The organism is Rhizobium sp. TRM96647 (assembly GCF_025780115.1).
In the GTDB taxonomy this organism is placed as follows: domain Bacteria; phylum Pseudomonadota; class Alphaproteobacteria; order Rhizobiales; family Rhizobiaceae; genus Mycoplana.
The window spans coordinates 54,255-283,175 of record NZ_JAOXHF010000003.1 but is presented as its reverse complement, the minus strand read 5'-3'; the positions used below and the strand labels follow the sequence as shown (position 1 = coordinate 283,175).

The 228,921-nt window shown below is 65.6% G+C and carries 196 protein-coding genes, 2 tRNA genes, 1 other RNA gene and 1 pseudogene (2 of these 200 running past the window's edge); 100 read left to right on the top strand and 100 right to left on the bottom strand.

Annotated features, from left to right (window positions below; all coding sequences use genetic code 11):
* The 9 genes from glgB to OCK02_RS07090 all read right to left on the bottom strand — a co-directional run.
* Positions 1-1,974: the 5' portion of a 1,4-alpha-glucan branching protein GlgB gene (gene glgB / locus OCK02_RS07130; protein WP_263812417.1), read on the bottom strand. The gene continues 231 nt to the left of window position 1, outside the view; only the first 1,974 of its 2,205 coding nucleotides appear in the window; it begins with the start codon at positions 1,972-1,974; its stop codon lies beyond the left edge, outside the window.
* On the bottom strand, positions 1,974-4,433 hold the full coding sequence (locus OCK02_RS07125; protein ID WP_263812675.1) for a glycogen/starch/alpha-glucan phosphorylase: 2,460 nt from the start codon (positions 4,431-4,433) through the stop codon (positions 1,974-1,976). The genes glgB and OCK02_RS07125 overlap by 1 nt, the downstream gene beginning before the upstream one ends.
* A 210-nt stretch (positions 4,434-4,643) precedes the next feature.
* Positions 4,644-5,849, bottom strand: coding sequence for a vWA domain-containing protein (locus tag OCK02_RS07120; protein WP_263812416.1), 1,206 nt, complete (start codon positions 5,847-5,849; stop codon positions 4,644-4,646).
* Positions 5,850-6,378: 529 nt separating this feature from the next.
* Positions 6,379-7,266, bottom strand: a complete 888-nt coding sequence (locus OCK02_RS07115; RefSeq protein WP_263812415.1) for a transglutaminase family protein — start codon at positions 7,264-7,266, stop codon at positions 6,379-6,381.
* 11 nt (positions 7,267-7,277) lie between these two features.
* On the bottom strand, positions 7,278-9,659 hold the full coding sequence (locus OCK02_RS07110) for a circularly permuted type 2 ATP-grasp protein (RefSeq protein WP_412178781.1): 2,382 nt from the start codon (positions 9,657-9,659) through the stop codon (positions 7,278-7,280).
* A gap of 33 nt (positions 9,660-9,692) precedes the next feature.
* Positions 9,693-13,007, bottom strand: coding sequence for a DUF2126 domain-containing protein (locus OCK02_RS07105; protein ID WP_263812414.1), 3,315 nt, complete (start codon positions 13,005-13,007; stop codon positions 9,693-9,695).
* Positions 13,008-13,128: 121 nt separating this feature from the next.
* Complete coding sequence (locus tag OCK02_RS07100) at positions 13,129-14,163, bottom strand: aldo/keto reductase (protein WP_263812413.1); 1,035 nt, start codon at positions 14,161-14,163, stop codon at positions 13,129-13,131.
* 206 nt (positions 14,164-14,369) lie between these two features.
* Positions 14,370-15,134 carry a VOC family protein gene (locus tag OCK02_RS07095; RefSeq protein WP_263812412.1) on the bottom strand — a complete coding sequence of 255 codons (765 nt, stop codon included), beginning with the start codon at positions 15,132-15,134 and terminating at the stop codon, positions 14,370-14,372.
* Between the two features lie 104 nt (positions 15,135-15,238).
* Positions 15,239-15,973 carry a DUF899 domain-containing protein gene (locus OCK02_RS07090; protein ID WP_230806877.1) on the bottom strand — a complete coding sequence of 245 codons (735 nt, stop codon included), beginning with the start codon at positions 15,971-15,973 and terminating at the stop codon, positions 15,239-15,241.
* Positions 15,974-16,229: 256 nt separating this feature from the next.
* On the opposite strand from OCK02_RS07090, the gene OCK02_RS07085 reads away from it, so the two are divergent.
* Entirely contained in the window at positions 16,230-16,538 is a 309-nt protein-coding gene (locus OCK02_RS07085; protein WP_263812673.1) for a lysozyme inhibitor LprI family protein, read from the top strand.
* Positions 16,539-16,629: 91 nt separating this feature from the next.
* On the opposite strand, the gene ilvD is transcribed toward OCK02_RS07085, so the two are convergent.
* The gene (gene ilvD / locus OCK02_RS07080) at positions 16,630-18,465 is read right to left on the bottom strand and encodes a dihydroxy-acid dehydratase (protein WP_263812411.1); all 1,836 of its coding nucleotides are present in this window, start codon (positions 18,463-18,465) and stop codon (positions 16,630-16,632) included.
* Between the two features lie 239 nt (positions 18,466-18,704).
* On the opposite strand from ilvD, the gene OCK02_RS07075 reads away from it, so the two are divergent.
* Positions 18,705-19,733, top strand: a complete 1,029-nt coding sequence (locus OCK02_RS07075; protein WP_263812409.1) for a GntR family transcriptional regulator — start codon at positions 18,705-18,707, stop codon at positions 19,731-19,733.
* A gap of 27 nt (positions 19,734-19,760) precedes the next feature.
* Here OCK02_RS07075 and OCK02_RS07070 read toward each other — a convergent pair whose 3' ends face one another.
* Both OCK02_RS07070 and OCK02_RS07065 read right to left on the bottom strand, forming a co-directional pair.
* On the bottom strand, positions 19,761-20,204 hold the full coding sequence (locus OCK02_RS07070) for an SRPBCC family protein (RefSeq protein ID WP_230806880.1): 444 nt from the start codon (positions 20,202-20,204) through the stop codon (positions 19,761-19,763).
* Positions 20,205-20,329: 125 nt separating this feature from the next.
* On the bottom strand, positions 20,330-21,859 hold the full coding sequence (locus tag OCK02_RS07065; protein ID WP_263812408.1) for a UxaA family hydrolase: 1,530 nt from the start codon (positions 21,857-21,859) through the stop codon (positions 20,330-20,332).
* A gap of 311 nt (positions 21,860-22,170) precedes the next feature.
* Here OCK02_RS07065 and OCK02_RS07060 point away from each other — a divergent pair, with 311 nt between their 5' ends.
* The 3 genes from OCK02_RS07060 (at position 22,171) to OCK02_RS07050 (ending at position 25,060) form a co-directional block, all read left to right on the top strand.
* Positions 22,171-22,923, top strand: coding sequence for a FadR/GntR family transcriptional regulator (locus tag OCK02_RS07060; protein ID WP_263812672.1), 753 nt, complete (start codon positions 22,171-22,173; stop codon positions 22,921-22,923).
* Positions 22,924-23,153: 230 nt separating this feature from the next.
* Positions 23,154-24,431 carry an alpha/beta hydrolase gene (locus OCK02_RS07055; protein ID WP_263812407.1) on the top strand — a complete coding sequence of 426 codons (1,278 nt, stop codon included), beginning with the start codon at positions 23,154-23,156 and terminating at the stop codon, positions 24,429-24,431.
* 404 nt (positions 24,432-24,835) lie between these two features.
* Positions 24,836-25,060 carry a hypothetical protein gene (locus OCK02_RS07050; RefSeq protein ID WP_263812406.1) on the top strand — a complete coding sequence of 75 codons (225 nt, stop codon included), beginning with the start codon at positions 24,836-24,838 and terminating at the stop codon, positions 25,058-25,060.
* Between the two features lie 223 nt (positions 25,061-25,283).
* On the opposite strand, the gene OCK02_RS07045 is transcribed toward OCK02_RS07050, so the two are convergent.
* Complete coding sequence (locus OCK02_RS07045) at positions 25,284-25,643, bottom strand: hypothetical protein (protein ID WP_263812405.1); 360 nt, start codon at positions 25,641-25,643, stop codon at positions 25,284-25,286.
* A 190-nt stretch (positions 25,644-25,833) separates the two neighbouring features.
* A tRNA-Val gene (locus tag OCK02_RS07040) sits at positions 25,834-25,908 on the bottom strand.
* A 352-nt stretch (positions 25,909-26,260) separates the two neighbouring features.
* Here OCK02_RS07040 and OCK02_RS07035 point away from each other — a divergent pair.
* The 4 genes from OCK02_RS07035 to OCK02_RS07020 all read left to right on the top strand — a co-directional run bounded on the left by OCK02_RS07035 (position 26,261) and on the right by OCK02_RS07020 (position 31,500).
* The gene (locus OCK02_RS07035) at positions 26,261-27,409 is read left to right on the top strand and encodes an isovaleryl-CoA dehydrogenase (protein WP_263812671.1); all 1,149 of its coding nucleotides are present in this window, start codon (positions 26,261-26,263) and stop codon (positions 27,407-27,409) included.
* Positions 27,409-29,016 (top strand): carboxyl transferase domain-containing protein, encoded by a 1,608-nt coding sequence (locus OCK02_RS07030; protein ID WP_263812404.1) that lies wholly within the window; start codon positions 27,409-27,411, stop codon positions 29,014-29,016. The genes OCK02_RS07035 and OCK02_RS07030 overlap by 1 nt, the downstream gene beginning before the upstream one ends.
* A gap of 19 nt (positions 29,017-29,035) precedes the next feature.
* On the top strand, positions 29,036-29,419 hold the full coding sequence (locus tag OCK02_RS07025; RefSeq protein WP_263812403.1) for a RidA family protein: 384 nt from the start codon (positions 29,036-29,038) through the stop codon (positions 29,417-29,419).
* Between the two features lie 95 nt (positions 29,420-29,514).
* Entirely contained in the window at positions 29,515-31,500 is a 1,986-nt protein-coding gene (locus OCK02_RS07020; protein WP_263812402.1) for an acetyl/propionyl/methylcrotonyl-CoA carboxylase subunit alpha, read from the top strand.
* 349 nt (positions 31,501-31,849) lie between these two features.
* On the opposite strand, the gene pbpC is transcribed toward OCK02_RS07020, so the two are convergent.
* The 4 genes from pbpC to OCK02_RS07000 all read right to left on the bottom strand — a co-directional run bounded on the left by pbpC (position 31,850) and on the right by OCK02_RS07000 (position 45,365).
* Complete coding sequence (pbpC, locus tag OCK02_RS07015; RefSeq protein WP_263812670.1) at positions 31,850-33,913, bottom strand: penicillin-binding protein 1C; 2,064 nt, start codon at positions 33,911-33,913, stop codon at positions 31,850-31,852.
* 31 nt (positions 33,914-33,944) lie between these two features.
* Positions 33,945-39,392, bottom strand: a complete 5,448-nt coding sequence (locus tag OCK02_RS07010) for an alpha-2-macroglobulin family protein (protein WP_263812401.1) — start codon at positions 39,390-39,392, stop codon at positions 33,945-33,947.
* A gap of 262 nt (positions 39,393-39,654) precedes the next feature.
* On the bottom strand, positions 39,655-41,634 hold the full coding sequence (locus OCK02_RS07005) for a CHASE2 domain-containing protein (protein WP_263812400.1): 1,980 nt from the start codon (positions 41,632-41,634) through the stop codon (positions 39,655-39,657).
* The gene (locus OCK02_RS07000; protein ID WP_263812399.1) at positions 41,634-45,365 is read right to left on the bottom strand and encodes a FecR domain-containing protein; all 3,732 of its coding nucleotides are present in this window, start codon (positions 45,363-45,365) and stop codon (positions 41,634-41,636) included. Before OCK02_RS07000 ends, OCK02_RS07005 begins: the two co-directional genes overlap by 1 nt.
* 84 nt (positions 45,366-45,449) lie before the next feature.
* On the opposite strand from OCK02_RS07000, the gene OCK02_RS06995 reads away from it, so the two are divergent.
* Positions 45,450-45,998 (top strand): Pycsar system effector family protein, encoded by a 549-nt coding sequence (locus OCK02_RS06995; RefSeq protein ID WP_412178774.1) that lies wholly within the window; start codon positions 45,450-45,452, stop codon positions 45,996-45,998.
* 67 nt (positions 45,999-46,065) lie between these two features.
* On the opposite strand, the gene cpdR1 is transcribed toward OCK02_RS06995, so the two are convergent.
* Positions 46,066-46,428 (bottom strand): response regulator CpdR1, encoded by a 363-nt coding sequence (gene cpdR1, locus OCK02_RS06990; protein ID WP_112593707.1) that lies wholly within the window; start codon positions 46,426-46,428, stop codon positions 46,066-46,068.
* A 188-nt stretch (positions 46,429-46,616) separates the two neighbouring features.
* Between cpdR1 and OCK02_RS06985 the strand changes: the two genes are divergently transcribed.
* On the top strand, positions 46,617-47,498 hold the full coding sequence (locus OCK02_RS06985; protein WP_263812398.1) for an N-formylglutamate amidohydrolase: 882 nt from the start codon (positions 46,617-46,619) through the stop codon (positions 47,496-47,498).
* Positions 47,499-47,816: 318 nt separating this feature from the next.
* A complete protein-coding gene (gene hisN, locus OCK02_RS06980) occupies positions 47,817-48,590 on the top strand; it encodes a histidinol-phosphatase (protein ID WP_263812397.1) in 774 nt (257 codons plus the stop codon).
* A 24-nt stretch (positions 48,591-48,614) separates the two neighbouring features.
* Here the strand turns inward: hisN and OCK02_RS06975 are convergent, their stop codons facing one another.
* Entirely contained in the window at positions 48,615-49,577 is a 963-nt protein-coding gene (locus OCK02_RS06975) for an alpha/beta fold hydrolase (RefSeq protein ID WP_263812396.1), read from the bottom strand.
* A gap of 445 nt (positions 49,578-50,022) precedes the next feature.
* Between OCK02_RS06975 and OCK02_RS06970 the strand changes: the two genes are divergently transcribed.
* Positions 50,023-50,484 carry an Hsp20 family protein gene (locus OCK02_RS06970; RefSeq protein ID WP_263812395.1) on the top strand — a complete coding sequence of 154 codons (462 nt, stop codon included), beginning with the start codon at positions 50,023-50,025 and terminating at the stop codon, positions 50,482-50,484.
* Between the two features lie 73 nt (positions 50,485-50,557).
* Here OCK02_RS06970 and OCK02_RS06965 read toward each other — a convergent pair whose 3' ends face one another.
* Positions 50,558-51,556 (bottom strand): bile acid:sodium symporter family protein, encoded by a 999-nt coding sequence (locus tag OCK02_RS06965; protein WP_263812394.1) that lies wholly within the window; start codon positions 51,554-51,556, stop codon positions 50,558-50,560.
* 107 nt (positions 51,557-51,663) lie between these two features.
* On the opposite strand from OCK02_RS06965, the gene OCK02_RS06960 reads away from it, so the two are divergent.
* Positions 51,664-52,521: a LysR family transcriptional regulator gene (locus OCK02_RS06960; RefSeq protein WP_263812393.1), complete on the top strand. Its 858-nt coding sequence runs from the start codon at positions 51,664-51,666 to the stop codon at positions 52,519-52,521.
* Positions 52,522-52,528: 7 nt separating this feature from the next.
* Here the strand turns inward: OCK02_RS06960 and OCK02_RS06955 are convergent, their stop codons facing one another.
* Positions 52,529-53,581: a threonine aldolase family protein gene (locus tag OCK02_RS06955; RefSeq protein WP_263812392.1), complete on the bottom strand. Its 1,053-nt coding sequence runs from the start codon at positions 53,579-53,581 to the stop codon at positions 52,529-52,531.
* A gap of 557 nt (positions 53,582-54,138) precedes the next feature.
* On the opposite strand from OCK02_RS06955, the gene gltB reads away from it, so the two are divergent.
* Complete coding sequence (gene gltB, locus OCK02_RS06950; RefSeq protein ID WP_263812391.1) at positions 54,139-58,860, top strand: glutamate synthase large subunit; 4,722 nt, start codon at positions 54,139-54,141, stop codon at positions 58,858-58,860.
* Between the two features lie 99 nt (positions 58,861-58,959).
* A complete protein-coding gene (locus tag OCK02_RS06945; protein WP_263812390.1) occupies positions 58,960-60,417 on the top strand; it encodes a glutamate synthase subunit beta in 1,458 nt (485 codons plus the stop codon).
* Between the two features lie 119 nt (positions 60,418-60,536).
* Here the strand turns inward: OCK02_RS06945 and OCK02_RS06940 are convergent, their stop codons facing one another.
* From OCK02_RS06940 to OCK02_RS06925, 4 genes are all read right to left on the bottom strand, one after another.
* A complete protein-coding gene (locus OCK02_RS06940; protein WP_230806903.1) occupies positions 60,537-60,953 on the bottom strand; it encodes a VOC family protein in 417 nt (138 codons plus the stop codon).
* Positions 60,954-61,000: 47 nt separating this feature from the next.
* The gene (locus OCK02_RS06935) at positions 61,001-61,465 is read right to left on the bottom strand and encodes a DUF1851 domain-containing protein (protein WP_263812389.1); all 465 of its coding nucleotides are present in this window, start codon (positions 61,463-61,465) and stop codon (positions 61,001-61,003) included.
* Between the two features lie 54 nt (positions 61,466-61,519).
* Positions 61,520-62,722, bottom strand: coding sequence for a DUF459 domain-containing protein (locus tag OCK02_RS06930; protein WP_263812388.1), 1,203 nt, complete (start codon positions 62,720-62,722; stop codon positions 61,520-61,522).
* A 178-nt stretch (positions 62,723-62,900) separates the two neighbouring features.
* Positions 62,901-64,124 carry a lytic murein transglycosylase gene (locus OCK02_RS06925; protein ID WP_230806906.1) on the bottom strand — a complete coding sequence of 408 codons (1,224 nt, stop codon included), beginning with the start codon at positions 64,122-64,124 and terminating at the stop codon, positions 62,901-62,903.
* A 203-nt stretch (positions 64,125-64,327) separates the two neighbouring features.
* Here OCK02_RS06925 and galU point away from each other — a divergent pair, with 203 nt between their 5' ends.
* On the top strand, positions 64,328-65,215 hold the full coding sequence (gene galU / locus OCK02_RS06920) for a UTP--glucose-1-phosphate uridylyltransferase GalU (protein WP_230806907.1): 888 nt from the start codon (positions 64,328-64,330) through the stop codon (positions 65,213-65,215).
* A 92-nt stretch (positions 65,216-65,307) separates the two neighbouring features.
* Here galU and OCK02_RS06915 read toward each other — a convergent pair whose 3' ends face one another.
* Entirely contained in the window at positions 65,308-66,783 is a 1,476-nt protein-coding gene (locus OCK02_RS06915) for an outer membrane beta-barrel protein (protein WP_263812387.1), read from the bottom strand.
* Between the two features lie 141 nt (positions 66,784-66,924).
* Here OCK02_RS06915 and OCK02_RS06910 point away from each other — a divergent pair, with 141 nt between their 5' ends.
* A complete protein-coding gene (locus tag OCK02_RS06910; RefSeq protein WP_263812386.1) occupies positions 66,925-67,920 on the top strand; it encodes a KpsF/GutQ family sugar-phosphate isomerase in 996 nt (331 codons plus the stop codon).
* Positions 67,921-67,986: 66 nt separating this feature from the next.
* Here the strand turns inward: OCK02_RS06910 and OCK02_RS06905 are convergent, their stop codons facing one another.
* The 11 genes from OCK02_RS06905 to OCK02_RS06855 all read right to left on the bottom strand — a co-directional run bounded on the left by OCK02_RS06905 (position 67,987) and on the right by OCK02_RS06855 (position 80,499).
* Positions 67,987-68,445, bottom strand: coding sequence for an NfeD family protein (locus tag OCK02_RS06905; RefSeq protein WP_263812385.1), 459 nt, complete (start codon positions 68,443-68,445; stop codon positions 67,987-67,989).
* Positions 68,446-68,448: 3 nt separating this feature from the next.
* A complete protein-coding gene (locus tag OCK02_RS06900; RefSeq protein ID WP_230807138.1) occupies positions 68,449-69,456 on the bottom strand; it encodes an SPFH domain-containing protein in 1,008 nt (335 codons plus the stop codon).
* A gap of 183 nt (positions 69,457-69,639) precedes the next feature.
* Positions 69,640-70,671 (bottom strand): ferrochelatase, encoded by a 1,032-nt coding sequence (gene hemH / locus OCK02_RS06895; RefSeq protein ID WP_263812384.1) that lies wholly within the window; start codon positions 70,669-70,671, stop codon positions 69,640-69,642.
* Between the two features lie 126 nt (positions 70,672-70,797).
* Complete coding sequence (locus OCK02_RS06890; RefSeq protein ID WP_263812383.1) at positions 70,798-72,651, bottom strand: 5'-nucleotidase C-terminal domain-containing protein; 1,854 nt, start codon at positions 72,649-72,651, stop codon at positions 70,798-70,800.
* 171 nt (positions 72,652-72,822) lie between these two features.
* The gene (locus OCK02_RS06885; RefSeq protein ID WP_263812382.1) at positions 72,823-73,656 is read right to left on the bottom strand and encodes a PhzF family phenazine biosynthesis protein; all 834 of its coding nucleotides are present in this window, start codon (positions 73,654-73,656) and stop codon (positions 72,823-72,825) included.
* 43 nt (positions 73,657-73,699) lie between these two features.
* Positions 73,700-74,068 carry a hypothetical protein gene (locus OCK02_RS06880; RefSeq protein WP_263812381.1) on the bottom strand — a complete coding sequence of 123 codons (369 nt, stop codon included), beginning with the start codon at positions 74,066-74,068 and terminating at the stop codon, positions 73,700-73,702.
* Between the two features lie 178 nt (positions 74,069-74,246).
* Positions 74,247-75,698 (bottom strand): homospermidine synthase, encoded by a 1,452-nt coding sequence (locus tag OCK02_RS06875; RefSeq protein WP_263812380.1) that lies wholly within the window; start codon positions 75,696-75,698, stop codon positions 74,247-74,249.
* Positions 75,699-75,832: 134 nt separating this feature from the next.
* Complete coding sequence (locus OCK02_RS06870) at positions 75,833-76,741, bottom strand: heme-dependent oxidative N-demethylase family protein (RefSeq protein ID WP_263812379.1); 909 nt, start codon at positions 76,739-76,741, stop codon at positions 75,833-75,835.
* Positions 76,738-77,418, bottom strand: coding sequence for an aminotransferase class IV family protein (locus OCK02_RS06865; RefSeq protein WP_263812378.1), 681 nt, complete (start codon positions 77,416-77,418; stop codon positions 76,738-76,740). The genes OCK02_RS06870 and OCK02_RS06865 overlap by 4 nt, the downstream gene beginning before the upstream one ends.
* Complete coding sequence (locus OCK02_RS06860) at positions 77,403-78,560, bottom strand: aminodeoxychorismate synthase component I (protein WP_263812377.1); 1,158 nt, start codon at positions 78,558-78,560, stop codon at positions 77,403-77,405. Before OCK02_RS06860 ends, OCK02_RS06865 begins: the two co-directional genes overlap by 16 nt.
* Positions 78,561-78,645: 85 nt before the next feature.
* Positions 78,646-80,499: a M3 family oligoendopeptidase gene (locus OCK02_RS06855; protein WP_263812376.1), complete on the bottom strand. Its 1,854-nt coding sequence runs from the start codon at positions 80,497-80,499 to the stop codon at positions 78,646-78,648.
* A gap of 160 nt (positions 80,500-80,659) precedes the next feature.
* Here OCK02_RS06855 and OCK02_RS06850 point away from each other — a divergent pair, with 160 nt between their 5' ends.
* Both OCK02_RS06850 and OCK02_RS06845 read left to right on the top strand, forming a co-directional pair.
* Positions 80,660-82,198, top strand: coding sequence for a sigma-54-dependent transcriptional regulator (locus OCK02_RS06850; protein ID WP_263812375.1), 1,539 nt, complete (start codon positions 80,660-80,662; stop codon positions 82,196-82,198).
* 178 nt (positions 82,199-82,376) lie between these two features.
* Positions 82,377-84,242 (top strand): DUF882 domain-containing protein, encoded by a 1,866-nt coding sequence (locus OCK02_RS06845; RefSeq protein ID WP_412178773.1) that lies wholly within the window; start codon positions 82,377-82,379, stop codon positions 84,240-84,242.
* A gap of 82 nt (positions 84,243-84,324) precedes the next feature.
* Here OCK02_RS06845 and OCK02_RS06840 read toward each other — a convergent pair whose 3' ends face one another.
* From OCK02_RS06840 to OCK02_RS06830, 3 genes are all read right to left on the bottom strand, one after another.
* Positions 84,325-84,588: a DUF2312 domain-containing protein gene (locus OCK02_RS06840; protein ID WP_183804609.1), complete on the bottom strand. Its 264-nt coding sequence runs from the start codon at positions 84,586-84,588 to the stop codon at positions 84,325-84,327.
* Between the two features lie 159 nt (positions 84,589-84,747).
* The gene (locus OCK02_RS06835; protein WP_263812374.1) at positions 84,748-85,053 is read right to left on the bottom strand and encodes a DUF1244 domain-containing protein; all 306 of its coding nucleotides are present in this window, start codon (positions 85,051-85,053) and stop codon (positions 84,748-84,750) included.
* Between the two features lie 62 nt (positions 85,054-85,115).
* Positions 85,116-85,916 (bottom strand): N-formylglutamate amidohydrolase, encoded by an 801-nt coding sequence (locus OCK02_RS06830; RefSeq protein WP_263812373.1) that lies wholly within the window; start codon positions 85,914-85,916, stop codon positions 85,116-85,118.
* 265 nt (positions 85,917-86,181) lie between these two features.
* Between OCK02_RS06830 and OCK02_RS06825 the strand changes: the two genes are divergently transcribed.
* Both OCK02_RS06825 and pyk read left to right on the top strand, forming a co-directional pair.
* On the top strand, positions 86,182-86,598 hold the full coding sequence (locus tag OCK02_RS06825) for a DUF1036 domain-containing protein (protein WP_230807140.1): 417 nt from the start codon (positions 86,182-86,184) through the stop codon (positions 86,596-86,598).
* Entirely contained in the window at positions 86,598-88,037 is a 1,440-nt protein-coding gene (pyk, locus tag OCK02_RS06820; RefSeq protein ID WP_263812372.1) for a pyruvate kinase, read from the top strand. Before OCK02_RS06825 ends, pyk begins: the two co-directional genes overlap by 1 nt.
* A gap of 127 nt (positions 88,038-88,164) precedes the next feature.
* On the opposite strand, the gene OCK02_RS06815 is transcribed toward pyk, so the two are convergent.
* The 5 genes from OCK02_RS06815 to OCK02_RS06795 all read right to left on the bottom strand — a co-directional run bounded on the left by OCK02_RS06815 (position 88,165) and on the right by OCK02_RS06795 (position 90,958).
* A complete protein-coding gene (locus OCK02_RS06815; RefSeq protein ID WP_263812371.1) occupies positions 88,165-88,764 on the bottom strand; it encodes a hypothetical protein in 600 nt (199 codons plus the stop codon).
* Between the two features lie 78 nt (positions 88,765-88,842).
* Complete coding sequence (ykgO, locus tag OCK02_RS06810; protein ID WP_012709334.1) at positions 88,843-88,968, bottom strand: type B 50S ribosomal protein L36; 126 nt, start codon at positions 88,966-88,968, stop codon at positions 88,843-88,845.
* Between the two features lie 217 nt (positions 88,969-89,185).
* Positions 89,186-90,241 (bottom strand): 5-(carboxyamino)imidazole ribonucleotide synthase, encoded by a 1,056-nt coding sequence (locus OCK02_RS06805; protein ID WP_263812370.1) that lies wholly within the window; start codon positions 90,239-90,241, stop codon positions 89,186-89,188.
* Positions 90,238-90,705: a 5-(carboxyamino)imidazole ribonucleotide mutase gene (gene purE / locus OCK02_RS06800; protein ID WP_263812668.1), complete on the bottom strand. Its 468-nt coding sequence runs from the start codon at positions 90,703-90,705 to the stop codon at positions 90,238-90,240. Before purE ends, OCK02_RS06805 begins: the two co-directional genes overlap by 4 nt.
* A 49-nt stretch (positions 90,706-90,754) precedes the next feature.
* Complete coding sequence (locus tag OCK02_RS06795) at positions 90,755-90,958, bottom strand: YdcH family protein (RefSeq protein WP_112593742.1); 204 nt, start codon at positions 90,956-90,958, stop codon at positions 90,755-90,757.
* A gap of 217 nt (positions 90,959-91,175) precedes the next feature.
* On the opposite strand from OCK02_RS06795, the gene OCK02_RS06790 reads away from it, so the two are divergent.
* The gene (locus tag OCK02_RS06790; RefSeq protein ID WP_230806929.1) at positions 91,176-91,349 is read left to right on the top strand and encodes a YdcH family protein; all 174 of its coding nucleotides are present in this window, start codon (positions 91,176-91,178) and stop codon (positions 91,347-91,349) included.
* Between the two features lie 146 nt (positions 91,350-91,495).
* Here OCK02_RS06790 and OCK02_RS06785 read toward each other — a convergent pair whose 3' ends face one another.
* Together OCK02_RS06785 and OCK02_RS06780 are read right to left on the bottom strand one after the other, a co-directional pair.
* Positions 91,496-91,756 (bottom strand): ArsR/SmtB family transcription factor, encoded by a 261-nt coding sequence (locus tag OCK02_RS06785; RefSeq protein ID WP_263812369.1) that lies wholly within the window; start codon positions 91,754-91,756, stop codon positions 91,496-91,498.
* Positions 91,757-91,855: 99 nt separating this feature from the next.
* Positions 91,856-92,626 carry a sulfite exporter TauE/SafE family protein gene (locus tag OCK02_RS06780; protein ID WP_230806931.1) on the bottom strand — a complete coding sequence of 257 codons (771 nt, stop codon included), beginning with the start codon at positions 92,624-92,626 and terminating at the stop codon, positions 91,856-91,858.
* A 102-nt stretch (positions 92,627-92,728) separates the two neighbouring features.
* On the opposite strand from OCK02_RS06780, the gene OCK02_RS06775 reads away from it, so the two are divergent.
* The 7 genes from OCK02_RS06775 (at position 92,729) to OCK02_RS06745 (ending at position 100,606) form a co-directional block, all read left to right on the top strand.
* Entirely contained in the window at positions 92,729-93,382 is a 654-nt protein-coding gene (locus OCK02_RS06775) for a thiamine phosphate synthase (RefSeq protein WP_263812368.1), read from the top strand.
* Between the two features lie 10 nt (positions 93,383-93,392).
* A complete protein-coding gene (locus OCK02_RS06770) occupies positions 93,393-94,700 on the top strand; it encodes a tetratricopeptide repeat protein (RefSeq protein ID WP_412178780.1) in 1,308 nt (435 codons plus the stop codon).
* Between the two features lie 151 nt (positions 94,701-94,851).
* On the top strand, positions 94,852-95,415 hold the full coding sequence (efp, locus tag OCK02_RS06765; RefSeq protein WP_263812366.1) for an elongation factor P: 564 nt from the start codon (positions 94,852-94,854) through the stop codon (positions 95,413-95,415).
* Between the two features lie 71 nt (positions 95,416-95,486).
* Entirely contained in the window at positions 95,487-96,287 is an 801-nt protein-coding gene (locus OCK02_RS06760; RefSeq protein WP_263812365.1) for an inositol monophosphatase family protein, read from the top strand.
* Positions 96,288-96,454: 167 nt separating this feature from the next.
* Positions 96,455-97,534, top strand: coding sequence for a MotA/TolQ/ExbB proton channel family protein (locus tag OCK02_RS06755; protein WP_263812364.1), 1,080 nt, complete (start codon positions 96,455-96,457; stop codon positions 97,532-97,534).
* Positions 97,535-97,537: 3 nt separating this feature from the next.
* Positions 97,538-98,569, top strand: a complete 1,032-nt coding sequence (locus OCK02_RS06750) for a peptidoglycan -binding protein (protein WP_263812363.1) — start codon at positions 97,538-97,540, stop codon at positions 98,567-98,569.
* 393 nt (positions 98,570-98,962) lie between these two features.
* Positions 98,963-100,606, top strand: coding sequence for an FAD-binding dehydrogenase (locus tag OCK02_RS06745; protein ID WP_263812362.1), 1,644 nt, complete (start codon positions 98,963-98,965; stop codon positions 100,604-100,606).
* A 42-nt stretch (positions 100,607-100,648) separates the two neighbouring features.
* Here the strand turns inward: OCK02_RS06745 and OCK02_RS06740 are convergent, their stop codons facing one another.
* A complete protein-coding gene (locus OCK02_RS06740; RefSeq protein WP_412178779.1) occupies positions 100,649-102,409 on the bottom strand; it encodes an ABC transporter transmembrane domain-containing protein in 1,761 nt (586 codons plus the stop codon).
* A 271-nt stretch (positions 102,410-102,680) separates the two neighbouring features.
* Here OCK02_RS06740 and rpmE point away from each other — a divergent pair, with 271 nt between their 5' ends.
* Positions 102,681-102,902 (top strand): 50S ribosomal protein L31, encoded by a 222-nt coding sequence (gene rpmE / locus OCK02_RS06735; protein ID WP_230806940.1) that lies wholly within the window; start codon positions 102,681-102,683, stop codon positions 102,900-102,902.
* Positions 102,903-102,980: 78 nt separating this feature from the next.
* On the opposite strand, the gene OCK02_RS06730 is transcribed toward rpmE, so the two are convergent.
* Positions 102,981-103,907, bottom strand: coding sequence for an AraC family transcriptional regulator (locus OCK02_RS06730; protein ID WP_263812360.1), 927 nt, complete (start codon positions 103,905-103,907; stop codon positions 102,981-102,983).
* Positions 103,908-104,097: 190 nt separating this feature from the next.
* On the opposite strand from OCK02_RS06730, the gene OCK02_RS06725 reads away from it, so the two are divergent.
* Both OCK02_RS06725 and OCK02_RS06720 read left to right on the top strand, forming a co-directional pair.
* Positions 104,098-104,865 (top strand): SDR family oxidoreductase, encoded by a 768-nt coding sequence (locus OCK02_RS06725; RefSeq protein ID WP_263812359.1) that lies wholly within the window; start codon positions 104,098-104,100, stop codon positions 104,863-104,865.
* Between the two features lie 30 nt (positions 104,866-104,895).
* Entirely contained in the window at positions 104,896-105,312 is a 417-nt protein-coding gene (locus OCK02_RS06720; RefSeq protein ID WP_263812358.1) for a cupin domain-containing protein, read from the top strand.
* 111 nt (positions 105,313-105,423) lie between these two features.
* Here OCK02_RS06720 and OCK02_RS06715 read toward each other — a convergent pair whose 3' ends face one another.
* From OCK02_RS06715 to OCK02_RS06705, 3 genes are all read right to left on the bottom strand, one after another.
* On the bottom strand, positions 105,424-105,942 hold the full coding sequence (locus OCK02_RS06715) for a DUF1465 family protein (RefSeq protein WP_230806941.1): 519 nt from the start codon (positions 105,940-105,942) through the stop codon (positions 105,424-105,426).
* A 378-nt stretch (positions 105,943-106,320) separates the two neighbouring features.
* Positions 106,321-106,509, bottom strand: a complete 189-nt coding sequence (locus OCK02_RS06710) for a DUF1192 domain-containing protein (RefSeq protein WP_263812357.1) — start codon at positions 106,507-106,509, stop codon at positions 106,321-106,323.
* Positions 106,506-107,840, bottom strand: coding sequence for an MFS transporter (locus OCK02_RS06705; RefSeq protein ID WP_263812356.1), 1,335 nt, complete (start codon positions 107,838-107,840; stop codon positions 106,506-106,508). Before OCK02_RS06705 ends, OCK02_RS06710 begins: the two co-directional genes overlap by 4 nt.
* Before the next feature lie 158 nt (positions 107,841-107,998).
* Between OCK02_RS06705 and OCK02_RS06700 the strand changes: the two genes are divergently transcribed.
* On the top strand, positions 107,999-108,154 hold the full coding sequence (locus tag OCK02_RS06700) for a hypothetical protein (RefSeq protein ID WP_263812355.1): 156 nt from the start codon (positions 107,999-108,001) through the stop codon (positions 108,152-108,154).
* Positions 108,155-108,172: 18 nt separating this feature from the next.
* Here OCK02_RS06700 and OCK02_RS06695 read toward each other — a convergent pair whose 3' ends face one another.
* From OCK02_RS06695 to tkt, 5 genes are all read right to left on the bottom strand, one after another.
* Complete coding sequence (locus tag OCK02_RS06695) at positions 108,173-109,165, bottom strand: endonuclease/exonuclease/phosphatase family protein (RefSeq protein ID WP_263812354.1); 993 nt, start codon at positions 109,163-109,165, stop codon at positions 108,173-108,175.
* Positions 109,166-109,625: 460 nt separating this feature from the next.
* Positions 109,626-110,651: a class I fructose-bisphosphate aldolase gene (locus OCK02_RS06690; protein ID WP_263812353.1), complete on the bottom strand. Its 1,026-nt coding sequence runs from the start codon at positions 110,649-110,651 to the stop codon at positions 109,626-109,628.
* A 169-nt stretch (positions 110,652-110,820) separates the two neighbouring features.
* Complete coding sequence (locus tag OCK02_RS06685; RefSeq protein WP_263812352.1) at positions 110,821-112,017, bottom strand: phosphoglycerate kinase; 1,197 nt, start codon at positions 112,015-112,017, stop codon at positions 110,821-110,823.
* A gap of 237 nt (positions 112,018-112,254) precedes the next feature.
* A complete protein-coding gene (gene gap, locus OCK02_RS06680; protein WP_263812351.1) occupies positions 112,255-113,265 on the bottom strand; it encodes a type I glyceraldehyde-3-phosphate dehydrogenase in 1,011 nt (336 codons plus the stop codon).
* A gap of 66 nt (positions 113,266-113,331) precedes the next feature.
* Positions 113,332-115,314, bottom strand: coding sequence for a transketolase (gene tkt / locus OCK02_RS06675; protein WP_263812350.1), 1,983 nt, complete (start codon positions 115,312-115,314; stop codon positions 113,332-113,334).
* 327 nt (positions 115,315-115,641) lie between these two features.
* Between tkt and OCK02_RS06670 the strand changes: the two genes are divergently transcribed.
* From OCK02_RS06670 to ssrS, 3 genes are all read left to right on the top strand, one after another.
* Complete coding sequence (locus OCK02_RS06670) at positions 115,642-115,914, top strand: DUF4164 domain-containing protein (RefSeq protein WP_183804532.1); 273 nt, start codon at positions 115,642-115,644, stop codon at positions 115,912-115,914.
* 42 nt (positions 115,915-115,956) lie between these two features.
* Positions 115,957-116,328: a cell division protein ZapA gene (locus OCK02_RS06665; protein WP_263812349.1), complete on the top strand. Its 372-nt coding sequence runs from the start codon at positions 115,957-115,959 to the stop codon at positions 116,326-116,328.
* A gap of 48 nt (positions 116,329-116,376) precedes the next feature.
* Positions 116,377-116,535: non-coding RNA, 6S RNA (gene ssrS / locus OCK02_RS06660), on the top strand.
* Between the two features lie 111 nt (positions 116,536-116,646).
* On the opposite strand, the gene OCK02_RS06655 is transcribed toward ssrS, so the two are convergent.
* Positions 116,647-118,128, bottom strand: a complete 1,482-nt coding sequence (locus OCK02_RS06655; RefSeq protein ID WP_263812348.1) for a lipopolysaccharide biosynthesis protein — start codon at positions 118,126-118,128, stop codon at positions 116,647-116,649.
* Positions 118,129-118,329: 201 nt separating this feature from the next.
* Between OCK02_RS06655 and OCK02_RS06650 the strand changes: the two genes are divergently transcribed.
* Both OCK02_RS06650 and OCK02_RS06645 read left to right on the top strand, forming a co-directional pair.
* Complete coding sequence (locus tag OCK02_RS06650; protein ID WP_263812347.1) at positions 118,330-119,244, top strand: ATP-grasp fold amidoligase family protein; 915 nt, start codon at positions 118,330-118,332, stop codon at positions 119,242-119,244.
* A 53-nt stretch (positions 119,245-119,297) separates the two neighbouring features.
* Positions 119,298-120,443, top strand: coding sequence for a polysaccharide biosynthesis protein GumK (locus OCK02_RS06645; RefSeq protein WP_263812346.1), 1,146 nt, complete (start codon positions 119,298-119,300; stop codon positions 120,441-120,443).
* A 281-nt stretch (positions 120,444-120,724) separates the two neighbouring features.
* On the opposite strand, the gene tal is transcribed toward OCK02_RS06645, so the two are convergent.
* Positions 120,725-121,687 (bottom strand): transaldolase, encoded by a 963-nt coding sequence (tal, locus tag OCK02_RS06640; RefSeq protein WP_263812345.1) that lies wholly within the window; start codon positions 121,685-121,687, stop codon positions 120,725-120,727.
* 306 nt (positions 121,688-121,993) lie between these two features.
* On the opposite strand from tal, the gene OCK02_RS06635 reads away from it, so the two are divergent.
* On the top strand, positions 121,994-122,977 hold the full coding sequence (locus OCK02_RS06635; protein ID WP_263812344.1) for a sugar-binding transcriptional regulator: 984 nt from the start codon (positions 121,994-121,996) through the stop codon (positions 122,975-122,977).
* Between the two features lie 16 nt (positions 122,978-122,993).
* Here OCK02_RS06635 and OCK02_RS06630 read toward each other — a convergent pair whose 3' ends face one another.
* On the bottom strand, positions 122,994-123,233 hold the full coding sequence (locus OCK02_RS06630) for a transcriptional regulator (RefSeq protein ID WP_230806958.1): 240 nt from the start codon (positions 123,231-123,233) through the stop codon (positions 122,994-122,996).
* Positions 123,234-123,538: 305 nt separating this feature from the next.
* On the opposite strand from OCK02_RS06630, the gene OCK02_RS06625 reads away from it, so the two are divergent.
* The 4 genes from OCK02_RS06625 (at position 123,539) to OCK02_RS06610 (ending at position 125,590) form a co-directional block, all read left to right on the top strand.
* Positions 123,539-124,132, top strand: a complete 594-nt coding sequence (locus OCK02_RS06625) for a 5-formyltetrahydrofolate cyclo-ligase (RefSeq protein WP_263812343.1) — start codon at positions 123,539-123,541, stop codon at positions 124,130-124,132.
* Entirely contained in the window at positions 124,132-124,956 is an 825-nt protein-coding gene (locus OCK02_RS06620) for a YmdB family metallophosphoesterase (RefSeq protein WP_263812342.1), read from the top strand. The genes OCK02_RS06625 and OCK02_RS06620 overlap by 1 nt, the downstream gene beginning before the upstream one ends.
* A gap of 84 nt (positions 124,957-125,040) precedes the next feature.
* Positions 125,041-125,295, top strand: a complete 255-nt coding sequence (locus tag OCK02_RS06615; protein WP_263812341.1) for a BrnT family toxin — start codon at positions 125,041-125,043, stop codon at positions 125,293-125,295.
* Complete coding sequence (locus OCK02_RS06610; RefSeq protein ID WP_263812340.1) at positions 125,282-125,590, top strand: BrnA antitoxin family protein; 309 nt, start codon at positions 125,282-125,284, stop codon at positions 125,588-125,590. The genes OCK02_RS06615 and OCK02_RS06610 overlap by 14 nt, the downstream gene beginning before the upstream one ends.
* Positions 125,591-125,610: 20 nt before the next feature.
* On the opposite strand, the gene OCK02_RS06605 is transcribed toward OCK02_RS06610, so the two are convergent.
* Entirely contained in the window at positions 125,611-126,150 is a 540-nt protein-coding gene (locus OCK02_RS06605) for a pyridoxamine 5'-phosphate oxidase family protein (protein ID WP_263812339.1), read from the bottom strand.
* Between the two features lie 166 nt (positions 126,151-126,316).
* Between OCK02_RS06605 and OCK02_RS06600 the strand changes: the two genes are divergently transcribed.
* Positions 126,317-127,153, top strand: a complete 837-nt coding sequence (locus OCK02_RS06600) for an MBL fold metallo-hydrolase (RefSeq protein ID WP_263812338.1) — start codon at positions 126,317-126,319, stop codon at positions 127,151-127,153.
* Between the two features lie 227 nt (positions 127,154-127,380).
* Positions 127,381-128,127 (top strand): YebC/PmpR family DNA-binding transcriptional regulator, encoded by a 747-nt coding sequence (locus tag OCK02_RS06595; protein ID WP_230806964.1) that lies wholly within the window; start codon positions 127,381-127,383, stop codon positions 128,125-128,127.
* Positions 128,128-128,231: 104 nt separating this feature from the next.
* On the opposite strand, the gene OCK02_RS06590 is transcribed toward OCK02_RS06595, so the two are convergent.
* Positions 128,232-129,227: an LLM class flavin-dependent oxidoreductase gene (locus tag OCK02_RS06590; protein ID WP_263812667.1), complete on the bottom strand. Its 996-nt coding sequence runs from the start codon at positions 129,225-129,227 to the stop codon at positions 128,232-128,234.
* Positions 129,228-129,386: 159 nt separating this feature from the next.
* Here OCK02_RS06590 and ruvC point away from each other — a divergent pair, with 159 nt between their 5' ends.
* Genes ruvC through ruvB form a run of 7 tightly spaced genes read left to right on the top strand, consistent with a single transcriptional unit; the run spans position 129,387 to position 132,993 of the window.
* Positions 129,387-129,899, top strand: a complete 513-nt coding sequence (gene ruvC, locus OCK02_RS06585) for a crossover junction endodeoxyribonuclease RuvC (protein WP_263812337.1) — start codon at positions 129,387-129,389, stop codon at positions 129,897-129,899.
* A 55-nt stretch (positions 129,900-129,954) separates the two neighbouring features.
* Positions 129,955-130,218, top strand: coding sequence for an AbrB/MazE/SpoVT family DNA-binding domain-containing protein (locus OCK02_RS06580; protein WP_263812336.1), 264 nt, complete (start codon positions 129,955-129,957; stop codon positions 130,216-130,218).
* A complete protein-coding gene (locus OCK02_RS06575) occupies positions 130,199-130,615 on the top strand; it encodes a type II toxin-antitoxin system VapC family toxin (protein ID WP_263812335.1) in 417 nt (138 codons plus the stop codon). Before OCK02_RS06580 ends, OCK02_RS06575 begins: the two co-directional genes overlap by 20 nt.
* Before the next feature lie 11 nt (positions 130,616-130,626).
* Positions 130,627-131,244: a Holliday junction branch migration protein RuvA gene (ruvA, locus tag OCK02_RS06570; RefSeq protein WP_263812334.1), complete on the top strand. Its 618-nt coding sequence runs from the start codon at positions 130,627-130,629 to the stop codon at positions 131,242-131,244.
* Between the two features lie 56 nt (positions 131,245-131,300).
* On the top strand, positions 131,301-131,561 hold the full coding sequence (locus OCK02_RS06565) for an AbrB/MazE/SpoVT family DNA-binding domain-containing protein (RefSeq protein WP_263812333.1): 261 nt from the start codon (positions 131,301-131,303) through the stop codon (positions 131,559-131,561).
* Entirely contained in the window at positions 131,558-131,956 is a 399-nt protein-coding gene (locus OCK02_RS06560) for a PIN domain-containing protein (protein ID WP_263812332.1), read from the top strand. Before OCK02_RS06565 ends, OCK02_RS06560 begins: the two co-directional genes overlap by 4 nt.
* Entirely contained in the window at positions 131,953-132,993 is a 1,041-nt protein-coding gene (gene ruvB, locus OCK02_RS06555) for a Holliday junction branch migration DNA helicase RuvB (protein ID WP_263812331.1), read from the top strand. The genes OCK02_RS06560 and ruvB overlap by 4 nt, the downstream gene beginning before the upstream one ends.
* 52 nt (positions 132,994-133,045) lie before the next feature.
* Here ruvB and OCK02_RS06550 read toward each other — a convergent pair whose 3' ends face one another.
* Genes OCK02_RS06550 through OCK02_RS06540 form a run of 3 tightly spaced genes read right to left on the bottom strand, consistent with a single transcriptional unit; the run spans position 133,046 to position 136,055 of the window.
* On the bottom strand, positions 133,046-133,942 hold the full coding sequence (locus tag OCK02_RS06550; RefSeq protein WP_263812330.1) for an NAD-dependent epimerase/dehydratase family protein: 897 nt from the start codon (positions 133,940-133,942) through the stop codon (positions 133,046-133,048).
* A complete protein-coding gene (locus tag OCK02_RS06545; protein WP_263812329.1) occupies positions 133,939-134,838 on the bottom strand; it encodes a glycosyltransferase in 900 nt (299 codons plus the stop codon). The genes OCK02_RS06550 and OCK02_RS06545 overlap by 4 nt, the downstream gene beginning before the upstream one ends.
* On the bottom strand, positions 134,835-136,055 hold the full coding sequence (locus OCK02_RS06540; RefSeq protein WP_263812328.1) for an NAD-dependent epimerase/dehydratase family protein: 1,221 nt from the start codon (positions 136,053-136,055) through the stop codon (positions 134,835-134,837). The genes OCK02_RS06545 and OCK02_RS06540 overlap by 4 nt, the downstream gene beginning before the upstream one ends.
* Positions 136,056-136,189: 134 nt before the next feature.
* Here OCK02_RS06540 and ybgC point away from each other — a divergent pair, with 134 nt between their 5' ends.
* The 14 genes from ybgC to serA all read left to right on the top strand — a co-directional run bounded on the left by ybgC (position 136,190) and on the right by serA (position 153,087).
* The gene (gene ybgC, locus OCK02_RS06535) at positions 136,190-136,645 is read left to right on the top strand and encodes a tol-pal system-associated acyl-CoA thioesterase (RefSeq protein WP_230806974.1); all 456 of its coding nucleotides are present in this window, start codon (positions 136,190-136,192) and stop codon (positions 136,643-136,645) included.
* A 402-nt stretch (positions 136,646-137,047) separates the two neighbouring features.
* Positions 137,048-137,764 carry a protein TolQ gene (tolQ, locus tag OCK02_RS06530; RefSeq protein ID WP_230806975.1) on the top strand — a complete coding sequence of 239 codons (717 nt, stop codon included), beginning with the start codon at positions 137,048-137,050 and terminating at the stop codon, positions 137,762-137,764.
* A gap of 30 nt (positions 137,765-137,794) precedes the next feature.
* Positions 137,795-138,244 carry a protein TolR gene (tolR, locus tag OCK02_RS06525; RefSeq protein ID WP_263812327.1) on the top strand — a complete coding sequence of 150 codons (450 nt, stop codon included), beginning with the start codon at positions 137,795-137,797 and terminating at the stop codon, positions 138,242-138,244.
* Between the two features lie 8 nt (positions 138,245-138,252).
* On the top strand, positions 138,253-139,320 hold the full coding sequence (locus OCK02_RS06520; RefSeq protein WP_263812326.1) for a hypothetical protein: 1,068 nt from the start codon (positions 138,253-138,255) through the stop codon (positions 139,318-139,320).
* Between the two features lie 49 nt (positions 139,321-139,369).
* Positions 139,370-140,674: a Tol-Pal system beta propeller repeat protein TolB gene (gene tolB / locus OCK02_RS06515; protein ID WP_263812325.1), complete on the top strand. Its 1,305-nt coding sequence runs from the start codon at positions 139,370-139,372 to the stop codon at positions 140,672-140,674.
* Positions 140,675-140,931: 257 nt separating this feature from the next.
* Complete coding sequence (gene pal, locus OCK02_RS06510; RefSeq protein WP_230806979.1) at positions 140,932-141,456, top strand: peptidoglycan-associated lipoprotein Pal; 525 nt, start codon at positions 140,932-140,934, stop codon at positions 141,454-141,456.
* Between the two features lie 216 nt (positions 141,457-141,672).
* On the top strand, positions 141,673-142,659 hold the full coding sequence (ybgF, locus tag OCK02_RS06505; RefSeq protein WP_263812324.1) for a tol-pal system protein YbgF: 987 nt from the start codon (positions 141,673-141,675) through the stop codon (positions 142,657-142,659).
* A gap of 23 nt (positions 142,660-142,682) precedes the next feature.
* Positions 142,683-144,041, top strand: a complete 1,359-nt coding sequence (gene tilS, locus OCK02_RS06500) for a tRNA lysidine(34) synthetase TilS (RefSeq protein ID WP_263812323.1) — start codon at positions 142,683-142,685, stop codon at positions 144,039-144,041.
* A 191-nt stretch (positions 144,042-144,232) separates the two neighbouring features.
* Positions 144,233-146,155 carry an ATP-dependent zinc metalloprotease FtsH gene (ftsH, locus tag OCK02_RS06495; protein WP_230806982.1) on the top strand — a complete coding sequence of 641 codons (1,923 nt, stop codon included), beginning with the start codon at positions 144,233-144,235 and terminating at the stop codon, positions 146,153-146,155.
* A 217-nt stretch (positions 146,156-146,372) separates the two neighbouring features.
* Positions 146,373-147,725 (top strand): phosphoglucosamine mutase, encoded by a 1,353-nt coding sequence (gene glmM / locus OCK02_RS06490; protein WP_230806983.1) that lies wholly within the window; start codon positions 146,373-146,375, stop codon positions 147,723-147,725.
* 254 nt (positions 147,726-147,979) lie between these two features.
* Complete coding sequence (locus OCK02_RS06485; RefSeq protein WP_230806984.1) at positions 147,980-148,804, top strand: outer membrane protein; 825 nt, start codon at positions 147,980-147,982, stop codon at positions 148,802-148,804.
* Positions 148,805-148,997: 193 nt separating this feature from the next.
* On the top strand, positions 148,998-149,843 hold the full coding sequence (locus tag OCK02_RS06480; RefSeq protein WP_263812322.1) for an outer membrane protein: 846 nt from the start codon (positions 148,998-149,000) through the stop codon (positions 149,841-149,843).
* A 379-nt stretch (positions 149,844-150,222) separates the two neighbouring features.
* Positions 150,223-151,404, top strand: a complete 1,182-nt coding sequence (locus tag OCK02_RS06475) for a phosphoserine transaminase (protein WP_263812321.1) — start codon at positions 150,223-150,225, stop codon at positions 151,402-151,404.
* Positions 151,405-151,491: 87 nt separating this feature from the next.
* A complete protein-coding gene (gene serA, locus OCK02_RS06470) occupies positions 151,492-153,087 on the top strand; it encodes a phosphoglycerate dehydrogenase (protein WP_263812320.1) in 1,596 nt (531 codons plus the stop codon).
* Positions 153,088-153,480: 393 nt separating this feature from the next.
* On the opposite strand, the gene OCK02_RS06465 is transcribed toward serA, so the two are convergent.
* Positions 153,481-153,900: a GlcG/HbpS family heme-binding protein gene (locus tag OCK02_RS06465; protein WP_263812319.1), complete on the bottom strand. Its 420-nt coding sequence runs from the start codon at positions 153,898-153,900 to the stop codon at positions 153,481-153,483.
* 196 nt (positions 153,901-154,096) lie between these two features.
* Complete coding sequence (locus tag OCK02_RS06460; protein ID WP_263812318.1) at positions 154,097-155,431, bottom strand: MFS transporter; 1,335 nt, start codon at positions 155,429-155,431, stop codon at positions 154,097-154,099.
* Between the two features lie 307 nt (positions 155,432-155,738).
* Between OCK02_RS06460 and OCK02_RS06455 the strand changes: the two genes are divergently transcribed.
* On the top strand, positions 155,739-156,641 hold the full coding sequence (locus OCK02_RS06455) for a LysR substrate-binding domain-containing protein (RefSeq protein WP_263812317.1): 903 nt from the start codon (positions 155,739-155,741) through the stop codon (positions 156,639-156,641).
* Between the two features lie 31 nt (positions 156,642-156,672).
* Here the strand turns inward: OCK02_RS06455 and OCK02_RS06450 are convergent, their stop codons facing one another.
* On the bottom strand, positions 156,673-157,560 hold the full coding sequence (locus tag OCK02_RS06450) for a DMT family transporter (protein WP_263812666.1): 888 nt from the start codon (positions 157,558-157,560) through the stop codon (positions 156,673-156,675).
* 196 nt (positions 157,561-157,756) lie between these two features.
* Between OCK02_RS06450 and OCK02_RS06445 the strand changes: the two genes are divergently transcribed.
* Together OCK02_RS06445 and OCK02_RS06440 are read left to right on the top strand one after the other, a co-directional pair.
* The gene (locus OCK02_RS06445) at positions 157,757-159,061 is read left to right on the top strand and encodes an adenylosuccinate synthase (protein ID WP_263812316.1); all 1,305 of its coding nucleotides are present in this window, start codon (positions 157,757-157,759) and stop codon (positions 159,059-159,061) included.
* 132 nt (positions 159,062-159,193) lie between these two features.
* Positions 159,194-161,401 carry a hypothetical protein gene (locus OCK02_RS06440; protein WP_318530121.1) on the top strand — a complete coding sequence of 736 codons (2,208 nt, stop codon included), beginning with the start codon at positions 159,194-159,196 and terminating at the stop codon, positions 161,399-161,401.
* A gap of 235 nt (positions 161,402-161,636) precedes the next feature.
* Here the strand turns inward: OCK02_RS06440 and rpoH are convergent, their stop codons facing one another.
* The 3 genes from rpoH to OCK02_RS06425 form a co-directional block, all read right to left on the bottom strand.
* A complete protein-coding gene (gene rpoH / locus OCK02_RS06435; protein ID WP_263812314.1) occupies positions 161,637-162,542 on the bottom strand; it encodes an RNA polymerase sigma factor RpoH in 906 nt (301 codons plus the stop codon).
* A 194-nt stretch (positions 162,543-162,736) separates the two neighbouring features.
* A complete protein-coding gene (locus OCK02_RS06430; protein WP_263812313.1) occupies positions 162,737-163,522 on the bottom strand; it encodes a class I SAM-dependent methyltransferase in 786 nt (261 codons plus the stop codon).
* Between the two features lie 410 nt (positions 163,523-163,932).
* Positions 163,933-164,955, bottom strand: coding sequence for an RluA family pseudouridine synthase (locus OCK02_RS06425; RefSeq protein ID WP_263812312.1), 1,023 nt, complete (start codon positions 164,953-164,955; stop codon positions 163,933-163,935).
* Between the two features lie 37 nt (positions 164,956-164,992).
* Here OCK02_RS06425 and OCK02_RS06420 point away from each other — a divergent pair, with 37 nt between their 5' ends.
* Both OCK02_RS06420 and OCK02_RS06415 read left to right on the top strand, forming a co-directional pair.
* Positions 164,993-165,379: a hypothetical protein gene (locus OCK02_RS06420; protein WP_263812311.1), complete on the top strand. Its 387-nt coding sequence runs from the start codon at positions 164,993-164,995 to the stop codon at positions 165,377-165,379.
* A 7-nt stretch (positions 165,380-165,386) separates the two neighbouring features.
* Positions 165,387-166,217, top strand: a complete 831-nt coding sequence (locus tag OCK02_RS06415) for a TrmH family RNA methyltransferase (protein WP_263812310.1) — start codon at positions 165,387-165,389, stop codon at positions 166,215-166,217.
* A gap of 37 nt (positions 166,218-166,254) precedes the next feature.
* On the opposite strand, the gene OCK02_RS06410 is transcribed toward OCK02_RS06415, so the two are convergent.
* Both OCK02_RS06410 and OCK02_RS06405 read right to left on the bottom strand, forming a co-directional pair.
* Positions 166,255-167,418, bottom strand: coding sequence for a hypothetical protein (locus tag OCK02_RS06410; RefSeq protein ID WP_263812309.1), 1,164 nt, complete (start codon positions 167,416-167,418; stop codon positions 166,255-166,257).
* A 134-nt stretch (positions 167,419-167,552) separates the two neighbouring features.
* Entirely contained in the window at positions 167,553-168,140 is a 588-nt protein-coding gene (locus tag OCK02_RS06405; RefSeq protein WP_263812308.1) for a DUF1134 domain-containing protein, read from the bottom strand.
* Between the two features lie 212 nt (positions 168,141-168,352).
* On the opposite strand from OCK02_RS06405, the gene chpT reads away from it, so the two are divergent.
* Together chpT and OCK02_RS06395 are read left to right on the top strand one after the other, a co-directional pair.
* Complete coding sequence (chpT, locus tag OCK02_RS06400; protein ID WP_230807000.1) at positions 168,353-169,000, top strand: histidine phosphotransferase ChpT; 648 nt, start codon at positions 168,353-168,355, stop codon at positions 168,998-169,000.
* Positions 169,001-169,106: 106 nt separating this feature from the next.
* Complete coding sequence (locus OCK02_RS06395) at positions 169,107-169,469, top strand: response regulator (protein WP_230807001.1); 363 nt, start codon at positions 169,107-169,109, stop codon at positions 169,467-169,469.
* A gap of 164 nt (positions 169,470-169,633) precedes the next feature.
* Here the strand turns inward: OCK02_RS06395 and ctrA are convergent, their stop codons facing one another.
* A complete protein-coding gene (gene ctrA / locus OCK02_RS06390) occupies positions 169,634-170,335 on the bottom strand; it encodes a response regulator transcription factor CtrA (RefSeq protein WP_230807002.1) in 702 nt (233 codons plus the stop codon).
* Between the two features lie 526 nt (positions 170,336-170,861).
* Between ctrA and OCK02_RS06385 the strand changes: the two genes are divergently transcribed.
* The gene (locus tag OCK02_RS06385) at positions 170,862-171,212 is read left to right on the top strand and encodes a flagellar export protein FliJ (RefSeq protein WP_230807003.1); all 351 of its coding nucleotides are present in this window, start codon (positions 170,862-170,864) and stop codon (positions 171,210-171,212) included.
* 153 nt (positions 171,213-171,365) lie between these two features.
* Here the strand turns inward: OCK02_RS06385 and OCK02_RS06380 are convergent, their stop codons facing one another.
* The gene (locus OCK02_RS06380) at positions 171,366-171,647 is read right to left on the bottom strand and encodes a GNAT family N-acetyltransferase (protein WP_263812307.1); all 282 of its coding nucleotides are present in this window, start codon (positions 171,645-171,647) and stop codon (positions 171,366-171,368) included.
* 202 nt (positions 171,648-171,849) lie between these two features.
* On the opposite strand from OCK02_RS06380, the gene OCK02_RS06375 reads away from it, so the two are divergent.
* Positions 171,850-172,302, top strand: coding sequence for a paraquat-inducible protein A (locus OCK02_RS06375; protein ID WP_263812306.1), 453 nt, complete (start codon positions 171,850-171,852; stop codon positions 172,300-172,302).
* A gap of 39 nt (positions 172,303-172,341) precedes the next feature.
* Here OCK02_RS06375 and OCK02_RS06370 read toward each other — a convergent pair whose 3' ends face one another.
* Entirely contained in the window at positions 172,342-172,617 is a 276-nt protein-coding gene (locus tag OCK02_RS06370) for a DUF1153 domain-containing protein (RefSeq protein WP_007769470.1), read from the bottom strand.
* A 419-nt stretch (positions 172,618-173,036) separates the two neighbouring features.
* Between OCK02_RS06370 and OCK02_RS06365 the strand changes: the two genes are divergently transcribed.
* From OCK02_RS06365 to OCK02_RS06350, 4 genes are all read left to right on the top strand, one after another.
* Positions 173,037-173,783 carry a helix-turn-helix transcriptional regulator gene (locus tag OCK02_RS06365; protein WP_263812305.1) on the top strand — a complete coding sequence of 249 codons (747 nt, stop codon included), beginning with the start codon at positions 173,037-173,039 and terminating at the stop codon, positions 173,781-173,783.
* A gap of 230 nt (positions 173,784-174,013) precedes the next feature.
* Positions 174,014-175,210: a tRNA 2-thiouridine(34) synthase MnmA gene (gene mnmA, locus OCK02_RS06360; protein ID WP_263812304.1), complete on the top strand. Its 1,197-nt coding sequence runs from the start codon at positions 174,014-174,016 to the stop codon at positions 175,208-175,210.
* A 134-nt stretch (positions 175,211-175,344) separates the two neighbouring features.
* A tRNA-Met gene (locus OCK02_RS06355) sits at positions 175,345-175,421 on the top strand.
* Positions 175,422-176,092: 671 nt separating this feature from the next.
* Entirely contained in the window at positions 176,093-176,281 is a 189-nt protein-coding gene (locus tag OCK02_RS06350; protein WP_230807009.1) for a hypothetical protein, read from the top strand.
* A gap of 184 nt (positions 176,282-176,465) precedes the next feature.
* Here OCK02_RS06350 and OCK02_RS06345 read toward each other — a convergent pair whose 3' ends face one another.
* Positions 176,466-178,532, bottom strand: coding sequence for a pre-peptidase C-terminal domain-containing protein (locus OCK02_RS06345; protein ID WP_263812303.1), 2,067 nt, complete (start codon positions 178,530-178,532; stop codon positions 176,466-176,468).
* 322 nt (positions 178,533-178,854) lie between these two features.
* Positions 178,855-179,694, bottom strand: coding sequence for a fumarylacetoacetate hydrolase family protein (locus tag OCK02_RS06340; protein ID WP_263812302.1), 840 nt, complete (start codon positions 179,692-179,694; stop codon positions 178,855-178,857).
* A gap of 144 nt (positions 179,695-179,838) precedes the next feature.
* Between OCK02_RS06340 and OCK02_RS06335 the strand changes: the two genes are divergently transcribed.
* Positions 179,839-180,534: a GntR family transcriptional regulator gene (locus tag OCK02_RS06335; protein WP_263812301.1), complete on the top strand. Its 696-nt coding sequence runs from the start codon at positions 179,839-179,841 to the stop codon at positions 180,532-180,534.
* Positions 180,535-180,666: 132 nt separating this feature from the next.
* Here OCK02_RS06335 and OCK02_RS06330 read toward each other — a convergent pair whose 3' ends face one another.
* Positions 180,667-182,115 carry an efflux transporter outer membrane subunit gene (locus tag OCK02_RS06330; protein WP_230807013.1) on the bottom strand — a complete coding sequence of 483 codons (1,449 nt, stop codon included), beginning with the start codon at positions 182,113-182,115 and terminating at the stop codon, positions 180,667-180,669.
* A gap of 748 nt (positions 182,116-182,863) precedes the next feature.
* On the opposite strand from OCK02_RS06330, the gene OCK02_RS06325 reads away from it, so the two are divergent.
* The 3 genes from OCK02_RS06325 to OCK02_RS06315 all read left to right on the top strand — a co-directional run bounded on the left by OCK02_RS06325 (position 182,864) and on the right by OCK02_RS06315 (position 185,722).
* Positions 182,864-183,079, top strand: a complete 216-nt coding sequence (locus OCK02_RS06325; protein WP_230807014.1) for a hypothetical protein — start codon at positions 182,864-182,866, stop codon at positions 183,077-183,079.
* 129 nt (positions 183,080-183,208) lie between these two features.
* Positions 183,209-184,060: an SDR family NAD(P)-dependent oxidoreductase gene (locus tag OCK02_RS06320; RefSeq protein WP_263812300.1), complete on the top strand. Its 852-nt coding sequence runs from the start codon at positions 183,209-183,211 to the stop codon at positions 184,058-184,060.
* 105 nt (positions 184,061-184,165) lie between these two features.
* Positions 184,166-185,722 (top strand): VOC family protein, encoded by a 1,557-nt coding sequence (locus tag OCK02_RS06315; RefSeq protein ID WP_263812299.1) that lies wholly within the window; start codon positions 184,166-184,168, stop codon positions 185,720-185,722.
* A gap of 108 nt (positions 185,723-185,830) precedes the next feature.
* Here the strand turns inward: OCK02_RS06315 and OCK02_RS06310 are convergent, their stop codons facing one another.
* From OCK02_RS06310 to OCK02_RS06300, 3 genes are all read right to left on the bottom strand, one after another.
* Positions 185,831-186,391 (bottom strand): NADPH-dependent FMN reductase, encoded by a 561-nt coding sequence (locus OCK02_RS06310; protein ID WP_263812665.1) that lies wholly within the window; start codon positions 186,389-186,391, stop codon positions 185,831-185,833.
* A 139-nt stretch (positions 186,392-186,530) separates the two neighbouring features.
* Positions 186,531-187,490, bottom strand: coding sequence for a ring-cleaving dioxygenase (locus OCK02_RS06305; RefSeq protein WP_263812298.1), 960 nt, complete (start codon positions 187,488-187,490; stop codon positions 186,531-186,533).
* Positions 187,491-187,985: 495 nt separating this feature from the next.
* Positions 187,986-188,786, bottom strand: coding sequence for a DeoR/GlpR family DNA-binding transcription regulator (locus tag OCK02_RS06300; RefSeq protein ID WP_263812297.1), 801 nt, complete (start codon positions 188,784-188,786; stop codon positions 187,986-187,988).
* Positions 188,787-189,051: 265 nt separating this feature from the next.
* On the opposite strand from OCK02_RS06300, the gene OCK02_RS06295 reads away from it, so the two are divergent.
* From OCK02_RS06295 to OCK02_RS06275, 5 genes and pseudogenes are all read left to right on the top strand, one after another.
* Positions 189,052-189,936 (top strand): phosphotransferase family protein, encoded by an 885-nt coding sequence (locus OCK02_RS06295; RefSeq protein WP_263812296.1) that lies wholly within the window; start codon positions 189,052-189,054, stop codon positions 189,934-189,936.
* Between the two features lie 11 nt (positions 189,937-189,947).
* Positions 189,948-192,398 (top strand): annotated as a pseudogene (locus tag OCK02_RS06290) (GcvT family protein); the annotation flags it as partial.
* A 344-nt stretch (positions 192,399-192,742) separates the two neighbouring features.
* Positions 192,743-193,957 (top strand): polysaccharide biosynthesis/export family protein, encoded by a 1,215-nt coding sequence (locus OCK02_RS06285; RefSeq protein WP_263812294.1) that lies wholly within the window; start codon positions 192,743-192,745, stop codon positions 193,955-193,957.
* A gap of 98 nt (positions 193,958-194,055) precedes the next feature.
* Positions 194,056-196,083 (top strand): capsular polysaccharide biosynthesis protein, encoded by a 2,028-nt coding sequence (locus OCK02_RS06280; protein WP_263812293.1) that lies wholly within the window; start codon positions 194,056-194,058, stop codon positions 196,081-196,083.
* 214 nt (positions 196,084-196,297) lie between these two features.
* Complete coding sequence (locus tag OCK02_RS06275) at positions 196,298-197,695, top strand: hypothetical protein (protein ID WP_263812292.1); 1,398 nt, start codon at positions 196,298-196,300, stop codon at positions 197,693-197,695.
* Positions 197,696-197,725: 30 nt separating this feature from the next.
* Here the strand turns inward: OCK02_RS06275 and OCK02_RS06270 are convergent, their stop codons facing one another.
* The 7 genes from OCK02_RS06270 to cysD all read right to left on the bottom strand — a co-directional run bounded on the left by OCK02_RS06270 (position 197,726) and on the right by cysD (position 205,861).
* The gene (locus OCK02_RS06270; RefSeq protein WP_263812291.1) at positions 197,726-198,763 is read right to left on the bottom strand and encodes a DUF2793 domain-containing protein; all 1,038 of its coding nucleotides are present in this window, start codon (positions 198,761-198,763) and stop codon (positions 197,726-197,728) included.
* 301 nt (positions 198,764-199,064) lie between these two features.
* On the bottom strand, positions 199,065-199,733 hold the full coding sequence (locus tag OCK02_RS06265) for an ABC transporter ATP-binding protein (protein ID WP_263812290.1): 669 nt from the start codon (positions 199,731-199,733) through the stop codon (positions 199,065-199,067).
* A complete protein-coding gene (locus OCK02_RS06260) occupies positions 199,730-200,524 on the bottom strand; it encodes an ABC transporter permease (protein ID WP_263812289.1) in 795 nt (264 codons plus the stop codon). The genes OCK02_RS06265 and OCK02_RS06260 overlap by 4 nt, the downstream gene beginning before the upstream one ends.
* Positions 200,525-200,558: 34 nt before the next feature.
* Positions 200,559-201,965 carry a hypothetical protein gene (locus OCK02_RS06255; RefSeq protein ID WP_263812288.1) on the bottom strand — a complete coding sequence of 469 codons (1,407 nt, stop codon included), beginning with the start codon at positions 201,963-201,965 and terminating at the stop codon, positions 200,559-200,561.
* Positions 201,966-202,195: 230 nt separating this feature from the next.
* The gene (cysQ, locus tag OCK02_RS06250; RefSeq protein WP_230807029.1) at positions 202,196-202,993 is read right to left on the bottom strand and encodes a 3'(2'),5'-bisphosphate nucleotidase CysQ; all 798 of its coding nucleotides are present in this window, start codon (positions 202,991-202,993) and stop codon (positions 202,196-202,198) included.
* Between the two features lie 76 nt (positions 202,994-203,069).
* A complete protein-coding gene (gene cysN, locus OCK02_RS06245) occupies positions 203,070-204,962 on the bottom strand; it encodes a sulfate adenylyltransferase subunit CysN (protein ID WP_263812287.1) in 1,893 nt (630 codons plus the stop codon).
* The gene (cysD, locus tag OCK02_RS06240) at positions 204,962-205,861 is read right to left on the bottom strand and encodes a sulfate adenylyltransferase subunit CysD (RefSeq protein ID WP_230807031.1); all 900 of its coding nucleotides are present in this window, start codon (positions 205,859-205,861) and stop codon (positions 204,962-204,964) included. Before cysD ends, cysN begins: the two co-directional genes overlap by 1 nt.
* 410 nt (positions 205,862-206,271) lie before the next feature.
* On the opposite strand from cysD, the gene OCK02_RS06235 reads away from it, so the two are divergent.
* The 10 genes from OCK02_RS06235 to OCK02_RS06190 all read left to right on the top strand — a co-directional run bounded on the left by OCK02_RS06235 (position 206,272) and on the right by OCK02_RS06190 (position 217,367).
* Entirely contained in the window at positions 206,272-208,698 is a 2,427-nt protein-coding gene (locus OCK02_RS06235) for a GcvT family protein (protein ID WP_263812285.1), read from the top strand.
* A gap of 305 nt (positions 208,699-209,003) precedes the next feature.
* Positions 209,004-209,906, top strand: a complete 903-nt coding sequence (locus tag OCK02_RS06230; RefSeq protein ID WP_263812284.1) for a branched-chain amino acid ABC transporter permease — start codon at positions 209,004-209,006, stop codon at positions 209,904-209,906.
* A 4-nt stretch (positions 209,907-209,910) separates the two neighbouring features.
* Complete coding sequence (livM, locus tag OCK02_RS06225; protein ID WP_263812283.1) at positions 209,911-211,302, top strand: high-affinity branched-chain amino acid ABC transporter permease LivM; 1,392 nt, start codon at positions 209,911-209,913, stop codon at positions 211,300-211,302.
* The gene (locus OCK02_RS06220; protein ID WP_318530123.1) at positions 211,302-212,198 is read left to right on the top strand and encodes an ABC transporter ATP-binding protein; all 897 of its coding nucleotides are present in this window, start codon (positions 211,302-211,304) and stop codon (positions 212,196-212,198) included. The genes livM and OCK02_RS06220 overlap by 1 nt, the downstream gene beginning before the upstream one ends.
* The gene (locus OCK02_RS06215; RefSeq protein ID WP_230807035.1) at positions 212,198-212,923 is read left to right on the top strand and encodes an ABC transporter ATP-binding protein; all 726 of its coding nucleotides are present in this window, start codon (positions 212,198-212,200) and stop codon (positions 212,921-212,923) included. Before OCK02_RS06220 ends, OCK02_RS06215 begins: the two co-directional genes overlap by 1 nt.
* A 105-nt stretch (positions 212,924-213,028) precedes the next feature.
* On the top strand, positions 213,029-213,373 hold the full coding sequence (locus OCK02_RS06210; protein WP_263812282.1) for a DUF6867 family protein: 345 nt from the start codon (positions 213,029-213,031) through the stop codon (positions 213,371-213,373).
* A gap of 117 nt (positions 213,374-213,490) precedes the next feature.
* Positions 213,491-214,609, top strand: coding sequence for a branched-chain amino acid ABC transporter substrate-binding protein (locus OCK02_RS06205; protein ID WP_230807037.1), 1,119 nt, complete (start codon positions 213,491-213,493; stop codon positions 214,607-214,609).
* Positions 214,610-214,726: 117 nt separating this feature from the next.
* Positions 214,727-215,698 carry a 2-hydroxyacid dehydrogenase gene (locus OCK02_RS06200; RefSeq protein WP_263812281.1) on the top strand — a complete coding sequence of 324 codons (972 nt, stop codon included), beginning with the start codon at positions 214,727-214,729 and terminating at the stop codon, positions 215,696-215,698.
* Positions 215,699-216,042: 344 nt separating this feature from the next.
* Entirely contained in the window at positions 216,043-216,429 is a 387-nt protein-coding gene (locus OCK02_RS06195; RefSeq protein WP_263812280.1) for a hypothetical protein, read from the top strand.
* Positions 216,430-216,599: 170 nt separating this feature from the next.
* A complete protein-coding gene (locus OCK02_RS06190) occupies positions 216,600-217,367 on the top strand; it encodes a GGDEF domain-containing protein (RefSeq protein ID WP_263812279.1) in 768 nt (255 codons plus the stop codon).
* Between the two features lie 48 nt (positions 217,368-217,415).
* On the opposite strand, the gene OCK02_RS06185 is transcribed toward OCK02_RS06190, so the two are convergent.
* The 9 genes from OCK02_RS06185 to OCK02_RS06145 form a co-directional block, all read right to left on the bottom strand.
* A complete protein-coding gene (locus OCK02_RS06185; protein ID WP_263812278.1) occupies positions 217,416-218,054 on the bottom strand; it encodes a Crp/Fnr family transcriptional regulator in 639 nt (212 codons plus the stop codon).
* A 259-nt stretch (positions 218,055-218,313) separates the two neighbouring features.
* Positions 218,314-221,625, bottom strand: a complete 3,312-nt coding sequence (locus OCK02_RS06180; RefSeq protein ID WP_263812277.1) for an efflux RND transporter permease subunit — start codon at positions 221,623-221,625, stop codon at positions 218,314-218,316.
* Positions 221,626-221,836: 211 nt separating this feature from the next.
* Positions 221,837-223,009 (bottom strand): efflux RND transporter periplasmic adaptor subunit, encoded by a 1,173-nt coding sequence (locus OCK02_RS06175; protein ID WP_318530125.1) that lies wholly within the window; start codon positions 223,007-223,009, stop codon positions 221,837-221,839.
* A 381-nt stretch (positions 223,010-223,390) separates the two neighbouring features.
* Positions 223,391-224,383 (bottom strand): ABC transporter substrate-binding protein, encoded by a 993-nt coding sequence (locus tag OCK02_RS06170; protein ID WP_263812275.1) that lies wholly within the window; start codon positions 224,381-224,383, stop codon positions 223,391-223,393.
* Between the two features lie 25 nt (positions 224,384-224,408).
* Positions 224,409-225,278 (bottom strand): ABC transporter permease, encoded by an 870-nt coding sequence (locus OCK02_RS06165; protein WP_263812274.1) that lies wholly within the window; start codon positions 225,276-225,278, stop codon positions 224,409-224,411.
* Positions 225,275-226,159, bottom strand: coding sequence for an ABC transporter permease (locus OCK02_RS06160; RefSeq protein WP_263812273.1), 885 nt, complete (start codon positions 226,157-226,159; stop codon positions 225,275-225,277). Before OCK02_RS06160 ends, OCK02_RS06165 begins: the two co-directional genes overlap by 4 nt.
* 2 nt (positions 226,160-226,161) lie before the next feature.
* Positions 226,162-226,497, bottom strand: a complete 336-nt coding sequence (locus OCK02_RS06155) for a hypothetical protein (protein ID WP_263812272.1) — start codon at positions 226,495-226,497, stop codon at positions 226,162-226,164.
* Positions 226,494-226,877, bottom strand: coding sequence for an endonuclease domain-containing protein (locus tag OCK02_RS06150; protein ID WP_263812271.1), 384 nt, complete (start codon positions 226,875-226,877; stop codon positions 226,494-226,496). The genes OCK02_RS06155 and OCK02_RS06150 overlap by 4 nt, the downstream gene beginning before the upstream one ends.
* A gap of 259 nt (positions 226,878-227,136) precedes the next feature.
* Entirely contained in the window at positions 227,137-227,928 is a 792-nt protein-coding gene (locus OCK02_RS06145; RefSeq protein WP_230807147.1) for an ABC transporter ATP-binding protein, read from the bottom strand.
* Positions 227,929-228,047: 119 nt separating this feature from the next.
* On the opposite strand from OCK02_RS06145, the gene OCK02_RS06140 reads away from it, so the two are divergent.
* The gene (locus tag OCK02_RS06140) at positions 228,048-228,458 is read left to right on the top strand and encodes a cupin domain-containing protein (RefSeq protein WP_263812270.1); all 411 of its coding nucleotides are present in this window, start codon (positions 228,048-228,050) and stop codon (positions 228,456-228,458) included.
* A 314-nt stretch (positions 228,459-228,772) separates the two neighbouring features.
* Here the strand turns inward: OCK02_RS06140 and hydA are convergent, their stop codons facing one another.
* Positions 228,773-228,921 carry the end of a dihydropyrimidinase gene (gene hydA / locus OCK02_RS06135; protein WP_263812269.1) on the bottom strand. It continues 1,306 nt past the right edge of the window, so the window shows 149 of its 1,455 coding nt (coding positions 1,307-1,455); the start codon falls outside the window, past its right edge; the stop codon is at positions 228,773-228,775.

The following is a 228,921-nucleotide window of genomic DNA, read 5'->3' as shown; positions in this document are numbered from 1 at the left end:
CTTTTCGCCCGGGGCCTTGCGCAGCCAGGCGAAGACGGAATTGTCGCGGTCGTCGGCGAGCAGCCATTCGAAGCCCTCGCCCTCGCAGTCGCGCCCGTGCAGGGCGACCTTGCGCCTGTAGGTGCCGTTCAGGTCGCGTACCAGCCGGCGCATGCCCTCGTGCATGGGATATTCGAGCAGGTTCCAGTCGAGCGCGCGGTCCTCGCTCCATTCGCGCCACTGGGCGAATTCCTGGCCCATGAACAGGAGCTTCTTGCCGGGATAGCCCCACATGAAACCGTAATAGGCGCGCAGGTTGGCGAATTTCTGCCAGTCGTCGCCGGCCATCTTGGCGATCAGCGAGCCCTTGCCGTGCACCACCTCGTCGTGGGACAGCGGCAGGACGAAATTCTCGGTGAAGGCGTAGAGCAGGCCGAAGGTCATGTCGTTGTGGTGGAACTTCCGGTGCACGGCCTCGCGCGACATGTATTGCAGCGTGTCGTGCATGAAGCCCATGTTCCACTTGAAGCCGAAGCCGAGCCCGCCCTCGTGAACGGGGTGGGAGACCTTCGGCCAGGAGGTCGATTCCTCGGCAATGGTGATCACGCCCGGCCGGGTGCCGTAGAAGCGCGCGTTCATCGTCTGCAGGAAGCGGACGGCCTCGAGGTTTTCGTTGCCGCCATATTCGTTCGGCACCCATTCGCCGTGCTTGCGCGAATAGTCGAGGTAGAGCATCGAGGCGACCGCGTCGACGCGCAGGCCGTCGACATGGAACTTCTCGGCCCAGTAGAGGGCGTTGTTGATCAGGAAGGCGAGCACTTCCTGGCGGCCGAAATTGTAGATCGCCGTGTTCCAGTCGGGATGGAAGCCCTGGCGCGGATCCTCGTGCTCGTAGAGGGCGGTGCCGTCGAACCAGCGCAGGCCGTGCTCGTCGGTCGGGAAGTGGGCGGGCACCCAGTCGAGGATGACGCCGATGCCGACCTTGTGGGCGCCGTTGACGAAACGGGCAAAGCCTTCCGGTTCGCCGAAGCGCGCCGTCGGCGCGTAGAGCCCGGTCGTCTGGTAGCCCCAGGAGGGGTCGAAGGGGTATTCGGAGATCGGCAGGAACTCGATGTGGGTGAAGCCCATCTCGACGCAGTAGGGGATCAGCCGGTCGGCGAGTTCGTCCCAGGAGAGCATCTCGCCGTTGTCGCGCCGCTGCCAGGAGGCGGCGTGCACCTCGTAGATGGAGATCGGCTGACGGCGCGGGTCGATCTTCGACCAGTGGTCACGGTGGGCCTCGTCCTCCCAGACCTGGTCGATCTCGCCCGTGGTCATCGAGGCGGTGCGCGGGCGCAGTTCCGAGCGGCGGGCGAAGGGGTCGGCCTTCAAGGGCAGCACTTCGCCGTTCTTGCCGACGATCTCGTACTTGTAGGCGTGGCCGGCGACGACGCCGGGCAGGAAGATCTCCCAGAGGCCGGTGTCGGCGCGCCGCCGCATCACATGGCGGCGGCCGTCCCATTCGTTGAAGTCGCCGACGACGGAGACACGCTGCGCGTTCGGTGCCCAGACGGCGAAATGAAAGCCGTCGACGCCCTCGAGCGTCAGCGGATGTGCGCCCATGCGCTCGAACAGCCTGAGATGCGAGCCCTCGCGGATATAGTAGTCGTCCATCGGGCCGAGGACCGGACCGAAGGAATAGGGATCGACCACGATCCACTCGCCGCCCTCGTTGCGGGCGCGGTAGCGGACCGGCTGGAGCTTGCGGACGGAGACGGCGCCGGCGAAGATGCCGGCGGGATCGAGGCAATCGAGTTCGCCGATCGCCTTTCCGGCGATGGTTTCCGCGGTGACGGCCGTCGCGTGCGGGATGAAGCAGCGCGCCACGAACCCGTCGCCGGCCTGATGGACGCCGAGGACGGCGAAGGGATCCGGATGGCGGCTTCCCAGGATGGCCCCGATGTCGGCATCCGCCAGACCCGTCGATGGTTTCTCCAGCGGGTCCTTCTTCGCCATCAGACGCCCCAGATCTCGGTTGCGTACTGGCGGATGGTGCGGTCGGACGAGAACCAGCCCATGCGGGCGGTGTTGTGGATCGCCTTGGTGTTCCACCGGGTCTTGTCGTTCCAGAGCGCATCGACGTCACGCTGGGCCCTGGCATAGGAATCGAAATCGGCCGCGACCATGAACCAGTCGTGGTTGTAGAGGCCGTCGATCAGGCCGGCGAAGCGGCTGCGGTCGTCGGGAGAGAAGACGCCGGAGGAGATGGCGGAGAGCGCCTGGGAAAGCTCGGGCGAACCCTCGATGATGGCGCGGGGATCGTGGCCCTCGGCGCGCACGCGCGCCACTTCGTCGGCCGTCATGCCGAAGATGATGATGTTGTCCTCGCCGACATGGTCGCGCATCTCGACATTGGCGCCGTCCAGCGTGCCGATGGTGAGCGCCCCGTTCAGGGCGAATTTCATGTTGCCGGTGCCCGACGCTTCCATGCCGGCCGTCGAGATCTGCTCCGAGAGGTCGGCGGCGGGAACCATGATCTCGGCGAGCGAGACGTTGTAGTTCGGCACGAAGACCACCTTCAGCAGGCCGCGCACCGCCGGGTCGTTGTTGATGACGCGGGCGACGTCGTTTGCGAGCTTTATGATCAGTTTGGCATTGTGGTAGCTCGGCGCCGCCTTGCCGGCGAACAGCTTGACGCGCGGCACCCAGTCGAGTTCCGGCCGCGAGCGGATCTGGTCGTAGAGCGCCACCGCCTCGACGATGTTGAGAAGCTGGCGCTTGTATTCGTGGATGCGCTTGATCTGGATGTCGAACATCGCGTCGGGGTCGATGCGCACGCCGATGCGGGCCTGCACCAGGTTTGCGAGCCTGAGCTTGTTTTCGCGCTTGATCGCGGCAAAGCGCGTCTGGAAGGCGCTGTCGCCGGCAAAGGCGTCGAGCGCCTTCAGCTTCTCGGCATCGTCCTCGAATTCCGGTCCGATCGCCTCGCGGATCAGGTTGAACAGGCCGGGATTGCATTGCATCAGCCAGCGGCGTGGGGTGATGCCGTTGGTCTTGTTGTTGATGCGGGCGGGATAGAGGCGATGGAGATCGGCAAAGACCGTCTCCTTCATCAGCTCGGTGTGGAGTGCGGAGACGCCGTTGACCGAGTGCGAGCCGACAAAGGCGAGGTTGCCCATGCGGACGCGCCGCTCGCCGCCTTCCTCGATCAGCGAGATGTTGCGGATCTGCTGGTCGTCGTAGCCGTGCTCCTTGCGTGCCTCCAGGAGGATCTTGGCGTTGATCGCATAGACGATCTGCATGTGCCGCGGCAGCAGGCGCTCGAACAGCGGCACCGGCCAGGTCTCCAGAGCCTCGGGCAGGAGCGTGTGGTTCGTATAGGCGAACGTGTCGCGGGCGATGTTCCAGGCGGCATCGAAATCCAGCCCGTGGACGTCGGTCAAAAGGCGCACCAGTTCGGCGACGGAAACGGCAGGATGCGTGTCGTTCAGATGAATCGCGACGGCATCGGGCAGGGAGGTGAAATCCGGATACTGCTGCAGATGGCGGCGGAGGATGTCCTGCAGCGAGGCGGAGGAGAAGAAGAACTCCTGGCGCAGCCGCAGTTCCTGGCCGGCCGGGGTGGCGTCGGCCGGATAGAGGACGCGGGTGAGGCTTTCGGCCTTGTTGCTCTCCCGCAGTGCGCCGATATGGTCGCCGGCGTTGAAGGCGTCCAGCAGGAGCGGGTCGATCGGATAGGCGGACCACAGGCGCAGCGTATTGACCCGCTTCGCCCGCCAGCCGACCGCCGGCGTGTCGTAGGCGGTGGCAATCACCCGCTCCGCCGGCTTCCAGACGATGCGCTGCCGGCCTTCGCCGAGATCGAGCGTCTCCACGCCGCCGCCGAAGCCGATTTCGTAGGAGCTTTCCCGGCGCTCGAATTCCCAGGGGTTTCCGTGCGCCAGCCAGGTCTCCGGCAGTTCGACCTGCCAGCCGTCGGCGATCTCCTGGCGGAACAGGCCGTGCACGTAGCGGATGCCGTAGCCATAGGCCGGAACGTCGGTCGTCGCCATGGATTCGATGAAACAGGCCGCAAGCCGGCCGAGGCCGCCATTGCCGAGCGCAGCGTCGGGCTCGAGTTCCGCGATGATGTCGGTGTCGACGCCGAGCGACGTCAGCGCCTCGCGCATCTCGTCCATGATGCCGATATTGGTCATGGCGTCGCGCATCATGCGGCCGATCAGGAATTCCAGCGACAGATAGTAGACGCGCTTGGAGCCGGTGGCGTAGGTGCGCCGGGTCGAATCCATCCACTTGTCAGTGATGCGGTCGCGCGCCACCAGGATCGCGGCGGTCAGCCAGTCATGTGGCTTTGCGACCTTGGGATCCTTGCCGATACGGTATTTGAGGCGTTCGAGCAGCTCGGTCGCCAGTTGCGACGGCTCGGTCGAACGGAGTGCGGGAGCTGGAATTTCGCTGGAGGAGACCCTGTTCATCATGAGCGATCACGAACCCCTTCGCTGTATTCCGATGCTATCGAGGCACGGCCTCTCGGGGCAATTTTGCATCTATCCGAAGCGCTTGCAATACGGCCCGGCAAGAAAGGAGCCATGCAGCTGACGCAGGGCGGATGCCTGCAGAATGGACAAAGCCCGCCAACGCGCAGGGCGGCAGCGGGCTTGCGGTTTTGTCGGATTTTCCGCGGTTCAGTGGGTCAGGCGGGCAACGACCGCGGTGGCCTTCTCGCCGATCGCCTTGAACGCGGCCACCAGCTGGGTCATGTCGTCCGCCTCGAAATAGTTGGCCTGCGTGGTGGCGCAATACTTCAGAAGCGTCTGGCCGCGGGTCGGCGCCATGAAGGCCACGGTGAAGACCTCGACCTTGGCGGTGCGAGCCTTGTCGCAGGAGGCCTTCGTCTCGGTATCGGACTTCCTGCCGTTCGCATCGGTCGACGTGCCGTCATAGGCCGTGTTCTCGCCGTCCGTCATGAAGATGATGTACTTGGTCGGAACCTGGCCATTCTTGTCCTTGTGCGCCGGGATCTCGGTCTCATCAGAGGCGTCCGCCGGAACCAGCTTGTCCAGCGCCTTGGCGAATGCGGCGTGCGAATCCGTGCCGCCGGTGGGCTCGGTCGGGAGCGCGTTGACGTAGGCCGAGGCGCCTGCCGTTCCCCACGCCAGCTGGGTCTCCGTCTGCATCCGGTCGTTGTAGGACACCGCAGCTGTGCGGACGAGTTCCGTCTCGGGATCGGCCGTATTCAGCTGCGTCGTCAGGTTGGCGACGGCCGACTTGAGCGCGGCGATCTTGCGGACGTAGCAAGGTGTCGTTTCCTTGACCTTGTCGCTCCCCCAGTTGCTCTCCGTCCAGTTCTTGCACGGCACTTTCCTGCTGGCGATATCGTCTGTCTTGAACGACATCGAGCCGGACCGGTCGAGCACGAGGAACATGGAGAGCGCGCTCTTCGATTCCGTGGCGCTTTCCGCCGTCGTGCTGGCGCTGATGGTCGTCTTGTCCTTGACGAGAAGGCGGGTCAGCGGGTTCAGCGGCATCTCGTAATTGGCGGAGACGTTGATGACCCAGGACTTCCCGGTTCCGACCGTGGACGTCTCGTCGATCTGGACCAGGCTGGAGGCATAGGCGTTGGTCTCCTCCTCCTGCTGGCCGCCGGTGTCGGCGCTGTCGGGGTCGCCGGGCGAGGCGCCGCCGCTCTGCATCTGGGTCTTGATGAACTCCAGTGCGAGGAGCTTCGCATCCTCGATGCTCATGTTGTCGTTTGCGAGTGCGGATGCGGCTGCGAGCGCCGCCGAATCGGAGGCGTCCTGCAGCCGGTTCTTGGTCATCATCATCTTGGTCAGGTCGATGGAAATACCGCCGGCGCCCAGCAGCACCGGCAGCAGCAATGCGGTCATCATGCCGAAATTTCCAAGACGGTCCTTTAGAAGGCGGGAAAGGACACCCTGTTTTTCCGTTGCCGATTTCATTTTGCGCCACCCCATCGTCATAATGTTGGGCGGACATTAGCGATGATAAATGAGCAGCCGGTTTCCGCGATCGCTAAAATACGATCGAACCCGCAGAAAGCCCCTGAAAGCAGGTGTTTAAGGCCGGGACGGGCTGTCTCCAATCGGGACTCGCTGCCCCGGCCTGCGACACCGGCAGCCGTCTCGCCTCCCATACCAACCTGCACTGATATTGACCGATTGCGTGGGACCGCCTGCGGTCATCCGGCAAGGAGCATACCGCAGAGCGATGCCTTAGCATCGGTCGAGGATTGCGACGCTGCCGGTGGCCGACAGGCGGCCCACCCGGAGGGCCGGGCGCTTTTGGTCTGCGGACGGCGTCGAAAATCCTCGCCGGACCGACAGGTCCGACTGCGGTTTTCTCCTTGCCGCAGACCAAAATCGCTCCGGCGCAATCGGTCAATATCAGTGCAGGTTGGTATTACGCGGTCTGGCGCACCGGCACGACGTCCACGGCCTGTTTCGTCTGCTGCTGGCCGTAGCTCTTGACGATGCCGATCACCGGCGCCACGTCGGCGTAGTCGCGTCCGTAGCCGACGACGATGTGGTCGGTTCCGGCCTGCATGTTGTTGGTCGGATCCAGTTCGACCCAGCCGTTGGTCGGGCCACACCAGAGCCTGACCCAGGCGTGCATGGCGTCCGCCCCTTCCAGCCGCTCCTTGCCAGGTGGAGGAATGGTGCGCAGGAAGCCGCTGACATAGCCGGCCGGAATGCCGAGGCTGCGGAGCGCCACGATCATGACGTGGACGAAGTCCTGGCAGACCCCCCGCTTCAGCCGGAAGGCCTCCAGCGGGGTGGTGTCCACGGTCGTGGCTTCGACGTCGTAGGTGAAATCCTTGTGGATGCGCGCGCACAGGGCGGAGGCGACCTCGCGCACGGTCATGCCCGCCGCTGCGACCGACCGGGCGTAGTCGGAGATTTCCGGACAATCGGGCAGGCGCGGGCTGTGGCCGGTGAAATGGTGCGGCGAGGCGGGGGCGAGCGACCAGCAGGCGGCGATCGCGCGGGAAAGCTCGCCGATCGGCGGGGAGAAATCGGGCTGGTCGTTGGCCGCGTCGACCTGCACCCGCGCCTGCATGTCGATCTCGAGCCGGTCGTGGGCGTTGCGGAAGAGGATCAGTGTCGCCTGGTTCTCGAAGAAATCGATCACGCCGGTGCGTTCGGCCGGCTGGGGCCTGATGCCGACCGATCCGGCGATCAGGCGTTGCCGGCCGGCAATCGAGCGCGGCAGGACGCGCACCATGTGGCGGCCGCCCGAGACGGGGAAGTCGTAGTCGTACTCGATGCGCAGGTTGATGTCATAGAGCATGGGGACCCGTCTCAGCTCAGATAGGTCTCGCCGAGAATGTCGGAGAGCTTTTCCAGTTCGGTCTCGAAGTGCCGGTAGGCCTCCGGCGTCATCCCCTCCGGGGTCATCACCGCAAGGCCGGCATGCAGCCGCATCGCTTCGCGGTAGAAAGGCGACATCTGGCCGTTCGAATAGGCGTTCGGCAGTTGCTCGATCTCGGTCTTGATCTCGTTCAGCTGGTAGAGCACCGAGCGCGGATTGAGCGGGTCGAGCGCCAGGAGGTCGGTGACGGTCAGCCTGGCGGTCGCGACGTTGTAGCGGCGGCGATGGGTCATCACGCTGTCGCCGATCTCCAGCAGCATGTCGAGCGCGCCGTCGGGCGCGTCCTCGCCGGAGAGATGGCGCAAAAGCCGCGTCATGTGCAGGCCGCGCTCCAGGTAGCGGCCGACCGACAGGAAGCGCCAGCCTGTGAAGCGGTACATGTTCTCGTGGACGAGGCCGGCGAAACCCGCGAGCTTGCGCAGGAGCACGGTCATGGCGCGGGTGGCGTCGTCTCCGGGCTGGATTGAATCGTGGAAGCGGCGCGCGGTCTTGGCGAGGTCCGCCAGCGCCAGCCAGCCGTCCGGGGAGAAACGGTCGCGGATGTTGCTGGCGGAGAAGACGGCGCTGTCGATGCTGGCGAGCAGGCTGGTGGGCACCGGCTCGGCCGTGTCGATGTCGAGCTGCTTCAGGTAGTCGGAGACGTCCTTCAGGAGCGGCTGGTCCGGGTCGGCATATTCGGCGAAGCGGCCGTGCCAGGCGCGCAGGATGCGCAGCGCCCCTTCGGCCCGCTCGATATAGCGGCCGAGCCAGAAGAGGTTGTCGGCGGCCCGGCTCGGCAGGCTGCCGGGCAGGTTGCGGGCGAAGCTCTCGTCGGCGGGCAGAAGCGAGGTGCGGTCGACCGGCCGGTCGCTGACGATCCAGACGTCGGCGGCGGAACCGCCCTCCTGCATGGTGATCGCCGAGACGTCGCTGCCGGAAGAGATGCGGGCGAAGCCGCCGGGCATGATCTGCCAGCCATCGCGGGTGCGGGCGGCGAAGACGCGCAGGCTCATCGGCCGCGGCACGAGCCTGCCGTCGACATAGGCCGGCGTCGTCGACAGGGTCACTGCCTCCTGGCCGACGAGGCGGGCGCCGTCCCCCGCGAGCCATTCGGCGACCGGCAGGGTCGCGTTCCTGCACAGGGTCGAGCCGAGCACGGAGCGGCCGTTGTCGTCGAAGAAGGGCCGCGTCGAATAGGCGGGGCCGATCACCATGTTCTCGATGTTGGCGGCGACATGGTCGCGCTCGGCCTGCTGGCCGCACCACCAGGTGGCGATGCTCGGCAGTTGCAGGTCCTCGCCGGTCAGGTGCCGGCTGATCGTCGGCATGAAGGCGAGCAGCGCGCGGGTCTCGAGAATGCCGGTGCCGAGCGCGTTGACGATCCGCACGGACCCCGCCCGCAGCGCCTCGACGATGCCGGGCGTGCCGAGCTGCGACTGGTGGTTCAGTTCCAGCGGATCGGCGAAGCTGGCGTCGAGCCGCCGCCAGAGCACGCTGACATGCTTCAGGCCGGCGACGGTGCGCACCATGACGCGCCCGTTGACGACGGTCAGGTCCTCGCCCTCCAGCAGCATGAAGCCGAGATAGCGGGCGATGTAGGCGTGCTCGAAATAGGTCTCGTTGGCGGGACCGGGCGAGAGGACGGCAATGCGGTCGTCCTCGAACTGGCGGCCGGCCAGCAGCGCGTCGCGGAAGGCGCCGAAGAAGCCGGCGAGCCGGTGCACATGGGTTTCGGCGTAGACGTCGGAGAAGGCGCGGGCGGTGGCGACGCGGTTTTCCAGCGCGAAGCCCGCGCCGGAGGGGGCCTCGGTGCGATCGGAGAGCACCCACCAGTTTCCGTCCGGCCCGCGGCCGACCTCGAACGAACAGAAATGCAGGAAATGCCCGCCGGCCGGGGGCACGCCCACGACGGGACGAAGGTATTCCGGATTGGTGCCGATCAGTTGCGCCGGCAGGAGGCCTTCCGATACCAGCCGGGCGGGGCCGTAGATGTCGGCCGCGATCATCTCCAGAAGCTCGACACGCTGGATCAGCCCGCGCGACAGGTTCTCCCACTCGGCCTGGTCGATCACGACGGGAATATGGGACAGCGGCCAGGCGCGCTCGCCGCCGGCGTCCTTGCCGTAGGCGCGGTAGAACACGCCTGCATCGCGGAGATAGCGGTCGGCGCGGGCGAAGCGGTTGGCAAGCTCCGTCTCGTCCATCCGGCCAAGCGCGGATAGAAGCTTCTGCCACGCCGGACGGATCGAGCCGTCGGGCGAGACCATCTCGTCGGCGATGCCCGGCAAGGGCGCATAGGTCATGAGCCCCTCCAGCAGCGGGTTCCCCGCGATACGCTCCGCCTCGGCCGCCTTCGATGTCAAGTCCTACACTCCTGGCGGGCGCCGAAGATCGAGCGTCAGCGGGAATTCCCGCGCGATCGTCTCCTCGTGCACCCCGTAGCTGCCCGGGTTGTGTCCCCAGGGCTCGAAGCGGGCCAGCCGTCTGGCTTCCGCCTCGTTTCCGTTCACAGGGAAGGTGTCATAGTTTCGTCCGCCGGGATGGGCAACGTGGTAAATGCAACCGCCCACCGCTCGGCGCGACCATGTATCATAAATGTCGAAGGTCAGCGGCGTGTTGACGGGCAGGGCCGGGTGCAGGCCGGAGGAGGGCTGCCACGCCTTGTAGCGGACGCCCGCGACGGTGACGCCGCTTTCCCCGGTCGCTGCCAGCGGCAGGCGCCTGCGGTTGCAGGTGATGACATAGCGCTCCGGGTTCGCGGTCTGCAGCTTCACCTGCAGCCGCTCCACCGAGCTGTCGACGTAGCGAACGGTGCCGCCGATCGCGCCCTGCTCGCCCATCACGTGCCAGGGCTCGAGCGCCTGGCGCAGTTCCAGTCTCGCGCCCTCGTATTCGACCTCGCCGCAGAAGGGGAAGCGGAATTCCAGCTGCGCCTCGAACCACTCCGGGCGCATGTCGAAGCCGTTCTCGCGCAGGTCCGCCAGCACTTCGAGGAAATCCTGCCAGACATGGGTTGGCAGCATGAAGCGGTCGTGCAGCGTCGTGCCCCAGCGCACGAAGGTGCCTGTGGCGGGCTTCAGCCAGAAGCGCGCGATCAGGGCGCGGATCAGAAGCTGCTGGGCGAGGCTCATGCGCGCATTCGGCGGCATTTCGAAGCCGCGGAACTCGACGAGGCCGAGCCGGCCGGTCGGACCGTCGGGCGAGAACAGCTTGTCGATGCAGATCTCGGAGCGGTGGGTGTTGCCGGTGACGTCGACGAGCAGGTTGCGGAACAGCCGGTCGACCAGCCAGGGCAGCGGCGGTGTGCCCTCGCCGGGAGCCGGCACCTGCGACAGCGCGATCTCGAGCTCGTAGAGGCCGTCGTGGCGGGCCTCGTCGATGCGCGGCGCTTGGCTCGTCGGGCCGATGAAGAGGCCGGAGAAGAGGTAGGAGAGCGAGGGGTGGCGCTGCCAGTGCAGCACCAGGCTCTTCAAGAGGTCCGGCCGGCGCAGGAAGGGGCTGTCGTTCGGGTTCTTGCCGCCGACGACCACGTGGTTGCCGCCGCCGGTGCCGGTGTGGCGACCGTCGATCATGAACTTGTCGGCGCCGAGCCGGCTCTCGCGCGCCTCCTCGTAGACGGCGGTGGTGATGTCGACGCAATCCCCCCAGCTATAGGCGGGATGGATGTTGACCTCGATGACGCCCGGATCGGGGGCGACCCGGATCACGTTCAGCCGCTCGTCGTGCGATGGCGCGTAGCCCTCGATATGCACGGGAAGGCCGAGGGCGCTCGCTGCGCGCTCGGCGGTGGCGATCAGTTCGAGATATTCCTCGACGCCTTCGGTCGGCGGCATGAAGACGCACAGGCGGCCGTCGCGCGCTTCGACGCTGATCGCCGTCCGCACCTTGCCGACGATGTCGGAGACGACCTGTTCGACCTGCTCCTGCTGGCCCTCCGCGGCGTGGAAGTCCATCGCGATCTGGCGGTGCGGCGCGGCAAATTCCGGCAGTTCGCCGCGCTCGACCGTGGGGTCGACCGGATTGATGTAGGGATAGGACGACGGGGACAGCCACGGCAGCGAGCCGAGCGGCAGGCGGTAGCCGACCGGGCTATCGCCGGGGACGAGGAACAAGCGGCCGCGGCGTGTCTGCCACTTCTCGCTGATCCATCGCTGGCCGGCGACGCGCGCGTTCCAGGCCTGCACCGGCAGCACGTAGCCGCTCGGCTTCGTCAGGCCGCGCTCGAAGACGCGGGCGATGCGGCTGCGCGCTTCCGGATCCTCCAGCCTGGAGTTCGACGGATCGACGTTGTCGGGAAGGTTCGCCTCCTTCAGGAGCCATTCTCCCGGGTCCTCGAAGGCCGGCAGGACCATGTCCGTCTCGATGCCGAGCTCTGCCGCAATCGTCGTCAGCAGGCGTTCGGCGTCGTCGCCGGAGACGGGGTGGTCGGCGCCTTCCTCGGCGATCAGGCCGGGATCGGACCAGATCGGCCTGCCGTCGCGGCGCCAGTAGAGCGAGAAGGTCCAGCGCGGCAGGCTTTCGCCGGGGTACCATTTGCCCTGGCCATAATGCAGGAAACCGCCGGGGGCAAAGCGCTCACGCAGGCGGCGGATCAGGGTGTCGGCCTTCTCGCGCTTCGTCGGGCCGACGGCGCCGGTGTTCCATTCCTCCGATTCGAAATCGTCGATCGAGACGAAGGTCGGCTCGCCGCCCATCGTCAGCCGCACGTCGTTCTGCGTCAGCACCCGATCGACGTCCTGTCCGAGCGCGTTCAGCGCCTCCCAGGATTCGTCGGAGAAGGGCTTGGTGATTCGCGGGTGCTCGGCGACGCGGGTGACCTTCATGTCGAAGTCGAAGCTGGTGTTCGCCTCGCCGAAATAGCCGCCGGTAATCGGCGCGGCATTGCGGAAGTGCGGCGTCGCGGCCAGCGGGATATGGCTCTCGCCGGTCAGGAGGCCGGAGGTCGGATCGAGACCGATCCAGCCGGCGCCGGGCAGGTAGACCTCGCACCAGGCGTGCAGGTCGGTGAAGTCGTGGTCAGTGCCGGAGGGGCCGTCCAGCGCCTTCAGGTCGGGCGTCAGCTGGATCAGGTAGCCGGAGACGAAGCGCGCGGCGAAACCGAGGTTGCGCAGGATCTGCACCAGCAGCCAGCTGGAATCGCGGCACGAGCCGCGTGCGGTCAAAAGCGTCTCCTCCGGCGTCTGCACGCCGGGTTCCATGCGGATGACGTAGCCTATCTGCTGCTGCAGCCGCGCATTGAGGCCGACGACCATGTCGACGGTGCGCTGGCGGGTGCGGTCGACATGGTCGAGAAAGGCCGAAAGCGCGGGCGTCAACGGCTCCGGATCGCGGTAGATGCGCAGGTCCTCGCGCAGGTCTTCCGGGTAGTCGAAAGGCCAGTGCTCCGCCTGTTCCTCGACGAAGAAGTCGAACGGATTGTAGACCGTCATGTCGGCGACGAGGTCGACCTCGATCTTGAATTCGCTCACCGGGTCGGGGAAGACGTAGCGGGCGAGATAGTTGCCGTACGGGTCCTGCTGCAGGTTGACGAAGTGGGCCGACGGCGAGACCCGCAACGCGTGGCTGATGACCTTGGTCTTGGAATGCGCGGCGGGTTTCAGGCGGATGATCTGCGGCCCGAGGCGGACCGGATTGTCGTACCTGTAGTGGGTCAGGTGGTAGATACTGGCCTTGATCGACATAGGCTCGCTTTTCCCCTCGTGACGGTCTTTGCCGTCATCGAGGGGAAGTTTGTGCAATGCGAAGGCGGATTGCAAGCGGCAATGGCCGCAGCGCCTACGTCATTCTGCGCATGGCCCAGGCTTAGTGGATCGGCGGGTTGAGCCGGGCAAACCCGTCCTGGCGATAGTAGGGGAAGTAAGGGTAGGGGGCGGACGCGCTGCTCGCCGCGGAAAGCCGCCCGATCTGGTCGTCCGAAAGCGACCAGCCGACGGCGCCGAGGTTCTGGCGAAGCTGCTCCTCGTTGCGCGCGCCGATGATGACGCTGGAGACGGTCGGCCGCGCCAGCAGCCAGGCGATCGCAACCTGCGGCACGGTCTTTCCGGTTTCCTCGGCTATGGCATCCAGCACGTCGACGATGTCGTAGAGACGGGCCTCGTCGACCGGCGGGCCGAAATCCGCTGTCGCATGCAGCCGGCTTTCAGCCGGCAGCGGGGCGCCGCGCCGGATCTTGCCGGTCAGCCGCCCCCATCCGAGCGGACTCCAGACGAGCGCGCCGACGCCCTGGTCGCGGGCAAGCGGCATCAGTTCCCACTCGTAGTCGCGGCCGACCAACGAGTAGTAGACCTGGTGGGCGACGTAGCGCGGATAGCCGTGCCTGTCGGCTGCCGCCAGCGCCTTCATCAGTTGCCAGCCGGCAAAATTGGAGACGCCGACATAGCGCAGCTTGCCGGCATCGACGAGGCTGGAAAGGGTCGCCAGAACCTCTTCGACGGGCGTGCCGGCATCGAAGGCATGCAACTGCAGGAGGTCGATGTAGTCGGTGCCGAGCCGTCTCAGTGCCGCATCGACGGCCCGGATGATCCGCGAACGCGATGTTCCGGCATCGTTCGGCCCGTCACCCGTTGGCAGGCCCATCTTGGTGGAGATCAGGGCCTCGTGCCGGCGCCCATTCAGTGCGGCTCCCAGCACGGTTTCGGAAGCACCGTTCGAATAGACGTCGGCGGTGTCGAACAGATTGACGCCTGCCTCCAGGCAGATGTCCACCAGTCGACGCGCCTCCGCTTCGTTCGTGTTGCCCCAGGCGCCGAACAGCGGCCCTTCGCCGCCGAAGGTGCCGGTACCGAAGCTCAAGGCCGGCACCATCAGGCCGGATGTCCCCAATCGTCTGTATTCCATCGTCCATCTCCTGTCGTTACGGCGCAGGACGCCGTTGGCCAGCAAGATGGACGCGAATATTTCCTGCCACTAGCCGACAGGCGGGAACAGTATCTGTGATTTGAATTCACGGATCGGCCGCGGGCGACAATCGCATCGACATTTCCGCTGTGGCCCCGGCGCGGGGATGCGCCGGGAAGCCGTCCGGTCGGGCCGGGATCGGCCTGTCACCGCGAGCCGACGAGGGCGAAATGGGCGCCGGTCGGGTCGATGCCCTGGATGATCCAGGCGCCGCCGGGCACTTCCATCGGCCCCATCACCACCTTGCCGCCGGCCGCATCGACGCGCCCGATGGCTTCGTCGATGTTGCCGACGACGAAGTAGAAACCCCAATGCGGCGGGGCGGGCAGGTCGGCCGGCTTCGTCATCATGCCGCCCGCCGTCTGGCCGCGGATCTTGAAGAGCTGGTAGGTTCCCATCTCGCCCATGTCGAGGGCCTCGTCCTTCTCCCAGCCGAACATGGACGCATAGAACTTCCAGGCGCCGTCGAGATCGCCGGCCATCAGTTCGTGCCAGCCGATATTGCCGGGCGCCATCTGGTCGGCGGCCGGCGGGCCTTCGTCATTGGCGCTGAACAGGCAGAAGGCGGCGCCGTGCGGGTCGCCGACGACCGCGAAGCGGCCGATGCCGGGAATGTCGTCCGGCTCGCGATAGACCTTTCCGCCCTTCGCCGTGATTTCCCTGGCGGTCGCATCGACGTCGTCGGCGCAGATGTAACCTATCCAGGCCGGCGGCATGCCCTCGGCCTCTTCCGGCGTCTGCATCAGGCCGGCGATCATGCGATCCCCGGCCGAAAAGGTCGTGTATTTCATGCCCGGAATGCTGGTGTCCTTGGTCGCCCAGCCGACGACGGAATTGTAGAAGGCCTCGGCCGCGTCGGTATCGCCTGTCATCAGTTCGTACCAGACGAACTTTCCTTGGTTGCTGGACATGGGTTCCTCCAGAGTGGTGCAATCGTTGCGAAGTGGATGAGGTCGGGTGCCGTCGACCGCATCCTGCCACCGGCAGTCTGCAGTCGACATGTGCACTTTTTACGTCAGCTGCAGCAGGACTGCGCCTTGGGGGTATCCTCGTATTCGTCCTTGCGCTTGACGAAGCTCAGCGTGCCCGTCTCGTTACGGCCCTTCGGTGCGCGGTCGAGCGTCATCAGCGTGCCGAGCAGTTCCTCGCCGCCGCGGGAATATTCCGAATAGGTGTGATAGACGGCGCCGTCGTCGTCGCGGAAGAAGGCGCTCATGCCGGGCAGTTCGTCATGGGCATCCTCGGAGGGCGTGTCGCGGTAGTTGTAGAAGACCTTGCCGCGGGCCAGTTCCTCCTTGGTGAAGGAGACGTGGTAGTCGAAATTGAAGTCGCTGCCGAAGGACGAAAACCACGGGAATTTCCAGCCCATCCGCTTCTTGTAGGCCTCGATCTTCTCCAGCGGGGCGCGGGAGACACAGACGAAGGTGACGTCGTGGTGGTTCAGATGCGGCAGCATGCCGTCGACATGGTCGGCGACGAACGAGCAGCCGGGGCAGCCTGCCTCCCAGTCCGGGCCGAACATGAAGTGATAGACCATCAACTGGCTGCGCCCGTCGAAGAGATCGGCCAACGTCTTCCGTCCGGCCGGCGTGTCGAAGGTGTAGGTCTTGTCCACCCTGACCCACGGCAGCGCCAGCCGCTCCGCGCGCACCTTGTCGCGCAGGCGCGTCTCTTCCTTCTCCATGGTGAGAAGGGCCTGGCGCGCCTTCAGCCATTCCTCGCGGGACACGATTTCATGATGCTGTCTCATGCTCGTAGCTCCTCTTTCACGGAACATTTCGACTGGTTGCGTTGATATCAACGTTTACCCTGCCTGTCAAAGTTGCCGGCGTCCGAGCGCCGGTTACCTCAAGGACGGAGCATGAGCGCGCAATCCGACATTCCCTTGTCAAAAAAGACACAGGCCATATCTAACGCCGCTCACGAGGAGTTCGACCATGGAAATACTGTCTGCCTATCGCCCCGCCCGCGGCATTCTCGCCCCCGCTTTCGCGGCTGCCTGCTCCATGCTGGCGCTGGCCCAGCCGGCCATTGCGGCCAGCTTCGACTGCGAAAGGAGCGACCTCGCCCCCGACGAGAAGGCGATCTGCGACAACCGGGCGCTGAACGATGCGGACGTGCGGATGGTCACGACCTTCGATATCCTGTCGGGCCTCATCGCCATGGGCGCGCGCGGCGAGATGCAAGACCAGCAGACGGCGTGGCTGAAGGAGCGGCAGGCCTGCGGCGCCGACGTCGCCTGTATCCAGTCCGCCTATGACCGGCGCATGCAGCAACTGGACGAGGCCTACAAGAACATTAGCAGGCCGCTCTGACCGCCATCCTCCCGCGCTGTCAGCCGCCGCGGAGACAAAAAAGGCTGGCGCAACGGCCAGCCTCTCGTCGTCCCGGATACCGTATGAAGGCCTATTCCGGCAGGATGCGCACCGCGCCGAGATCGGCGGAGCTTGCAAAGGCGGCATAGGCCTTGAGTGCGGTGGTGACGTTGCGCTTGCGCGGCTGGGCCGGCTTCCAGCCGAGCTTGTCCTGCTCGGCACGGCGGCTTTCCAGTTCGGCCTCGGTGACCACCAGATTGATCGTGCGGTTGGGGATGTCGATCTCGATCGTGTCGCCCTGGCGGACAAGGCCGATCGCGCCGCCGTTGGCCGCTTCCGGCGAGGCGTGGCCGATCGAGAGCCCCGAGGTGCCGCCGGAGAAGCGGCCGTCGGTGATCAGCGCGCAGGCCTTTCCGAGGCCTTTCGATTTCAGGTAGCTCGTCGGATAGAGCATTTCCTGCATGCCGGGGCCGCCCTTCGGGCCCTCGTAGCGGATGACGACGACGTCGCCGCCCTTGACCTCGCCGCCGAGGATGCCCTTTACCGCTGCGTCCTGGCTTTCGAAGACGACGGCCGGGCCGGTGAACTTCAGGATCGATTCATCGACGCCGGCGGTCTTCACGATGCAGCCGTCGAGCGCGATGTTGCCCTTCAGGACCGCAAGGCCGCCGTCTTTCGAGAACGGATGCTCGACGGAACGGATGACGCCCTTTTCGCCGTCGGTGTCGAGATCGTCCCAGCGCGCTTCCTGGGAGAAGGCGACCTGGGTCGGGATGCCGCCGGGTGCGGCACGGAAGAAGGTGCGGACCGTTTCCGAGGTGGTGCGGGTGATGTCCCAGCGGTCGATGGCGTCGCCCAGCGTCGCGGCGTGCACGGTCGGGCTGTCGCGGTGGATCAGGCCGCCGCGGTCGAGTTCGCCGAGGATGCGCATGATGCCGCCGGCGCGGTGGACGTCTTCCATGTGCACGTCGTTCTTCGCCGGGGCGACCTTCGACAGGCACGGGACTTTCCTGGAAAGCTTGTCGATGTCATCGAGATTGAAGTCGATCCCGCCTTCGTAGGCCGCGGCCAGGATGTGCAGCACCGTATTGGTCGAGCCGCCCATGGCGATATCGAGTGACATGGCGTTCTCAAACGCCCTCTTATTGGCGACGTTGCGCGGCAGCACGCTCTCGTCTTCCTGCTCGTAGTAGCGGCGGGCGAGATCGACGATCAGGTGGCCGGCCTCGACGAACAGGCGCTTGCGGTCGCCGTGAGTGGCGAGCGTCGAGCCGTTGCCGGGCAGCGACAGGCCGAGCGCTTCCGTCAGACAGTTCATCGAATTGGCGGTGAACATGCCCGAGCAGGAGCCGCAGGTCGGGCAGGCGGAGCGCTCGATGGTCTTGACGTCCTCGTCGGAAATGCTGTCGTCGGCGGCGGCGACCATGGCGTCGACCAGATCCAGCGCGTGCTTTTTGCCGTGCATGACGACCTTGCCGGCCTCCATCGGTCCGCCGGAGACGAAGACTGCGGGGATGTTCAGGCGCATCGCGGCGTTCAGCATGCCAGGCGTGATCTTGTCGCAGTTGGAGATGCAGACCATGGCGTCGGCGCAGTGGGCGTTGACCATGTATTCGACACTGTCGGCGATGATCTCGCGGCTCGGCAGCGAATAGAGCATGCCGTCATGGCCCATGGCGATGCCGTCGTCGACGGCGATCGTGTTGAATTCCTTGGCGACGCCGCCGGCGGCCTCGATCTCGCGGGCGACGAGCTGGCCAAGGTCCTTCAGGTGCACGTGGCCGGGCACGAACTGGGTAAACGAGTTGACCACGGCGATGATCGGCTTGCCGAAGTCAGCATCCTTCATGCCGGTCGCGCGCCAGAGGCCGCGGGCACCGGCCATGTTGCGGCCGTGGGTGGTGGTTCGGGAGCGATAGGCTGGCATCGACGTATTCCTCAAGGTCCGGTCAGGCATGGCATAGCGGGAAAAAAGTGGGTCGAAAGGCCCCTCCCGCAAGCCGTTGTCCCCGGTTCCCTAGCGCAAATCCCCCGCCGCGTCACGAAATGAATGTCATTTTTCGTGCCGAAACTTGGAATTTCCTGTCGCGCGGCCCCGCAGTAATGACCGTTGTCGGCAGGAGGCATTTGTGAGACTGTCCGCCTTCGGAAGGCATGGGAAGGGCGATGGCGAAGCAACAGGCCGACAGCATAGGGGCCGACAGGACGGAGGCGGCGGAGACGGGGCCGCTCTACCTGCGCATCCGCGATGCACTCGCCGGGGCCATTGCCGCCGGACGGCTGCCGAAGGGCGCGCTCCTGCTCGAGGGGCATGTGGCCGGCATCTTTTCCTCGACCCGGACGCCGGTGCGTCAGGCGTTTGCGCTGCTGGAAGCCGCCGGCGCGATCCGCCGCTTCGAGGGGCGCGGCTTCATCGTCGGCCCGGGCCGGGAAGCGCCGCGCCGGATCGCCCTGACCGCAGAGATGTTCGGCGACGGCTGCGAGGCGCAGGCGCTGCGCAAGGTGCCGGCCTGGGAGGCGATCTACGAGGCGCTGGAGCGCGAGATGGTGCACCTCTCCGTCTTCGGTCGCCACCGCATCAACGAGGTGGAATTGGCGCGCGCCAAGGGCGTCGGCCGGCAGGTGGCGCGCGATGCGCTGACCCGGCTGGAGAGCCTCGGCATCGTCGAGAAGGACGATCGCATGCGCTGGACCGTCGTGCCGCTCGACGAAACGCGGATGCGCGACCTGCACGACATCCGCGTGGCGCTGGAGCCGGTGGCGTTGAGGCAGGCGTTTCCGCTCATGCCGGAGGACGAGCGCGCGGCGATGACGGCGCGGCTGAAACGCGCGCTCGCCGGCTATCCCGACCTCTCGCTTGCGGAGATGGACGGCATGGAGACCGACCTGCACATCACCCTCCTTGGTCACTGCCCCAATCGCGAGATCCTGATCGCGCTGCGCCGGGCAAGGTTCATGCTCAACGTCTCAAAGCACATCATGGGCGTCTCGCATGTGATGCCGCAGGACGAGCCGTTCATCTCGGAGCATCTGGTGGTGTTTGCCACGCTGGAAGCGGGGGATGTGGAGGCGGCGGCCGAGGCGCTCCGCCACCACATCGCGATCTCGCTGCCCAAGGTGATCGGTCGCGTCACCGAGTTTCGCGCGGCGCACCGGCCGGAGGTTCCGGCCTATGTCGGCGACATCGGTCATTGAGGCGCCGACACCGTCGATTGCCATGCGCTATTCGTCGATCTCGGGCTCCACGAGCCTCGCCAGGTTTCGCAGCGAGTCCTGCCAGCCGAGATAGCAGGCTTCGGGCGGGATCACGTCCGGCACGCCGGCCTGCGTAATCGCCAGCTCGGTTCCGACCGATACTTTCTTCAGCGTCACCGTGACTTCGATTTCGCCGGGCAGGTTGGGATCGTCGAACCTGTCCGTGTAGCGCAGGCGCTCGCCGGGAACGAGTTCGAGAAATTCGCCGCCGAAGGCATGGCTCTTGCCGGTCGTGAAGTTCCGGAACGACATCCTGAATGTACCGCCGGTCTTGGGTTCCAGGTGGTGCACGGTGCACATGAAGCCGTTCGGCGGAAGCCACTTGGCAAGCGCGTCCGCTTCGATGAACGCGCGATAGACCTTTTCCGGGGTGGTGGCGAGGACGCGGTGCAGATTTATCGTGTTCGGCATGGTCGTGATCCTTTTGAAACGTCGGAATAGACGGCCTGAGGACGAACGGGATCATGCCGATCCGACACGGGATCCGATTTTCACCGACGAAAAATTGCGCGAAGCCCGTTCCGCCGGGACCTCGCTTACGTAATCGCCCCCACCTGCCACGGCACGAATTCGTTGTCGCCGTAGTCGAACGCCTCGCTCGCGGTCTTCTTCCCCGAGGCCGTCTCGATGACGAAGTCGAAGATGCGGCGGCCGGCCTGTTCGATGGTTTCGGTGCCGTCGACGATGGTGCCGCAGTTGATGTCCATGTCGTCCTTGATGTGCTCGTACATCGGCGTGTTGGTGGCGATCTTGATGCAGGGCGCGGGCTTGTAGCCGGAGACGGAGCCGCGGCCGGTGGTGAAGGCTACGAGGTTGCAGCCGCCGGCGATCTGGCCGGTGACGGCGGCGGGGTCGTAGCCGGGCGTGTCCATGAAGACGAAGCCGCTTTCCTTGACCTCCTCGGCATATTCGTAGACGGCGTTCAGCGGCATCGAGCCGCCCTTGGCGACGGCGCCGAGCGACTTTTCCAGGATCGTCGTCAGCCCGCCGGCCTTGTTGCCGTGCGAGGGGTTGTTGTTCAGTTCGGCATCGTTCTTCGCCGTGTAGTCGCGCCACCAGTCGATGCGCGACAGAAGTTTCTCGGCCACGTCCGGGCGAGCGGCGCGGCGGGTGAGCAGGTGCTCGGCGCCGTAGATCTCGGGCGTCTCGGAGAGAACGGTGGTGGCCCCCTCCTTGACCAGAAGGTCCGAGGCGACGCCGAGGGCGGGGTTGGCGGAAATGCCGGAATAGCCGTCCGAACCGCCGCATTCGAGCGCCAGCCTGATGCCGGAGAGCGGCTGCGGCGTGCGGCGGATCGCGCCCACGTCTGGCAGCATGTCGTCGATCATCTCGCAGGCGGCCTCGATCGTCTTGCGGGTGCCGCCCTGGTTCTGGATCATCATGGTGCGGAAGGTCTTGCCCTCCTCCAGCCCTGCCTCCTCGACGAGGGGACCGTACTGGAAGGTCTCGCAGCCGAGCCCGATCATCAGGATGCCGCCGAAATTGGGGTTCCGCGCATAGCCCTTGAAGGTGCGGGTAAGGATGCGGCCGCCCTCGGATTTGAGGTTCAGCGCACAGCCGCCGCCATAGGTGAGCGCCACGACGCCGTCGATGTTGTCGTGGCCGGTCTCGCGGAACCGCCTGGCGTAGTGCTCGGCGACGTAGCGCGAGACCGTGGCGGAACAGTTCACGGTGGAGAGGATGCCGATATAGTTGCGGGTGCCGATGCGGCCGTTGCCGCGGTCATAGCCGTCGAAGGTGCGCCTTTCGGCCTCCGGCACCATCACCGGCGGCGCGTTGTCGACGCAGAACTCGTGCTTCAGGGCGACGTCGAGGATCGCAAGATTCTGCAGGTGGACATGTTCGCCCGGCCGGATCGCCCGGGTCGCATAGCCGATGATCTGGCCGTATTTCAGCACCGGCGTGCCCTCGGCGATCGGGGCGATCGCCACCTTGTGGCCGCGCGGGATGCGCTCGGCGGTGACGACGCCGTTCGGCAGCGCACGCCCGGCATCGAGGTTGGCCGGAACGACGCCGACATTGTCCCTGGGGTTGAGGACGAGGACTGCGGGGATCTCGGCAAGCATGGCAGGCTCCTGCGGCAATGGGTCCGTGCAGTTATGCACAATGTCTGCAAAAGTCAATTGATGCGAGGCGGCCGTGTGATACGGTTGGCTCTTTGATCGGCGAATGGTTGTTCCGAAGCACCCCTTCTATATTCGTCGTACTATTTTCGAATTAAGTCTGACAAACGCCTATTGACACCGGAGCCATGCGGGATCGATGGTGAGGCGGGGCGCGAAGCTGCGTCGGGGGAATTGATTTGGACGTGGATACTGGGTTGGAGGCGGGGCCTGTGACAGGGCCTGCGACTGGACATGAGGCCGATCGCACGGGCTTGCCCGATGGCGGCGGCAAGGATGCGCCACAGTCCCGCAGGCCGCGGGTGCAGAAGAACGTGACGACCGCTCTCGGTCTCGACATCTGCTCCGAGCGTTACCCTGTCGGCAGCGTGCTTCCCCGGGAAAGCGATCTTTGCGAAATGTACGGCGTGAGCCGGACCGTGGTGCGGGAATCGCTGAAGATCCTCGCCACCAAGGGGCTGCTGCACAGCCGTCCGCGCGTCGGCACCGTGGTTTGCGACAAGGCGGAATGGAACCTGCTCGATGCGCAGATCCTCGAATGGATGGGGCCGCGCATCCAGGATCTCGACCTGCTCGGCTGCATTCTCGAGACGCGCCGCACCGTCGAGCCCGTCGCGGCCGAATTCGCCGCAGAAAGGGCGAGCGTGCAGGAGATCGCCGATCTCGAAGCGGCGTGGACGAAGATGCGCGACGCCGGCACCGATACCGAAGCCTTCACCCGCGCCGACGTGCAGTTCCATGAGATCCTGCTGAAGGCGAGCCACAACCAGGTCTTCCGCCAGCTCTCTTCCATCATCCATGCCGGGCTGATGTATTCGCTGCACCGCTCCAACGAGGTGATCGACCATCGCGACGAGGCGCTCGCAATCCACAGGGATCTCGTCGAGGCCCTGCGGCTGCGCGACAAGGCGGCGGCGCGCGCCGCCTCGCACCGGATGCTGGATATGGCCGTGCGCGACCTCGCGCCCGCCCTGCGCGGCCGCCGGCAGGATGCCGACGGGGCCTGAGCGGGCCGGCTCACCTCAAGGTCTTCCCGCCGGGCGTGGCGTGTGCCTGCGGTTCTCCGGTGGTTCCCTGCCGGCATTGTGGCCGATGCGCCGCAGGCCCGCAGCCTTTCCTTCTCCGGTCCACGCTCGCGAGCGATAACCGATTGCCTGCCTTCGCATTGCTCATTAAACAATGCTTAAGATATGGGGAGCGCGCGTCGCGCGGCATGGTCAATATAGGGTGTGACGGGATGCGAAGTGTGTGGCGTATCGCGATTGTCCTGTCGCTTTCGGTGGCACTTGCGGCATGCGGCGGCAAGAAGGGCTACATGGCTCCGATCACCGAAACGGCGGCGGTCCCGGGTGCCTCGACCGTCGACATGCTGGTGGCCACGACGCGCACGCCGTCCGGCGATCCGAACACGCTCTTCTCCGGCGAACGCAGCGCGCATCCCTACCTGACCGACATCGCCGTTTCGATTCCGCCTGACCAGAACCGCAAGCCCGGCAGCGTGCAGTGGCCGAAGAAGCTGCCGCCCAATCCGGAGATGGATTTCGCGGTCCTGCGCGTCGAGCAACTGGCCTCGATCGAGGGCGGCCAGGATTGGTTCCAGGTGCACAACAGGAACGGCCACGTGATGGTCTTCGTGCACGGCTTCAACAACCGCTATGAAGACGCGGTGTTCCGCTTTGCCCAGATCATTCACGATTCGGACGCGCAGGTGACGCCGGTGCTGTTCACCTGGCCGTCGCGCGCCAAGGTCTTCGACTACAACTACGACAAGGAAAGCACCAACTATTCCCGCAGCGGCCTGGAGCGGCTGCTGAAGGCGCTGCAGAATGAAAAGGGCGTCACCGACATTACCATCCTCGCCCATTCGATGGGGACCTGGCTGGCGATGGAGGCGTTGCGCCAAATGGCGATCCGCGACGGCCGGGTCGCGTCGAAGATCGAAAACGTCGTCCTCGCCTCGCCGGACCTCGACATCGATGTGTTCGCCCGCCAGTGGTCGGAACTCGGCGCCGACAGGCCGACCTTCACCATCTTCGTCTCGCAGGACGACAAGGCGCTGGCGCTTTCCCGTTTCATCTCCGGCGACGTGCAGCGCCTCGGACAGATCAATCCCGCCGACGAACCCTATCGCAGCCAGTTCGAGAAGGCGGGGATCACGGTGGTCGACCTGACCGATGTGAAGACGGGCGACCGGCTGGCCCACGGCAAGTTCGCCGAAAGCCCGCAGATCGTGCAACTGATCGGCGAACGGCTCGTCAACGGCCAGACGCTGACGGATTCGGACGTCTCGCTCGGCGAAGGCATCACTGCCATCGTCGCTGGCACGGCGGGGGGCATCGGCCGCGTGGCGGCCACCACGGTCGCGACGCCGATCGATCTTCTGACCATGTCGCCGTCGGAGGAAAGGCTCGCCGGCAAGGTGGATCCGGCGCTGGTGTTCGAGGATCAGGCGCAGGAATCTCCGCGTCTGGCGACTCAACCGGCCCCACGGCCGGCTCCACAACCGGCACAATAGCGGGCGCGCCACAAAACCACACGACTTCCCTCGCGTGGAATGAGAAATCCACCTAAACCCTCGTTTATGTGAGATAGCTTGCCTTCCTCGTCACGGAGGAGCGTAAAGTGTTGGTACGCCTGCGGCAGGCCCGTAGGTGAGCTGACAATTCATTGTTTTTATACAATAATTTAAAAGTTACGGTGCGCGCGGAGGGCAACTCGGTCGTCTGCAATCGAGGCGCGTGAAATCGCGGCGGCGCAGGGGCACTGCCGTCCAGATCGACTTGCAGGGGGAAACGTCCGACGTCCGTGATTTATTCTCGGTAAGTTCCCACATTTTTGTGGAAATATGTGTATGGTTGTGTTTATATACTCACAAATTAAAAGACCAGCCAAAATCATCACGCTTCAAAGGGGAATTCCATGGCTCGAACGCCGGAGGAATGGGGGGCGCTGCTTGGCAGTACCCTAGCGAAGATGCAGGCCAGTGATGCCCGGTTCATGCTTCCGGCGATGTCTCCGGATTGCTCGCGCATCATTACTGAAACCATTGCCGTCATCGTTGCCGAAGCTCGCCTTCAGGGGCGCGACGACGCCCTGCTCGATCTACAGGCCCCGACCATCGCGCGACGCCGCCTGCACGCCTGAGGCCAGGTGCCGTCTGCCCGCCCTGTGACCGGTCACCGGGCCAAGCAGGATCGGGGATCCCGCAGGGGCATTTTCGGACACCCGCATGAAGTCTGTTCATCGTCTCCTATAAGTCTCATGGCGTGACGTGATCGAAGGGTATTGCGTCTCATGTGTCGACGCCATGCAACCGAACCTGCCGCATGTCGTCGCAAGGCCGCTACGCGCTTTTGCGCGACATTCGTCAGCTGCGGCGCTCCGTCGGTTGCGCCGTCAGGCGCCCGCGCGAACGGGTGCGGTTCGCGCTTGCCAGCCGCTCGCGCGCTTCCTTCAGTTCGCCGGCCGTGAACAGCGGCTGGAATTCGCTCTGCAGCATCGTGGCTTCCATGGAGACCTCGCTCCTGCCGAGATCGTTCAGACGCTCGAGGCCGGTGGTGCCGGGCTTGAAGACGAGTTCCTTCGCCGCCGCCACGCCGCCGTTGAGGATGACGTAGCGCCGGAACAGCACGGGGCGGAAGCCGAGACCGGCGCAGGTGTCGTAGAGCGCCAGCATGGCGAGGTGAAACTGTTCCTGCGGGTGGTTGCTTCGCGCGCCAGGCTTCAAGGTGTCGTCTCCCGTAGTGCACAGCCGTCTTGTTCGAAAGGCCTGCGGAGGGGATCTGCCCCTCGTGTTCGCCCGTCTGGATAGTCGACTTCGGTGCCCGCCGCAATCGCCGGCAGGGGCAGGCGTTCTCGCATACGGGGAGGAATGCAAAAGGCCTTCCGGTTTCCCGAAAGGCCTTTCCGAATTCGAATGGTGGGCGTGACAGGGATTGAACCTGTGACCCCTACGATGTCAACGTAGTGCTCTCCCGCTGAGCTACACGCCCATCCGATGTGGGCGCATAGACCACAAAAGCCCGAGCGGCGTCAATAGGTCCCGTGAAGCTTTTTTCACCGTTTTTCGATGCCGCTTTCGGGGGCGCGATTTCACCGGGATCGGGGCCGCCGAATTGGGCTGGGGATAAAATGGGGATCGCTCTCCCCGCGAGAAAATGGCACCCTATGTCAGGAGTTGGCGTTCGGGAGGAACGCCGGCGGTTCTGCGGGAGGCGGGCCGGCGACGGGGCGCGACGCTGTGTCGGGCGCTGTCGCCGGGCATAGCCTTCCGGCAGTCCGGCAAGGCCCGGCAGCCGTGCCGGGCGATCGCTGCGGGAGGATGTGAGGATGTATACGGCCGGAATGAATTTCGGGCTCGGCGAGGACGTCGAGGCGCTGCGCGACACCGTCCGCCGGCTCGCCGCGGAGAAGATCGCGCCGATCGCCGCGGAGGTCGACCGCAGCAACGCCTTTCCCATGCCGCTGTGGCGGGAACTTGGCGACATCGGCCTGCTCGGCATCACCGCCTCGGAGGACTATGGCGGGGCCGGCATGGGCTATCTGGCCCATTGCGTGGCGATGGAGGAGATCAGCCGGGCCTCGGCGTCCATCGGCCTGTCCTACGGCGCGCACTCCAACCTCTGCGTCAACCAGATCATGCGCAACGGCTCGGACGCGCAGCGGGCGGCCTATCTGCCGAAGCTCGTTTCCGGCGAGCATGTCGGGGCGCTCGCCATGTCCGAGCCGGGCGCCGGCTCGGACGTGGTGTCGATGAAGCTCAGGGCGGAGAAGCGCGGCGACCGCTTCGTGCTGAACGGCAGCAAGATGTGGATCACCAACGGACCCGATGCGGATGTGCTCGTGGTCTATGCCAAGACCGATCCCGATGCCGGGCCGCGGGGCATTACCGCGTTCCTGGTCGAGAAGGGGTTCAAGGGATTTTCGACCGCGCAGAAGCTCGACAAGCTCGGCATGCGCGGCTCCAACACCTGCGAACTGGTGTTTTCCGACTGCGAGGTGCCGGCGGAAAACGTGATGGGCGGGGAGGGGCGCGGCGTCAACGTCCTGATGTCGGGCCTCGACTACGAACGCGTGGTCCTCTCCGGCGGCCCGCTCGGCATCATGGCCGCCTGCCTCGACGTCGTCGTGCCCTATGTGCACGAGCGCAAGCAGTTCGAGCGGCCGGTCGGCGAATTCCAGCTGATGCAGGGCAAGGTCGCCGACATGTATGTCGCGCTCAATTCCGCCCGCGCCTATGTCTATGCGGTGGCCGCCGCCTGCGACCGGGGGGAGACCGCGCGCAAGGACGCCGCCGGCTGCATCCTCTATGCGGCCGAACAGGCGACGCAGGCTGCGCTGCAGGCGATCCAGGCGCTCGGCGGCAACGGCTACATCAACGACTACCCGACCGGGCGCCTCCTGCGCGATGCCAAGCTCTACGAGATCGGCGCCGGCACCTCCGAGATCCGCCGGATGCTGATGGGACGAGAGATCTTCCAGGAGACTGCGTGATGGCGGTGCTGCGGTCCGGCATTTCTCCGCGCAGCGAAGCGTTTGCCGCCAACCGGGCGGCGATGCTGGAGGCGATCGCGACGGCGGAGGCAGCGGCCGCGCAGTCGTTCGAGGGCGGCGGGGCGAAGGCGCGCGAACGCCATCTCGGGCGCGGCAAGCTCCTGCCGCGTGACCGCGTGGCGCAATTGCTCGATCCGGGCTCGCCCTTCCTGGAGATCGGGATCGTGGCCGGGCACGGCCTCTACGGCGGTGCCTCGCCTGGCGGCGGCATGATCGCCGGCATCGGCCGCGTCTCGGGGCTCGAATGTATGATCGTGTGCAACGATGCGACGGTGAAGGGCGGCACCTACTATCCGATCACGGTGAAGAAGCATCTGCGCGCCCAGGAGATCGCCGAGCAGAACCGGCTGCCCTGCATCTACCTCGTCGATTCCGGCGGCGCCAACCTGCCGAACCAGGACGAGGTGTTTCCGGACCGGGACCATTTCGGCCGCATCTTCTACAACCAGGCGCAGATGTCTTCGAAGGGCATCGCCCAGATCGCCGTCGTCATGGGCAGTTGTACTGCGGGCGGCGCCTATGTGCCGGCGATGAGCGACGAGACGGTGATCGTGCAGAACCAGGGCACGATCTTCCTCGCCGGGCCGCCGCTGGTGAAGGCTGCCACCGGCGAAGTGGTCAGCGCCGAAGACCTCGGCGGCGGCGACGTGCATACGCGGCTCTCCGGCGTCGCCGACCATCTGGCGCGCGACGACCGGCATGCGCTGGCACTGGCGCGGCGGATCGCCGTCAATCTCAACGGCTGCAAGCAGCCCTTGCCGAGGAAGGGCGAGGGCGAGGCGCCGCTCTACGATCCGGACGAGATCCTCGGCATCGTGCCCTCCGACACCAAGGTGCCCTACGACGTGCGCGAGGTGATCGCGCGCATGGTCGACGGCTCGCGCTTCGACGAGTTCAAGGCGCGCTTCGGCACCACGCTCGTCTGCGGCTTCGCGGCGATCTGCGGCATGCCGGTCGGGATTGTCGCCAACAACGGCGTGCTGTTCTCCGAGGCCGCGCTGAAGGGCGCGCATTTCATCGAGCTCTGCGGCCAGCGCTCCGTGCCGCTCGTCTTCCTGCAGAACATCACCGGCTTCATGGTCGGGCGGAAATACGAGGCGGACGGGATCGCCAAGCACGGCGCCAAGCTGGTCACGGCGGTTGCCACCGTCGGCGTGCCGAAGATCACCATGCTGATCGGCGGCTCCTACGGCGCGGGCAACTACGGCATGTGCGGGCGGGCCTATTCGCCGCGCTTTCTCTGGACCTGGCCGAACAGCCGCATCGCCGTGATGGGCGGCGAGCAGGCGGCCGGCGTGCTCGCCACCGTGCGCCGGGAGGGGATCGAGCGTTCGGGGGCCGCATGGTCGGCCGAGGAGGAGGCGGAGTTCAAGCGGCCGACGATCGAGATGTTCGAACGCCAGAGCCATCCGCTCTATGCCTCGGCGCGGCTCTGGGACGACGGCATCGTCGATCCGCGCAAGGCGCGCGATGTCCTTGGCCTGTCCCTGTCCGCCGCGCTCAATGCCTCAATCGAGCCCACGCGCTTCGGCCTGTTCCGCATGTAGATCCAACTGGAGGACGACCATGAAACGGGAGAACATCAACGCGAAGAATGCACCGGACCCGCACGGGGGGTATTCGCAAGCGGTGAAGCTCGAGGCGTATGACCGGCTGCTCCTCGTCAGCGGCCAGATTCCGGCGGACTCCGACGACAAGGTGCCCGACGGCTTCGAGGCGCAGGCGCGCCAGGTCTGGCGCAACGTCGACGCGCAGCTCAAGGCTGCGGGCATGGACAAGTCCAATCTCGTCAAGCTGACGACCTATCTCGCCGACCGGCAGCACGCCACCGCCAACCGGGAACTGCGCAGCGAATATCTCGGCGCCGTCGCGCCGGCGATGACGGTGGTGATCTGCGGCATCTTCGACGAGCGGTGGATGCTGGAGGTCGAGGCGGTCGCAGCCCAGTGAGTGCGGCGTGACGGCAAGGCAATGGTCCGGTCCCGGGTCCGCCGGGGGCCGGGTGACATGACGGCACCTGCAACCGGGCCTGTCCGGGAGAGACGATGTTCAAGACGATCCTCATTGCCAATCGCGGCGAGATTGCCTGCCGGATCATCCGGACGGCCCGCAAGCTCGGCATCGCCACCGTTGCGGTCTATTCGGACGCCGACCGCGCGGCGTTGCACGTGCAGATGGCCGACGAGGCCTTCCGCATCGGGCCTGCGGAGGCGGCGCGGAGCTATCTCGACAGCGGCGCGATCATCGATGTCTGCCGGCAAAGCGGCGCCGAGGCGGTGCACCCGGGTTACGGGTTCCTCTCCGAGAACCCCGACTTTGTCGAGGCGGTGGCGGCGGCAGGGCAGGTCTTCATCGGCCCGTCGGCTGAGGCGATCCGGGCGATGGGGCTGAAGGATGCGGCCAAGGCGCTGATGGAGCAGGCGGGCGTGCCCGTCGTGCCCGGCTATCACGGGGAAAACCAGGAGGTCGGGTTCCTTTCCGCGCAGGCCGAGGCCATCGGTTATCCGGTGCTGATCAAGGCGCGGGCCGGCGGCGGCGGCAAGGGCATGCGGCGGGTGGATGGGCCGGCCGCCTTCGCGGCAGCACTCGCCAGCGCCCGACGCGAGGCCGAAGCCTCGTTCGGCGACGGCCGCGTGCTGGTGGAGAAGTACATGGCCAAGCCGCGGCACATCGAGGTGCAGGTGTTCGGCGACAGCCACGGCAACGTCGTCCATCTGTTCGAGCGCGACTGCTCGGCGCAGCGGCGGCACCAGAAGGTGATCGAGGAGGCGCCGGCGCCGGGGATGACGGCGGAGATGCGCGAGGCGATGGGGACGGCGGCGGTGCGCGCTGCACAGGCGATCTCCTACAGCGGCGCGGGCACGGTGGAGTTCATCGCCGACGTCTCCGACGGTCTGCGGGCCGACCGCTTCTTCTTCATGGAGATGAACACGCGGCTGCAGGTCGAGCATCCGGTGACGGAGGCGATCACCGGCCTCGATCTGGTCGAGTGGCAATTGCGCGTGGCCGCGGGTGAGCCGCTGCCGAAGACGCAGGCGGAGCTTGCGATCGACGGCTGGGCTTTCGAGGCGCGCCTCTATGCCGAAAATGCGGCGCGCGACTTCCTGCCCTCCACCGGCCGGCTGGTACGGTTCGACGTTCCGGGCGGCGTCCGCGTCGATTCCGGCGTGCGCGCCGGCGACGAGATTACCGCGTTCTACGATCCGATGATCGCCAAGGTGATCGCGCATGGCACGGACCGCGCCGAGGCGCTCGGCCGGCTCTCGGGGGCGCTTTCGCAGTGCCGGATCGCGGGCGTCACGACCAATGCCGGCTTTCTCGGCCGGCTCTGCCGGGAGGCGCATTTTGTAGCCGGCGATGTCGATACGGGGCTGATCGAGCGGGAGGCGGCGACGCTGCTGCCGAACCCCTTCCCCAGTGCGCGCGTGCAGGCGCTGGCCGCGATCGCGGCACTCGGCCTGCTGGACCCTCCGGGCGAGGACGATCCCTGGCAGCGCCTGCGCGGCTTCCGGCTGTGGGGCGCTTCGTGGCAATCGGTCTTCATCGAGCAGGAGGGCCAGGCGCTGGAGGTCCGTGTCGCGGCCGCAGGCGGCCACCGCTTCGATATTGCCGTGGGCGATCTCCAGCTTTCGCTTGTGATCCGGAACGGTGCCGGGGGGAGCGTATTGGCCGATTTCGGCGATCGCAGCGTCGAGGCGACCGTCGTGCGCGACGGGCTGCAGATCACGCTTTTTGCCGAGGGCGAAAGCCATGTCTTCCATGCCGAGGAAGCGGCCGGCCTGCATGGCGAGGATGAAGCCGGCGGCGACGTGCTCGTCGCGCCGATGCCGGGGCTCGTGCGTCTCGTCCAGGTGACTGCGGGGGCAGCCGTCGAACGGGGCGACCCGCTGGTGACCATGGAGGCGATGAAGATGGAACTGGTGCTGGCCGCCCCGCGCGACGGCACGGTCGAGACGGTGGCGGTGGCGGCCGGCGACCAGGTCGGCGAGGGAGCCGTGCTCCTGCGGCTGGTGGAGGAGGAGCCGGAGTAGCGATCTGCGGTTTCCCTTTCTTCCCGCAGGCGGGAAGAAAGGGATGTCGCGACCTCTCGATCTCCCTCTCCCCGCTTGCGGGGAGAGGGTTGGGGTGAGGGGCTCATGCTGGTCGCCTTTGCGAGACGGACGTTCGGCCGGCAGGCGCGGGGGCGACAAGAGAAACGTCCTGGGGCTCGGCCGCCCCTCATCCGCCTGCCGGCACCTTCTCCCCGCAGGCGGGGAGAAGGTGGGATGCCGCGACGTCTCGGTCCCCTCTTCCCGCTTGCGGGGAGAGGGTCAGGGTGAGGGGCTTTGCAGCGGTTCTGGAAGCCGGCGTGCCTTCGGGCTGAAGCCGGATCCCGTGGCGCTATTCGACGAACACCCGCACGCTCGCGGCCCGGCCGACCGCGTCGATCACCGTCAGCGTCGAATAGCCGGCGCCGTCGGGGGTCCATTGGGTGGTGCGGCGGCGGGAGCTTTCGGGGAGAATGCGGCCGTTGGCGAGCCAGCGGAAGGGGGCGCGGCCGCCCTGCAGCTTGAGTGCCAGCGGCGTGATGTCGCCGCCGGTGCGGGCGCCGAGTTCGACGTGGGCGCCCTCGGGCGGGTAGACGATCTGGGGCGCGGGCTCCCGGGCCGTGGCGGCGACGAGGCCGGATGCGGTGCGGGCGAAGCGGCGCAGGCCGATCGGCAGTTCCGACTGGGCGATGCGCAGGGTTCCCGCCGGCGCCCCCGGCATCGGGGTGATGGCAATGCCGGATTTCGAGAAGGCCTCGAACAGGATCGGGGCGGCGGCTTCGTAGCCGGTCAGGCCGGGGACGGCGGCGTTGTCGGCGCGGCCGACCCAGACGCCGAGCACATGCCGGCCGTCATAGCCGACCGACCAGGCGTCGCGGTAGCCGTAGCTCGTTCCGGTTTTGTAGGCGATGCCGAGCCTGCGGCTGCCGCGCGGCGGCAGAACGGCGGAAAGCGTGTCGCTGACGTTCCAGGCGGCGGCCGGTTCGACCAGCGGATCGCCGACGACGACTTCGGGCGCGCGCTCGACGCCGTTGCCGAGGCGAACCACCTTGCCCTGATTGGCAAGCGCCGCATAGAGCTGGACCAGATCGCGCAAGGTGATGCCGGCGCCGCCGAGCGCGATGGCAAGCCCCGGCGCTTCGGCTGCGGGAAGCGCCAGGCGGACGTCGGCCCGGCGCAGCCGCACCATGAGCCGTGTCGGCCCGACGGCGTCGAGCAGCCGCACCGCCGGCACATTGAGGGACAGTTGCAGCGCCTGGCGTACGCTCACGTCGCCCTGGTAGCTCATGTCGAAATTGCGCGGCCGGTAGCCGAAGAAGTCGGCCGGGCGATCCTCGACGATCGTCTCCTGCGCCACCAGCCCCTCCTCGAAGGCGAGGCCGTAGATGAAGGGTTTCAGCGCCGAGCCGGGCGAACGGATCTGGCGCGTCATGTCGATCCAGCCGGAGCGGGAGGCGTCGAAATAGCCGGCCGAGCCGACCTCGCCTATGATCTCGCCGGTGCGGGCGTCGGCCATGACCATGGCGACGGAGAGCTTCGGCCCGAGCCGTTCGGCGGCGCTGCGGGCAACCGCTTCCAGCGCCTGTTGCACGCCGCGGCGGATCGTCGTCTCGTGGCGCTGGCGGGCCGGGTCCTTGCGCAGCGCAAGTTCGGAAAGATGCGGCGCAAGGGCGGGCAGTTGCAGACGGCGGATCGGGACGCCTTCGCTGCCCGCCCGCTCGGCCTCGCCCTCACCGATCACGGTCGAGACGGCCATGCGGGTGAGCACGCGTTCGCGCGCCGCTTCGGCCATCTTCGGGAAGCGGTCCGGCCGGCGCCGTTCGGGCAATTGCGGCAGGGCGACGAGCAGGGCGGCCTCGGCGACCGAGAGCCGCTTCGGCTCCTTGCCGAAATAGGATAGGCTTGCCGCACGCACGCCCTCCAGATTGCCGCCATAGGGCGCGTGGGTCAGGTAGAGCTCGAGGATCTCCGTCTTGGTCAGCCGCCGTTCGAGCTGGATCGCGCGTGCCATCTGCCGGGCCTTGGCCAGGAGCGAGCGGCCGTCGCGCGGCTCGATGAGGCGGGCGACCTGCATCGACAGCGTCGAGGCGCCGGAGACGATGCGGCCGTTGCCGACGAACTGGCCGGCGGCACGCAGGAGCGCCAGCGGATCGATGCCCCTGTGCGCGTGGAAGCGCTGGTCCTCATAGGCGAGCAGCATCCGGACGAACTGCGGATCGACGTCATCAGACGTCGTCCGCAGCCGCCAGAGGCCTTCGGAGGTCGCGAAGGCCCTGAGCAGTCGCCCGTCGGCATCCACCACTTCGCGGGAGGTTTCCATCGCCCGTTCGATCGGCGGCGGAAAGGCCTCGTCGGCGCGGTTCAGCCCTTGCAGCAATGCCGTGCCGAGCACCGCATTGCCGAGAAGAGCCAGCATCCCGAAGCGGAAGGGGGACACGGGCCGTCTCCTATTCCGCCAGCACCTGCATGCGGCCGGTCGCGGTCCGGGCCGAGAACTGCGGGCGGTACATGTCCTCGACGCTCGCCGCCGGGTGGTCGTAGGTGCCCGGCGTCACTGCGCGGACGACATAGGCGAGCGTGATGTCGTCATTGCTCGAGCCCGAGCGGTCGAAGGCGGCGACGAAGCGGTCGCTGCGAAACTCGGTATGGGCGGCCTCGACCTCGCCGATCCAGTCGAAATTGGCGAGGCTGGCGCTGTTGACCAGGCTCGGATTGTCGATTTCGAGCCCTGCCGGGAGCAGGTCGGTGATCAGCACGCGCGACGGCCAGGTATTGTCCTCGTGCACCTTCAGCACGACGACGTAGCGCTCGTTCTGGCGGGCCTCGGAGATGATGGCCGGTTCGCCGTCGAGCGTGTAGTAGTTGCGCTCGATGGCAAAGCCGTCGCCGCCGGCCGGCAGCGGCTGGACGGGGGCCGCAATCGTGGTCAGCACGGCCGAAACGGGCTCGCCGCCGCGGTTGACCACCGTCACCGGCTTCTTCAGCAAGTCCTCGCCGCTCATGCGGGCGGCATAGCGGCCGTCATGACCGGCGCCGTTCACCTCGAGCTTGAGAGAAACGTCCTGCCCCCGGATGGCGCGGGCGGCGAGCAGCATCCAGCTCTGCTCCTGGGTGCTGGTATAGGCCCTGCGTTCCCATTCGTGCTCGACGATCCGGGCCAGTTCGGGGACGATCGCCGGCGCCGGGCGCGCCTCGGCGGCGAGTGCGAGGACGGCCGCACCGTCGCGGAGCGCCGAGCCGTAGTCGGACCGGACCAGGCTGACATTGGTCACGTCGCCCGCCATGCGCAGCGATTGCCCGAAGATCTGGCCGGAGCGCTGCGCATCGCCATAGAGGCCGAGGGCGGCTGCGATGTGCGCCTTGGCGAGCGGGGTCGGGAATTCCGACAGCCGCGTATCCGCATAGTAGCGCAGGTCGCTGATCGCGGCCTTGCGGTTGCGGGCCAGCACGTAGAGCGCATAGGCGATCTCGTTGCCGCGCTCCTTGACATTGCTGTCGTAGGACAGCGCGTTCTGGAGATTGTCGAGCGCCTGCACCATCGCCTGCTCCGGCACGTCGAACTTCTGCTCGCGGGCGCGGGTCAGGAAGTCGGTGACGTAGGCATCGAGCCAGAGGTCGCCGTAGCCCGGACCCCAGAGGCCGAAGCTGCCGGAGGAGGACTGGTAGGAGAGCACGCGATAGATCGCGTCCTGCACCCGCTTGCCCGTCTTCACGTCGTCGGGCAGGCCGCTCTCCTTCGACAGCTCGCTGAGATAGAGCAGCGGCAAGGCGCGGCTGGTGGTCTGCTCGGCGCAGCCATAGGGGTAGCGGTCGAGCGCCATCAGCAGGGCAGGGACGTCGAAGGCGGAGGCGCGCGAGACGTTGAGCGCTGCGGAGGCGCTGCCGAGCAGGCTGTCGGCCAGCAACTGGTCGTCGATCGTGAGGCTGCCGCCGGCGGCAAGCTCCAGCACCCGCCGGGTGGTGACCGGCAGGGTGGCGGGGCGGACGGGGATGTCGAGCGACTGTTCCCAATTTTGACCGGCGCCATCGGAAAGCGCGACGGTGACGGCTCCTGCGCCCACCTCGCCGCCGATCAGCGGCAGGGTCAGGTCGGCCTTGCCGCCCGCCTCCAGCCGCACGGTCTGTTCTGCACCGGTCTGTTCGACCATCACGGCGGCGTTGTGGGTGACGGTCAGTCGGTAGTCGCCGGCCGGCGCGTCGGTGTTGGCGATGTCGAGCCGGAGGCTGGCGCGGTCTCCCGGCGCCAGGAATTTCGGCAGGCTCGCCGTGACGACGACCGGGTCGCGGACGATGACGTCGCGCTCGGCATGACCGATCCCCTCCTTCGACCAGGCGACGGCCATGACGCGGGCGGTGCCGTTGAACTGGGGGATGTCGAAGGAGATCCTGGCCTTGCCTTCGCCGTCGAGCTTTACCGGCCCGGAGAAGAAGGCGACCAGTTTCTGCGTCGGTGGGTTGCCCTCCACCGCCGTCTGCCCGCCGTCGCCGCCGGTGCGCAGCCTGCCCGTGGCGCCGAGCGAGCCGTCGATCAGGCGGCCGTAGAGGTCGCGGATCTCCAGCCCGAGGCGGCGCTGGCCGAAATACCAGCCGTCCGGATCGGGCGCCTCGTAGCGGGTGAGGTTGAGAATGCCGACATCGACGGCTGCAACCGTGACATAGGCGTCCTCGTTCGCGCCGGCTCCGGCAACGGAGACGGAAATGTCGAGCGGCTGGCGCGGCAGGGTCTTTTCCGGCGCATCGAGGGTGACAGCGAGCTTGCGCCCGGCCGGATCGACCTTCAGCCATTTGACGCCGATGGCCCGCATCGGCATGCGGCTCTCCCGGGCGTCGCCGGGGCGATAGAGCGTGGCGGTGACATAGGCGCCGGCGCCCCAGTCGGCGGTGATGGGGATCTCGACCTCGCCGCCGCCGTCGCCGATTTCGGCGGTGCTGACGGAGATCAGGGTCTCGGTGCCGCTGGTCACCAGAAGTTCGCCGGCATAGCGCGAGGACACCTTGAGCTTCGCCGTCTCGCCGACCGCATAGCTCTCCTTGTCGAGGGCGATCTCGAGCGCGTCGGGCGTCTCCGTCGAGGTCGCCTCGACATACCAGCCGGCATCGAACTCGATGCTGGTCGTCGGGCCATCCGCCGCCGCGGTCTCGACCTCCAGCCGATAGCGGCCCCAGCCGACGGGGACTGCGATGTCGGCGCCGTCCGGGCCGACGTCGATCACGCCGGCCTCGACCTGTTTGGTCGAAAGGATCGGCTCGTAGCGCCAGGACGAGCCTTCGCGATACCACTGATAGTTCCGCTCGACGCTGAGAAGCTTCCAGGGCAGGCCCGACACCTCCTGCCTGCGGCCGTCGGGGCTCGCCACGATGACGTGGAAGCGGGCGGTCGAATTCTCGGCAACGCCACCGTCCGAAGCCGGCCGGATGCCGATCATCGGTCCCTCGGGGCGCACGGGCAGGGTCAGCGCGCGCTCGACGGCGCGGCCACCGGCCTCGCTCATGCGCAAGGTGATGTCGGCGTTAAGAAGCTGCGTCGTCGCCGGGCGCTCGGCGATATCGACCTCGAAGCGCGCCTTGCCGTCCTCGTCGAGCGGCTCCAGCCCTTCGATCGGCATGCGGTTCTCCTCCATCGCCTCCTCGTCGGCGAGGCCGAAGACATAGCCCTTGAAGGCCTCGCTCGTCCGTGTCGGCTTCAGCGCCACGTCGCCCTCGATCTCGAGGCCGGCGGCGGGGGCGCCGTAGAGATAGCGCCCGTCGACGTCGATCGCCACCGGCGTGCCGCCGATGATCTCGGTTGCCTCGCTGGTCAGGTCGAACTCGGTACGGTCGGGCACGAAGTCGTCGACGAGAAAGGTCTTCTCGCCGATCGACGGCGCCTTGGGATCGGCGAAGATCTGCATCGTCCAGGTGCCGCGCATGGCGTTCGGCTGGACGGGAAAGTCGATCGCGTGGCCGCCGATCCGGCTGTCGTTGCTGACGACACGGCGGTCCTCCACGCCGTCCGGGCGGGTGAAGACGAAGGTGAGCGGCAGGCCCTCCACGGCGTTCGCCTCGACGTCGCGGGCAAGGGCCGCGGCGTGGACCGTCTCGCCGGTGCGGTAGATGCCGCGTTCGGTCCAGGCGAAGATGTCAATCGCGCCGGGTGCCGCGCGGCCGGTGACGCCGCGGTCCGAAAGGTCGAAGCCGGCGCGGGTCATGTCGAGGAAGACGTAGTCCGCGCTGGCGTTGCGGGCGGTGAGCACGGCCGGCATCGTCGCCGCCGTGCCGCGGATCAGGCCGGCGGTGAAGGTGGCGCGGCCGTCCGCGTCGGTGGTCGCCGTGCCGAGGATCTCGTTGTTCCTGGCGAGCAGTTGCAGCTCCACGCCGGCCATCGGCGCAGCACTGCCGAGCGCGCGGGCGAAGACATGCAGCCCGTCGGTGCCGGCGAAGGTGGAAAGCCCGATGTCGGAGACGAGGAACCACTGCGTCGCCTTCGCATCCCAGTCGCGCTTCGGCCCGTTCGAGGCCGCGGCCGTCAGCACATAGATGCCAGGCTTGCGTTCCGGCAGCGCTTCGTCGACGGGGAAGGAGGTGACGACGTCCTTGTTCAGGTCCCGCTGCATCTCGATCTGGCCCTGCCAGACGAGCTCGCCGAGTTCGCTTTCGATGCGGCTGGCGCCGTAGCCGTCGAGCTGGGTCAGGAATTGCGAGCCGGTGAGAAGGGCGGCGATGCTGCGGTCGCCGACGCGGTAGAGCTTCAGGTCGGCGCTGTCGGTGTTGACGGAGACGATCGGGATGCCGCGCCGGGCCGTGCTCGGCAGGACGAAGCTGTCGCCGGTGAAGCGCACGCTGGCGCTGCGGTCCTGGACGTAGATGTCGAGCTCGACGGGAGCCTCCAGGCTCTCGTCGACCGAAGACGGCAGGCCCGGGCGGAAGGCGAGACGATAGCGCTGGCCATGGTTCAGGCCCTCGATGCAGATCTGGTTGTCCTTGGCCTCGACGCCCTTGGGCGCAGCCCCGTCGAGGGTGACGAAGCCCGCATAGTCGGTGCCGACCTTCATCAGCGGCTCGGAGAACTGCACGCAGGCGCGCGGGCTGACGCTGTCGTTGTCGATCGTGTGCTGGACGACGCGGAAGCCCTGGCGCGCCTTGAGATCGAGATAGGCGGCGCGCACGGTCGCATCGTCCGCGAGCGCGAGGCTCGCCTTGTAGGCATCGATGCCGGCGCGGTAGTTGCCGGACTTGTCCAGGGCGAGCGCAAGGACGGCGAGCGCTTCCGCCCGCGCAGAGGTGGTCCGCGTCAACCAGTAGGCGTTGAGCGCGGCCAGCGGGCCCTGGGCCGTGAGGTAGCTGTTTTCGGTCGTCTGCGACGCCGTCTGCGCCATCTCGGTCCAGAGGAAACGGTCGTCGGGAGAAAGCGACAGGGCGCCCTTGTAGGCGTCGAGCGCTTCGGAATAACGGCTGGACGAGGCTTCGATCCGGCCGAGTGCGGCCAGGCTCTCGACGCCCTGCCCGTCCTGCGCGCTCAGCAGCGACAGGCTGGACCGCAGCGCGCGCGCTTCCTGCTGCAGATTGTCGGAGATGAAGGCGAGCGACGGTGCCGCACCGATGTCGGCCTCACCGTCGGTGAGCGCGATCTTGCCGGCGACCGTGCCGGCAAAGCCGTTCAACTGGCTGAAATCGGACTTGAGGAAGCACCACTTGACCTTGGGATTGTAGGTGAAGGCGCGGCAGGAGAGGTCGTCGATGCACTGGGCCTTGCACTGGTCGAGCGTGACGTTCTGGACGGTGCGCAAGTCGAAGCCGAAATAGTCGGCATTGTCGGTCGTGACGACGGTACGTCTCGTTTCGGCTGCATGTCCGGGGTGCAGGCCTGGCGCGAGGGTGAACAGGAGGGCGCAGAGGAAACCGATGAACGCACGCATAAACCCTTGTCCTCCAAGAAAATTCAGCCCACGGCACTCTCGAAGCTTAGCAAAGCGATGTCAACCGAAGGGGCGTGGCGGGGTGAGGTGGCACTCCAACGACGAGTGTCTTTCAGCTTCATGCTGAAGCAGTCAGACTCTCGCCTTCCTTGTTGTCGTTTGTCTTATCGGGAAAACCGGATTCCACTTTTCCCTGACAAACTCTAGGACGGCTCAGGCTGCGGGTTTCATCGCCGCGCGAGGCCGATCAGGCGGCCGGCGCTCAGCCGGTGCCGGCCGCCTGATCGGCCCGCACGATCGCATAGTAAGGCGAGAGGGCCGGCAGCGCGGTAGACAACCGGTCGAAGAGCGGGTCGGCCGCCGAGAGCATCTTCGCCTCGCGGGCGGCCACGAGGCGTCGGTGCTGCATAAGCGCGTCCTCAGGCACGCCGGCAAGGGCGGTGAAGACGGGCGAGGCGGTCGTGCGCCCCTTGACGGTGATGCGGTCGAGTTCGAACACGCCGAACCGGTCGGCCAGCATGGCGGTGGCCTCGCCGATCAGCAGCGGCACGCCGTAGTTCTTCGACGCGCCTTCCAGGCGAGAGGCAAGGTTGACCGCGTCGCCCAGCACCGAATAGTCGAAGCGCTGCGAGGACCCCATGTTGCCGACGACGCATTCGCCGGTGTTGATGCCGATGCCGATCTTCAGCGGGTGGTGGACGCGGCCTAGCTCGGCGGCCTCGCGCCTCAGCTCGTCGTTCAGTGTCTCCATGCGGGCCAGCATGTCGATCGCGGCGGCCACGGCATGGTTGGCATGGTCCTCGTCGTCCAGCGGCGCGTTCCAGAAGGCCATCAGGCAGTCGCCGATGTATTTGTCGATCGTGCCGCCGTGGCCGAGCACGATGTCGGAGAGCGGTGTCAGCAGGCGGTTGATCAGCGTCGTCAGTTGCTCGGGATCGTCCTTCATCGTCTCGGCGATGGTGGTGAAGCCGCGCACGTCGCAAAAGAGGATGGAAAGCGTGCGCCGCTCGCCGCCGAGGCGCAGTTGCGACGGATCGCGGACGAGCCGCTCGACCAGCGCCGGCGAGAGATATTGCGAGAAGGCGCGGGTGATCTGCTTGCGGTTGCGACGCTCGTCGGCATAGTCGAAGGCCGCCTGTCCGACGGCGACGGAGGCAAAGGCGAGCGCCGGGCCGAGCGGCGAGACGAACAGCCCCGCATGGCGGATCAGCAGGAAGCTGACGGCCGCAAAGCCGAAGGCCGCTCCCAGCGCGATCACAGCCGTCTGCCAGCGCGTCGAACGCCACACGGTGCCGGCGGCCAGGATCGCGGCGAGCGCGATGCCGGCGAGGACGACGGGCGCCCCGGCCCGGCGGATGGCGCTGGCGTTGACGATGTTGTCGAAGATGGTCGCCTGGATCTCCACGCCCGCCACCAGCCGCCCGGTGTGGACCGTGTAGGGCGTGGCGAAGGCGTCGGCGCCGCCGTGGTTGATCTCCGGCGCGTTCTGCAGGCTCAGGCCGACGATGACGACGCGGTCGCGGAAGAAGCCCTCCGGCAGGAAGGCCTGCGGGTCGAGCGCCTGGTAGTAGGAGACGGTCGGATAGCTGCGGGCGGGGCCGTAGGACTGGATCATCCATTCGCCCGCCGGCAACGCTGACGGCCGGCCGGCGATGCGGGCGATCTGGCGGGCGAAGCCGTCCTCGTAGCGGGGCAGGTCGCGGAAGATGCCGTCGCCGCTGAGTGATATGGAGGCGAGCCCGGTGACCGCGCCCGCCTCGGAAAAGGCCGGCAGCGGCGTGGTGCGCACCAGCTGTTCGGCCTGCGGGGTGACGATCACGCTCTCGTCGCCGGCGAGCACGACGTCCGGGCCGAGGCTCGCTGCGAGTGCTGCATCCGCCTCCGGCGCAGAGGGCTCGGCAAAGATGATGTCGAGCCCGATGGCCTTCGCGCCGGCCGCCCGCAGCGCCTCGATCAGCCGCGCATGGATATCGCGCGGCCAGGGCCATTGCACGTTGATCTCGGCCAGCGACGGCTCGTCGATCGCCACCACGATCGGACTGTCGTCCGGAGGGGCGGGGTCGTGGAGCGTCGAGAGATAGTCGAAGCTGCGCAGCTCCTGCAACGTCCAGAAGGGGAAGCGGGTGAGCGTGGAGACGACGAGGATGGCGGCCAGCGTCAGGAGCACGAGCCGCAGCCTGCGGCTCGGTCGGGGGCCGGCGTTCAGGACGGCACCGGAGCGGAACGGCCAGGCCCGGGGCATCAGAACCGCACTTTGAGGGTGCCCTTGAAGCTCCGTCCCCAGCCCGGAATGCCGGTCGCGACCTCGAAGTCCTCGTCCAGCAGGTTGAAGGCGGCGAGGCTCATCTCGACGCGCTTGTCGAACGGCTCCCAGGTGACGCTGGCGTCGAGGGTCCAGAAGGCGGCGAGGTCCTGGGGGAAGAGATAGCGGTCGTCCGCAGGATCAGCCGTGCCTTCGTTGGAAACGAGGAAGGTCTCGTTGCCGAGGCGGGTGCCGATGTAGTTGGCCGCGAGCGTTGCCTTGACGTTGGCCTCGTTCACCCAGGTGAGCGCGACCTGTCCTGCCCATTCGGGTACAAAGGGCAAGGAACTGCCTTTGTCCAAACTGCTCGGATCCTGGTTCTCGGAATCGATGTAGGCCAGCGTACCGGACAGCCCGAAGCCGTTGCCGAGATGGATGTTCGCGGTGGCGCTGACGCGGTCGAGGCGGCCGTCCGACAGGGCAAGTGGCCCTGGGGCGAGCAGGTACTGCCAAATGTTCGGGTAGGCAATCCCGAAACCATCCAGGTTCTGATGCTGGAAATCGACGGCCGTAAACAGCCGGTCGTTCCATTCCGCATCCCAGCGCGCGGCGATCGTGTCGATGTCGCCGTCGATGTTCAAGCCGATCTGGTTCGGTTGCAGGCCGACTGTGCTGACTGGAGCCAGCGTATTGACGTCGAAATCGTAGCTCTGCGCGATATAGGCTGCCCGCAACCAATGGCCGTCTGCCGGTGCGTAGGCTACGCCTAAACGCGGATCCAGCCGTCGTGTATCGACACCATCGCCGTCGGCATAAGTGCCAAACAGGCCATATTCGGCCTGTAGCGATGCATCGATATCGTGCAGCACATCCACATAGAGTCTGCCATAGTCGATGCGGGACTTGGCCGAACCCACGCCGGCTTGATGTGCCTGCGCATCGATGATGCCTCCCTCAAGGCCATATCGCCATGTCAGGTTGCCGGTTGCGATCGTGTGGTTTACGGCGCCGATATAGCTTGTCTGGCGCGCGTCCATTCTCCCGTAGCCCGGTTCTCCTCCATCGAGTGTGAGTGTCTGGAGATCTCGCCCCTGCACGTCCCCGTAGAAGAACGCCGCGTTGACCACGTTTTCGAAACTGATGGTGTGGCTCCAGCCTGCGCCTGCCGCAGTCGACTTGATCCGTTCGTCGCGATCGTATGTGAACGGATAATTGTTCAGCAGTGGCAGTCCGGCGGGATAACGCGACGTGAGGTCGAACTCGCTCTGTGTATGTTGGCCATACAGGACGATACGATTGTCAGGAGTGGGCGTTGCCGTGAAATAGCCAATGCCATTTACGAGTTCGGTGTCGCCATCGTAGGTGGACGGCAAGATAGGGCTGGCACCGGAAATCGGGGTCTTGGTCCATTCGAGATTGACGTAGCTGCTGACCGGGAAGGGCCAGTTGGCGAAGCTGCTCCAGCTACCCTGATAGATTGGCCGCGAGTCTCCGTCGTATGTGGAGATGCCGTAGCCGAGTTCGACCTCAGCGAAGGGGTACCGGATATAGTAGGGGCGCGCCGACGGCCCCGCCAACATGTGCGGGTCATAAAGCAGCCCCTGCATGAACGACGAGAAAGTCGATTTGTTCTGGCTCGGTTCGATGCCGTCGCCACCATAGAGGTAGTTGTTCAGGAACGGATTGACGCTGCCGCGCAGCGTCTGGTCGACATAGGAGGAGCCGGTGAACGGATCGAAGGTGATGTCGCCGTAGTACTGGCCCCAGGCGTTGAGGCCCTGCAGGCGGAAGGCGTTGTTGAGGGTTGAGCCGGCGTCGTGGTTGAAGCTGATGGCGGCATGATCCGCACCGATGGCGCGCAGCCGGCGCATGTATTCCTGCGCCGCCGCAATGGCACCGTCGGAATCGTATTCGTCCATCGCGATGCTGGCCCTGAGCGACGGGACGACGGGATCGTTCGGATCGAGCCTGTCGGCGTTGTCCAGCGCCTGCTGGGCAGCGATACGATTGCCCTGCTCCTGCTGCGCAATGGCCAGTGCAAGCTGTCCTTGTGCATAGGCCGGATTGGCGACGGTGCCGGCCAGCAGATCCTCTGTCGCCTTCTCCAGTTCGCCGGTCGATAGATGGTAACGGCCGCGCGCGACCAGCGCGAGATCGAAGCCGGGGTCGCTGGCCATGGCCCGATCGATCTCCCGCTTGGCCTCCCGTACCCGGTCCTGCTGCAGATAGACGATAGCCAGGTTCGATCGGGCCAGCGCATCCTCGGGGTCGAGTTCGATCGCGCGTTTCAGTGCTTTTTCGGCCGATTGCCAGTCGCCGCGCGCGTCCTGGGCGTTGCCCAGATCGTTCCACAGCGTGCTCCAGCCGGGGGCGACCTTCACCGCCTTTTCGAGCGTGGCGATCGCGGCGTCGATATCGCCTTCGATGCCGCCCTGATAGCGCGCGAGCGACCATAGCCCGTAGGGTTGGTTCGGATCCAGCGCCAGCGCGCGGCCCATCGCTTCCTTCACCTGTTCGCGGTCATTAATGATGAAGGCGAAGGCGGAGCGGTAGCCCGGCAGCCGCGGGTCGTCGGGATACTTCCTCTCGGCCTCCTTCAGCACCTCCAGGCTTGCCCGGATGCTGTCGAGGAAACCTGCGGCATAGGCCTGCCCGAAGGCGCCGTTCGGGCCGGTGACATGACGCGGCTGCTTTTCGAGACGATCGGGGTAGGCCAGCGCGCGGGCGAAGTAGCCGCCGAAGTCGGCCACGCTGGCGCGCTTCGGGTCGAGGCCCGGCACGGCACGGGCGAAGAGCCGGGCGGCATCGGAGAAGCGGCGTTCGGCGCCGGCGACCATGGCGTCCATCAGGTCGAGGCGGGCGCGCCCCGCGGTGGAGAGCGACATGGCGCGCGCCCTGTCCAGCGAGGCGGCCGACTTCTGCCGGCCATCCAGCGTGAACTGCGCCTCGGCAAGCGTCAGCCAGTCTTCGGCGCTGCGGGCCTGTTCCGAGATTTGCTCTATGCGGTCGATCGTCTCGCGCATCTCCTGCGCCGTCAGCGGCGAGGCCTGCATGTAGACGAAGGCGTCGCGCAGCGGCAGGTAGAACAGCATCTGCTCGCGGTCGTCGGAGTTGACGATGATGACCTTCTGCGGCGCCTGGCCGATGCGGGCGACGGCGGCCTCGCCCTGGCGGACCTGAACGCTGCCCTGGGCGTTGGTGAGCTCGACCGTGCCCTCGAGCACGGCCAGCGAGGTCTTGTCGCCGTCGACCGTCAGCGACCAGTCGGTACCGCGGATGGCGGCGGCGGCGGCGGGGGTCTCCACCTTCAGGCCGCGTCCGCCACGCTGGGCGCGCGCCCAGATGCTGCCGCTGTTGAGATCCAGCACGGTGTCGCCGGTCGCCCCCATCTGGCGGACGAGCAGCGAGGAGTTGCGGCCGAGGCGGATCTGGGTGTCGTCGGAAAACAGGATCGCCAGCTGGCCGACCGCGTTGGTGCGCAGTTCGTCGCCGATCAGCAGGTCCTGGTTGAGGTCGACATGGTTCCAGGCGGAAACGTCGAAGAAGCGGACCTCCTCGCCCGTCTTGCGGGCGATGACGGAACCGGCTGCCGGGGCGGCGCGCGGAACCGGCTCGCCGAGGGCAGCCGAATGCCCGCATGCGAATAGAAGCGGCAGCGCCGCTATCGCCTTCCAGCCCGTCCTCAGTCCCATGGGCGAAGAACGGCCGGTGCCGGCGCAAATGTCAAGCATGCTGGGGTCTTCCACTTGCTTTTATTCATTGCTGTATTAACAGGGAAACACTTGAAAACGGGCTGAAAACGGGGCGACAAGTTCATGACGGGCATCGGAAATAGCTTGAAGGACGGCAGTATCCCTGTAGAGACGGATGAGGGTTCGATTTCCATCGAACATTTCAACCACATCAAGAAGGTAAACGACGTCTTCTACGACCAGCTCAGGTCGGCGGACCAGAAGGCGGCCTATATCTTTACCTTCATGCTGGCGTTCCTGATGTGGTCTGCCGAAGGTCAGGGCGTCTTCCAGTTGTCGCGATACACCGGCAGTGCGCATCTGTGGGCGGTGGCGTCCGCCATCCTTGCCGCATCCGTCGTCCTTACCATCGTCTGCGCCATCCTCGTCGTGCTGCCGCGCCGGGCCGAGCACTGCACCTCGCTGTTCTGGGGCGCATGGAAGGAGCAGCGCGGCCGCCTGCTCGCCGCCAGTGCGGCGGGCGACATGGGCTATCTCTTCGGGCAGTACGTGGAGAACGCCGATGCGATGGCGAAACTTGCGCTGGACAAGTACCGCATGGTGCGCTTCGCCTTCCGCGGTCTGCTTCTGACCGTGATCGCCTATGTGGCGCTGTTGCTGCTGCGGCAATAGCAATGCCGCGCACCCGTCCGGGCCGCGGCACTCAAAGAGACGGATTTTCCTGCAACAGGAGCGGCGCTCAGGCGGCCAGCATCTTGTTGACCTCGTCGACGAGGTCACGCAGGTGGAACGGCTTGGAGAGGACCTTGGCGTCCTTCGGGGCCTTGGAGTCCGGGTTCAGCGCAACGGCTGCGAAGCCGGTGATGAACATGACCTTGAGATCCGGATCCAGTTCGGTGGCGCGGCGGGCAAGCTCGATGCCGTCCATCTCCGGCATGACGATGTCGGTCAGAAGCAGCGAGAACGGCTCCTCGCGAAGCCGGTCATAGGCGCTCGCTCCGTTGTCGTAGGAGGTGACCTTGTAGCCGGCGCGCTCGAGAGCCTTCACGAGAAAGCGGCGCATGTCGTTGTCGTCTTCGGCGAGGAGGATCTTGAAACTCATGTACGTGGGGGCCGTTACTGCTGGTTGTTCTGCCGGTGCGGCGGTTCAGGTACGAAATAACGATTCCGGTAAAAATCCGATGAACGGACGAATCGCGGCCTCGTTGCGTCGTGGCGACTATGGACACGGGTGGCTGCGGCTGGCAACATACAGGACATCGCGATCTTGTCATATGGTAAAGGACCGAAATGGCTCCGGAATTCAGCGAGAAAGGCCTCTTCGAGGTCCTGGAGCCGGCCTCGCAGACCCTTCCACTGGTGTTCAATTCCCCCCATAGCGGGCGCGCCTATCCACAGGGATTTATCCGTGATTCGCGGCTGGATGCGCATTCGATCCGCCGGTCGGAGGATCACTATGTGGACGAGCTTTTCGGCGCAGCGACCGAACTCGGCGCGCCGATGCTCCTGGCCCACTTCCCGCGCGCCTTCCTCGACGTCAACCGCGAGCCGTATGAACTCGACCCGCGCATGTTCGAAGGCTCGCTTCCGCCCTATGCCAATGTCTCTTCGATGCGGGTCGCCGGCGGGCTCGGCACGGTGCCGCGGGTGGTGGCAGAGAACATGGAGATCTACCAGCGCCGCATGCCGGTCAGCGAGGCGCTGGAGCGGATCGAGACGATCTACAAGCCCTATCATGCCTGCCTTCGCAGCCTGATCGTGCGCACGCACCTGAAATTCGGATTTGCCGTCCTGGTGGACTGCCATTCCATGCCCGGCAACATCCGCATCGCCGGCGGCGAGAAGCCGGATTTCATCATCGGCGACCGCTACGGCACCAGCGCTGCCGGCGACCTGTCCCGCGCCGTCGTCCGCCTGTTCGAGGACATGGGCTTCGTCGTCGCCCGCAACAAGCCCTATGCCGGCGGCTTCATCACCGAGCACTACGGGCGGCCCGCCAAGGGGTTGCATGCCATCCAGATCGAGGTCAACCGGGCGCTCTACGTGGACGAGACGACGCTGCGGAAGAAGCCGGAATTCGAGGCGGTCCGGGCGGGGATCGCCTGGGCGCTTGCCGAACTGTCCGGTTATGTCGAGAAATATGCCTCCGACAGCGCCCTTGCCGCAGAGTGAGGGCCGGGGCACGCCCGAGCGTGCTGAACGCCCCTTGCCTTGACGTTCCCCTCAAAAAAAACCGCGCTGTGGGCGCGGTTAAGTCTAGGGAGGAAACACCCAAGGAGGGTATTACAGTCACGAGTGACTGTAGCCGAACCATAATATTGCGCTGCACAATTGTCAAGCATTTCCGGACAGGGACCAATTTTTCGGCAATGGGCCCGCAGCGCACGGTCCCGCCGGCAGGCCTCGTCCGGGCGATGCACCTCCGGAACGGTTCCGTTTTGCCGCGTCTTGCTCTAAGGACGATCGACCTTCGCCAAATGTGAGATTGCCATGCTTCCCGATCGCGCCTTCTTCGACCTCCTCGCCGATGCCGCCAAGGCCGAGACGCTGCCGCGCTTCCGCGTCGGCGCCCATGTGGTGAACAAGGAGGAGGGGGGCTTCGATCCGGTGACGGAGGGCGACCGCGCCGCGGAGGCTGCGATCCGTGCCGTGATCACCGAGCGTTTTCCGGAGCACGGCATTCTCGGCGAGGAGCACGGTTCGGTGGGGCTCGACCGGGAGTATGTCTGGGTCATCGATCCGATCGACGGCACGCGCGCGTTCATTTCAGGGGTGCCCGTCTGGGGAACGCTGATCGGCCTCTACAGGAACGGCCGGGCGGTGATGGGGCTCGTCGACCAGCCGTTCACCGGGGAGCGTTATTTCTCCGACGGCAGCCAGTCGTTCTACAGGGGCCCGGAAGGCGAACGCGTCCTGAAAACCCGCGCCTGCGCGGGCCTGTCGGACGCCGTCATGTTCACGACGTCGCCGCACATCTTCGTCGACGGCGACCGCCAGCGCTACGAGGCGGTGCAGGACAAGGTGCGCCTGTTCCGCTACGGCGTCGATTGCTACGCCTATGCGCTGCTGGCCGCCGGCCATGTCGATCTCGTCATCGAGACGTCGCTGAAGGCCTATGACGTCGGCGGTCTCATCCCGGTCATCGAGCAGGCGGGCGGGATCATCACCGACTGGGACGGCGGGCGCGCGGAGATGGGCGGCCGGGTGATTGCGGCCGGCAGCCGGGCCGTCTACGACGAGGCGATGGCGATCCTTCGCAGCTGACCGGAGCCCGGTCGAAATCCCGGTTCACGCGCCGAGTGCCGTCTGCTCCGCCTGGCTTCCAGGGATGAAGGCCTCGATCGCCGCCATCGCCTGGGCGCGGTAGCGGTCTGCCTCGCTGAAGAGTTCGTGGCGGGCGCCGTCGATCTCGATCAGGCGGCCGGCGCGAAACTTCCTGGCGAAGGCGTTCAACGTCGAGCGCGGCACGATCGGGTCCAGCGTCGGGCAGAGCACGAGCGTGGGGATGCGGATGCGGGTCAGGTGTTCCTGGCGCGAGACGCGGGCGATGGCGGACAGCGATTCCTTGAGCCAGCGGGCGGTCGGCTGGCCGAGGGTCAGGTCCGGAAAAGCGTTGCAGATCGCCATGTTGCGCTCGAAGCGGCGGCGATCGCCGGTCAAGGCATTGCCCTCAAACGGCGGCGCCGGCGGATGCTTGCGGAAGGTGCGTCCGCCGAGCTGGAAGAGACTCGCCGTATTGGCGATCATGGTGATCGAGCGCTGGCTCATCACCTGTCCGGCCAGCGCCAGGAAGGGCGCGGCCAGCACCATGCGGTCGACCCGGCTCTCCAGTTCGGGCGCCCGCGACAGGGCGACGAGCGCGCCCATGGAATGGGCGACGATGAAGAACGGCAGGCGCGTGTCGGGAAGGACGACCTGTTCGAGGAAATGGTTCAGGTCGGCCTCGTAGTCGGAAAAGCGGACGACATGGCCGCGCAGCGGATCGCCCAGCATGCGGCCCGATCCGCCCTGTCCACGCCAGTCGAAGGTCGCGACCCAGAGCCCGCGCGCCGTCAGCTCGTTGATGGTCTCGAAGTATTTCTCGATCTGTTCGCTGCGCCCCTGGAGCAGCACGACCGTTCCCTTCGCCTCACGTGCGGCCGAGCGGAAGACGGCATAGCGGATCTTCACGCCGCCCCTGCCTTCGAAGAAGCCGGTGAAGTGATTGTCGGGAACGGGATTGTCGGGTGTTGCGAAAAGGAGTTCGTCCATGTCCGGGCCGGGCTCGGGAAGCGATTGCGCACGAGGGTAGGGGCTCGCCCGGTTCGCGTCAAAGAAAAAAGCCGGCCATGCGGGACGCGGGGGGCGTCTGCGCAAGCCGGCTAGAGTGACCGGGGTGGAAGGGACGTTTCACCCCGGCGGCGGAAGATCGCGCTTCCGATGGTGACGGTGTATCCGGCGGCAGGTGAACGGAGCCGGAAGGCCGCGTTCATCGGCCGTTCAGACGGCATGGAGGGGATCTGAGGCCGCATCCGAGGGGCTAGGGCAGGGGGCTTGAACTGCCCGGCCGGTATCACCATCTCAACCGTGCGGGCGCCGGAAAGGGCCTGCTGACGGGCAATCACCGCCAATCGGGGTGAGCCCTTGGAACCGACCGGCACCCTTGAAATCAGGTGTCGGTTTCGATCGCAAACACGTTGCTCAAATGGAGGACACCATGCGTCACTTCGATTTCTCCCCCCTCTACCGCTCCACCGTCGGCTTCGACCGCCTGTTCACGATGCTCGACAGCCTCGGCCAGCCGGACCAGGGCCAGAGCTACCCGCCCTACAATATCGAGCGCACCGGCGAAAACGCCTACCGCATCACCATGGCGGTTGCCGGTTTCGATGAAAGCGAGCTTTCCATCGAGGCTCGCGAGCATGTGCTCACCGTCAAGGGCGAGAAGGCCGAGGAAAACGGCGATCCGTCGCAGTTCCTCTATCGTGGCATCGCCAAGCGCGCCTTCGAGCGCCGCTTCCAGCTTGCCGACCATGTCGAGATCCGCGGCGCGCAGCTGAAGAACGGCCTGCTCCACGTCGATCTCGTCCGCGAGATCCCGGAAGCCGCCAAGCCGCGCAAGATCGAGATCACCGCGGCCAGCCGCGAGCCCAAGCAGATCGAGGCCCAGACCGCCTGACGAACTTTCCTGATCCGGACACGCGAACGGCGCCCGAAAGGGCGCCGTTTTTCGTTGGGGAGGCGGTCGTTCCTCAGGCCGCGGCTGCGGCGGCCAGCGCCTCCTGCTCCTTTGCCCGCTGGCGCTCCGCATATTTCTGCGCGATCACCGCGCAGGCCATCAGCTGGATCTGGTGGAACAGCATGATCGGCAGCAGGATCGCGCCGACCGGCTGGCCGGCGAAGATCGCATTGGCCATCGGAACGCCGCTCGCAAGCGACTTCTTCGATCCGCAGAAGACGATGGTGATCTCGTCCTGCCGGGAGAAACCGAGCAGGCGGCTGCCGTAGAAGGTGGTCAGCAGCACGGCGGCAAGCAGGACGATGTCGATGACGACAAGCGTGGCGATGTCGCCGGCCGAAAAGGTGTGCCAGATGCCCTGGATCACGGCTTCCGAGAAGGCGAGATAGACGACCATCAGGATCGAGCCGCGGTCGACGGGGCTCAGGATCTTCTTCTTGCTGCGGATCCAGTTGCCGATCCAGGGCTCGAGCAACTGGCCGAGCACGAAGGGCGCCAGCAATTGCAGCAGGATCTTCTGCAGCGCATCCCAGGAAAAGCCGCCATGGCCGCCGATCGAAAACAGCAGGCCGACGAGGAGCGGCGTCAGGAACATGCCGAGGATGTTGGAGGCCGATGCCGAGCAGATCGCCGCCGGTACGTTTCCGCCGGCCATGGAGGTAAATGCGATCGAGGATTGGACGGTCGAGGGCAGGACGCAGAGGAAGAGGATGCCGAGATAGAGCGGCCTGGGCAGGATCGATTCGGGCAGAAAGCCGATCGCAAGGCCGAGCAGCGGGAAGACCGCAAAGGTCGTCAGCATGATGACCAGGTGGAGGCGCCAGTGGAGCATGCCGGCGACCACGACGTCGCGGGACAGGCGGGCACCATGCAGGAAGAACAGAAGCGCGATGGCGAGATTGGTGGCGATCGAGAAATAGTCGGTCGCAACGCCGCTCACCGGCAGGAGAGAGGCGAGGATGACGGTGCAGACCAGCATGATCGTGAAGCGGTCGGGCAGGAAGCGGCTCATGCTCTGGTATTCCCTTTGGCTGTCGGAGTCCCTTGGTTTCGGCTTTACCCCTCGCTCATCATGAAGCAGGATGCAAACACTAACAGTTATCGCAATACGGGATAACCATGCTGAACCTGACCCATCTCAACAGCTTCGTCATGCTGGAGCAGACCGGCAGCTTCACTGCGGCTGCCGAGCGGCTCGGCATCGGCCAGTCGACCATGACGCAGCATATCCAGCGGCTGGAGAAGGCGCTCGGCCGCCAGCTCGTCTTCCGCGATACCCATCATGTCAGGCTGACCGGCGAGGGGGAGGCGCTGCTCGGCCACGCCCGCAGCATGCTGGACCTCAACGGCAAGGTGACGTCGCTCTTTTCCGAGAGCCGCCTGCGCGGGCGATTGCGGCTCGGCGTCTCGGAGGACGTGGTGGCGAACCGGCTGACGGCGATCCTGGAGGATTTCATCCGGTTGCATCCATTCGTCGATCTCGAGCTGACCGTGGCGCTGAGCGCGGTGCTCTACCAGATGCAGGAGGCCGGCGACCTCGACCTGGTGCTCGCCAAGCGGCACGCCGGCGAGATGCAGGGGCGGCTTCTCTATCGCGAGCCGCTGGTCTGGCTGGCGCGCGATCCGGACCTGGTGCTGTCGCGCGGCGGCGCCCTGCCGCTGATCGCCTTTCCGGCGCCGAGCATTACCCGCAGGGCGGCGCAGGAGGCGCTCGACCGGGCGAGGATCGCCTGGCGGATCGTCTGCACCTGCGGCAGCCTCAGCGGGCTGACGGCGGCGGCGCGCGCCGGCATGGGGGTGCTGGTACAGCCGCGAAGCATGGTGCCTTCGGGGCTGAAGGAGATTCCCGCCGACCGCCTGCCGCAGCTCGAGGACGTCGAGTTCATGCTGATCCCGCGCCGCGGGGCCGATGCGGCGCTGACGGAGGCGCTGTCCAGCCTCATCGTCGCCCGCATCCTGCCGCACGGGGCGGACTGATGCGCGCTCAGCGCGTGCAGACGGACAGGAAGCGGTCGACCTCGTCTTCGGTCGTGGCGAAGCTGGTGACGAGGCGGACCATCGTCTCGTCGCCGGCCATGGTCTCGCGGATGCCGGCCGGCGCCGGCCAGTCGTAGAAGACGGCGCCCTCGTCCCGCAGCGCCTGCAGGGTCGCGTTCTTCAGGATGGTGAAGACCTCGTTGGAGCCGGTCGGCCAGGCGAGGCGGGCGGAATTCGCCGCGGCGAAGCCGTCTGCCAGTCGCGACGCCATGGCGTTGGAATGGCGGGCGAGCGCGAGCCACAGCCCATCTCTGAAATAGGCGTCGAACTGGGCGGCGATGAAGCGGGACTTGGAGAAGAGCTGGGCGGAGCGCTTGCGCAGGTAGTGCATCTGGCGGGCGTGGGCGGGATCGAAAAGCACCAGCGCCTCGGCGCACCAGCAGCCGTTCTTGGTTCCGCCGAAGGAAAGGATGTCGACGCCGCGCTTCCAGGTCATGTCCGCCGGCGTGGTGTCGAGCGTCACCAGCGCATTGGCAAAGCGGGCGCCGTCCATGTGCAGGGGCAGCTTCGCGTCGTGGGCGATCCTGCCGATCGCGGCGATCTCGTCCAGCGCATAGACCGTGCCGGCCTCGGTCGCCTGCGTCATGGTGACGGCCATCGGCTGGCCGCCATGGACGAAGTCGGGCGGGAAGCGGGCAATCGCGGCCGCCAGCGCGTCGGGCGCCATCCGCCCCTCTTTCCCTGCGACGGAGACGAGCTTGGAGCCGGTCGCGAAGAACTCCGGCGCGTTGCACTCGTCGACGTTCACATGGGCCTCGGCGTGGCAGAACACCTGGCCGCCCGGACGGTTGCAGCTTGCGAGTGCCAGCGAATTGGCGGCCGTTCCGGTGCCGACGAAGAAGACGGCGACGTCGTGCTCGAAGATCTCGCTGAAGGTGTGCTCCACCTTCCTGTCGAGGTCGCTTGCGCCATAGGCCTTGGCGAAACCGTCGGCGGCCTTGCTGAGGCTGCTGGCAATCTCGGGATGGGCGCCGGCCCAGTTGTCGGAGGCGAAATACATGCGGTTCTTCCGGCTCGGCCGGCTCCAGTGTCATCGATCGGTGCGACCATAGACGAGCACGGGCACCGATCAACGGGATCCGGCGGCGAAACGGTGGCAAAACGGTGACGGGACGCGATTTTGGAATTAACTGAAACCTTCGGTCGCGCACTCGTAATTAAGTTTCAAAAGAGGTGTGTAAGTCGCAATTTTTCGTCATTTGATGTTAAAATTTTGGCCGGATGCCCTTGCGGCGCCGGGTCGTTTCTGGCATAGAGCCTACGAAATAGGACAGTCTTGCTGTCCTATTTCGGTCAGGGGGACCGAAACGATGTCCGATCTCTCGCTTCTTGCGGGCGTTCGGCCGTGATGCAAGTGCCGCGGATCGCAAGTCGATCGCGAATGCCATGCAGATTGCGACGGTTTCTGACGTTTATGCCTCGCCGGGCCGACTTCAGTTTGCCGCCCGGTACGGTTCATGCAACGATGATGCCCGTGGGGCCGGACTGCAAGGATGCAGACGGTCGGCACGCGGGCAAAAGCCTGCCCGCATTGCCCGGGCCACAGGAGGAAAGACGATGGCGGAATTCGCGTCGAAGAGTTTTGGTTTGAACCGCGCGCAGACGGCTGCGACGGACGCCAAAACGACGGCGCGTCGCGTCGGGCTTCCTAAAAAACAAGGGCTGTACGACCCGCGCAACGAGCATGACGCGTGCGGCGTCGGTTTCGTCGCGCACCTGAAGGGCCAGAAGTCGCACCAGATCGTCAAGGACGGGCTGTTCATGCTCGAGAACCTGACGCATCGCGGCGCCGTCGGCGCCGACCCGCTGATGGGCGACGGTGCCGGCATCCTCGTCCAGATTCCGGATCGCTTCTTCCGCGAGGAGATGGCCAAGCAGGGCGTCACCCTGCCGAAGGCCGGCGAATATGCCGTCGGCCACATCTTCATGCCGCAGGACGAGACGCTCGTCGCGCATTTCATGAAGGTGATCGAGGACGTCGTCGCCGAAGAGGGGCAGGTGCTGCTCGGCTTCCGCGACGTGCCGGTCGATAATTCCTCACTATCCAAGGCGCCCGAGATCGCCGCCACCGAACCGAAGCATGTGCAGATCTTCGTCGGTGCCGGGCGCGACGCCGCCTCGACGGCCGAGTTCGAGCGCCGCCTGTTCACGCTGCGCAAGGTGATCTCCAACCGTATCTATGACGAGTACCAGGGCGAGGAGAGCGGCTTCTACCCGGTGTCGCTGTCGTCCTCGACCATCGTCTACAAGGGCATGTTCCTGGCCTACCAGGTCGGCGCCTACTACAAGGACCTGGCAGATCCGCGCTTCGAGAGTGCCGTCGCACTCGTCCACCAGCGCTTTTCGACCAACACCTTCCCGTCGTGGAAGCTGGCGCATCCCTACCGCATGGTCGCCCACAACGGCGAGATCAACACGCTGCGCGGCAACGTCAACTGGATGGCTGCCCGGCAGGCGTCGGTGTCCTCGCCGCTGTTCGGCGAGGACATCACCAAGCTCTGGCCGATCTCCTATGAGGGCCAGTCCGATACCGCCTGTTTCGACAACGCGCTCGAATTTTTGATCCGCGGCGGCTATTCGATGGCACATGCTGTCATGATGCTGATCCCGGAAGCCTGGGCCGGCAACCAGCTGATGTCGCCCGAGCGGAAGGCCTTCTACGAATATCACGCCGCCCTGATGGAGCCGTGGGACGGCCCGGCCGCGGTCGCCTTCACCGACGGCAAGCAGATCGGCGCGACGCTCGACCGTAACGGCCTGCGTCCGGCCCGCTACATCGTCACCGACGACGACCGCGTGATCCTCGCCTCCGAGGCCGGCACGCTGCCGGTCAAGGACGAGAACATCGTCAGGAAGTGGCGCCTGCAGCCGGGCAAGATGCTGCTGATCGACATGGAGAAGGGCCGCATCGTCTCCGACGAGGAGGTGAAGTCCGACCTCGCCAGCAAGCACCCCTACCGCACCTGGCTGGACAACACCCAGCTGATCCTGGAGGACCTGCGGCCGGTCGAGCCGCGGGCGCTGCGCCGCGACGTGTCGCTGCTCGATCGCCAGCAGGCGTTCGGCTACACGCTGGAGGACACCAAGCTCCTGATGTCGCCGATGGCGACGACGGGGCAGGAGGCGATCGGCTCAATGGGCACCGACACGCCGATCTCGGCGATGTCGGACAAGACCAAGCTGCTCTATACCTATTTCAAGCAGAACTTCGCGCAGGTCACCAACCCGCCGATCGATCCGATCCGCGAGGAACTGGTGATGAGCCTCGTCTCCTTCATCGGGCCGCGGCCGAACATCCTTGACCACGAAGGGGCCGCGCATGCCAAGCGCATGGAAGTGCGCCAGCCGATCCTGACAAACGGCGATCTGGAGAAGATCCGCTCGATCGGGCACACGGAAGACCGCTTCGACACCAAGACGCTCGACTTTACCTACGACATCTCGCGCGGCGCCGATGCCATGCCGGAGATGCTCGACCGCCTGTGCGAACGCGCGGAAGCGGCGGTGAAGGGCGGCTACAACATCATCGTGCTCTCCGACCGCCAGATCGGACCGGATCGCGTGGCGATCCCGGCGCTCCTGGCGACGGCCGCCGTGCACCATCACCTGATCCGCAAGGGGCTTCGCACCTCCGTTGGCCTCGTGGTGGAGACGGGCGAGCCCCGCGAGGTGCACCATTTCTGCCTGCTTGCCGGCTACGGCGCGGAGGCGATCAACCCCTACCTCGCCTTCGATACGCTCACCGACATGCACAAGCGCGGCGAGTTCCCGAAGGAAGTGGACGAGAGCGAAGTCGTCTACCGCTACATCAAGGCAGTGGGCAAGGGCATCCTGAAGGTCATGTCCAAGATGGGCATCTCGACCTACCAGTCCTATTGCGGCGCGCAGATCTTCGATGCGATCGGCCTGTCGTCGGCGCTGGTCGACAAGTACTTCTTCGGCACCGCGACGACCATCGAGGGCGTCGGGCTGGAGGAGATCGCCCGCGAGACGGTCGCCCGCCACAAGGCCGCCTTCGGCCGCGACCCGATCCTGGCCAACACGCTCGACATCGGCGGCGAATATGCCTTCCGCATGCGCGGCGAGGAGCATGCCTGGACGCCGGACGCGGTCGCCTCACTGCAGCATGCCGTGCGCGGCAATGCGCAGGATCGCTACAAGGAGTTCGCCGAGATGGTGAACGCCTCGTCGCTGCGCATGAACACGATCCGCGGCCTATTCTCCATTAAGGGCGCGAGCGCCTGGGGCCGCGAGCCCGTATCGATCGACGAGGTTGAGCCGGCGTCCGAGATCGTCAAGCGCTTCTCGACCGGTGCAATGTCCTTCGGCTCGATTAGCCGCGAGGCGCACACGACGCTGGCGATCGCCATGAACCGGATCGGCGGCAAGTCGAACACCGGCGAGGGCGGCGAGGAAGCCGACCGCTACCTGCCGCTGCCTGACGGCTCCACGAACCCGGAACGCTCGGCGATCAAACAGATCGCGTCCGGCCGCTTCGGCGTCACCACCGAGTACCTGGTCAATGCCGACATGCTGCAGATCAAGGTGGCGCAGGGGGCAAAGCCCGGCGAGGGCGGCCAGTTGCCCGGCCACAAGGTCGATGCGACGATCGCCAAGACCCGCCACTCGACGCCGGGCGTCGGCCTGATCTCGCCGCCGCCGCACCATGACATCTACTCGATCGAGGATCTGGCGCAGCTGATCTACGACCTGAAGAACGTCAATCCTGCGGCGGACGTCTCGGTCAAGCTCGTCTCCGAAGTCGGCGTCGGCACGGTTGCCGCCGGCGTCGCCAAGGCCCGTGCCGACCACATCACCGTTGCCGGCTTCGACGGCGGCACCGGCGCCTCGCCGCTGACCTCGCTCAAGCATGCGGGCTCGCCCTGGGAGATCGGCCTTGCCGAAACCCACCAGACGCTGGTGCTGAACGGCCTGCGCTCGCGCATCGCGCTTCAGGTCGACGGGGGCTTGAAGACCGGTCGCGACGTCGTCGTCGGCGCGCTTCTCGGCGCCGACGAGTTCGGCTTTGCCACCGCGCCTCTGATCGCGGCAGGCTGCATCATGATGCGCAAGTGCCATCTCAACACCTGTCCGGTCGGCGTCGCCACGCAGGATCCGGTGCTGCGCAAGCGCTTCAAGGGTGCGCCGGAGCATGTGGTCAACTACTTCTTCTTCGTCGCCGAAGAGGTCCGCGAGATCCTGGCCTCGCTCGGCGTGCGCAGGCTCGACGAGATCATCGGCGCCTCCGAGCTGCTGGAGAAGGAAGCGCTGATCTCGCACTGGAAGGCGCAGGGCCTCGATTTCAGCCGCATCTTCCACAAGGTCGATGCGCCGAAGGAGGCGACCTACTGGACCGAGCGGCAGAACCACCCGATCCAGGACATCCTCGACCGCACGCTGATCGAGAAGGCCAGGCCCGCGCTCGAAAGCAAGACACCGACCGCCTTCGAGGTCGACATCAAGAACGTCGACCGCTCGGCCGGCGCGATGCTGTCAGGCGAAGTCGCCAAGCGCTACGGCCACAAGGGGCTGAAGGACGACACGATCACCGTGCGCCTGAACGGCACGGCCGGTCAGTCGTTTGCCGCCTTCCTGGCGCGCGGCGTCACCTTCGACCTCGTCGGCGCCGGCAACGACTACGTCGCCAAGGGCTTGTCGGGCGGCAAGATCATCGTCCGTCCGCCGGAGACCTCGAAGACGGTCGCGGAAGACTCCATCATCGTCGGCAACACCGTGCTCTACGGTGCGATCGACGGCGAGTGCTACTTCAACGGGGTCGCGGGCGAGCGCTTCGCCGTGCGCAATTCGGGTGCCGTGGCGGTCGTCGAGGGCGTGGGCGACCACGGCTGCGAATACATGACCGGCGGCGTCGTCGTCGTCATCGGCCAGACCGGCCGCAACTTCGCGGCCGGCATGTCGGGCGGCGTCGCCTATGTGCTGGACGAGGAGGGCGATTTCGCCCGTCGCTGTAACATGGCGATGGTCGAGCTGCAGCCGGTGCCGGAAGAGGACGACATGCTGGAGAAGCTGCATCACCACGGCGGCGACCTGATGCACAAGGGCAGGGTCGACGTGTCCGGCGACATGACCCGCCACGACGAGGAGCGGCTGTACCAGCTCATTTCCAACCACCTGCACTACACGGGCTCGAAACGCGCCAAGGACATCCTGGACAACTGGGCGGACTACCGTCCGAAGTTCCGCAAGGTCATGCCGGTTGAGTACCGGCGCGCGCTCGAGGAGATGGAGCGCATGAACATGGCGGAAGCGGCCGAGTAACCCGGCCCACGCATGCGTGCCCCTGACCGAGGACGGCCGGGGGCCATTCCACGCGCCGCGACGGCGCCTGTTGAGACACGCTTAGAGCAGGATTTGAAAATGGGTAAGGTTACAGGTTTCTTGGAGATCGATCGTCAGGTTGCGAAGTATCAGCCGGCGTCGGATCGCATCCGCCACTTCCGCGAATTCACCATCCCCATGTCGGACCAGGAGGTCCAAAAGCAGGCCGCGCGCTGCATGGATTGCGGCATTCCATATTGCCACGGCCCGACGGGTTGTCCTGTTCACAACCAGATCCCGGACTGGAACGACCTCGTCTATAGCGGCAATTGGGAACTGGCGATCCGCAACCTGCATTCGACCAACAATTTCCCGGAGTTCACCGGCCGCGTCTGCCCCGCCCCTTGCGAGGAAGCCTGCACGCTGAACCTCGAGGACATGCCGGTCGCGATCAAGACCGTCGAGCAGGCGATCGCAGACAAGGCCTACGAGATGGGCTACATCGTGCCGCAGCCGGCGACGGTAAAGACGGGCAAGAAGGTCGCCGTGATCGGTTCCGGTCCCGCCGGCATGGCGGCGGCGCAGCAGCTCGCCCGCGCCGGCCATGAGGTGCATGTGTTCGAGCGCGAGACCAAGGCCGGCGGCCTGCTGCGCTACGGCATTCCCGACTTCAAGATGGAGAAGAACTTCATCGATCGCCGCGTCGACCAGATGCGCGGCGAGGGCGTCACCTTCCATTGCGGCGTCAATGTCGGCGTCGACAAGAAGATGGACGAACTGCTCGCCGAGTTCGACGCCGTGCTCTACTGCGGCGGCTCGGAGACGCCGCGCGACGCCGGCATCCCGGGCGTCGACTTCGCCGGTGTCCACGACGCGATGCCCTACCTCGTCCAGCAGAACCGCCGCGTCGGTCGCGAGAACATCGACAGCGTCGGCTGGCCTTCCGATCCGATCCTTGCCGGCGGCAAGCACGTCGTCGTCGTCGGCGGCGGCGACACGGCGTCCGACTGCGTCGGCACCGCCTTCCGCCAGGGCGCCGTCAAGGTGACCCAGCTCGACATCCGCCCGCAGCCGCCGGAAAAGGAAGACAAGCTGGCCATCTGGCCGTTCTGGGCCACGAAGATGCGGACCTCGTCCTCGCAGGCCGAGGGTGCCGTGCGCGAATTCCAGGTCGGCACGCTCGAATTCGTCGGCGACGAGGACGGTGTGCTCACCGGCGTGAAGTGCTGCCAGGTGGACGATCGCCGCAAGCCGATCGCCGGCACGGAGTTCATCATCAAGGCCGACCTTGCCTTCATCGCCATCGGCTTCCGCGGCCCCTTCACCGACAGCGTTCTGGGTGACCTCGGCGAGCGGCTGACGATCCACACCGACAAGCGCGGCTCCTCCAACGTCGTCGCCAACGACCGCGACTACAAGACCTCGGTCGACAAGCTCTGGACCGCCGGCGACGTCCGCCGCGGCCAGTCGCTGGTCGTCTGGGCGATCCGCGAAGGCCGCCAGGCGGCACGCGCGATCGACGAGGCGCTGATGGGAACGACGACGCTGCCGCGCTGAGCGGGCAGGCATAGCCCAGCCTGAGCAATCGAAACCCCGCAAGCCAGAACGGCCTGCGGGGTTTTCCGTTTTCGAATGCGTGTCCCGGAGGGGCCTCAAGTGGCCGGCCGGCGGGCGCGTCAGGCGGAACTGGCAAATGCGATCAGGTTGCCGTCGGGGTCGGCGACGATGATCGTCTTCGTTCCCCATTCCTCGGTGCGCAGGGCCTGATGGAAGGTCGCGCCTGCGGCCTCGAACTCGGCCGCGAGTGCTGCCGCGTCCTCGACGATGATGGTTGCGCTCAGCGCATCGTCTTCACGGGCGCGGAAATCGGCGGCGAACGGTAGCTGGTGCACCTGGCGTAGGTTCAACTGCACGCCGTCACGGTAGACCTGCGCATAGTAGGGCGGATCGCCGTAGACGAAGGCGACGGTGAAGCCGAGCCGTTCGCCGTAGTAGTCGCAGGCGGCTTCGATGGCGGTGACGTAGAGCTGCGGTTCGACGGCGAGGAAGGTCGAGCGGTTGGTGGAAATGCCGTCTGGAGTTGGAAGTGCCATACACGTCTCCTGGGCGTTTGATCGATGTTGACCGTCGCGCGCTTGTCTCAGCCCACGAAATCTAGCTTGATAGTCGTTCCGTCTGGCAAATGCTTGGTCTGATTGTAGATATCACCGCAGAAAGATATCCATTCCAGCCAAGAGCAAAGCCACATATTGCTGACCGAGTACTCACCTCCGAATAGCGGAAGGGTCGTGAACGCGTAGCATTGCGAAGGGTTAGGTCTCATTCCAGCTTCCCAGCATGCTTCGACAAGCGGGCGTAACAGCCAGCCTTCATCGTCGAGAATACAGCTCTTCCGGAATTCGTCTTCAGACGATGCTATCTGAGAAATCGACCCTGCCGAAATCTCCAACATGTATACCGCACCGGATTCATCAGCCAAAAACAGATCGAAGCAGAGACTTGCGCCTAAGATCGTATAGTTCTTGGGTAAAATGTCCGTCCACGGAGTGAGATCTACACCGCGCACTTCATCGATCAAGAAATTTGGCGGCTTGGTGGTGCTCATGCTTGGTCCGTCAATAAACCCAACGAGTAAAAGGCTGTGGACCGTGGGGCTGCATCAATTTCCCGCCGCGGCATTGATCGCCGGGCGGAGCTTGTCCATGCGGAAGTCGTCCACCCGGCCGGCGGGGGCTTCGGCGAAATCGCCCTTTTCGATCATCCGGTCCCGCGGGCTGCGTCCGCTCGCCTTGTCGGGCGCGTTGCCGCCCAGGAGGACAAGGCCGCCGTCGAGCGTGGGATCGGTCAGGCTGATCGGCTGGGTCCTGAGGATATCGGCCGGATCGGCGGGGGCGGTGACCAGCATGTCGGACACCGCCTCGCCGCCCGGTGTCTGCCCATCCGTCGTCATCGCGTCGCCCAGCAGCCGGCGGATGTCCTTCTCGACATAGAAGGCCAGCTTGCGCTTGCCCGCCTTGGTCATCGAGATGCCGTCGGAGCCGCGCAGGCGCACCTGCTGGCCGTTAATGTCTGAGCCGGTGACGACGAACTTGCCGTCCTCGTCGACGAAGCCGTCCCAGATGTCGATGAAGGTGCCGCCGGCCTTTTCCACCGCGCTGCGATAGACCGTGTTGAACGCGGACATATCGGCGGTCATCGACGCCGTCGGGAAGGCCGGCATGCCGACCCAGAGAAGCGGTACATCCTTGGCGCGGATGTCGGTTGCGAGCTTCGCCACGCGGCGTGCATATTCCGCCGTCCAGGCCTCGCTGCGGAACTTTTCCTTGACGCTGCCGATCGTCATCATCTGGCGGTCGTTGGCGCCGATACTCAGGACGACGACCGCCGGTTTGGTCTCGTCGATCAGCCTCGGCAGCTCCTGATCCCAGTTGTAGTAGTCCTGGCGCACGAGGCCGGACGAACCGTTGGTGCGCGCCTCGATCGCCACCCCTGGCATCTGCAGGAAGGCCTCGGTCAGGCCGTCGGCGATGCCGCTTGCGACGAAATCGCCGACGATGAGGACCCGGCGGGCGTCGGCCAGTTTCTCGACCACGACGGGTGCTGCCGGTGCGGCCACCTGCGGTGCCTTCGTGCGGGACTTCGGCTTCTGGGTCCGTGCCTGATTGCGGCGAGGCTGCACCCGCTGTTGCGTGCGCGGCTGCGCCTCCGCGCGGGGCCGGCGGCGGAACCCGCCGAAGAGGAAATCGAGCACGGTGCGGCGCTGCACCCGTTCCTGCGCAACGGCGTCCGAATAGATCGCGGCCGGCGGCACGGCGATCGCAAGGCAGGCCAGAAGCACCAGCAGGCGGTGGATGCGTCCCATGCGCGGCGGGGTCCTCGTTGCTGTCGGAGCCGGGCATCCGGCATCCGTTTCGGGCGATCATCGCAAATTGCGCGGGATCGGGAAAGCGCCAATGCCCATGACGGGTGCTCCATGCCTGCGGCGCCGACGAATACGGGCGCCAATGGCGCCCGTCATGCAGCCTGCGACGAGGCCGGCGCTATTTCCGCAGGGCCTGCAGGAGGCGCGTGCTCGGCTGGCCGTCGGCCGTCAGGCCGAGCCGGCTCTGGACGGCCTCGATGGCGGCCTTGGAGCCGGAGCCGAGATTGCCGTCGACTTCCCCGTCATAGTAGCCGAGTTCCTTCAGCCGCGTCTGCAGCTCGAACTTCTCGGAAATGTCGAGGGCGCCGTCCGGGCGCGGCCAGCGCTGCTTCACGCCGCCGTAGCCGGCGAGCTGGTCGGCCAGCATGCCGACGCCCATGGCATAGGAGTTGGAGGCGTTGTAGCGCTTGATGACGAAGAAGTTGCGGGTCATCAGGAAGGCCGGGCCGTCCGCGCCGGCGGGCATCAGCAGTTCGGCACGATCGCCGCCGTTCCTGAAGCCGCTGCCGCTCGGGCGCTTGAAGCCGAGTTTCTGCCACTGCGCCAGCGTCTTCGTCTGGCCTTCGTAAGCACCGCCGCCGCGGGGCGTCACCACCTCGTAGCCCCAGGTCTTGCCTGGTTGCCAGCCGTTCTTGTGCAGCAGGTTTGCCGCCGTCGCCAGAGCGTCCGGCACCGAATTCCAGATGTCGCGATGGCCGTTGCCGTCCGCGTCGACAGCGTAGAGCAGGTAGCTCGACGGGATGAACTGGGTATGGCCCATCGCGCCGGCCCAGGAACCGGTCATCTCGGAAGCGCGGATGTCGCCGTTCTGGATGATCTTGAGGGCGGAGATCAGCTGGGTGCGGGCGAACTTGGCCCGTTTCGGGTCGGCATAGGCCAGCGTCGCGAGCGCGCGCGGCACGTAGTGGAGGCGGTCCTCCTTCGACAGCACCGCGCCGTAGTTCGATTCCATCGACCAGATGGCGAGCAGGATGTTGCGATCGACGCCATAGCGCTTTTCGACAGCGGCGAGCGTGCGGCCATACTTGGCGGCCATCTCCTGCCCGATCTTGACGGTGTAGGGGTTCACGCGCGAATCGAGGTAGTCCCAGATCTTGTGCTTGAACTCCGGCTGGTAGGCCGCCTTCTCGAGCACATCCGGATCCGGCGTCTTGACGCCCTTGAAGGCCTGCTGGTAGGTCGATTTCGAGATGCCGCTCTTGGCTGCTGTCGTGTAGAAGTTGGCGATCCATTTCTGGAAGCCGGCGTCGGCGTGTGCGGCCGTGGCGGGAACCAGGAGAGCTGCGGAGACGACAAGGGCGCGTGCGGAGCGAAGGAGCCTGGAGTTGCTAAGCTGATGCATCGGTCGTTGGTTTCCGTCTTTCGAAATTTCGACAGGGCGGAGCGGTAAGCTTCCGGTGGAAAGCTCAGCCTACAGACATGAAGTCAACAAATTCTTTACCATGGATTCCCCAGCACGTCTCTCTTTGCAAAATGATAGCAAATTGAAGCTAATGCAGCACACAGCATCCCACCGATGAGTGGTGGTACAAAACGAGGTTGATGATGGCCGAAAAGCGCAAGGTACGAAAAGCAGTGTTCCCGGTTGCGGGACTGGGAACGCGGTTCCTCCCCGCCACCAAGGCGGTTCCGAAGGAGATGCTGACCGTCGTCGACAAGCCGGTGATCCAGTATGTCGTCGACGAGGCGCTGGAGGCGGGCATCGAGCACCTGATCTTCGTCACCGGTCGCTCGAAGGCGGTCATCGAGGACTATTTCGACATCCAGGTCGAGCTGGAGCAGACGCTGCGCCAGCGCAACAAGACGGCAGAGCTGACGCTTCTGGACAGCATCCTGCCGGTTGCGGGTTCGACCAGCTTCACCCGCCAGCAGGAGCCGCTGGGTCTCGGCCATGCCGTCTGGTGCGCGCGCGATCTCGTCGGCAACGAGCCCTTCGCGCTGCTCCTGCCGGACATGATCATGAAGGCGCCGAAGGGCTGCCTGTCGGGCATGGTCGAGCTCTATGACCACGACGGCGGCAACGTCATCGCCGTGGAAGAATGCGCGCCGGACCAGGCGCACAAATACGGCATCGTCGGCGTCGGCGAGACGGTCGGCGAAGGCCGCCGGATCACCGCGATGGTGGAAAAGCCGGCACCGGGCACGGCACCTTCGAACTTCTTCATCAACGGTCGCTATATCCTGCAGCCGGAGATCTTCTCGATCCTTGCCACCCAGGAACGCGGCGCGGGCAACGAGATCCAGCTGACCGACGCCATGCTGAAGCTCCTGAAGGACCAGCCGTTCGCTGCCTATCACTTCAAGGGCGAGACCTATGACTGCGGCGCCAAGGACGGTTTCATCCTCGCCAACGTCGCCTTCGCGCTGGCGCGCGCCGACATCCGCCCCGCGGTGGAAGGCCCGCTGGCGTCGCTGCTCAAGGGCTTGAACTAAGCCGCCTGCCGTTCCGCGCCGGTTTCCGGCGCGGAACCTTCGTCCGGACCCTTGCGAGCCGGCTCGGCCTCTCTCTTCCGCAAAATCAGAGCTCAACGGCGCAGGACAAGCCCCAGCCCGGCGCGGGTGACGCCGGTGTCCTCGGTGTTCTTCTGCGTCGTCAGTTCGTAGGAGACGTCGCCGCTCAGCGCCAGGTAACGGTTGAAATTCCAGGCAAGCCCGGTGCCGACGATATAGACGTTCTGGTCGGATGCCGAGGCGGTCTGGAAATCGCGCCACTCGTAGGATCCGGTCAGCCGGGCGACAAGATTGCTGCGCACGTCCTGGGTGATCTCGCTGCTTGCGAGGTAGGAGACGTAGCCGCTCTCGCCGGGCGCGGTGGAGGGTTCGATCGAGGTCCTGAGACCCAGGTTGACGTTCGTGCCGCGCTGGGGCGACCAGTCGACCGCGCCGTCGGCGGCGAAGGCGTTGATGGCCTTCAGGCGGTCGTCGTCGTAGGTCTGGCGGTCGAAGCCGATGCCCAGTTCACCCCGCAGCTTTTCGCCGAGATCGAACTCCAGGCCGGCGCGGCCGGCATAGAGGTCGCCGGAGCGGGCGTAGCCCGACGAATCGCGCTCCTCGTCATAGCGGACGCGTCCGCCCGAGGCCTCGATGAAGGGGATCAGCGCCGGCGAGATCTCGTAGCCGATCCTGGCGGTAAGGATGCCGGTGACGGTGTTGCGATCCTTCTGCGACAGTTCGGAGCCGTCCGACAGTTCCACGTCGCCATAGGTTTCGCGGTCGACCGTTCCGCCCAGCGTGCCGCGAATCAGGCCGAAGTCGCGCTGGATCCGCGCGCCGCCGCTGAACGTCTGCACCGCCGACTGCACCGCAGCGCCCGAGATGGCGTTTGGATCGGCCATGTCCTCCCGCTCCAGGCTGTAGCCGGCGGTGAGGTTGGCCGTCGTCTCGCCGGAGAGGTCGAGCCGCAGGTCGGCGCCGATATCGACTTCGGGTTCGGTGTTGTCGCTGCTGGTGAAGTTGCGTTCGTAGGTGCCCGCGCCGTCGATCGTGAGCTGGTGGCGGGACCAGTCGGAGACGAGCGAGCCCCGCAGCGTGGTCGTGGAGAAGCTGCGGGTATCGGTCTGGTCGCCGGTCTTGGTGCGCTCGTAGCCGATGCCCTGCTCGAGCGTGGGCCGCAGCGTGAAGGTGCCGATGGCGATGCCCGGCGGATCCTCGGAATAGGGAATGGCGCCGTTGCGGAAGCCTTCGACGGAACCGGTCGGCAGGTTCTGGCGGCCGGCATCCGGCGCCGTCTCGACGGCTCCGGTCTCGATCGCATCCGGGGCGGCCGGCGCGGGCGTCTGGAAGGAGGCGCCCTGGGGGGCGGCCGTAGCTACGGCGCCCAATGCCTGCAGCGAAGCGTCCGAGCCGATGGGCTCGACGGTGCCGAGTGCGGACGGAGCTGCTTCCTGCGCCTGCACCGGGGAAACGCCGAGCAGCGCGGCGACGACGAGCGCGCCGGCAGCCGTGCGGTGCGGCGGCGCGGTCGGTCGCACCCTGTCTGGTCTGTCGTGCCGGTATGCCATGATGTTCGCAATGATTTCTGAAATTCCTAACCACAGGTAAAGCAACACGGTTAACGTTCGGTTTCCGTAGCTTACGCTGTGTGACCGTGCCGAAGGCGGCGCCAGATGGACATCGCCGGGCAAAAGCGCTAACAGGCAGCGATGATCAAAAGACAAGCTCTCGTCGAAAGCAGCGGCGCGATCGCCTCCGCGATCCGTACCGTCGAAACCGAGCGTGCCGGCCTCGAAGCCCTGGCCGACGCGCTGAACGGCTCCCTCTACGACGCCTTCTGCGAGGCGGTGCGCACGATCGGCGACATCCGGGGACGGGTCATCGTCACCGGCGTCGGCAAGTCCGGCCATATCGGCACCAAGATCGCCGCTTCGCTTGCCTCCACCGGCACGCCGGCCTTCTTCGTCCATCCCGTTGAAGCCAACCATGGCGATCTCGGCATGATCGGGCCGGACGACGTCATCCTCGCCATGTCCTGGAGCGGCGAGACCTCGGAGTTGCAGGGGATCGTCTCCTATTCCCGGCGCTTTTCGATCCCGCTGATCGCGATCACCTCCGGCGAGCGCTCGGCGCTGGCGCGCGAGTCCGATATCGTGCTGCTCCTGCCGAAGGCGCAGGAAGCCTGCCCGCACGGGCTGGCGCCGACCACCTCCACGCTGATGCAGCTTTCGCTCGGTGACGCGCTGGTCGTGGCCCTGCTCGAGGCGCGCGGCTTCACCGCCACCGATTTCAAGACCTTCCATCCCGGCGGCAAGCTGGGCGCGAGCCTGACCCATGTCGGCGACATCATGCACAGCGGCGAGAACATGCCGCTCGTGCCGCTCGGCACGTCGATGCCGGCCGCCGTGCTGCTCCTGTCGCAGAAGCACTATGGCTGCGTCGGTGTCATCGACGACGAAGGCAGGCTGGCCGGCATCGTCACCGACGGCGACATCGCCCGCAACCTGTCGCGCAACCTTGCGGAACTGAACGTCGACGACATCATGACCCGCGCGCCGAAGACGGTGAAGCCGACCACGCTCGCGACGGCGGCACTCGGGCTCCTGAACCAGCACAACATCTCGGCGCTGATCGTCACCGACGAGACCGTGCGGCCGGTCGGCATCGTGCACTTCCACGACCTCTTGCGCATCGGCGTTGCGTGAGGGCTACGGCCGAAAATTGCTGACGATCACGATCCCGCCGCGGCGGGATTTTTCGTTGCCCGATCGCTAGACCGGCTCCACCGTCAAATCCCGACCCGAGCTTGCCACGACGCGCACGCGCGTGCCGACCGGCAGGTCCGGGCCCTGCACGTTCCACATGGTGTCGTCCAGCCGGATGCGGCCGCGGCCTTCGGTGATTGGCTGGTCGAGCGTGGCGGTGCGGCCGACGAGGCTCTGGCCGCGCTGGTTCAGGAAGGGTTCGTCGGTACGCTTCTCGTTGCGGGCGACAAGCCGGCGCCCCACGAGGACGGCGGCGATGGAGAGGGCGGCGAACACGAGCCATTGCACCTGCCAGACCCACCAGCCGGTTTCCCACAGGAGCAGCGACAGGGCGCCGGTGAGAATAGCCGCGATGCCGATCCAGACGAGGAAGACGCCGGGCATCAGCACTTCCAGCGTCAAGAGCACGACGCCCAGCACCCACCAGGCCCAGGGGCCGAGCTCGGCTGCGATCTTGGCGACCATGGCTCAGCTTTCCCTCTGGGTGGTGTCGAAGGGGTTGCGCACCGCCGTGCCGGTCGCAGGCGTCGCGCCACGCGGGCGCGGCGAAGCCGGCTGCGGACCGTCGCCGAAGACCTCGCGGGCGATCGCACCGATGCCGCCGAGCGAGCCGATCAGCGCCGAGGCTTCCATCGGCATCAGCACGATCTTGGAATTCGGCGCCGCGCCAACGGTGGCCAGTGCTTCCGTGTATTTCTGCGCCACGAAGTAGTTGATCGCCTGCACGTCGCCGGCGGCGATCGCTTCCGACACCATCTTCGTCGCCTTGGCTTCGGCCTCGGCCAGCCGCTCGCGCGCCTCGGCGTCGCGGAAGGCTGCCTCGCGCTGGCCCTCGGCCTGGAGGATGGCCGACTGTTTGGCGCCCTCGGCCCGCAGAATCTGGGCGTTGCGTGCGCCTTCGGCTTCCAGCACCTGCGCGCGCTTCTCGCGCTCGGCCTTCATCTGCCGGGCCATGGCGTCGACAAGGTCCTTCGGCGGCGCGATGTCCTTGATCTCGACGCGGGTGATCTTCAGGCCCCACGGCGTGGCCGCGTCGTCGACGACGTGCAGGAGCCGTTCGTTGATCGCGTCGCGGTTGGAGAGCAGTTCGTCGAGATCCATCGAGCCCATGACCGAGCGGATGTTGGTCATGGTCAGGTTCATGACCGCATGCTCGAGATTGGAGACCTGATAGGCGGCCTGCGCGGCGTTCAGGACCTGGAAGAAGGCGACGGCGTCGGCGGCGACGCTGGCGTTGTCACGGGTGATGACCTCCTGGGTCGGCACCTCCAGCACCTGCTCCATGACGTTCATCCGCGCGCCGATCTTGTCAAAGAAGGGGATGATGAGGTTGAGGCCCGGCTGCAGGGTGCGGGTGTAGCGGCCGAATCGCTCGACGGTGTACTGGTAGCCCTGCGGCACGGTCTTGATCCCGGCAAACAGCAGCCACAGGACCAGAACGACCAGTGCCACGACAAAAATATCCAAACCGTCCAAAGACATGCCCCGACCCCTCGGCTTTACACACGGCATTCCTCCGCAGGCGGGTCCCGCGGGCAGGATTGTGCGCAGATTCAACGCGTTATCTGCGACACTCTACGCAATCCTCGCCCCAAGGCCAGCGCAAATTCGCGCCAGCCGCCGCCGTTGTCGATGAGGGATCGGGACGGCTTCGGGCGGTCAGATCCAGCCGCCGAGTTCGCGGCGGACGACCTTTTCCAGCACCGCCATGCCGTCGGGGCTGTCGTTCAGGCAGGGGATATGGGCGAACTTCTCGCCGCCGTTGTGGTGGAAGCTCTCGGCCGCCTGGCCGGCGATCTCCTCCAGCGTCTCGAGGCAGTCGGAGACGAAGCCGGGATTGAACACGGCGATGCGCCTGACGCCTTCCTGCGCCAGCCTTTCCACCGTCTTGTCGGTATAGGGCTGCAGCCATTCCTCCGGGCCGAAGCGCGACTGGAAGGTGACCTGCAGCTTCTCGCTCGACCAGCTGAGCCTGTCGCGCAGCAGGCGGGCCGTCTTCTGGCACTGACAGTAATAGGGATCGCCCTTGTCGAAATAGGACTTGGGAATGCCGTGGAACGAGGCGAGCACCACTTCCGGTTCCCAGTCCAGCGTCGAAAGATGACCGGTGATGGAGTTGGCGAGCGCCTCGATATAGGCCGGGTCGTCGTGATAGGGCGGAACCGTCCGCAGTGCCGGCTGCCAGCGCATCTTCAGGAGCGCCTCGAAGGCCTTGTCGTTGACCGTTGCCGTGGTCGCTGCCGCATATTGCGGGTAGAGCGGAAAGAGCAGGATCCGCTCGCAACCCTGCTGCTGCAGGTGCTCCAGCCGCGAGGCGATCGAGGGCTGGCCGTAGCGCATCGCCCAGTCGACGACGACCTCCGGATGGCCGGCAAGCGCCACGGACATGAGTTCCGCCTGGTTGCGGGTATAGGTGCGCAGGAAGCTCTCGTTCTTCTCCTTGTTCCAGATCAGTTCATAGGCCTTGCCCACCTTGCCCGGCCGGGTGTTGAGCACGATGCCGAACAGGATCGGATACCAGGCGATCCTCGGCCATTCGATCACCCGCTTGTCGGTGAGGAATTCCTTCAGGTAACGCCGCATCGAGGCATAGTCGGTGCCATCAGGGGTGCCGAGATTGACGAGCAGGACGCCGACCCGGCCGTGCTTGACGGAAGGATGGTCTGCGGGCTTCGGGGCGGCATTGCTCATTTTGGGTCCTGTGTACTCAGTCTGGCAGCGGCGGTGACCGCCGGAAATTCTCTGTAATCGTTCTAAAAAGAAAAGCCGGTCCGGGAAAGCCCGGGCCGGCGCAAAATGTGGAGACAAATTGTCCTTTTATTTGGCCGGGACCTCGAGCTCCGAGCCGATCGCGAGCGCGCGCGGCTTAGGATTGCCGTTCGCCTCGGAAATCCTTCGCCACTGGAACCCGTCGCCATAGGCGTCCTCGGCGAGTTCCCACAGCGTGTCGCCGCGCACCACGATGTGCTTCGAGGCGGCGGTGGACGGGGCGGGGGCTGCCGCCGGTGCGGCGGTCGCAGTGCCCGATGGCGCGGGCGTGGTCGAAGGTGCGGCGGCCGTGCCGGTGGCGGTGGCGATACGGCCATCGAGGTAGGGCTTGTAGGGCTGGTGGGCGGCGAGGTAGTCGGCGAGCACCTCGTCGAGCGTCGGGCCATAGTCGTAGGCGTTCGTCGCCGCGGTGGCGAAGATTTCATAGCCGTCGCCGCCGGCGCGCATGTAGTTGTTCGAGGCGAGCGTATAGACCTTGTCGGGATCGAGCGGGACGAAGGCGCCGCCCTCCTGCATCTCGACGGAGACGACGCGGTGACCTGCGGGCTTCGACGTGTCGAAGGTGAACTTCATGCCGGCGACCTGCGGGAACCGGCCCGCGCCGCCCTCGATCTCGCTCAGGCCGTTCTCGAGCGCTACGACAATGTCGGAGCCCTTCAGCCCGAAGGTCGACACGGTGTTCTGGAAGGGCAGCACGGTGATGACCTCGCCCATGGAGACGGGACCGGCGTCGATCGAGGCGCGCAGTCCGCCGCCATTGGTGATCACGGCGGTGACACCCTGTCCCCTGGTCCGGTCGAGCAGGGCATCGGCCAGGAGATTGCCCATCTCGCACTCGCCGGCCCGGCAGCTTTCACCCCTTCCGTCGATCGGGGCGGCGGTCTCGGCGACGATCTTCGACTTCATCTCCTCGAGCGGCCCGGCAAGCTCCTTGACCTTTGCCGTGAAGCCGGCATCCGGCGTGAAGGCAGAATCGAGCAGGATCGGCGCGCCGCTTGTCGACTTGACGTTGCCGGCATCGTCGAAGACGACCTTCAGATCGCCGAGGTATTTCGAATAGGCATAGGCCTGCACGATCGGAACGTCGACGCCGGCGGGGTTCCTGACGAAGGTCGGATAGGGGCCGATGGCCTTCTCGTCGGTGTTGGACAGAAGCGTGTGGCTGTGGCCGCCGACGATGACGTCGATGCCGTCCACGGCGCGGGCGATCTCCTGGTCGCGCCAGTAGCCGACGTGGGAAAGAAGCACGATCTTGTTGACGCCCTCGGCCTGGATCGTCGGAATGACGCTCTTGAGATAGGCGATCTCGTCTTCGAAGAAGACGCTCTTGCCGGGAGAGGACGTCTCGCCGGTGTCGGTCGCGAGCACGGAGACGATCGCCACCTTCTGGCCGCCGATATCCTTGACCACATAGCCCGGAATGCGGTTGGCGATCGGTGTGTCGGCGCCGGCGACGGTGTTGCCGGAGATGATCGGGAACGTCGCCTTGTCGAGGAACTTCGCCAGTTCCTCCGGGCCGTTGTCGAACTCGTGGTTACCGACGGCCATGGCGTCGAAGCCGATGCCGTTCATGAAATCGGCGACCGCCGCGCTCTTGTAGGCGGTGTAGAACAGCGAGCCCTGGAACTGGTCGCCGGCATCGAGCACCAGCACATTCGCGCCGGCATCGGTCAGCGCCTTGCGGCGGGCATCGATCGCAGCCTTGACGCGGGCGATGCCGCCGAAGCACGCGTTCTTGCCTTCGTCTTCAGCCGAGCAGGTGGAATCGTACTTGTTGATCGGCTCGATGCGTGAGTGCAGGTCGTTGATGTGGAGGATGTTCAGTTCGTAGTCGGCGAAAGCGGTGCCGCCGGACAGGGCCAGCAGGGACGTGGCCAAGAGGCCGATGCGAAGGCGATTCATGGGCAGGTTCTCCTGTTTCCCGCGGGAAGGCCGCTTCTCAGGCAGGGGCCGGTCGGCCCTGGTCCCCGAATGGGGCCGATGGTTTCACCGCGCAGGCGCAACTTCAAGAGGAAAACGGAAAGGGGCGGTCCCCCTGTGGAAGAGGGGTGAGCGCGGTGTCGGCGCGCGGCCTCAGTCCTGCATGATCCGCGCGGTGCCGCTGACGCGGATCGCGCTGCCCGGTTGCGGCGGAATGTCGGCATGGAGGCGCGAGCGCATGCCCATGTCCTCGCCCTGGACGATCTCGATCGATCCTTCGTGCGGCCAGCCGAGATCGCGCAGGTATCCGGCAAGGGCTGCAGTCGCCGCCCCGGTCGCCGGATCCTCGTAGACGCCGCCGGAGGCGAAGGGGTTGCGGGTGTGGAACAATTGCGGCGTTTCGGCAAAGGCAAGCAGGATCGTCGCCCAGCCCTCGCGCAGCATCACGGCCCGGGTCGCTTCGAAATCGTAGGCCATCGCGGCAAGGTGCCGGCGGGACTTCAGCGCCAGCACGAAATGGTCGGCGCCGCCATGGATCAGGGCGGGCGGGATCGCCGGGTCGAGGTCATCCCTGCCGTAGCCGAAAAGCGCCAGGATCTCCGCCGTCAGTTCGGGCGGAGCCGGCCGGCTGCGTGTCGGCGGCGATTGCAGGGCAGCGGAAACGGTACCGCCTGTCTTCTCGGCCTGGACGGAGATCCCGGCGTCGTTCAGCGTCAGCGGAAAGGTGCCGTCGCCGAATTTCAGGGCAAGGGCCGCGCCCAGGGCGATCGTCGCATGCCCGCAGAACGGAACCTCGATCCGCGGCGAAAAATAGCGCACGCGCCAGCCGTCGCCCAGTGGTGCGGCAAAGGCCGTCTCAGAAAAACCGACCTCCGCGGCGATCCGCTGCATTTCCGCAGGCGAGGGCAGGGCGTCGGCGATCAGGACGCCCGCCGGGTTCCCACCGGTCTCGCCTTCGGAAAAGGCCGCGATGCGCTGGATGTCCAAAATGGCCTCCCCGGCGCCGCCGCCGGCTCTATGAGCGTTCGCCTCAGCCCTGGCGGTTCAGCGTGAACTGGGCGCCGGAGCTCGAGGTGCAGTTCAGCTGGCGCTGGCCGACGAGCGAGCAGTTGGCCTTGGATGCCGACTTGGAAATGTTGGAGAAGAGGCTGATCTCGATCAGGCCGCCCGGCTGCTGGATATAGGTGCCGGTCGCCATGGTCGTGTTGGTGTCGGTCGTCCGGGTGGCGAACTGGCCGCCATTGAAGGTCGAGACCAGGCCGTTCGCATCCACCCATGATCCGTCCACGCCCTGCGGCGCCTGGGCGACCGGGGCATAGGTGTTCGCACGCTCCGAACTCTGGCAGGAAGCGAGCGCCGCAGCGGCGGTCAGCAGGGAAACGGCGATCAAGGGTTTCATCAGGGACTCCGTGGACTTACCCGGAAACGGGTTTCAAAAAGTCGGTCCGACCATGCCGCGATCGGACGGTGAAAGCAAGAGACGCCCCCGAAAGGGAGGTGTTATCCGCCGCGAAGGCAAACGCCCGCACGGTGGCGGGCGTTCCCTGGTCTGCGGTGCGAATCTGCTCAAACCGCGCTTATCGGAAGAGGATGTTGCGAAACTGCCACGGATCCTTGGTGTCGAGGTCTTCCGGGAACAGGCCCGGACGGCCTTCGAGCGGGGTCCAGTCGGTGTAGTGGCCCTCGACCGGGCCGAGATAGGGGCGCTGGACCTCGAGGCAGCGGCGGTAGTCCATCTCGTCGGCCTCGACGATGCCGGCCTTCGGGTTTTCCAGCGCCCAGACCATGCCGGCGAGGACGGCGGAGGTCACCTGTAGGCCGGTGGCGTTCTGATAGGGGGCAAGCTTGCGGGTCTGTTCCAGCGACAGGCGCGAGCCGTACCAGTAGGCGTTTTTGTCGTGGCCGTAGAGCAGCACGCCGAGCTCGTCGACGCCGTCGACCAGCTCGTTCTCGTCGAGGACGTGGTGGATCGGCTGGGCGTTGCCGCCATTGCCGAACATTTCATGCAGCGACAGCACCGCGTCATTGGCCGGATGGTAGGCGTAGTGGCAGGTCGGGCGGTAGGTCACCTCGCCGTCCTTGTCGCGGACGGTGAAGAAGTCGGCGATCGAGATCGACTCGTTGTGGGTGACGAGGAAGCCGTATTGCGGGCCGGGCGTCGGGCACCAGGTGCGCACGCGGGTGTTGGCGCCGGGCTGTTCCAGGTAGATCGCCGCCTTGCAGCCCTTCTTGTGCTTCTTGGCGTTCTTCGGGATCCAGTTCTCGTGGGTGCCCCAGCCGAGCTCGGCCGGCTGCAGACCCTCGGAGATGAAGCCCTCGACGGACCAGGTGTTCCAGAAGGTGTCGAGCGGCTTCGGCTTCTTGGTGCGCTGGGTGTCGCGCTCGGCGATGTGGATGCCCTTCACGCCGACCTTCTTCATCAGCTTGGCCCAGCCCTCGCGGTCGTCCTGCGCGGGAATGTCGTGCTTGACGCCGAGGTCGTTTGCCAGGTTGACGAGCGCTTCCTTGACGAACCAGGAGACCATGCCCGGATTGGCGCCGCAGGTGGAGACGGCAGTCGTCCCGCCGGGGCGCTTCGCCTTCTCCTTGCGCAGGGTTTCGCGCAGGGCGTAGTTCGTGCGGTCGGCATTCTTCATGTTCTTGTCGAAATAGAAGCCGAGCCAGGGCTCGACGACCGTGTCGATATAGAGCGCGTCGTGCTTGCGGCAGAGCTTCATCAGGTCAACGGAGCCGGTGTCCACGGAGAGGTTGACGACGAAGGCCTGTCCGCCGCCTTCGGTGATAAGCGGCTTCAGCAGTTCCTTGTAGTTTTCCTTCGTCACGAATTCGGTGACGTGGCGCGCGCCATGGCGGGCGAAGATCTCGTCGTCGGCAGCATCCTTGCGCGGCTCGATGACGATCAGGCGGTTCTTGTCGTACTTGAAGTGACGCTCGATCAGCGGCAGCGCGCCGCGACCGATGGAACCAAAGCCGATCATGATGATCGGGCCCGTGATCTCGCCGTAAACCGGATAGCTCTTCTCTGCCATTCTCTCGTTCTCCTGACGGGGCGCCGCCCGATCTCGCAAAAAGAGGGCCGCTGGCCCCTTTTTCAATCCGGAAACAGCCTAGAGCATAGAATTCCGTCACAATAAAGTGGGCAAAACGGCTCGCGCCGGCATTGTTAGCCGGATATCTGCGAGCGGAGCAGCCGTGCCAGCGTGGCGCGCCTGTCGACGAGGCCCTTGTAGGCGGCCTGCGGGTCGGTCAGCTCCTCGAGCTGGGCGGCAAAGGTCGAGGCGACCGCGGCGGCGTTCGGCAGGCTGCGGATGGCGGACAGCGGGTCGTTGTAGATGCGGATCGTGAAGAGGATGTCGCCCGAAAGCGGCAGGCGGCGCAGCGTCTGGCGCTCGACCCGCGCGAAGGTGCGCTCCAGCGCCAGGTCGTGGCCGGAGGGCAGCGCCCCATGCGCCTTCGAGGCCGGATAGTAGAGGTCGGCGTCGGGATTGATCGACCAGTTGAAGCGGAAGACCGGCCTTTCCACCTGCAGGTTGTCGAACATGCGGTTGATGAGACCGGCGTTGCGCGTACCGTCGCCGAAATCCGGAACCGGCGCATGGATATCCTCCATCCGCCGGCCGAACTTTTCGGGCAGCGACCAGGAGGAGGGGAAGGAGACGTAGCCCGCGACGAGGTGCCAGCCGGTCTCGCGCCTGCGCATGATCACGAGGTCGTCCTGGACCAGGGCGCCCGCGGTCAGGAGCGGCGGCGTCTGCGGATCGGCGAGCCGGACACGGCGTGCGGCGGTCCCGTGCGCAATGTCGATCGCATCGCCGTCGCGCCGGTAGCGGCCGGGATGGCGCTGCGTGACGAAATCGGCGACCAGGGCAAGGACCTCGGCCTGGGCATCGCGCGTGCCGTCCTCCTCGACGAAGACCTGGTCGCGGTGCTGTGCCAGCACGCGTTCCTTCTCTGCCAGATAGCGTTCGAGCTCGTCGTCCGGCTCGATCCAGCGATCCGGGTCGAGCTGGCCGAGGCCGATCGTGAACAGGCGGGCGGAGCCGTCATAGGGCGTATAGGCGGGGAGGGTCATGCAAGCCTTGCTTCAATGAGGCCGCGAAGCGAATTGCCGACGAGCAGACGATGGCGCTTCACCTCGTCGACTTCGAGCACCGTCTCCCGCGCCTGGCCGCTGTCGATCATCTCCTCGCGCAGCACGCCGGCCAAGAGGCCGCAGGCGAGCGGCGGCGTCTTGAGGATGCCGGTGCCGTCGTCGAGGAAGACCGTGGTGATGGTGCCTTCGCAAACCTCGCCGCGCTCATTGAGGAGGATGACCTCGTCGGCTGTGCCTGCGGGAAACTCGGCGCGGGCGGCTTCATAGGCCGCGCGGCGGGACGTCTTGTGGCGGAGCAGCGGATCGTCCGACCGGAGCCTCGTCGCGGCGATCGCGACGGTCCAGACGGTGCCGGCGGGCAACGGTGTGAAGGCAGCGGACTTCACCTCGATCCGGCCGTCGCCGAAGAGTTCGAGGCGGATGCGGAGGGGGATCGGCGGTGCAGGGGAGGGCAGGATCGCAGCCGGCCCGCGGGGTGCACTCGCCGTATTTCCGAACGCCGCCTCGACCGCTTCCGTCAGCGCCGCTTGCGCGCCTTCCGGACGGGGCAGCCCGAGGGCCGCGGCCGAGCGCGCCAGCCGTGCCAGATGCCGTTCCAGCCGGACGAAGCCGGTCTCCGGGTTCCAGCGCAGGGTCTCGATCAGCGAGAGATCCATTGGTCCCCCACGGCGAAGCGCGCCTTCAGCAGGCATTCCTCGTACTCGGCCTCGGCGGTCGAATCGAAGACGATGCCGCCGCCGACGTTGAAGACGGCGTCGCCGCCGGGAAAGAGCGAGATCGTGCGGATCGCGACGTTGAACTGCATGGTGCCGTCGGGGGCGATCACGCCGATCGCGCCGCAATAGGCGTCGCGCGGGCCGGTCTCGAGGTCGTGCAGGATCTCCATCGCGCGCATCTTCGGTGCGCCGGTGATGGAGCCGCAGGGGAAGAGGGCGGCGAAGATGTCGCGGATCGACGTCTCGGGTACGAGTCGCGCACGGACTTGGCTGACCATCTGGTGCACGGTCGGATAGGTCTCGATCGCAAAGAGCTTCGGCACTTCCAGTGTGCCGACCTCGGAGATCCGCGAGATGTCGTTGCGGAGCAGGTCGACGATCATCCGGTTCTCAGCCTGCGACTTCGGATCGGCGAGCATGGCGGCAACGATCGCGTCGTCCTCGGAAGCGTTCGCCCCGCGAGGGGCGGTTCCCTTCATCGGATGCGTCTCGATCCAGCCGTCTTCGTCGACGCGGAAAAAGAGTTCCGGCGAGCGCGAGAGCAGGATCGGTCCGTCGAGCGAGACGAGTGCGCCGTACCTGACCGGCTGGCGCTCGATCAGCGACCAGAAGGCGGCGACGGGATCGCCGTTCCAGCGGGCGCGGATCGGCATGGTCAGGTTGGCCTGGTAGCAGTCGCCCTCGCGCAGGTGCCGGTGCAGCCGGTCGAAACGCTGGCGGTAGGCCGGAAGATCCCATCCGGCTTTCGGCTCGGTGATGAAGGGCTCGTTCTCGGTCCGCTGCCTCGGCACTGCGAGCGGATGGTCCGTGGCCGGCGCGTCGAAGATGCCGAAGCTCAGGAGCGGCGTCTCGCGCCCCTCGACTGCAAAGGGCGCGAGCTTGTCCTCGAACAGGTGCCCGGCCTCGTAGCTCATGAAGCCGGCGATCCACCGGCCCTCGTCATGGGCCGCCTGCAGCGCGCGGAAGGCGGGTTCGAAATCGGCGCGCCGGCGCACCGTCACCATGCGCAGGGGATCGGCAAAGACTGTCGTCCTGTCCGCGCTGTCGTCGCGCAGGAGCACAAAGCGTTGGCGATCGGTCATCTCATGCAATTCCGGCAATCCATCCCTTTTGTCGCGCGCCTCCTGTCGCGCCGGCCCCGCTTGGGGGCGGCGCGGCCGATCCGTATCAGGCGGCCTTATCAAGCGCCTCCAACTCGTCGATGAGCCCTTCGATCATCGACAGGCCCTTGCTCCAGAACGACGGGTCGGCGGCATTGAGGCCGAAGGGGCGCAGCAGGTCGGAGTGATGGCGGGTGCCGCCGGCCTTGAGCATCTCGAAATACTTCTCCTGGAAGCCGCTCTCGGCCTGCTGGTAGACGGCATAGAGCGAGTTCACCAGGCAATCCCCGAAGGCATAGGCGTAGACGTAGAAGGGCGAATGGATGAAGTGGGGGATATAGGCCCAGTAGGTCTCGTAGCCCTCGGAGATCCGGATCGCCGGGCCGAGGCTGTCGGCCTGGACGGAGAGCCACAATTCGCCGATCTGCTCGGCGGTCAGTTCGCCCTCCTTGCGGGCCGCGTGGACCTTGCGCTCGAATTCGTAGAAGGCGATCTGGCGCACGACCGTGTTGATCATGTCTTCGACCTTCTGGGCGAGCATCGCCTTGCGCTCGCGCCTGTCCTTCGTCCGGTCGAGCAGCGAGCGGAAGGTCAGCATCTCGCCGAACACCGAGGCGGTTTCGGCGAGCGTCAGCGGGGTCGAGGCCATCAGCGCCCCCTGGCCGGCGGCAAGCACCTGGTGGACGCCGTGGCCGAGTTCGTGCGCCAGCGTCATCACGTCGCGCGGCTTGCCCATGTAGTTGACGAGCACGTAGGGGTGCGCCGAAGGCACGGTCGGATGGGCGAAGGCGCCGGGCGCCTTACCGGGGCGCACCGGCGCGTCGATCCAGTTCTCGTCGAAGAAGCGGCCGGCGATCGCGGCCATCTCGGGCGCGAAGGCGCCATAGGCCGAAAGCACGGTTTCCTTCGCGTCGTTCCAGGGGATCAGCGTGTCGGGCGTCTCCGGCAACGGCGCATTGCGGTCCCAGAATTCCAGCTGTTCCATTCCGAGCCACTTCGCCTTCATCGCGTAGTAGCGGTGCGACAGCCGCGGATAGGCGTCGCGCACGGCGGCGGCCAGCGCGTCGACCACCTCGCGCTCGACGCGGTTGGCCAGATGCCGGCTGTCGGCGATGTCGTCGAAGCCGCGCCAGCGGTCGGAGATTTCCTTGTCCTTGGCGAGCGTGTTGGTGATGAGGGTGAAGGTGCGGATGTTGTCCCGGAAGGTCTTCGCCAGCGCCATCGCGGCCTTGCGGCGCGTCTCGCCGCTCACATCCTGCAGCAGGTTCAGGGCGATCTCCAGCGGTACCTCCTCGCCGTCGATCTCATAGCGCAGCGAGGCCATGGTTTCGTCGAACAGGCGGTTCCAGGCGGCCGCGCCGGTCATGGATTTCTCCAGGAACAGTTGCTCAGTCCGGTCGTCGAGCTGGTGCGGCTTTTCCTTGCGCAGGTCCTCGATCCACGGGCGGTAGTGGCCGGCGACCTCGTCCTTCTCCAGGCAGGCCTGGAGGCGGGCGTCATCTATCCTGTTCAATTCCAAGGCGAAAAACAGAAGGTGCGCCGAGATGTCGGTGATCTTCGACTGGACGTCGCCATAGAGCTTGCCGTTGGCCGGATCGGTGGTGTCGGAGAAATAGGTCAGCCCGGCGAAAGAGGCGATGCGGCCGAGCAGGTCGTCGAGCGCCTCGAACTCCTTCACCGCCTGGCCGATGCCGTCCTTGCCGGTCCGGTCGGCGGTCTCGTCGAGCCGGCCCTTCCATCGGGCCTCGAAGGCCAGCGCATCGGCCTCGCCGCGCTTCAGGTCTGCCGCAAATTCCGGCGCCTTGGGCGAGGCGTAGAGGTCGCCGAGGTTCCAGTGCGGCAGGTCGCCGAGATCGCCGGAAAGGGCGCCCGCGGTTGCTGTCGCATGGTGGATGGCGGGCTGGTTCTTGAAGATGGGCATCGGTTGGCCTCGTATCTGATGCGATTGCGTTTGCTTGCGTCGTCATTGGTTAAAATGCAAGCCTTTCTCAAAACGGCATGTTCAACCCTTCGTGCCAAGGTCCGGCGGTATTGTTGTGCCAACTCCGCGCATGATGTGTGGAGGGCAAGGAGATGTACCAATGACGGCCCACATTCTTGTCATCGACGATGATCCTGTCCAGCGCAGGCTTCTCAAGAACACGATCGAACGCAATGGCCATGTCGCGCACATGGCCGAAAACGGCCGCCAGGGCCTGGAGGTTCTCGACCGCAAGGGCGGTCTCATCAGCGTCATCCTGCTCGACCTGATGATGCCGGAGATGAACGGCAGCGCCTTCCTCGAAGCGCTCGCCGAGCGCGAAATCGGCATTCCCGTCGTCGTCCAGACCGGACAGGGCGGGCTCGAGACCGTGGTGATGGCGATGCGCGCCGGTGCCTTTGACTTCGTGGTCAAGCCGGTGTCGCCCGAACGCCTCGGCGTCGCCATCGAAAACGCGTTGAAACTCGAGCAGCGCGACTATCGCGGCCGCACCAGCCGCCGCGGCCGCAGCGAAGCGGTGCAGTTCGACGACATCGTCTCGGCGAGCCCGGAGATGCTGCGGGTGATAGAATTGGCACGCCGTGCCGCGCAGTCGAACATTCCCGTGGTGATCGAGGGTGAATCCGGCGTCGGCAAGGAGATGATCGCCCGCGCCATCCAGTCGGCGAGCGACCGGGCCAACAAGCCGTTCGTCACCGTCAATTGCGGCGCCATCCCGCACAACCTCGTCGAAAGCATCCTGTTCGGCCACGAGAAGGGGGCTTTCACCGGGGCGACCGAGCGGCACATCGGCAAGTTCGCCGAGGCGGACGGCGGCACGATCTTCCTCGACGAGATCGGCGACCTGCCGCTCGAGGTCCAGGTGAAGCTTCTGCGTGCGGTCCAGCAGGGCGAGATCGAGACGGTCGGCGCGCGTTCGCCGCAGAAGGTCAACGTCCGGCTGATCTCGGCCACCAACAAGGACCTGATCACCGAGGTGAAGGAGGGACGCTTCCGCGAGGACCTCTACTACCGCCTCAATGTCTTCCCGATCACGATCCCGGCGCTGCGCCGGCGCAAGGAGGACATCCCGGTGCTGGTGCGCTCGTTCGTCGAGCGCTTTGCCGGTGAGCAGAAGCTGTCGACGCCGTTGACGGTTTCCGCGGCCGCCCTGGCGCTGCTGACCGCCTTCGACTGGCCGGGCAACATCCGCCAGCTGGAGAACGCGATCTTCCGCGCCGTCGTGCTTGCCCAGGGCTCCGAACTGCACACCTCCGATTTCCCGCAGATCGCCACCCAGGTGCCGGGACATGCGATCTCGGCCGAAGGGACCGTGTCGTGGGACGTCGCCAGCGCGCCGCCCGTGCCGCGGATGGCGCCGGCCCGCCTGCCGTCCGTCTATCCCGAGTTCCGCAGCGAGGAACAGGCCGAATCACGTGCGCCGGCCGGCAACGAGAACGCCATCCCGAGCCTCGACGGCGGCGGGCAGGTGCGTCGCCTGGCGGATGTAGAAGAGGAACTGATCCGGTTTGCCCTGAAGTTCTATCATGGACAGATGAGCCAGGTTGCCCGCAAATTGGGCATCGGCAGGTCTACCCTATATCGAAAATTGAAGGATTATGGCATAGATCCAGACAATCCGGTCAGGGAAGTAGCCTGAATTCAGTTGATTTCTCAATCGCCTCGTGCTTTTCCGGTTGCCGTTCATGCCTTGTTAGTGGATCGTTCACTATAAGGGTACTGTATTGGCAACTGTGGCGGATTTGCCATGCTGTTACCGCAATTGGTCGTCATCTGAACAATCAGGGATGACCATTGTCCGCAGGACGGGGATAGAGTTGGCAAATATTATCGGATCGATGACGCTCCGGGGCGCCAGCGCGCTAGCCATGTGCAAAGCGGCGCTCACGAAGACGCCGAAGGCTCTGACCATCGCCGCCATGGCCGTTTCGCTCGTCGTTCCGGCCCTGGTCCCTTCGGCGACCGATGCCGCTTCCGGCACGCGCACGCTGAAGGTCTATTTCGTCCATACCAACGAGAAGGCCGAGATCACCTTCAAGCGCAACGGGCGCTACGACCAGAAGGGATTGCAGCAGCTCAACCGTTTCCTGCGCGACTGGCGCCGCAACGAGCCGACGAAGATGGACCCGCGCCTCTTCGACCTCGTCTGGGAAGTCTACCAGAAGAGCGGATCGCGCGGTTACATCCACGTCGTTTCCGCCTATCGCTCGCCCGCCACCAATTCGATGCTGCGGTCGCGCTCCAAGGGCGTCGCCAAGAAGAGCCAGCACATGCTCGGCAAGGCGATGGACTTCTACATTCCCGACGTGAAGCTGAAGAAGCTGCGCGAGATCGGCATGAAGTTCCAGGTCGGCGGCGTCGGCTACTATCCCACCTCCGGCTCGCCCTTCGTCCACATGGACGTCGGCAGCGTCCGCGCCTGGCCGCGGATGAACCGGCAGGAACTCGTATCGCTCTTCCCCGACGGCAAGACGATGCACGTCCCCTCCGACGGCAAGCCGCTGCCCGGCTATCAGCAGGCGGTGGCCGACTACAAGCGCCGCGTCGGCGCCGATGCGGTCCAGGTCGCAGGCGGTGGATCGGCGGACGAGAAATCGGCCAAGCGCAAGAATTTCTTCGCAGCCCTCTTCGGCGGCGGCGGGGATGAAGACGAAGAACCCACTGCAATCGCCAGCGCCGAGCCGCTGGAGGCCAGGCCCGCGGCAAGGTCCGCTTCGGCACCGGCCGCGGCCGAAGCGCTTCCGGGCGTCGGCGGATCCGCGCCGGCAGATGTCGTCCCCACGGCTGCGCCGACCGTCACCGAAACCGAGATCGCCGAGCTGAACGCACCCATTCCGCTCGTTCGCCCGGCCTTCCGCGACAACGCCGCTCCCGCCGCCGCCCCGGCGCCGGCAGCGTCCGAACTGGCGCTGGTGCCGCCGGCGGCCAACACGGCCGCAGCAGCGCTCGACGCCGCTTCGCCGACGACGCCGGTGGCGGCATTGCCGCAGGCGGAATTCGCCGACCTCGGCGCCTACAAGGTGCCGGTCCCCGAACTGCTGGGCCCGCGCACGCTTCCGGGCGAGGCGGAGCAGGGCACGATGACGGCGGCGCTGATCCCCGTTCCGGGCTCGCGCCCGGGCGACGACGCGGCATGGCTTGCCGTGGCGGAAGCCGACGTCGGAATCCCGAGCCAGGCCGCTGCGGCGACGGATGTCGCCGCCGTCGCCGAGGCAAAGCCGGATGGCGGGATCTCGGCAGAGGCTGCGACACGTGTCGCCCTTGCCGTGCCGAGCGACGAGATCGCGGGCGAGGCGCCGGTCGAGCTCGCTGCCTTCGTGCCGCGTCCCTCGGGTGCTGCGCGTGAAGCGCTGACCGCCTTCGACGTTCCGATGAACGAGGTTCCCGCCAAGGGTGGCCGTCCGAAGAAGCAGGATGCGGAAGCCGCAGCTCGTGGTGCTATCCGCACCGAGCCGAAGCTGACCCAGAAGATCATCTCGCAATGGGCGCTGACGCAGGATCGGGTGGCGACGCTGTCGAAGCCGGTGAAGGCGCCGCGTTTCGTCAGCCGGAGCATGCGCCAGGCCCCGACCACCGTCTACAAGGCCGGCTTCCAGCCGGAGACGGCCGGGATCGACGCGGGCCGGTTCAGCGGCACGGCCGTCAATTTCATGGAAGTCCAGAAGTTCTCCGAAACCGACTGACTTCCATTGTTACAGACAGACACGAAAAAGCCCGCCGAACCTGGTTCGGCGGGCTTTTTGCGACCTTCCGGTCAACAGCCTGTCATTCTTCCGGCGGCAGTTCGACCATGCCGAGCGCCTGCAGGTAGGTATCCAGGATCGCCTCCTGCTCCATGCGCTCGTCCTTGTCCTGCTTGCGGATCTGGATCACCTTGCGCAGGATCTTGGTGTCGAAGCCGACGCCCTTGGCTTCGCCGTAGACATCCTTGATGTCGTCGGCGATCGTCTTCTTTTCTTCTTCCAGGCGCTCGATCCGCTCGATGAAAGCACGAAGCTGGTCGCGGGCGACGCCGTGAGCATCGGACATGGTCTTCTCCTTGACTGGGAAAATGAATGGACGTGATGGCGTGATCTGCCGCGAAGTTCCGGCGAGATCAAGGCCTATCCGCAAGCCGGCCGGAATTTTCGCAGCTTATACAAGTTACCCACGCTATCCGCGCCCGGCGATCGCGGGCAGCCGCACCCATCATTCCTGCGGGCGGTTGACCTCGAATGCGGCCTTTTGCTCGGCGCTTGCCTCCTTCTGGTGCAGGTCGCGCCAGGCGTCGTAGGGCATTCCGTAGATGATCTCGCGGGATTCCTCCTTGTCCATCGCCACGCCCGCGGCATTGGCCGCCTCGCGATACCAGTTCGACAGGCAGTTGCGGCAGAAGCCGGCAAGGTTCATCAGGTCGATGTTCTGCACGTCGGTGCGTTCGCGCAGGTGCGACACGAGCCGCCGGAAGGCGGCGGCCTCGAAGGCCATGCGTTGTTCTTCGCTCAGGTCGTCCATGTCGGTCCTCCGGTGGGCGGGCGCTCGTCGTATTGCCCGCTTTCGATCCTCGCGCGCTCCGGTCAGTAGGGGCCGGTGCGCGAGGGGAATGTCTGATAGGTGTGAAGCGCCTCGTCGGCATTCAAGCGGGCGAGCACGGGCGCCAGGCGTTCCGCCCATCGCGCGATGCCAGCCTCGTCGCCGATCTCGTCCTGGCGGACCTCGATGAGCGCATGGGGGATGCCCGCCTTCATGCAGTGGCGGAACATGGTGTCGCCGCGCAAGGCGCCGTCATAGGGTTCGTTGCTCGCGGTCACGACGCCGGGGAGTGCGGCCAGTTCGGCCAGCAGCGGGTCGACGGCGCGATGGTCGCTGTCCCACAGGACGGTGATATGCCAGGGCCGCGGAGCTCCCTTCCAGAAGGGGGTGAAGGAATGCAGCGAGATCACCAGCGGCGCCCTGCCGCTTGCCTCGGCCACCCGGCCGATCGTCTCCGACACGGCGCCGTGATAGGGCCGGTGGTAGGTCTCGAGCCGATGGTGCCACTCCTCGGCGGTGATCGGATGGTTGCCGGGCACGATCGCGCCGTCGGAGATCCGCATGATCAGGGTCGGATCGTCCTCGCCGCGGTTCGGATCGATCAGGAGGCGGGAGAAGCGGCTCATGACCGCCGGCACGCCGAGTTGCGCCGCCAGCGCCCGCGTCAGTCCCTCGATGCCGATGTCGTAGGCGATGTGGCGATCGAAGGCGCTCTCGGGCAAGCCGAGCCGGCCATAGGCGGCCGGCACGCGGTTGGTGGCGTGGTCGGCGAGCAGGACGAGGCCACGGCTCATGTCGCCGCCCAGAATCTCGTAGGGGCTGTCATCCGTTTGCAGGGTTTTCATGCGATCTCTTCGTCATGGACGTCCAAGGCTTGATGGCATGGGCAAACGGTAACCGCAAGTCGCGGCGGCGTCGTCGATTCGGGGCGAATTGGGGCAGCGTGCGGGGGTGCGATCACAATATAATCGATTAGAGTTGCGTTGACATTCTCAGCTTGCCGTCGCAAGAAAGCGCGTGACCAAATCAACGGAGTTCCCATTGGAAGCCGTGCCAGATCATTCGCACTCACGCACCCTCCGTTCGGCGCCCGGCCTTTCCTGCCTCGGTCTGTTGGCTGCCGCCGCATTCTTCACCCTCGCGGCCCCCGGGGCTGCGCGTGCCGACTTCCGCGTCTGCAACGGAACGCAGAACCTGGTCGGCGTCGCGATCGGCTACCGCGCCACCGAAGGCTGGGTGACGGAAGGCTGGTGGCAGATCCCGGCCACGACCTGCGCCACCCTGATCGAAGGCGAGCTGCAGTCGCGCTACTACTACCTCTACGCCGAGGATGCCGCCCGCGGCGGCCGCTGGACCGGCGAAGTCAACATGTGCGTCGCCGAGAACGAGTTCAAGATCACCGGCGTCCAGGACTGCTTCGCACGCGGCTTCCAGAAGATGGGATTCAAGGAATATGACACCGGGCGCCAGGGCAGCTGGATGGTCCAGCTCTCCGATACGCCCGGCCCCCAGGAAAGCCAGAATTGATGAAGCGGAACAGAAGAGTAAAGATCCTCGCCACGCTCGGCCCGGCTTCGGCCGAAGAGGAGATGATCCAGAAGCTGCATGAGGCGGGGGCCGATCTTTTCCGCATCAACATGAGCCATGCCAGCCACGAGGTGATGCGCACGCTGATCAGCCGCATCCGCGCCGTCGAGGCGCGCTGCGGCCGGCCGATCGGCATCCTGGCCGACCTGCAGGGCCCGAAGCTGCGCGTCGGCAAGTTCAAGGACGGCAAGGTCGATCTCGTTCCCGGCCAGACCTTCACGCTCGACAATCGCGACGAACCCGGCGACGCCACCCGCGTCTTCCTGCCGCATCCCGAGATCCTCGAGGCGGTCAAGGCGGGCCATCGCCTGCTGATCGACGACGGCAAGCTGCATCTGCGCGCCGACCAGGCCGACGGGACGAAGATCGTCTGCACCGTGATCGCCGGCACCAAGATTTCCGATCGCAAGGGCGTCAGCCTGCCCGACACGCTGCTCGGCGTCGGCGCCCTGACGGAGAAGGATCGCGCCGACCTCGACGCGGTGCTCGCAACCGGCAGCGTCGACTGGGTGGCCCTGTCCTTCATCCAGCGCCCGGAAGATCTCGCGGAGGTGCGCAAGGTCTCGCGTGGCCGCGTCGGCCTGATGTCGAAGATCGAAAAGCCCCAGGCGATCGAGCGCATCGACGAGATCATCGAGCTTTCGGACGCCTTGATGGTCGCCCGCGGCGACCTCGGCGTCGAGATGCCGCTGGAATCCGTTCCCGGCCTGCAGAAGCAGTTGATCCGGGCCTGCCGCCGCGCCGGCAAGCCGGTCGTCGTCGCCACCCAGATGCTGGAATCGATGATTTCGGCGCCGGTGCCGACCCGCGCGGAGGTCTCCGACGTCGCCACCGCCGTGTTCGAGGGCGCCGACGCGATCATGCTTTCGGCCGAATCGGCCTCCGGCGAATATCCGGTCGAAGCCGTCTCCACCATGGCCTCGATCGCCAGCAAGGTCGAGCGCGACCCGCACTATCCGGGCATCATCTACGCCCAGCGTACGCCGCCGGAAGCGACGGGGGCCGACGCCATCTCGCTCGCCGCCCGCCAGATCGCCGAGACGCTGAACCTGTCGGCCATCGTCACCTACACCTCGTCGGGCACCACCGGCCTGCGCGCCGCGCGCGAGCGGCCGGAAGTGCCGATCCTGGCGCTGTCGCCGATCATCGAGACCGCTCGCCGGCTTTCGGTCGTCTGGGGCCTGCATTGCGTCGTCACCGGCGATGCCGAGGACCTCGACGACATGGTCAACCGCGCCTGCCGCATCACCGTCAGCGAAGGCTTCGGCAAGCCCGGCGACCGCATCATCATCTCGGCCGGCGTGCCGCTCGGCACGCCCGGCGCGACCAACATGCTGCGCATCGCCTATATCGGCTCGGACGGCGCCAGCGGCCTGTAACAGCGACGAGCCGGGGCAGCCCCGGCTTCACACAGTTTCGCCATCGCGTCCCCGGCCTCCTGCCGGGGCGCTGCGATCACCGGCGAATGTCCGCCACCTTCACATCTTCATCCATGCTCATAAGGGTTCAGGCCCGGCTGCCCGCGAGCTTGTCGGCGAGGTCGCCGAGCGATTTCTGGGCGCGGCGCTCGGCCGGGTAGATGTCGAGGAAGCGCTGCCAGGCCTCCATGGCGGGTTCGTCCCGGCCGTAGCTGGTGAGGATCGCCGCCATGCCGGCGATGGCGCCGAAATGGCGCGGCTCGAGCGCCAGCACGCGATTGATGTCGGACATCGATTTGCGGTAGTTGCCGGCCTTGAAGTGCAGCGTGGCGCGCTGGTTCCAGCCCTCGACATAGGTGGGGGCGAGCTGGATGACTTCGTCGAGGTAGTCGAAGGCGGCGGTGTCCTTGCCCTCGGCGATCGCCTTGTCGGCCTGCTGCATCAGCAGATTGACGGTGGCGCTGCCCGAATCGCGCCAGGTCAGCCGAATGTTCTCGGAAATCGCCTTGGCCTTCTCCTGGTCGCCCTGATGCTTCAGTTCGTCGAAGAGGGCGTCGAGCCGCGCGGCCGGGCTGATATCGGCCGGAACGCTCCGGGTAACGGCAGCCGTGTCGGAGGTCTGGGCCAGGGCGCCGGGAAAGGGCGCGGCGAAAACGAGGAGGGTGGTGAAAACAGATTTGAAGCGCATGCGGTTATGCTAGACCGCATGCGCTTCAAAGCAAATCACTATCTTGCTACAGCAAGTCGACGGCGCTTGCGCGCGGCCTCAGCCCTGGCGGGCCTTGAAGCGCGGGTTCGACTTGTTGATGATGTAGACGCGGCCCTTGCGGCGAACCAGACGGTTTTCGCGGTGGCGGGTCTTGAGAGACTTGAGCGAATTCTTGATCTTCATGTTTCTGATCCGCGATGCTGGGGAGGAAACTTATCCGCCCGAAATCTTGTCAATTAAAAACGCGCCGTTTCGGGCGCGCTCTCAGGTTGGCGTTCGTGTACCCGTTCATCCGGACCCTGTCAACCGCCGGACAGGGATTTTGAGCGGGTTTTGGGGCGGTTTTGAGGGGCTTTTGGTGTCCGGCCGCGGGGATTTCCACGGCGGGCGACACTGTTTCTCACCGCAGTTCGGTGACGTGGCCCATCTTGCGGCCGGGGCGCGATTCTTCCTTGCCGTAGAGATGGACGAGCACGTCCGGGGTATTGAGCCAGGCGGGGACAGCCTCGATATCGTCGCCGATCAGGTTCTGCATCACGCAATCCGAATGACGGCGCGGATCGCCGAGGCCGTGGCCGGCGACGGCGCGCATGTGCTGCTCGAACTGGGAGATGACGCAGGCGGCTTCCGTCCAGTGGCCGGAATTGTGCACGCGCGGCGCCATTTCGTTGGCGACCAGCTGGCCGTCGCCCAGCACGAAGAACTCGACGCCGACGACGCCGACATAGTCCAGCCGGTCGAGGATGGCGCGGGCGGCGCGCCGCGCCTGGTCGGCGGTCGCCTCGCTGATCGCGGCCGGTACGGTCGAGGTGTGGAGAATGCCGTTGCGGTGGACATTCTCCGCCGGGTCGTAGCAGACGATGGTGCCGTCCTGCGCGCGCGCGGCGATGATCGAGATTTCCCGCTCGAAGGCGATCAGCCCTTCCAGGATCAGCGGCACCGAGCCGAGTTCGGCGAAGGCGTCCTCGCGGCGTCCGGCGGGCGAGCGGAACATCCGCTGCCCCTTGCCGTCATAGCCGAGACGGCGGGTCTTCAGCACGCCGATGCCGCCGAACGCGTCGAGTGCCGCGTCGAGATCGGCCTGGCTGTCGACGGCCTCGAAGGGGGCGGTCGGGATGCCGCAGTCGTTGATGAAGCGCTTCTCGACCAGCCGGTCCTGTGACACTTCCAGGGCCTTCGGCGGCGGGAACACCGGCACCGATCGCACCAGCAGTTCGGCAGCGGAGACCGGTACGTTCTCGAATTCGTAGGTGACGACGTCACAACGCCGCGCGAGTTCGGCGAGCGCGTCTGGATCGTCATAGGCGGCGACGATCTGGGCGTTGGCGACCTGGGCTGCCGGGCAATCGGGCTGCGGTTCGAGGACGATCGTGCGCAGGCCGAGGCGCGCCGCGGCCATGGCGAGCATGCGGCCGAGCTGGCCGCCGCCGATGATGCCGATGGTCGTGGCCGTCATAGCGGGCCGTCCACCGGGTAGTCGGCGACCGAGGCGCTCTGGTTCTCGCGCCATTCGTCGAGCCGCAGTGCCAGCTCCGGATCGGAGAGCGCCAGCACGGCGGAGGCGAGCAGGGCGGCGTTGACGGCGCCGGCCTTGCCGATCGCCAGGGTGCCCACCGGGATGCCGGCCGGCATCTGCACGATCGACAGCAGGCTGTCCTGGCCGGACAGCGCCCTGGACTGGACGGGGACGCCGAAGACCGGCAGCGAGGTCAGGGCCGCGATCATGCCGGGCAGGTGTGCCGCGCCGCCGGCGCCGGCGATGATGATCTTGAAGCCTTCCATCCGCGCTGTCTTGGCAAATTCGTAGAGCCGTTCCGGGGTCCGGTGGGCGGAGACGATCCGCGCCTCGTAGTCGACCTCAAGCGCGTCGAGGGTATCGGCGGCGTTCTTCATCGTCTCCCAGTCGGACTGGCTGCCCATGACGATGGCGACGGGTGGCGTTTGAGGTGTCTTCAACGTGCTTTCCGTTTCAGGCGATGATGTCGGGGATGATCTGGTCCTCGATCTTGGAGATCCGGTCCTTGATCACGAGCTTCTTCTTCTTCATCCGCTGGACCCGGAGGGCGTCGCAGCCGACCTGGATCATGGCGTTGATGGCGGCGTCGTAGTCCTCGTGTTCCTGTCGCAATCTGGCGATCGCCAACCGCAATTCCGCCTGGTCCTGGTCTGGCATTCTCATTCCCCGTCCCTTACCGATGGCGGTCTGCGCCTGCCATTCGTATGCAGCAAGAACGCTGCTCCTATCACAAAAGGCAACCTGTCGGGAAGTTATCCTCGGCCACGATTTCGCCTTCGACAAATGAAAAATAGCATGGCAGACTTTGTCTGTTGCAACCTTGCCCTCCGGGCGCGCCGGCGTCCGGCTGCGAACTAAAGGAAGGAACTGTCACATGTCGATTGAGGCTCATCTTGCCACGCTTGAAAAGAAGCACTTCGCCCTCGAGGAAGAGCTTCACGATGCAATGACGCGTCCGTCCTACGAGGATGAAGCCATTGCCGAGATCAAGCGGCGGAAGTTGCGCATCAAGGACGAGATCGAAAAGATTCGCTCGTCTGCGAACTGATCGAAACGATAGGTTCCAAGGAGGAACGAAAAAGGGGGCCGCCCCGTCATTGCAAGCAATGGCAAACACGGGCCGAAAGGCTTAATTCCATTCACGAATTGCACTGTCCCGGTTGTCCAAGGCAGCCGGGACTTTTTTCTCCGGCCTCAGCTCCAGAACTGGTCGAGCCAGAAATTGAGGCGGTTGAAGCCGGCCGAATTGATCGCGTAGATGCGGCGGGTGCCGCTGGCGGTGACGCTGACGAGATTGCAGTCGAGCAGCGCCTTGAGGTGCTGGGAAACGGCAGGGCGGCTGATCGGCAGGCCCTGCGACAGCTCGTTGACTGTCTTCGGCGCGCGCCGCAACTCCTCCAGCAGGAATCGGCGGTTCGGGTCGGCAATAGCGGCGAAGGGGTCCGGCGTCACCATGCGGAAAAGCTATGGCATCGCAGCGCGAACGGCAAGCTTTTTGTGCGCTGCCGCATCGCCCCCGAAGCCCGGAAAACCGCGGCCCTGGCGACCTGTCGTTCAGGTGAGCGCGGCGAGGCCGTCGGTGACGAGTTTCAGCCCCGCCGCCAGCGCCATGCCGTACATGAAGGGATAGAAGACGTCCGGCTTCATGCGCTTGACGAGGTAGCCGCCGAGCGCGGTCATCGCCATGGCGAGCGGCATCAAGGTCGCCGAAATGGTCAGGTTCGTGGTGTCGAGCTGGCCGAGCGCGAAATAGGGAATGAGCTTCAGCGCGTTCATGGTGGCGAAGAAGCGGACGGCGGCACCGGTATAGTCGCGCGGGGTGAGCTTCAGCGGCAGGGCATAGACCTGGAAGGGTGCGCCGCCGGCATGGGCGACGAAGCTGCCATAGCCAGAAAGGGTGCCGAAGAACGCCGCGGGGCCGACGCGCTGCGGCTTTGCCGCGATCACGATACCCTTGCGGATGCGCCACTGGTTGTAGAAATAGCGGGCGGCGAAGAAGACGGTGATCAGGCCGATGATCAGCCGCAGCGCGTCGCGCGGGACATAGGCCGAGGTCGCCCAGCCGAGCGCGATGCCGAAGATGCCGCCGGGCAGGAGGTAGACCAGCGTGCGGCGGTCGTTGTGGTGGCGCCAGATCCAGAGCGAGACGATGTCGCTGACGATCAGGATCGGCAGCAGGATCGCTGCGGCTTGCACCGGCGAAACCACCATGGCAAGGATGGGGACGCCCATCAGCGCCAGGGCCTCGCCCATGCCGCCCTTGGTCAGGCCCACGAGCAGGACGGCGGGGATGGCGGCGAGGTATATGCTGGGGTCGATGGACATGCGGGGCGATTGATCCTTTGGAGCAAGCGGTCTATCGGCTTTGCAACGATATTGCGAGGGGGCAGATGGCCCGCTCCCGAATGCGGAAGAAATGGAAGCCCGATGACTGCAATCGAAGATCGCTGCCGCCTCGTCCTGGTCGTGCCGGCAGGCGATGACGCCGCCGCACGAAAGACGATGCTCGAGGATGCGCTGCGCGGCGGTGACGTCGCATCGGTGATCGTGCCGCAATACGGGCTCGACGATGGCGCGTTCCAGAAGCATGCGGAAGCGCTGGTGCCGGTGATCCAGGCTGCCGGCGCGGCGGCGCTTGTTGCCGGCGACACGCGCGTCGCCGGTCGCGCCCGGGCCGACGGCATCCATGTCGCCGGCGGGGCGGAGGCACTTGCCGACGCCATGGAGAAGCATTCCCCGAAGCTGATCGTCGGCGGCGGCAACGCCAAGGACCGGCACCAGGCGCTGGAGATCGGCGAAGTCGGGCCGGACTACATCCTGTTCGGCAAGATCGGCGGCGACATCAAGCCGGAGGCGCATCCGAAGAACCTGGCGCTGGCCGAATGGTGGGCCTCGATGGTCGAGGTTCCCTGCGTCGTGATGGGCGGCACCGATCCGGCCTCGGCACTTGCCGTCGCCGAGACGGGCGCCGAATTCGTGGCACTCTGCCAGGCCGTGTTCGCCGAGCCCGCCAACGCCGCGCAGGTGGTCGCGTCGGTCAATGCGCTCCTTGACGAAAAAGCGCCACGGTTCGAGGATTAAAGCCGTGCGGATGAAGAGGGCTTTCGATCACCGGCCGTTGCGGCTGATCACGCTGTTTTGCTGCGCGCTCGCCATGGCGGCGCCCGCATTCGGTCAGGGTTTGCCCGGTGCGGAGACCGCGCCCAAGGTCGAAGGCGGAGACGTTGCGGCGCCGGCCGCCACGCCAGACGCCGCTCCGGCGCCTGGTGCTGCGCCGGGCGTGACGCTTCCCGGCGTGCCGGGGGCGCCTGCGGGTGCTGCCGCCGGCGGCGCCGAATTCCCCGGTGCTGCGGCGGAGGACGGCGAAGCCAATGCTTCGGCGCTCGACGGGCCGGCTCCGGACGAACGCGGTTCGCGCCTGCTCGATCCCGCCAATGACGGTGCGGCCGGAAGGCTTTCGCCGAACGGTGCCGGGGCAGCCCAGCCCGCGCCTTCCGCCGGCCTCGGCGTGCTCGACCGCATGGGGGCGCCGTTGCCGGATTTGCCGGCGGAGAAGGCGTTCACCGGCAAGGTGGACGAGGCCTATGGCGCCTACCAGCGCGGCTTCTACCTGACGGCGATGGACAACGCCCTGCCGCGGGCGCAGAACGGCGAGGCCGCCGCGCAGACGCTGGTCGGCCTGCTGTTCGAGCAGGGGCTCGGCGTCAAGCGCGACCGCAAGCAGGCGGCGTTCTGGTACAAGCAGGCGGCCGAAGGCGGCGATCCGGCCGGCATGTTCAAATACGCGCTGCTCCTGATGGAGGGGCGGCAGGTGGAGCGCGACCGCAAGAAGGCCGACGAGTTCATGCGCAAGGCCGCCGATGCCGGCAATCCTTCCGCGCAGTTCAACTATGCCCAGATGCTGGTCGCCGACGGTGCCGCCGACAAGGGGCTGCGCGCCGCGCTGCCCTACTATGAGAAATCGGCCGAGCAGGGTATCGCGGACGCGCAATATGCCCTGTCCCAGCTCTATACCAATCTCACCGGGCTGCCGCCGGAGAAGACCGACCGCGCCCGCGAGTGGCTGGTCCGTGCCGCCCGCGCCGGCTTCGACACCGCACAGCTCGATCTCGGCATCTGGCTCGTCAACGGCGTGGCCGGCGAGCGGGACTACGAGGCTGGGTTCAAGTGGCTGAAGCGGGCGGCCGACGGCGGCAACGTCGTGGCGCAGAACCGTGTCGCCTATCTCTACATCAATGCGCTCGGAACGAAGCCGGACCCGATCGAGGCCGGCAAGTGGTTCGTCCTGTCGCGGCGGGCCGGGCTGAACGATGCGGGGCTCGAGGACTTCTATCTGGGTCTGACCGACGAACAGCAGAAGGCGGCGATCTCGGCCGCCAACAAGTTCCGGATCCGATAGCGACTTCATGCCCTGACCCTTGCACCGGGCGAATGGCTGCGTTCCGCGCCGGAGGCTTGAACTTTGAAGGGAATTGTGGTCTTGAGGCCGCAAGACGGGTTCCCGATCGCTCCGATCGCGCGGAACCGCTAAGATCTCTACGGAAATTCTCATGAAAATCAGCGGCAGTGAAATCAAGCCGGGCAATCTCATCGAGCACAACGGCGGCCTTTGGGCAGCGGTGAAGTGCAACGCGGTGAAGCCGGGCAAGGGCGGCGCCTTCAACCAGGTCGAACTGAAGAACCTGGTGGATGGCACCAAGCTCAACGAGCGCTTCCGCTCGTCGGAGACGGTCGAGCGCATCGAACTCGAGAAGAAGGACTTCCAGTTCCTTTTCGAGCAGGGCGAGGGCCTCGTGTTCATGGATGTCGACAGCTACGACCAGCTCGAGCTTCAGAAGGAGTTCGTCGGCGACCGCGCCGCCTTCCTGCAGGACGGCATGATGGTGACGGTCCAGCTCTACGACGACAAGCCGATCGGCATCTCGCTGCCTGACCAGGTCGTACTCGCCATCGCCGAGGCTGACCCGGTGGTCAAGGGACAGACGGCTGCTTCGTCCTACAAGCCGGCGATCCTGGAGAACGGCGTGCGCGTGCTCGTGCCTCCGTTCATCGAAGCCGGCGAGCGCATTCTCGTCGACACCAACGAAATCACCTATCTTCGCCGCGCCGACTGATAGGATATAGATCCGCCGGCCGTGGCACCGACCGTGATCGCCCGCCGGACAACTGACAAGGACAGGCCCCGATGGCTCGCTCAGCTCTTCTCAACGTGATGGTCCAGGCCGCCTTCAAGGCCGGCAAGTCGCTCTCGCGCGATTTCGGCGAGGTGCAGAACCTGCAGGTCTCGCTCAAGGGACCGGGCGACTACGTCTCGCAGGCCGACCGCAAGGCCGAGAAGCTGATCCGTGAGGAACTGCTCAAGGCGCGGCCGACCTATGGCTTCCTCGGCGAGGAAAGCGAGGAGATCAAGGGCACCGACGGCGCGCATCGCTGGATCGTCGACCCGCTCGACGGCACCACCAACTTCCTGCACGGCATTCCCTGCTTCGCCTCTTCCATCGCGCTCGAGCGCAATGGCGAGATCGTCGCCGCCGTCGTGCTCAATCCGGCGACGGACGAGCTCTACACGGCGGAGAAGGGCGGCGGGGCGTTCCTGAACGACCGCCGGCTGCGCGTGGCCGCCCGCAAGGAACTGTCCGACAGCGTCGTCAGCTGCGGCGTTCCCCATCTCGGCCGGGGCAACCACGGCAAGTTCCTGCTGGAGCTGCGCCATGTGATGGGCGAAGTCGCCGGCGTCCGCCGGATGGGCGCGGCCTCGCTCGATCTCGCCTATGTCGCCGCCGGCCGCTTCGACGGCATGTGGGAGCGCGACCTCTCGGCCTGGGACATCGCGGCGGGCATTCTCCTGATCCGCGAGGCCGGCGGCTTCGTCACCGACATCGACGGCAGCAACGCCATGCTGGAGACGGGAACGCTCGTGGCCGGCAACGAATATATCCGCAAGGCGCTGGCCGACGTCGTCCATCGTCCGGTCCCCGCCCGCTGAGGCCTGCGGACCTTCTCGCGGCAGCCGGCCGCAGCCCCGGCGCGAGGCTGCCGAGCGGTGGCCGGATCGCCGCAAGTCAATGGACGCACACCGAAATTCGGCCCTTCAATTCGGCGCAATCTTCCTCTAGGCTCCGCTCTTAGTTGAGAGCAGGAGATGCGGAGACCATGGCAAAGCTGGCGCTGTCGGAGTGGGAGGAGCCGGCCGGGGACGGGGAGGAATATCCCCACAAGCTGTCGAGTCCCATGCCCTTCTTCTGGACGATGGTGATCTTCCTGATCATCGTCGGTTTCGTGGGCGCCATCCTGTTTCGCCAGGCGCATGCGGCCTTCAACAGCAATCCCGGCCTGAACGGCCTGATCATCGGCGTGCTCGCCATCGGCATCCTGCTGGTGTTCAGCCATGTGCTGTCGCTGCGGCCCGAGGTCCGGTGGTTCAATTCCTTCCGGGCTGCCGGCAGCGCGGAAAAGGTCGGGCGAAACCCGGTGCTGCTGGCGCCGATGCGCGCCCTGATCGGCAAGCATCATTCGATCGCGATTTCGACCACGGCCCTTCGCTCCATCCTCGATTCGATCGCGACCCGGCTCGACGAATCGCGCGACACCTCGCGCTACCTGATCGGCCTGCTCGTCTTTCTCGGGCTGCTCGGCACCTTCTGGGGCCTGCTCGGCACGATCGGCTCGATCAACACGGTGATCCAGTCGCTCGATGCGGGCGCGGGCACGGCAAACGACGTGCTGTCGGCGCTCAAGGAGGGCCTGTCGGCGCCGCTTTCGGGCATGGGCACGGCGTTCTCGACCTCGCTGTTCGGTCTCTCCGGCTCGCTCATCCTCGGCTTTCTCGACCTGCAGGCGGGGCGGGCGCAGAACCGCTTCTACATGGAACTGGAAAACTGGCTGTCGTCGGTCACCGACGTCTCTTCCGAAATTTCGCCGGCGCTCGCCGCAAACGGCGAGGCCGCGGACGTCAAGGCGCTGGCCGAGCAGATCCTGAAGCTTTCGCAGGAGGGCGGGCACAGCCGCTCGACCGCGGCCATGGCGAGCCTTGCCGAAGGCATCCAGGGGCTGGTGAAGAACATGCGCAACGAGCAGCAGATGCTGCGCGACTGGATCGAGGCGCAGCAGGAAGAGGCAAAGGCGCTGCGGCGCACGCTCGACCGGTTGGCGGCGCGCTCCGGCGACCTCAACGGCGAACGCGGGTCGGAACGGAGCCGCGAACGGCTTCGCGATCCGGCAGGGGGCGAATAGCCGATGGCCCTTGCCCGCGCCCGCCGCTCGCACCGCACCGTCGACTACTGGCCCGGCTTCGTCGACGCGCTGTCGACGCTGCTGCTCGCCATCATGTTCCTGCTCTGCGTGTTCGTGCTCGCCCAGTTCTTCCTCAGCCGCGAGATCACCGGCAAGGACGAGGTGCTCGACCGGCTGACAAGCCAGGTGAACGAACTGACCCAGCTTCTGGCGCTTGAGAAGAGCGGCAAGCAGGATCTGGAGGATTCGCTTGTCAACCTGCAGGCATCGCTCGCCGAATCGGAGGGCGAGCGCTCGCGCCTGCAGCAGATCCTCAACCAGGGGGCCGGCGCATCGGATGCCGCCAATGCCAGGATTTCCGAGCTGAACGAGACGGTCGACAGCGAACGGCAGGTGTCGGCGCGGGCGATGAGCCAGATCGAACTGCTCAACCAGCAGATCGCCGCCTTGCGCAGCCAGATCGCAGCGGTCGAGGGCGCGCTCCAGGCGTCCGAGGCGAAGGACGCGTCCTCGCAGGCCAAGATCGCCGATCTTGGCCGTCGGCTCAACGTCGCGCTCGCCCAGCGGGTGCAGGAACTGAACCGGTATCGCTCCGACTTCTTCGGCCGCCTGCGCGAGATCCTGTCCGACCGGGAGAACATCCGCATCGTCGGCGACCGCTTCGTCTTCCAGTCGGAAGTGCTTTTTCCATCGGGCGGCAGCAACCTGAACCCGGAAGGGCAGGCCGAAATGCAGAAGCTGGCTGCGGCGCTCCTCGACCTCGCCAAGGAGATCCCGCCGGAAATCAACTGGGTGCTGCGCGTCGACGGGCATACCGACAACGTCCCGCTTTCGGGAACGGGGCGCTACGTCGACAACTGGGAGCTTTCCTCGGCGCGCGCCACCTCGGTCGTAAAGTTCCTGATCGCCAACGGCGTCCCGGCAGACCGCCTTGTCGCCGCCGGCTTCGGCGAATACCAGCCGCTGGCCCCGGGCGAAAGTCCGGAGGCGCGCGCCACCAACCGCCGCATCGAACTGAAGCTGACGGAGAAGTAGGCACGAGCGACGGCCGTGCTTGCGGATCTTGCTGCCCTGCGCTCCGGAATCCCCCTCATCGCCTCGCTGCGCTCCGGCACTTCTCCCCGGTGGGGAGAAGTGGCAAGGGGCACCGGTCGGTCACGGCCGGTTTTGCGCCCGCAGCGGATCCGGCGTGACCGTTGGACTGGCCGACGGCCGCGCTCTCCCTCTTCTCCCCACCGGGGAGAAGGTGGCCCGAAGGGCCGGATGAGGGGGCTGCCGCGGCCGCAACGCATGCCGGATCGTCTACCGACACGACACAGTCCGCATCTTCGCCATTCGGTCTCCACTCTCCTGCCGCCGTGATTTCCGCATTGCCCTTACGCTGACGTGTGCGTAACTTCCCGCCGGGGACAGCTTGGGAGGGTGTTCATGGATTGCGATGTGCTGGTGATCGGTGCGGGGCTTGCGGGTCTCGTCGCGGCGAGCGAGGCCGTCGACCGCGGGCTGCGGGTCACCATCGTCGACCAGGAGGGGGAGCAGAACCTCGGCGGCCAGGCGTTCTGGTCGCTCGGCGGGCTCTTCTTCGTCGACAGCCCCGAGCAGCGGCGCATGCGCATCCGCGACAGCCGCGACCTCGCACGGCAGGACTGGCTCGGCTCGGCCCAGTTCGATCGTCCGGAGGATCACTGGCCGCGGCTGTGGGCGGACGCCTATCTCGATTTTGCCGCGGGCGAGAAGCGCGCCTGGCTGCATGCGCAGGGCATGCGCTGGTTCCCGGTCGTCGGCTGGGCCGAACGCGGCGGCAGCCTCGCCTCGGGCCACGGCAATTCCGTGCCGCGCTTCCATGTGACCTGGGGGACGGGGCCGGGCGTGCTGGCGCCGTTCGTGCGGCGGGTGCGGGAGGCGGAGGCCAAGGGGCGGCTGTCGTTGTGCTTCCGCCATCAGGTCGACCGGCTGATCGTCACCGACGGCGCGGTCCGCGGCGCGGAGGGCACGGTCCTCAAGGATGACGGGGCCGGGCGCGGCAGGACGAGTTTGCGCGAGGCGGTCGGGGCGTTCTCGATCTCGGCGGATGCGGTCGTCGTCGCTTCCGGCGGCATCGGCGGAAACCATGAACTGGTGCGCCGGAACTGGCCGGTCGGTCGCCTCGGCGCGCCGCCTGAAACGATGGTCAGCGGCGTGCCGCATCATGTCGACGGGCGGATGCTGGCGATCTCGCAGGACGCCGGCGGCTCCGTCATCAACAGCGACCGGATGTGGCACTATACCGAGGGCCTGCGCAACTGGGATCCCGTCTGGCCGAACCACGGCATCCGCATCCTGCCCGGGCCGTCGTCGCTCTGGTTCGACGCGGACGGCCACCGTTTCGCCGCGCCCGCCATGCCGGGCTACGATACGCTGGGAACGCTGAAGGCGATCAGGGCTTCCGGCCACGACTACAGCTGGTTCATCCTGACCCGGGCGATCATCAAGAAGGAGTTCGCGTTGTCCGGTTCGGAGCAGAACCCGGACCTGACCGGCAAGAATATCCGCCTGCTGCTGAAGCGGCTGGGTCCGAAGCCGCCCAGTCCGGTGCAGGCCTTCATGGACAAGGGCGAGGATTTCATCGTCCGCGACACCCTGGAAGACCTCGTCGAGGGAATGAACAGGCTCGCCGGTGCCGCACGGCTCGATCCCGCCCATATCCGCGCCCAGGTCGAGGCGCGCGACCGGGAGGTGGCCAATGCGTTTTCCAAGGACGCGCAGGTGACGGCGATCCGCGGCGCACGCGGCTATCTGGGCGATCGGCTGATGCGCACGGCGCGGCCGCACCGGATCCTCGATCCGAAGGCGGGGCCGCTGATCGCGGTGCGCCTCCACCTGCTGACGCGCAAGACGCTCGGCGGGCTGCAGACCGACCTGTCGGGCCGGGTGCTGGAATTGTCGGGCGCGCCCGTTCCGGGGCTATACGCGGCCGGCGAGGTGGCCGGTTTCGGCGGCGGCGGCGTGCATGGGTACAATGCGCTGGAGGGGACGTTTCTCGGCGGCTGCCTCTTTTCCGGTCGCGTCGCGGGGCGCAGCGTCTGCGCCTGATTCAGGTCCGCCCTTGAGGAAGGTTGACGGCAGCCTGCCGACTCAGAGAGCGGCGGCTGCCCGTTCCTCCGCGCCATGGTCGAATTGCAGCCGGGCCAGCCTGGCGTAGAGGCCGCCCTGACGGACGAGCGACTGGTGCGTGCCTTCCTCGACGATACGGCCATGCTCCATGACGAGGATCCGGTCCGCCTTGAGCACGGTTGCGAGCCTGTGGGCGATGACGATCGTCGTCCGCTGCCCCATCAGTTCGTCCAGCGCCTTCTGCACCAGCGTCTCGCTTTCGGCATCGAGTGCGGAGGTCGCCTCGTCGAGCAGAAGCAGCGGCGCGTCCTTCAGGATTGCGCGCGCAATCGCGATGCGCTGCCGCTGGCCGCCGGAAAGGGTGATGCCGCGCTCGCCGACCATGGTATCGAAGCCGTCCTCGAGCCGGTTGATGAACTCTTCCGCCTGCGCGGCCCTGGCGGCTGCGACCACGCGCTCGCGCGAGACGTCGGGCATGCCGAAGGCTATGTTGTCGGCGACCGTGGAAGCGAAGATCGTCACGTCCTGCGGCACCACCGCCATGCGGCTGCGGACCTCCTGCGGATCGGCCGTGCGCAGGTCGACGCCGTCCATCCGGACGGTGCCGGTGGTCGGGTCGTAATAACGCAGAACGAGCGACAGGATCGTGCTCTTGCCGGCGCCCGAGGGGCCGACGACGGCCACCGTCTCGCCGGGCCTGATGGCAAACGACAGGCCGTTCAGGCTGCGGTAGCCGGGGCGCGAAGGGTAGGAGAAATGCACGTCCGCGAATTCCAGCGCGCCGCGGCCGGGAGCGGGCAAGGCGACGGGATCGGCAGGCGCGGTGATGGCGGGCTTCTCGTGGAGGAGTTCGGTCAGCCGCTCGGCGGCGCCGGAGGCCTGCGAAAGCTCGCCCCAGACCTCCGACAGCGAGCCGAGGCTGCCGGCGGCGAAGACCGAATAGAGCAGGAACTGTCCGAGCGTGCCCGCGGTGATGTTGCCGGAGAGCACGTCCTGCGCGCCGAACCAGAGCACGGCGACGACGCTGCCGAAGATCATGGCGATGGCAAAGCCGGTCAGGAAGGCGCGGGCGAGAACGGCCGCGCGCGCCGCGCCGAAGGCGTTCTCCACCGCCGCGCCGAAGCGGGAGCGGGCGGCCGGTTCGGCATTGAAGGCCTGCACGGTGCGTGCCGCGCCGATCACCTCGCCGGCATAGGCCGACGCCGAGGCGAGCGTGTCCTGCGCCTGCCGCGAGCGGCGGCGCACGGAGCGGCCGAACGCGACGAGCGGGAAGACGATGATCGGGATGGCGGCGAGCACGAGGCTGGAGAGCTTCGGGCTCGTGACGATCATCATGGCGATGGCGCCGAAACAGAGGATCAGGTTGCGGAGCGCCACGGATGCGGTCGCGCCGACGGCGGACTTGATCTGCGTCGTGTCGGCCGTCAGCCGCGAGACGATCTCGCCGGACTGGTTCCGGTCGAAGAAGGCGGGCGACAGCTTGGTGACGTGGTCGAAAACCTCGCGGCGCAGGTCGGAGACGATCCGCTCGCCGAGGGTAATGACGAAATAGTAGCGAAAGGCGCTGGCCAGCGCGAGCAGGATCGCCAGCGCGAACAGCATCATGAAATAGGTGTCGATGAAGCCGGCGTCGGCCCCGGAGAAGCCGTGGTCGATCATCCGGCGCACGGCGGTCGGCAGCGCGAGCGTGGTAACGGCGGCGGCGACGAGCGCGATGCCGGCGCCGGCGACGAGGCCGCGGTAGCGGGCGAGGTAGGGCAAAAGCGTCGCAAGCGGCTTCAGGGATTTGCGCTCGCCCTTGCGGGCAGGGCCGGCTGCAGTTCCGGCATCGGGGCCGGCTTGTGTCTCTGTGCTCACGTCCACCTCGTCCGTTGCCGGGACCCCGGGGCCGAAATCTCTTTCGGCTCTTGTTATCCCGCCGGCCTTCATGTATAGGCTCGCCATCGAATTGGGAAGCCGCTGGCCTGATGGGTCGCGGCTTCATTTACGTCTTTGACCCGGCTGCCGCAACCGATTGCGACAAAAGGTCTCCGGAACATGCAGGAAGATTGTCATGAAGGCTGATATCCATCCCCAATACCACACCATCAAGGTCGTCATGACCGACGGCACCGAGTACGAGACCCGTTCGACCTGGGGTTCCGAAGGCGCGGTCATGAACCTCGAAATCGACCCGAAGTCCCATCCGGCATGGACGGGCGGCAACCAGCAGCTCATGGACCGCGGCGGCCGCGTCTCCAAGTTCAAGAAGCGCTTCGAAGGCCTCGGCCTCTAAGCCTTTCACTGATTGCGATTCTGACGAAGCCCGGGTCCGCCCGGGCTTTTTGCGTTTCGGCGGCGGTTGCACCACGCACTATTGGAGAGCGCGGCGGAAGGCGGTGGGGGTGGTGCCCGTCAGCTTGCGGAAGCTCGCGGCGAAAGCGGACGGCGTCTGGTAGCCGACGGAAAGCGCAATGCCGGTCACCGGCATGTCGGAATCGGCCAGCATGCGACGGGCGCAACCGATCCGCAGGGCCGTCAGCCATTCGTGCGGCGTCTGCCCGGTGGCCAGCCGGAACGCGGTGCAGAAGTGAAACCGGCTCATCCTGACCAGCGCCGCGAGCTCGTCGAGCCGGATTTCCCGATCCAGGAACTCGTTCATGTAGTCGGTCACCCGCTTGACCTGCCAGTCTGCCAGTCCCTTGCGCATGACGGGAAGCGTCAGGGCGGCGTGGGCGGAATGGGCGCGGACGAGCTGGGTGCACAGAAGGTCCATCGCCTGCTCGACGAAGAGCGATGACGACGCATCGCCCTGTACAGCCTCGTTGCCGAGGAGCTCGAGGATCCTGGCGGAGGTCGCATCCTCGAAGCAGATCCGGCCGATGAGCTCGATATGCCGGCCGTTGGCGATCACTTCGGCTGCGGACTGCAGCCGCTCGTCGCTGAGATAGACATGCGAGACCTCGATCGGGCCTTCCACGTCCCACCGGCCGTCCTCGCCCTCGGGGATGATGGTCACCGAACCGGGGCGGGTCCGGGCGCTCGCCCGCCGCCGGCCCTGGCGAAAGCTCGAGTTCTGCGCGGCGCCGTAGTAGGTCATGAGGACGTGGGTCTGCATGGCCGGCAGCGTCGCGTGGAACTCGCCATGGCCCCAGCGCCGGGTCATGCGCGTTCCGCCGCGCAAGACGCTTTCCACCAGGGCCGGCGGCTGGTCGAGAATCCGGGCGATGGCGTTCGGCGCGTCCCGCGCCGCCTCGCCATCCTGTCCGATCCTGCGGCCCTGTCCTGCTGCGGTCTCCACCCGATCCCCTTCGCACCGTCCCCGCCGACGGTGCCGAGCTTCATTCAAGACCGCAAATAACGCAATCCCCCGCAACCACAGCAATATTGCGATAGTCGCCGCAATCGCCGGACGGTAACCTGCCGATCGGTTGCGTAAGTTCACCCTCGAAGCCTGCCCATGGGGGACAGGTCCTGAAGGAGATACTGACATGAACGCATCCCGAAAGATTGTCGTCATCGGCGGAACCGGGCTTATCGGTTCGAAGGCTGTCGCCCTGCTTCGCGACGCCGGCCATGACGTCTACGCCGCCTCGCCCGCAACGGGCGTGGATACGATCACCGGCGAGGGCCTCGATCGCGCCCTTTCCGGTGCCGATATCGTCATCGACGTCTCGAATATCGGATCCATGGATGGGGATGTCGTCCGAACCTTCTTCGAGACGTCCGGAAGGAACCTGCTTGCCGCCGAGGAGCGGGCGAAGGTCCGGCATCACGTGACGCTGTCGATCGTCGGCACCGACGGCCTGCCGGGAAACGGCTACCTCCGCGCCAAGGTGGCGCAGGAAGACCTCGTCAGGACGTCGGGCGTTCCCCACACGATCGTCCGGGCGACGCAGTTCTTCGAATTTATCCCGACGCTCGCCGACGCCTATACGCAGGACGGGACGATCCGCGTTCCCGACTGCCTCTTCCAGCCGATCGCAGCCGGCGACGTTGCCGCTGCGCTGGTGGAGGTGGCGCTCGGCCAACCCCGCAACGCGATCGTGGAGGTTGCCGGTCCCGAGCGCGGGCCGTTCAAGGAGATCGTCCGGCGCTACCTGCATCTTTCGGGCGACGGTCGTCCCGTCGAGAGCGATCCGGCGGCCGGCTATTTCGGGGCGAGCGTCGATAGCCTGTCGCTCGTGCCGAGGTCCACAGCCCGGCTCGGCCCCACCGGCATGGGCGCCTGGTTCAATCGCAACGTAGCCGCAGTCTGATCAACCCAACCCCCAATCGAGGAGACGACCATGACAAAGTTTCTTGCTACCCTTCTTCTTGCAGCTTTCGCGTTCCAGCCGGCCCATGCGGATTCGCACCAGACGACCGGCGTGAAGGTCACGCTCGTCTACGAGCATGCACTGCCCGGCATGCCCAACAAGAGCATCAAGGGTGTCCTCGTCGAGTACGAACCGGGCGGGGTGAATGCGGCGCATACCCACGCCAGGTCCGCGCTGATCTACGCGACGGTGCTGGAGGGCGCAGTGCTGAACCAGTTGAACGGCGGGCCCGTGCGAACCTTTACCGCCGGTCAGAACTTCACCGAACTGCCGGGCGACCGGCACGACATCAGTGCAAATGCCAGCAAGACCGAGCCTGCGAAACTGCTGGCCGTCTTCGTCGTCGACACCGACGACACCGAGTTGACGACGCCGCTCAAGCACTGAGCGCATTGGCCACCACGCGGGCCCGGCGGCGAACTTCCGCCGCCGGGCCTTGCGCACAACAAAAAACCCGGCGCATGGCCGGGTCTCGGTGTCTCGAAGGAAAGCGACGGCTCAAGTGTTGCTGAAGGCGGTCTGCAGCAGGCTGAGTTGGGCTTGGACGCTGTTCTGGTTGTCCGGCACGAAGGCCTGGGCTTCCTGCGGGCGGTACATCTCGCGATCGAGCAGGGCGACGCGGTTCTGCAGGCGCAGCGAGCGCTCGACGAGATCGCGGAAGGATTCCGGCAGGTCGTGCCAGCCGGGTGCCGCGCGATCGACGTTGAAGCCGTCGAGGCGGACCTTGCTCTTTTCCGAAAGGACCTGGTCGCGGGTCATCTCGCCATTGTTGACGGCGCGCTGCAGCAGAAGCCAGGACGCCATCTGCATCAGGCGAGTGGTCAGCCGCATGGATTCGGCAGCGTAGAGGACCGACGCCATGCGCGGCAGCACCTTGGCGGCCTGGCGGCCGGGGCCGTCGAGATAGGTTGCCGTTTCCTCGACCAGACCCATGCCCTCGGCATAAAGGTTCTTGAACTGCGACGAGGTGGCGACGTGACCAGCGAAGCTGACGGTATTCAATCCTCTTTCGGACATGGCCCCATTTCCCGTTGACGCATCACAATTCAGGTAACCCGCATCGGTGGAAAAGGGTTCCACAGGTCGGGTTTTCATGCAGGTACGATGGAGGCATAGCCCATTTCGCGCAAGCACGATCTTAAGAAAGGGTTAATCTCCACAATTCTTTACAACGGCTCGGGACAGGTGGGAAGAGCACAAAAAAAGAGCCGCGGGAAAGCGGCTCTCAAGGTAAAACAGGGAGAAAATCAGACCCATTCCCCAAGCGGCGAAAATGTCTGAGTCCGGACGGGTCCGGACATGCGATTAATAGCTGATGAAGCTTAACGCCCGGTTAACTTTGATGCCCGTCAGCTCTTCGCCGTGTCGTCTTTTCCTGGCGGCGGGCGCCGCAGCTCAGCGGAAGAACTTTTCCGCGGCCGAGCGGCTCGCGCCCTTGCGGGCCTTCTCCTCCTCCAACCTCCCGATCTCCGCCTTCAGGAGGTCGATGCGCTGGGCCAGTTCGTCCGCCGAAAGCAGCGACAGGTCGCAGCCGATCTCGTGAGCCACCTTGCGGGCGGGGCGGTCTTCGTCGTTGATGCTCATCGCTCTTCCTCCGTCGCGGCCTGGGGACCGGCTTGGGGGCCACCCTGGGTGCCGGCTTGGGGACCGGCTTGCGGGCCGGCCTCCGGCGCGCTCGCGGTCTGGCTGGCGCGTGGCGACATGTGCAGGCTTTCCGGTGTCGTCAGCGTGCCGGGATTGATGGTGGTGTAGTTTTCGCGCTCGCTGGCGGGAAGGGCGGCGCGGCGCCTGCTGCGGAACATCGCATAGGCGGTGATCAGGAGGTGGGAGACGAAGGTGACGACGAACAGCGCGTAGGGGCCGACCGAGGTCATGACCGGGCCGCCGAGCGTCGGGCCGATGATGGTGCCGATGCCGTAGAGCAGGAGCAGGCCGCCCGACACCTTCACGAAATCCTCCGGGCTTGCGAAGTCGTTCGCATGCGAGACGGCGATCGGATAGAGCGCGTTGGCCGCAGCGCCGTAGGTGGCGACGACGATCAGCAGCGGAATGACCGAAACCGGCTGCAGCACGAACATCAGCAGGCCGGCAAAGGCCGCCACGGCCGACAGGGCCGCCAGCACATAGCGCCGGTCGATGCGGTCGGAGAGGCGGCCGGCGGGCAGTTGCATGACGGCGCCGGCGAAGATCGTGACGCTCATCATCATCGCGATCGTGCTCGAGGCCAGCCCGGCCTCGGCGCCGAAGACGGCACCCAGCGTGCCGAAGGCGCCGTTGGAGATCCCGATCAGCACGATACCGACGCAGGCTACCGGCGACGTGCGGAAGAGGGTGGGGATATCGAGGCTGACCTGTTTCAACGGCTGCGGGGAGGCCGCGGTCGACAGCGTCGTCGGCAGCATGGCGAGGCAATAGAGGATGCCTGCGACCATGAACAGGATCGGCGTTTCGATATCGCCGAGGGTCACCATCATCTGGCCGCCGACGACGCCGAAAAGCGTGATGGCGATGTAGAGCGAGAAGATGACGCCGCGGCTCTCGTTGCTCGCCCGCTCGTTCAGCCAACTCTCGATGATCATCGAGGTACCGGCGATGGAGAAGCCGGTGACGGCGCGCAGCGCCACCCACCAGAGCGGATCGACGAGGATGCCGGTCAGGAGCGCGATGATCGCGATCAGCGAGGCGAAGCCGGAGAAGGCACGCACATGGCCGATGCGCTTGACCACCTTCGGCGCCAGCAGGCAGCCGAGCACGAAGCCGGAGGCCCAGGAGGTGCCGATCAGGCCGAGCAGGGTGGTCGGGTAGCCCTCGAAGGCACCGCGGACAGGAAGCAACAGGCCGTGCAGGCCGTTGCCGAGGAACAGGAACAGGGTGCCGAGCAGAAGCGCGAAGACGGAGACGAGGTTATTTCGCATCGGTGATCCCTGCCTATCATCGAGACTTGGTATAGGGCGGCAAGCGCCTGATTTCCATAGCCGAATTTCGGCGATGGGAGAATCGTGCCATCCATTGGGGACCTCGGCTTGGAAAAGTGTCGGCGTTGTGACAGGAACGGAAGGAAAGAGGAAAAGCCATGTCGAAAGTCCTTCCGGCCCTGATGCTGATTGCGATGGTGCTGCACATCATCCGCCCGCTCGGTCTTCCGGGCCTGCGGCAGCGGCGGGATTTCTGGAAGATCGCCGTCGGCGCGATCGTAATGATGATGGTGACGGTGCTGCTGCGGCCGTAGCAGCGCTCCCGGATGCCGCTATTGCGGCAAAGCGAGGTCGACGATCACGGGGAGGTGGTTCGAGCCGTAGTCCGGGCCGGCGCGCCATCCGCCGACCGAGATCCCCGGAGAGACTGCGACGTGGTCAATCTGCGAACCGGCATGGATGCCGAGGAGATCGGCGACCTTGAGGCTGAAGCGGGTCATCGTCGGCAGCAGGTCGACAATTGCCGCCTGCAGTCCGCTGCTGCGAAGGAAGTCCGCGAAGAAGGGAGACCAGGGCGGCGTGTTCCAGTCGCCGGCGACGATGACGTCCGCCGATGGCAGGTCCCCGTGTGCGGCCTGCGCCGTCAGTGCCAGGTAGTTGTTGCGGTCGCGCCACTTCCATGGCCGTCGCGGCGTCTCCGGGTGGATCGCATAGAGCACCAGCGGACGGCCGCCATTGTCAAGGACCAGGCGGACGGGCCGCTTGTGGACCTGCTCGCCGCCGAAATAGGGCACCAGCGGCATTTCGGACAGGATCGGGAGCTTCGAGAACACCTTCATCCTGTCCCTCGACAGGATGTCGCCGCTGCTCTGGTAGGGGAGCACCCCGGACTGGACCAGCGCCTCCTGCCAATGCTCGCGGATCTCCTGCAGCACGACGACGTCCGGGTTTTCCCGGCGGAGGAAGGCGATGAACTCGGCGGGCGTGCGCTCGTTCTCCACGAACAGGTTGGCGGTGATGACCCTCAGGCCGGGCTGGCCCGTCGCCGGCGGGGCGGTGGGGAGCGCGAACGACGGCAGAAGCGCGATGCCGAGGCCGGTCGCCGAGACTGCGACGAGGGCAGGGCGGCGGGCGAGGATCGCGGACAGGAAGACGACGACCGCCGGCAGGACGAGAAAGGGCCAGGCGAAGGTGGCGAGGTCGGCGAGCCAGAACGTCCGCGCGGTGACCACGACCAGCGTTGCCGAAAGCAGGATCGCGATTGCAGCGCTCCAGAGGAGCGGGCGTGCCATCGCGGCGATCGTTCGGCGGCTGACAGTGGGCATGCGCTGCCACCTTCCGGCTCTGGCGATGGGGATTGCGCGCCGGGGATGCCTCTTCGGCGGCACGGCGCTGCGGACGGCGCGATCACTAGCCTCTCGCCGGCGACCGGGCAACCTCTCCTTGCAGGTTTCGTAAACAAGGTGCCTCACGCGGGTGGCGGCGTGCATGGCGAACCGGGGCGTGCCGTCCGGCTGTCGCCGGAATCAAAAAGGGCCGCATTGAGCGGCCCTCCATGAGGTTTGGCCCGTGACAGGCCGCGGCCGTTGGGCCGAGGAAGGTTGGGTCAGAACGAGGGCTGCCTCGCTGCTGCCACCGCATTTCCCATTGCCGTCACGAAGACCGAAATCTCATTAGACATTGGATCACCTTCCTTTCTGTACGTTGACGATAACAGCAATGTAGGTGCTTGCAGCGGTCATGCAAGGGCTTTCTTCCGCTATTGTCGCCGTGGCGGGGCGAGCCTCAGGCCGCGTTCTCCAGTTCCTTCCGCCATTCCCCCCGCGCAGCAAGGCTGCACATCCGCGCGCGGTGGCTGAAGGCGCGCTTGCCGGCGGCGACGTTCTCCGGCTTTCCGCGCCAGGCTTCCAGCGCCTCGGTCTGCAGGGCGCGGCCGTAGGAGAAGGTCAGCGCCCAGGGCAGCGGCCCCATGGCGTTCATCGCCGAGAGATGCGCGGTCGCCTCCTCGGTCGTCTGGCCGCCGGAGAGGAAGGCGATGCCGGGGACGGCGGCGGGTACGGTGCGCCTGAGCACGCGCAGCGTCCGCTCGGCCACTTCCTGCACCGATGCCTTGCGCGCCTTCTTGCCGTCGATGACCATGGAGGGCTTGAGGATCATGCCCTCGAGCGAGACGCGCTGGTCGGCCAGTTCCTCGAAGGTGATGCGCAGCGTCTCTTCCGTCACCGCTTCGGAGCGCCCGATCGCGTGGTTGCCCGGTTCGCCGTCCATCAGCACCTCGGGCTCGACGATCGGCACGATGCCGGCCTCCTGGCAGAGCGCGGCATAGCGGGCGAGCGCCTGGGCGTTGGCCTTGATCGCACCGAAGCTCGGAAGCGTGTCGGACACCGCAAGTGCGGCGCGCCACTTGGCAAAGCGCGCGCCTGCCGCATGGTATTTGGCAAGGCGGTCGCGCAACCCGTCGAGGCCCTCCGTGACGGTCTCGCCCGGAAACAGCGCCATCGGCTTGGCGCCGGTATCGACCTTGATGCCCGGCACGGCGCCGGCCGCGGCGATGATCTCGGCAAGCGGCCTGCCGTCGGAGGCGGTCTGGAACAGCGTCTCCTCGTAGAGGATGACGCCGGATATGGAATCGCGCATCGCCTCGTCGGCGGTGACCAGCATCTGGCGATAGTCGCGGCGCGATGTCTCCGTCGATTCCAGGCCGATCGTATCGAAGCGCTTCTTGATGGTGCCCGTGGATTCGTCGGCGGCGAGCAATCCCTTGCCGGCCGTCATCATGCGGGCGGCGATGTCTTCCAGTCGTTCGCTCATGCGCTTCTCCTTGTCCTGGGTCTGTTTCCGTTTCCCGCTGCCGGTCTTCGACGATGATCTGCCGGCCGTCCGGGCGGCATCTTCGACCGCGGCATCCGGCGCGTCAACGAAAATGGCCCTCGCCAGCGACTGGAGAGGGCCATCGGTCAGTTCAGCGATGCCGGTCGAGCTATTTCTGCTGCAGGATCTCGACGCCCGGCAGCGGCTTTCCTTCCATCCATTCGAGGAAGGCACCGCCGGCGGTGGAGACGTAGGTGAAGTCGTCGGCGACACCGGCATGGTTGAGGGCTGCGACCGTGTCGCCGCCGCCGGCAACCGAGACCAGCGCGCCTTCCTTCGTGCGCGCGGCCGCATGCCGTGCCGCAGCGACGGTCGCCTTGTCGAAGGGAGCGATCTCGAAGGCACCGAGCGGGCCGTTCCAGACCAGCGTTTCGGCGCGCGTGATCCAGGCGTTGACCGCCTCGACCGATTTCGGGCCGACGTCCAGCACCATGGCATCGGCGGGGATGCTGTCGATCGCCACCACCTCGTTGTCGGCACCGGCCTTGAACTCGCGGGCGACGACGCCGTCTTCGGGAAGGATGATCGCGCAGCCGGCACCGGCGGCCTCGATCATGATCTGCTTGGCGGTGTCGGCCAGGTCGTGCTCGCAGAGAGACTTTCCGACATTCGTGCCGCGGGCGGCGAGGAAGGTGTTGGCCATGCCGCCGCCGATGACCAGCGCATCGACCTTCTTCACCAGGTTCGTCAGGAGATCGATCTTGGTGGAAACCTTGGCGCCGCCGACGATGGCGACGACCGGACGCTTCGGATTGCCGAGACCCTTTTCGAGCGCTTCGAGCTCGGCCTGCATGGTGCGACCGGCATAGGCGGGCAGCAGATGGGCGAGGCCCTCCGTCGAGGCGTGGGCGCGATGGGCGGCTGAGAAGGCGTCATTGATGTAGACGTCGCCGTTTGCGGCCAGCGCCCGGGCGAAGTCGGCGTCGTTCTTTTCCTCGCCCTTGTGGAAGCGGGTGTTCTCCAGAAGCAGGATGTCGCCGTTCTTGAGCGCATCGACGGCGGCCTTCGCCTTGTCGCCGGTGCAGTCCTCAGCGAATGCGACGGGCTGGCCGAGCACGTCCTTGACCGCCGGCACGATGAGGCCGAGCGATTGGTCGGCGACCGGTTCGCCCTTCGGGCGGCCGAAATGGGCGAGCAGGATGACCTTCGCGCCCTTCTTCGACAGTTCGAGGATGGTGGGCGCGACGCGCTCGATGCGGGTCGCATCCGTCACCTTGCCGTCCTTGATGGGGACGTTGAGGTCGACGCGGACAAGGACGCGCTTGCCGGCGATGTCTGTGAGGTCGTCCAGGGTCTTGAAGGTCATGGGCATCTTCCGTGAGGGCTGAAGCGTGGAATGAAGGGTGTGCGTGCTGCCCCCCTCTATCCTGCCGGGCATCTCCCCCTCACGGGGGGAGATCGGCAAGACGATGGCACCGCATTTCAGTCGCAGCGTTTGCGAGAGGCGCGGCGTTGCTCCATGTGATCTCCCCCCATGAGGGGGAGATGCCCGGCAGGGCAGAGGGGGTATCGCATCCGACAAAGGACGCGATACCGATTTTCCTCAGATCAGCTTGGCAAAGGCGACGGCGGTGTCGGCCATGCGGTTGGAGAAGCCCCACTCGTTGTCGTACCAGGAGAGGATACGGACGAACTTGCCTTCCATGACCTTGGTCTGGTCGATCGCGAGGATCGACGAATGGCTGTCGTGGTTGAAGTCGCGCGAGACCAGCGGCTCTTCCGTGTAGCCGAGGATGCCCTTCAGGGCGCCGTTGGAGGCGGCCTTGATGGCGTCGTTGACTTCCTGGACCGTGGTGTCGCGCTTGGCGACGAACTTGAAGTCGACGACCGAGACGTTCGGGGTCGGCACACGGATCGAGGTGCCGTCGAGCTTGCCCTTCAAGTGCGGCAGCACGAGGCCTACGGCCTTGGCGGCACCGGTCGAGGTCGGGATCATGGACAGCGCTGCCGCGCGGGCGCGGTAGAGGTCCTTGTGCATCGTGTCCAGCGTCGGCTGGTCGCCGGTGTAGGAGTGGATCGTGGTCATGAAGCCGTGGTCGATGCCGACCAGGTCGTCGAGGACCTTGACCACCGGAACCAGGCAGTTCGTCGTGCACGAGGCGTTGGAGATGACCAGGTGTTCCTTGGTCAGCTTGTCGTGGTTGACGCCGAAGACGACGGTCAGGTCGGCGCCGTCGGCCGGAGCCGAGACGATGACGCGCTTGGCGCCGGCCTGCAGGTGCAGGGCAGCCTTGTCGCGTGCCGTGAAGATGCCGGTGCATTCCAGGGCGATGTCGACGCCCAGTTCCTTGTGGGGAAGGGTGGCCGGATCCTTGATCGCGGTGACCTTGATCGGCTTGCCGCCGCCGACGGTGATGGTGTCGCCCTCGACCTTCACCTCGGCCGGGAACTTGCCGTGGATCGAATCGTAGCGCAGCAGGTGGGCATTGGTCTCGACCGGACCCAGGTCGTTGATCGCCACGACTTCGATGTCGGTGCGGCCGGATTCGACGATCGCGCGCAGGACGTTGCGGCCGATGCGGCCAAATCCGTTGATGGCAACTTTCACGGTCATTTCGGGTCTCTCCCTGTCAACATGGTATGTGGAAGGGCGCGCGGCGGGGCCGCGCGCCGGAACGGATCAGCCGAGGTTCTTTTCAGCGGCGGCGACGACGGCCTCCGGCGTGATGCCGAAGTGCTTGTAGAGGTCCTTGTAGGGGCCCGATGCGCCGAAGGACGACATGCCGATGAAGGTGCCGTCCGAGCCGATGATGTGATCCCAGCCCTGGCGGATGCCGGCCTCGACGGCGATCTTGACCGGCGAGTTGCCGATGATCGCCTTCTGGTAGGCTTCCGGCTGCTCGTAGAACAGCTCGACGCAGGGAACGGAGACGACGCGGGTGGAAATGCCCTTGGCCGTCAGCGCCTCGCAGGCCTTGACCGCGATCTCGACTTCCGAACCGGTGGCGAAGATCGTCACCTTGGCGTCGGATGCGGAGATCAGGTCGTAGGCGCCCTTGGCGCAGAGGTTCTGTTCCTCGAACTCCGTGCGAACCGGCATCAGGTTCTGGCGGGTCAGCGCCAGGCCGGAGGGGCGATGCTTGTTCTGAAGCGCCAGCTGCCAGCACTCGACCGTTTCGGTGGCGTCGGCGGGGCGGAACATCAGGAGGTTCGGGATGGCGCGCAGCGCCGCCATCTGCTCGACCGGCTGGTGCGTCGGGCCGTCCTCGCCGAGACCGATGGAATCATGGGTCAGGACGTGGATGACGCGGATGCCCATCAGGGCCGCGAGACGGATCGACGGACGGCAATAGTCCGAGAAGATCAGGAAGCCGCCGGAGTAGGGGATGAGGCCGCCGTGCAGCGCCATGCCGTTCATCGCAGCCGCCATGCCGTGCTCGCGCACGCCGTAGTGGAGGTAGCGGCCGGAGAAGTCGTCGGGCGTGATCGACTTGGTCTGGCTGGTCTTGGTGTTGTTGGAGCCGGTCAGGTCGGCCGAGCCGCCGATCGTTTCCTGCAGCACGCCGTTGATGACTTCCAGCGCGTCTTCGGAGGCCTTGCGGGTCGCCGGGTTCGGCTTGGTCTCAGCCAGCTTCTTCTTGTAGGCGGAGATCGCCGAATCGAGGCCGCTTTCGAGGTCGCCGGCGAAGCGGCGGACGAACTGCGCCTTCTTCTCCGGATCGGCCTTCTCCAGGCGTTCCTGCCATTCCCTGTGCGCCTTGGTGGAGCGCAGGCCGGCGAGGCGCCAGGCGTCGAGCACGTCGGAGGGAACGGAGAAGGCTTCGCCGTCCCAGTTCAGTGCCTTGCGGGTGGCGGCGATCTCTTCCGCGCCGAGCGGGGAGCCGTGGACCTTGTGGGTGCCGGCCTTGTTCGGCGCGCCGAAGCCGATGATCGTCTTGCAGGCGATCATGGTCGGCTTGTCGGACTTCTGCGCCTGTTCGATCGCGGCGGCGATCGCGTCCGGGTCATGGCCATCGACGGCGATCGTGTTCCACTGGCTGGCGCGGAAGCGGGCGTGCTGGTCAGTCGAGTCGGCGATCGAGATCGGGCCGTCGATCGAGATGTTGTTGTCGTCCCAGAAGACGATCAGCTTGTTGAGCTTCAGGTGGCCGGCAAGCGCGATGGCTTCCTGGCTGATGCCTTCCATCAGGCAGCCGTCGCCGGCGAGCACGTAGGTGTAGTGCTCCATCAGGTCGGAGCCGAACTCGTCGCGCAGCTTGCGCTCGGCGATCGCCATGCCAACGGCATTGGCGATGCCTTGGCCGAGCGGACCGGTGGTCGTCTCGATGCCGGCGGCGTGGCCGTATTCCGGGTGGCCGGCGGTCTTCGCGCCGAGCTGGCGGAAGTTCTTGATCTCGTCGATCGTGATGTCCTCGTAGCCGGTCAGGTAGAGGAGCGAATAGAGCAGCATCGAGCCATGGCCGGCCGACAGCACGAAGCGGTCGCGGTTCGGCCAGGACGGAGCCTTCGGGTCGAAGGTCATGAAGCGGGTGAAAAGGACCGTTGCGATGTCCGCGGCACCCATCGGAAGACCGGGATGGCCGGAATTTGCTTTCTCCACGGCATCCATGGAAAGAAAGCGAATAGCATTCGCCATCCGGTCGTGTTTTTCGCGAGAGATCATGACTGTTCCAAATAATCGGGGTGTCAGGGCCGATGCCTGTCGGGGTCACCGGTTAGGAAGCGGCTGACACATAGCAGGTGCAGTGCGCAAGTCAACGAATTGGACGGGTTTTGCCGCGATTTGCGGCGATTTGCCGTCATAAACGGCATCGCATTTTCGCCGCCGGAAACCGGCGTCTTCGCAGTGCAAAAACATCATCCACAGCGGATGCGGCCACAGTCCGGACGGGCGGTTGACGCTGGAGTTCGATCTTGAATACTGTCAAGACCTTGAAGCAAACAGCTCACACGGCGATTCGTCCGTGACTGATATGCCGGTGAAGGCGTCATGGCGGCAGGAGAAACAATCAGGGCGGCGGTCGAGGAGTTGAGCAAGGCTTTGACGAGCCTCGACAATGCGCTCGACATGCGTTTCGACCGTGAGCGCGACCACGGCGAGATCGAGGGCGAGGTGCGCCGCGTCAACGTGGATCGCTCGCGGCTGGCCCAGGAGCTCGACCAGGCGGAATTCCGGGCGAACCGGCTCGAGGAGGTCAACCGCGAGGTCTCCCGCCGGCTGGTCACCGCCATGGAAACGATCAGGGCGGTCCTCGACCGCTGACGATGCGCGCCGATATCACTTGAGACAGGGCGGGAGTTTTCGATGGCGCAAGTAACGGTTCTGATCGATGGCAAGGCCTACCGTATGGCCTGCGAGGAAGGGCAGGAACAGCACCTGACCGACCTGGCCGCCGGCTTCGACCGCTATGTCGGCCACCTCAAGGGCCAGTTCGGCGAGATCGGCGACCTGCGCCTGACGGTGATGGCCGGCATCATGATCATGGACGAGCTGAGCGAGATGACCCGCCGGCTGACGGCGCTCGAGACCGAGGCGGAGGATCTGCGCAAGGGACGCGACAGCGCGGTCGCCGAGGTCTCGCGCGAAGAGGAGGCGATCGCCACCGCGATCGGCGAACTGACGAGCCAGATTCAGGGCATGACGGCGAAGCTTTCCGGCAGGCCGGCCGCGAACTGAGACGAGATAGCCACTGGCGGACCGGCCGCTTTCATCCTATATCTACGAAGCGATCTGTGCTTCCCGACAGGCAACAACATTCCCCGGGGCCATACACGATCTCAAGGGAGCTGTCCCTGGCCGGACCCGTGGGTCCGGACATACGGCGCCCACCTACTTTGTAGGCACCCGGGATCGTCAAACGCCATCGGTCGCCACGGATCGCGCTCCTTCCATTCTCCAACGCAGGCAAGCCGCGACAATGCTGTTGCGGGCCGCGTATCCTTCCCATCATGTCCCGAAGTTCAGCCTGCTTTCGCTCCGGCCTGACGGTCGGCGTCAGCCACGGCCGGCGAGGATGGCGCGGCTGAGCATGCCGGCGAGGGGCGCGGGGAGCCTGGCCTTGGCCAGATCGGCGACCATCCGCCGTTCCTCGGTGGGGACGGCGCCCAGGAGAGCGAGACCGAGAGCGTAGGCGATCGCGCCGGCGAGGATGCCGATGGCCATGCCGGCGAGATTCGGCATCCACCAGATGCAGCCGCCCGCTGCCGCAGCACAGAGGGCCGCGGCCAGCAGGACCTTCGCCAGCGCCAGGAGATCGCAGGCGATGCCGAGGCGGCGGTGGCAGTACCGGAGGCAGAAGATGCAGCTTGCCGTCAGCGTCAGGCCCTTGACGACGGCGGCGGCCATCGTGCCGAAAAGCGGGACCGTCGCAAAGAGCAGGCCGATGCAGGCAATGCCTTCCAGGAGCGAGAGCCGCAGCACCGTACCGCTTTTCTCGCGCGCGAGCATCAGGCGATAGGGCACGGTGATGAGGGCGGAGAAGACGGTGAAGCCGAGCAGGACGACGGACAGCGCCACCGATGAGCGGAAGTCCTCGCCGAACAGAAGCGGGATCAGCACCGGCGATATGGCGGCGCCGCCGAGGCTGACCGGCGCGATCACCAGCAACAGGCCGAGCAGGCTGCGCCGGTAGGATTTCGTCAGCGCGGCATGGTCGCCGCGGTCGCTGTGGTGGGAGAACAGCGGCACCAGCGGCGCCACCAGGAAATAGGAGAGCTGCACGACCATGCCGGCCATGGTCGAGGCGATCGCATAGTGCCCGACGGCGACCAGGTTGAAGAACAGGCCGATGACGGCGAGTTCCACCCGCGAGCCCAGCAGCGCCGTCAGGCCGCCGGAGAGCCAGGCGTTGCGCGCATAGGCCTTCATCGGCGGCGTCACCGGTTCGATGCCCCTTGCGGCCGGCTTCAGGTATTTCGGCAGCGAGAGCGCCTGCGGAAGATGGCGGAAGACATGGCCGAAGATCGCGCCCGCCGGTCCCAGCAGGACGGCGCCGAGGGCGACGAGAAAGGGCTGCACCAGGCAGCCGATCGCCGTGTTGAGGCTGCTTTCGCGGAACCGGCCGAGCCCCTGCGCCGCGCCGAGCGACATCGTCGAATAGGCATAGGAGAGGAACAGGGCCGCCGTCGCGATCCAGATCAGGGTGGCGGTCGCCTTGCCCGCATAGTCCAGCCAGAGCGCGTAGCCGACGATGGCGGCGGCGAGCGTGCCCGTCGTCAGCACGAAGCGCCGGGTCAGCAGGAGGACGAGGCCCGGGCGGGCGCCGTCCCCGCCGTCCGCCTGTCCGACGAAGCGCAGCACCGCCTGCGGCATGCCGAAATCGGAGAGCAGCGTCGCCACCGTCATGATCCAGAGCGCATAGGCGACGATGCCCGCGCCCTCCACGCCGAGGGTCCGCGCCACGATGACGCTGCTGCCGAAGCCGGCCACGAGCGAGAGCAGGCCGGCGGCGGCGTTGAGCAGGGATGAGCCGAGCATGGATTGCATCGTGGCGACTGTCTTCGTTCTGCCGCCCGCCGGGCGGGAGGCCGAAATACCATCCTTAACGCCTAGAACAGCGGGCTTAAGATTCGGTATCCGGCGATAGAAAAGCCGGACTTCCGGGCTTTTCGCTAACCCCGGCTTAACAAAACTGGTTTAGGGCAGAACCAGCGTATCTTCCATCCTGAGGTGTAGTCCATGCCGGATATCTCGCTTTCCGCGCGCCATGAAAGCCGGCTGAAGCAGAAGCTGCAGCACCTCTTCTGGCGCCTCATCGCGGTCCTTCCCGACCGGCCGTACCTGCGCTGGAAGTATTATTCCATGGCAGGGCGCTTCCCTGACCTCGACCGGCCGCGGCTGTTCAGCGAGAAGGTGCAGGCGCGCAAGCTCTACGATCGACGGCCGATCTATGCGCAGATGGTCGACAAGCACGGGGCCAAGGCGCTGATCGCGCAGCGCGCCGGCGAGCAGTATGTGATCCCGACCTATTGGGTCGGGCGCGATCTCAAGGCGGTCGACTGGGCGACCATTCCGCTGCCGGCGGTGGTCAAGCCGACGCATGCCTCCGGCTGCGGCGCGTTCCTGCGCGAGCGGCGCGACATCGACGAACTCTTGGCCGCCGATCCGGGGTCGGAATGGCTGAAGCTCAAGCATCACCGCATCAACCGCGAATGGGCTTATGGCGAATTCGAGCCGCTGATCATCATCGAGCAGATGCTGGTGGACAATGGCGATGCGCCCGACGACTATCGGTTCTTCGTCTTTTCGGGCCGTGTCTCCCATATCGAGATGCGGCTTCGGCGCGACGGCGTCGGCTATGAGCGCAACTTCACGCCGGACTGGCAGCCGATGAAGCACGAGAGCTTCTACTACGAACCCTATCCGGGCGATTTGCCGCGGCCGGACGATCTGGACGAGATGCTGGAGGTCGTGCGCAAGATCGCCGGCGACAGCGATTTCATGCGCGTCGATCTCTACCGCTGCGGCGGGCGCATCTATGTCGGCGAACTGACGCTCTATCCGGGCGGCGGCTTCAAGGGCTGCGTGCCGGACCAGTTCGACGAGATGCTCGGGGCGATGTGGAAGCAGGAGCTGGTGCAGGCGCTGCGCTGAGGACAGACAGGCCGGTGGCCACAGGCCCGCCGGCGGCGACGGACCGGAACGAGATGCGATTCCTATTTCTATCGACGCACGCCTTCCTGCCGACCACGCGCAAGGCGAGCGTGCATTTCGTGACCGAGGCGCTTGCCGCCCGTGGCCACGAGGTCGATACGATCAGCGTCGGCTTCAGCGCCCTGACCGCGATCAAACGGCCGGGACTCCATGCGCAGCTTTCGGCAGAGCAAAAGAACCGCTTCGTGCAGACCGCGCCGCGCCGCCGTTCCGCCTGCTATTTGCCGCCGCTGCACCCGTTCAGTTCGAAAAACGGCGTACTCAACGGGATCAACGCGCTGTTCTTCCCGCTCTACGGCAACCTGCCGCCTGCCTTCATGAAGGCGGCGATCCGTGCCGCGGACGTGGTGGCGATCGAATCCGGGACGGCGATCACCTTCTTCGATGCGGTCCGCCGTATCAATCCCGCCGCCCGCACGCTCTATTTCAAGCGCGACCGGCTCGATACCGTCGGCGCCGCCACGCACCTGCAGCAACTGGAGCGCCGCATCGCGCCGCTGTTCGACCGGGTGATCGTGCCGTCCGCGGCCATGGCGGAAGGGCTGCCGCAGGAGAGCCGCATCGTCGCCGTCCCGCAGGGCATAGACAAGGTCGCGTTCGACGCCTGCACGACGCCGCCCTATGCGGCCGGATCGCGCAACGGTGTCTCCGTCGGCAACATGCTGTTCGATGCGGATGCGGTGCGGGCGATGGCGACGGCGAAGCCGGACGTCTTCCTGCATCTGTTCGGCGCAGGAATTTCGGGCCCGTTTCCGCCGAATGTGCGTCTCTACGGCGAGCGGGCGTTCGCGGACATCGTGCCCTATATCAGGTTCGCCGATTTCGGCATCGCGCCCTACCGGCTGACCGAGCGGGAGCGCTATCTCGCCGAATCCAGCCTCAAGCTCCAGCAATACGCCTATTGCCTGCTGCCGGTGCTCGTGCCGGAGATCTTGGGCGCCGGGCGCGGCAACCTCGTCGGCTATGCACCGGCAGGCGAACCGGACTGGGCCGCCAAGGTCGAGAAGGCTGTTGCGCTGCCGCATGATCCGGCATGGCGCGAGGGCATCCTGTCCTGGGACGAGGTCGCCGCCCGGATCGAGGACGAGCTGGCGGACATGCGCGGCGATGCCCGAGTAGCAGGGGACGCGGCGGAATAGGGCCGGGCCGTTCTCGCCTGCGTGGCGATGAAGGATCCCGCCCCGATCAGCCGTGAAGCCTCGCACCCTTGGCGATCCTATCGACGATCCTCTTGTCGGCGCGGACGGCCAGGTCCACCACCTTTGCGGTTGACGGGAAAGTGGCTCGCCCTGACGAGAGCCGACGGCTCGCCCGCGAGGGCCGGCGCGACCTGACGATACTCAACGGAAACGAGAACCGCCCGCAACGCGGTTGTTGCGGGCGGTTCGGCATTGTCACGTTCAACGAAGGCGCTTGGCGATCAGGCGGCGGCCTTCATTTCCTTGTCGATCATCGCGCGCAGGGCGCCGAGGTCCTTGGCGAAGGCGCGGATGCCTTCGGAGAGCTTTTCGGTCGCCATCGCGTCCTCGTTAAGCATCCAGCGGAAGGTCTTCTCGTCGACCTTGATCGGGGCGGCGCGATTGACCGTCTCCGGCGAAAGCTTGCGCTCCAGCGTGCCTTCGGCCTTGTCGAGCTCTTCCAGCAGTTGCGGGCTGATCGTCAGGCGGTCACAGCCGGCCAGGGCTTCGATCTCGCCAATATTGCGGAACGAGGCGCCCATGACGATCGTCTTGATGCCGTTGGACTTGTAGTAGTCGTAGATCGCGCGGACCGACAGGACGCCCGGATCGTCCTCGGCGGTGAACGTCTTGCCGGAGGCCTTGACGTGCCAGTCGAGGATGCGGCCGACGAAGGGCGAGATCAGGAAGGCGCCGGCATCGGCGCAGGCGATGGCCTGGGCCTTGTTGAAGAGCAGCGTCAGATTGCAGTCGATGCCGTCCTTCTGCAGCACTTCGGCGGCGCGGATGCCTTCCCAGGTCGAGGCCAGCTTGATGAGGATGCGCTCGCGGCCGATGCCGCGCGCCTCATAGGCCTTGATGATGGCGCGGCCCTTTTCGATCGAGGCTTCGGTGTCGAACGACAGGTCGGCGTCGACCTCGGTCGAGACGCGGCCGGGGACGAGGCCGGCAAGGGCTGCGCCGACGGAGATCGCCAGGCGATCGGCGACCGCGGCGATCACGCCCTCGCGGCTGCCGCCCTGCGACTGGCCCCAGCGCAGCGCCTCGGCGACGGTGTCGGCGAACATCGGTGTGCCCAGCGCCTTCAGGACGATCGTCGGATTGGTGGTGCAATCGACGGGCTTCAGCCGGGCCACGGCTTCGATGTCGCCGGTGTCCGCCACAACAGTCGTCATCGCACGCAGTTGTTCAAGCTTGGAGGTCATGTTCGAGATCCCGTTCCGTGGTGTCAAGCAAGGTGCCGTCCGTCCGCAGCAAGCGCAGGCTGCGCAATTTTTGAAGTGCCGGCACAGCGTCGCGGGCTTCCTGGAACCGCTTCGCCGTGACCGCACACTAGCACTCCGCCGACACTTTGTCGCGCCGAGGGTGCGTGGCGAATATCGGTGGCGCATGGGTCGAATGTCAAGCACTTTTGCACATTCAGATAAACATATGTCGCATCATCTCCGTTTCGTGCTAGGAAGGACGGATAGCATGGCCGCGGCTCCGGCCGCAGAAACGGGGACGGGAATTTGGCGAAACTCAGGCGCGGAACGCACACGGCCTATTCCGAGAGCGCCTCACTGCGCCTGCGGGCAGCCTGGCTCTACTACAACCAGCGCATGACGCAGAAGGACGTTGCCGAGAAGCTCGGCATCGGCCGCACCACGGTGATCCGCCTGCTGGACGAGGCGCTGAAACGGGGCGAGGTGCAGATCTGGATCGACGAGGGGGTCGGCGACTGCGTGGAACTGGCGACCCGGCTGGAGCGGGCCTACGGGCTCGACGAGGCGATCGTGGTGCCCGCGGCGGAGACGGCGGAGGGGACGGCCAAGGGGGTCGGGCTCGCTCTCGGCCAGTTCCTGACCGAGGTCATTCCCGACGACTGTACGGTGGGTGTCGGCTGGGGTCGGACGCTGACCGCATCGCTCGCCAGTTTTCGCCCCGCGCGGCGGGAACGGGTGAAGGTGGTCTCGCTGCTCGGCGGAGTGGTCGAGGCGCATCACATCAACCCGATCGAATACAGCTGGCGGATCGCCAGCCAACTCGGCGCGGAATGCTACCTCTTTCTTGCGCCGCTGATCGTGGACAGCGGCGAGACCAAGTGCCGCCTGATCGAGAAGTGCGGCCTGAAGCCGCTGTTCGAGCTGGCGGAAAACATGGACATCGCCGTCGTCAGCTGCGGTGACATCGGACCGGATTCCACCTCGCTCTCACGCGGCTTCCTGCCGCCGGAGGTGTTGAAGGAGCTGGTGGCTGCGGGCTGCGTCTGCGACACCATGTGCAATTTCCTCGACGCCGAGGGGCGGACGATCGACCATCCGATCCGCGACCGGGTGATGTCGATCGATCTCGATACGGTGAAGAAGGCGAACCATATCGTGCTCGTCTCCGGCGGCGCGCACCGGGCGCCGGCCATCCGCGCGACGATCCGGCGCGTCGGCTGCAACACGCTGATCACAGACGAGGGGGCTGCGGCTTCCCTGCTGCGACTGGCCGAGGCGCAGGCGGCCTGACCCTGGGCAAGAGCCGTCAGATGAGGTTCAGCAGGGCCGCGCGCGAGACCGCGCCGGTGATGTTGCGCGCCTCGAGCTTCTCCATGGCGCTGGAAAGCGCTTCGGCGACGCGGGGCAGGGGCAGGTCCGTTTCCAGCACGATCTGACCCGGCGTCCTGCCTTCGGCGGCAAGCGCAAGGCAACGCACCTCGATGGCGGAGAGGTCGGGTGCGGCACCGCTGTGCCGGTGACGGAACTGGGAATCGGCTGATGACATGGCGGGCTTGATAGAGAGCCGACAGCCCCGAGCCCAGCCGAACTCTCTGAAATGCTTTATTAAACCTTATGCACATGCCGCGCGGTTACAGCTGTCGCCGACCGTGTGCTCCGGGATTGCGGGGCTCCGGGCGCCTTCCGCAGCCGTTGGGGATGGTGTCGCATATCGATACAGTCGCAGGCGTCGCCGTTTCCGAGGTCGTTGGGTCGGGCCGATCGCCCGGGCAAACACCATTTCCCGGCGGAGGTTGCAGGCAGGCGGCCTATGGCAGTATGGGAGGGGAGGATCAGCCGGGGATGGGACGCGTGACGCCGAAGGAACAGAAGGCCGAGCTTCGAAACCGGAAGCTGGCATTGCGGGATGCGATGCCCGTGCAGGAACGGATCGAGGCGAGCCTCGCAATGGCGGAGCATGCCGGCGACATCATCGCCTTCGAGCCGGGCGCCGTTATTTCCGGCTTCTCGCCGATCCGGTCGGAGGCCGACATCCGGCCGCTGATGGCGCGGCTTGCCGAGCGCGGCGCGCGGCTGTGCCTGCCGGTCGTGCTCGACCGCGAGCGGATCATCTTCCGCGAACTCGTGCGCGGCGCGCCGCTGGTCAAGACGGGCTTCGGCACGACGGGACCGGGGCCGGAGGCGGAAGAGCTCGACCCGGAAATCCTGCTGGTTCCGCTTTCGGCCTTCGATGCCGGCGGCCACCGCATCGGCTATGGCGCAGGGCACTACGACCGCGCGATCGGCCGGCTGCGCGCCAAGGGACTGACGCCGCGGCTGATCGGCATCGCCTTCGATTGCCAGGAGGTGCCGGCCGTGCCGGCGGAGGCGCACGACGTGGCGCTCGATGCGATTTTGACCGAGACCGGCTTTCGCATATTCAAGGAACAAGGTGGACAGGGCTGATGCGGTTTCTCTTTCTCGGTGACGTGGTGGGCAAGAGCGGGCGGACCGCCGTCTGGGAACGGCTGCCGGGGCTGATTTCCGACCTCAAGCTCGATTTCGTCGTGGTCAACGGCGAGAACGCCGCCGGCGGGTTCGGCATCACCGAGGAGATCTTCCAGGAGACGATCAACGCCGGCGCCGACGTCGTGACCACGGGCAACCACGTCTGGGACCAGAAGGAGGCGGTGACCTTCGCCGGCCGGCACGACCAGTTCCTGCGACCGGCGAACTATCCGGCCGGCACGCCGGGGCGCGGGTCGAACCTGTTCTTTGCCCGCAACGGCGCGCGCGTGCTGGTGGCCAACATCATGGGACGGGTCTTCATGCATCCCGAACTGGACGATCCCTTCACCACCGGCGAGGCGATCCTCGCCTCCTGCCCGCTCGGCGAGCAGGCGGATGCGATCATCTTCGACTTCCATGCCGAGGCCACGAGCGAGAAGCAGTGTTTCGGCCATTTCGTCGATGGCCGCGCCAGCCTCGTCGTCGGCACGCATACGCACGTGCCCACCGCCGATTGCCAGATCCTGAACGGCGGTACCGGCTACATGTCGGATGCCGGCATGTGCGGCGACTACGACAGTTCGCTCGGTATGGACAAGGAGGAGCCGCTCAATCGCTTCATCTCCAAGATGCCCAAAGGCCGCTTCGAGGCGGCGAGCGGGCCTGCGACGATCTGCGGGCTGGGCGTGGAGATTTCCGACAGGACGGGGCTGGCGGAAAAGATCGCGCCGCTGCGGCTCGGACCGCGGCTGCAGGAGACCATCCCCAGCTTCTGGGGATGATCGTTTTCCCGCAAGGATTGTTCTTGCGTTGATCTGCAGCTTTGGCATGATTTTTGTATTGCGATTTAAAGTGATACAGAAATCATGCAGATCGTCTATGATGAGCGCAAACGCCGGTCGAACATCGAAAAGCACGGATATGACTTTGCGGACCTGACGCCCGATTTCTTTGTGCGGTCGACGATCGTGCCAGTACAGCGTGGGCGCCTGATGGCGATCGGGGTGCTGCACCGCGGGGTCATTGCCGTCGTTTTCGTAACGCTGGGTTCGCAGGGGCTTTCAATCATCTCCATGCGCCCCGCGAGCCGGAAGGAAAGGAGCGCCCATGGCTACGCCTAGACTGCACATTCCGCCTCTGACCGACGAGGAAGAAGCCGAAATCCAACGCCAGATTGCCTCCGACCCCGACAATCCGGAGGCGACGGAGGAGGAACTGGCGAACGCCCGGCCTTTCGCCGAGGTTTTCCCCGAGTTGGCGGAGTGCATCCGGCGATCGCGCGGCCGGCCGGCCGTGCCGCGGCCGAAGCAGCAGGTCTCGCTGCGCCTCGATCCGGAGGTCATCGAGAAGTTCAAGGCGACCGGGAAAGGCTGGCAGGCGCGCATCAACGAGGTGCTGAAGCGCGCCAAGGTCTAGCGACAAAAGAGCGTGTCGCGTCAGCTCGCCCACTGGCGGCGGATTTCGTCCGGCGTGTCGCCGAACACGATGTGGGTGCGCACGCCGACATGCGGTTCCTCGTCCGGATTGAAATTGGCCTTGGCGATCTCCCAGCCGAACTTGAGGGTGTTGCCGGTCGAGGCCCAGATCGCCGCATCGTCCAGCCGCAGCGCCAGCATGGTTAGCATCGGATCGTGCTTGCCGTGGTCGTACCAGGCCTCGACGATCGAGTTCCAGTATTCATCGATCTTCGCCGGATTTTTCTCCACGGTGATGCGACCGACGAGGCAGGCGTGATAGTCGTGGTCCTTGCCGACGACGCAGAAATGGGCCCTTGCGCCCTGGCCGATCGCTTCCACCAGATCGGTTTCGGTCTTGGTAAAGAACCAGATCGTCGCCGCCCGCCGGTCGAGATGCGGGGCCATCGGCTGCATGTGCATGCGGTCGTTCTCCAGTCCGAGCATGCCGGCCTGGATCCGGTCGATTTCGTCGTAGAGCTGATCCTTGGGGTGTATTCGGGCTTCCGCCAGATTTGCCATGGCTGTCGTCCTTTCTCGTATCGGTCCATGCAGGCCAAACGTCTCGCCCCGGCGGTTGTTCCGGCACCGGGCTGACGGGATTGTGAATGCGGCAGGCGAGGTTGCTCTCGACCGTGTGAGGTCGCGTTGGCATAGTTCCGGCGTCCATCGAACGGAGCCGCCGCCCATGCAGTCCATTCGGTTCTCGCGTCTCGTCCTGCCGCTCGTTCTGCTCCTGTCGGGATTGTCGCCGGCGCAGGCGCAGGAGACGGCAAAGCCGGCCAGCCAGTGCCAGATGATCGCGCAGGCCGTGCCCGGGGCCATCCTTGCGAGCCTTGCATCGCCGGCTTTCGAGCTGGCGCAGGCGCAGGCCGACGGAACGGTCAGGATCACCTATATCGGGCACTCCACGTTCTTCATCGAGACGCCGGGTGGCATCAAGATCGCGACCGATTACAATGGCTGGTATAAGCCGCCGTCGCTACCGACGGTGGTGACGATGAACAAGGCGCATTCCAGCCATTATACGCTATCGCCCGAGCCTGGCATCGAGCATGTGCTGCACGGCTGGCGGGACGATGGCGCGCCGGCCGACCACGACATCGTCGCCGGCGACGCCTACGTCCGCAACGTGCCGACGGATATCCGCAGTTGGGGCGGGGCGATGGAGCAGAACGGCAACTCGATCTTCATCTTCGAGATCGCGGGGCTCTGTATCGGCCATCTCGGGCACCTGCACCACGAACTGACGGAAAAGCAGTATGCCGAGATCGGCCGGCTGGATATCCTGATGGTGCCGGTCGACGGCGGCCTGACGATGGGGGCGGAGAGCATGAGCCGCGTGGTCGAGCGGCTTCGCTCCGCGCTGATCCTGCCCATGCACCGGCGCGGTCCGCCGATCGACCGCTTCCTGTCGATGTTCGACGAGGATTTCGCCGTGTCCTTCGCCGATACGGAAAGCGTCGAGGTGTCGATCCGCTCGCTGCCGCGACAACCGACGATCCTCGTTCTCAAGGGCGTGTAAGCCGTTCTTAGAAGCGGTCGCGCCGGTGATCGGCATCGTGCAATGCAGATTTTGCCGCCCCTGCTGGACGCAGGGCGACAATAAAACTATAACGCGCCCAATTTCCAAAATCGGAGCTTGCCTGGCCGGACTGGACGCGGACGGGTTCGCTCCCGAACCGAAGACAGCGCGCGGCCGTTCCCAACGGATGAGGCATTGCCGTCGCGCCCAACAGCTTAAGGGGTGCCATGGCAGGCCATTCACAGTTCAAGAACATCATGCATCGCAAGGGCCGCCAGGATGCCGTGCGGTCGAAAATGTTCTCCAAGCTCGCACGCGAAATCACCGTCGCCGCCAAGGCCGGCATGCCCGACCCGGCGATGAACCCGCGCCTGCGCCTGGCGATCCAGAACGCCAAGGCGCAGTCCATGCCGAAGGACAATATCGACCGCGCCGTCAAGAAGGCTTCCGGCGGAGACGCGGAGAACTACGAGGAAATCCGCTACGAGGGCTACGGCCCGGGCGGCGTCGCCGTCATCGTCGAGGCACTGACCGACAACCGCAACCGCACCGCATCCTCCGTCCGCTCGACCTTCACCAAGGCCGGCGGCGCGCTGGGCGAGACCGGCTCGGTCTCCTTCTCCTTCGACCGGGTCGGGGAGATTACCTACAAGCTTGCGGCCGGTGATGCCGACGCGGTGATGGATGCGGCGATCGAAGCCGGCGCCGACGACGTCGAGACCGACGACGAGGTCCACACCATCTATTGTGCCTTCGAGAACATCGGCGAGGTCTCCAAGGCGCTGGAATCGACGCTTGGCGAAGCCGAGACCGTCAAGGCGATCTGGAAGGCACAGAACACGGTGCCGGTCGACGAGGAGAAGGCGCAGTCGCTGATGAAGCTCATCGACACGCTGGAAGACGACGACGACGTGCAGAACGTCTACTCGAACTTCGAAGTTTCCGACGAGGTGATGGCGAAGCTCTCGGCCTGATCGTCGAAGGTCATCCGGAACGGTAGTGGGCCCGCGCCTTGACGGCACGGGCCCATTTTCATGTGGACGTCAGGACCGCACTCGGCCCCCTTTGGCCGCCGAGCCTAGGCCGACAGCGCCCGCTGCGCCTCGGCAAAGAGGCGCACGGATTTGAGCCGAGCCTCCATGTCGTAGACGGGCATCGAGACGATGAACTCGTCCGCCCCGGTCTGCTCGAGGAAGGCGGCTATCCTGTCTCTGACGGTCTGCGGCCCGCCGACCACCGCATATTGCAGCGTGTGCTCGACCATGATCTTTTCGTGCTCGCTCCAGAAGGCGTCCATGCTTTCGACCGGCGGCGGGAAGACGGTCGGGGCGCCGCGGCGCAGCGAGACGAAGGATTGCTGCATGGAGGTGAAGAGGCGGGCGGCCTCGGCGTCGGTATCGGCTGCCACGCCCATGGCGCCCACCATCACATGCGGCTTTTCCAGATATTGCGACGGGGTGAAGCGCTCCCGGTAGATCTCGAGCGCCGACAGCAGCATGTCGGGCGCGAAATGCGAGGCGAAGGCGAAGGGCAGGCCGAGCATGCCGGCGAGATGGGCGGAGTAGTGGCTGGAGCCCAGCAGCCATACAGGCACGTTGCTGTCCGCACCGGGGATGGCGACGATCTGCTGGTTCGGCTGCAGCGGCCCCACCAGCGCCATCAGGTCGACCACGTCCTGGGGGAAGTTGTTGGCGGAGGTCTCGAGATTGCGGCGAAGGGCGCGGGCGGTGTTCATGTCGGTGCCCGGCGCACGGCCGAGACCCAGGTCGATGCGGCCGGGGAAGAGCGCCTCCAGCGTGCCGAACTGTTCGGCGATCACCAGCGGCGAATGGTTCGGCAGCATGATGCCGCCGGAGCCGACGCGGATCGTCTCCGTCCCGGCCGCGACGTGCTGGATGACGAGGGATGTGGCTGCACTGGCGATGCCGCGCATGCCGTGGTGTTCGGCCAGCCAGAAGCGGCGGTAGCCCTCCCGTTCGGCCTCCTGCGCCAGGCGCCTGGAATTGGCGAGCGACTGGGCGACGGTGCCGCCTTCGACGACCGGAGCGAGATCGAGGATCGAGAAGGGCACCATGGCGGACCTCTGCATGAATGGATTTGAATGCCCCTGCATGTAGGTTCAATTTCCTGAAATCCAAGACGGGTCGCCGGGGATGTCGGATGGCCCTGTGGATGTTTTTGTTTTGTTCACATTTCGCTGGCAGGGTCGCCGCATCGGGAATAGGGTTCGACCATGCAGGGCACGATTCGCATCATCGGCATTGATCCGGGGCTTCGCCGCACCGGTTGGGGCATCATCGAGACGCTTGGAAACTCGCTGCGGTTCGTGGCCTCGGGGACGGTGACGTCGGATGGCGAGATGGATCTCGCCTCGCGTCTCTGCCAACTCCATGACGGTCTGGCGGAGGTCGTTCATTCCTACCAGCCGGGCGAGGCGGCGGTGGAGCAGACCTTCGTCAACAAGGATGCGACGGCGACGCTGAAGCTCGGCCAGGCGCGCGGGATCGCCATGCTGGTGCCGGCGCGGGCGGGCCTGCGGGTTGCCGAATATGCGCCGAACGCGGTGAAGAAGGCGGTGATCGGCGTCGGCCACGGCGAGAAGCAGCAGATCCACATGATGCTGAAGGTGCTGATGCCGAAGGCCGAGTTCAAGGGCAACGACGCGGCCGACGCGCTGGCGATCGCCATCTGCCACGCCCACAACCGCCAGAGCCTGGCCGGTCGGCTGGCGGCGCTGGCGGGGTAGTTTGTTCTTGACTTGTTCTAAGAGAGGCGATAGGTAATACCTCGGAGGTATTACTGTGCGCGTAACGGAAAAAGGCCAAGTGACGATCCCGAAGAATATCCGCGATCGTTTGAACATCGGTCCCGGATCGGAGGTGGATTTTGTCACCGACGACAAAGGGGCACGGTTGATCGTCGTCTCCGGCGGCAAGGCGGGTGAGCCTGACGATTTTGAAGCCTGGATCAAAAGCCGATCCGGCACGTTCGATACCGGCGGCATGACGGCGGACGAGTATATGGAGTGGCTTCGGGGACCGCGTGATGACCTCGGTTCTGATTGACACGAATATCATCATCGACGTGTTCGGACCGGAAACACCATTCAAGGAATGGTCATCGCAGGCGATCATTACACTGAAGCGGGATGCGCAACTCATTCTGTCGCCGATCGTATGGGCGGAGCTTGCCGGCCTGATGCCGAGCGAGGACGCGCTTGCGCAAACGCTGGCGCGCCTCGGCCCGGTTCGCGAAGCCTTGCCTTTTTCCGCTGCATACCAGGCAGGCATGGCACAACTGCGTTATCGCCGAGCCGGCGGGCAACGTGAGCGGACCCTGCCCGATTTCTTGATCGGCGCTCATGCGGCCTTGCGCTCGCACCGCCTGCTGACCCGTGACGCGGCGCGCTACCGCACTTATTTCCCGACACTCGACATCATCTCACCCGAAACTCATCCCTGACGGATCCTTTCATGATCGGCAAACTCAAAGGCACCATTGACGAGATCGGCGAGGATCATGTCGTGCTCGACGTGCACGGCGTTGGCTACGTCGCCTTCTGCTCGGCGCGGACGCTGTCGAAACTCGGCTCGGCGGGCGAGGCGGCGGTGCTGTTCATCGAGACCTATGTGCGCGAGGACCAGCTGAGGCTGTTCGGCTTCCTGACTGGACTGGAGCGCGAATGGTTCCGGCTGCTGCAGAGCGTGCAGGGGGTCGGTTCGAAGGTGGCGCTGGCGGTGCTGTCGACGCTGACGCCGGGGGAGCTTGCCAATGCGATAGCGCTGCAGGACAAGACCTCGGTCTCGCGGGCGCCGGGCGTCGGCCCGAAGGTCGCGGTGCGCATCGTCACCGAATTGAAGAACAAGGCCCCTGCCTTTGCCGGCGATGCGGGGGTTGCGATCGGGCTGAAACAGGAGATAGGCGAGGGAGTGGCGTCGGCGCCGGTGGCCGATGCCGTCTCGGCGCTGACCAACCTCGGCTATTCGCGCGACCAGGCGGCCAATGCCGTCGCCGCGGCGCTGAAGAACGGCGGCGAGGGCGCCGACAGCGCAAAGCTCATCCGGCTGGGGTTGAAGGAGCTGGCGCGATGATTCCTTGTTTCCAATGTCATTCCTTACTATGATGCTATTTGTAAGGAGCGCGCATCATGGGTGTCTATGACAGTACCTTGACCTCGAAGGGGCAGACGACCATTCCGGCCGAGATCCGCGAGGCGCTCAACCTCAAGCCCGGCGACAAGATCCGCTACGTCGTCAGCGGCGACAGGGTCTATCTTCGGGTGAAGAACAAGAAGGCGATCGACCTCGCGGGTAAGCTTTACGACCCGAACCGGAAGCCGATTTCCATCGAGGAAATGGATGAGGCGATCGGGGATGCGATCGTCGACCACGTCCTGGGGCGCGAATGATCGGCCTGGATACGAACATTCTCCTTCGTCTGTTCCTGAAGGATGATCCTGCTCAAGCTGCCAAGGTCACCGCTCTCCTGGGGCGCCTGGGCGAGACGGGACCGGGCTATGTCAATTGCCTGACGCTGATGGAATTTGCATGGTTCCTGCGCCGCCGGGTGAAGCTGCCGAGGGAAACGGTGATGGAAAGCGTTTCGGACCTGCTCGATGTCGACGATATCGTGATCGAGGACGAGCCTCTCATCGAGGAGACACTTTCGGAAATGGCGCGCTCCAATGCTGAATTTCAGGATGTCTTCATCGCCCTTCGAAACCGGCAAGCTGGCTGCGTGTCCACAAAGACGTTTGATGCGAGGGCCGCGGCCCGAATCCCCGGAATGGAACTTCTCTCATGACCGATGCCGCCCGACTGATCACCCCGGACAAGCGCGGCGAGGACGTGGATACGACGCTGCGGCCGCAGACGCTGGACGACTTTACCGGCCAGGCGGAGGCGCGCGCCAACCTGAAGATCTTCATCGAGGCGGCAAAGAACCGCGGCGAGGCGCTGGATCACGTCCTGTTCGTCGGCCCGCCCGGCCTCGGCAAGACGACGCTGGCACAGATCATGGCCAAGGAACTGGGGGTCAATTTCCGCTCCACGTCCGGCCCGGTGATCGCCAAGGCCGGCGATCTCGCCGCACTCCTCACCAATCTGGAAGAGCGCGACGTGCTGTTCATCGACGAGATTCACCGGCTCAATCCGGCGGTCGAGGAAATTCTCTATCCGGCGATGGAGGATTTCCAGCTCGACCTGATCATCGGCGAGGGGCCTGCGGCACGCTCCGTCAAGATCGACCTGTCGAAGTTCACCCTCGTCGCGGCGACGACCCGCCTCGGCCTGCTGACCACGCCGTTGCGCGACCGTTTCGGCATCCCGGTAAGACTGAATTTCTACACGGTGGAGGAACTGGAATCGATCGTGCGGCGCGGTGCGCGGCTGATGGGGCTCGGCATGACCGACGACGGCGCGCGCGAGATCGCCCGCCGCGCCCGCGGCACGCCGCGCATCGCCGGCCGGCTCCTGCGGCGTGTGCGCGATTTCGCGGAAGTCGCCCGTGCCGATGCCGTCACCAGCGAGATCGCCGACGAGGCGCTGACGCGGCTGCTCGTCGACAATATGGGCCTCGACCAGCTCGACCGTCGCTACCTTTCGATGATCGCGCATAATTTCGGCGGCGGGCCGGTGGGGATCGAGACGATCGCGGCGGGGCTTTCGGAGCCGCGCGACGCGATCGAGGACATCATCGAGCCCTACATGATCCAGCAGGGCTTCATCCAGCGGACGCCGCGCGGGCGGGTCTTGACGGCGAATGCCTGGAAGCATCTCGGCCTGCAGCCGCCGAAGGATCTCGAGGCGTCGCAGTTCCGGCTGTTCTCGGAAGACAATTGAGGACCGGCTGCGGCCGATGCCGTGCGTCCAGCCGGGAGCCGGGACCGCGTGACTATGCGCTCGTCGCAAGTTCCGCGACCGTCGCCCTCAGCCGCTCCATGCCGCCCGGTCGCCAGCCGAGCATGCGGATCCGGTCGGTCGACATCGGGTTGAAGGCATCGGCCTCGGCCGGCTCCGGCAGCGGATGCGGACAGGCGGTGGCATCCCGGACGACGGAGAGGATCGCGCGGGTATCGACCAGGATGTCGGAGACGTTGAAGACCTCGCCGTTGACGCGCATCGGATCTGCCTCGAGCATCAGCCGCACGGCCGTGGCGACGTCGTCGCCATGGACCTCGGTGCCGGCCCTGGGAGATATCGGCCGGCCGGCGCGGTAGTCGTCGAACAGGCCCTGCCATTTGTGGTCCCGGTCCGGGCCGGCCGCGCCGTAGACGCCGGTGACGCGCAGGCTGGCGGTGATGAAGTCGTGGGCACAGAGCGCCTGCAGGCTGCGCTCGGCATCGAGCTTCACCCGGCCGTAGAGCGTGTCGGGCTTCGGGAGCGCGTCCTCGGAAAGCACGGTGCCCGCCGGCTGGGGTCCATAGACGGCGCGGCTGGAGAGAAAGACGCAGCGGCGCACGCAGGCATCGCGGGCCGCCTCGAACAGGCGCACCGAGCCGTTCAGATTGGCGCGGCGGAAGCCCTCCGGATCGTCGCCCTCGCCGCCCCGATACTTGCCAGGGACGTGGGCGAAGGCGGCGTGGACGAAATAGTAGATGCTCTGGAAGGCGTCGATCTGGTCGGGGTCGGGATCGAGATGAAGCGGCACGTAGGCGACGTCTTTGGAGAAGAAGCCCGCCGCCGGTGGCTCACGCCCGCCGACCGTCACCTTGTAACCATGTCCGAGAAGGTGCTCAACGATGAAGCGCCCGACAGTGCCGGTGCCGCCGGAGACGAGCACACGTGTCATGCGCCGGCCTTAGGCGAAAGGGAAAGAGCGACGGCCGGGCCGGAAGGACCGGAGAGCGCGTCGATGTCGGGGACCGGTCCGCCGTCGTGAAAGGCCTGCCAGAGCGCGATCAGGGGCATCAGCACCTCCGCTTTCGGGTGGTTCGTTTCCCAAGGCTTCTCGTATTGATAATGGAGCACGTGGATGCTCTTCCAGTCCCAAAGCTCGGGCATGGTGAACCAGACGTATTGCAGCATGTTGAAATAGACCGGCAGGCCGTGCCATTGCGGGAAGAAGGCCTGCAGGAAGGTCTGGTCGGTGCGCGGCCAGAAGGCGTCGGCCGTGTCCAGCCGCTCCAGCATCGCCGCAAACGTCGTCAGTGCCGGACGGGCGACGAAGACGCCTGAATTCAGCCGTTGGAAGTCGCGCAGGCTCTCATAGACGTTGGGTGCGGCCGAGAATTCGGGATAGGCGAAGAGGCGGTCGATGTTCTTCAGCACGATCGCGTCGGCATCGATGAAGATGCAAGCCTCGTACTCGACCAGTTGCCACAGCCGCAGCTTGACGAAATTGTCGAGCGGCGTGTGGAAATCCGGCTTGCGCCCCTTGGTGAAGGGGGCGGCGCCATGCAGGGCGCGGCGCGCATGGCGGGCGTTGAAGGCATCCGACAGCGGCAGCAGATCGGCTTCGACCAGCCGGCAGTCGAGTGCCGCGAGCGCTTGCCGGCCGGCCTCGCCCAGCGCCGGCGTATGGAGGATGACGATATCGGCCTGCGTGCCGCTGTGGCGGAGCGAATGCACGAGCGCCGTCGCGCCGCGGGCATAGTCGTCGTTCGTCACCAGCGTCACATAGGCATGGCGGCCTGCCGCCGGTGCATGGCGGCGGATCCCTGCCTCGACGTTCAGGCTTGCCGTCATGATACCGATTTCAGTCTCCGGCCTTCGGGGTCGTGGTTGAGGGTGGCGGCGATGTCGCGCGTCCAGGCCGAGACGGCCGGGACACGGCTGCGATCGACGCGGTAGGCGAATTTCCTGGCGACGTCGACGATCTCCGAAAGCAGGCCGTCGGCCAGCGTGGTCGGGTCGAGACCCAGTTCGCGGAACTTGTCGTTCTTCACGACGAGGTCGTTTTCGGCCGCTTCCTTGCGCGGGTTCGGCAGCCAGGCGATCTCGCTTCCAGTCAGCCCGGCGATGAGCTTTGCAAGGTCGCGCACGCGATGGGTCTCGGTCATCTGGTTGAAGATCTCCACGCGCGCGCCGCGGGCGGGGGGATTTTCCAGCGCGATCTCGATGCAGCGCACCGAATCCTGGATGTGGATGAAGGCGCGGGTCTGGCCGCCGGTGCCGTGCACGGTGAGCGGATACCCGATCGCCGCCTGGATCAGGAAGCGGTTCAGCACCGTGCCGTAGTCGCCGTCATAGTCGAAGCGGTTGACGAGTTGCGGATGCAGCCGGGTCTCGCGCGTGTGCGTGCCCCAGACGATGCCCTGGTGCAGGTCGGTGATGCGCAGGCCGTCGTTCCTGGCGTAGAACTGGAACAGCAACTGGTCCAGGCACTTGGTCATATGGTAGATCGAGCCGGGATTGGCCGGATAGAGGATCTCCTGGCTGGCGGTCGCGCCGTCCATGGTCTCGATTCCGACCGGAAGGTAGCCCTCGGGGATCGCCGCGCCCACGGTCGAGTAGCCGTAGACGCCCATGGTGCCCAGGTGGACGAGGTGGGCATCGACGCCGGTTTCGACGAGCGCGTTCAGGAGGTTGTGCGTCGCATTGACGTTGTTGTTGACCGTGTAGTTCTTGTGCCGGTCGCTCTTCATCGAATAGGGGGCGGCGCGCTGCTCGGCGAAGTGGATGACGGCGTCCGGCTGCTCCTCGCGAAGCCAGTTCTTGAGACGCTCGTAGTCGGTGGCGAGGTCGAGCAGGTGGAAGTGGATGCGGCGGCCGGTCTCCGCGTGCCAGACGCGGGTGCGTTCCTGGATCGAATCCATCGGCGTCAGCGACTGGACGCCCAGTTCGGTATCGATCCAGCGGCGCGAGAGGTTGTCCAGGATGTGAACTTCATGACCGGCGTTGGAGAGATGCAGAGCGGTGGGCCAGCCTACGAAACCATCTCCACCCAGGACTGCAATCTTCATCGCCGATACCATCGGACACTCCCTTGCGTTTGCCTGTCCCCTGCATAGTGACCGAATGTGACAAGAGTGCAATCCTTGATTTTGTTCCACATTTCCTCCACAGAGACTTCGATCTCCCCACGGCGGAGCCGGACATGACCAACGAGAATCATGCGCTTTCGGGCGAACTGACGGCAGACGGGCATCGTCTCGTGCAGCGCGTCTATTACGAGGACACCGACTTCTCCGGCTTCGTCTATCACGCGCGCTACCTGCATTTCATGGAGCGCGGCCGGACGGACTATCTGCGCTGTCTCGGCGTGGAGCAGGGGGCGCTGTCGATCGAGGGCGACACCGAGGGCCTGATGTTCGTGGTCCATCGCATGGAGATCGATTTCAAGGCGCCCGCGCGGATGGACGACGTCCTGACGATCCTGACGCATACGCAGAAGGCCGGCGGGGCGAAGATGGTCCTTCAGCAGGAGGTCCGGCGCGGCGAGCAGATTCTCATCTCCGCAAGGGTCGTCATCGCGGTGATCAATGCAAAGGGCCGGCCGCGGCGCCTGCCGGACGGGCTGGCGGCGCAATTCCTGAGTGCAGCGGCTGGCTGATCTTCAGCGGACGGCGATTCGCACCTTTCCGACCGGCGTTGGCAGGTCCCAAGGCCCGGGCCCTGGATTAATCACGGTCGCGGTAATACTCCCTTAACCATAATGATGTCTTACTCAAAGCACTGGATTTTGTGCGCTGCACGTCATCCTTTAACCAAAATTGACGGCAAGAAGGCAGTTGAAAGCGTTTGATCGGCGTGGCGGCCGGCAACATCAACCGGACATCTTGACGAACAGGCGGGACGGCTGCGGACGAATTCAGGCCGCGGTTTCCCTGAAGTTTGCGAAAAGCCGGCGCTGGCATTTCCGAGTTCGTTCGGATGCCGGTCCGGCAAAGGGATGAAGACCCGGTGCGATGGCCGAAAGCCCGTGCCGGGTGTTTGGATTCGGGGACGGAAGTCTATGGAACAGGTAGGTTTGGCAGCAACGGCCGATGTGAGCCTCTGGTCGCTCTTCATGCAGGCGGGCCTGGTGGTGAAGCTGGTCATGGTGGGGCTGATCGCGGCGTCGATCTGGACCTGGGCGATCGTCGTCGACAAGACGCTGGCCTTCAACAAGGCCCGCCGGCAACTCGACAGCTTCGAGCAGGTGTTCTGGTCCGGGCAATCGCTCGAGGAACTCTACCGCACCCTGTCCGACCGGCAGACCAGCGGCATGAGCGCCATGTTCGTCGCCGCCATGCGCGAATGGAAGAAGAGCTTCGAGCGCGGTGCGCGCTCGCCGATCGGGCTGCAGATGCGCATCGACCGGGCGATGGACGTGACGCTGGCGCGCGAATCCGAAGCGTTGGAAGCCCGTCTCGGCTCGCTTGCGACCATCGGTTCGGCCGGTCCGTTCATCGGCCTGTTCGGCACCGTCGTCGGCATCATGACGTCGTTCCAGGCGATCGCCGGCTCGAAGTCGACCAACCTCGCCGTCGTGGCGCCGGGTATCGCCGAGGCGCTGCTTGCGACCGCGATCGGCCTTCTGGCCGCCATTCCCGCCGTCATCGCCTACAACAAGTTCACCGCCGATGCCGGCAAGATCACGGCCCGCATGGAGGGGTTCGCCGACGAATTCTCGGCCATCCTTTCGCGCCAGATCGACGAGAAGCTGCAGCCGCGCCAGGCGGCGCAGTAACGCCGCGGTCGCCAAGCAGGAGACGAAGCCATGGGCATGTCAGTCGGTGGGAGCAAGGGCGGCGGCGGGCGTCGCAGGCGCGGTGGCCGCAAGGCCGTCATGAGCGAGATCAACGTGACGCCGTTCGTCGACGTCATGCTGGTGCTCCTGATCATCTTCATGGTGGCAGCCCCGATGATGACGGTCGGCGTGCCGCTCGACCTGCCGAAGACCTCCGCCAAGGCGCTCAATGCCGAGACGCAGCCGATCACCGTATCGGTGAAGGCCGATGGCGCGGTGTTCCTGCAGGAGACCGCGATCCCGGCAGAGGAGATCGCCGCCAAGCTCGAGGCCGTCGCGACGACGGGCTACACCGAGCGGATCTTCGTGCGCGGTGACGGTGCAGCCCCCTACGGCGTCATTGCCGACGTCATGTCGCGCATCCAGCAGGCGGGCTTCACCAATATCGGCCTCGTGACCGAGCAGAAACCGGACAACTGAAGACAGCGATGAAGGCCAGTCTCGCCACATCCGCCGCATTGCATGCTCTGGTGCTCACATGGGCGCTGGTGTCGATCGGCAGTCCGGAGAGCTTCGACGTCGCCGATGTCGAGGCGATGCCGGTCGACATCGTGCCGATCGAGGAACTGACCCAGATCCAGCAGGGCGACAAGAAGGCGCCGATGGCGGAGAAGTCCGCGCCGGTTCCGACCAAGCGCCAGGACCAGGTGGAGAACGCCGAGAATTCCGGCGACAACGACATCGACCTGAAGACGCCGCCGACGCCGAACGACAAGCCGCAGAAGACGGAGACGGCCGCAGCGCCGCCGAAGGCCGAGCAGACCATGCCCACGCCGGAGCCGACACCGGAACCGGCTGAGCAGGTGCAGCCGAGCGAACCGGCCTCGACGCCGGCGACGGAAGTGGCTGCCGAGGCGGCGCCGAAGCAGGAGGTGACGCCCGAGGCGACGCCGGAGGAAAAGCCGGCGGAAGAAGCGCCGGCCGAGGTCGCCGAGGCGGAAGCCATGCCGGACAACGTTCCCGTGCCCGAGATCAGGCCGCAGCCGCCCCAGCCGCAGACGGCCAAGACCCCGGACCGCAAGAACGAGGAAAAGAAGCAGGAGCAGAAGAAGGCCGCCTCCGCCAAGGAGAGCGACTTCAACGCCGACGAGGTGGCAGCCCTCCTGAACAAGACCGAGGCCAAGGGCGGCGGCGCCAAGCGCTCGACGGAGACCGCCTCGCTCGGCGGCAAGAAGACGACCGGCGGCTCGAAGCTGTCGATGAGCGAGATGGACGCGCTGCGCGGGATCATCCAGAACAACTGGTCGATCATCCCCGGCATGGCGGACGCGACCGAGGTGCGCATCAAGGTGACGATGCAGCTCGACCCCGATGGCAACATCGTCGGCGAACCGAGCGTGGTCGCCACCGGTGGCTCGGACGCCGCGCGCCGGGCGCTTGCCGGTGGTGCGCGCCGGGCGATCCTGAAGTCGGCGCCGTTCGATAAGCTGCCGAAGGACAAGTATGATGCCTGGAGCGAAGTCGTGGTGAACTTCGACCCCAGCGAGATGATGTGATGCCGACAGGCACGAACACTGGCACAGTAACTAGGAAGGCCTAGATCGCATGCTGAGACGCACTTTTCTCCATTCCGCAGCCGGGTTGACCGGTCTTGCCGCCGTGGGCACGCCGGCCTGGGCTGTCGTCGAGATCAACATCAACAAGGGCAATGTCGAACCGCTGCCGATCGCGGTGACCGACTTCGTCTCCAGCGGCGATCTCGGCGTGAAGATCACCGACGTGATCGCGGCCGACCTCAAGCGGTCCGGCCTGTTCGCGCCGGTCAGCAAGCAGGCCTTCATCGAAAAGATCTCCAATCCCGACCAGCCGCCGCGCTTCGAGGACTGGAAGGTGATCAACGCGCAGGCACTCGTCACCGGCCGCGTCACGCAGGAAGGCGACGGTCGCCTGCGTGCCGAGTTTCGCCTGTGGGACACTTTCGCCAACCAGCAGATGACCGGCCAGCAGTTCTATACCCAGCCGGAAAACTGGCGCCGCGTCGCTCATATCATCGCGGACGCGATCTATGAGCGCATCACCGGCGAGAAGGGCTATTTCGACACCCGCGTCGTCTATGTGGCCGAGAGCGGCCCGAAGAACGCCCGCAAGCGCCAGCTCGCCATCATGGACCAGGACGGGGCCAATGCGCGGGCGCTGACCAATTCCAACGAGATCGTGCTGACGCCGCGCTTCTCGCCGAGCCGGCAGGAAATCACCTACATGTCGTTCGAGGGCCAGCAGCCGCGGGTCTACCTGCTGCAGCTGGAAACCGGGCAGCGCGAGGTGGTCGGCAACTTCCCCGGCATGACGTTCGCGCCGCGCTTCTCGCCGGACGGCCAGCGGGTCATCATGAGCCTGCAGCAGGACGGCAACGCCAATATCTACACGATGGACCTGCGCTCGCGCACGACCACGCGGCTGACCTCGACGGCGGCGATCGACACCGGCCCCTCTTATTCGCCGGATGGCAGCCAGATCGTCTTCGAGAGCGATCGCGGCGGGCGCCAGCAGCTCTACGTCATGGGCGCCGACGGTTCCGGCCAGAACCGCATCTCCTTCGGCGACGGCTCCTATTCGACGCCGGTGTGGTCCCCGCGCGGCGACCTGATCGCCTTCACCAAGCAGTCGGGGGGCAAGTTCTCGATCGGCGTGATGAAGCCGGACGGCTCGGGCGAGCGCATCCTGACGACGGGCTTCCACAACGAGGGGCCGACTTGGGCGCCGAACGGGCGCGTGCTGATGTTCTTCCGCCAGCCGGCCGGCTCCGGCGGGCCGCAGCTCTACTCGATCGACCTGACCGGCTACAACGAGCAGCAGGTGCAGACGGCCGGCTATGCCTCCGACCCGGCCTGGTCGCCGCTCCTGGAGTGAATTGCGGCAGCCTGTGTAAACAGCTGCAACCAATCGTGACGACGCCGCCGCTTTCTTGCCTCAAAGTCCGCTAAACCAAGGGCTTCAAAGGCGAGGGATTCGGCGGCGTTCGTCGTTCTTGGACGAATGCCGGGGAGTATTTGCGTAATCGATTGTTAACCATAATCGTTGAATGCCGATTAACCGCGTGCGGTTACAGTCTGGCAACCCTGATTGAAACCCAAGCCCTGTTGAACTGATGCTAAGGAGACCGGCTCATGAGCCGCACTGAAGTCCCGGCCGCTGGCCGCATGCAGACCCTCGCCCGCAACCCCGCAATCCTCGCCCTGTTCATGGGCCTGGCCCTTGCCGGCTGCGCCAACAAGAAGAATATGCCCAACAGCGCCGGCGAACTCGGCCTGAACAATGCGACCCCGGGCTCGACCCAGGACTTCACCGTCAATGTCGGCGACCGCATCTTCTTCGATACCGATTCGACCTCGATCCGCGCCGATGCGGCTGCGACGCTCGACAAGCAGGCCCAGTGGCTGCAGCGCTATTCGAACTACGCGATCACGATCGAAGGCCATGCCGACGAGCGCGGCACGCGCGAGTACAACCTGGCGCTCGGCGCACGCCGCGCTGCCGCCACCAAGCAGTACCTCGCAAGCCGCGGCGTTCCGGCCAACCGGATGAAGACGATCTCCTACGGCAAGGAAAAGCCGGTGGCCGTCTGCGACGATATCTCGTGCTGGTCGCAGAACCGCCGCGCCGTCACCGTGCTCGGTGGTGCCGGCATGTAATCGACGGACCGGTGCGAAAGCGCCGTCCGGAAAAGGCCCGCCAGCAATGGCGGGCCTTTGCGTTTGCGACACGGCACACGCAGAAATGAAGCCATGGCCCGCGGGGCGGAGTTTTTTAACACACTTTGGCCGAACTCCGTTGCTTTTTGACAGCATTTGGAAAAACCTGCGGCTGCGCGGGAATGCGCGAATTCGGACCAACAGGACACGCACAATATGAAGAAGATCGTCGCGGCAGGCCTTATCGGCCTGGCAGCCTTCGCAGGGCCGGTGGAGGCGTTGCACGCTTCTCCGCTCCAGGCGCTGGCGAACCGCTTCTTGCCGGGGGGCGGCAAGGCGGACAATCAGGTCGTGCTGGCGCAGTCGGACGACTCGCTGATGCGCATCGGCCAGCTCGAGGAACAGATCCGTTCGCTCAACGGCCGGATCGAGGAAATGAGCTTCCAGCTCCTGCAGATGCAGGAACAGCTGCGCAAGACCCAGGAAGACAACGAATACCGGTTCCAGGACCTGGAAAGCGGCAAGGGCGGCAGCGGCAAGAGCGGTGCGCTGGATCGGCCGGCGGGCGCGGATGCGCAGGCCGGCAGCCAGACGGCCGCAACCGAACCCCCGGCGGATCCCTCCGCCGCGGGTAACGGCGACACCGCATCGGCCGGCTCGACGGCCAAGCCGCCGCAGACGCTCGGCAGCATCCATTTCGACGACAAGGGCAATCCCATCGGCACCGACATGAGCGAGAGCGCCTCGATCGGCAGCGGTGCGCTGCCGGACCTCGAGGCGGGGCTTCCGCCCGTCGACAGCCAGTCGACGGCCGCGCTCGACAAGCCTGATGACATTTACAACGCCGCCTATGGCCATGTGCTGTCGGGCGACTACCAGCTCGCCGAGAAGGAGTTCCGCGACTATCTCGAGGTCTTCCCGGAAGGCGAGAAGGCCGCGGACGCCAGCTTCTGGCTGGGCGAGGCGCAGTATTCGCAGGGCAATTTCAACGACGCGGCCAAGACGTTCCTGAACGCGCACCAGACCTACGGCACCTCCAAGAAGGCGCCGGAAATGCTGCTGAAGCTCGGCATGTCGCTTGCCGCGCTCGACAACCGCGAAACCGCCTGCGCGACGCTGCGCGAAGTCGGCAAGCGCTATCCGAACGCCTCCAAGGCGGTGAAGACCAAGGTCACCAGCGAACAGGGCCGGCTTTCCTGCTGAGCCTTTTTCGGAGCGAGGCCGCGATGCGCGCCGAAGCCGAGCCCGTCGACGCAGCCGTCGCCCAATTTCTGAACAGTTTTTTCAAGCCCGCCCGTTTGCTTGTTGCCGTTTCCGGCGGCGGCGATTCCGTCGGCCTGCTGATCGCGCTTGACGAAGCGCTGCGGTACGGCCGCTATCCCGGATTTTCCCTGTGCGCCTGCACGATCGACCATGGCCTGCGGACCGGCTCGGACGCAGAAGCGCGCTGGGTGGCGGCGCTGTGCGCCGGCCGCGGCATCGCCCATGCGACGCTGATCTGGCGCGAGCCGAAGCCGCAGAGAGGCGTGCAGGCCGCGGCACGCGAGGCGCGTCATGCGCTTTTGCTGCAGGCCGCCCGCGACGCGGGGGCCGGTGCGATCCTCACCGCCCACAATCGCGACGACCAGCGGGAGACGGTTGCGATGCGCGGCGCGCGCAGCGACACCGGCGCCGGCCTCGCCGGGATCGCGCCGGCAACCCTGGTCCACAACACCGTCTGGCTGCTGCGGCCGCTGCTCGGCGTGCCGCGCGAGGCGATCCGCGACGCGCTGCAGTATCGCGGGCAGGACTGGCTGGAAGACCCGAGCAATGCCAACAGGACGTTCGAACGCGTGCGCGTGCGGCTCGATGCCATGGCCGGGCCAGAGGCGGCACAGACGGCCCCCGACGCCGACGAGGCCGGCTGGACCGAGGCCTCGCGCGCACGATATCTGGCTGCAAAGGAGGGGGGCGAATTCCTTGGCGGCAGCGTGCGTGTCCTCGATGCGGTGCTTGCCGTTCTGCCGGTGCCGGCGATTGCGACGGCGCAATCCTCCGGCGCCGCGTTTCAGGCGCTGCTCGCCCTCTGCGCCGTCCTCGGCGGGCGCGAGCACCGGCTGGAACGGGCTGCGGCGGGTCGCCTCGCGGCTTTTCTCGAAAGCGGCGCGCTATCCCGGTTCACGGCCGGCCGGGTGGTCTTCGACCGCCGCCGCGAGGGGCTGTTCCTCTATCGCGAGCAGCGCGGCATCGGCACCCTCCGGATCGGGCCGGGGGAGGTTGCCGTCTGGGACGGCCGCTTTCGGGTGAGGAATCTCGGCAAGGCGCCGCTTCTCGTCCAGTCCTGTGGTGCTGCGGACGACGGCAGCCTGTCCCTCCCGCCGGACGTTCCGGCAGGGGTTGCGCGGCGTGCCGGACGGGCACGGCCGGTCGTCTTCGCCGGCGCGGCGAGGGCGGAGGACGCATCCCATGCGATTGAGCCGTTGCTCGCTCCTTATGACCGTTACCTGCCGGTCTTCGACCTGCCGCTCGCAGACGCGATCGCCGGTCTGCTCGGGCTGCCGCGCCGGCCGAAGCTGCCGCTCGCCACGGAAAAAGAGCCGGCCTGAAAGGCGCGCGGGGCAGCACGCGGATGCGGCCGGCAACCGTGCACACCCCAAAACCGCCATATGCGTCAACGATGATCGGAGAAAAGGTCCGGGGGCGTTCGGTTTGCCTTGGCAAGGCGACGCCACGACCCTATGTTAGGCGTGAATGAGACGGCGCAACCCCTGTAGCCGAGAAAGTGCCCGGAAAACTGATGAACCCAAACTTCCGCAATGTCGCCCTGTGGGCCATCATAGCGCTGCTGCTGATCGCTCTTTTCAGCATGTTCCAGACGAGCCCGGCCCAGACCGGTTCGCGGGACATTCCCTATTCGCAGTTCCTGAAAGAGGTGGACGGCAGCCGGGTCAAGGAAGTCGTGATCACGGGCAACAAGATCGTCGGCAGCTATGTGGAGACCGGGACGACGTTCCAGACCTATGCGCCCTCGATCGACGATGCGCTGACGGAGCGGCTGGAAGCCAAGAACGTCGTCATCAACGCCCGCCCGGAGACGGACGGCTCCAACAGCTTCCTCAGCTACGTCGGCACGCTCTTGCCGATGCTCCTGATCCTCGGCGTCTGGCTCTTCTTCATGCGCCAGATGCAGGGCGGATCGCGCGGCGCCATGGGCTTCGGCAAGTCCAAGGCCAAGCTTCTGACCGAGGCGCACGGTCGCGTCACGTTCGCCGACGTTGCCGGCGTGGACGAAGCCAAGCAGGACCTGGAGGAGATCGTCGAGTTCCTGCGTGATCCGCAGAAGTTCCAGCGCCTCGGCGGCCGCATTCCGCGCGGCGTGCTGCTCGTCGGTCCTCCGGGAACGGGCAAGACGCTGCTCGCCCGCTCGGTCGCCGGCGAGGCGAACGTGCCCTTCTTCACCATTTCCGGTTCCGACTTCGTCGAAATGTTCGTCGGCGTCGGTGCCTCGCGCGTCCGCGACATGTTCGAGCAGGCGAAGAAGAACGCACCCTGCATCATCTTCATCGACGAAATCGACGCCGTCGGCCGCCATCGCGGCGCCGGTCTCGGCGGCGGCAATGACGAGCGCGAGCAGACGCTGAACCAGTTGCTGGTCGAGATGGACGGCTTCGAGGCGAACGAGGGCATCATCCTGATCGCCGCCACCAACCGTCCCGACGTTCTGGACCCTGCGCTCCTGCGTCCGGGCCGCTTCGACCGCCAGGTCGTGGTGCCGAACCCTGATATCGTCGGCCGCGAGCGCATCCTCAAGGTGCATGTCCGCAACGTGCCGCTGGCGCCGAACGTCGACCTCAAGGTGCTGGCCCGCGGTACGCCCGGCTTCTCCGGTGCCGACCTGATGAACCTCGTCAACGAGGCTGCCCTGATGGCGGCGCGGCGCAACAAGCGCCTCGTCACCATGCAGGAGTTCGAGGACGCCAAGGACAAGATCATGATGGGCGCGGAACGCCGCTCGTCCGCGATGACCGAGGCCGAGAAGAAGCTGACGGCCTATCACGAGGCGGGCCACGCGATCCTGGCGCTGAACGTGCCGATGGCCGATCCGCTGCACAAGGCGACGATCATCCCGCGCGGCCGTGCGCTCGGCATGGTCATGCAGCTTCCCGAAGGCGACCGCTATTCGATGAGCTACAAGTGGATGGTCTCCCGCCTCGCCATCATGATGGGCGGCCGCGTCGCCGAGGAGATCACCTTCGGCAAGGAGAACATCACCTCGGGTGCTTCGTCCGACATCGAGCAGGCGACCAAGCTTGCGCGCGCGATGGTCACCCAGTGGGGCTTCTCCGACCAGCTCGGCCAGGTCGCCTATGGCGAGAACCAGCAGGAGGTCTTCCTCGGCCATTCCGTCGCGCAGTCGAAGAACGTTTCCGAATCGACCGCCCAGAAGATCGACAACGAGATCCGCCGGCTGATCGACGAGGCCTATTCCGAGGCCAAGCGCATCATCACCGAGAAGCATCACGAGTTTGTGGCGCTGGCCGAGGGCCTGCTCGAATACGAGACGCTGACTGGCGACGAGATCAAGGCGCTGATCCGCGGCGAGAAGCCGGCCCGCGATCTCGGCGACGACAGCCCGCCGCATCGGGGCTCCGCCGTGCCGAAGGCAGGGCAGAAGAAGGGCGGAGAGGCGGAAGGCGGTCTCGAGCCGCAGCCGCAATAGCCGGGTCTTCCTAGAAAATCGACAGGGCCGGCCGTTCTCGCGGCCGGCCTTTTTCGTTCGCCACGGTAACGGGCTGTAACGGGAGAGAACCGAATTTCAGATGCTCTCCGTTCCGTTCTATGGCAAAGAGGGCACAGAAGCGGACGGGCGATGCGGCAGCGACACAGGACAGTGTCCGCCGGCACCTAAGTCCGATCCAACGATTTCAGGAGCGCAGATGAAGCGTCGCTATTTCGGCACCGACGGTATCCGGGGCCAGTCCAACGTCTTTCCCATGACGCCCGACCTCGCCATGCGGGTGGGCATCGCGGTCGGTACCATCTTCCGCCGCGGCACCCATCGCAACCGCGTGGTCATCGGCAAGGATACGCGGCTTTCCGGCTACATGCTGGAGAACGCCATGGTCGCGGGCTTCACCGCCGCCGGCGTGGACGCCTTCGTCCTCGGCCCGATCCCGACGCCGGCTGTCGCCATGCTGACGCGCTCGCTGCGCGCCGATATCGGCGTGATGATCTCGGCCTCCCACAACCCCTTCCAGGACAACGGCATCAAGCTGTTCGGGCCGGACGGCTACAAGCTTTCCGACGAGCTCGAGGCGCAGATCGAGGCGATGCTGGACGACGACATCGTGCCGCAGCTCGCCAAGGCCGGTGAGATCGGCCGGGCCAAGCGCATCGACGGCGTGCACGATCGCTATATCGAGCATGCCAAGCGTACGCTGCCGCGCGACGTGACGCTGCATGGCCTGAGGGTCGTGGTCGACTGCGCCAACGGGGCGGCCTATCGCGTGGCGCCCGCGGCGCTGTGGGAGCTCGGCGCCGACGTGGTGACGATCGGGGCGGACCCGAACGGCACCAACATCAACCTCGAATGCGGCTCGACCCACCCCGAGGCGCTGAAGCGCAAGGTCGACGAGGTGCGGGCCGATATCGGCATCGCGCTCGACGGCGACGCTGACCGGGTGCAGATCGTCGACGAGAACGGCCGGCTGATCGACGGCGACCAACTGATGGCGGTGATCGCCGAGACCTGGGCGGCCGATGGCATGCTAAAGGGCGGCGGTCTTGTCGCCACCGTCATGTCCAATCTCGGGCTGGAGCGGTTCCTGAAGAGCAAGAAGCTCGGGCTGGAGCGCACCCAGGTCGGCGACCGTTATGTCGTCGAGCACATGCGCCAGCACGATTTCAACGTCGGCGGCGAACAGTCGGGGCACATCGTGCTGTCGGATTTCGGCACCACCGGCGACGGCCTCGTCGCGGCCCTGCAGGTGCTTGCCTGCGTCAAGCGCAGCGGCCGCCCGGTCAGCGAGATCTGCCACCGCTTCGAGCCGGTGCCGCAGGTGCTGAAGAACGTGCGCTACTCGGGCGGCAAGCCGCTGGAGGATACGCAGGTGATCGCCGCGATCGCCGAGGCCGAGAACGCGCTCGCCAAGAGCGGGCGGCTTTTGATCCGGCCCTCGGGCACCGAGCCGCTGATCCGCGTCATGGCGGAAGGCGACGACCATGCGATGGTCGAGCGGATCGTCGACGAGCTGGTGGGGGTCATCGGTTCAGTCCGCCACGCCGCCTGAACCGGCGGGGCATTTCAAGTTTCAGTGGGGCATGCTGGCAGGCCGGGGCGCATCGTGTGAGCGAAATCTCACGCCATGCGCCCCGGTCTTTTTCACGCCCTGGCCGGCGCAAAGCTTACCCGGAGGTTAACAACCAGAGTTAAGTGTCGTAGTTAATTACAACTTAACCTTTGCACTCCATTATCCCTCCCAAATCGATGAACGTCGGTGCCGCGGACCCCGCTGCCCCGCGCACAGGTCCATGGAGTCGGGGCATGATGAAGTATCTTGGTAGCGCCGTAGCAGCTCTGGTCGTGAGCTCATCCGCCTTTGCGGCGGACGCCTTTCAACCGGAGCCGGTGCAGCCGATGCCCGTCGAGGCGGTCGCGCTGTCGACCGGCGGCTGGTACCTGCGCGGCGACGTCGGCTACGGCTGGACCCACATGCGCGGCGCCAGCTACTACCAGGGCGGCCCCGACGGCACCAAGACGGACTTCGACGATACCGATCTCGACGGCGGCGTCGTCCTCGGCGGCGGCGTCGGCTACCAGTGGAACGACTATTTCCGCACCGACGTGACGCTTGACTACCTTTTCGACGGCGACTTCAACGGCTCGACTAGCGGCAGCTGCGGCGTGTCCGACAACTGCGTCTCTTCCGACCGGGCCTCGTGGTCGGCGCTCAGCCTGCTCGCCAACGCTTATGTCGATCTCGGCACCTATTACGGCGTAACGCCTTATGTCGGCGCCGGTATCGGTGCCACCCGGGTCAACTGGGGCAAGCTGCACAACACCTCTTGCTCCGTCGACGATCCCGGCAATTGCGACGACACCGTCTCCCACAGCGGCAAGGACAGCTGGCGCTTCACCTATGCGCTGATGGCCGGCGCCTCGGTCGACCTGACCTGCAACTGGAAGGCCGATGCCGGCTACCGTTTCCGCCAGATCGCCGGCGGCGACATGTTCGGCTATGCGATGAATGGCGGACCGGGCGAAGACGACGGCTTCTTCGTCCACGAGGCCCGCGTCGGCCTGCGCTACAGCTTCAACAATTGCGAAGTGCCCTACGTGCCGCCGGCAGAGCCGATCGTCTACAAGTAAGATACTGCCTGTTTTTAGGCCAAAAGCCGTCCGGTGTCCGCCGGGCGGCTTTTCCGTTTTCGTGCTTTCGAAGCTGGCCGAACGGCACGCCGGCGTGGTTAACAAACATACTTAACCGGCCCTTAACCTCTCCCTGAAATACTGGCTTCCAGTTAACCGGCCGCCATCGTGGCCGTTGTTTCGGGGGCGAGACATGATCGTGCGAAAGACAATTCTCGGTGCCGCCATCTTCGCCGGCCTTTTGGCGGGCACGGCGCTTGCCGGCGGCGAGATCTACCCGGTGGTCGAAGCGCCGGAGGTCGACATGTCGACGGTCGCGGTCGCGCAGGGTTGGTACATCCGCGGCGACATCGGCTATGCCGCCTCGATCAAGGGCGGCGACATCGACTACAACTATATCGGCGAGGGCGGTGCGGACGAGAGCCGCGAGCAGTTCGACGACGCGCGCTTCTCCAAGCCGTTCTCCTACGGCTTCGGCATGGGTTACCAGTTCAACAACTTCCTGCGCACCGATCTCACGACCGACTTCTTCAATTCGAGTTTCGACGCGGATTCGTCGATCGGCCGGGCCTGCCCGGGCGAAAACGCCGGGACGGGGTGCGACTTCACCCATGACAGCGGCTACAACGCCATCAGCGTCATGGCCAACGGCTATGTCGACCTCGGCACCTATGCGGGCTTCACGCCCTATATCGGCGCAGGCGTCGGGGCGACGAACGTCCAGTGGGACGACCTGAAGACGCGCGCGACCTGTGTCGACGGCACCAGCGTCTGCGGCAGCACCTCGCAGGGCGATCCGGTCCGCAGTCCCGGCGAGGAAAGCTGGCGCTTCACCTATGCGCTGATGGCCGGCGCCTCCTACGACCTGACCAACCGCGTGAAGCTCGACGTGGGCTACCGCTACTCCGACATCGACGGCGGCAAGATGTTCGGCTACAGCGACGCCGAAAAGGCGCTCGGCGCTTCCGGCACCAAGGCCAGCGACGACGGCTTCCAGCGCCACGAGATCCGCGCCGGTATCCGCGTCACCACCTGGTAGGACCGGGAACGGCGGAAGAGGCTTGAAGCTGTGCGCCTGTTTCTTTGGCGCAAAGCCAGTGTCACCGTCTTGCCGGCTCAAGGCCGGCATCCAGTTGCGCAAGTCCTTGCGCGATAAAGCACTTTCCGCGCCGCGGACGCGCCGCCGCTGGACACCGGCTCGGGGGCCGGTGTGACGGGGAAGTGTAGTTGCGACCATCAACGCCAGCCACTCGCTCGCCAGAACGCCGTGTGCAAACTGCGCCGCAACCATCCCCGATGCGCCGGAAATTTTTCCCGACGCGACATATTCGGCTTGACTTGGTTCGGCTCCTCTCATATTTCCGGCGGCGGGACACCCTTCCCCAACGAAGGGCTTTCTATCTGGAAGGATAGCCATCATGACGAAGACCGTCACCGCGCCGGACGTGCGTCCGAACAATACCCATTTCTCTTCTGGCCCCTGCTCGAAGCGCCCCGGTTGGTCGCTCGAAGCCCTCGCCGATGCCTCGCTCGGTCGCTCGCACCGCGCCAAGGTCGGCAAGGCCAAGCTCAAGCAGGCCATCGATCTCACCCGCGAAATTTTGGAAGTGCCGGCCGACTATCGCATCGGCATCGTGCCCGCTTCCGACACCGGTGCCGTCGAGATGGCGCTGTGGTCGCTGCTCGGCGAGCGCCCGGTCGACATGGTCGCCTGGGAGAGCTTCGGCGCCGGCTGGGTCACCGACGTCGTCAAGCAGCTGAAGCTCAAGGACGCCCGCAAGATCGAGGCGCCTTACGGTGAGCTGCCGGACCTTTCCGCCATCGATTTCGACCACGACGTGGTCTTCACCTGGAACGGCACCACCTCCGGCGTGCGCGTCCCGAACGCCGATTTCATCCCGGCCGATCGCAAGGGCCTGACGATCTGCGACGCCACCTCGGCGGCATTCGCGCAGAACCTCGATTTTTCCAAGCTCGACGTCGTCACCTTCTCCTGGCAGAAGGTGCTGGGCGGCGAGGGTGCGCACGGGGTCATCATCCTCAGCCCGCGCGCTGTCGAGCGGCTTCTGTCCTACCAGCCGGCCTGGCCGCTGCCGAAGATCTTCCGCATGACCTCGGGCGGCAAGCTGATCGAGGGCATCTTCACCGGCGAGACGATCAACACGCCCTCGATGCTCTGCGTCGAGGACTATATCGACGCGCTTCTGTGGGCGAAGTCGGTCGGTGGCCTGAAGGGCCTGATGGCGCGGGCCGATGCCAACGCCAAGGTGATCTTCGACTTCGTCGAGAAGAACGACTGGATCGCCAACCTCGCCAAGGTCGCAGAGACCCGTTCCAACACCTCCGTCTGCCTGACGATCGCAGACAGGGACGTGCTGGCGCTCGACGCCGACGCCCAGGCCGCCTTTGCCAAGGGTGTCGTGGCGCTGCTGGAGAAGGAAGGCGTCGCCTATGACATCGGCGCCTATCGCGACGCGCCGTCCGGCCTTCGCATCTGGGCCGGTGCCACCATCGACACCGCCGACATGCAGGCGCTGATGCCGTGGCTGACCTGGGCCTTCGAGACCCAGAAGGCGACGCTTTCCAAGGCTGCGGCCTGATCCCTTGCGTGACTTGCCTCGCCGCCATCCCGGCGGGGCCGTAACCCGCATTCCCGTTCAGATTTGATCTTCCCAAGGAGGCCTAAAATGGCACCTCGCGTACTCGTATCCGACGAACTGTCGGAAACCGCCGTCCAGATCTTCCGCGACCGCGGCGTTGATGTCGATTTCCAGCCGCAGCTCGGCAAGGACAAGGAAAAGCTCGCCGAGATCATCGGCAACTATGACGGCCTCGCCATCCGCTCCGCCACCAAGGCGACGGAAAAGCTGATCGCGGCGGCGACCAACCTCAAGGTGATCGGCCGCGCCGGCATCGGCGTCGACAATGTCGACATCCCGGCCGCATCGCGCCGCGGCATCATCGTCATGAACACGCCGTTCGGCAACTCGATCACCACCGCCGAGCATGCGATCGCGCTGATGTTCGCCGTCGCCCGCCAGCTTCCCGCCGCCGACAGCTCCACCCAGGCCGGCAAGTGGGAGAAGTCGAAGTTCATGGGCGTCGAGATCACCGGCAAGACGCTCGGCGTCATCGGCGCCGGCAATATCGGCGGCATCGTCTGCAAGAAGGCGATCGGGCTCGGCATGCATGTGCTCGCCTACGATCCGTTCCTGTCGAAGGAGCGCGCCGAGGAGATGGGCGTGACCAAGGTCGAGCTCGATGAACTTTTGGCGCAGGCCGATTTCATCACCCTGCACGTGCCGATGACCGACAAGACCCGCGGCATCCTCAATGCTGCGGCCCTCGCCAAGACCAAGAAGGGCGTGCGGATCATCAACTGCGCCCGCGGCGGTCTCGTCGACGAGAAGGCCTTAGCGGATGCCCTGAAGTCCGGCCATGTCGCCGGCGCCGGCTTCGACGTGTTCGAGGTCGAGCCCGCCACCGAAAGCCCGCTGTTCGGCCTGCCGAACGTCGTCTGCACGCCGCATCTCGGCGCGTCCACGACGGAAGCGCAGGAGAACGTCGCCCTGCAGGTGGCCGAGCAGATGTCGGATTACCTGTTCAAGGGTGCCGTCTCCAACGCGATCAACATGCCCTCGATCACTGCCGAGGAAGCGCCGATCCTGAAGCCCTTCATCCGGCTTGCGGACGTGCTCGGCGCCTTCGTCGGTCAGGTCACCGAAAGCGCGATCAAGGAGATCGAGATCCTCTATGACGGCCAGACGGCGACGATGAACACCAAGGCGCTGACGAGCGCTGTGCTCGCCGGCCTGATCCGTCCGCAGGTGGCCGACGTCAACATGGTCTCCGCCCCGATCATGATCAAGGAGAAGGGCATCATCCTCTCCGAGGTCAAGCGCGACAAGTCGGGCGTCTTCGACGGCTACATCAAGCTGACGGTCAAGACCGCCAACCAGACGCGCTCGGTCGCCGGCACCGTGTTCTCCGACGGCAAGCCGCGCTTCATCCAGATCAAGGGCATCAACCTCGACGCCGATGTCGGCAATCACATGGTCTACATCACCAACACCGACGTTCCCGGCATGATCGGCTTCATCGGGACGACGCTCGGTGCGGCAAACGTCAACATCGCCAACTTCCAGCTCGGTCGCGAGAAGGAAGCCGGCGACGCGATCGCGCTGCTCTATGTCGACGGCCCGGTCTCCGAGGAAGTTCTCGACAAGCTGCGCGCCAACGCGGCGATCCGCCAGGCCAAGCCGCTGGTGTTCAACGTCGACTGATTTCGTCTCCTCCCAGGACGAGCAAGGAGGCCCGCGCCGGAGCGATCCGGGGCGGGCCTTTTTTGCGTTGAAGAAGCGCGGGGAAGGGATGTCTGGTTAAGGCCGAGGCCAACTTGTGCGTCGCCGGTTGCTGAAATGCGACGGCGACAGTGATTCGTTTCGAGCGGCCCCTCATCCGCCTGCCGGCACCTTCTCCCCGCGAGCGGGGAGAAGGGCGGGTGCCGCGACGTTTCCGTTGATCTCCGGCATGGCGCATAGCACGTCCCCTCGCCCCGCTTGCGGGGAGAGGGTTAGGGTGAGGGGCAACAGTAGAGGGCGATGGTGGGGATCCAGCGAAGCCGCGGTGCCCCGCACGATCGGCATATACCGGCCGCCGCGAGGTCGCGTCCGGCGTTACACCGCGTCCGCGCCGACCGCCTTCAACGCCGCGCGACCGACCTCGAAGTCCTGGTCGCCGGTGCCGGAGCCGACGCCGATGGCGCCGGCGAGCTTGCCTGCGAAGCGGACCGGCAGGCCGCCGGGAAGGTGGGTGACGCCGCCCTGCGAGGCGATGCCGGCGGCGACGCCGAACTCCGCGGGCATGGCGCCGGTGGCGTTGTTGATCGAGGCGGCGGTGCGGGCCTTCGCGCGGGCGGTGTGCATGCTGAGATATTTGGCGCCGTCCATGCGGATGCTGGCGATCGTCTCGCCGCTGGCATCGACGACGAAGACGCACTGCGGCACGCCCATCTGCTCGGCATGGGCCACGGCTGCGGCAAGCAGGTCCATGGCGCCCTTGTGGCTGAGGGTGATCGTTTCGCGGTAGCTGGTCATGTCTGTCTCCTGTGTTTCGCGTCACGATAGCGTGGCAGGAGAGGCAAAGGCAGCCGGTGCGGTGCGAAAATGACTTTTGCCGCAGGGGAGAAAATCAGCCGGTGCAGACGTTCGGGGGAGGCGCCCGGCAGGCCGGGCAGGGGCCTTAGGGAAGCGTCTCCGCGCCGGCCGTCGCCGGCGCGGAGAAATCGCATCGTCATGCGGTCGGGACAGGTTCCCTGATCTTGCCGCCGATCGAGAACGACAGGATGGCGGAGATCAGCATCAGGCCGCCGACGATGTACATCGGCATCTCGAACAGCCCCGTCGCATCGCGGACCGCGCCGGTGATGTAGGGGGCGGCGAAGCCGGCGAGGTTGCCGATCGTGTTGATCAGCGCGATGCCGGCGGCAGCACCCGCACCCGACAGGAAGCGGCCGGGGATCGACCAGAAGTTCGGGAGCGCCGAGAAGATCGAGCATGCCGTGACGGTGATGACGGCGATCGTCGCCTCGGGCGAGTTCATCGACAGCGCCAGCGGAATGCTGAGCGCGCCGACCAGCGCCGGGATGCCGATGTGCCAGACGCGGACGCCGCGCTTGCTGGCGTCGCGGCTCCAGAAGAACAGTGCGATGGCGGCCGGCAGGTAGGGGATCGCCGTGATCAGGCCCTTGTCGAACACGTCGAACTTGGTGCCGAATTTTTCCTCGAAGCCGGCGATGATCGTCGGCAGGAAGAAGGCGAGCGCATAGAGGCCATAGATCAGGCCGAAATAGATCGCCGACAGCAGCCAGACGCGGCCGTCCTTGAGCGCGGCGCCGGTCATGCGGCCGTGACCGCCGCCTGCCTTGACCTTGTCTTCCTTCGCCAGTTCACCGTTCAGCCAGTCCTTCTCGTCCAGGGTCAGCCACCTGGCGTCGTTCGGCCGGTCAGGCAGGTAGAACCAGGTGGCGATGCCGACCAGGATGGCGGGAACGGAGACGCCGAAGAACATGATCCGCCAGCCTTCGAGGCCGAAGGCACCGTGGGCTTGGATGAGGGCCGAGGCGATCGGCGCGCCGATGACGGTGGTCAACGGCTGGGCGAGGTAGAACAGCGCCAGGATCTTGGCGCGGTGGCGCGAGGGGACCCACATGCTGAGGAACAGGATCGCGCCCGGGAAGAAGCCAGCCTCGGCGATGCCGAGCAGGAAGCGCAGGATGTAGAGTTCGGTGGCGCTGCTCACCCAGGTGAACAGCAGCGACACGATGCCCCAACTGACCATGATGCGGGCCAGCCACTTGCGCGCGCCGAACTTGTGCAGGGCGAGGTTGCTCGGGATTTCGAGCACGATGTAGCCGAAGAAGAAGATGCCGGCGGCAAAGCCAAACTGCGCGGCCGTGAGCCCGAGGTCTTGCGTCATCCCGTTCGGGCCGGCAAACGAGATCGCCGTGCGGTCGAGGAAATTGATGAAGAACATCAAGGCGATGAAGGGTACGAGCCGCCACGAGATCTTGCTGATGGCGGATTGCTCCACCTGATCGGCCTGGGCGACTGGATTTGTTGCGTGCAAGGCGTCCTCCCCTGTGCTGTTACAATGTTCCGCTCACCACGACAGACGATGAAACGGAATCCGAGCCCGCACGGACGGGCAGTCCGGTGGATCGAACTTTGCGTTGCAGGCTACAGCGATGAGTTGTCTAAAACTCACTCTGGTCGCCCCTTGCGATGTCCGGAAGAATACGCACTCCACCCGGCCCTGCCTGCCCGGCAGCTCCTCGGCCGATAATATTGGCCGCTGGACAAACTCCGCAATCGATTTATTGTCCGCAACGTTGTGACTTCAGATCACAGCGAATGCGAAGTCTGGAGACAGGAAAGTGAGCCAGCCCCTGCCGTCGTTGACGGCGCTCAAGGCCTTCGAGGCGACCGTGCGCCACAGGAGCATGACGCTTGCGGCCGAGGAGCTTTTCGTCACGCACGGGGCGGTGAGCCGGCATATCAAGGGGCTCGAGACGCTGCTGGGCGTGCTGCTCCTGAACCGGAACGCCAAGTCGACCGATCCGACGCCCGAGGGGATCCAGCTTGCCGAGGGGCTGGGCACGGCGTTCCGCCTGATCCAGACCAGCATCGAGCGGGTCAAGCCGCGGCCGCTGACGCTGTCGTGCTCGTCGTCGATCATGATGCGCTGGATCATCCCGCACATCTCGCAGTTCCATGAGCTTCATCCGGAGATCGAGCTGCAGTTCAACATGAACTACGACCGGATCGACTTCATGCGCGACAAGATCAGCGTGGCGATCCGCAGCAGCACGATCGCGCCGCCGCCGGATGCGCTGATGCGCGATCTTGCGGCGGAGTGGATCGGGCCGGTCTGCTCGCCCGCCTATCTCTCGGCCAATCCCGTCGGCGCGCCGGCCGATCTGGCGGAGGCGGCGCTGCTTGCGACCAACACGCGGCCGGAGGCCTGGCAGGACTGGATCGCGGCCTCGGGCGTTCCGCTGAAGGCGGCGCCGACCCGCGGCAGCTTCGATCATTTCTACCTGCTGATCCAGGCGGCGGGGTTCGGGCTCGGCTTTGCCGTCGTTCCCAAGATGCTGGTCCTCGACGACCTCGCCTCGGGAAGGCTTGTGGCGCCCTTCGGTTTTGCCAAGGGGCCGCGGCGGCTGGTGCTGTGGATCTCGCCGCACGTAGCGACCCGGCCGGATACGCTGGCGCTCGAGCGCTGGCTCACCGAGACGATCCCGGCGAGCCTGGAGCGGGCCGATGCCGGCCGGTCGTGAGGTCGATCGCCGGAGTGAACCGGAGTGGCGCTCAGACCGGCTTCGGCCGGCCCCATTCCGCAATCGCGATGCCGCAGATGACGAGGCCGATCGCGACGAAGTGGAACGGCTGGAAGGTTTCGCCGACCAGCACGATCGACAGGAGCATGCCGAAGACGGGGATGGCGTTGATGAAGAGGCCGGCGCGGTTCGGGCCGATCAGTTCGACGCCGCGCACCCACAACACCTGCGACATCAGCGAGGGGAAGATCGCCGCATAGAGAACGATGGCCCAGCCGGTGGCATCGGGCAGGATCGCCCGCCCGGCGGATGCCTCCCACCACAGGAGCGGCAGCGAGCTGACCAGCGCGCCGATGGCGGGGGCGGCGATGAAGCTCTGCCAGTGCATCACAGGCTTCCAGCGCAGGGAGACGGTATAGGCCGCATAGACGAGACAGGCCAGCAGCATCAGCATGTCGCCGAAGTTGAACTCGAGTTCCAGCAGCGAGGTCAGGTCGCCATGCGCCGAGGTCACCAGCACGCCCAGCAGCGTCACGCTGAAGCCCACGAGCTGGGCGGGCGAGGCGGGTGTGCGGAACAGGGCGAAGTTCATCAGGAAGATCAGCATCGGGATGCCGGCCTGCTCGAGCACCACATTGATGACGCTGGTATAGCCTACAGCGGTATAGAGCAGGGCGTTGAACAGGGTGAAGCCGGCGGCGCCATAGAGAAAGAGGAGCAGCCAATGGGCCTTGATCTGCGCCCAGTCGCGCCTGATCTGCGGGGTCATGAAGGCGAGGACGATGGCAACCGCGATCAGCCAGCGCAGCGTCGTCAGCATCATCGGGCTGACATGGCCGATGGCGAGCTTGCCGGCGACCGAATTGCCGCCCCAGAAGAACGTGGTCACGCAGAGATAGAAATAGGCCTTCCGGTTCACTGCCGTCATCGGGGATCCCTCGTTCCCCGCTTCGATAGGGGCGAGCGGAGAAATAGGGGCTATTTGCCGATTCCGCCATGCAAAAAGCAGGTTGCACCGGTACAACAGGGTCGCTTTCACGAAAACTACACAGTATAGATGCGCGGGTTTTCAGAGTGCGCGCCCGAAAAGCGCGCAAGAAGCAGGATTGAACGAAATGACCAATGTCGTGGTGATCGGGTCCCAATGGGGTGACGAAGGCAAGGGCAAGATTGTCGACTGGCTCTCGGAGCGCGCCGACGTCGTGGTCCGCTTTCAGGGCGGTCACAATGCCGGTCATACGCTGGTGATCGACGGGACCAGCTACAAGCTGTCGCTGCTGCCCTCGGGCGTCGTCCGCCCGGGCAAGATGGCCGTGATCGGCAATGGCGTCGTCGTCGATCCGCATGCGCTCTGCGCCGAGATCGACCGGCTCGCGGCACAGGGTGTCAAGGTCACCCCGGAGAACCTGCGCATTGCCGACAACGCCACGCTGATCCTGTCGCTGCACCGCGAGCTCGACGGCATTCGCGAGGATGCGGCGGGCAAGTCCAACGGCGGCGTGAAGATCGGCACGACGCGGCGCGGCATCGGGCCTGCCTACGAGGACAAGGTCGGCCGCCGCGCGATCCGCGTCATGGACCTCGCCGACCTGGAGACGCTGTCGGCCAAGGTCGACCGGCTTCTGACGCACCACAATGCGCTGCGCCGCGGGCTCGGCGAGGCTGAGGTCAGCCACGAGGCGATCATGCTGGAACTGACGTCGGTCGCCGATCGCGTGCTGCCGTTCCGCGACACCGTCTGGCTGATGCTCGACAAGGAGCGCCGCCGCGGCGCCCGCATCCTGTTCGAGGGCGCGCAGGGCTCTCTGCTCGACATCGACCACGGCACCTATCCCTTCGTCACCTCGTCCAACACGGTCGCGGGCCAGGCAGCCGCGGGTTCGGGCATGGGCCCGGGTGCGCTCGGCTATGTGCTGGGCATCACCAAGGCCTATACGACCCGCGTCGGCGAGGGGCCGTTCCCGACCGAACTCAACGACGAGATCGGCCAGTTCCTCGGCGAGCGCGGCCACGAATTCGGCACGGTGACGGGCCGCAAGCGCCGCTGCGGCTGGTTCGACGCGGCACTCGTGCGCCAGTCGGTGGCCACGAACGGCATCACCGGGATCGCGCTCACCAAGCTCGACGTCCTTGACGGGCTGGACGAGCTGAAGATCTGCGTCGGCTACACGCTCGACGGCGAGGAGATCGACCACCTGCCGGCGAGCCAGGGCCAGCAGGCGCGGGTCGTGGCCAAGTACATCACCCTGGAAGGATGGAAGGAATCGACCGTCGGCGCGCGCAAGTGGGCGGATCTGCCGGCGCAGGCGATCAAGTATGTCCGCCAGGTCGAAGAGCTGATCGGCGCGCCGGTGGCGCTGCTTTCCACGAGCCCGGAACGCGACGACACCATACTTGTGACCGACCCCTTCGAGGACTAAGATTCGATTTGACACTGTTCCGGACTGGATTCGCGACCACGAAAGGCCGGAGATCACGAGAAAGTTCTTATGGCGGATTTTGTAGCAGTCATTCGTAGGGCCGTTGATGGCCTCACGGACAATTCCCCGGACATGCGGGTCAAGGTCTACGAGAAGGCTCGCGGCGCCGTCCGCAGGCAGCTCGAGGCGATGAATCCGCGCCCGTCGGACGACCTCGTCCAGCGCCAGCTCGACAAGCTCGAGGCCGCGATTTCGGCGGTCGAGGGCGAGCATGCCGAAGCGCTGCCGGCAGAGGAGCCGCTGGCCGAGGACCTGCTGGTCGAGGAACCGATCGAGGCTGCGGCACCCGTTCACGAGCCGGAGCCAGAACCTGAGCCCGAACCTGCGCCGCAGGAGACGACCCCGGAGCCGCCGGTCGAGGAGCCCGTCGCCGAGGAGCCTGTTGCCGAAGAGCCTGCGGTCGCGCAGCCGGCAGACGAGCCCGGCTTCGTGCACGAGGCGCACGAGCCGATCACGGCGGAATCCGACTATTACCGGGACGAAGCCGAGCCTGCCCCCCCGTCGGTCGAGCCCGAGGTGGATCCCGAGCATGCGTGGTCGCCGCAGCAGGTGGAGGCCGAGCCTTCGCCGGTATCGGCTTCGAGCGACGAGAGCGTCCATCCTGACGCTGCCGACGAGCCGGTTTTGGACGACAATCCCCCTTATATCGGCCTGGAGCCGGTCGACGATCCCGCCTATGACCACACGGCCTTCGTCGAGCACGCCCAGCCGCCGGCGCCCGGGGACGAAAGCGCCTGGCAGCCGGAGCACATGGATGGAGCCGTCCCTGCGCCGGTCGAGGCCTCGCTCGGCATGCCGGCCACGTCGCCCGAGTGGGAATGGTCGGACGCAGAGATACCGCCCGAGCCGAAGGACGGTCTCCAGGTCGAGACCGACCTCGGCGAGCCGACGCAGGCTGCAACGCCCGACGTTTCCGCCGAGCTTTCCCCGGAATGGACATGGCCGGAGGATGCCCGCTCGCCGGCGCCGGAGGCAGAGCCGACCCATGATCAGAAGAAGCCCGCAGACAGCGCCTGGGGCGATCTGGAGGACCTGATCGGCTATCAGCCGAAGGCCGATGAAGCGGCCGAGCCCGCGCCGCAGCCGGCCGACGAGGGCGTCGCCGCGACCGATCCGGCGCCCGCCGCCGTACGCAGCGGCCAGCGGTCGTTCCGGGCGGAGCCGCGCAAGCGTCGCATCAGCGCCGGCAGGATCGCCGCCGTCGTCGCCGCCCTTGCCGTGATCGGGGGTGCTGGTGCCGCCTACTGGCTGAACAAGGACGCAGTCGACGGGATGGTCGCCGACCTGACCGCGCCGGCCGCGCCCGCGCCGGGGGCTGCGACCCCTGCCGGGGATAATGCCGACAATGCCGCGACCGGCGAGAACGGCCAGGCTGCGACGCCGGAGACGGAGGTCGCATCCGCGGACGCCGGCAACACCAAGTTTACCCAGCGCCTGCTGCCCGACGGCACCGAGGCCGACGACGGGCCGGCGCCGGTCGTGGGCCAGGCCGCGAACGAGGAGGGCAAGTCGGTTGCCGAGCAGTCGACCGAGGTCGCCTCCACGGATCCGGTGAGTGCGCCAAGCGCCGGCGGGACGAGCGACGGGGCGGCCACGCCCGGCACGTCGCCGGGGGAGGTTGCTCAGGAAACGGGAGGCGCCGCCGGCACGACGCCGCCGGCCGCCGGTACGCCTGCGACGGCACCGGGGGCCACCGCCGAGCAGGCGCCGATCGGCGTCACGCAGAAGATGTTCATCTATGAGGAGCGTCTCGGCCAGTCGGCGCCGACCGCGATCGACGGCACCGTCGTCTGGTCGCAGGACGAGGACAGTCCGGGCGGTGACGCCAAGGCGGAGCCGGTCATCCGCGCGCAGTTGAACGCGCCTTCGAACGGCCTGACCGCGCAGGTGACGATCCGCCGCAACGCCGACCGCTCGCTGCCGGCGAGCCATCTGGTGGAAATCGTCTTCGCCCTGCCGCCGACCTTCGAGGGCGGCAACATCGACAGTGTGCAGCGCGTGGCGATGAAGCGGACGGAGCAGGACCGCGGCGATCCGCTGATCGCCGTGCCGGCGAAGATCACCGAAGACTTCCACATGATCGCGCTCAACGATTTCCCGGACGCGATCACGCGGAACACCGAGCTGCTCAAGACGCGCGACTGGATCGACATTCCGATCACCTATCGCAACGGCCGGCGCGCGCTGATCACGCTGGAAAAGGGCGCCTCGGGCGCGGAAGTGTTCAACAACGTGATGAACGCCTGGGCCGCGCTCGGACCGGCGGCCGACAGCCAGTAACGCAGGCTTCCGGCATGCATGAAGAAAAGGCCTCGCACGGCGTGCGGGGCCTTCGGCTTGTTGGCGGCCCGTTCATGCCGGGATCGCCCCTTCGTCCGTCGTCCCGCCCTTGGATGCCTTGCCCGAAGAACGGACGTTCTGACGGAGGAGAGGTGTCATCCCCCAGAACGGATCGGCCCGCCCGATGCGGGATCGGGCGGGCCGGAAATCATGTGGTGTCGGTCGCGAGGCCTTGTCAGGCCTGCTCGATCACCCGGACGGCGTTGGCCTGCTCGGCGGCGAGCTTGACCACGGCTTCCTGCACCTTCTCGAAGGCGCGGACCTCGATCTGGCGGACGCGTTCGCGGCTGATGTCGAACTCGGTGGAGAGCTCTTCCAGCGTGACCGGATCCTCGGACAGTCGCCGGGCCTCGAAGATGCGCCGTTCGCGGTCGTTCAGGACGCCCATGGCGCGCGACAGCATAGCGCGGCGGGTATCCAGCTCGTCCTGCTCGATCAGCGTCTCTTCCTGGCTGTCGCGATCGTCGACGAGCCAGTCCTGCCACTGGCCGGAATCGCCTTCGCTGGCCTTGATCGGCGCGTTCAGCGAGGCGTCGCCGGACAGGCGCCGGTTCATCGACACGACTTCCTCTTCGGACACCTTCAACTTGGTGGCGATCTCGGCCACCTGGTCGGGTCGCAGGTCGCCGTCCTCGATGGCCTGGATCTTGCCCTTCATGCGGCGGAGGTTGAAGAACAGCCGCTTCTGGTTTGCGGTCGTGCCCATCTTCACCAGCGACCAGGAGCGCAGGATATATTCCTGGATCGAGGCCTTGATCCACCACATCGCATAGGTGGCCAGCCGGAAGCCGCGCTCGGGGTCGAACTTCTTGACGGCCTGCATCAGGCCGACATTGCCCTCGGAGATGACTTCGCCGATCGGCAGGCCGTAGCCCCGATAGCCCATGGCGATCTTGGCCACGAGGCGCAGATGGCTCGTCACCAGCTGGTGCGCGGCGCCGCGGTCGTCATGTTCCTGGTAGCGCTTGGCAAGCATGTACTCCTGCTGCGGCTCAAGCATGGGAAACTTGCGGATTTCGTCGAGATATCGATTGAGACCGCCTTCTCCGGCGGTAATAGACGGCAATGTATTGCGGGCCATAGAGCACCCCTTTCCGATCTTAGTCGGCTCCCTCTGAGGATCTTGCGAAGCCTGCTGAAAGGCAAGCCGAAATGGCGCGGGCCTTCTCCGACCCCGCACCAACCCAAGTAGCAGATAAGTGCGGCGAAAGGGTGATTCAAGGCATCACGAAGGCGTTACAACATTACAAATGCGTAATGAAAGAACAGGTCCGATCAGCGATAGACGCGTTCGGAAAGACCGCGCATGCCGGCATGCACCATCAGTTCATAGACCATGCGCCGACCCATCGGATTGTGCAGTCGCACAGTCCTGGACCCGAGGAACTGGGTATCGAGGTGGCGGAAGGCGGCAAGGTCCGGGGCCTCGCTGATCGCACGGTAGTAGAAGTCGTGATAATCCCGGCGGCAGACATAGGTCTTGTACTTGGTCATGCAGAAGGCGGTAAACGTGTCCTTCCGCTCGCGCAGGAAATCGGCGACGCCCACCGTCACCTCCGGCCAGGCGGGGTTGAAGGTGTCGTCGAAGGCGATGATGCCGTGTGCCTCGAGCGTGTCGGTCGCAAGGGCCGTGTCGGAGACGACGTGTTCCAGCATATGGCCGCCGTCGATGCTGAAGAAGCGCGTCCGGCCGATCCTGTCGGTGATGTCGGACGGCCTGAGCCCGGTGCTGTCGCCCCTGATGATCAGGTCCTCGTCGACCGCGAGCCCCAGGCGCCTGCCGTAATCGAGGAAGCGCTGGTACTGCGTCGGTGCGCGGGCGCCATCCCCGCCGAGGTCGAAGAGGTCGATGGCGAGGATCCTGCCGGCGTCGCCGACGATCTTCTTCATCAGGTAATAGGAGCGGCCGTAGAACACGCCGATCTCGGCGATGCCGCCGCCCATGGCGGCCTTCGTCTGCGCCTGCAGCAGGGAGAGAAAGACGAGCGCGTCGGGCGGGTCGATATAACCTTCGACCGTCTGCAGATCGTTGAAAATGAATTTGCGGAGTTGCGCGTTCATTTCTTGCCGGGCACCCGTATCCGTTGCAGCGTTCAGGCGCCGACGACAAGCTCTCTATGAAATGTCGTCAAGAAGGTGCTCGAGAACACCTCTCATCCTGATTCCGACCATTGTATTTCGCAGCGCAAAAAGATCGACAAATAAAGCAAAAGTTTGTCTCTCTTCTTGGTTGCCGAATGCAACTGCAATCCTGAATAGGCATGTTCTTCTATTCACTTGATTCAATACGGAATATTTCTGGAAGTTCTACAGGCTGAGTTTCTCTGATGCGTGCGTTGCCGAGCATGCCGCCGTGTCACGGAGGGTGCGCGGGAACATTACTTCCGAGATGTGGCCGGCTCCGAAAGGATGCGCACCGACGTATACCCGGCTGGCCTGCCGGCGGGCGCCGCGTCACCCCTGAGGACTGCCTATTTGCGCAGCGCATCGACCAGTTGCTGCATGTCGGCCGGCATCGGCGCCTCGAACGCCATCACCTCACAGGTGCGCGGATGCTCGAAGGCGAGCAGATGGGCGTGCAGCGCCTGGCGGTGGAACGCGTTGACCACCGCGCGGGCGTGCTCGGGCAGGAGATTGGCCTTGGTGCGGAAGGCCGCGCCATATTCGGGGTCGCCGATCAGGGGATGGCCGATATGGGCCATGTGCACGCGGATCTGATGGGTCCGCCCGGTTTCCAGCTGGCATTCGACCAGCGAGGCGAGGCAGGTCGCGTCCGGTTTCTCGCCGTAGCGCTCGACCACCTCGTAATGCGTGATCGCCTCGCGGGCATCGTCGCTCTCCTCGCGCTTCACCGCCCGCTTGGTGCGGTCGCCGGCGCGGCCGAGCGGGGCGTCGATCGTGCCGCGCAGTTGCCGCGGGCGACCCCAGACGACGGCCTGGTAGGCGCGTTCCAGCGGGCCGCTGCGGCCATGGTCGGCAAACTGGGCGGAGAGATGCCGGTGGGCGGTGTCGTTCTTGGCGGCGACCATGACGCCGCTCGTCTCCTTGTCGAGGCGGTGGACGATGCCGGGGCGCTTCACCCCGCCGATCCCCGAAAGGCTCGTGCCGCAATGGTGGATCAGGGCGTTGACGAGCGTGCCCGTCCAATTGCCGGCACCCGGATGGACGACGAGGCCGGCCGGCTTGAGGATGACGATCAGGTCCTCGTCCTCGTGCAGGACCTCGAGCGGGATGTCCTCGCCCTTCGGTTCCGGGTCCTCCGGCTGCGGCAGTTCGATGACGATTTCGTCGCCGGGATGCACCTTCTTCTTCGGCTCGGTGACGGCCGTGCCGTTGAGGCTGACGGCGCCCTGCTCGATCAGTGCCTTGATGCGGCTGCGCGAATGTTCGCCGTCCAGCGCGTCCGCCAGCCAGGCATCCAGCCGGCCCTCCGCGTCCTCGCCGGCGGTCAGGACTTTCCTTGTGTCGTCTGCTTGTTTAAAGGGGGCGCTCATTCAAAGATTGTCCTGACTGTCGGAGACGCTACCGCCCATGTCGAAATTCGATGCAGATGAACTGGAAGACAAGCCGCTCGACCCCGCGATGGAGAACGTCCGGCGCAAGATGGTTCGCCTGCAGCTCGTCTCCGGTGGCATCATGCTCGTCATGTTCATGGCGGTGCTTGCGGCCATTGTCTATAAGGTGACGCGGACGGATGGCAAGCCCGAAAGCACGCTGTCGGCCGGCCTTCCGGTCCCGAGCGATGCGCCGCTCACCGGCGCGGTGACGCTGCCGGACGGCTTTGCCGTCTCCTCCGTCTCGCAGTCCGGCGGCCAGATCCTGTTCTACGGCGTGCTCGCCGACGGTGCGCGCAAGGCGATCCTGTTCGATATCGCGGCCGGCCGCATCGTGGCCGACATCGACGTCAACGGCCGCTGACAGCCCGATGGCCGGCGCGCCGATCCGGATTGCCGATGCCGACGACCCGCGGATCGCCACGTTCCGTGCGATCCGGGAGCGCGACCTGGTGGGACGGGAAGGGCGCTTCGTCGCCGAGGGAACGGTGGTGCTGCGGATGCTGGCGGCCTCGCATGCGGCGGGCGGGCGATTTCGGGCGGAGGCCGTGCTGGTCCTGGAAAACCGTCTTGCGGGCATAGCCGCCGTTCTCGACAGCCTTCCCGCGGACGTTCCCGTGCATGTGGCCGACCGGGCGGTGTTCAACGCCATCGCGGGCTTTGACATGCACCGGGGCGTCGTCGCGATCGGGCGGCGCGAGGCGGCGCCGGCCGCCGGCACGCTGATCGCCTCGCTGCCTGCGGACAGTCTCGTATTGGCCGCCTGCGGCATCTCCAACCACGACAACATGGGCTCGCTCTTCCGCAATGCGGCAGCCTTCGGCGTGGATGCGATCCTGCTCGACGAGACCTGCTGCGATCCGCTCTACCGCAAGGCGATCCGGGTCTCGGTCGGCGCCGTCCTCAGCGTTCCCTTCACACGGGAGGGAGGCGCGCAGACCATGCTGGAAGCGCTGGCCGACGCGGGTTTCGAGATCTGGGCACTGTCGCCGCGGGGCGAGGCTCCGATCGGCAGCATCGTTCCGGCCGGGCGGCTGGCGCTGGTAGCGGGCACCGAAGGCGAGGGCCTGCCGGCGACGATCCTGTCACGGTTCCACACCGCGCGCATACCGCAGAAGTCGGGGCTCGACAGCCTCAACGTCGCCACCGCAAGCGGCGTGGCGCTCTACCAGATGGCGCTCGCCAAGGGGCGGATCGGCTGATCTGTTGGGACGGTGCCGCAGCGGCGCCGGCACATTCTCATTCCTGCGGCGGCAACAGGTCCTTGGCGCGCTGAGCGAGGCTGAGCCGGCGGGGATCGGAGGCGGGAGGCGCCTGGTCCAGCAGGCTGCGGATCGGCGAGGCGACACCCTCGCGGGCATCGGTCAGAACGATCATCCTTGCGGCGACGTCCGCCATTTCCTCGCGCAGTGCCGCATCCGTTTCCGGGGTGGGCACATCCGACAGGCGCTGCGTGATCGCAGCGCTCCGGTCGCGCACGTCCGCCTCGATCGCATGAATGTCTATGTCGCGCGCGGCCGGTGCCGGCGCATGGCCGTTGGCGTGTGCGAGCAGCGGCGTCTCGGGCGGGGAGGCCAGCAGCGGCATCATCTCGGCCGTCTGGCCGTTCTGCGCGGGCGTCGGCGTGCCGGTGGGGGCGCCCTTCGCCTTTTCGCGCGACCGGGCGATCCCGGCGAGGCGACGCTCGAGCGCTTCAGGCTTGCCGGCGTTCTGGTCCTGCCCGCGCGCAAGCTCCTGTTCCAACTGACGGGTGCGGTCCTCCTCGTATGCAAGCCGCTGCGTCGTTTCCTTGAGGGTCGCCTGCGCGGCCTGCAGACCGGCGAGCAGCTTCTCGCGCTCGCGGCGCAGGGTCTGGACGTGGCTGTTCAGGTTCTCGATTTCGGTCTCGCGCGCCGCCAGCGAAATCATGCCGTCGTTGAGATCGGACTGGATCAGGTCGCGATTGGCGTTGAGGATCTCGATCTCCCGCTTCTTGTGCAGGATCTCCCGTTCGGCGGCGTCCAGTTGCGCCTTGAGCCGAAGATGCTTCTCGTCGTCATGGCGCATGGCCGAGCGCAGGTCGCCGGCGTTGACGTTCATCTCGTCGATCTGTGTCCTGAGGTCGGCATTGTCGGAGGCAAGGCGGCCGATGTCCTGCCTGAGCGCCTCGTTCTGCACCGCGAGCTTCGTGCCCTTCTCGCGCTCGCGCACCAGGGTCTGCGACATGCGCGCGTTCTCGGCGGCAAAAGCGGCGCGCGCCATGTCGGTCTGCGCGCGCACCTCCTGCGGGCTGAGCGGCGTGGTCGCCTTCATGCGGTTTTCCGTATAGGCGACGATGCGACGCTGGATCGCAGGCGCGACGATCAGCCCGACGAGCGTGGCCGCAAGAAAGCCGAGGGCGAATAGCAGCGCATATTCAATCACGACGACGCCTGTCCCGTTCTTCCGTCATCCCCATCATCCTGCGTCACTATAGCCGACGAGGCCCCGTTGCACAGGGGGCTCGCACAAATTCGCGGTAGCGCGCAGGCGGCGTGCCGATGGTGCGCCTTGTCCGCTCAGAACGGATTCCAGGTGGGGTTGCGGGTGAGCTTGAGATAGCCGGCATTGATGCCGAGGCGCGCGCCGACGCCGGTCCGGATCGGCACGATCACCATGTTCTGCTCGGTCAGCACCGTCATGCCGACGCCGGCCACCACATAGGCCGCGCCGGAAACGCCGGCAAAGCGGGTGTAGAGGGCGTTCACGTCGGGCAGGTTGTAGACGAGCATCATCGTGCGGCTGCCCTGGCCGCCCCAGTCGAGGCCGAGCGACGGGCCCTGCCAGAAGACGGCATGGCTGCCGGCGTTCTTGGTGTTCATCTCGCCTTCGCCATAGGTCAGGCCGGCGACGAAGGCGCCGGAGCCTTCCTGGCCGAGGATGTAGCCGTTCGGCAGGCCGTAGGATTCGAAGGCCCGCTCCACCACCTTGGCGAGGCCGCCGGTGGTCGAGCCGAAGAAGCCGTGGCCGGCATCGACGATCTCCTGGGCCGAATAGGTGGAGCCGCCGGCCGGCTGGGCCGCATAGGAGAGCGCAGGATGGGCGAGAACGAGGCCGCCGAATGCACCGCGCAGGACCGTCCTCCTGGTCAAATTCGAAACACGCATGTCTCTTCCCTCGTCATGGTTCGGGACGCTGTCATGGATTTCAATTTGACCGGATCGTGTTAACAATCGGTTTACCAAATGTGGTGTCTTTATGGCTGACTTCTAATTCAAACTGCTCCGCGCAACCTACGCGTGCTAAGTGGCAATTGAAAACATGCGCGCCCTGCCGGTCGCAAACGGGCTGCCGGCGGTTGCGGTCCTTGGAGAACTTTATGACGAAGAATCCGAACCTCACCCTGAGCGGCCCCGACCTTGCGGCGCTTCTCTGCAGCCGGGTCTGCCACGATGTCATTTCCCCGGTCGGTGCGATCAATAACGGGCTGGAACTGCTGGACGAGGGGGGCGCCGACGAGGACGCGATGGACCTGATCCGCACCAGCGCGCAGAACGCTTCGGTCAGGCTGAAATTCGCCCGGCTCGCCTTCGGCGCCTCGGGCTCGGTGGGAGCCTCGATCGACACGGGCGAGGCCGAGAAGGCCGCCCGCGATTTCGCCGCAGCCGAAAAGAAGACCGAGGTCACCTGGTCGGGACCGCGGGCAATCGTCGCCAAGAACCGCGTGAAGCTGCTGCTTAACCTCTTTCTCGTCGCCTATGGCGCGATCCCGCGCGGCGGCTCGGTCGACGTCACGCTGGAGCGCCCGGACCTCGACGCGGAGTTCCGTCTGACGGCGAAGGGCCGCATGCTGCGCGTGCCGCCGAAGTTCACCGAGATGCTCTCCGGCCAGCTCGAAGAGGCCGTCGATGCCCACTCCATCCAGCCCTACTACACGGTGCTGCTCGCCGACGAAGCGGGGATGAAGCTCGACGTGATCGCCTCGCCGGAGGAAATCACCTTCGTCGCCAGGATGGCCGCCGCCTGAGCAAATGCGAGACGGGAGCCGCCGGCCGGTAACCATTTATTTGCCAGGTAAGGCTACACTTGCTTCATAATCGGCCGTTCGTGTGAGCGGGGAACTGGAGCAGGTCATGCGTCGCATCATGATTGCGGATGGCTCGGATGTCGTCCGCAAGGTCGGAAAGAGGATCCTCTCGGGCCTCGACTATCTCGTGCTCGAAGCCTCCAACTCGCTCGAAGCCCTCGTCCGCTGCGAGGCCGACCTTCCCAACGTCGTGATCGTGGATTCGACGATGGACGGCGCACTCGAACTCATCGGCAACATCCGCATGCTGCCCAAGGGCGACACCGTCCGCATCTTCTATTGCGTGGTCGAGGCCGACCTCAGGAAGATGATGATGGGCAAGCGGGCAGGGGCGGACGACTTCCTGCTGAAGCCCTTCGACCGCAAGATCCTCACCAGCGTGTTTGCCAATCTCTCGATCGCCGCCTGACGCGTCGACGCACGCCTGGCGGAGGCCTTTCGAATCCACGACGCGGCAGCCCCTCGCTGTCGCGTTTTTCGTCTGTGCCGCTTCTCATAGCTCCACAATCGCAGGCAAAGAAAAACCCGCCGGCGAGGGCGGGTTCGTCGATGGGGCGGTGGAAGACGACTGTGTCAGGCGATTTCGGCGTATTCGCCGCCATCGGGCTCGCGCAGCACGTAGCCGCGGCCCCAGACCGTCTCGATGTAGTTGGCGCCGCCGGCGGCGTTCGCAAGCTTCTTGCGCAGCTTGCAGATGAAGACGTCGATGATCTTCAGTTCCGGTTCGTCCATGCCGCCGTAGAGGTGGTTGAGGAACATTTCCTTCGTCAGCGTCGTGCCCTTGCGCAGCGAGAGCAGCTCGAGCATCTGGTATTCCTTGCCGGTCAGGTGCACCCGCTGGCCGCCGACCTCGACGGTCTTGGCATCCAGGTTGACGATCAGCTCGCCGGTGGTGATGACCGATTGCGCATGGCCCTTGGAGCGGCGGACGATGGCGTGGATGCGGGCCACGAGCTCGTCCTTGTGGAAGGGCTTGGTCATGTAGTCGTCTGCGCCGAAGCCGAGGCCGCGCACCTTGTCCTCGATGCCGGCCATGCCGGAGAGGATCAGGATCGGCGTCTTCACCTTGGCCAGGCGCAGCGTGCGCAGCACTTCATAGCCCGACATGTCCGGAAGGTTCAGGTCGAGCAGGATGATGTCGTAGTCGTAGAGCTTGCCGAGATCGACACCCTCTTCGCCCAGATCAGTCGTATAGACATTGAAACTTTCGGATTTGAGCATCAACTCGATGCTCTGCGCCGTGGCGCTGTCGTCTTCAATGAGTAGTACGCGCATTTCCGTCCCCTTTTCCGCCGCTCAAGGTATCCTGGCCCCTCTACGCGATACGGATCCAGTCGTTGCCTGATTTGGAGGCTGCCACCGAATGGTTAACAAATTCTGATTCACTCTGGCAAGATGGATCGAAGTTGTTAAATAATTTTAGCAGCTCCCTGAATTCATATGGAAATTTCAAAGCGCGCTCCTCACGTTCATTGTGAGGAAATCGCGCTAAGCGACTCTTTCGACTCGTGATTACAAGGCCTACGGCATTTTGGGTTTTGCATTTACCGACCCTTAAATCATGACGCCTATGATTAACGATGCCCGTAAACGAAAGGTTACCAGCGGTAGGAATTCGTTAATATCGCAGAAATTTTTTCGAGAAGGCCGGTTCGTTCGGCCGGTTCGGGGCGAAAATGTCGGCCTGCTTCGCGGATCAGTATCACGCGAAGCATGCCTTTAGCTTGTGTGGTCGGGCGTCGCGCATGTCGTGTGCCGCCCGCCTGATGCCGGGGTCTCGCTATCCACGGGAGTATTGCGTATGAAGTCACGTGAGAGCCTTGTTCGCCTGAAGGAATTTCAGGTGAAGGAAAAGAGGCGGCAGCTGAGCCAGTTACAGATGATGATGTCCGAATTCGAACGGATGTCGAAGGAACTGGAAAGCCAGATCGCCATCGAAGAAAAGAAGTCGGGCATCTCCGACCCCAACCATTTTGCCTATCCGACCTTCGCCAAGGCCGCGCGGCAGCGTGCCGACAACCTTCTGGTCTCCATTCGCGAGCTGAAGGTGCAGCAGGACGCAGCCGAGCTCACCCTGGAGGAGGCCGAGGCCGAATTCGCCAAAGCCGCCGCCCTGGAAGAGCGCGACAACGCGATCCGCATCCGCGCCTGACGGGCGTCGGGAGCAAGGGCGCCGAAGCACAGGATGGACGCCGATGCGCCTCGGGCGCCGGCGATGCCGCTTGCAGGAAGAGCCCTCATGACCGCGATAACCGGCCGGTCATGAGGGCTCTTCTTTTGCGTATACGCCCTGGAATGCGCGCGGTCAGACGTTGACGACGTCGTTCCAGTCCGGGTGTCGCAGGGACTGGGCGCGCATGAACGGGCAGAGCGGATTGATCTTCCAGCCGCCGGCCCGCGCCTGCTCCACGGCGTGAAGGGCGAGCGCCTGGCCGACCCCGCGTCCCCGCAGCGCGTCGGGAACGGCGGTGTGGTCGACGATGACGAGATGCGGCGAGGCGCGGGAATAGGTCATCTCCGACTGGTGGCCGTCGACGGTGACGGAGTAGCGCCCGTGCGAGCCGTTCTCTTCGCCCTGAATGTCCATGTCTGCGATCTCCGTTCCTTCTTCGACCGTGCCTGCGATCCGGCCGGATGGAGAAGGACATAGGGTTTGTCCGCCGCCGCTCAAAGCCTTTCGTGCGAAAAAACTGTTGGAGCGCCGTGCCTCATCCGGGGGCATCCGCCGGCGGAGGCTGTGCGGACGAACGGGCGATGCTATGGATGCGTGAACCGAAACGAGGCAACGCATGGCTGCACTGGTCGTTCCCGCACTCCTTGTCCTTTCCGCCCTGTCGCTCGGATTCGGCATGGTCCTGCCGCTCGTGCTGTTCGAGAAGCTCTATTTCTTCACCGAGGCGCCCTCGCTGCTCGGCATCATCGCCTCGCTCTGGCTGCAGGAGAACCGGATGCTGGCCGTGCTCGTCGGCCTGCTATCGGTGGTCTTCCCGGTGGTCAAGCTGATCGGGGTCGCCTTCGAGGCGACGACGCCGCCGGGGAACGCGGTGCGCGACCGGCTGCTCGCCCGCCTGCTGCCGCTTCTCTCGCGCTGGTCGATGATGGATGTCGTGCTGGTGGCGCTGGTGATCTTCTCGGCCAAGACCAGCGGCATGGCCGCGGCCTTCACGCAGCCGGGGCTCTGGTTCTACACAGGCTCGGCGATACTGACGGGGATCCTGCAGATGCGGCTGCGGCCGCATTGAGTGCGGCCGCCGGGTAATTTCGTTGCCGGTGAGGGCGGATCAGTGTCTGTACTGCTGGATGCGCGTGGTGCGCAGGCCGGCGAGGCCGTGGTCGTTGATCGAGGACTGCCAGGACAGGAATTCCTCGACCGTCAGCGTATAGCGCTCGCAGGCTTCCTCGAGGCTGAGCAGGCCCCCGCGGACAGCGGCGACGACTTCAGCCTTCCGGCGGATCACCCAGCGCCGCGTGTTCGCAGGCGGCAGGTCGGCGATCGTCAAAGGGCTGCCATCGGGGCCGATGACATACTTTACGCGGGGTCGTATCAATTCGGTCATAGGACTCTCTACTACACACAAGACCATATGGGCCGACTGTAGTTCGCCACATTTAAAATTTGCCTAAGCACATTGTAACAATTTGCTAAGAATTGGAGGGGTTACGGTGCGTAACTGCTTCGGACGCAGGCTCGGGACGGGCCCGCGTCGCAGCCGCCGGCATCCGGATTCGGGCCGCCATGAGAATTGACCATTTTCATTTTTCCATCGCTTCTGGTAGACCCCGCACAAGTCAGGGGTGGTATCCGTTCGATCAACCGCAGAGCTCCTGCAATATGCATGCGTCGTGTCGATCCGTGTTTTCGTCCCCGGGGAATGCACAATCTTCCATGCATATCACCGATACCGCGCACGCATCGGCGCAAGCCGGGCAGCGGTCGAGACGGCTTTGTGACCGCGGCGGCAATTGGAAGCACGAGATGAGACAGCCTGACGAGGTAACAACATTTCCGCACTGGTCGCCCGCCTTCCTCGCAGGGGCGCGGCTGGAGGAGGTCAGGACCGAATACGAGGTCCTGCAGCTCCTGCGGCGCTGCGCCAGCCATTTCGGGTTCGGCCATTTCCTGGTGGCGCGCCTGCCCGTCGGCGATCGCCGGCAGTTTTCGGAGCGCCTCGTGATCAGCAGCTGGCCGACCGACCTGGTGCGCGGCTATGACGATCTCGACATCTATCACGAGAGCCGGCTGGCGACCGAGGTGGCGCAGACCAAGCGTCCCTTTCTCGGCGACGGCTCGCTGCTGGCGCCAAAGGATCCGGGCCCGGCGGCGGACGCCGCAGCCGCGCTCGCCGAGCGGCACGAGCTTGCCGTGTCGCTGGCGTTCCTGCTGCACACCACGGCCGGCGAGCCCTTCGCCATGGTCTTTTCCGGCAGCGAGCCGCCGCGCGGCGGGGACGAGCTGGCGCAGCTCTACTTTGCCGCCGTGCAACTGTTCGCCTGCCTGGAGCAGACGTTCGTCCGCCATCCTGTCGTGAAGGACAAGCTGTCGGGCCGCGAGATCGAATGTCTGCGCTGGGCGGCCGCGGGCAAGAGCAGCGACGAGATCGCCATCATCCTCGGCATCTCCGCCTACACCGTCTCGAGCTACTTCAAGTCGGCGGCAAAGAAGCTGGGCGCGGTCAACCGGATGCAGGCGATCGCTTCGGCGATGCGGATGAAGCTGATCTGATCTGGCGTGATCCGTGGCGGCGGCGGCCAGTCGCGCTGACGCGCCGCTGCAGGGGCCGCATCACTCAGTCGCGGCGTGCCGGGCCGGCCGAAATCGAGCCTTCTCTTGCCCCCGGCGGCGCAAGTTTCTATATGTCGCGGCAAGTGCCCGCAGGCGGGCAGGGAAGGCCGCAAGCGATCGCTACATTCAGCATCCCGGCACGACCCCTTGGACAATTCCGGATGGACAGCGTGAACAGTCTCGATTTCGACAGGAAGCCAGAAGATACGCGCGTCGTCGTCGCCATGTCGGGCGGGGTGGATTCGTCCGTCGTCGCCGGCCTGCTCAAGCGCGAGGGCTACGACGTTCTCGGCATCACGCTGCAGCTCTACGACCACGGCGCGGCCGTTCACCGCGCCGGCTCGTGCTGCGCCGGCCAGGACATCGACGATGCGCGCCGCGTCTGCGAGACGCTCGGCATTCCCCACTACGTGCTCGACTACGAGAAGCGGTTCCGCGAGACGGTGATCAATCCGTTTGCCGAGAGCTATATCGCCGGCGAGACGCCGATCCCCTGCGTCGCCTGCAATCAGACAGTCAAGTTCGCCGATCTGCTTGCGACCGCGCGGGAGCTCGGCGCCGATGCACTGGCGACCGGCCACTATATCCGTTCGCGGCCGAACCCTGCGCCGGACGATCCGGCGCGCCGTGCGCTCTACCGCCCCGTGGATGCCGAGCGCGACCAGAGCTATTTCCTCTTCGCCACCACCCAGGAGCAGATCGATTACCTGCGCTTCCCGCTCGGGCACCTGTCCAAGGCGGAGACGCGCGCGCTCGCCGAGGAAATGGGCCTCGTCGTCGCCAAGAAGGCCGACAGCCAGGACATCTGCTTTGTGCCGCAGGGCAAGTATTCCGACATCGTCGCCAAGCTGAAGCCGAACGCGGCGCTTTCCGGCGACATCGTCCATATCGACGGGCGCGTGCTCGGCCGGCACGAGGGCATCCTGCACTATACGATCGGCCAGCGGCGCGGCATCGGCATTGCGACCGGCGAGCCGCTCTACGTCGTCTATCTCGACGCGCGCTCGCGCCGGGTGATCGTCGGCCCGAAGGAGGCGCTGGACACACGTCGGCTCTATCTGCGCGACGTCAACTGGATCGGCGACGGCGAACTCATGGCCGTCGCAGCCGGGGGCTTCTCCTGCTTTGCCAAGGTGCGCTCGACCCGCCCGCCGCGCCCTGCGGTGCTGCACCGCGACGAAGAGGGCCTCTATGTGGAGCTGGAGAAGGGCGAGGCCGGCGTCGCCCCCGGCCAGGCCTGCGTGCTCTATTCGGGCGAGGGCGAGGACGCGCGCGTCTACGGCGGCGGCTTCATCGCCCGTTCGGAGCGTGAATCGTCTGCGGAAGCCGCGTTGAAGCGCATCCTGTCCAGCCCCGTCGCGGCCTGAGGCAGCCAATTCACAAGCCGTTGCACGGTCGCGCACTTTTGCCGGAAACGACGCTTGACACTTTGGGGACAGGCACCCTATAAGCCGCCCGTCCCGAACGGAAAACACAAGCAAAGTTTCCCGTTTCGCCCGGCGGCGGAGTAGCTCAGTAGGTTAGAGCAGAGGAATCATAATCCTTGTGTCGGGGGTTCGAATCCCTCCTCCGCTACCATATTCCCCCCCAACCTTGTTAGGAGTTGGGGGAGGCGGCCAGAACGGATCTCCGCTGCAATTTGTCTTCTTGTCCGGCCCGGAGACATAGGCAACGGAACGTACCTGAGACATAGGTGACAACCTCGTGCCGAACGGGTTGTCAACGGTCTGCAGGGTTCTCTGCTCAAGGTCGATAATCCCAGATCACAATGATGAAGCTTGCGCGCCAAATGTGGTCGTCGCTCGTCCTTGGTCACGTTGAGGCGCTCAGCTCGCTGCCGCCAGCGGGAGGTCGACCATGTCACCCAGGTGCCCGGTACAGCGCCACCTGTCTTGCAGGGGCCGGCCGCCGGTTGCTGGCTTGTTGTCGAGGAATCCGGCGTTTACGCCAGAAGAAAAATCTGCGTTGTCGCCGATCGTGGGATGAAATTTCCCAAATTGTGATCGTTATCGAGGATGCTTAGATTTTTCTTTCGTCTGTTTGCGGTTTTCCGTTGAACCTGACCCGGGAAAATAGTATATAAATATTGTGGATTATCGAGGCGCAACCGAAAGGGGCGGACGGATGGACTATTCCGGTTTGATGCCCCGTGCGGGCCGATCGTGTTGTTGTGCGTTGCTTTGTACCGGGTTCCGTTTCTAGCCGCCTTCGAGGGCGGTTTCCGCAAAGCATTTTTGAAGAGCAACGTCATGAGCAAGCAAGTCATCGAATATGCGGGCGTGCCCGTCGGCATCGCGATCCCGGAAGAGGGCGCGCTGCGTTTCGTCGCCGTCAAGTTCCATGTCTTCGACCTGGACCAGCGCCGGTTCGCGACTCTCGGCCAGCTCCAGGGTGCGGTCCATACGCACATGTCCTCCACCGAACGGCTGGCGGCCTGAGGAGAGCAGGTCCGCTTCGCGTCATTCGATCGGTGCTTGTTCCATGGCGTGCGATCTGAGGATGATTTTTCCGGCCTCGCTCCTTCAAGGCGAAGGACGGGTGCTTGCCAGATAAAGAAAAGCCGCGGCCGGGATGAACCGGGCGCGGCTTTCGTTTTCTCATGATCGCGGTCGGTGCGATGCCTTAGAGAATGAAGTCCCCGGCCTTCAGGTTCACCAGACTGTCAAGGTGAAGCACGAAGTCAGCCTTGCCGTCGCCATTGACGTCGCCATAGACGTAGGTGTCCTTCTTTTCCTTGACATAACGCAGTTCGCCGGCGGTCTTGGAGAACTTGTCGGTGCCGACGAAGTCGAACGCCTGGTTGCCCTTCTTGCCGGTGTTGGCGTCGATGCCGGAAAAATCGATATGATCCTTCTCCTTGCGCGAGAAGTCGAAGATCGTGTCGGTCTTGCCTTTCGACTTGGACAGTTCCGAGACGGACTTGAACACGAAGGTGTCGGCTCCCTTGCCGCCGTAGAGGTCGTCCGCTCCCTTTCCGCCGGTCAGCACGTCCTTGCCGGCGCCGCCGATCAGAACGTTGGCCTTGCCGTCACCGGTCAGCTTGTCGGCATAACGCGAGCCGGTCAGGTTCTCGATCGAGACGTAGACGTCGCCCTTCGCGTCGCCCTTGTTGCTCGAAGCCTTGGCGAGGCTGGCGGTGATGCCCTTCGTCGCATCCTGATAGGAAGCCGTGTCCTTGCCCACACCGCCGTCCAGCCGGTCGCCTCCCTTGCCGCCGATCAGGATGTCGTTGCCCGCCCCGCCCCTCAGGTGGTCGTTGCCGGCATAACCGTAAATCGTCGTCTTGGTGCTCCCTCCGGTAAGAGCGTCGGCACCCGACGTGCCTTTGAGGACGGCTTGATCCGAAACGGCCGACAGGACGAATTTTCCTGTCGTCGTGGAATATTGCCCGGCGACGTCGAGATAGACCGTGCCGCTGCTCGTGGCCTTGAACTCGATGGTGGCCTTGCTATCGAAATCGTAGGCGATGCGATTGCCGTTCGCGTCACGAAGGTTCAGGAGAATTCCTTCCGCGCCGGCGCTTCCGGTGCCGCTGGCGGAAAACTGATAGGTGACGCCGGACTTGACGGAAAAGGCGTACCAGTCGCTGTCGCGCTCGACGTCGATCTGGCCTGTGAGACTCGTTCCGACAGCGAGGCTGCGATTGGTGCCGGCATTGTTGACGACCGTATCGAAGCCATTGTTCGACACCACGTAGCCTCCGATATCCGAACTGTCCGTGACCGAGACGAAATAGGTGCCGCTATTCTTTGGGGTGAAGGTGACCAGCCCGACCGGGTAGGAGTAGTTTGTCTCTCCCGCGATGACGTTTCCGTTGGAATCGCGAAGGTGGATGTCGCCGTCCGGCAATTTCGACGCGCCCGTTCCGGCCACCTTGAAGGCATAGCTGATGCCTGCCTGCAATGTGACCTTGAACCAGTCGGCGTCGCCCCTCACGTCAATGCTGCTGGTGATCGTCTTGCCTTGCCCGAGAACGGCGGTGGTGGCTGTGTTGCGCAGGATGGTGTCGTTTCCAAGCCAGGTCAGCTTGTAGTTTCCGGTGTCGACCGTGTCGGTGACCTCTACGAAGTAGGTGCCCGACTGGCTGGCGGCGTGCGCGATCGATGTGCTGCTGTTGCTGTAATTGGTGTTGGAGACGACCCTGGTGCCATTGGCATCGCGCAGATGGATATCGGGGTCCGGCAAGGACGTCGTCGTCCCGTCGCCGCTGACGGCAAAGCCGTAGTCGAGGCCGGCCTTCAGGCTCACCTTGAACCAGTCGGAATCACCCGACACGTCGATGGCGCTGCTGACGGTCCTCCCCTGCGAAAGCGTCGCGGTGGTAGAAATGTCGCGCCGTATCGTATCGTTTCCAAGCCAGGTGAGGACATATTTTCCGAGGTCGACGGTGTCGGTGACGCCGACATAGAAGGTGCCGCCGGTGGCTGTGGGGTAATTGAGGATCGTGCTGCTGTTGCTGTAGTTGGTGCTGCCTGCGATCCTGTTGCCGTTGGCGTCGTAGAGATAGAGGTCTGGGTCCGGCAGGGAGGTGCCGGATCCATCGCCGGATACACGGAAGCCGTAACTGAGGCCTGCCGAGAACGTGGCGCGATACCAATCGCTGTCTCCGGAGGTGGTCAGTTCACCATTGACGATCTGCCCTTGTGCAATGGTAGCGGTCGTCGTGGTGTTTCCGGGAATTGATGACATGAATGGAACTCCTTGAATCTTGACGTAAAATACCGTTCGGTGAATATTCGACGCCTTCCGCAGACGCAAGTCGTCGTGGCGTGCTGGCGGCTGCTTTTGCAGCACACGGGCGGGCGCATTCCCCGGGCAAAATGCACATCTGTGGATTGCCGGGATTGTGCAACTTTTGATTTTCGCTTGGAGGCGGACGCAGAAAAGCCGCGGCCGGGATGAACCGGGCGCGGCTTTCGTTTCTCATGCTCACGGGTGGTGCGATGACCCGGGCGTCAGGGTTGGCAAGGGCCGGGTGGCAGCCCTGCAGCTATGCCGTCAGACCGACCTGTTACCCCTGGGCGACCGTCTGGCGCTGGAGGCCGAGGCCTGCGATGGTGACTTCCATGCGGTCGCCGGGCTTCAGGTAGCGCGGCGGCTTCATGCCCATGCCGACGCCCGGCGGTGTGCCGGTGGTGATCACGTCGCCGGGCTCGAGGATCATGAACTGCGAGATGTAGTGGACGAGGAAGGGCACCTTGTAGACCATCGTCGCGGTGGAACCGTCCTGGACCGTCTCGCCGTTGATGCTGAGCTTCATGGAAAGGTCGGCGGTATCGACCTCGTCGGCGGTGACGAGCCAGGGGCCGATCGGGCCGAAGGTCGGGCAGCCCTTGCCCTTCATCCACTGGCCGCTGCGCTCGGTCTGGTAGGCGCGCTCGGAGATGTCGTTGCAGATGCAGTAGCCGGCAACGTAGTCGAGCGCCTCGGCCTCCGAGACGTAGGAGGCGCGCTCGCCGATGACGATCGCGAGTTCGACTTCCCAGTCGGTCTTCTCCGAACCGCGGGGGATGAGGATCGTGTCGTCGGGACCGACGACGCAGGACGGGGCCTTGTTGAACAGCACCGGCTCCGGCGGGACGGCCATGCCGCTTTCGGCGGCGTGGTCGGCATAGTTCAGGCCGACGGCGATGAAGTTGCCGACGCGGCCGACGCAGGCGCCGAAGCGTTCGCCTGCGGGAGCGAGCGGGAGGCTCGTCGGGTCCAGCGACCGCAGCCGCTTCAGGCTTTCGCGGCCGAGCACCTCGCCGGCGATGTCGGGGACGACGGCCGAGAGATCGCGCACCTTGCCCTCGGCGTCGACAAGACCCGGCTTCTCCGCTCCCGGCTTTCCATAGCGAACGAGTTTCATGCGGCAACCTCCATCAGATGCGGCGCCGCTCTACGAAGGGCGCACGGTTCGAATTCTGTTGCGCTCCAACTTCCATGAGTCTTACAAGGTGTCAACGATTTTCGAAAATCGGTGCCATTTGGCAAAAAATGAAGGACGACGCGGATGGCCGCAGACAGGCCGGCAGACAGGCCGACGGGAAAGACCCTTGCCGGCGAAGCCTATGAGCGCATCCGCGGGGCGATCCAGGACGGCCTGTTGCGCCCCGGCGACAGGATGCGCTTTTCTGACCTGCAGGCCCTGTGCACGATGAGCGTGACGCCAGTGCGCGAGGCGCTGGCGCGACTGACGGCAGAAGGGTTCACGGTGCTGGACGATCACCGCGGCTTCAGCGTCGCGCCGCTGTCCTTGGCCGAACTGCGCGACATCACCGCCAATCGCAAGCTCTGCGAGGGCGAGGCGCTGCGGCTGTCGATCGAGAGGGGGGACGGCCAGTGGGAGGCGCGCCTCGTTGCCGCGCATCACCTGCTGGCGCGGGTGCCACAGGGACGCGACGACATGCCCTCGGTCATCCGCGACGACTGGGACGAGCGCCATGCCGCCTTCCACCGGGCGCTGATCTCCGCCTGCGGTTCGCCGATCCTGCTCGACACCTGCCTGCGCCTCTTCGGCCATGCCGGCCGGTACCGGCGCGTGTCGGTCAGCCTGTCGGGCCGGCGACGCGACGCGGATGCCGAGCACAGGCAGTTGATGGACCTTGCGCTCGCGCGCGACGGGGCAGGGGCGGTCGCCGCCCTGCATGCGCACTACCAGGGCACGGCCGACGCTCTGGAGGCCTTCTTCGACGGCAGGAACGTCTGAGAAGACCAGCCACACCGATATCGACCGATTGCGCGGGACCGGCTGCCGGCGCCGTCGCGACCGTGCCGGAACGAAAATGCCCCGGCAACCGTATGGTTCCGGGGCATTCTGGTTTGGCGGCCTTGCGCCTTCTTACTGCGTGGCTGCGACCTTGCGGCCGGGGGCCGGCGTCGGCACGGGCGTCTCGATCGCCGAACCGCCGCCGATCGCCACGTTGAGCGAGACGTAGTCGTTGGCCAGCGAGCGAATGGACGAGGCCAGCGTCAGGCGGCTGTTTGCGACGTTGCGCTCGGCGTCGAGGACGTCGAGGATCGTGCTGGCGCCGCCGCGATAGCTTTCACGCGCGAGCGACAGAGCCTCCTCGTTCGAGGCCACGAGCCTGCGAAGTGCTGCAACGGTCTGGTAGTCGCGGATGAGCGCGGTCTGCGCGTTCTCCACCTCTTCCACCGCGTTCAGCACGGTCTGCTTCCAGGCGAAATACTGCTGCTTGGCGACCGAATCGGCGATATCGACCTGCGCGCGCAGGGCGCCGCCGTTGAAGATCGGCACGGTCAGCGTCGGGCCGAATGACCATGAGGTGACGTTGCCCGTGATCGCGCTGATCGTGCGCGCGGCGCCGATGGTGCCGTCGAGCGTCAGGCTCGGATAGAGCTGCGATTCGGCGACGCCGATCTGGGCCGTGGCTGCGGCCAGGTTCCGTTCGGCCGCGCGGATGTCCGGGCGGTTGCGGATGAGGTCGGCGGGAACGCCGACGCGGGTCGAATGGCGGGGCGTCGGCTGCGGGCCGGCCTTGATGAGCTGCGGCGTGATCGTCGCCGCCGGCACGCCGAGCAGCGTCGCCGCGCGGTTGGCGGACTGGTAGAAGCCCGTCTCCAGCGGCGGGATTTCCGCCAGCGTCTGGTTGACGAGGCCCTCGGCCTGCACGACGTCGAGGCTGGAGGCGGCACCCGCGGCGCGGATGTCCTGTGTCAGCTTCAGCGTTTCCCGGCGCGACTGCAGGTTCAGCCGGTTCAGCGCCAGCGCCTCCTGGAAGAAGCGGGCGCTGATATAGGTGGTCGTCAGCTCGTTGAGATAGGCGAGCCGGGCGACGTTGACGTTGTCGTAGGCGGCATCGAGCGAGGCGTTGGCGGATTCGCGCGCCCGGCGGTACTGTCCGAAGAAGTCGAGCAGCCAGGAGGCGCCGGCGCTGCCGGCCAGGTCCTTCGACTGCGTATGCCATACGCCGGACTGCCTCTGGAGCAGCGAACCGTCCTGTCCCGATGCGGTGGCGTTGCCGCCGGCATTGATCTGCGGCAGCCCGCCGGCGCCGGCGAGGATCACGTTCGCCTGCGCCTCGGAGATGCGCTCCAGCGATTGCAGGACGTCGAGGTTTTCGTTCATCCCGCGGGAAACAAGCTCATTGAGGCGCTTGTCGCGGAAGTTTTCCCACCATGGATCCAGCGTGGTGTCGCCTGCCGATTTCCCGGCGGCTTCCGAAAACTTGCCCGGCAGGGCGGTGTCGGGCGCCTGGTAGTCCGGCCCCACGACGCATCCGCTGAGCAGCAACATCGTCAGCGGCAGTAGGGATTTTACAATCTTCATGTTTTTCCCCGAACCGCTCAACACCGCGGCTCACAATCTCGAGTCCAATTGGCGATTCGCGCATCATCCACGTGTTATGGTTAACGCGCTTTCAACGGGGCGACGCCATGGCCGGCTCCGCCCAGAATCATCGAGCACAACATAACTACGCAAAAAACCTTGCCAATGGGTTTTCGTCCGTCGTTCATCCGGAATCGCGAGTAATTCACGCCATATGTTGCGTTTTGGTCCCGGTTTCGGTGTCACAGATACGCCTTAGGATCGATTTGCAACTGTGGCGAATACGTCTTTTGCGTGAAAATTTTGCGGCTTCCGGATGGTGGTTCCGCCCAGAAAAAGAGCGAATGCCCAAAAAATGTGGAATGCAAGCTCATTTCTCTGTCGTGCTGCATGTGCGAAGAATTTTCCGCCAAACCAATTATCATATGATTTCGGCGCAAAAATTTCCCAAAAAACGTGGGGTCGAGTTGACAAGGCGAGTTGTATCGCCTATCTCATCGAACGTAGCCGAGGGGCTATCCCTATAGAGCTGTCCAACCTCTCCACACCGCCACCATGGCGTGTGGCCCAACCAAGGGAGTGTGAATATGCATCGCAATGCCAACACCGCTTCCGCTGGTGATGTTTTCTCCTGTCGCGGAACGAAATTCGGAATGAAACTTTCGGCCCTCCGCCGAATGTAACGTTCTCTACTTCGAACGATACGCAAGAAAGATATTCGCTGTGCTTGCGCATGGCAGGAGTTACTATGGAAAAGCAAGTTATCGAGATCGGCGGGGAAGCCGTCGGGGTCGTCGTTCCGGACCAGGATAGGTTGAAGTTCGTCGCCGTCAAGTATCATGTGTGGGATCTGGATTCGAAGCGGTTCAATTCCGCAGACGAAGTTCGTGACGCGATCCGCAAGCTGATGAGCGATCCGGCCGCCGCCGGCCCTCGCACCACCGGCGGCCTCACCGCCGCCTGACACTTTCCCCAAAGCTTCGATCTGGCGTGGACATCGCCAGCGTCGTCCCTACATCCGTCCTATCGACCGCCGCCCTTTCGGAATAGGGTGGCGTTCTCCTTCAACAGACCTGACGGATGGATACCTGCCATGCCACATCCTGCCTTCACACCCTCGAATGTCGCCGTCGTCACCGGTGCCGCCTCCGGCATCGGGCTGGCGGCGGCGAAACGGTTTGCCGGGCTCGGCATGCGTGTCGTGCTCGCCGACCTCGGCGGGCCGCGCCTCGATGCGGCAACCGCCATCGTCGCCCGCGATGCTGCAGGCGGGGAGAAGGACGTGCTGGCGGTCGCTGCGGATGTTTCCGATCCCGCCTCGGTGGAGGGGTTGCAGGAGACCGCGCGGGCACGCTTCGGCCGGGTTCACGTGCTGATGAACAATGCCGGCGTCCAGCCCGGCAGCACGATTATGGGGCCGCGCGAGAATTGGGAAAAGGTGCTGGGCGTCAATCTGTGGGGCGTGATCAACGGCTGCCAGGCGTTCGTGCCGGGCATGCTGGAGCACGGCGATGCCGCGGTCGTCATCAACACCGGCTCCAAGCAGGGGATCACGACCCCGCCCGGCGATCCCGCCTACAACGTTTCCAAGGCCGGCGTGAAGGTCTTTACCGAGGCGCTCCAGCACGACCTGCGGAACCGTGACGGATGCAAGGTCAGCGCCCACCTCTTCATTCCCGGCTTCGTCTTTTCAGGGATGACGTCGAACGGCAGGACCGAGAAGCCCGAAGGCGCCTGGACGCCCGAACAGACGCTCGAGTTCATGATGGAGAGCCTGGCCCGCGGCGATTTCTACATCCTCTGCCCGGACAACGAGGTGGCCCGGTCGACCGACGAGAAACGCATCCTCTGGGCGGCCGGCGATATCGTCGAGAACCGGCCGCCGCTGTCGCGCTGGCATCCGGAATTCGGCCCGGCCTTCAAGGCCTGGATCGAGAAGAAGTGACGAGGACGCGATCTTCGTTCGCAAATGGTGAACGGTGCTGTCACCGGCATCGGGCTGTCGCGGCGGCGTGAAACCTGATTGTCTGTGGCTGAACGGAGGACGGCCATGACCAGCGGCATACACCATATCACCGCGATCACGCGAAAGATCCAGGCGAACGTCGATTTCTACGTCGGCTTCCTCGGGCTGCGGCTCGTCAAGCGGACGGCCGGCTTCGAGGATGCGGACCAGTTGCATCTCATCTATGGCGGCGGCACCGGGGCGCCCGGCACGCTCCTGACGTTTCTCTCCTGGGAGGACGGATCGCCCGGCCGCGTCGGCACGGGGCAGGCGGCGGAGATCGCGCTCTCGATCGCGCCCGAATCGATCGGCTTCTGGCTGACGCGGGCGCTGACGTACAATATCCAGACGACCGGACCGGCGCAGGAGTTCGGCGAGCCGGTGCTGCGGTTGAAGGATCCGGACGGCATCATCGTCAAGCTCGTCGGCGAGGCGGGCGTTCAGCCGGTCGATCCCTGGCTGGCGTCCGGCATTGCCGCGGCGGATGCGATCCTGCGCATCCGCGGTGCCACGATCTTCAGCGAGAAGCCGGAGGACACGGCGGCGTTTCTCACCCGCCACTTCGGCTTCCGGTCGGTCGCGGCTGCCAACGGCATCCGCCGGCTGGCAAGCGATGTCGCCGACATCCTCGACATTCGCGATGCCGCCGGCTTCTGGACCTCGGCGCCCGGCACCGGCACGATCGACCATATCGCCCTGCGGGCGCTCGACCGGGACACGGTCGAGCGCGCCGGGACCGTGCTGCAGGCCGAAGGCGCCGGCGACATCAACATGCATGACCGCACCTATTTCTATTCGCTCTATGTGCGCGAACCCGGTGGGGCGCTGATCGAATATGCCTCGGACGGGCCGGGCATGTTCGTCGACGAGCCGCCGGAGACACTCGGCACCAGACTGTTCGTGCCCGCGCATCTCCATGCCGATCCGGCCGACGTCCGGGCACGGCTGCCCCAGTTTTCCCTTCCAGGAGAAGAAAGAATGACCGAACGGGACCTGCCTTTCATCCATCGCGTCCACCGCCCCGAGAAGGGGGACGGCAGCACGCTGGTGCTGCTGCACGGCACCGGCGGCAACGAAACCACGCTGCTTCCCTTCGGCGCGCGCGTCGCGCCCAATGCAACGCTCGTCAGCCTGCGCGGACGCAGCAACGACGAGGGGTATCCGCGATTCTTCCGGCGGCTGACCATGACGACGTTCGACCAGGCGGAGATCGCTTCCGAGGCCGAAGCGCTGGTCGCCTTCATCGCCGAGGCGAACGCGGCCTACGGGCTCGATCCGGCCCGCACCGTCTTCCTGGGCTACTCCAACGGCGCCAACATGCTGGGGGCGATCATGCAGTTGCATCCCGGCGTCATCCGCAACGCGGTGCTGCTGCGGGGCATGAACGCACTGGAAGCGCCGCAGGATGCGGATCTGACCGGAACGAACGTGCTGATGGTGACGGGGCAGTCCGACCCTTACGGCCCGCATGCCCAGGAGATCGAGAAACGCCTTTCAGAGGCCGGCGCCAGCGTCGAGAACCGCGTCCTGCCCGCTGGACACGATATCGGCCTGCCCGACGTCGAACTGGCACGGGCGTTCATGGAGAAGGTGACGAAATAGCCTCAGGGCTGCCAACGGGCCTGTGAATGAAAACACCCTCTTTCCCCACCGGGAAGAGGGTGTTTCCGTTCGAGATCAGGCGGCCGTTCGCCGGCCGGGCCGCCGGCCTTAACTCCGGGCCTCCCGCACGAAGGCTGCGAAACCCTCGACGAAGCTGCGAAGGCGCTTTTCGGTCGCCTCGTCGATGATCTTTCCGTGCTCGTCGAAGACCGATCCGGCCCTGGACACCATCAGCTTGGTCCCGAACCAGGGGCGGGTGCCGAGCGTGCGCATGATCGGCAGCCAGGCTTCCTGGGACAGAAGTGTCCCGAAATTGCCGGGCGAGGCGCCGGTAATGGCGAAAGGCTTGCCGGCAAAGATGCGGGGGATGTCGGCCGAGGGGCGCGTCATCCAGTCGAGCGCGTTCTTGAACACGCCGGGGATGGCGTTGTTGTATTCGGGCGTGAACAGCATGACCCCGTCCGCCTCCGCCACCAGTTCCTTCAGCACCGTCGCGGCGGCCGGCACGCCGTGCGCCGTCTCCTCGTCGCCGTCATAGAGCGGGATGCCGCGGATCGTGCCTTCGACGATCGTGACCCCCTCGGGCGCCATCGCGATCGCGGCGCGCATCAGGGCGGTGTTGTAGGACGCCTTGCGCAGGCTGCCTGAAATCGCCACGAGCTTGGTCATCATTGTCTCTCCTCACATAGGGGCCGGGCCGCTTTCCGCGGATGAATCATCACCCGGCGATCAAACGAAAACCCCGGCAGGAAGGCAATGTTCCTGCCGGGGTTTTCCATGTCCGGTGCCGCGGTCGCCCTGGTCCTGCCTAGGCGATGACGAGCGGCTTCAGGCGGGCCTCGATCTGCTCGCGGCGCGGCTCGAGAAAGGGCGGCAGCGAGAGGCTTTCGCCGAGCGTCTCCAGCGGCTCGTCGACGGCGAATCCCGGCCCGTCGGTGGCGAGTTCGAACAGCACGCCGTTCGGCTCGCGGAAATAGAGCGAGCGGAAGTAGTATCGCTCGACCTCGCCGCTGGAGGGCACGCGGAAGCCGCGAACCCGCTCGGTCCAGGCATGCAGCGCCTCGATATCGGGAACGCGGAAGGCGACGTGGTGGACGGCGCCCGCGCCCTGATGGGCCGCCGGCAGGTCGGGTTCGACGGCGACGTGCAGTTCGGCCGCCGGTCCGCCTTCGCCCATCGAGAAGACGTGGACGTCGCCGGTGCCATCCGGCGAGGCATAGGTCGACGTCTGCCTCATGTTCATCACCTGCACGAGCACGGTCTCGGTGTTGCGGATATCCGGCACGCTGATCGTGATCGGGCCGAGACCCTTGATCTGATGCTCGGCGGGAACCGGGCTGCGGCCCCAGGGGTGCGAGGGCGCGCCGCTGTCGTCCACGGTGAGGCGGAAGCGCTGACCCTCCTGGTCCTCGAAGTCGAGCGTCTGGCGGCCGGCGACGTCGCGGATCTCGCCGGACTTCACCTTCAGTTCGTCGAACCACGCCTTCCACCAGCGCAGGCTTTCAGCGCTGCCGACGCGCAGGCCGGTGCGGCTGATGCTATGAGTGCCGCGGCGCTCGCGCCCGACAGGCCAGTCGAAGAAGGTCAGGTCGGTGCCCGGCGAGGCAAGGCCGTCGGCATAGAAGAGATGGTAGGCGCTGGTGTCGTCCTGGTTGACGGTCTTCTTCACCAGGCGCAGGCCGAGCGTCTGCGTATAGAAGTGCAGGTTCTCGGACGCGTTCGCGGTGATTGCGGTCAGGTGGTGGATGCCGGTCAGTTGCATGGTCATGGGGTGCTCCTGCCATTGGGGAAGGCCGCTCTCTCAAGGCGCGGCGGTGAGCCCAATATCGCCCCGACCGGCGTTTCCTTGAAGTGGACGGACGGAGAACGCTCCGTTCTCTATTGCTGAACGCAGCCGGTCTGCGATCTCGGGCGCGCCGGCGCCGGCCGTGGTAAATCTTCCGTTGCCATGCGTCGTTTTTGTGCATCGCAAAATCGGAGGGCACAGCTTTGCCGTGAAAATAGGCGCGGGCTTCTGCAATCTGCGCGGCAGGGCCCGGTTTTGATGGCCGGACGGCGCCTGATCGCCTTTGGCACGAATCCTGCTTTCCCTATGGCAGGTCCAGAGGGGACCGCCGAAGAGAAGCGTCCTAGAAGACTGCTCCGGGAATGCCGTCGTCCAGCGCAGAGAGAGCCAGAAAGGCTCCCGCCCTGGCGGCGGCATTTTTGTTTCCGCCGCCACCACCGGCCATAATCTGTCAGTGAAGCCCCCGACGGGACAGGATCAATCGTCGTGGCTGCCGGCCAGGACCAGCCTGACGTTGTTCTGGTCGAGCATGCGGCGGATGTCGGACGGTGGTTCCTCGTCGGTCACCAGCATGTCGTAGGTATCGGGCGGGGCGATGGTGATCGGGGCCGAACGGCCGAACTTCTGCGCATCGGCGACGATGATCCGGTTCTGCGCCTGGCGCGCGGCAATGCGGGAGACGTCGGCCTCCTGCATGTCCTGCAGCATGAAGCCGGAGCGGGCGTTGATCGCGGTGACCGACAGGATGGCATGCTGCAGGTTGAAGCGCTCGATATAGCCCAGCGCCTCGACGCCGAAGGTGCCGGCATCGTGGGCGCGCAGTTCGCCGCCGGCGAAATAGACCCGGTTGTTGTTGCGGGTGGCGAGCGTATGGGCGACGGAGAGCGAATTGGTCACGATGAAGAGATCGTGGTGCTTCTGCAGGGCGACGGCGATGAAGGCCGTCGTCGAGCCGATGTCGAGGAACAGGCTGTCGCCGTTCTTGACCATCGTCGCGACCTTCGCCGCGATCAGGCGCTTCGGCTCGGGGTTCACGTTCATGCGGAAGTGCAGCGGTTGCTCGGTTGCGCTGTCGGTGATGTGCACGCCGCCATGCACCTTGGTCACCAGGCCGTTTGCCTCGAGCGTGCGGATGTTGCGGCGGATGGTTTCTTCGGACACGCCCAGGCGGTCGGCCAGAAACTGGATGCGGCTGGAGCCGCCGGCAAGGCGCAGTTCGTCCAGGATCTCGCGCTCGCGATGATTGGAAAGGGTCGGGGTGGCGGGCGTCGTGTCCATGCTCTTCCTTGTGCCGGCATGCCGACGGAGGCCATGCCTGACGCGGATCCGGTGAACCATCATAAATGTGAATGTCGCCGGTTATCCGTATTTCGGGCAGAAAACCCAAAGAAACCACGCAGCATTGGCATCATGGATCATATTTTACGACAAAAAGCCATGACGATGTTCGTTTTTGTGGAAAATTCTTGACAGTTTTCCGCGAGTGCGGGAACTTCTGCGGAAAAGACAGGCGTGCCGAAGGGGCGCCGGGGAACGATGGCAGATGGACCCAGCCGCGCAGGAGACGATCCGCTCGTTGCCGTTTTGGAACGGGCAGCCCGAAATTGCCGTTCTCAAGGGCGGCATCACCAATACGAACTACAAGGTCGTCGACGGCGGCCGCGCCTATGTCGTCCGGCTCGGCGACGATATCCCGGTCCATCAGATCAGCCGGCAGAACGAGGTCTCCGCCAGCCGGGCGGCGCATGCGGCGGGCGTTTCTCCCGCAGTCATCCATCACCAGCCCGGCGTCCTCGTGCTCGACTATGTGCCCGGCAGGACGCTCCATCCCGAGGACATCCGCTCGCAGGCCTGTCTGGAGCGCATCGTCCCATTGCTGCGACGGTGCCATCGCGAGACCGGGCGCCACTATCGCGGGCCGGCGATGATCTTCTGGGCCTTCCACGTCATCGAGGACTATGCCGCAACGCTTGCCGGCGCTTCCAGCCCGCATGCCGCGAGGCTGGAGGAACTGCTGGCGATGTCCCGCCTGCTGGAAGCGAGCGCCGGGCCCTATGACATCGTCTTCGGCCACAACGACCTTTTGGCGTCGAACGTCCTCGACGACGGCGAGAGGCTGTGGCTGATCGACTGGGACTATGCCGGCTACAACACGCCGCTGTTCGACCTCGGCGGCCTCGCCTCCAACAACGACCTTGGCGAAGAGCAGGAGAAGTGGCTGCTGGAGACCTATTTCGAGCAGCCGCTCACCGACGGCCTCTGGCGACGCTACCAGGCGATGAAGTGCGCGTCGCTGCTGCGCGAGACGCTGTGGAGCATGGTGTCGGAGCTGCACTCGACCATCGATTTTGATTATACCACCTATAGCATGGACAACCTCGACCGGTTCTTCCGGGCGTTCGCGTTCTTCATGAAGGCAAGACCGTAGGGGAGCGGGAGACCATGGAGGAGCTCCCGGGGAGCGCACGGGCCGTCGTCATCGGCGGCGGTATCATCGGATGTTCGACAGCCTATCATCTGGCCAAGCTTGGCTGGACCGATACGGTTCTGCTGGAGCGCCACAAGCTGACCTCCGGCACCACCTTCCATGCCGCGGGCCTGGTGGGCCAGTTGCGCACGAGCGCGAACATCACGCAGTTGCTCGGATACTCGGTGGAGCTTTATCGCAATCTCGAGGCCGAAACCGGGCTGGCGAGCGGCTGGAAGATGAACGGCGGGCTGCGGCTCGCCTGCAACGAGGAGCGGTGGGCGGAGGTGCGGCGTCAGGCGACGACGGCGCGGTCCTTCGGCCTGGAGATGCAACTGCTGACGCCGAAGGAGGCGCAGGACCTCTGGCCGCTGATGACGATCGACGACCTGGTCGGCGCCGCCTTCCTGCCGACGGACGGGCAGGCCAACCCCACGGACATCACCCAGGCGCTGGCGCGGGGCGCCACCTTGGCCGGGGTGTCGATCTTCGAGGATACGGAGGTGACGGATCTCGAGATCGATGACGGGCGGATCCGGGCGGTCGTCACCGCCCGCGGGCGGATCGAATGCGAGCGGGTGGTCGTCTGCGCGGGGCAGTGGACGCGCGCCTTCGCCGCCCGTTTCGGCGTCAACGTGCCGCTGGTGCCGATGGAGCACCAGTATCTCGTCACCGAAGCCTTCGGCGTTCCCTCCGACCTGCCGACGCTGCGCGATCCCGACCGGCTGACCTACTACAAGGAAGAGGTCGGCGGGCTGGTGATGGGCGGCTACGAGCCCAACCCCGCGCCCTGGGCGGTGAACGGCATACCGGAGGGCTTTCATTTCAGCCTGCTCAATCCGGATGTCGAGCGGTTCGAGCAGATCATGGAACTGGCGCTCGGGCGGGTGCCGGCTCTGCAGACGGCCGGGGTGAAGCAAATGCTGAACGGGCCCGAGAGCTTCACGCCGGACGGAAACTTCATCCTCGGCGAGGCGCCGGCCCTGCGCAATTTCTTCGTCGGCGCCGGCTTCAACGCCTTCGGTATCGCCTCGGCCGGCGGTGCGGGCATGGCGCTTGCGCAATGGGTGGCCAAGGGCGAGCCGCCCTTCGATCTCTGGCCCGTCGATGTCCGGCGCTTCGGCCGGCCGCATTTCGACGGCGACTGGATCAGGCGGCGCACCGTCGAGGCCTACGGCAAGCACTACACCATGGCCTGGCCGTCGGAGGAGCATTCCAGCGCCAGGCCCTTTCGCACCTCGCCGCTCTACGAGCGGCTCAAGGCGCAGGGTGCCTGCTTCGGCGAGAAACTCGGGTGGGAGCGGCCGAACTGGTTTGCCGATCTCGAAGCCGGCGAGGCGCCGTGCGATGTCTATACCTATGGGCGGCCGAACTGGTTTTCCGCCGTCGCGCGCGAGCACCGGGCCGTGCGGGAGGCGGCCGCCGTCTTCGACCAGACCTCGTTTGCCAAGTTCTCGCTGAAGGGGAGGGACGCCGAGCGGGCGCTGTCGTGGATCGCCGCCAACGATGTGGCCAAGGCGCCCGGTTCCGTCGCCTACACCCAGATGCTCAACGACCATGGCGGCATCGAATGCGACCTGACGGTCGCCAGGCTCGCCGAGGATGCGTATTACATCGTGACGGGCACCGGCTTTGCCACGCATGATTTCGACTGGATCGCCCGCAACATCCCCGCCGGCCTCGATGCGCGGCTGGAGGACGTGACGGAGACACTCTCGGTGCTGGTCCTGACGGGGCCGGCTTCGCGCACCATCCTGCAGAAGGTCTGCGACGACGATCTTTCCAACGCGGCCTTTCCTTTTTCCACCGTGCGCTCGATCACGGTGGCGGGCCGCCCGGTGTGCGCCATCCGGGTCAGCTATACCGGGGAGCTTGGCTATGAACTGCACCTAGCGATGAGCGACGCGCCGGCCGTCTACGACGCGCTGATGGTGGCGGGCCGGGCGGACGGGCTTGCGAACGCCGGCTACCGGGCGCTGGAGACCTGCCGGCTGGAAAAGGGATATCGGTACTGGGGCATCGACGTCGGGCCCGATCATACGCCGATCGAGGCCGGCCTCGGCTTTGCGGTGAGGCGGGGCGGGGCGGTCGATTTCCGCGGGCAGGCGGCGATCGAGCGGCAGAGGCGGGAAGGCGTCAGCAAGATGCTCGTCTGCTTCGTCCCGGAGGATCCGGAGGTGATTCTGCTCGGCCGCGAGACGATCTACCGCAACGGCGAAAGGGCCGGCTGGCTGACGAGCGGCGGCTTCGGCCACACGATCGGCCGCCCCATCGGCCTCGGCTACGTTCGCAATCCTGACGGTGTCGACCGCGCCTATGCGCTCTCCGGCCGCTATGAACTGGGCGTCGGCGGTGAGCGCTTCTGCTGCACGCCGCACCTGGAACCCCTGCACGATCCGGAGGGCAGGCGGCTGCGCAGCTGAGGCGGCGCGGCCCCGCCCTGCGCCCGCGATTCCGCAGATTTTGCGACGCGACGGTGGCGCGGAGGGGGACGAGAGATCGCTAGAATGTTACCTATTTTCCTCACTCCTTTGGAAAACCTACTGGAAAAGCCGTCATTTAGCCGGTTGCCGAGGAAACGACTTTTCTTGGCGTAACGAATGTGCAAGGGATTTGCTCCAAGGTGACGCGGAGGCCCATGGATGGTCTCTGGGACAGATCATGGTGGGACATTGACTATTTCCATCGTTGGATTTGATGGAGCGGACCTCGGTCCGGTTTCTGCGTCGTGCCTCGTCGGGGCGCGACCGAAGGGAATTGCAGTGTGATGAGCAAGAATGAAGGTATCGGCACCCCGGGGGCAAGGGTTGCACGGTCTTTTACGCGCCTTCTGGCAGGCGCAGCGTTGGTGACGCTTTCCGGTTGCATCGTCCCGAGCGACGGGCCGCTGACGCGGGAAGTGATCGAATCGGGAGCGGCCGGCGGCAGTTCCTACAAGATCCCGCAGACCAAGATGGTCTTCGACGTGGTCGAGATCGACCAGCGCGTGGCCAACAGCGTGACCACGCTCGGCACGCCGAGCCTGGCGCGGACATTCGGCTTCGGCGGCGCCGGCGGCACGCCCGTGATCGGCGTCGGCGACAAGCTCGACGTGACCATTTTCGAGGCGGGTCCCGACGGCCTGTTCTCGACGACCGAGCGCAAGTCCACCACCATTCCCGTCGTCGTGCAGCCGGACGGCCGCGGGCAGATCCCCTATGTCGGCTCGGTCCGCTTTGCCGGCATGACCATCGACACCGCCCGCTCGACGATCGTCGACGCGTTGAAGGCGAAGGCGGTGGAACCGGACGTACTGGTATCGATCGCCGGAAACGAATCGCGGGCCGTGTCGGTCCAGGGCGACGTCAATGACGCCGCGATGATACCTCTGGGCCTCAATGCGGAGCACCTGAGCGAGGTGCTGGCAAGGGCAGGCGGCGCCACCAAGGCGCCCTATGACACCTATGTGACGCTCAAGCGCGGCGGACGCACCGGAACCGTGCTGCTCCAGACCATCGTCGACAATCCGAAGGAAGACATCATCGTCCGTCCCGAGGACCGGATCTACGTCACCTACGACCCGCAGACCTTCTCGGCGCTCGGCCAGACGTCGAAATCCGGCAAGGTGCGGTTCGATGCCAGCAGCCTGAGCCTCATCGAGGCGGCAGCGCTCGCCGGCGGCGGCAACATGACGACGGCCGACCCGAAGGGCTACTTCATCTTCCGCTACGAGAACGAGAGCGTCTATCGCAACGTCGTCGGCGACGACCGCTTCCGCGACCTGCTCGCAAAGGGCATGACCTCGGACGGGCAGGGCCGCTACCCGATCATCTATCGTCTCGACCTGGGCAAGCCGCAGAGCTACATCGTCGCCCAGTCCTTCCCGGTGCGCAATCGCGACGTGATCTACCTGTCGCGTCATCCGGCCACCGATTTCGGGCGGTTCGTCCAGATGATCACGGGGACCGTGTCGGCGGTGAATACCACCAACCGGACTTTCTGATCGCCGCGCGGCGGTATAAGTTCAACGTTTGAACGGGGCGTCGGCCTGGCCGGCGCCCTTTGTGGTTTTCAGGGCGGACCCGCAGGAACGAAGGCGTCGTGGCTGACCGAAAGCGCAAGACCTATGCCGTCACCTCCGCCGGCCTGTGGCGGATCCGGGCCGACATCTCCCGCCTGCTGGACGCGGAGATCGTCTCCTGGCCGCTGGGCCGGGTCGGTGGCATGGACGGCTATGTCGGCTGGGGTTGGCGCCCGTCCGGCCTCAAGGCCAAGGCCTTGTCCGCCCGCTCCGGCAAGCCCTGTCTCATCCTCGAGGACGGCTTCATCAAGGGCTACGCGCCGGGCCCGGAAGAGCCGGCGCATTCCTTCGTCATCGATGACGAAGGCATCTATTTCGACGCGGGCGGACCGTCGCGGCTGCAGCGGCTTCTCGACGAGTCGGTGACGGATGCCGGCGCGCTCGGTCGTGCCCGTGGCCTGATCGACACCATCCGGCGGGCGCAGCTTTCAAAATACAACAACGGGCCGATGATCGGCCTGCGCGAGGCCGGCGTGCCCTACGGCCGTCCCTTCGTGTTGCTGGTCGATCAGGTCGCAGGCGACGCGTCGATCGCCGGCGCGCTTGCGGGGGACGATGCCTTTGCGCGCATGATGGAGCATGCGGTGGCCCATCATCCCGGCAAGGCGATCGTGGTGCGCACGCATCCGGCGGCCAGCGACAGGAGCCTGCTGCGCCAGGCGGCGCAACGCTTCGGCGTCGAGATCGTCGTGCCTGCGCCGATGAACCCGTGGCCGCTGCTGGAAGAGGCCGATGCGGTCTATACCGTTTCCAGCCAGCTGGGCTTCGAGGCGCTGATGGCGGAAAGGCCCGTTCATTGCTTCGGCGTCGCCTTCTTCTCGGGGCGCGGGATGACGGAGGATCATCTGCCGGCGCCGGTGCCGCGCAAGCCCGCATCCGTGGAGCAGGTGTTCGAGGCCGCCTATATCCGCTATTCGCGTTACCTTGATCTTCACGACCGGTCCGATTGCACAATCGAACGGGCGATCGAGCAGGCGACCGTGGTGCGCGACCAGCGGGCGCGCCTGCCGAAGCGGATCGTGACGGCCGGAATGTCGCCGTGGAAGCGGCGGGCGCTCGCGCCGTTCCTGAAGGGCAGGGCCGGGCCGGTCCTGCATGCCCGCGGACTGGAGATCGCGGTCCGCCGGGCCGGCGAGGTCGGCGGCAGCGTCGCCGTCTGGGGATCCGACCGGCCGCTGCCGGAAGGGATCGAGGCGATCAGGATCGAGGACGGCTTCATCCGGTCCAGAGGGCTGGGTGTCTCGCTGGTGATGCCGTCGTCGATCGCGCTGGACGGTGACACGGTCTATTACGACGCCCGGCAGCCGAGCGGGCTGGAACGGCTGATCGCTACTGCGACGTTCTCGCCGGAGCTTCTTTCGCGTGCCAACGCCCTGCGCAGGCTGCTGCTTGCACGTGGCATCTCCAAATACAACGTCGGCACTGCGGCCGCCCTGCCCATCGTCGAGCCGGGTCGCCTGAAGATCCTGGTTCCCGGGCAGGTGGAAAAGGATGCCTCGATCCGGTTCGGCTCGCCGGTGGTCCGGTCGAACGCGGATCTGGTCGCAGCCGTCCGGCGGCTCTATCCCGATGCCTGCATCGCCTACAAGGAGCACCCGGACGTCGTGTCGGGAATGCGCTCCGGCGGCCGCGAACCGGATGCTGCGGACCGGATCGTCAAGGACGGCGACATCATGCACTGGATCGGCTGGGCCGACAGGATCGAGACGATGACCTCGCTGGCCGGTTTCGAGGCGCTCATTCGCGACAAGCCGGTCGGCGTCCACGGCATGCCCTTCTATGCCGGCTGGGGGTTGACCGACGACCGGAACCCGATCGCGCGGCGGACCCGGCGGATCGACCTCGACATGCTGGTGGCGGCCACGCTCGTGCTCTATCCCTTCTACGTCCATCCGCTGAGCGGCATGCCCTGCCGGCCGGAGGATCTGGTCCGGGAGATCGCCGATGGGAAGGTCGCCGACGTCTCGATCACCGACCGCGCGATCGCGGGCGTTGCGCGCGCGGCAAACAAGATCGCCGTACGGTTGCGGGACCGGCGGCTGGGATAATGCCGCCCGCCTCGGCCGGCGCGGCGCGGATCACTCCCCGAAATGGCGGCTCACTGGCGAAAAATGTCAGGGCAGTAAGAATAATTGACCCTGCTTCCGTTGATAAATCCAGCCGTCTATGCAATGACCAAGCAATCATTGCGCATATCCTATGTAAAGCCGGAGCATCATGCCAAGCGAGCGCGATTCGAGGGATCGGACGGAGAAGAATGGCGTGCGCGATCAGGGCCCGGCAGGCCGTGGTTCGTCGCGGCTCGTCTATCTCAATCTGCGCCGCCGCCCGTCGAACCCGTTTCCCTCCAAGAGCGTTCCGCGGGTGCTTCTTCTTCAGGGGCCGGTCGGGCCGTTCTTCCGCAAGGCGCAGACCCTCCTGAACGAGAGCGGCTTCGATGCCTGGCGCGTTTGCTTCAACATCGGTGACCGGCTGTTTGCAAGGCGCGAGAAGACGCTGAACTTCAACGGCAGCGCCGATGCCTGGAATGTCTGGCTCTCCGAGATGCTCGGTGCGCACGGCTTCGATTTCGTCGTGCTGTTCGGCTGCGAACGCGAGATCCACAGGGTTGCGATCGCCTGCTGCGAGAAGCTCGGTATTCCGGTGATCTGCCTGGAGGAGGGCTATCTGCGTCCCGGCAACATCACGCTTGAGTTCGGCGGCAACAACTGGCGGTCGCCGATCGCCGGAAAGCTGCCGCCGGAGGACTATTCGGGCCGCTATTCGGACCGGCGCAAGGGCGTGTCCTATGCGTCGTCCTTCGGCGCGATGGCGTCCTATGCGTTCCTTTATTTCTCGCTGCGGAACCTGTTTTCCACCGCCGGCGAGCGCAAGCTGTTTCACAAGCAGAAGCGCATGCTGGCGTCGGAGGCCTTCTACTGGTTCAAGAACTATTATCGGAAGTTCCGCAATCTCAGCGCGAACTACCGCTGCGTCGAACGGCTCCTGGAGTACTACGACCACAAGTACTACCTGATCCCGCTGCAGGTGCATGACGACAGCCAGCTCGGGCGCGCCGCCGGCAGCTGGAACAATCAGAAGTTGATCCTCAAGTCGATCGTTTCCTTCGCCCGCAATGCGCCGGCGACGCACCAGCTGGTGTTCAAGATTCATCCGATGGAGCGGGGACACAGCCGCGACCGGCAGTTCATCCGGCAGGTCAGCCAGTTGAACGACGTAGCCGACCGCGTGCACATCATCGACGGCGGCTCGCTGGGGCTTTTGACGCGGCACGCGGCCGGGATGATCACGATCAACAGCACGTCCGGCCTCTTCGCGCTCCTTCACGGGATTCCGCTCGCGGTCATGGGGCAAGCGATCTATCGGCACCCCGACCTCGCCTTCTGCGTCAACAAGGGTATCGATCTCGACGGCTTCTGGACGTGGAACAAGGTGGCGCCCGGCGAGATGCGCACGCGCTATCTTTCGTGGCTGCACGAACAATGTCTGCAGCCGGGCGATTTCTACGCCTATGAGGGCGTGGAGGTGGCGATCCATGCGCTGCGCGACAGGCTGATGGCGGCCGTTGCCGAGGGCGCGCGCGCCACAGGCGAGGGTCGGCAGAGCGAAGTCGTGACCGGGCACTTCGGCGGCAAGCTGCCGGACGCAGCACAGGGCTGAAGATTCAGGCCGGCCGGCAGGTGCCGGTATCTATGTCAAAGCGACGATCGAAAGCTCCGTGCCGTTGAACCCGAATTCCAGGGCGACGGATCCCTGATGCTGGAGCGCTATCCATTCGTCCCGGGCGATCGAGACGATCCCGCATGCGCAGATCTTTCGTCCGATGGGCGCGCCTGATTGCGGGCCGGTTCCGAGCACGGGCGTGGCACCGTTGAGCACGACCTCGACCTGGAGAGGACCTTGCGTGACGGGAACGGCCGAAAGGCACATCAGGTAGAGCGCCGAGGCGGGAGCAACGAGACGGTTGCCGTTGCCGCCGGGAACGGGCGCGCCGAGCGTGAAGCCGCCAATGGCAAACCCGGTTTCGGTGAACCCCGTGAGGCTGCCGACTGCTGGGCTCAGCGAGGGATTTGACAGCCAGGCGCGCGCCGCCGGCCGGTGCGGCGTTGCGACATGGCCTGACGGATCGATGCCGAGCGCCGTGCGCCAGCCGCCCGAACCGTCGGCGACCTTGATCGCGAAGTCGTCGTTCCCCGCAAGGCCCATTTCGGCAAGGCCGTTCCAGTTGTTCTGGAAGATCAGGCTTGCGGTGTCGTCCGGTCCGGCCTTGTTGATCTTTAGCCGGTGATCGTTGCCCTGGTGGGAAAAGAGGCTAGCCGGCGCCGACAGCGCCAGCCTGTTCGTCTCGTCCGCTGCGGTATTGATGCCGAGGGTCGGCAGGTCGCCGATCTGGGTGAACGGCTGCCAGCCGGTGCCGTCATGGACGTGGAGGCGCTGTCGAAGGGCGCACCAGGCAAGCCAGCCCGCCTTCGACTGCAGGAAATGCCAGCCGCCATCGCGCCATTGGGCGACCCAACCGGCCATCCCGCTCCATGCGCCCGCGGGCGCCGCTGCGACCCCATAGCAGGCGCCGTCCGCCGGCGCCGGTGGCGGTGCGTCGGCGATGTCCGCAAGCACAAGCTGGACCATCATGTCGAGCGCGTCCAGCCCCTCGTTGTGGGACACATGCTTCTGTGCCTGTGACGGCAGAATGTAGGGAAGGCCGAGCCGCGCTGTCTGGTCCTGCATGTCTCTCTCCTGTGTCGCGCCAGTCTCGCAAGCGGGCCTGCCGTGGCGGCCGTGGCGGTTGCTTGAGTTGAGAGTAGCCTGCATGCGGCAGGCGAGGATGCCAGGCGGCGGAGAAGGGGGCTTTGTCGTGGCGGCAGGATGGGGTGACCGGAGAAGAGGTCACGCGTGGCGATCGGCCTTAACCTCTTGGGATAAAGAGGAATTCAGCCGGAGCGAGCGCTGCCGGCGATGACCATCGGGGCATGCGTTCCGTCGAACGTGATGCTTGTCGTGTCGGCCGCGGCCGTCCCCGGCCGATACATCATTTTCCCCGCGCGAGATTGTCCTCGTGAACGGCGATCGCTTCCTCGATATCGTCGTAGAAGGTGATCTTGCCGTCCTTCATGACGCCGCCGATGTGACAGAAAGCACGAAGCAATGACGATGAGTGCGAGACGAGAAGCAGGGTCGCATGCTCCGCGCGCTCGTCGAACACCTTCTTGCTCTTCTTCTTGAAGGTCGTGTCGCCGACGGCGATGACCTCGTCGATCAGATAATATTCAAATTCGATCGCCATGCAGATGCCGAAGGCAAGGCGTGCCCGCATGCCCGCCGAATAAGTCCTCACCGGCATGTCGAGATAGGACCCGAGTTCGGAGAAGTCCTTGACGAAATCCAGGACTTCCTCGCGGTCCTTGCCATAGATGTCGGCAATGAAGCGGGTGTTCTGGGCGCCCGTCAGGCGGGCATGCACGCCGCCCTTGAATCCGAGCGGCCAGGAGATCTTCCCTTCTCGGTAGATGCGACCGCCGGTCGGCGTATCGATGCCGGAGATGAGGTTCATCAATGTCGACTTGCCGGCGCCGTTCCGGCCGAGAATGCCGATGTTGAGGCCCGGGCGGAACGTCGCCGTGAAGTTGTCCAGGACGACCTTCCTGCCGCCACCGCGCGGGTTCTTGAAAACCTTGCTGACGTTGTCGAAGACGATCATTCGCTGCTTATGATCCTGTTTCGATAGATGCGTTCGAGGGCAAGGCCGGTCACGAGAAAGCCGGTCGCAACGGACAGGAGGTAGGTCTTGCTCAGCACGCTGACATAGTCGAGATAGGTCGCGGAACGGAACCATTCGACGCAGTGCAGGAATGGGCTCCACCAGACGATCGCCAGGGCAGATGGCGGCAGGGACGACGGAACGAACAACAGGCCGGATGTCAGCATGAGGATCATGTTGCTGAAGTTCAGGATCTTGGCCCAGATCGGCACGAGGGTTCCGAACGTCGCGTTGAAGACGGCAAAGGAGAAGGCAAAGTAGAAGATAGCCAGGAGCGCGCCCGCGAACTCCAGAGGGTAGACAATGATGTGACGGTCCAGGATGGCAAACATGAAGAAGATGAACAGCGAGCAGATGATCATCCAGATGATCGCCTCCAGCAGGAACGCCGCGACGATCGTGTCCAGCGGCTTCACCAGTGGGTAGCCCAGCATCGGCTGGTTGTGCGACAGCCCGTTGGCGGCCTTGCGCGCAATCAGGTTCGTCATCCGAAAGCCGATGATACCAGTCAGGAAAAACAGCATGGCGCTGTCGCCGAACGGCAGGGATGTGCGCACGAAGCTGTGCATGAACAGGAACAGGCAGACATAGATAGACGGTTCGGCGAGCGTCCAGAGATAGCCGATGCGGCTCTCGCCGAAGCGCGTGACACCGCTACGCACGACGAGTGCGCCGATGACGCGCGCATTCTCCTTGAGCGCATAGCTGAAGCTTTTGTCCGTCAGATACATGCGGTGCGCCCCTATGCGCCGCTCTGGCCGTGGATCAAATCGCGTGATCCTTGACCGATTTGTAAACGAAGAAGCCGATCATCCACGCGGCAAAGAAGACGAGGAAGCCGAGCATCGTGTTCAGGACGCGCTTCGGATAGATGGCGATATCGGGTGTCCGCGGCGTCACATAGGTGGCGAAGAAGCGCTCCTGCTTCTGTGCCTCGACCATCGCGGTCTCAAGGCCCACAAGTGATGTCGAGTAGGCCTTGACGGCAAACTCTTCCTCGAGAGAAAGCTGCGAGAACGTGTCCATCACGTCGGAGAGCGTGCTGCTGTCGGCGTCCGGATTGCGGCCGGTCTTCTGCACCGTTCCAGTTCCGACGCGTGCCTTCTGTTCGGCCAATTGAGCCTCAAGTGCGACAATTCGCCGCTCCATGACCTTGGCGGACGGAGCTTCCCGGCTCGCGGCCGTGACCAACGCCTTGTAGCGCGTCCGGACAGAGGCGAGCTCCTGCTCGATCGAGCCGATGATTGACGATTCCATCGACGCGAGGGCCTTCGGATCGAGCGCCTGCTGCGTCTGGCGCAGGTCCGACAATTGCCGGCGAACGGCGCTCAACCGCTGTTCCGCACGCTCGACCTGCTTGTTGACAACCTCGGTGTACTGGATGCGCGACTCCTCGGACAGCCGGTTCACCAGGTTTTCCGAGACGAGAAGAATGGCGTCCGTGATCTGCTTGGCGTCTTCGGGCGTGAAGGCATAGACCTGCAGCGTGACGTTGCCTGTCGTCGAATTGAAGCCGACATTGACCATGTCGCGCCAGTAGCTGACGAACTCGTCGAGCGGCGCAACAGGGTCGGTCTTGTAGACGAAGTCGATATCGTCGCGCGCGTAGAGCGTGCGCACGTCCAGGTCTGCCTGTTGCTTGATGTCCTGCAACACCTGCTGCGAATGGATGTAGTCGGCGACGATATAGGAATCGCCCGCCTCCGCCGTCGTGCCCATCAGGCTGCCGAGGCCCAGCGCGTTCAGCGAACCCTGGCTGGAACCACGAACGGCGAACTGTGTCTCCACCTCGTATTGGGGGCTGGCCCAGAAGGCATAGTAGAGCCCGGTCAGGATCGTCGGCAGGATCACCGCCAGGACAAAGGAAATGCTGGTCCACTGGACCTTGCGCTGCTTCTTGGGCAGCACGGGCATCTCGAAGATCGACTTAGTGGAGAATTTCTTGTCGCGGTCGGTCTTGGCGGGCGCGAGATCCTCATCGTCGTCATCGAAGGGGTCGCGCTTTACCTTTGCGCTGGCGCCAATCGAAGCCTCCCGGATCAGGCGACGCTTCTGCCGCTCCGCGCGCCGGACGATACGAGCCTTCGCCATGTCCAGAAGATTGCTGGCCTGCGGCTGTTCTCGGGTCTCTGCTTCCAGTGCCGGCGCTGCGGGCGCAGTATCTTTCTTCACGTCAATACTCTCGTCTCTGACTTGCAAATATTTACTAACTGCCTGAGGAAGCGGCAGTTTATTCGATCTGCAGTCGTGTTACAAGATGAGCGCTCCCCATATCGTCGGCAGGGAGATGCTTTCGCTTCGGACCGACCTGGAAGCTGTGATCCAGGATCGGGCACCGTTTCGTACGCCAATCCGGTATTTTTATGACACCGCGGCCGTCGTTACCGGCGCCTCAACCGGGTTCAGGCAGCGCGACCCCAGCCGATGAAGGCCGGATTGGCGAAATCCGAATCGGTCTGCTGGTTCGTCTTTCCGTACAGGAAGGGGCTTCCGTCGGGGCGCGTCACGCGTCCGCCGGCGGCGCGCAGGACCGCATCGCCCGCCGCCGTATCCCATTCCATCGTCCGGCCGAAGCGCGGATAGACATCGGCCAGGCCTTCGGCGAGAAGGCAGAATTTCAGCGAGGAGCCGACCGTGGTGTGGTCGCAGATGCCGGTCTCCTGCAGGAACGCGTCGGTCTCCGGGTCGCCGTGCGTCCGGCTGACCACGGCCGTCAGGCTGCTGCCCCTGGAACGGCAGCCGATCGGTCGGCGGTTGACGATGGTGAAATCGTCGGCGACCTCGAACTTTTCCGCATGCCCCTCTGCGCCCCAATAGGCGATCTTCAGTGCCGGCGCGTAGACGATGCCTGCGACGGGCACGCCGGCTTCGATCAGGGCGATGTTGACGGTGAACTCGTCTCGACGGTTGATGAATTCGCGGGTGCCGTCCAGCGGATCGACGAGAAAGAAACGTCGGCCGCCGACCTCGGGGATGTTCCCCGCCGCGACGGCTTCCTCGGCCACGACAGGAATATCGGGGAAGGCGTCCGAAAGCGCACGGAGAATGATGGCCTCGGCGCGCTGGTCGGCCTCGGTTACCGGGGTGCAGTCGCTCTTGATCGAGACGGTGGGCCCGGCCCTGTAGACGGCCAGGATCTCCCGGCCGGCATCGATCGCCGCCTTGGCCAGTGTCGCTGCGAGGTTTGCCGGTAGTGTCATTGAGCGGTCCTGCTGTGGTTCTCGTATTGCCGTTGCCGGACCGCGAACGGCCCGGAACGGAGAGAGGGTCCTGATCCTAGAGTTTTCCGAGGTATTCGGCGATCTGTGTGGCCAGTTCGCCCGGATCGTGCCCGGCCGTCTTCAGATGGATCTCGGGCTCTTCCGGCTGCTCGTAGGGCGAGCTGATGCCTGTGAAGTTTTCCAGTTCGCCCGCCATCGCCTTCCTGTAAAGCCCCTTGGGATCGCGCCTTGCGCATTCCTCCAGCGACGTGTCGACGAAGACCTCGATGAATTCGCCGTCGGCGAACAGGTCGCGGGCCATGCGCCGCTCCGAGCGGAACGGCGAGATCGCCGACACGATCACGATCAGTCCCGCCTGCGTCATCAGGCGCGCGACTTCGGCGATCCGGCGAATGTTCTCCACCCGGTCCTCCGGCGTGAAGCCGAGATCGCGGTTCAGCCCGTGGCGCACGTTGTCGCCGTCGAGCACATAGGTGTGGCGGCCGCTCGCATGCAGAAGCTTTTCCAGCATGTTGGCGATCGTCGACTTGCCCGCGCCGGAATAGCCCGTCAGCCAGAGCACGGCGGGCTTCTGATGCTTCAGCCCGGCCCGCGCATTCTGGTCGATATCCAGCGCCTGCCACTGAACGTTGGTGGCGCGGCGCAGCGGATGGTCGATCATGCCAGCGCCGACGGTGGCGTTGGTCAAACGGTCGATCAGCACGAAGTTGCCGGTCGTGCGATTGTCCTTGTAGCTGTCGAAGGCGACCGGCGACTGCGTGGCGATGTTGCAGACGCCGATCTCGTTCATGTGCAGAGACTTGGCCGCCTCGTGCGAGAAGCTGTTGATGTCGACCTGGTACTTGAGGGCCGTGACCGTGGCGCTCATGCTGTCGGTCTCGGTGCGCAGGATGTAGCTGCGCCCCGGCATCATCGGCTCGGCGGCGAACCACACCAGGTGCGCCATGAACTGGTCCGCAAGCTGCGGCCGATCGCCCGGCGCGGCCAGCATGTCGCCGCGGGAGATGTCGATCTCGTCTTCGAGCACGATCGTGACGGCCTGGCCTTCGGACGCAGCCTGAAGGTCGCCGTCCGCCGTCACGATCGCCTTGACCTTCGACGTACGCCCGGACTTGGCCACGACGATGTCGTTCCCGACGGCGATGCGGCCGGAGGCGACCTGGCCGGCAAAGCCGCGAAAATCCTGATCGGGGCGGGTGACGAGCTGGACCGGCAGCCGGAACGGCCTGCCGAGGTCCTGGCCGGCGAGCGGGACGGTCTCCAGATGGCCCAGCAATGTCGGACCGGCATACCACGGCATGTGCGCCGAGTTCGCCGTGACGTTGTCGCCGTGGCGCGCGGAAATCGGAATGGGCGCGATGGTCGCAAAGCCCAGTCCGCCTGCGAAGGCACGAAATTCCTCGGCGATCTTGCCGAAGACGGCCTCGTCGTAGCCGACGAGGTCGATCTTGTTGACTGCAAGCACGATGTTTCGGATGCCGAGCAGCGAGGCGATGAAGGCGTGGCGGCGCGTCTGTCGCAGGATGCCCTGGCGCGCATCGACGAGCAGCACCGCGAGGTCGGCGGTGGAGGCGCCGGTCGCCATGTTGCGCGTATATTCCTCGTGGCCGGGCGAATCGGCGACGATGAAGCGGCGTTCCCCGGTGGCGAAGTAGCGATAGGCCACGTCGATGGTGATGCCCTGTTCGCGCTCGGCCTCCAGCCCGTCCAGCAGCAGGGCGAAATCGATCGTTTCGCCCGCCGTGCCGTGCCGTGCGCTGTCACGCTCCAGCGTCGCCAGCTGGTCGTCGAAGATCAGCTTGGTGTCGTAGAGCAGGCGGCCGATCAGCGTCGACTTGCCATCGTCCACCGAGCCGCAGGTGATGAAGCGCAGCAGCGGCTTTTCTTCCTGCTCCGCGAGATAGTCCTGCAATGTGTCCGTTGCGATGGACGAGGCCAGTACCGCCATCAGAAATACCCCTCGCGCTTCTTCTTTTCCATCGAGCCCGCTTCATCCTTGTCGATCAGGCGACCCTGCCGCTCGGACGTCCTGGCGGTCAGCATCTCGCGGACGATGTCGGGAACGGTGGTGGCGTCCGATTCGATCGCGCCGGTCAGCGGATAGCATCCGAGCGTGCGGAAGCGCACGAGGCGGTCCTCGACCTTTTCTCCCTGCGCGATCTGCATGCGCTCGTCATCGACCATGATCATCATGCCGTCGCGCTCGACGATCGGCCGCTTGTCGGCGAAGTAGAGCGGCACGATCGGGATGTCCTCCTTCAGGATGTACTGCCAGATGTCCAGCTCCGTCCAGTTCGACAGGGGGAAGACGCGGATCGATTCTCCGGAGGCGACGCGGGTGTTGTAGGTCTTCCACATTTCCGGGCGCTGGTTCTTCGGATCCCACGCATGCTGGGCATTGCGGAAGGAGAAGATGCGCTCCTTGGCGCGCGACTTTTCCTCGTCGCGCCTTGCGCCGCCGAACGCCGCGTCGAAGCCGTACTTGTCGAGCGCCTGCCTGAGCCCGAGCGTCTTCATCACGTGCGTGTGGATGCTGGAACCGTGGCTGAAGGGGCCGATGTTCTGCTCCAGCCCATCGAGATTGACGTGAACGATCAGTTCCAGCCCGAGGTCCGATACGGTCCGGTCGCGGAAGGCGATCATCTCGCGGAACTTCCAGGTCGTGTCGACGTGCAGGAGCGGGAAGGGCGGCTTGGCCGGGTAGAAGGCCTTGCGGGCCAGATGCAGCATGACCGACGAATCCTTGCCGATCGAATAGAGCATCACGGGCCGGGACGAGGTCGCGGCGACCTCGCGAAAGATATGGATGGCTTCGGCCTCGAGGCGCTGAAGATGTGTAAGCGACATGTTCCCTGTTCCGCTTGCCGTCCCGATAGACCGACGGCAATGGCCTGTTGCCAGCGTTTGCAGTGCTGTGGCTGGCGGCTGTTCGTTACAGCCATGTACCCGGCTTTGCACCAAAGCCGCAATGCTGCCGGCAAAATTCGCACACCATTCTCTGTAAAAGTGCGGCGGCGTGTTTCCAAAGCAACTAAAAAGCGGCATTCGCATGGCAACGGCGGCACCTCGTTTTGGCCGTGCGATGGCGGAAATCGGCCAGTGCTGTTCGCTCCGGCGGCTTTGACGGGCTCGACTTTGCCCCTACGATCCGTTCCGGCCGATTGCAGCTTGTCGTTGCAGCGGAGAGAGCGAGGTTCGGCTCCAGCCGCGACACCGGTCGAGGGTGGCGGGCCGGTGAACCGGGAGTGGAGATCGCCATGAAGAGCCATGCCAGGGTCGTCGTTATCGGGGGCGGGGTGGTCGGATGCTCGGTGCTGTATCACCTGACGAAATTCGGCTGGAACGACGCGGTCCTGGTCGAGCGCTCCGAACTCACCTCGGGCTCGACCTGGCACGCGGCCGGCGGCATGCACACGATCAACGGCGATCCCAACGTCGCCAGGCTGCAGAAATATACCGTCGAGCTCTACAAGGAGATCGAAGCCTATTCCGGCCAGGACATCGGCCTGCATATGACCTCGGGCATGATGCTGGCGGCCACGAAGGACAGGTTCGACTGGATGAAGTCGATCCTGGCGAAAGGGCGCTACATGGGCCTGGAGGCCGAGCTCCTGACGCCGAAGGAAGCGCACGCGCTGATGCCGCTGCTCGATCCCGACCAGTTCGTGGGCGCGGTCTACGACCCCGTGGAGGGGCATCTCGATCCCTATGGCACCACGCATGCCTATGCGAAGTCGGCGAAGAAGAACGGTGCCGAGATCTACCTGCATACGAAGGTGGAGGATCTCGTGCAACGGCCCGACGGCACCTGGCGGGTGATCACGAACAAGGGCGAGATCGTCGCGGAACATGTGGTCAACTGCGGTGGGCTGTGGGCGCGCGAGATCGGCCGCATGGTCGGGCTGGAGCTTCCAGTGCTCGCCATGGAGCACATGTATCTCATCACCGAGGACATGCCGGAGGTCATCGAGTTCAACCGCACGCAGGGCCGGGAACTGATGCACTGCGTCGATTTCGACGGCGAGATCTATATCCGCCAGGAGCGCAACGGCATGCTGATGGGCACCTATGAGAAGGCCTGCCGGCCGTGGTCGCCGCTGTCGACGCCCTGGGATTTCGGCCACGAACTTCTGGCGGAAGACCTCGAACGCATCACGCCCGAGCTGGAGGTCGGTTTCCGCCATTTCCCGGCCTTCAACTCGGTCGGCATCCGCAAGATCATCAACGGGCCCTTCACCTTCTCGCCGGACGGCAACCCGCTTGTCGGCCCGGTCCGCGGCATGACCAACTTCTGGTCCGCCTGCGCGGTGATGGCCGGCTTCAGCCAGGGCGGCGGCGTCGGGCTGGCGCTCGCCAACTGGATGATCCACGGCGATCCGGGCTTCGACGTTTTCGCCATGGACGTGTCGCGCTACGGCGACTACGCGACGCTCGGCTATACCAATGCCAAGGTCCGCGAGAACTATTCGCGCCGCTTCTCGATCCGCTATCCGAACGAGGAACTGCCGGCGGCCCGGCCGCTGCTGACGACGCCGATCTACGACAGGCTGAAGGCGGCCGGCGCCGTCTTCGGCGCGTCGTACGGGCTGGAGCAGCCGCTATGGTTTGCGCCGGAAGGCACCGAGGACCGCTTCTCCTGGCGCCGGTCCACCGATTTCGACACCGTCGGCGCGGAGGCGAAGGCGGTGCGGGCCAGCGTCGGGCTGATGGAGACCTCCGGCTTTGCCAAATATGCGATCAGGGGCCGCGGCGCTGAAGCGTGGCTCGACCGGATGCTGACGCCGCGCATGCCGGCGGCCGGGCGCATGACGCTGGCGCCGATGCTGAAGGAAGACGGCAAGCTGATCGGCGACTTCACCCTCGGCAAGCTCGGCGAGGGCGATTTCCTCCTGATCGGCTCCGGCATCGCCGAGGGTTATCACATGCGCTGGTTCGAAAGGCACCTGCCCAAGGATGGCTCCGTCGAGCTCGCGGCCCTCGGGCTGTCGCTGACGGGGCTTGCGATCGCCGGCCCGAATGCGCGCGCGGTGATGCAGAAGCTCACGCATCACGATCTCTCCAACGCGGCGTTCCCGTTCATGACCATCCGCCGCCTCGATCTCGGCATGGCGCCAGCCATCGTCGGGCGCGTCAGCTATACCGGCGAGATCGGCTACGAGATCTGGATGAAGCCTGAATACCAGCGCTATCTCTTCGACCTCCTGATGGAGGCGGGCGCAGATTTCGGGATCCGGCTGTTCGGCCTGCGGGCGCTCAATGCGCTTCGCCTCGAGAAATCCTACGGCAGCTGGGCGCGCGAGTACCGGCCGCTCTACGGACCGGTCGAGGCCGGGCTCGATCGTTTCGTCGCCGTCGGGAAGGACGCGGCGTTCGTCGGCAAGGCCGCTGCCCTGAAGGAGAAGGCGGAAGGCGGCAGCCTGAGGCTCAGGACCTTCATCCTCGAGGCGACGGACGCCGACGTGATCGGCGACGAGCCGATCTATATGGACGGTGCCGTGCGCGGCTGGGTCACCTCGGGCGGCTATGCCCATGCCGCCGGTGTCTCGGTCGCGATCGGCTATGTTCCGAAGGAGGTCGCAGACGTGGAGGAGGGGTGGTCGGTCGAACTGCTCGGGGCGTTGCTGCCGGCGAGGCTCCAGCGTGTGCCGCTCCACGACCCGGGCGGTGCACGCATGCGGGGCTGAACGGCAAAATTGTCGGCCGCCAGTTTCGCGTGTGGAGCGGCGGCGCGGAGAGCACGTTGTCGTGACCGTGGAACGGTGGATTCCGCGGCGTTGCTGCCTTTTTCCCCATGTGAGCGGCTGTTTTTTCAGTTTTCCTGCCCGTTTTGTCGTCAAACTCACCAAAGACCCGACGAATTGCGAGGCAGGGACATTTTACGCTTCCCTTTTGGATGGAAAGCAGTATGGAATCCCCCTATTCATGAGCTTGCCTAGGGGGCTCAATAACAAGAGATGCAACCGACTGGATTGCATCCAGGGGATAGGCAATGGAATATTTTGTCCAGCAGCTCATCAACGGGCTGACTCTCGGCTCGATCTATGGGCTGATCGCCATCGGTTACACGATGGTCTACGGCATCATCGGCATGATCAACTTCGCCCATGGCGATATCTTCATGCTCGGCGGCTTCGCTGCCCTCATCGTTTTTCTCATCGTTACCAGCGTTTTCGTCGGCCTGCCGGTCGTGATCCTGCTGCTCGTCATGATGGCCGCGGCCATGCTCACGGCATCGCTGTGGAACTGGACGATCGAGAAGGTCGCCTACCGGCCGCTGCGCGGCTCGTTCCGCCTGGCGCCGCTGATCACCGCGATCGGCATGTCGATCACGCTGTCGAACTTCGTCCAGGTCACGCAGGGTCCGCGCAACAAGCCGATCCCGCCGCTGGTCTCCTCGGTCTACAACGTCTTCGGCCTTTCCATCTCGCTGAAGCAGATCCTGATCATGATCCTGACGGTCTCGCTGCTGGCGACCTTCTGGTACATCGTCAACAAGACCTCGCTCGGCCGTGCCCAGCGCGCCACCGAGCAGGACCGCAAGATGGCCGCCCTGCTCGGCATCGACGTCGACCGCACGATCTCCATCACCTTCATCATGGGCGCTGCCCTCGCTGCCGTCGCCGGCACGATGTATCTGATGTACTATGGCGTGATCGTCTTCACCGACGGCTTCGTGCCGGGCGTCAAGGCCTTCACTGCTGCGGTCCTGGGCGGCATCGGCTCGCTGCCGGGTGCGGTGCTCGGCGGTCTCCTGATCGGTCTCATCGAATCGCTCTGGTCCGCCTATTTCACGATCGACTACAAGGACGTCGCGACGTTCTCGATCCTGGCCATCGTGCTGATCTTCAAGCCGTCCGGCATCCTCGGACGACCGGAAGTCGAGAAGGTATAACCCAATGGCAACGACTACCTACTCCAACGAGGGCGCCGCCGGGAACCTGACGGCGCGGGCTCTGCGCGAGGGCTTCTATGCCGGTCTCGTCGCCTTCGGCCTGTTCTTCCTGTTCGTCGGCCTGGAGACGACCCAGAACATCCGCAACGAACTTGTTCTCAACCAGCGCTGGGGACTGCTGGCGGTCTTCGTCGCCGTCGCGGCCGTCGGGCGCTTCCTCGGCGTCCTGTTCATCCAGCCGTGGATTGCCGCGCGCAAGGCGGCGCGGGCCGCGGCCGTGGACAAGGCGGCGCCGGAGACCTTTCTTGCCCGCAATTTCAGCAAGATCGCCATCGTCGTCGTCGCGCTGATGCCGCCCATCGCGGTCACGCTCTTCGGCGTGCAGGGGTCGCTGAAGTGGGTCGACAATTTCGGCATCCAGATCCTCATCTATGTGATGCTGGCCTGGGGGCTGAACATCGTCGTCGGCCTCGCCGGGCTGCTCGACCTCGGCTATGTCGCCTTCTACGCGGTCGGCGCCTATTCTTATGCGCTCCTGTCCCAGCACTTCGGCTTCTCGTTCTGGATCCTGCTTCCGCTCGCCGGCATCCTCGCCGCATTCTGGGGCATGATCCTGGGCTTCCCGGTGCTGCGCCTGAAAGGTGACTACCTGGCGATCGTGACGCTTGCCTTCGGCGAGATCATCCGCCTCGTCCTGATCAACTGGACCGAGGTCACCAGGGGCACGTTCGGTATTTCCAGCATCCCGAAGGCGAGCGTCTTCGGCATCTGGTCGTTCGACGTGGGGGCTCCGAACAACTTCGCCAAGGTCTTCGGCCTGCCGATGTCGTCGGCCTACTACAAGATCTTCCTGTTCTACGTGATCCTGGCGCTGGCGCTGCTGACGGCCTACGTGACGATCCGGCTGCGCCGCATGCCGATCGGCCGTGCCTGGGAGGCTCTGCGCGAAGACGAGATCGCCTGCCGTTCGCTGGGCATCAACACGGTCACGACCAAGCTCACCGCCTTTGCGACGGGCGCGATGTTCGGCGGTTTCGCCGGATCGTTCTTTGCGGTGCGGCAGGGCTTCGTCTCGCCGGAATCCTTCGTCTTCCTCGAATCGGCCATCATCCTTGCCATCGTCGTTCTCGGCGGCATGGGCTCGCTCGTCGGCATCGCTGTCGCTGCCACCGTCATGGTCGGCGGCACCGAGCTCCTGCGCGAGATGACCTTCCTCAAGGCGGTGTTCGGCCCGGACTTCACGCCGGAACTCTATCGCATGCTGATCTTCGGCCTCGCCATGGTCGTGGTCATGGTCTGGAAACCGCGCGGTTTCGTCGGCAGCCGTGAACCGACCGCCTTCCTGCACGAGCGCAAGGCCGTGTCCGGCAGCTTTACCAAGGAGGGACACGGCTGATGTCCGCCCTCGAGACGAATGCGATGAACCAAGACCCGATCCTCAAAGTCGAACATCTGTCGATGCGCTTCGGCGGCCTGATGGCGATCAACGACCTGTCCTTCGAGGCACGCCGCGGCGACATCACCGCCCTGATCGGCCCGAACGGCGCCGGCAAGACGACCGTCTTCAACTGCGTCACCGGCTTCTACAAGCCGACCATGGGCATGATCTCGATGACCCAGCAATCGGGCAAGACGTTCCTGCTGGAACGCATGCCGGATTTCGAGATCACCCGCGACGCCAAGGTGGCCCGCACCTTCCAGAACATCCGCATGTTCTCGGGCCTGACGGTGCTGGAAAACCTGCTGGTCGCGCAGCACAACATGCTGATGCGGGCGTCGGGCTACACGATTCTCGGTCTCCTCGGCTTCGCCGGCTACCGGCGCGCGAAGGAGCAGTCGATCGAGATCGCCAAGCACTGGCTGGAAAAGGCGGACCTGATCGAGCGTGCCGACGATCCGGCCGGCGACCTTCCCTACGGCGCGCAGCGCCGTCTGGAGATCGCGCGGGCCATGTGCACGGGACCGGAGTTCCTGTGCCTGGACGAGCCGGCGGCCGGCCTCAATCCGCGCGAGTCGCTGGCGCTCAACGAGCTCCTGCGCTCGATTAGAAACGACACCGGCACGTCGATCCTGCTCATCGAGCACGACATGTCGGTGGTCATGGAAATCTCCGACCACGTCATCGTGCTGGAATACGGCCAGAAGATTTCCGACGGCACGCCGGACGAGGTGAAGAACGATCCGAAGGTCATCGCGGCCTATCTGGGCGTCGAGGACGAAGAGGTCGAAGAGGTGATCGAAGAGATCGAGGAGATCCAGGAGAGCGACGGAGAGCAGGGGGGCAAGCACTGATGAGCGAGACCCTTCTCAAGGTCCACGGCGTCGAGACCTACTACGGCAACATCCGGGCGCTGGCCGGCGTCGACGTCGAGGTCAGGCGCGGCGAGATCGTCAGCCTGATCGGCGCCAACGGCGCCGGCAAGTCGACCCTGATGATGACCATCTGCGGCAGCCCGCAGGCCCGCACCGGCACCGTCGTCTTCGACGGCCAGGACATCACCCGGCTGCCGACGCACGAGATCGCGCGCCTGCGCGTGGCCCAGTCGCCGGAAGGTCGCCGCATCTTCCCGCGGATGACCGTCTACGAGAACCTCCAGATGGGGGCGAGCCTCGACAAGCTGAAATACTTCGACGAGGACGTGGAGAAGATCTTCACGCTGTTTCCGCGCCTGAAGGAACGCCAGGCGCAGCGCGGCGGCACGCTTTCGGGCGGCGAGCAGCAGATGCTGTCGATCGGGCGTGCGCTGATGGCGCGGCCGAAGCTGCTTCTTCTCGACGAGCCGTCGCTCGGCCTCGCGCCCTTGATCGTCAAGCAGATCTTCGATGCCATCAAGGTGCTGAACAAGGAGCAGGGGCTGACCGTGTTCCTCGTCGAGCAGAACGCCTTTGCCGCCCTCAAGCTCTCCGACCGCGCCTACGTCATGGTCAACGGCCGGGTGACGATGAGCGGTTCGGGCAAGGAGTTGCTGGCCAACCCGGAAGTGCGCGCCGCCTATCTGGAAGGCGGACGGCATTGAGGACGGCTGGCGCATGGTCGTTTGCGACCGGGCGCAGAACGAAAGCGTTGCGGCGACCCTTGCGCGTCCTGGACGATGCGCGGCGCCGTAGAAGGAGTATGTGACATGCAGGGAATTCTCTACGAGGAGCCGTCGTTTCTGCAGTTCCTTTTCGTCACCGTCATCATGGGTGGCTGGACCGCCTGGAGAACGGGCAAGAGCGTCGCGGAAAACTGGCAGAACTATCGGACGCTCGTCCTATACGTGCTGCTTCTAGGGGTGGCGATCCGCTTCATCCACCACGCGCTGTTCAACGGTAGCATGCTGACTTTGCAGTACTATTTCGTGGACACCGTGGTTCTTTTGTTGTTTGCTACGGCCGGTTATCGCTTCTACCGCACGAGGCAGATGACCAATATCTACTATTGGCTCTACGAGAAGGCTTCGCCCTTCTCCTGGAAAGCCAAATAAGAGGGAACCCCAGGCCCGGCGTGCTGGCGCCGGTCTTGGAACAAAGACATCGGCGCAATGGTGGTGGGTATTGCGACCGGTTAAAAACTGACCTGCCTTAAACTTGGGAGTAACAAAATGAAGAAGTCTCTCTTGTCTGCTGTTGCGCTGGCCGCAATGGTCGCGTTCAGCGGCAACGCCTGGGCCGATATCCTGATCGGCGTCGGCGGCCCGATGACCGGCCCGAACGCTGCCTTCGGCGCACAGTTGCAGAAGGGTGCAGAACAGGCCGCAGCCGATCTCAACGCAGCCGGCGGCATTAACGGCGAGCAGGTCAAGATCGTGCTCGGCGACGACGTGTCCGATCCGAAGCAGGGCGTTTCGGTTGCCAACAAGTTCGTCGCTGACGGCGTGAAGTTCGTTGTCGGTCACTTCAACTCGGGCGTCTCGATCCCGACCTCGGAAATCTACGCCGAAAACGGCATCCTGCAGATCTCCCCGGCCTCGACGAACCCGACCTACACCGAGCGCGGGCTCTGGAACACGTTCCGCACCTGCGGCCGCGACGACCAGCAGGGCATCGTAGCCGGTTCCTTCATCGCCGCCAACTTCAAGGATGCCAAGGTCGCCGTCATCCATGACAAGACCCCGTACGGTCAGGGTCTTGCCGACGAAACCAAGAAGGCCATGAACGAAGCCGGCGTCACCGAGGCCCTCTACGAAGGCATCAACACCGGCGACAAGGACTTCTCGGCGCTTATCGCCAAGATGAAGGAAGCCGGCGTCTCGATCGTCTACTACGGCGGCCTGCACACCGAAGCCGGCCTCATCATGCGCCAGATGAAGGATCAGGGCCTTCAGGCGACGCTGATGTCGGGCGACGGTATCGTCTCGAACGAACTGGCCTCGATCGCCGGCGACGCCGTCGACGGTACGCTGATGACGTTTGCTCCGGATCCGCGCAAGAACCCGGCCGCAAAGGACCTCGTCGAGAAGTTCCGCGCTGCCGGCTTCGAACCGGAAGCCTACACGCTCTACGCCTATGCGGCCGTTCAGGTCATCGCTGATGGCATCAAGGCTGCCGGCGGCACCGATTCGCAGGCTGTTGCCGAAGCCATCAAGGCCAAGGGTCCGTTCGCGACCGCCATCGGCGAGCTCGGCTTCGACGAGAAGGGCGACATCACCCGTCCGGACTACGTCATGTACACCTGGAAGAAGGGTGAAGACGGCAAGTACAGCTACTTCGAGAACGAATAATCGTTCCGGCGGAAAGGGCGGCGCCAAGACCGCCCGAAACCGGCTGAAAACTGGAGCCCGGCGCTTGCGTCCGGGCTCTTTTCATGTCTGCTGGGCGCACATGGAACGGAGGGAAGAATGAAGAAGGCACGCATCCTGGTCACGCGGCGGTGGCCCCAGGCAGTGGAGGCCGTTCTGGCCGAGCGGTTCGACGCAGAGTTCAACACCAGCGACTGGCCGATGGACCAGGCGATGCTGGCGGATGCGCTGGCGCGCTTCGACGCGGTGCTGCCGACCGTCTCCGACCGCCTGCCGGCGGCGCTGTTCGGGGAGGGGGCGCTTGCCGCCAGGATCATCGGCAACTACGGCGTCGGCTACAACCATATCGACATCGCCGCGGCCTCGGCGCGGGGCATCGTGGTGACGAACACGCCGGGCGTCCTGACCGACTGCACGGCCGACATCGCGATGACCCTGCTGCTTTCGGTGGCGCGCCGGGCCGGCGAGGGCGAAAGGGAGGTCAGGGCCGGCGGATGGACGGGCTGGCGGCCGACCCACATGATCGGCACGAAGGTGACCGGAAAGACGCTCGGCATCATCGGCTTCGGGCGGATCGGCAAGGCGATGGCCAGACGCTGCCACTTCGGCTTCGACATGGACGTCGTCTTTTACAATCGCTCGCGGGTCGATCCGGCGGAGGCGGCGCGCCATGGCGCAAGGCAGCTTGATACGGTGGAGGAGGTGCTGGCCGCAGCCGACTTCGTCTCGCTGCATTGCCCGGGTGGCGGCGAGAACACGGGGCTGATCGACGCCCGCCGGCTGCAGGCGATGAAGCCGTCCGCCTTCCTCATCAACACCGCCCGCGGCGATATCGTCGACGAGGCGGCGCTCGCCAGTGCGCTTGCCGAGGGCCGCATCGCCGGCGCAGGCCTCGACGTCTACGCGGCCGAACCGCATGTGCCGGAGGCGCTGCGGCAGATGGAGAACGTGGTGCTGCTGCCGCATCTCGGAAGTGCGACGGCAGAAACGCGGATCGCCATGGGGATGAAGGTCGTCGACAACATCACCGCCTTCTTCGACGGGCGCGAGCCGCCGGACCGGGTGGCCTGAAGCAACCCGGCGCGCGTCCCGGATCGTCAATCGAAGGCTGGTCCCCCGTTTCCGGTTCCCGTGCCGGACCATTGCAGAAATGCAGCACCCCTTCCGGATCTGGCGGGCGCAGCCGGCGGGAGGGCGCGCCCAATCTTGCGCGGCCGCCGGAATCGCGACACCATCCTCGATACAAGGCAGGTCGGCATGTCCGCGGGTCGATAGGGGCCGGACATGGCGGCACTTGAACCGATGCCGGCCCTTCATGCCGGCATCGCTCCGCGTCGAGGGCTTGGCGCGCGCCGAACAGGGAAGAACGCTCCGAGGCGGGTCAGGCGACAGCTTATCCCGAACAGGAGACAAGTATGCCCCATCCTTCATTGCCTGACGGTAAACCGCATCTTCATGCCCGCAGCGCCGGCGCAGCCCGGCGCCGTTCGCTTCCGGTCCTCGGCGCGGCCCTTCAGGTCGCGCTCTGGTCGGGGTTCGCCCTGCCGGCAAACGGCCACGACGCGCCGAGCGGCTGGAGCTACCCCTATGCCTGCTGTTCGATGAACGATTGTCGCCCGGTCGCCACTAGGGCGATCAGCGAGCGGCCGGAGGGTTTCGTCATCAATGTCACCGGAGAGGTCGTGCCATACCGGGACGCGCGCGTCCGCCCGTCGCCCGACGGCGAGTTCCACTGGTGCTCGGTCGCAGGTGGCGACAGCGGCCGCACGATCTGCCTGTTCGTGCCGCCGCGCGCCTATTGACCGGAAGGCCGCGGGGTCGGGGCACGGGTGCCGCCCCGGCATAGCCGGTTGGTATGAGTTGCGTCGATTTTTATCGATCGGATTAGCCGGATGTGAAATTCACCCCTTTATGTTCGCCGCATGCGAATGCGGAGAATGTAATGTTTCGGGACGGTTCTTCATCGGGAGGCTTGCGGAGCGGTCATCACGCACTGGCAAAGGCCGAGCTCGCGACGATCCTGCCGTATGGCTTCCTGATTGCGGCGGCGCTGGCGACCGGCCTGCACCTGATGCTGGCCGCCCTGCATGCGCCGATCCGGCTCCTGCCGTTGCCCGAGCCCGGACCCGCCGCGCAAGGGGTGGCGTCGTCGCTCCTGATGGCCGCGAGCGTGGCGGCCTTGCTGACCGCCCTTGCAGGCCTCGGTCTCGGCGCGCTCCAGCACCTGCGCGCCAGGATCGACCGTGCCGGTCTCGCCGATCCGCTCTCTGGCGTCATGAAACCGGAGGCGATCACGGAAACTCTGGACGCTGCCGCCGTACCCGGCTTCGTGATCCTGTTCGGCGTGGCCCATTTCGCCTTCCTCGCAAGCCGCTATGGGTCGGATACCGCCAACCTCATTCTGCGGCTGGTGGCCGAGGAACTCTCGCGCACCTTCCACGCGCCCCATCAGGTCGGGCGATCGGCGGACGGCGAGTTCGTCGTCATGCTGGCAAGCCAGAGCCCGGACGATTGCATCCTGCTGGTGGAGGACGTGCGTCGGTCGGTTGCGACGCGGTCGGTGGCGACCCGCTCGGGGGCTGTTGCAGTGGCGCTGTCTGCGGGCGTCGCCCGGATTGCACCGAACGTGCCGGCCGCGGTGACGATGGACGCGGCGCGCCGGGCGCTCACGAACGCCCGCGACACGGCCAGCACACGCGCCGTCTATGCCTTTGACAAGCACGCGAAGCCGATGTGCTGACAATCCTGTACTGCGCATGCGCGCAGCCTTCGGGCGCCAGGTCCGACCTCAGACCGACTGAAGCTCTTCCGGATCGTTTACCTGCACCAGCCGGCCGCGCACACTGACGCCGTGGCGGCGCAGGTGCGAGAAGGCGCGCGACAGCGCCTCGGGCGCCAGTCCCAGCTGCCCGGCCAGCAGGTTCTTCTGGTAGGGCAGGCGGAAGCTGACGTTGCGCGCGCCGCTCGGGCATTGTTTCTTCAGATACTGGGCAACCCGCTGCGGTGCGGTGTGCAGGCGATCGTCGGCGATCGTGGACAGGCTGCCGGCGAACTGCCCGGCCAGGACATTGGCGAGCGCCAGGGCCAGGTCCGGCTTGGCGGCTGCAAGCTCGCGCACACGCTGCAGCGGGAACAAGGCGATCTTGACGGCGTCCGTGGCCTGGGCACTGGCGCAATAGTTCTGCCCGTGCAGGCAGACGCTGGCGCCGACGAGGTCGCCGGGCTCATGGATGAGAAGATCGACCTCGCGCCCCTGCGGCGACAGGTGGAACGTCCGCACATAGCCGCCGAGCACGCAGTAGAGCGTATCGGCCGGCTCGCCCTCGCGGAACAGGGTCTGTCGCGCACCGACGGTCCGCACGGTCGCGAGATCCAGCATGGCCGACAGGCTCTCCAGCCCGAGCGCGGACAACAGCGGCAGGGACATCAGGGTTTCACGTTCCCAGGCGTTGGGTCTCATCATCCTGTTCATGGTTCTTGCGCCCATTCCTTCCCGACATCGTTCCGGACGAATGTGCCTCCTCGGAAGACAGGGATGGCAAGTCCGGCATGTGACGAAAGACTAGAGCGAAAACAGGCGGCGCACGTTGATTTCGGTCAAATTGCGGTGCCGCGCCTTTCCTGTCTCATGAAACGAAGAAGCCGGGGTGTTGCCCCGGCTTCCGTATCGCGATTCTTCTTGCCGTCTACTCCGCGGCGAGGGCGGAGTGATGCACGACGCTGAGCGGTTTCTTTCCGCGTTCGCGCTTCTCGAGGGCGGAGACTCGGTCGTCGAGGGCCTCGACGTTGCGGGCGGCCTCGTTCGCAGCCTCGGTCAACGCCTCGTTGTCGAGCGGCGGCGGCTCCTCGTCCTTCTTGCCGACCATGCGGCCGAAGATGCGGGCCAGCAGGCGCGACAGGTCGTCCATGATCAGGAAGAAGGAGGGCACGACGACGAGCGACAGCACGGTGGAGACGATGATGCCGCCGATTACGGCGATCGCCATCGGCGCACGGAACGTGCCGCCTTCCCCGACGCCGAGCGCAGAGGGCAGCATGCCCGCCGACATGGCGATCGAGGTCATGACGATCGGGCGGGCGCGCTTGCGGCCGGCTTCCACCATCGCCTGCGTGCGCTCCATGCCCCGATGCATCATCTCGATGGCGAAGTCGACGAGCAGGATCGCGTTCTTCGTCACGATGCCCATCAGCATCAGGATGCCGATCAGCACCGGCATCGAAAGCGAATTTTGCGTCAGGATCAGGCCGGCGGCCACGCCGCCGATCGCGAGCGGCAGCGAGAACAGGATGGTGAAGGGCTGGATCACGTCCTTGAACAGCAGGATCAGCACCGTCAGCACCAGCAGCAACCCGAGCAGCATGGCATTGCCGAAGCCCTGCAGCATCTCCGCCTGCACCTCGGCGTCGCCGCTTTCCAGGAACTGGACGGTGTCGGGCATGTCGACGCTCTCGGCGATTTCCTTGAAGCGCGCCGTCGCCGTATCGAGCGCCACGCCCGGCTGCAGGTCCGAGCCGATCGCGACCACGCGGTTGCGGTCGTAGCGCTTGATCGAGCTCGGGCCCTCCGAATAGTCGATGTCTGCGACGGAGGACAGCGGCACGAATTCGCCCTTGGCGGTCCTGATCTTCAGGTTGCGGATCGCGCCGAGATCGCCGCGGAAGTCGCGGTCGAGCTGGACGCGGATCGGAATCAGCCGGTCGTCGAGCGACATCTTGCTGAGCTGGGCATCGATGTCGCCGATCGTGGCGACGCGGATGACCTCGGAGATCTGGGCGGTGGTGATGCCGAGGCGGGCCATCTGGTCGTCCCGCGGCCGGATCTGCAGCTCGGGGCGCGGCAGCGAGCCGTCCGGGCTGACATTGGCGAGCACGGGATCGGCGCGCAGCCTCGCCTCGAGCACGGCCACGGTCCTGTCCAGGTCGGCCTCGTTGTTGGAGAGCAGGTTGAAGGACAGGTCGCGCTCGTAGCGGTCGTTCAGCTTGATGATGCGGACATCGGGAATGTCGCGAAGGGCGGCGAAGATCTCGCGCTCGATGTCCCACTGCGGCACGGTGCGGCCGGCGGGCGGCAGCTTCGGCAGGTACTGGCCGATCACCGGCAGGCCGCCGATCACGTCGTTGACCACCCTGTTGACGAGCGAGTGGTCGCGCTTGTCGAGCATGACGGTGATGCCCGCGCGCCGGAGCTCGAGATCGCCCTTGGGAGAGGAACCGCCGAGGATGAAGATGTCGCTGACGCCATCGATGTCCTTGAGCCGGTCGTAGATCTGGGCCGTCGTATGGTCGGTATCCTCGAGCATGGCATCCGGCGGCAGCTCGATCGAGAGGATGACGCGCGAGGCGTCTTCCGGCGGCATGAAGCTGCCCGGCACCTGCGCCAGCAGCCACAGCGAACCGGCGAGGAAGGCGATCGCGGCGACGAGGGTGGCGTAGCGGCTGTACCAGTGGCTCGTCGTGGTGCGGACGATCGCGGTGTAGCCACGCATGAAGGCGCCGTCCTTCTCCTCGTCGTGGCCGTCGGCGTCGCTGGCCCGCATCAGGTAGGCGGCCATCACCGGCGTGATGAGGCGCGCCACCGCCAGCGAGAAGAACACGGCGACGGCGACCGTCAGGCCGAACTGGATGAAGTACTGGCCGGGGATGCCGGGCATGAAGGAGACCGGCACGAAGACGGCGATGATGGTGAACGTGGTGGCGATCACCGCCAGACCAATTTCGTCCGCTGCCTCGATCGCCGCCCTGTACGGCGTCTTGCCCATCTTGATATGGCGGGCAATGTTCTCGATCTCCACGATCGCGTCATCGACGAGGATACCGGTCGCGAGCGTCATCGCCAGGAAGCTGACAAGGTTCAGGGAGAAGCCGAGCAGGTCCATGACGTAGAAGGTCGGGATCGCCGAGAGCGGCAGGGCGACGGCGGAAATCAGCGTCGCCCGCCAGTTGCGCAGGAACAGGAGAACGACGATGACCGCCAGGATCGCGCCCTCGAAGAGGGTGTGAAGGGCGGCCTCGTAATTGCCGTAGGTGAAGTAGACGGAATCGTCGACCAGGCTGATCGCGACGTCCGGGTTCTTCTCGCGAACGGTCGCAAGCGCCTTTTCGACCGATTCCGCCACCGTCACCTCGCTCGCCCCCTTGGAGCGGAAGACGGCGAAGGTCACCACCGGATTGCCGTTGAAGCGGGAGAAGGAGCGCGGCTCCTCGTAGGTGTCGGAGATGCGGCCGAGTTCGGACAGGCGGACGAAGCGGCCGTTCGGCAACGCGATCACGGTGGCGGCGAGCTTTTCCACCGAACGTGCGTCACCGAGCACGCGGATCGCCTGCTCGGCGCCGGCGATCTGGCCGCGGCCGGAGCCGACGTCGGCGTTGATGCTGCGCAGCTGCTGGTTCACGTCGGCGGCGGAGATGCCGAAGGATTCCAGCTTGTCGGCGTTGAGGTCGACATGCACTTCCCGGTCGGCGCCGCCGAAGCGGTCGACCTTGCCGACGCCCGGCCGACCCTGCAGGGCGCGCTTGACGGTGTCGTCGACGAACCAGGACAGTTCCTCGAGCGTCATGTTGGGGGAGGAGACGGCAAAGGTCTGGATCGCCTGACCCTCGACGTCGATCTTGGTGACGATCGGTTCCTCGACGGAAGCGGGAAGGTCGTTGCGGATGCGGTCGACCGCGTCCTTGACGTCCTGGAGCGCCTGGTTCGTCGGCACCTCGATCTCGAAGATGACGCTGGTGACGGAGCTGCCGTCGGTCACCGTCGACATGATGTGGTCGACGCCGGCGATGCCGGCGACCGAATCCTCAATCTCCTTGGTCACCTGCAGTTCGAGTTCGGCCGGTGCTGCGCCGCTCTGGGTCACGCTGACCGAGATGAGAGGCACGTCGATGTTCGGAAAGCGCGTGATCGGCAGCGAATAGAACGACTGCATGCCGACGACCATCAGGAGGAAGAAGGCAAGCAGCGGCGCAATCGGGTTGCGAATGGACCAAGCAGAAAAGTTCATGTTCCAGTTGTCCTCATGGCACGGCGCATGGCGGCCATCGCACCCGGCCGGCTCGATCGTCGCGCGTCATTTCCGCACCTGATGGTGCCGGCGTTCCCATTTTTGTCGTCGCACGGGCGGTTGTCCCGAACGATATTTTACCACGCATCCTGTCGTGCGAAATCCATCGCGACGACCGAGGCGGGGCCGATTTGCCCGTCCGGGGCCCCGCTCAGTTCGCAGCCTGGGACTGGGCGGCCCGCACCGGCCTGATCCTGTCCCCGTTGCGGACATAGGCGCCTGCCTTGGCGACCACCTCGTCGCCGGCGGCAAGGCCGCTTTCGATCTCGATCATCTGCCCGTCCTGGATGCCGGTGACGACCTTGACCAGGGTGACGACGCCGTCCTCGACCTTGCGGGCCATGGTGCCTTCGCGCGAGGTGGTAACGGCCGAAAGCGGCAGGACGAGGCCGTTCTTCTCCTCCGCGGTGATCTCGGCGCTGGCGAACATGCCGACGCGGGCCTTCTCCGGTTCGTCGAGCTTGATGTAGACCCGGCCGAGGCGCGTGTCGTTGCTCAGCGTCGGTTCGACCAGGCGGATGCGGCCGGTCAGACGGTCGCTGCCGCCGGCAAGCGAGATCGTCGCTTCCTGCCCGACCTGGAGCTTCAGGATGTTCGCCTCGGACACGTCCGCCTTCAGTTCGATCTCGCCGTTGCGGATGATGGAGAACAGCGGCTGCGTGCCTCCCCCCATGGCGATGGCGCCGATCTTGGCCGTGCGCGCCGAGACGACGCCGGACACCGGCGCCTTCACCGAGGTACGCGCAAGCTTCAGGTCGATGTCGGCGATCTGGGCGTCCATCACCCGGATTTCCGCCTGCGACACCGAGATCGCCTGCTCGGCGGAGGTGACGCGCGAAACCGCGGCGCGGGCGGCAGCCGTCGCCTGATCGAAGGTCGCCTGCGATGTCGCGCCGGTCTTCACCAGTGTCTCGGCGCGGATGCGCGCCTTGTCGGCTTCCTCGGCATTGGCCTTCGCCTCGACCAGTTGCGCCTGCATCTGCGCGACGGAGGCTTCCGCCTTCGCCCGCATCGCCGCCAGCCGGCTGTTTTCCAAGACCAGCGCATCATCGTTCAGCGTCGCCAGCGTGTCGCCTTCCTTGACCCGGTCAGCCACGTCGGCGCCGAGAGAGCGGATGGAAAGGCCGTCGACGAGCGGGGCGACATAGACCTCCTCGACCGGCTGGATCGTGCCGGTGGCGATCACGCGATCGACGATGGCGCGCTCTTCCACGGCGGTGACGACGATTGCCGGGAGGTTCTGCGCCTGATCGGCCACGGGTGCTTGATCGGCGCCATGGGCAACAGACACCGCGAGAGGCACCAGGCCTGTCGCCGTCGACATGGCAACCGACAGGCAGAGTGCGTACTTCAATCCAGGCGCCATGGATGAACCTTCAATATGCGAATGAATTTACAGAGCGTAGGACGGCGATCTTTGCCGTGCTGCCGCATTTCCTCCGGGTGCGGTCGAAAAGGTCGCCTCGACGCTCGCTTTCGGCCAGTCGGGCCGGTCCAAACCGCGCGTTTTATGTAATGAGGCGCCCTCATGCTTACAAGCGGCAACCAAAATGGTGCCTCACTATTTACATTGAGCGTTGTTGGCGTGCAACAGGCCCGGCCCGTGCCATCATGACGCGCAAGGGCCCGACAGCGCTTCCCCGAAGCGAAAGAGCGCCCGGAGAGGTCCCCGCGCGCCCTGTTTCTGCAGATGCCGGCGCTGGCCCTACTTGAGGGCCGAGTCGGTGATCTCGTGCGTCCAGGCGCCCTCCGGTTCCCTGGAGATGACCGGGTCGGAGCCGCCGGCCAGCAGCGAGGCGACGGTGCGTTTGTAGTCGGCCTCGTCGAGCGTGCCGTTGGAGCCGGCCGTGAGCTTGGCGACCTCGCCCATCATACGCTTCTGGTGGGCTTCGGTCTGCGCGCCGGTGCTGTCGTTCTCCAGAACGATGTCGGCGGCCTCGTCCGGGTTCTCCTCGGCATATTTCCAGCCCTTCATCGAGGCGCGGACGAACTTGACCATCTTGGCCTTGAAGTCCGGATCCTTCAGCTTGTCCTCGAGCACGTAGAGGCCGTCCTCGAGCGTCGCCACGCCCTGGTCCTCGTACTTGAAGGTGACGAGGTCCTCCGGCTTGATGCCGGCGTCGATCACCTGCCAGTATTCGTTGTAGGTCATCGTCGAGATGCAGGCAGCCTGCTTCTGGATCAGCGGATCGACGTTGAAACCCTGTTTCAGCACGGTGACGCCTTCGGGGCCGCCGTCGGTCGGGATCTTCAGGTGCGCCATCCAGGACAGGAACGGATACTCGTTGCCGAAGAACCAGACGCCGAGCGTCTTGCCCTTGAAGTCCTCCGGCCCCTTGACGCCGCTTTCCTTCAGACAGGTCAGCATCATGCCCGAGGACTTGAACGGCTGCGCGATGTTGACGAGCGGCACGCCCTTCTCGCGGGTGGCGAGCGCGGACGGCATCCAGTCGACGACGACGTCGGCGCCGCCGCCGGCGATCACTTGGGCGGGGGCGATGTCCGGGCCGCCCGGCTTGATCTCGACGTCGAGGCCTTCCTCTTCGTAGAAGCCCTTGTCCTTGGCGACGTAGTAGCCGGCAAACTGGGCCTGGGTGACCCATTTCAGCTGCAGCGTGACCTTGTCGGCCGCGCCGGCCTGGAAGGCAGCAAGCGAAAAGGCGCTTGCCATGAGAAGCGATGCGATAGTCTTTTTCATAGCTGTTCCCTCTTTTTGTACATTGTTACGCCTGTCCACCGCGGACAGACGGATGCCAGAACGTGACGGCGCGCTCGACCAGCGCCACCACGCCGTAGAAGATCGATCCGGCGAGCGCGGCGACCGCGATCTCGGCCCAGACCATGTCGACATTCATGCGGCCCACTTCGGTGGAGATCCGGAACCCCATGCCGACGATGGGCGTCCCGAAGAATTCGGCGACGATGGCGCCGATCAGCGCCAGCGTCGAGTTGATCTTGAGTGCATTGAAGATGAAGGGCCAGGCGGCCGGCAGGCGCAGCTTCACCAGGGTTTGCCACCAGTTCGCGGCATAGGTCCGCATCAGGTCGCGCTCCATGTGGCTCGCCGCGGCGAGGCCCGCGACGGTGTTCACCAGCATAGGGAAGAAGGTCATGATGACGACGACGGCGACCTTGGATTGCCAGTCGAAGCCGAACCACATGACCATGATCGGCGCTATGCCGATCACCGGCAGCGCCGAGACGAAATTGCCGAGCGGCAGCAGGCCCTTCTGCAGGAAAGGCGAGCGGTCGATCAGGATCGCCACGACGAAACCCAGCCCGCAGCCGAGGATATAGCCGGTGATCACCGACTTGAGGAAGGTCTGGCGGAAATCCGCCCAGAGCGTCGGCAGCGAGGTGATGAGCCGCTGCCAGATCGCGCTCGGCGGCGGCAAAAGGACGGAGGGAACGTTGAAGCCGCGCACGATGCCTTCCCACAGCACCAGCAGGGTGACGCCGAAGAGCAGCGGCACGACCGCGCGCGCGATGCGCTGGAGGGCGGGGCTCCGGAAATGCTGGCGTACGAGCCATTCGTTGAAGGCCCAGGCGGCCAGCCAGAAGACGACGGCGGAGAGGAGCGGGGCCGCGTTCATGCGCGCGCCCCCATCCGCCTGAGCACGGCCGAATGGGCGATGCCGACGATGATCACCAGCAGGGCGGCGACGGCCGCCGCCATGAACAGCGCCGCCCAGATCTGCACCGTCTGGCCATAGTAGGAGCCGGCGAGCAGGCGGGCGCCGAGCCCGGCCACCGCCCCCGTCGGCAGTTCGCCGACGATCGCCCCGACCAGCGAGATCGCCACGGCCACCTTCAGCGAGGTAAAGAGATAGGGCATGGAGGACGGCCAGCGCAGTTTCCAGAACGTCTGCGCCGAGGACGCGTTGTAGGTGTGCATCAGGTCCAGCTGGATCTGTTCGGGGCTGCGCAGGCCCTTAACCATGCCGACGACGACGGGGAAGAAGCTGAGATAGGTGGAGATCAGCGCCTTCGGCAGCAGGCCGGAGAGACCGACGGCATTGAGCACGACGATGATCATCGGCGCGATCGCGAGGATCGGGATCGTCTGGCTGGCGATCACCCAGGGCATCAGCGAGCGGTCCATCGCCTTGTTGTGGACGATGCCGATGGCAAGCAGGATGCCGAGCACGGTGCCCATGGCGAAGCCGAGCAGCGTGGCCGAAAGCGTCACCCAGGCATGGTAGACGAGGCTGCGCTTGGAGGTGACGGCCTTGTTGACGGTGGTGTCCCAGAGTTCGGCCATCACCTGGTGCGGCGCCGGCAGCACCGGACGTTCCTGCGCCATGGTCTTCGGCAGGATCTCGGCGAAGCTGATCGTCGTGCCGGCTCTCGCCGCCGTGTCGCGCTCGAAGGGCGCGTTGAGGAAGACGGCGGCGACGTACCAGATCGCCACGAGCGCGAGCACGACGGTTGCCACGGGCAGGAGGCGATCGAGGACGAAATTCTCCCTGTCCATCGTCAGATCCTCTCCCCCATGGGCAGCAGCATCAGCCCCATGGCGACCACGCCGAGGCCGACGCCGGCAAGCTGGGTGCCGGACAGCCGCTCGCCGAAGACGGCAAAGGCGATGACGTTGACGAACAGCAGTTGCGCGATGGCCGAGGCCGAAATCGCAAGCCCCAGCCCGCCCTCGCGCATCAGCCGCACCATCATCAGGTTGCCGACGCAATAGAGGAAGAGCGAAAAGAGCAGCAGGGCGAGGTTGTTGCTCGACACATAAGCCCGCGACGCCGTCGCCGCGGAGAGGAACACGGCCATGGAGCCGGCGAGCCAGAGGAGGAAGGGGAGGTTCATGGGTGGGGCTCCCGCGCGAAATGGGTGCTGATCGCGCGCTCGATCGTCAGGAAAACATGGTCTGGCCCGTCGAGGATCTGCAGGTTGTCGAACCGAAGGACAGTGAAGCCCTGGCTGTCGAGGAAGGCATCGCGACGCAGATCGTGGCGCCGGCCGGTTTCGGTTTCATGGCTGTCGCCATCGACCTCGACCACGATACGAGCGGACAGCCAGGCAAAATCCGCGATGTAGGGACCGATGGGCGTCTCGCGGCGGAACCGGGCGCCGCGCGGACGAAAGTCGCGCAGCATGTTCCACATCGCCGCTTCGGCCTTGGTCATATCGCTACGCAGACGCTTGGCTCGGTTGCGGGTTTTCGAGGCGATATTGGAATGGGGCATGGAAACCCTCGCAAATGTGCGTGCCTGCCGTGACCAAGACCCCTCCCGGTTCGCTTTGCTCACCACCCTCCCCACAAGGGGGAGGGAGACCACCGCGGCATCGCTGCCGCAAAACGGCCTGCGTCGGAGGGGGGGACACGTCGTATCCGGATACGTTGTCGAACGAGAAGGATTTTCCGCGAGCGGCGCGGCAAGTGCGACCAAGCCCCTCCCCCTTGTGGGGAGGGGTTGGGGAGGGGACTTCTCCCGGATGTGCGCCTCACACCTCATAACTATGCCCCGCGCGCAAACCCTCGCGGACGCGATGGGCGATTTCGAGGAATTCGGGGGATTCGCGGATGTCGAGCGGGCGCTCCCTCGGTAGGGTCGATTCGATGATGTCGGTGACGCGGCCGGGGCGGGGGCTCATGACGACGATCTTGGTGGACAGGTAGACGGCCTCGGGAATCGAATGGGTGACGAAACAGATCGTCTTGTTGGTCCGCGCCCAGAGCTTCAGGAGCTGTTCGTTCAGGTGGTCGCGGACGATCTCGTCCAATGCGCCGAAGGGTTCGTCCATCAGCAGCAGGTCGGCATCGAAGGCGAGCGCGCGGGCGATCGAGGCGCGCTGCTGCATGCCACCGGAAAGCTGCCAGGGATATTTCTTGCCGAAGCCCTCGAGATTGACCAGTTCGAGGGTGCGGGCGATCCGCTCCTTCTGCTCGGCGCCCGAATAGCCCATGATCTCCAGCGGCAGGGCGATGTTCTTTTCGATGGTGCGCCAGGGATAGAGGGCGGCGGCCTGGAAGACATAGCCGTAGGCGCGCTTGTGGCGCGCTTCCTCCGGCGTCATGCCGTTGACGGTGATTGTGCCCGAGGTCACCTTCTCCAGGTCGGCGATGACGCGCAGGAAAGTGGTCTTGCCGCAGCCGGAAGGGCCGATGAAGGAGACGAAATCGCCCTTGTCGACCGTCAGGTCGACATTCGAAAGGGCCACGACCGGCCCGTCGGCTGTTCCGAAGGTCAGGCCGAGATTTTGCGCGCAAACGACGGAGGCGCTGTCCATTTTCATGCCCTCGATGGCACTGGCGGAACCAGACTGCATGCCTGTCGGGCGCATTGCAATCGGCATTGTCTTCATGGTCAGATCGGACACGGGATTGCTCACACGGAAATGTTGGAGGAAGGGCAATGAATGGGGATGAAAAGGCCACCTGCCGCGTCATCCGGCCGGGCAGCGCCTATGACGGCAAGCAGGGTCTCTCCTATTTCGAGGGTATTGCCCGCGAGACAGTGGGCTCGACCGGCCTCTGCATGCACCTTCTGACGATACCGCCGGGCGCGCGGGCGAAAGCCCATCTGCACGAGAGCCACGAGACGGCGATCTACGTGCTTAGCGGCGAGGCGCATACCTGGTACGGCGATCGGCTGCAGGAGCATGTCGTCGTCAGGGCCGGCGAGATGTTCTACATCCCCGCCGGCGTGCCGCATTTGCCGGCCAACCTCTCCGACGCGCCCTGCTCGGCGGTGATCGCGAGGACCGATCCGCACGAGCAGGAGAGCGTTGTGCTCCTGCCGGAACTGGACGGGCTGGTGGCGTGAGGGGGGATGCCGGCTGACAGCGGGCGCGGCGACGCACCCCCCTCTTTCGCTTCGCGACATCTCCCCCTCAAGGGGGGAGATCGGTGCCACGCGGTGCCGATGCCAAGGTTCGGTCGGGGATCGGTGCGTCTTTTGGGTCGACAGGCGGCGGGGAGCATGTCCAGCGGATTGCACTTGAAGACGTGAATTCAGGTCGCAGGCATCCGCATCGAGGTGCCTGTGTCCGCCTGCGGCGCCTCCTGCCCGGTCTCCCCCCTTGAGGGGGAGATGTCCGGCAGGACAGAGGGGGGTGGCTGCCGAATGCGGCATCGCCATTACACCCCGCTTGCCGGAATGCCTGACCGCTCGACCTTGCGCGGGGCGGTAATCTCCTTCCAGGTGGACAGCGCCTTGCTGACGGCCGTCACCGGCTCGCGCCTGACGAACTGGCCGTGGCCTTCCTGCGTGCGGATCGTGTTCTCCT

Excerpts from the sequence above, each read along its gene's own strand:
- OCK02_RS07125 (WP_263812675.1), bottom strand. The coding sequence starts at position 4,433 with ATGAACAGGGTCTCCTCCAGCGAAATTCCAGCTCCCGCACTCCGTTCG.
- OCK02_RS07120 (WP_263812416.1), bottom strand. The coding sequence starts at position 5,849 with ATGATGACCGCATTGCTGCTGCCGGTGCTGCTGGGCGCCGGCGGTATT.
- OCK02_RS07115 (WP_263812415.1), bottom strand. The coding sequence starts at position 7,266 with ATGCTCTATGACATCAACCTGCGCATCGAGTACGACTACGACTTCCCC.
- OCK02_RS07105 (WP_263812414.1), bottom strand. The coding sequence starts at position 13,007 with ATGTCGATCAAGGCCAGTATCTACCACCTGACCCACTACAGGTACGAC.
- OCK02_RS07100 (WP_263812413.1), bottom strand. The coding sequence starts at position 14,163 with ATGGAATACAGACGATTGGGGACATCCGGCCTGATGGTGCCGGCCTTG.
- OCK02_RS07095 (WP_263812412.1), bottom strand. The coding sequence starts at position 15,134 with ATGTCCAGCAACCAAGGAAAGTTCGTCTGGTACGAACTGATGACAGGC.
- OCK02_RS07090 (WP_230806877.1), bottom strand. The coding sequence starts at position 15,973 with ATGAGACAGCATCATGAAATCGTGTCCCGCGAGGAATGGCTGAAGGCG.
- OCK02_RS07085 (WP_263812673.1), top strand. The coding sequence starts at position 16,230 with ATGCTGGCGCTGGCCCAGCCGGCCATTGCGGCCAGCTTCGACTGCGAA.
- ilvD (WP_263812411.1), bottom strand. The coding sequence starts at position 18,465 with ATGCCAGCCTATCGCTCCCGAACCACCACCCACGGCCGCAACATGGCC.
- OCK02_RS07075 (WP_263812409.1), top strand. The coding sequence starts at position 18,705 with ATGGCGAAGCAACAGGCCGACAGCATAGGGGCCGACAGGACGGAGGCG.
- OCK02_RS07070 (WP_230806880.1), bottom strand. The coding sequence starts at position 20,204 with ATGCCGAACACGATAAATCTGCACCGCGTCCTCGCCACCACCCCGGAA.
- OCK02_RS07065 (WP_263812408.1), bottom strand. The coding sequence starts at position 21,859 with ATGCTTGCCGAGATCCCCGCAGTCCTCGTCCTCAACCCCAGGGACAAT.
- OCK02_RS07055 (WP_263812407.1), top strand. The coding sequence starts at position 23,154 with ATGCGAAGTGTGTGGCGTATCGCGATTGTCCTGTCGCTTTCGGTGGCA.
- OCK02_RS07050 (WP_263812406.1), top strand. The coding sequence starts at position 24,836 with ATGGCTCGAACGCCGGAGGAATGGGGGGCGCTGCTTGGCAGTACCCTA.
- OCK02_RS07035 (WP_263812671.1), top strand. The coding sequence starts at position 26,261 with ATGAATTTCGGGCTCGGCGAGGACGTCGAGGCGCTGCGCGACACCGTC.
- OCK02_RS07030 (WP_263812404.1), top strand. The coding sequence starts at position 27,409 with ATGGCGGTGCTGCGGTCCGGCATTTCTCCGCGCAGCGAAGCGTTTGCC.
- OCK02_RS07025 (WP_263812403.1), top strand. The coding sequence starts at position 29,036 with ATGAAACGGGAGAACATCAACGCGAAGAATGCACCGGACCCGCACGGG.
- OCK02_RS07020 (WP_263812402.1), top strand. The coding sequence starts at position 29,515 with ATGTTCAAGACGATCCTCATTGCCAATCGCGGCGAGATTGCCTGCCGG.
- pbpC (WP_263812670.1), bottom strand. The coding sequence starts at position 33,913 with ATGCTGGCTCTTCTCGGCAATGCGGTGCTCGGCACGGCATTGCTGCAA.
- OCK02_RS07010 (WP_263812401.1), bottom strand. The coding sequence starts at position 39,392 with ATGCGTGCGTTCATCGGTTTCCTCTGCGCCCTCCTGTTCACCCTCGCG.
- OCK02_RS07005 (WP_263812400.1), bottom strand. The coding sequence starts at position 41,634 with ATGCCCCGGGCCTGGCCGTTCCGCTCCGGTGCCGTCCTGAACGCCGGC.
- OCK02_RS07000 (WP_263812399.1), bottom strand. The coding sequence starts at position 45,365 with ATGCTTGACATTTGCGCCGGCACCGGCCGTTCTTCGCCCATGGGACTG.
- OCK02_RS06995 (WP_412178774.1), top strand. The coding sequence starts at position 45,450 with ATGACGGGCATCGGAAATAGCTTGAAGGACGGCAGTATCCCTGTAGAG.
- cpdR1 (WP_112593707.1), bottom strand. The coding sequence starts at position 46,428 with ATGAGTTTCAAGATCCTCCTCGCCGAAGACGACAACGACATGCGCCGC.
- OCK02_RS06985 (WP_263812398.1), top strand. The coding sequence starts at position 46,617 with ATGGCTCCGGAATTCAGCGAGAAAGGCCTCTTCGAGGTCCTGGAGCCG.
- hisN (WP_263812397.1), top strand. The coding sequence starts at position 47,817 with ATGCTTCCCGATCGCGCCTTCTTCGACCTCCTCGCCGATGCCGCCAAG.
- OCK02_RS06975 (WP_263812396.1), bottom strand. The coding sequence starts at position 49,577 with ATGGACGAACTCCTTTTCGCAACACCCGACAATCCCGTTCCCGACAAT.
- OCK02_RS06970 (WP_263812395.1), top strand. The coding sequence starts at position 50,023 with ATGCGTCACTTCGATTTCTCCCCCCTCTACCGCTCCACCGTCGGCTTC.
- OCK02_RS06965 (WP_263812394.1), bottom strand. The coding sequence starts at position 51,556 with ATGAGCCGCTTCCTGCCCGACCGCTTCACGATCATGCTGGTCTGCACC.
- OCK02_RS06960 (WP_263812393.1), top strand. The coding sequence starts at position 51,664 with ATGCTGAACCTGACCCATCTCAACAGCTTCGTCATGCTGGAGCAGACC.
- OCK02_RS06955 (WP_263812392.1), bottom strand. The coding sequence starts at position 53,581 with ATGTATTTCGCCTCCGACAACTGGGCCGGCGCCCATCCCGAGATTGCC.
- gltB (WP_263812391.1), top strand. The coding sequence starts at position 54,139 with ATGGCGGAATTCGCGTCGAAGAGTTTTGGTTTGAACCGCGCGCAGACG.
- OCK02_RS06945 (WP_263812390.1), top strand. The coding sequence starts at position 58,960 with ATGGGTAAGGTTACAGGTTTCTTGGAGATCGATCGTCAGGTTGCGAAG.
- OCK02_RS06940 (WP_230806903.1), bottom strand. The coding sequence starts at position 60,953 with ATGGCACTTCCAACTCCAGACGGCATTTCCACCAACCGCTCGACCTTC.
- OCK02_RS06935 (WP_263812389.1), bottom strand. The coding sequence starts at position 61,465 with ATGAGCACCACCAAGCCGCCAAATTTCTTGATCGATGAAGTGCGCGGT.
- OCK02_RS06930 (WP_263812388.1), bottom strand. The coding sequence starts at position 62,722 with ATGGGACGCATCCACCGCCTGCTGGTGCTTCTGGCCTGCCTTGCGATC.
- OCK02_RS06925 (WP_230806906.1), bottom strand. The coding sequence starts at position 64,124 with ATGCATCAGCTTAGCAACTCCAGGCTCCTTCGCTCCGCACGCGCCCTT.
- galU (WP_230806907.1), top strand. The coding sequence starts at position 64,328 with ATGGCCGAAAAGCGCAAGGTACGAAAAGCAGTGTTCCCGGTTGCGGGA.
- OCK02_RS06915 (WP_263812387.1), bottom strand. The coding sequence starts at position 66,783 with ATGGCATACCGGCACGACAGACCAGACAGGGTGCGACCGACCGCGCCG.
- OCK02_RS06910 (WP_263812386.1), top strand. The coding sequence starts at position 66,925 with ATGATCAAAAGACAAGCTCTCGTCGAAAGCAGCGGCGCGATCGCCTCC.
- OCK02_RS06905 (WP_263812385.1), bottom strand. The coding sequence starts at position 68,445 with ATGGTCGCCAAGATCGCAGCCGAGCTCGGCCCCTGGGCCTGGTGGGTG.
- hemH (WP_263812384.1), bottom strand. The coding sequence starts at position 70,671 with ATGAGCAATGCCGCCCCGAAGCCCGCAGACCATCCTTCCGTCAAGCAC.
- OCK02_RS06890 (WP_263812383.1), bottom strand. The coding sequence starts at position 72,651 with ATGAATCGCCTTCGCATCGGCCTCTTGGCCACGTCCCTGCTGGCCCTG.
- OCK02_RS06880 (WP_263812381.1), bottom strand. The coding sequence starts at position 74,068 with ATGAAACCCTTGATCGCCGTTTCCCTGCTGACCGCCGCTGCGGCGCTC.
- OCK02_RS06875 (WP_263812380.1), bottom strand. The coding sequence starts at position 75,698 with ATGGCAGAGAAGAGCTATCCGGTTTACGGCGAGATCACGGGCCCGATC.
- OCK02_RS06870 (WP_263812379.1), bottom strand. The coding sequence starts at position 76,741 with ATGACCCTCCCCGCCTATACGCCCTATGACGGCTCCGCCCGCCTGTTC.
- OCK02_RS06865 (WP_263812378.1), bottom strand. The coding sequence starts at position 77,418 with ATGGATCTCTCGCTGATCGAGACCCTGCGCTGGAACCCGGAGACCGGC.
- OCK02_RS06860 (WP_263812377.1), bottom strand. The coding sequence starts at position 78,560 with ATGACCGATCGCCAACGCTTTGTGCTCCTGCGCGACGACAGCGCGGAC.
- OCK02_RS06855 (WP_263812376.1), bottom strand. The coding sequence starts at position 80,499 with ATGCCCATCTTCAAGAACCAGCCCGCCATCCACCATGCGACAGCAACC.
- OCK02_RS06850 (WP_263812375.1), top strand. The coding sequence starts at position 80,660 with ATGACGGCCCACATTCTTGTCATCGACGATGATCCTGTCCAGCGCAGG.
- OCK02_RS06840 (WP_183804609.1), bottom strand. The coding sequence starts at position 84,588 with ATGTCCGATGCTCACGGCGTCGCCCGCGACCAGCTTCGTGCTTTCATC.
- OCK02_RS06835 (WP_263812374.1), bottom strand. The coding sequence starts at position 85,053 with ATGGACGACCTGAGCGAAGAACAACGCATGGCCTTCGAGGCCGCCGCC.
- OCK02_RS06830 (WP_263812373.1), bottom strand. The coding sequence starts at position 85,916 with ATGAAAACCCTGCAAACGGATGACAGCCCCTACGAGATTCTGGGCGGC.
- pyk (WP_263812372.1), top strand. The coding sequence starts at position 86,598 with ATGAAGCGGAACAGAAGAGTAAAGATCCTCGCCACGCTCGGCCCGGCT.
- OCK02_RS06815 (WP_263812371.1), bottom strand. The coding sequence starts at position 88,764 with ATGCGCTTCAAATCTGTTTTCACCACCCTCCTCGTTTTCGCCGCGCCC.
- ykgO (WP_012709334.1), bottom strand. The coding sequence starts at position 88,968 with ATGAAGATCAAGAATTCGCTCAAGTCTCTCAAGACCCGCCACCGCGAA.
- OCK02_RS06805 (WP_263812370.1), bottom strand. The coding sequence starts at position 90,241 with ATGACGGCCACGACCATCGGCATCATCGGCGGCGGCCAGCTCGGCCGC.
- purE (WP_263812668.1), bottom strand. The coding sequence starts at position 90,705 with ATGGGCAGCCAGTCCGACTGGGAGACGATGAAGAACGCCGCCGATACC.
- OCK02_RS06795 (WP_112593742.1), bottom strand. The coding sequence starts at position 90,958 with ATGCCAGACCAGGACCAGGCGGAATTGCGGTTGGCGATCGCCAGATTG.
- OCK02_RS06790 (WP_230806929.1), top strand. The coding sequence starts at position 91,176 with ATGTCGATTGAGGCTCATCTTGCCACGCTTGAAAAGAAGCACTTCGCC.
- OCK02_RS06785 (WP_263812369.1), bottom strand. The coding sequence starts at position 91,756 with ATGGTGACGCCGGACCCCTTCGCCGCTATTGCCGACCCGAACCGCCGA.
- OCK02_RS06780 (WP_230806931.1), bottom strand. The coding sequence starts at position 92,626 with ATGTCCATCGACCCCAGCATATACCTCGCCGCCATCCCCGCCGTCCTG.
- OCK02_RS06775 (WP_263812368.1), top strand. The coding sequence starts at position 92,729 with ATGACTGCAATCGAAGATCGCTGCCGCCTCGTCCTGGTCGTGCCGGCA.
- OCK02_RS06770 (WP_412178780.1), top strand. The coding sequence starts at position 93,393 with ATGAAGAGGGCTTTCGATCACCGGCCGTTGCGGCTGATCACGCTGTTT.
- efp (WP_263812366.1), top strand. The coding sequence starts at position 94,852 with ATGAAAATCAGCGGCAGTGAAATCAAGCCGGGCAATCTCATCGAGCAC.
- OCK02_RS06760 (WP_263812365.1), top strand. The coding sequence starts at position 95,487 with ATGGCTCGCTCAGCTCTTCTCAACGTGATGGTCCAGGCCGCCTTCAAG.
- OCK02_RS06755 (WP_263812364.1), top strand. The coding sequence starts at position 96,455 with ATGGCAAAGCTGGCGCTGTCGGAGTGGGAGGAGCCGGCCGGGGACGGG.
- OCK02_RS06750 (WP_263812363.1), top strand. The coding sequence starts at position 97,538 with ATGGCCCTTGCCCGCGCCCGCCGCTCGCACCGCACCGTCGACTACTGG.
- OCK02_RS06745 (WP_263812362.1), top strand. The coding sequence starts at position 98,963 with ATGGATTGCGATGTGCTGGTGATCGGTGCGGGGCTTGCGGGTCTCGTC.
- rpmE (WP_230806940.1), top strand. The coding sequence starts at position 102,681 with ATGAAGGCTGATATCCATCCCCAATACCACACCATCAAGGTCGTCATG.
- OCK02_RS06725 (WP_263812359.1), top strand. The coding sequence starts at position 104,098 with ATGAACGCATCCCGAAAGATTGTCGTCATCGGCGGAACCGGGCTTATC.
- OCK02_RS06720 (WP_263812358.1), top strand. The coding sequence starts at position 104,896 with ATGACAAAGTTTCTTGCTACCCTTCTTCTTGCAGCTTTCGCGTTCCAG.
- OCK02_RS06715 (WP_230806941.1), bottom strand. The coding sequence starts at position 105,942 with ATGTCCGAAAGAGGATTGAATACCGTCAGCTTCGCTGGTCACGTCGCC.
- OCK02_RS06710 (WP_263812357.1), bottom strand. The coding sequence starts at position 106,509 with ATGAGCATCAACGACGAAGACCGCCCCGCCCGCAAGGTGGCTCACGAG.
- OCK02_RS06705 (WP_263812356.1), bottom strand. The coding sequence starts at position 107,840 with ATGCGAAATAACCTCGTCTCCGTCTTCGCGCTTCTGCTCGGCACCCTG.
- OCK02_RS06700 (WP_263812355.1), top strand. The coding sequence starts at position 107,999 with ATGTCGAAAGTCCTTCCGGCCCTGATGCTGATTGCGATGGTGCTGCAC.
- OCK02_RS06695 (WP_263812354.1), bottom strand. The coding sequence starts at position 109,165 with ATGCCCACTGTCAGCCGCCGAACGATCGCCGCGATGGCACGCCCGCTC.
- OCK02_RS06690 (WP_263812353.1), bottom strand. The coding sequence starts at position 110,651 with ATGAGCGAACGACTGGAAGACATCGCCGCCCGCATGATGACGGCCGGC.
- OCK02_RS06685 (WP_263812352.1), bottom strand. The coding sequence starts at position 112,017 with ATGACCTTCAAGACCCTGGACGACCTCACAGACATCGCCGGCAAGCGC.
- gap (WP_263812351.1), bottom strand. The coding sequence starts at position 113,265 with ATGACCGTGAAAGTTGCCATCAACGGATTTGGCCGCATCGGCCGCAAC.
- tkt (WP_263812350.1), bottom strand. The coding sequence starts at position 115,314 with ATGATCTCTCGCGAAAAACACGACCGGATGGCGAATGCTATTCGCTTT.
- OCK02_RS06670 (WP_183804532.1), top strand. The coding sequence starts at position 115,642 with ATGGCGGCAGGAGAAACAATCAGGGCGGCGGTCGAGGAGTTGAGCAAG.
- OCK02_RS06665 (WP_263812349.1), top strand. The coding sequence starts at position 115,957 with ATGGCGCAAGTAACGGTTCTGATCGATGGCAAGGCCTACCGTATGGCC.
- OCK02_RS06655 (WP_263812348.1), bottom strand. The coding sequence starts at position 118,128 with ATGCTCGGCTCATCCCTGCTCAACGCCGCCGCCGGCCTGCTCTCGCTC.
- OCK02_RS06650 (WP_263812347.1), top strand. The coding sequence starts at position 118,330 with ATGCCGGATATCTCGCTTTCCGCGCGCCATGAAAGCCGGCTGAAGCAG.
- OCK02_RS06645 (WP_263812346.1), top strand. The coding sequence starts at position 119,298 with ATGCGATTCCTATTTCTATCGACGCACGCCTTCCTGCCGACCACGCGC.
- tal (WP_263812345.1), bottom strand. The coding sequence starts at position 121,687 with ATGACCTCCAAGCTTGAACAACTGCGTGCGATGACGACTGTTGTGGCG.
- OCK02_RS06630 (WP_230806958.1), bottom strand. The coding sequence starts at position 123,233 with ATGTCATCAGCCGATTCCCAGTTCCGTCACCGGCACAGCGGTGCCGCA.
- OCK02_RS06620 (WP_263812342.1), top strand. The coding sequence starts at position 124,132 with ATGCGGTTTCTCTTTCTCGGTGACGTGGTGGGCAAGAGCGGGCGGACC.
- OCK02_RS06615 (WP_263812341.1), top strand. The coding sequence starts at position 125,041 with ATGCAGATCGTCTATGATGAGCGCAAACGCCGGTCGAACATCGAAAAG.
- OCK02_RS06610 (WP_263812340.1), top strand. The coding sequence starts at position 125,282 with ATGGCTACGCCTAGACTGCACATTCCGCCTCTGACCGACGAGGAAGAA.
- OCK02_RS06605 (WP_263812339.1), bottom strand. The coding sequence starts at position 126,150 with ATGGCAAATCTGGCGGAAGCCCGAATACACCCCAAGGATCAGCTCTAC.
- OCK02_RS06600 (WP_263812338.1), top strand. The coding sequence starts at position 126,317 with ATGCAGTCCATTCGGTTCTCGCGTCTCGTCCTGCCGCTCGTTCTGCTC.
- OCK02_RS06595 (WP_230806964.1), top strand. The coding sequence starts at position 127,381 with ATGGCAGGCCATTCACAGTTCAAGAACATCATGCATCGCAAGGGCCGC.
- OCK02_RS06590 (WP_263812667.1), bottom strand. The coding sequence starts at position 129,227 with ATGGTGCCCTTCTCGATCCTCGATCTCGCTCCGGTCGTCGAAGGCGGC.
- ruvC (WP_263812337.1), top strand. The coding sequence starts at position 129,387 with ATGCAGGGCACGATTCGCATCATCGGCATTGATCCGGGGCTTCGCCGC.
- OCK02_RS06575 (WP_263812335.1), top strand. The coding sequence starts at position 130,199 with ATGACCTCGGTTCTGATTGACACGAATATCATCATCGACGTGTTCGGA.
- ruvA (WP_263812334.1), top strand. The coding sequence starts at position 130,627 with ATGATCGGCAAACTCAAAGGCACCATTGACGAGATCGGCGAGGATCAT.
- OCK02_RS06565 (WP_263812333.1), top strand. The coding sequence starts at position 131,301 with ATGGGTGTCTATGACAGTACCTTGACCTCGAAGGGGCAGACGACCATT.
- OCK02_RS06560 (WP_263812332.1), top strand. The coding sequence starts at position 131,558 with ATGATCGGCCTGGATACGAACATTCTCCTTCGTCTGTTCCTGAAGGAT.
- ruvB (WP_263812331.1), top strand. The coding sequence starts at position 131,953 with ATGACCGATGCCGCCCGACTGATCACCCCGGACAAGCGCGGCGAGGAC.
- OCK02_RS06550 (WP_263812330.1), bottom strand. The coding sequence starts at position 133,942 with ATGACACGTGTGCTCGTCTCCGGCGGCACCGGCACTGTCGGGCGCTTC.
- OCK02_RS06545 (WP_263812329.1), bottom strand. The coding sequence starts at position 134,838 with ATGACGGCAAGCCTGAACGTCGAGGCAGGGATCCGCCGCCATGCACCG.
- OCK02_RS06540 (WP_263812328.1), bottom strand. The coding sequence starts at position 136,055 with ATGAAGATTGCAGTCCTGGGTGGAGATGGTTTCGTAGGCTGGCCCACC.
- ybgC (WP_230806974.1), top strand. The coding sequence starts at position 136,190 with ATGACCAACGAGAATCATGCGCTTTCGGGCGAACTGACGGCAGACGGG.
- tolQ (WP_230806975.1), top strand. The coding sequence starts at position 137,048 with ATGGAACAGGTAGGTTTGGCAGCAACGGCCGATGTGAGCCTCTGGTCG.
- tolR (WP_263812327.1), top strand. The coding sequence starts at position 137,795 with ATGGGCATGTCAGTCGGTGGGAGCAAGGGCGGCGGCGGGCGTCGCAGG.
- OCK02_RS06520 (WP_263812326.1), top strand. The coding sequence starts at position 138,253 with ATGAAGGCCAGTCTCGCCACATCCGCCGCATTGCATGCTCTGGTGCTC.
- tolB (WP_263812325.1), top strand. The coding sequence starts at position 139,370 with ATGCTGAGACGCACTTTTCTCCATTCCGCAGCCGGGTTGACCGGTCTT.
- pal (WP_230806979.1), top strand. The coding sequence starts at position 140,932 with ATGAGCCGCACTGAAGTCCCGGCCGCTGGCCGCATGCAGACCCTCGCC.
- ybgF (WP_263812324.1), top strand. The coding sequence starts at position 141,673 with ATGAAGAAGATCGTCGCGGCAGGCCTTATCGGCCTGGCAGCCTTCGCA.
- tilS (WP_263812323.1), top strand. The coding sequence starts at position 142,683 with ATGCGCGCCGAAGCCGAGCCCGTCGACGCAGCCGTCGCCCAATTTCTG.
- ftsH (WP_230806982.1), top strand. The coding sequence starts at position 144,233 with ATGAACCCAAACTTCCGCAATGTCGCCCTGTGGGCCATCATAGCGCTG.
- glmM (WP_230806983.1), top strand. The coding sequence starts at position 146,373 with ATGAAGCGTCGCTATTTCGGCACCGACGGTATCCGGGGCCAGTCCAAC.
- OCK02_RS06485 (WP_230806984.1), top strand. The coding sequence starts at position 147,980 with ATGATGAAGTATCTTGGTAGCGCCGTAGCAGCTCTGGTCGTGAGCTCA.
- OCK02_RS06480 (WP_263812322.1), top strand. The coding sequence starts at position 148,998 with ATGATCGTGCGAAAGACAATTCTCGGTGCCGCCATCTTCGCCGGCCTT.
- OCK02_RS06475 (WP_263812321.1), top strand. The coding sequence starts at position 150,223 with ATGACGAAGACCGTCACCGCGCCGGACGTGCGTCCGAACAATACCCAT.
- serA (WP_263812320.1), top strand. The coding sequence starts at position 151,492 with ATGGCACCTCGCGTACTCGTATCCGACGAACTGTCGGAAACCGCCGTC.
- OCK02_RS06465 (WP_263812319.1), bottom strand. The coding sequence starts at position 153,900 with ATGACCAGCTACCGCGAAACGATCACCCTCAGCCACAAGGGCGCCATG.
- OCK02_RS06445 (WP_263812316.1), top strand. The coding sequence starts at position 157,757 with ATGACCAATGTCGTGGTGATCGGGTCCCAATGGGGTGACGAAGGCAAG.
- OCK02_RS06440 (WP_318530121.1), top strand. The coding sequence starts at position 159,194 with ATGCGGGTCAAGGTCTACGAGAAGGCTCGCGGCGCCGTCCGCAGGCAG.
- rpoH (WP_263812314.1), bottom strand. The coding sequence starts at position 162,542 with ATGGCCCGCAATACATTGCCGTCTATTACCGCCGGAGAAGGCGGTCTC.
- OCK02_RS06430 (WP_263812313.1), bottom strand. The coding sequence starts at position 163,522 with ATGAACGCGCAACTCCGCAAATTCATTTTCAACGATCTGCAGACGGTC.
- OCK02_RS06425 (WP_263812312.1), bottom strand. The coding sequence starts at position 164,955 with ATGAGCGCCCCCTTTAAACAAGCAGACGACACAAGGAAAGTCCTGACC.
- OCK02_RS06420 (WP_263812311.1), top strand. The coding sequence starts at position 164,993 with ATGTCGAAATTCGATGCAGATGAACTGGAAGACAAGCCGCTCGACCCC.
- OCK02_RS06415 (WP_263812310.1), top strand. The coding sequence starts at position 165,387 with ATGGCCGGCGCGCCGATCCGGATTGCCGATGCCGACGACCCGCGGATC.
- OCK02_RS06405 (WP_263812308.1), bottom strand. The coding sequence starts at position 168,140 with ATGCGTGTTTCGAATTTGACCAGGAGGACGGTCCTGCGCGGTGCATTC.
- chpT (WP_230807000.1), top strand. The coding sequence starts at position 168,353 with ATGACGAAGAATCCGAACCTCACCCTGAGCGGCCCCGACCTTGCGGCG.
- OCK02_RS06395 (WP_230807001.1), top strand. The coding sequence starts at position 169,107 with ATGCGTCGCATCATGATTGCGGATGGCTCGGATGTCGTCCGCAAGGTC.
- ctrA (WP_230807002.1), bottom strand. The coding sequence starts at position 170,335 with ATGCGCGTACTACTCATTGAAGACGACAGCGCCACGGCGCAGAGCATC.
- OCK02_RS06385 (WP_230807003.1), top strand. The coding sequence starts at position 170,862 with ATGAAGTCACGTGAGAGCCTTGTTCGCCTGAAGGAATTTCAGGTGAAG.
- OCK02_RS06380 (WP_263812307.1), bottom strand. The coding sequence starts at position 171,647 with ATGGACATTCAGGGCGAAGAGAACGGCTCGCACGGGCGCTACTCCGTC.
- OCK02_RS06375 (WP_263812306.1), top strand. The coding sequence starts at position 171,850 with ATGGCTGCACTGGTCGTTCCCGCACTCCTTGTCCTTTCCGCCCTGTCG.
- OCK02_RS06370 (WP_007769470.1), bottom strand. The coding sequence starts at position 172,617 with ATGACCGAATTGATACGACCCCGCGTAAAGTATGTCATCGGCCCCGAT.
- OCK02_RS06365 (WP_263812305.1), top strand. The coding sequence starts at position 173,037 with ATGAGACAGCCTGACGAGGTAACAACATTTCCGCACTGGTCGCCCGCC.
- OCK02_RS06350 (WP_230807009.1), top strand. The coding sequence starts at position 176,093 with ATGAGCAAGCAAGTCATCGAATATGCGGGCGTGCCCGTCGGCATCGCG.
- OCK02_RS06345 (WP_263812303.1), bottom strand. The coding sequence starts at position 178,532 with ATGTCATCAATTCCCGGAAACACCACGACGACCGCTACCATTGCACAA.
- OCK02_RS06340 (WP_263812302.1), bottom strand. The coding sequence starts at position 179,694 with ATGAAACTCGTTCGCTATGGAAAGCCGGGAGCGGAGAAGCCGGGTCTT.
- OCK02_RS06335 (WP_263812301.1), top strand. The coding sequence starts at position 179,839 with ATGGCCGCAGACAGGCCGGCAGACAGGCCGACGGGAAAGACCCTTGCC.
- OCK02_RS06330 (WP_230807013.1), bottom strand. The coding sequence starts at position 182,115 with ATGAAGATTGTAAAATCCCTACTGCCGCTGACGATGTTGCTGCTCAGC.
- OCK02_RS06325 (WP_230807014.1), top strand. The coding sequence starts at position 182,864 with ATGGAAAAGCAAGTTATCGAGATCGGCGGGGAAGCCGTCGGGGTCGTC.
- OCK02_RS06320 (WP_263812300.1), top strand. The coding sequence starts at position 183,209 with ATGCCACATCCTGCCTTCACACCCTCGAATGTCGCCGTCGTCACCGGT.
- OCK02_RS06315 (WP_263812299.1), top strand. The coding sequence starts at position 184,166 with ATGACCAGCGGCATACACCATATCACCGCGATCACGCGAAAGATCCAG.
- OCK02_RS06310 (WP_263812665.1), bottom strand. The coding sequence starts at position 186,391 with ATGACCAAGCTCGTGGCGATTTCAGGCAGCCTGCGCAAGGCGTCCTAC.
- OCK02_RS06305 (WP_263812298.1), bottom strand. The coding sequence starts at position 187,490 with ATGACCATGCAACTGACCGGCATCCACCACCTGACCGCAATCACCGCG.
- OCK02_RS06300 (WP_263812297.1), bottom strand. The coding sequence starts at position 188,786 with ATGGACACGACGCCCGCCACCCCGACCCTTTCCAATCATCGCGAGCGC.
- OCK02_RS06295 (WP_263812296.1), top strand. The coding sequence starts at position 189,052 with ATGGACCCAGCCGCGCAGGAGACGATCCGCTCGTTGCCGTTTTGGAAC.
- OCK02_RS06285 (WP_263812294.1), top strand. The coding sequence starts at position 192,743 with ATGAGCAAGAATGAAGGTATCGGCACCCCGGGGGCAAGGGTTGCACGG.
- OCK02_RS06270 (WP_263812291.1), bottom strand. The coding sequence starts at position 198,763 with ATGCAGGACCAGACAGCGCGGCTCGGCCTTCCCTACATTCTGCCGTCA.
- OCK02_RS06265 (WP_263812290.1), bottom strand. The coding sequence starts at position 199,733 with ATGATCGTCTTCGACAACGTCAGCAAGGTTTTCAAGAACCCGCGCGGT.
- OCK02_RS06260 (WP_263812289.1), bottom strand. The coding sequence starts at position 200,524 with ATGTATCTGACGGACAAAAGCTTCAGCTATGCGCTCAAGGAGAATGCG.
- cysQ (WP_230807029.1), bottom strand. The coding sequence starts at position 202,993 with ATGACACTACCGGCAAACCTCGCAGCGACACTGGCCAAGGCGGCGATC.
- cysN (WP_263812287.1), bottom strand. The coding sequence starts at position 204,962 with ATGGCGGTACTGGCCTCGTCCATCGCAACGGACACATTGCAGGACTAT.
- cysD (WP_230807031.1), bottom strand. The coding sequence starts at position 205,861 with ATGTCGCTTACACATCTTCAGCGCCTCGAGGCCGAAGCCATCCATATC.
- OCK02_RS06235 (WP_263812285.1), top strand. The coding sequence starts at position 206,272 with ATGAAGAGCCATGCCAGGGTCGTCGTTATCGGGGGCGGGGTGGTCGGA.
- OCK02_RS06230 (WP_263812284.1), top strand. The coding sequence starts at position 209,004 with ATGGAATATTTTGTCCAGCAGCTCATCAACGGGCTGACTCTCGGCTCG.
- livM (WP_263812283.1), top strand. The coding sequence starts at position 209,911 with ATGGCAACGACTACCTACTCCAACGAGGGCGCCGCCGGGAACCTGACG.
- OCK02_RS06220 (WP_318530123.1), top strand. The coding sequence starts at position 211,302 with ATGTCCGCCCTCGAGACGAATGCGATGAACCAAGACCCGATCCTCAAA.
- OCK02_RS06215 (WP_230807035.1), top strand. The coding sequence starts at position 212,198 with ATGAGCGAGACCCTTCTCAAGGTCCACGGCGTCGAGACCTACTACGGC.
- OCK02_RS06210 (WP_263812282.1), top strand. The coding sequence starts at position 213,029 with ATGCAGGGAATTCTCTACGAGGAGCCGTCGTTTCTGCAGTTCCTTTTC.
- OCK02_RS06205 (WP_230807037.1), top strand. The coding sequence starts at position 213,491 with ATGAAGAAGTCTCTCTTGTCTGCTGTTGCGCTGGCCGCAATGGTCGCG.
- OCK02_RS06200 (WP_263812281.1), top strand. The coding sequence starts at position 214,727 with ATGAAGAAGGCACGCATCCTGGTCACGCGGCGGTGGCCCCAGGCAGTG.
- OCK02_RS06195 (WP_263812280.1), top strand. The coding sequence starts at position 216,043 with ATGCCCCATCCTTCATTGCCTGACGGTAAACCGCATCTTCATGCCCGC.
- OCK02_RS06185 (WP_263812278.1), bottom strand. The coding sequence starts at position 218,054 with ATGTCCCTGCCGCTGTTGTCCGCGCTCGGGCTGGAGAGCCTGTCGGCC.
- OCK02_RS06180 (WP_263812277.1), bottom strand. The coding sequence starts at position 221,625 with ATGAACTTTTCTGCTTGGTCCATTCGCAACCCGATTGCGCCGCTGCTT.
- OCK02_RS06175 (WP_318530125.1), bottom strand. The coding sequence starts at position 223,009 with ATGTCGACGGCGACAGGCCTGGTGCCTCTCGCGGTGTCTGTTGCCCAT.
- OCK02_RS06170 (WP_263812275.1), bottom strand. The coding sequence starts at position 224,383 with ATGAAAAAGACTATCGCATCGCTTCTCATGGCAAGCGCCTTTTCGCTT.
- OCK02_RS06165 (WP_263812274.1), bottom strand. The coding sequence starts at position 225,278 with ATGAACGCGGCCCCGCTCCTCTCCGCCGTCGTCTTCTGGCTGGCCGCC.
- OCK02_RS06160 (WP_263812273.1), bottom strand. The coding sequence starts at position 226,159 with ATGGACAGGGAGAATTTCGTCCTCGATCGCCTCCTGCCCGTGGCAACC.
- OCK02_RS06155 (WP_263812272.1), bottom strand. The coding sequence starts at position 226,497 with ATGAACCTCCCCTTCCTCCTCTGGCTCGCCGGCTCCATGGCCGTGTTC.
- OCK02_RS06150 (WP_263812271.1), bottom strand. The coding sequence starts at position 226,877 with ATGCCCCATTCCAATATCGCCTCGAAAACCCGCAACCGAGCCAAGCGT.
- OCK02_RS06145 (WP_230807147.1), bottom strand. The coding sequence starts at position 227,928 with ATGAAAATGGACAGCGCCTCCGTCGTTTGCGCGCAAAATCTCGGCCTG.
- OCK02_RS06140 (WP_263812270.1), top strand. The coding sequence starts at position 228,048 with ATGAATGGGGATGAAAAGGCCACCTGCCGCGTCATCCGGCCGGGCAGC.